167 protein-coding genes (1 of these 167 running past the window's edge) are annotated in these 230686 nt (G+C 52.3%); 72 read left to right on the top strand and 95 right to left on the bottom strand.

Translation table 11 applies throughout. The features are described 5' to 3' along the window. The 9 genes from sov to ACYU87_RS20355 form a co-directional block, all read left to right on the top strand. Positions 1 to 2029: the 3' portion of a T9SS outer membrane translocon Sov/SprA gene (sov, locus tag ACYU87_RS20395; protein ID WP_461135946.1), read on the top strand. Its footprint begins 5567 nt before the window's first position; only the last 2029 of its 7596 coding nucleotides appear in the window; its start codon lies beyond the left edge, outside the window; its stop codon occupies positions 2027 to 2029. 78 nt (positions 2030 to 2107) lie between these two features. Further along, positions 2108 to 3169: an aldo/keto reductase gene (locus ACYU87_RS20390; protein ID WP_461135945.1), complete on the top strand. Its 1062-nt coding sequence runs from the start codon at positions 2108 to 2110 to the stop codon at positions 3167 to 3169. A gap of 107 nt (positions 3170 to 3276) precedes the next feature. Next, the gene (gene gcvH, locus ACYU87_RS20385; protein WP_461135944.1) at positions 3277 to 3660 is read left to right on the top strand and encodes a glycine cleavage system protein GcvH; all 384 of its coding nucleotides are present in this window, start codon (positions 3277 to 3279) and stop codon (positions 3658 to 3660) included. A 100-nt stretch (positions 3661 to 3760) separates the two neighbouring features. Continuing rightward, a complete protein-coding gene (locus ACYU87_RS20380; protein WP_461135943.1) occupies positions 3761 to 5077 on the top strand; it encodes a dihydroorotase in 1317 nt (438 codons plus the stop codon). After that, positions 5074 to 5637, top strand: coding sequence for a DUF4199 domain-containing protein (locus ACYU87_RS20375; RefSeq protein ID WP_461135942.1), 564 nt, complete (start codon positions 5074 to 5076; stop codon positions 5635 to 5637). The genes ACYU87_RS20380 and ACYU87_RS20375 overlap by 4 nt, the downstream gene beginning before the upstream one ends. Then, positions 5634 to 6155 (top strand): DUF4199 domain-containing protein, encoded by a 522-nt coding sequence (locus tag ACYU87_RS20370; RefSeq protein ID WP_461135941.1) that lies wholly within the window; start codon positions 5634 to 5636, stop codon positions 6153 to 6155. The genes ACYU87_RS20375 and ACYU87_RS20370 overlap by 4 nt, the downstream gene beginning before the upstream one ends. 105 nt (positions 6156 to 6260) lie before the next feature. After that, complete coding sequence (gene gldF / locus ACYU87_RS20365; protein ID WP_461135940.1) at positions 6261 to 6986, top strand: gliding motility-associated ABC transporter permease subunit GldF; 726 nt, start codon at positions 6261 to 6263, stop codon at positions 6984 to 6986. Continuing rightward, positions 6983 to 7357 carry a VanZ family protein gene (locus ACYU87_RS20360; RefSeq protein ID WP_461135939.1) on the top strand — a complete coding sequence of 125 codons (375 nt, stop codon included), beginning with the start codon at positions 6983 to 6985 and terminating at the stop codon, positions 7355 to 7357. The genes gldF and ACYU87_RS20360 overlap by 4 nt, the downstream gene beginning before the upstream one ends. 284 nt (positions 7358 to 7641) lie before the next feature. After that, positions 7642 to 8739 (top strand): fatty acid desaturase family protein, encoded by a 1098-nt coding sequence (locus ACYU87_RS20355; protein ID WP_461135938.1) that lies wholly within the window; start codon positions 7642 to 7644, stop codon positions 8737 to 8739. Positions 8740 to 8804: 65 nt separating this feature from the next. Here the strand turns inward: ACYU87_RS20355 and ACYU87_RS20350 are convergent, their stop codons facing one another. After that, positions 8805 to 9698 (bottom strand): DNA/RNA non-specific endonuclease, encoded by an 894-nt coding sequence (locus tag ACYU87_RS20350; RefSeq protein ID WP_461135937.1) that lies wholly within the window; start codon positions 9696 to 9698, stop codon positions 8805 to 8807. 108 nt (positions 9699 to 9806) lie between these two features. Between ACYU87_RS20350 and ACYU87_RS20345 the strand changes: the two genes are divergently transcribed. Next, the gene (locus ACYU87_RS20345; protein WP_461135936.1) at positions 9807 to 11825 is read left to right on the top strand and encodes a tetratricopeptide repeat protein; all 2019 of its coding nucleotides are present in this window, start codon (positions 9807 to 9809) and stop codon (positions 11823 to 11825) included. A 124-nt stretch (positions 11826 to 11949) separates the two neighbouring features. Here ACYU87_RS20345 and scpA read toward each other — a convergent pair whose 3' ends face one another. Together scpA and ACYU87_RS20335 are read right to left on the bottom strand one after the other, a co-directional pair. Beyond that, the gene (scpA, locus tag ACYU87_RS20340; RefSeq protein ID WP_461135935.1) at positions 11950 to 14097 is read right to left on the bottom strand and encodes a methylmalonyl-CoA mutase; all 2148 of its coding nucleotides are present in this window, start codon (positions 14095 to 14097) and stop codon (positions 11950 to 11952) included. A gap of 23 nt (positions 14098 to 14120) precedes the next feature. Beyond that, on the bottom strand, positions 14121 to 15497 hold the full coding sequence (locus tag ACYU87_RS20335) for a methylmalonyl-CoA mutase family protein (RefSeq protein WP_461135934.1): 1377 nt from the start codon (positions 15495 to 15497) through the stop codon (positions 14121 to 14123). Between the two features lie 302 nt (positions 15498 to 15799). Between ACYU87_RS20335 and dnaA the strand changes: the two genes are divergently transcribed. Both dnaA and ACYU87_RS20325 read left to right on the top strand, forming a co-directional pair. Next, complete coding sequence (gene dnaA / locus ACYU87_RS20330) at positions 15800 to 17209, top strand: chromosomal replication initiator protein DnaA (RefSeq protein WP_461136046.1); 1410 nt, start codon at positions 15800 to 15802, stop codon at positions 17207 to 17209. Positions 17210 to 17219: 10 nt separating this feature from the next. After that, on the top strand, positions 17220 to 18224 hold the full coding sequence (locus ACYU87_RS20325; protein WP_461135933.1) for a GNAT family N-acetyltransferase: 1005 nt from the start codon (positions 17220 to 17222) through the stop codon (positions 18222 to 18224). A gap of 63 nt (positions 18225 to 18287) precedes the next feature. Here the strand turns inward: ACYU87_RS20325 and ACYU87_RS20320 are convergent, their stop codons facing one another. From ACYU87_RS20320 to ACYU87_RS20280, 9 genes are all read right to left on the bottom strand, one after another. Then, entirely contained in the window at positions 18288 to 19076 is a 789-nt protein-coding gene (locus ACYU87_RS20320; protein WP_461135932.1) for a DUF3108 domain-containing protein, read from the bottom strand. Between the two features lie 31 nt (positions 19077 to 19107). Then, positions 19108 to 20154, bottom strand: a complete 1047-nt coding sequence (locus tag ACYU87_RS20315) for an aminopeptidase (protein WP_461135931.1) — start codon at positions 20152 to 20154, stop codon at positions 19108 to 19110. 84 nt (positions 20155 to 20238) lie between these two features. Further along, positions 20239 to 20796 carry a GNAT family N-acetyltransferase gene (locus ACYU87_RS20310; protein ID WP_461135930.1) on the bottom strand — a complete coding sequence of 186 codons (558 nt, stop codon included), beginning with the start codon at positions 20794 to 20796 and terminating at the stop codon, positions 20239 to 20241. Between the two features lie 12 nt (positions 20797 to 20808). Beyond that, on the bottom strand, positions 20809 to 21909 hold the full coding sequence (locus ACYU87_RS20305; RefSeq protein ID WP_461135929.1) for a mandelate racemase/muconate lactonizing enzyme family protein: 1101 nt from the start codon (positions 21907 to 21909) through the stop codon (positions 20809 to 20811). 69 nt (positions 21910 to 21978) lie between these two features. After that, entirely contained in the window at positions 21979 to 23109 is a 1131-nt protein-coding gene (locus ACYU87_RS20300) for an amidohydrolase family protein (protein ID WP_461135928.1), read from the bottom strand. 24 nt (positions 23110 to 23133) lie between these two features. Next, positions 23134 to 23610, bottom strand: a complete 477-nt coding sequence (ispF, locus tag ACYU87_RS20295) for a 2-C-methyl-D-erythritol 2,4-cyclodiphosphate synthase (RefSeq protein WP_461135927.1) — start codon at positions 23608 to 23610, stop codon at positions 23134 to 23136. Beyond that, positions 23607 to 24008, bottom strand: a complete 402-nt coding sequence (locus ACYU87_RS20290) for a HEPN domain-containing protein (protein WP_461135926.1) — start codon at positions 24006 to 24008, stop codon at positions 23607 to 23609. The genes ispF and ACYU87_RS20290 overlap by 4 nt, the downstream gene beginning before the upstream one ends. After that, positions 24005 to 24358 carry a nucleotidyltransferase domain-containing protein gene (locus tag ACYU87_RS20285; protein WP_461135925.1) on the bottom strand — a complete coding sequence of 118 codons (354 nt, stop codon included), beginning with the start codon at positions 24356 to 24358 and terminating at the stop codon, positions 24005 to 24007. Before ACYU87_RS20285 ends, ACYU87_RS20290 begins: the two co-directional genes overlap by 4 nt. Positions 24359 to 24375: 17 nt before the next feature. After that, positions 24376 to 25614 (bottom strand): M16 family metallopeptidase, encoded by a 1239-nt coding sequence (locus ACYU87_RS20280; protein ID WP_461135924.1) that lies wholly within the window; start codon positions 25612 to 25614, stop codon positions 24376 to 24378. Between the two features lie 100 nt (positions 25615 to 25714). Between ACYU87_RS20280 and ACYU87_RS20275 the strand changes: the two genes are divergently transcribed. Continuing rightward, on the top strand, positions 25715 to 26830 hold the full coding sequence (locus tag ACYU87_RS20275) for a tetratricopeptide repeat protein (RefSeq protein WP_461135923.1): 1116 nt from the start codon (positions 25715 to 25717) through the stop codon (positions 26828 to 26830). A gap of 47 nt (positions 26831 to 26877) precedes the next feature. On the opposite strand, the gene ACYU87_RS20270 is transcribed toward ACYU87_RS20275, so the two are convergent. Both ACYU87_RS20270 and ACYU87_RS20265 read right to left on the bottom strand, forming a co-directional pair. Next, positions 26878 to 28848 (bottom strand): DNA polymerase III subunit gamma/tau, encoded by a 1971-nt coding sequence (locus ACYU87_RS20270; RefSeq protein WP_461135922.1) that lies wholly within the window; start codon positions 28846 to 28848, stop codon positions 26878 to 26880. A 141-nt stretch (positions 28849 to 28989) separates the two neighbouring features. Then, complete coding sequence (locus tag ACYU87_RS20265) at positions 28990 to 30312, bottom strand: MFS transporter (RefSeq protein ID WP_461135921.1); 1323 nt, start codon at positions 30310 to 30312, stop codon at positions 28990 to 28992. Positions 30313 to 30682: 370 nt separating this feature from the next. On the opposite strand from ACYU87_RS20265, the gene ACYU87_RS20260 reads away from it, so the two are divergent. The 9 genes from ACYU87_RS20260 (at position 30683) to ACYU87_RS20220 (ending at position 42709) form a co-directional block, all read left to right on the top strand. Continuing rightward, positions 30683 to 31390 (top strand): GNAT family N-acetyltransferase, encoded by a 708-nt coding sequence (locus ACYU87_RS20260; protein ID WP_461135920.1) that lies wholly within the window; start codon positions 30683 to 30685, stop codon positions 31388 to 31390. A 433-nt stretch (positions 31391 to 31823) separates the two neighbouring features. Next, entirely contained in the window at positions 31824 to 32171 is a 348-nt protein-coding gene (locus ACYU87_RS20255; protein ID WP_461135919.1) for a hypothetical protein, read from the top strand. A 145-nt stretch (positions 32172 to 32316) separates the two neighbouring features. After that, positions 32317 to 33633, top strand: a complete 1317-nt coding sequence (locus tag ACYU87_RS20250) for a cryptochrome/photolyase family protein (RefSeq protein WP_461135918.1) — start codon at positions 32317 to 32319, stop codon at positions 33631 to 33633. A gap of 312 nt (positions 33634 to 33945) precedes the next feature. Next, positions 33946 to 34548: a sigma-70 family RNA polymerase sigma factor gene (locus ACYU87_RS20245; RefSeq protein ID WP_461135917.1), complete on the top strand. Its 603-nt coding sequence runs from the start codon at positions 33946 to 33948 to the stop codon at positions 34546 to 34548. Positions 34549 to 34665: 117 nt separating this feature from the next. Then, the gene (locus ACYU87_RS20240; RefSeq protein ID WP_461135916.1) at positions 34666 to 35730 is read left to right on the top strand and encodes a FecR family protein; all 1065 of its coding nucleotides are present in this window, start codon (positions 34666 to 34668) and stop codon (positions 35728 to 35730) included. Between the two features lie 104 nt (positions 35731 to 35834). Further along, entirely contained in the window at positions 35835 to 39011 is a 3177-nt protein-coding gene (locus tag ACYU87_RS20235; protein ID WP_461135915.1) for a SusC/RagA family TonB-linked outer membrane protein, read from the top strand. Between the two features lie 14 nt (positions 39012 to 39025). Next, a complete protein-coding gene (locus ACYU87_RS20230) occupies positions 39026 to 40429 on the top strand; it encodes a RagB/SusD family nutrient uptake outer membrane protein (protein ID WP_461135914.1) in 1404 nt (467 codons plus the stop codon). A 62-nt stretch (positions 40430 to 40491) separates the two neighbouring features. After that, complete coding sequence (locus tag ACYU87_RS20225; RefSeq protein ID WP_461135913.1) at positions 40492 to 41748, top strand: ComEC/Rec2 family competence protein; 1257 nt, start codon at positions 40492 to 40494, stop codon at positions 41746 to 41748. Between the two features lie 34 nt (positions 41749 to 41782). Next, the gene (locus ACYU87_RS20220) at positions 41783 to 42709 is read left to right on the top strand and encodes a glycerophosphodiester phosphodiesterase family protein (RefSeq protein WP_461135912.1); all 927 of its coding nucleotides are present in this window, start codon (positions 41783 to 41785) and stop codon (positions 42707 to 42709) included. Between the two features lie 57 nt (positions 42710 to 42766). Here ACYU87_RS20220 and ACYU87_RS20215 read toward each other — a convergent pair whose 3' ends face one another. From ACYU87_RS20215 to recQ, 5 genes are all read right to left on the bottom strand, one after another. Next, entirely contained in the window at positions 42767 to 43966 is a 1200-nt protein-coding gene (locus ACYU87_RS20215) for a lytic transglycosylase domain-containing protein (protein ID WP_461136045.1), read from the bottom strand. 173 nt (positions 43967 to 44139) lie between these two features. Further along, on the bottom strand, positions 44140 to 45381 hold the full coding sequence (locus tag ACYU87_RS20210; protein WP_461135911.1) for a lytic transglycosylase domain-containing protein: 1242 nt from the start codon (positions 45379 to 45381) through the stop codon (positions 44140 to 44142). A gap of 134 nt (positions 45382 to 45515) precedes the next feature. Then, positions 45516 to 45716, bottom strand: coding sequence for a hypothetical protein (locus ACYU87_RS20205; protein ID WP_461135910.1), 201 nt, complete (start codon positions 45714 to 45716; stop codon positions 45516 to 45518). A gap of 425 nt (positions 45717 to 46141) precedes the next feature. Beyond that, positions 46142 to 47194 (bottom strand): lytic transglycosylase domain-containing protein, encoded by a 1053-nt coding sequence (locus ACYU87_RS20200; RefSeq protein WP_461135909.1) that lies wholly within the window; start codon positions 47192 to 47194, stop codon positions 46142 to 46144. A 188-nt stretch (positions 47195 to 47382) separates the two neighbouring features. Then, a complete protein-coding gene (gene recQ, locus ACYU87_RS20195) occupies positions 47383 to 49506 on the bottom strand; it encodes a DNA helicase RecQ (RefSeq protein WP_461135908.1) in 2124 nt (707 codons plus the stop codon). Between the two features lie 212 nt (positions 49507 to 49718). Here recQ and ACYU87_RS20190 point away from each other — a divergent pair, with 212 nt between their 5' ends. After that, positions 49719 to 50270 carry a hypothetical protein gene (locus tag ACYU87_RS20190; RefSeq protein WP_461135907.1) on the top strand — a complete coding sequence of 184 codons (552 nt, stop codon included), beginning with the start codon at positions 49719 to 49721 and terminating at the stop codon, positions 50268 to 50270. A gap of 71 nt (positions 50271 to 50341) precedes the next feature. Here ACYU87_RS20190 and ACYU87_RS20185 read toward each other — a convergent pair whose 3' ends face one another. Continuing rightward, entirely contained in the window at positions 50342 to 50911 is a 570-nt protein-coding gene (locus tag ACYU87_RS20185) for a hypothetical protein (protein ID WP_461135906.1), read from the bottom strand. 140 nt (positions 50912 to 51051) lie between these two features. Here ACYU87_RS20185 and ACYU87_RS20180 point away from each other — a divergent pair, with 140 nt between their 5' ends. From ACYU87_RS20180 to ACYU87_RS20155, 6 genes are all read left to right on the top strand, one after another. Further along, positions 51052 to 52590, top strand: a complete 1539-nt coding sequence (locus ACYU87_RS20180) for a serine hydrolase domain-containing protein (protein ID WP_461135905.1) — start codon at positions 51052 to 51054, stop codon at positions 52588 to 52590. Between the two features lie 63 nt (positions 52591 to 52653). Further along, on the top strand, positions 52654 to 55119 hold the full coding sequence (locus tag ACYU87_RS20175) for a penicillin acylase family protein (RefSeq protein WP_461135904.1): 2466 nt from the start codon (positions 52654 to 52656) through the stop codon (positions 55117 to 55119). Positions 55120 to 55306: 187 nt separating this feature from the next. Continuing rightward, the gene (argS, locus tag ACYU87_RS20170) at positions 55307 to 57091 is read left to right on the top strand and encodes an arginine--tRNA ligase (RefSeq protein ID WP_461135903.1); all 1785 of its coding nucleotides are present in this window, start codon (positions 55307 to 55309) and stop codon (positions 57089 to 57091) included. Positions 57092 to 57157: 66 nt separating this feature from the next. Continuing rightward, positions 57158 to 57778, top strand: coding sequence for a glutathione peroxidase (locus ACYU87_RS20165; protein ID WP_461135902.1), 621 nt, complete (start codon positions 57158 to 57160; stop codon positions 57776 to 57778). A gap of 103 nt (positions 57779 to 57881) precedes the next feature. Next, positions 57882 to 58778, top strand: coding sequence for a 1,4-dihydroxy-2-naphthoate polyprenyltransferase (locus tag ACYU87_RS20160; protein WP_461135901.1), 897 nt, complete (start codon positions 57882 to 57884; stop codon positions 58776 to 58778). A 77-nt stretch (positions 58779 to 58855) separates the two neighbouring features. After that, positions 58856 to 59413: a TlpA family protein disulfide reductase gene (locus tag ACYU87_RS20155; protein ID WP_461135900.1), complete on the top strand. Its 558-nt coding sequence runs from the start codon at positions 58856 to 58858 to the stop codon at positions 59411 to 59413. 149 nt (positions 59414 to 59562) lie between these two features. On the opposite strand, the gene ACYU87_RS20150 is transcribed toward ACYU87_RS20155, so the two are convergent. The 3 genes from ACYU87_RS20150 to ileS all read right to left on the bottom strand — a co-directional run bounded on the left by ACYU87_RS20150 (position 59563) and on the right by ileS (position 66208). Beyond that, complete coding sequence (locus ACYU87_RS20150; RefSeq protein WP_461135899.1) at positions 59563 to 61887, bottom strand: metallophosphoesterase; 2325 nt, start codon at positions 61885 to 61887, stop codon at positions 59563 to 59565. A 92-nt stretch (positions 61888 to 61979) separates the two neighbouring features. Then, the gene (locus ACYU87_RS20145; RefSeq protein ID WP_461135898.1) at positions 61980 to 62378 is read right to left on the bottom strand and encodes a hypothetical protein; all 399 of its coding nucleotides are present in this window, start codon (positions 62376 to 62378) and stop codon (positions 61980 to 61982) included. A gap of 266 nt (positions 62379 to 62644) precedes the next feature. Further along, a complete protein-coding gene (gene ileS / locus ACYU87_RS20140) occupies positions 62645 to 66208 on the bottom strand; it encodes an isoleucine--tRNA ligase (RefSeq protein ID WP_461135897.1) in 3564 nt (1187 codons plus the stop codon). A gap of 361 nt (positions 66209 to 66569) precedes the next feature. Here ileS and ACYU87_RS20135 point away from each other — a divergent pair, with 361 nt between their 5' ends. The 3 genes from ACYU87_RS20135 to ACYU87_RS20125 all read left to right on the top strand — a co-directional run bounded on the left by ACYU87_RS20135 (position 66570) and on the right by ACYU87_RS20125 (position 70780). Then, positions 66570 to 67985: a Gfo/Idh/MocA family protein gene (locus ACYU87_RS20135; protein WP_461135896.1), complete on the top strand. Its 1416-nt coding sequence runs from the start codon at positions 66570 to 66572 to the stop codon at positions 67983 to 67985. Positions 67986 to 68106: 121 nt separating this feature from the next. Next, positions 68107 to 69495 carry a putative oxidoreductase C-terminal domain-containing protein gene (locus ACYU87_RS20130; RefSeq protein WP_461135895.1) on the top strand — a complete coding sequence of 463 codons (1389 nt, stop codon included), beginning with the start codon at positions 68107 to 68109 and terminating at the stop codon, positions 69493 to 69495. A gap of 109 nt (positions 69496 to 69604) precedes the next feature. Next, positions 69605 to 70780: a Gfo/Idh/MocA family protein gene (locus ACYU87_RS20125; RefSeq protein WP_461135894.1), complete on the top strand. Its 1176-nt coding sequence runs from the start codon at positions 69605 to 69607 to the stop codon at positions 70778 to 70780. A 155-nt stretch (positions 70781 to 70935) separates the two neighbouring features. Here ACYU87_RS20125 and ACYU87_RS20120 read toward each other — a convergent pair whose 3' ends face one another. After that, positions 70936 to 73020 (bottom strand): glycoside hydrolase family 97 protein, encoded by a 2085-nt coding sequence (locus tag ACYU87_RS20120; protein WP_461135893.1) that lies wholly within the window; start codon positions 73018 to 73020, stop codon positions 70936 to 70938. Positions 73021 to 73899: 879 nt separating this feature from the next. On the opposite strand from ACYU87_RS20120, the gene ACYU87_RS20115 reads away from it, so the two are divergent. The 5 genes from ACYU87_RS20115 to ACYU87_RS20095 all read left to right on the top strand — a co-directional run bounded on the left by ACYU87_RS20115 (position 73900) and on the right by ACYU87_RS20095 (position 82779). Then, positions 73900 to 74988, top strand: coding sequence for an efflux RND transporter periplasmic adaptor subunit (locus tag ACYU87_RS20115; protein WP_461135892.1), 1089 nt, complete (start codon positions 73900 to 73902; stop codon positions 74986 to 74988). Between the two features lie 25 nt (positions 74989 to 75013). After that, complete coding sequence (locus tag ACYU87_RS20110) at positions 75014 to 78220, top strand: efflux RND transporter permease subunit (protein WP_461135891.1); 3207 nt, start codon at positions 75014 to 75016, stop codon at positions 78218 to 78220. Beyond that, positions 78210 to 79643, top strand: coding sequence for an efflux transporter outer membrane subunit (locus ACYU87_RS20105; RefSeq protein WP_461135890.1), 1434 nt, complete (start codon positions 78210 to 78212; stop codon positions 79641 to 79643). The genes ACYU87_RS20110 and ACYU87_RS20105 overlap by 11 nt, the downstream gene beginning before the upstream one ends. A 246-nt stretch (positions 79644 to 79889) precedes the next feature. Further along, the gene (locus tag ACYU87_RS20100; protein ID WP_461135889.1) at positions 79890 to 81857 is read left to right on the top strand and encodes a KUP/HAK/KT family potassium transporter; all 1968 of its coding nucleotides are present in this window, start codon (positions 79890 to 79892) and stop codon (positions 81855 to 81857) included. A gap of 79 nt (positions 81858 to 81936) precedes the next feature. Then, a complete protein-coding gene (locus ACYU87_RS20095) occupies positions 81937 to 82779 on the top strand; it encodes a ThuA domain-containing protein (protein WP_461135888.1) in 843 nt (280 codons plus the stop codon). A gap of 19 nt (positions 82780 to 82798) precedes the next feature. On the opposite strand, the gene ACYU87_RS20090 is transcribed toward ACYU87_RS20095, so the two are convergent. Next, the gene (locus tag ACYU87_RS20090; RefSeq protein ID WP_461135887.1) at positions 82799 to 83074 is read right to left on the bottom strand and encodes a hypothetical protein; all 276 of its coding nucleotides are present in this window, start codon (positions 83072 to 83074) and stop codon (positions 82799 to 82801) included. Positions 83075 to 83741: 667 nt separating this feature from the next. Here ACYU87_RS20090 and ACYU87_RS20085 point away from each other — a divergent pair. Next, complete coding sequence (locus ACYU87_RS20085; protein WP_461135886.1) at positions 83742 to 84278, top strand: RNA polymerase sigma factor; 537 nt, start codon at positions 83742 to 83744, stop codon at positions 84276 to 84278. A 122-nt stretch (positions 84279 to 84400) separates the two neighbouring features. Here the strand turns inward: ACYU87_RS20085 and ACYU87_RS20080 are convergent, their stop codons facing one another. Further along, a complete protein-coding gene (locus ACYU87_RS20080; RefSeq protein ID WP_461135885.1) occupies positions 84401 to 87235 on the bottom strand; it encodes a M14 family metallopeptidase in 2835 nt (944 codons plus the stop codon). A 337-nt stretch (positions 87236 to 87572) separates the two neighbouring features. On the opposite strand from ACYU87_RS20080, the gene ACYU87_RS20075 reads away from it, so the two are divergent. After that, positions 87573 to 87830: a carboxypeptidase-like regulatory domain-containing protein gene (locus ACYU87_RS20075; protein WP_461135884.1), complete on the top strand. Its 258-nt coding sequence runs from the start codon at positions 87573 to 87575 to the stop codon at positions 87828 to 87830. 272 nt (positions 87831 to 88102) lie between these two features. On the opposite strand, the gene ACYU87_RS20070 is transcribed toward ACYU87_RS20075, so the two are convergent. The 3 genes from ACYU87_RS20070 to ACYU87_RS20060 all read right to left on the bottom strand — a co-directional run bounded on the left by ACYU87_RS20070 (position 88103) and on the right by ACYU87_RS20060 (position 90000). Then, positions 88103 to 88915 (bottom strand): 3-hydroxyacyl-CoA dehydrogenase, encoded by an 813-nt coding sequence (locus tag ACYU87_RS20070; RefSeq protein ID WP_461135883.1) that lies wholly within the window; start codon positions 88913 to 88915, stop codon positions 88103 to 88105. Positions 88916 to 88925: 10 nt separating this feature from the next. Beyond that, positions 88926 to 89615 carry a YjjG family noncanonical pyrimidine nucleotidase gene (locus ACYU87_RS20065; protein ID WP_461135882.1) on the bottom strand — a complete coding sequence of 230 codons (690 nt, stop codon included), beginning with the start codon at positions 89613 to 89615 and terminating at the stop codon, positions 88926 to 88928. Between the two features lie 79 nt (positions 89616 to 89694). Further along, on the bottom strand, positions 89695 to 90000 hold the full coding sequence (locus ACYU87_RS20060; protein ID WP_461135881.1) for a (2Fe-2S) ferredoxin domain-containing protein: 306 nt from the start codon (positions 89998 to 90000) through the stop codon (positions 89695 to 89697). Between the two features lie 207 nt (positions 90001 to 90207). Between ACYU87_RS20060 and ACYU87_RS20055 the strand changes: the two genes are divergently transcribed. Next, on the top strand, positions 90208 to 90741 hold the full coding sequence (locus tag ACYU87_RS20055; protein WP_461135880.1) for an RNA polymerase sigma factor: 534 nt from the start codon (positions 90208 to 90210) through the stop codon (positions 90739 to 90741). 5 nt (positions 90742 to 90746) lie between these two features. Here ACYU87_RS20055 and ACYU87_RS20050 read toward each other — a convergent pair whose 3' ends face one another. The 3 genes from ACYU87_RS20050 to ACYU87_RS20040 all read right to left on the bottom strand — a co-directional run bounded on the left by ACYU87_RS20050 (position 90747) and on the right by ACYU87_RS20040 (position 93771). Beyond that, positions 90747 to 91451: a hypothetical protein gene (locus ACYU87_RS20050; RefSeq protein ID WP_461135879.1), complete on the bottom strand. Its 705-nt coding sequence runs from the start codon at positions 91449 to 91451 to the stop codon at positions 90747 to 90749. A gap of 100 nt (positions 91452 to 91551) precedes the next feature. Beyond that, positions 91552 to 93015: a Gfo/Idh/MocA family protein gene (locus ACYU87_RS20045; RefSeq protein ID WP_461135878.1), complete on the bottom strand. Its 1464-nt coding sequence runs from the start codon at positions 93013 to 93015 to the stop codon at positions 91552 to 91554. A gap of 228 nt (positions 93016 to 93243) precedes the next feature. Then, complete coding sequence (locus ACYU87_RS20040) at positions 93244 to 93771, bottom strand: ABC transporter permease (RefSeq protein WP_461135877.1); 528 nt, start codon at positions 93769 to 93771, stop codon at positions 93244 to 93246. A 344-nt stretch (positions 93772 to 94115) separates the two neighbouring features. Here ACYU87_RS20040 and treF point away from each other — a divergent pair, with 344 nt between their 5' ends. Beyond that, on the top strand, positions 94116 to 95726 hold the full coding sequence (gene treF / locus ACYU87_RS20035) for an alpha,alpha-trehalase TreF (protein ID WP_461135876.1): 1611 nt from the start codon (positions 94116 to 94118) through the stop codon (positions 95724 to 95726). 163 nt (positions 95727 to 95889) lie between these two features. Here the strand turns inward: treF and ACYU87_RS20030 are convergent, their stop codons facing one another. The 6 genes from ACYU87_RS20030 to ACYU87_RS20005 all read right to left on the bottom strand — a co-directional run bounded on the left by ACYU87_RS20030 (position 95890) and on the right by ACYU87_RS20005 (position 101582). Further along, a complete protein-coding gene (locus ACYU87_RS20030) occupies positions 95890 to 96465 on the bottom strand; it encodes a sugar O-acetyltransferase (protein WP_461135875.1) in 576 nt (191 codons plus the stop codon). Between the two features lie 199 nt (positions 96466 to 96664). Then, positions 96665 to 98902 (bottom strand): xanthine dehydrogenase family protein molybdopterin-binding subunit, encoded by a 2238-nt coding sequence (locus ACYU87_RS20025; protein WP_461135874.1) that lies wholly within the window; start codon positions 98900 to 98902, stop codon positions 96665 to 96667. 2 nt (positions 98903 to 98904) lie between these two features. Next, the gene (locus ACYU87_RS20020) at positions 98905 to 99954 is read right to left on the bottom strand and encodes an FAD binding domain-containing protein (RefSeq protein WP_461135873.1); all 1050 of its coding nucleotides are present in this window, start codon (positions 99952 to 99954) and stop codon (positions 98905 to 98907) included. Further along, entirely contained in the window at positions 99951 to 100601 is a 651-nt protein-coding gene (locus ACYU87_RS20015; RefSeq protein WP_461135872.1) for a (2Fe-2S)-binding protein, read from the bottom strand. The genes ACYU87_RS20020 and ACYU87_RS20015 overlap by 4 nt, the downstream gene beginning before the upstream one ends. Before the next feature lie 42 nt (positions 100602 to 100643). Further along, positions 100644 to 100967 carry a cyclophilin-like fold protein gene (locus ACYU87_RS20010; protein WP_461135871.1) on the bottom strand — a complete coding sequence of 108 codons (324 nt, stop codon included), beginning with the start codon at positions 100965 to 100967 and terminating at the stop codon, positions 100644 to 100646. Between the two features lie 204 nt (positions 100968 to 101171). Then, on the bottom strand, positions 101172 to 101582 hold the full coding sequence (locus ACYU87_RS20005; protein WP_461135870.1) for a cupin domain-containing protein: 411 nt from the start codon (positions 101580 to 101582) through the stop codon (positions 101172 to 101174). Positions 101583 to 101899: 317 nt separating this feature from the next. Here ACYU87_RS20005 and ACYU87_RS20000 point away from each other — a divergent pair, with 317 nt between their 5' ends. Continuing rightward, positions 101900 to 102925: an AraC family transcriptional regulator gene (locus tag ACYU87_RS20000; RefSeq protein ID WP_461135869.1), complete on the top strand. Its 1026-nt coding sequence runs from the start codon at positions 101900 to 101902 to the stop codon at positions 102923 to 102925. A 125-nt stretch (positions 102926 to 103050) separates the two neighbouring features. Here ACYU87_RS20000 and ACYU87_RS19995 read toward each other — a convergent pair whose 3' ends face one another. After that, on the bottom strand, positions 103051 to 104478 hold the full coding sequence (locus ACYU87_RS19995) for a glycoside hydrolase family 125 protein (protein WP_461135868.1): 1428 nt from the start codon (positions 104476 to 104478) through the stop codon (positions 103051 to 103053). Positions 104479 to 104702: 224 nt separating this feature from the next. On the opposite strand from ACYU87_RS19995, the gene ACYU87_RS19990 reads away from it, so the two are divergent. After that, positions 104703 to 108305 carry a ThuA domain-containing protein gene (locus ACYU87_RS19990; protein WP_461135867.1) on the top strand — a complete coding sequence of 1201 codons (3603 nt, stop codon included), beginning with the start codon at positions 104703 to 104705 and terminating at the stop codon, positions 108303 to 108305. Positions 108306 to 108559: 254 nt separating this feature from the next. On the opposite strand, the gene ACYU87_RS19985 is transcribed toward ACYU87_RS19990, so the two are convergent. Continuing rightward, positions 108560 to 109837 carry an MFS transporter gene (locus ACYU87_RS19985; protein WP_461135866.1) on the bottom strand — a complete coding sequence of 426 codons (1278 nt, stop codon included), beginning with the start codon at positions 109835 to 109837 and terminating at the stop codon, positions 108560 to 108562. An 88-nt stretch (positions 109838 to 109925) separates the two neighbouring features. Between ACYU87_RS19985 and ACYU87_RS19980 the strand changes: the two genes are divergently transcribed. After that, positions 109926 to 110246: a cupin domain-containing protein gene (locus ACYU87_RS19980; protein WP_461135865.1), complete on the top strand. Its 321-nt coding sequence runs from the start codon at positions 109926 to 109928 to the stop codon at positions 110244 to 110246. Positions 110247 to 110306: 60 nt separating this feature from the next. On the opposite strand, the gene ACYU87_RS19975 is transcribed toward ACYU87_RS19980, so the two are convergent. From ACYU87_RS19975 to ACYU87_RS19960, 4 genes are all read right to left on the bottom strand, one after another. Next, positions 110307 to 111635, bottom strand: coding sequence for an MFS transporter (locus ACYU87_RS19975; RefSeq protein ID WP_461135864.1), 1329 nt, complete (start codon positions 111633 to 111635; stop codon positions 110307 to 110309). Between the two features lie 72 nt (positions 111636 to 111707). Next, complete coding sequence (locus ACYU87_RS19970; RefSeq protein ID WP_461135863.1) at positions 111708 to 112493, bottom strand: SDR family NAD(P)-dependent oxidoreductase; 786 nt, start codon at positions 112491 to 112493, stop codon at positions 111708 to 111710. 105 nt (positions 112494 to 112598) lie between these two features. Then, positions 112599 to 113657 (bottom strand): sugar phosphate isomerase/epimerase family protein, encoded by a 1059-nt coding sequence (locus ACYU87_RS19965; RefSeq protein ID WP_461135862.1) that lies wholly within the window; start codon positions 113655 to 113657, stop codon positions 112599 to 112601. A 27-nt stretch (positions 113658 to 113684) separates the two neighbouring features. Next, positions 113685 to 116243: a DUF7133 domain-containing protein gene (locus ACYU87_RS19960; protein ID WP_461135861.1), complete on the bottom strand. Its 2559-nt coding sequence runs from the start codon at positions 116241 to 116243 to the stop codon at positions 113685 to 113687. Positions 116244 to 116529: 286 nt separating this feature from the next. Here ACYU87_RS19960 and ACYU87_RS19955 point away from each other — a divergent pair, with 286 nt between their 5' ends. Beyond that, positions 116530 to 117285, top strand: coding sequence for an SDR family NAD(P)-dependent oxidoreductase (locus ACYU87_RS19955; protein WP_461135860.1), 756 nt, complete (start codon positions 116530 to 116532; stop codon positions 117283 to 117285). A gap of 118 nt (positions 117286 to 117403) precedes the next feature. After that, complete coding sequence (locus tag ACYU87_RS19950) at positions 117404 to 119224, top strand: beta-N-acetylhexosaminidase (protein WP_461135859.1); 1821 nt, start codon at positions 117404 to 117406, stop codon at positions 119222 to 119224. A gap of 35 nt (positions 119225 to 119259) precedes the next feature. Here the strand turns inward: ACYU87_RS19950 and ACYU87_RS19945 are convergent, their stop codons facing one another. Then, positions 119260 to 119907, bottom strand: coding sequence for a DMP19 family protein (locus ACYU87_RS19945; protein ID WP_461135858.1), 648 nt, complete (start codon positions 119905 to 119907; stop codon positions 119260 to 119262). Between the two features lie 131 nt (positions 119908 to 120038). Further along, positions 120039 to 121826 (bottom strand): SGNH/GDSL hydrolase family protein, encoded by a 1788-nt coding sequence (locus ACYU87_RS19940; RefSeq protein ID WP_461135857.1) that lies wholly within the window; start codon positions 121824 to 121826, stop codon positions 120039 to 120041. 352 nt (positions 121827 to 122178) lie between these two features. Here ACYU87_RS19940 and ACYU87_RS19935 point away from each other — a divergent pair, with 352 nt between their 5' ends. The 6 genes from ACYU87_RS19935 (at position 122179) to ACYU87_RS19910 (ending at position 136409) form a co-directional block, all read left to right on the top strand. Beyond that, positions 122179 to 125361 carry a SusC/RagA family TonB-linked outer membrane protein gene (locus ACYU87_RS19935; RefSeq protein WP_461135856.1) on the top strand — a complete coding sequence of 1061 codons (3183 nt, stop codon included), beginning with the start codon at positions 122179 to 122181 and terminating at the stop codon, positions 125359 to 125361. 18 nt (positions 125362 to 125379) lie between these two features. Next, on the top strand, positions 125380 to 126933 hold the full coding sequence (locus ACYU87_RS19930; protein WP_461135855.1) for a SusD/RagB family nutrient-binding outer membrane lipoprotein: 1554 nt from the start codon (positions 125380 to 125382) through the stop codon (positions 126931 to 126933). Positions 126934 to 127032: 99 nt separating this feature from the next. Further along, entirely contained in the window at positions 127033 to 130419 is a 3387-nt protein-coding gene (locus ACYU87_RS19925) for a VCBS repeat-containing protein (protein ID WP_461135854.1), read from the top strand. A gap of 115 nt (positions 130420 to 130534) precedes the next feature. Beyond that, positions 130535 to 131143 carry an RNA polymerase sigma factor gene (locus tag ACYU87_RS19920; protein ID WP_461135853.1) on the top strand — a complete coding sequence of 203 codons (609 nt, stop codon included), beginning with the start codon at positions 130535 to 130537 and terminating at the stop codon, positions 131141 to 131143. A gap of 324 nt (positions 131144 to 131467) precedes the next feature. Beyond that, entirely contained in the window at positions 131468 to 134791 is a 3324-nt protein-coding gene (locus tag ACYU87_RS19915) for a SusC/RagA family TonB-linked outer membrane protein (protein ID WP_461135852.1), read from the top strand. Between the two features lie 13 nt (positions 134792 to 134804). Further along, positions 134805 to 136409: a SusD/RagB family nutrient-binding outer membrane lipoprotein gene (locus ACYU87_RS19910; protein ID WP_461135851.1), complete on the top strand. Its 1605-nt coding sequence runs from the start codon at positions 134805 to 134807 to the stop codon at positions 136407 to 136409. 106 nt (positions 136410 to 136515) lie between these two features. Here the strand turns inward: ACYU87_RS19910 and ACYU87_RS19905 are convergent, their stop codons facing one another. Continuing rightward, positions 136516 to 138081 carry an FG-GAP repeat domain-containing protein gene (locus tag ACYU87_RS19905; protein ID WP_461135850.1) on the bottom strand — a complete coding sequence of 522 codons (1566 nt, stop codon included), beginning with the start codon at positions 138079 to 138081 and terminating at the stop codon, positions 136516 to 136518. A gap of 212 nt (positions 138082 to 138293) precedes the next feature. Here ACYU87_RS19905 and ACYU87_RS19900 point away from each other — a divergent pair, with 212 nt between their 5' ends. The 7 genes from ACYU87_RS19900 to ACYU87_RS19870 all read left to right on the top strand — a co-directional run bounded on the left by ACYU87_RS19900 (position 138294) and on the right by ACYU87_RS19870 (position 153353). Continuing rightward, positions 138294 to 140171 (top strand): glycoside hydrolase family 35 protein, encoded by a 1878-nt coding sequence (locus tag ACYU87_RS19900; protein ID WP_461135849.1) that lies wholly within the window; start codon positions 138294 to 138296, stop codon positions 140169 to 140171. 13 nt (positions 140172 to 140184) lie between these two features. Next, entirely contained in the window at positions 140185 to 142251 is a 2067-nt protein-coding gene (locus tag ACYU87_RS19895; protein ID WP_461135848.1) for an alpha-L-fucosidase, read from the top strand. A gap of 36 nt (positions 142252 to 142287) precedes the next feature. Continuing rightward, positions 142288 to 144837 (top strand): carboxylesterase family protein, encoded by a 2550-nt coding sequence (locus ACYU87_RS19890; RefSeq protein ID WP_461135847.1) that lies wholly within the window; start codon positions 142288 to 142290, stop codon positions 144835 to 144837. Positions 144838 to 144850: 13 nt separating this feature from the next. Then, positions 144851 to 146098, top strand: a complete 1248-nt coding sequence (locus tag ACYU87_RS19885; RefSeq protein ID WP_461135846.1) for a hypothetical protein — start codon at positions 144851 to 144853, stop codon at positions 146096 to 146098. Positions 146099 to 146206: 108 nt separating this feature from the next. Continuing rightward, positions 146207 to 148489 carry a family 20 glycosylhydrolase gene (locus tag ACYU87_RS19880; RefSeq protein WP_461135845.1) on the top strand — a complete coding sequence of 761 codons (2283 nt, stop codon included), beginning with the start codon at positions 146207 to 146209 and terminating at the stop codon, positions 148487 to 148489. A 60-nt stretch (positions 148490 to 148549) separates the two neighbouring features. Beyond that, positions 148550 to 150955, top strand: a complete 2406-nt coding sequence (locus ACYU87_RS19875) for a glycoside hydrolase family 3 N-terminal domain-containing protein (RefSeq protein ID WP_461135844.1) — start codon at positions 148550 to 148552, stop codon at positions 150953 to 150955. Positions 150956 to 151070: 115 nt separating this feature from the next. Next, positions 151071 to 153353: a GH92 family glycosyl hydrolase gene (locus ACYU87_RS19870; protein ID WP_461135843.1), complete on the top strand. Its 2283-nt coding sequence runs from the start codon at positions 151071 to 151073 to the stop codon at positions 153351 to 153353. 205 nt (positions 153354 to 153558) lie between these two features. On the opposite strand, the gene ACYU87_RS19865 is transcribed toward ACYU87_RS19870, so the two are convergent. The 24 genes from ACYU87_RS19865 to ACYU87_RS19750 all read right to left on the bottom strand — a co-directional run bounded on the left by ACYU87_RS19865 (position 153559) and on the right by ACYU87_RS19750 (position 187238). Next, positions 153559 to 154476 (bottom strand): SMP-30/gluconolactonase/LRE family protein, encoded by a 918-nt coding sequence (locus ACYU87_RS19865; RefSeq protein WP_461135842.1) that lies wholly within the window; start codon positions 154474 to 154476, stop codon positions 153559 to 153561. A 79-nt stretch (positions 154477 to 154555) separates the two neighbouring features. After that, positions 154556 to 155830, bottom strand: a complete 1275-nt coding sequence (locus ACYU87_RS19860; RefSeq protein WP_461135841.1) for an amidohydrolase/deacetylase family metallohydrolase — start codon at positions 155828 to 155830, stop codon at positions 154556 to 154558. Between the two features lie 70 nt (positions 155831 to 155900). After that, the gene (locus tag ACYU87_RS19855) at positions 155901 to 157127 is read right to left on the bottom strand and encodes an aminotransferase class V-fold PLP-dependent enzyme (RefSeq protein ID WP_461135840.1); all 1227 of its coding nucleotides are present in this window, start codon (positions 157125 to 157127) and stop codon (positions 155901 to 155903) included. Between the two features lie 18 nt (positions 157128 to 157145). Continuing rightward, positions 157146 to 157628: a RidA family protein gene (locus ACYU87_RS19850; protein ID WP_461135839.1), complete on the bottom strand. Its 483-nt coding sequence runs from the start codon at positions 157626 to 157628 to the stop codon at positions 157146 to 157148. Positions 157629 to 157650: 22 nt separating this feature from the next. Further along, a complete protein-coding gene (locus ACYU87_RS19845; protein WP_461135838.1) occupies positions 157651 to 159444 on the bottom strand; it encodes a PQQ-dependent sugar dehydrogenase in 1794 nt (597 codons plus the stop codon). A 127-nt stretch (positions 159445 to 159571) separates the two neighbouring features. After that, positions 159572 to 160825: an amidohydrolase/deacetylase family metallohydrolase gene (locus ACYU87_RS19840; protein WP_461135837.1), complete on the bottom strand. Its 1254-nt coding sequence runs from the start codon at positions 160823 to 160825 to the stop codon at positions 159572 to 159574. Between the two features lie 54 nt (positions 160826 to 160879). Continuing rightward, the gene (locus tag ACYU87_RS19835) at positions 160880 to 162103 is read right to left on the bottom strand and encodes an aminotransferase class V-fold PLP-dependent enzyme (protein ID WP_461135836.1); all 1224 of its coding nucleotides are present in this window, start codon (positions 162101 to 162103) and stop codon (positions 160880 to 160882) included. 30 nt (positions 162104 to 162133) lie between these two features. Continuing rightward, the gene (locus tag ACYU87_RS19830) at positions 162134 to 162853 is read right to left on the bottom strand and encodes a carbohydrate-binding family 9-like protein (RefSeq protein WP_461135835.1); all 720 of its coding nucleotides are present in this window, start codon (positions 162851 to 162853) and stop codon (positions 162134 to 162136) included. 58 nt (positions 162854 to 162911) lie between these two features. After that, a complete protein-coding gene (locus ACYU87_RS19825) occupies positions 162912 to 163439 on the bottom strand; it encodes a RidA family protein (RefSeq protein WP_461135834.1) in 528 nt (175 codons plus the stop codon). 52 nt (positions 163440 to 163491) lie between these two features. Then, a complete protein-coding gene (locus tag ACYU87_RS19820; protein WP_461135833.1) occupies positions 163492 to 165054 on the bottom strand; it encodes a SusD/RagB family nutrient-binding outer membrane lipoprotein in 1563 nt (520 codons plus the stop codon). An 18-nt stretch (positions 165055 to 165072) separates the two neighbouring features. Further along, positions 165073 to 168504 (bottom strand): SusC/RagA family TonB-linked outer membrane protein, encoded by a 3432-nt coding sequence (locus ACYU87_RS19815; protein WP_461135832.1) that lies wholly within the window; start codon positions 168502 to 168504, stop codon positions 165073 to 165075. 208 nt (positions 168505 to 168712) lie between these two features. Further along, a complete protein-coding gene (locus tag ACYU87_RS19810) occupies positions 168713 to 169837 on the bottom strand; it encodes a FecR family protein (protein WP_461135831.1) in 1125 nt (374 codons plus the stop codon). Positions 169838 to 170053: 216 nt separating this feature from the next. Then, positions 170054 to 171133, bottom strand: coding sequence for a dipeptidase (locus ACYU87_RS19805; protein ID WP_461135830.1), 1080 nt, complete (start codon positions 171131 to 171133; stop codon positions 170054 to 170056). A 154-nt stretch (positions 171134 to 171287) separates the two neighbouring features. Then, positions 171288 to 172292, bottom strand: coding sequence for a 3-hydroxyacyl-CoA dehydrogenase family protein (locus ACYU87_RS19800; RefSeq protein WP_461135829.1), 1005 nt, complete (start codon positions 172290 to 172292; stop codon positions 171288 to 171290). A gap of 13 nt (positions 172293 to 172305) precedes the next feature. After that, entirely contained in the window at positions 172306 to 173601 is a 1296-nt protein-coding gene (locus ACYU87_RS19795) for an MFS transporter (protein ID WP_461135828.1), read from the bottom strand. A 94-nt stretch (positions 173602 to 173695) separates the two neighbouring features. Next, on the bottom strand, positions 173696 to 174349 hold the full coding sequence (locus ACYU87_RS19790; protein ID WP_461135827.1) for a bifunctional 4-hydroxy-2-oxoglutarate aldolase/2-dehydro-3-deoxy-phosphogluconate aldolase: 654 nt from the start codon (positions 174347 to 174349) through the stop codon (positions 173696 to 173698). Continuing rightward, positions 174346 to 175350, bottom strand: a complete 1005-nt coding sequence (locus tag ACYU87_RS19785) for a 2-dehydro-3-deoxygalactonokinase (protein WP_461135826.1) — start codon at positions 175348 to 175350, stop codon at positions 174346 to 174348. The genes ACYU87_RS19790 and ACYU87_RS19785 overlap by 4 nt, the downstream gene beginning before the upstream one ends. A 22-nt stretch (positions 175351 to 175372) precedes the next feature. After that, positions 175373 to 177616, bottom strand: a complete 2244-nt coding sequence (locus ACYU87_RS19780; protein ID WP_461135825.1) for an outer membrane protein assembly factor BamB family protein — start codon at positions 177614 to 177616, stop codon at positions 175373 to 175375. Between the two features lie 44 nt (positions 177617 to 177660). After that, positions 177661 to 178638: a hypothetical protein gene (locus ACYU87_RS19775; protein ID WP_461135824.1), complete on the bottom strand. Its 978-nt coding sequence runs from the start codon at positions 178636 to 178638 to the stop codon at positions 177661 to 177663. Positions 178639 to 178723: 85 nt separating this feature from the next. Then, positions 178724 to 180199 carry a RagB/SusD family nutrient uptake outer membrane protein gene (locus ACYU87_RS19770; RefSeq protein WP_461135823.1) on the bottom strand — a complete coding sequence of 492 codons (1476 nt, stop codon included), beginning with the start codon at positions 180197 to 180199 and terminating at the stop codon, positions 178724 to 178726. A 22-nt stretch (positions 180200 to 180221) separates the two neighbouring features. Further along, complete coding sequence (locus tag ACYU87_RS19765; RefSeq protein ID WP_461135822.1) at positions 180222 to 183212, bottom strand: SusC/RagA family TonB-linked outer membrane protein; 2991 nt, start codon at positions 183210 to 183212, stop codon at positions 180222 to 180224. A gap of 121 nt (positions 183213 to 183333) precedes the next feature. After that, complete coding sequence (locus tag ACYU87_RS19760; protein ID WP_461135821.1) at positions 183334 to 184689, bottom strand: enolase C-terminal domain-like protein; 1356 nt, start codon at positions 184687 to 184689, stop codon at positions 183334 to 183336. Between the two features lie 158 nt (positions 184690 to 184847). Beyond that, positions 184848 to 186089: a mandelate racemase/muconate lactonizing enzyme family protein gene (locus ACYU87_RS19755; RefSeq protein WP_461135820.1), complete on the bottom strand. Its 1242-nt coding sequence runs from the start codon at positions 186087 to 186089 to the stop codon at positions 184848 to 184850. Between the two features lie 108 nt (positions 186090 to 186197). Next, positions 186198 to 187238 carry a LacI family DNA-binding transcriptional regulator gene (locus ACYU87_RS19750; protein ID WP_461135819.1) on the bottom strand — a complete coding sequence of 347 codons (1041 nt, stop codon included), beginning with the start codon at positions 187236 to 187238 and terminating at the stop codon, positions 186198 to 186200. Positions 187239 to 187532: 294 nt separating this feature from the next. On the opposite strand from ACYU87_RS19750, the gene ACYU87_RS19745 reads away from it, so the two are divergent. Next, positions 187533 to 189128: a M28 family peptidase gene (locus tag ACYU87_RS19745; RefSeq protein WP_461135818.1), complete on the top strand. Its 1596-nt coding sequence runs from the start codon at positions 187533 to 187535 to the stop codon at positions 189126 to 189128. A gap of 53 nt (positions 189129 to 189181) precedes the next feature. On the opposite strand, the gene ACYU87_RS19740 is transcribed toward ACYU87_RS19745, so the two are convergent. The 4 genes from ACYU87_RS19740 to ACYU87_RS19725 form a co-directional block, all read right to left on the bottom strand. Then, positions 189182 to 189985 (bottom strand): alpha/beta fold hydrolase, encoded by an 804-nt coding sequence (locus ACYU87_RS19740; protein ID WP_461135817.1) that lies wholly within the window; start codon positions 189983 to 189985, stop codon positions 189182 to 189184. A gap of 72 nt (positions 189986 to 190057) precedes the next feature. Next, complete coding sequence (locus ACYU87_RS19735; RefSeq protein WP_461135816.1) at positions 190058 to 190903, bottom strand: sugar phosphate isomerase/epimerase family protein; 846 nt, start codon at positions 190901 to 190903, stop codon at positions 190058 to 190060. Between the two features lie 78 nt (positions 190904 to 190981). Beyond that, positions 190982 to 194182: a PVC-type heme-binding CxxCH protein gene (locus ACYU87_RS19730; RefSeq protein WP_461135815.1), complete on the bottom strand. Its 3201-nt coding sequence runs from the start codon at positions 194180 to 194182 to the stop codon at positions 190982 to 190984. Positions 194183 to 194236: 54 nt separating this feature from the next. Further along, a complete protein-coding gene (locus ACYU87_RS19725; RefSeq protein ID WP_461135814.1) occupies positions 194237 to 195136 on the bottom strand; it encodes a ThuA domain-containing protein in 900 nt (299 codons plus the stop codon). Between the two features lie 210 nt (positions 195137 to 195346). Here ACYU87_RS19725 and ACYU87_RS19720 point away from each other — a divergent pair, with 210 nt between their 5' ends. Genes ACYU87_RS19720 through ACYU87_RS19710 form a run of 3 tightly spaced genes read left to right on the top strand, consistent with a single transcriptional unit; the run spans position 195347 to position 198099 of the window. After that, a complete protein-coding gene (locus tag ACYU87_RS19720; protein ID WP_461135813.1) occupies positions 195347 to 196081 on the top strand; it encodes a (Fe-S)-binding protein in 735 nt (244 codons plus the stop codon). Between the two features lie 54 nt (positions 196082 to 196135). Further along, a complete protein-coding gene (locus ACYU87_RS19715) occupies positions 196136 to 197518 on the top strand; it encodes a lactate utilization protein B (protein ID WP_461135812.1) in 1383 nt (460 codons plus the stop codon). Next, positions 197515 to 198099 carry a LutC/YkgG family protein gene (locus tag ACYU87_RS19710; protein ID WP_461135811.1) on the top strand — a complete coding sequence of 195 codons (585 nt, stop codon included), beginning with the start codon at positions 197515 to 197517 and terminating at the stop codon, positions 198097 to 198099. The genes ACYU87_RS19715 and ACYU87_RS19710 overlap by 4 nt, the downstream gene beginning before the upstream one ends. A gap of 222 nt (positions 198100 to 198321) precedes the next feature. Here the strand turns inward: ACYU87_RS19710 and ACYU87_RS19705 are convergent, their stop codons facing one another. The 3 genes from ACYU87_RS19705 to rpmH form a co-directional block, all read right to left on the bottom strand. Then, positions 198322 to 199995, bottom strand: coding sequence for a S41 family peptidase (locus tag ACYU87_RS19705; RefSeq protein ID WP_461135810.1), 1674 nt, complete (start codon positions 199993 to 199995; stop codon positions 198322 to 198324). A 65-nt stretch (positions 199996 to 200060) separates the two neighbouring features. Further along, positions 200061 to 200441, bottom strand: coding sequence for a ribonuclease P protein component (locus ACYU87_RS19700; RefSeq protein WP_461135809.1), 381 nt, complete (start codon positions 200439 to 200441; stop codon positions 200061 to 200063). 82 nt (positions 200442 to 200523) lie between these two features. After that, complete coding sequence (gene rpmH / locus ACYU87_RS19695; protein ID WP_046576258.1) at positions 200524 to 200691, bottom strand: 50S ribosomal protein L34; 168 nt, start codon at positions 200689 to 200691, stop codon at positions 200524 to 200526. 143 nt (positions 200692 to 200834) lie between these two features. Between rpmH and ACYU87_RS19690 the strand changes: the two genes are divergently transcribed. The 3 genes from ACYU87_RS19690 (at position 200835) to ACYU87_RS19680 (ending at position 205338) form a co-directional block, all read left to right on the top strand. Next, a complete protein-coding gene (locus ACYU87_RS19690) occupies positions 200835 to 202418 on the top strand; it encodes a M61 family metallopeptidase (RefSeq protein WP_461135808.1) in 1584 nt (527 codons plus the stop codon). 116 nt (positions 202419 to 202534) lie between these two features. Beyond that, the gene (locus ACYU87_RS19685; protein ID WP_461135807.1) at positions 202535 to 203629 is read left to right on the top strand and encodes a glycoside hydrolase family 130 protein; all 1095 of its coding nucleotides are present in this window, start codon (positions 202535 to 202537) and stop codon (positions 203627 to 203629) included. A 167-nt stretch (positions 203630 to 203796) separates the two neighbouring features. Next, positions 203797 to 205338 carry an amidase gene (locus ACYU87_RS19680; protein WP_461135806.1) on the top strand — a complete coding sequence of 514 codons (1542 nt, stop codon included), beginning with the start codon at positions 203797 to 203799 and terminating at the stop codon, positions 205336 to 205338. A 256-nt stretch (positions 205339 to 205594) separates the two neighbouring features. Here the strand turns inward: ACYU87_RS19680 and ACYU87_RS19675 are convergent, their stop codons facing one another. The 5 genes from ACYU87_RS19675 to ACYU87_RS19655 form a co-directional block, all read right to left on the bottom strand. Beyond that, positions 205595 to 206761, bottom strand: coding sequence for an MFS transporter (locus ACYU87_RS19675; protein WP_461136044.1), 1167 nt, complete (start codon positions 206759 to 206761; stop codon positions 205595 to 205597). Between the two features lie 165 nt (positions 206762 to 206926). Beyond that, positions 206927 to 208624, bottom strand: a complete 1698-nt coding sequence (locus ACYU87_RS19670; RefSeq protein WP_461135805.1) for a sodium:solute symporter family transporter — start codon at positions 208622 to 208624, stop codon at positions 206927 to 206929. Positions 208625 to 208973: 349 nt separating this feature from the next. Further along, positions 208974 to 209387, bottom strand: a complete 414-nt coding sequence (locus ACYU87_RS19665) for a hypothetical protein (protein ID WP_461135804.1) — start codon at positions 209385 to 209387, stop codon at positions 208974 to 208976. A 116-nt stretch (positions 209388 to 209503) separates the two neighbouring features. Then, positions 209504 to 210745: an MFS transporter gene (locus ACYU87_RS19660; protein ID WP_461135803.1), complete on the bottom strand. Its 1242-nt coding sequence runs from the start codon at positions 210743 to 210745 to the stop codon at positions 209504 to 209506. A gap of 31 nt (positions 210746 to 210776) precedes the next feature. Next, entirely contained in the window at positions 210777 to 212045 is a 1269-nt protein-coding gene (locus ACYU87_RS19655; RefSeq protein WP_461135802.1) for an MFS transporter, read from the bottom strand. A gap of 388 nt (positions 212046 to 212433) precedes the next feature. On the opposite strand from ACYU87_RS19655, the gene ACYU87_RS19650 reads away from it, so the two are divergent. Beyond that, the gene (locus ACYU87_RS19650) at positions 212434 to 213810 is read left to right on the top strand and encodes a hypothetical protein (RefSeq protein ID WP_461135801.1); all 1377 of its coding nucleotides are present in this window, start codon (positions 212434 to 212436) and stop codon (positions 213808 to 213810) included. Between the two features lie 32 nt (positions 213811 to 213842). Here ACYU87_RS19650 and ACYU87_RS19645 read toward each other — a convergent pair whose 3' ends face one another. The 5 genes from ACYU87_RS19645 to ACYU87_RS19625 all read right to left on the bottom strand — a co-directional run bounded on the left by ACYU87_RS19645 (position 213843) and on the right by ACYU87_RS19625 (position 217224). Then, complete coding sequence (locus tag ACYU87_RS19645; RefSeq protein ID WP_461135800.1) at positions 213843 to 214772, bottom strand: hypothetical protein; 930 nt, start codon at positions 214770 to 214772, stop codon at positions 213843 to 213845. Positions 214773 to 214776: 4 nt separating this feature from the next. Beyond that, positions 214777 to 215289 carry an NADH-quinone oxidoreductase subunit B gene (locus ACYU87_RS19640; protein WP_461135799.1) on the bottom strand — a complete coding sequence of 171 codons (513 nt, stop codon included), beginning with the start codon at positions 215287 to 215289 and terminating at the stop codon, positions 214777 to 214779. 72 nt (positions 215290 to 215361) lie between these two features. Then, positions 215362 to 215829: an NADH-quinone oxidoreductase subunit A gene (locus ACYU87_RS19635; RefSeq protein ID WP_461135798.1), complete on the bottom strand. Its 468-nt coding sequence runs from the start codon at positions 215827 to 215829 to the stop codon at positions 215362 to 215364. An 85-nt stretch (positions 215830 to 215914) separates the two neighbouring features. Next, entirely contained in the window at positions 215915 to 216520 is a 606-nt protein-coding gene (locus ACYU87_RS19630; protein WP_461135797.1) for a porin family protein, read from the bottom strand. A gap of 143 nt (positions 216521 to 216663) precedes the next feature. Next, positions 216664 to 217224, bottom strand: a complete 561-nt coding sequence (locus ACYU87_RS19625) for a YqgE/AlgH family protein (RefSeq protein ID WP_461135796.1) — start codon at positions 217222 to 217224, stop codon at positions 216664 to 216666. Between the two features lie 412 nt (positions 217225 to 217636). On the opposite strand from ACYU87_RS19625, the gene ACYU87_RS19620 reads away from it, so the two are divergent. After that, on the top strand, positions 217637 to 218872 hold the full coding sequence (locus tag ACYU87_RS19620) for a sulfite oxidase (RefSeq protein WP_461135795.1): 1236 nt from the start codon (positions 217637 to 217639) through the stop codon (positions 218870 to 218872). A 23-nt stretch (positions 218873 to 218895) separates the two neighbouring features. Further along, complete coding sequence (locus ACYU87_RS19615; RefSeq protein ID WP_461135794.1) at positions 218896 to 219315, top strand: hypothetical protein; 420 nt, start codon at positions 218896 to 218898, stop codon at positions 219313 to 219315. 151 nt (positions 219316 to 219466) lie between these two features. On the opposite strand, the gene ACYU87_RS19610 is transcribed toward ACYU87_RS19615, so the two are convergent. Beyond that, entirely contained in the window at positions 219467 to 220069 is a 603-nt protein-coding gene (locus tag ACYU87_RS19610) for a DUF4230 domain-containing protein (RefSeq protein ID WP_461135793.1), read from the bottom strand. A gap of 110 nt (positions 220070 to 220179) precedes the next feature. Further along, positions 220180 to 221463 carry a glutamyl-tRNA reductase gene (gene hemA / locus ACYU87_RS19605; protein WP_461135792.1) on the bottom strand — a complete coding sequence of 428 codons (1284 nt, stop codon included), beginning with the start codon at positions 221461 to 221463 and terminating at the stop codon, positions 220180 to 220182. A gap of 352 nt (positions 221464 to 221815) precedes the next feature. Between hemA and ACYU87_RS19600 the strand changes: the two genes are divergently transcribed. Then, on the top strand, positions 221816 to 223009 hold the full coding sequence (locus ACYU87_RS19600) for a sensor histidine kinase (protein WP_461135791.1): 1194 nt from the start codon (positions 221816 to 221818) through the stop codon (positions 223007 to 223009). A gap of 99 nt (positions 223010 to 223108) precedes the next feature. Here the strand turns inward: ACYU87_RS19600 and ACYU87_RS19595 are convergent, their stop codons facing one another. After that, positions 223109 to 223651, bottom strand: coding sequence for a hypothetical protein (locus ACYU87_RS19595; protein ID WP_461135790.1), 543 nt, complete (start codon positions 223649 to 223651; stop codon positions 223109 to 223111). A gap of 38 nt (positions 223652 to 223689) precedes the next feature. On the opposite strand from ACYU87_RS19595, the gene ACYU87_RS19590 reads away from it, so the two are divergent. Next, on the top strand, positions 223690 to 224841 hold the full coding sequence (locus ACYU87_RS19590; protein WP_461135789.1) for a LuxE/PaaK family acyltransferase: 1152 nt from the start codon (positions 223690 to 223692) through the stop codon (positions 224839 to 224841). Between the two features lie 65 nt (positions 224842 to 224906). On the opposite strand, the gene ACYU87_RS19585 is transcribed toward ACYU87_RS19590, so the two are convergent. Beyond that, positions 224907 to 226058: a sigma-54-dependent transcriptional regulator gene (locus ACYU87_RS19585; RefSeq protein ID WP_461135788.1), complete on the bottom strand. Its 1152-nt coding sequence runs from the start codon at positions 226056 to 226058 to the stop codon at positions 224907 to 224909. A gap of 377 nt (positions 226059 to 226435) precedes the next feature. Here ACYU87_RS19585 and ACYU87_RS19580 point away from each other — a divergent pair, with 377 nt between their 5' ends. Then, the gene (locus tag ACYU87_RS19580) at positions 226436 to 227383 is read left to right on the top strand and encodes an alpha/beta hydrolase (protein ID WP_461135787.1); all 948 of its coding nucleotides are present in this window, start codon (positions 226436 to 226438) and stop codon (positions 227381 to 227383) included. A 13-nt stretch (positions 227384 to 227396) separates the two neighbouring features. Here the strand turns inward: ACYU87_RS19580 and ACYU87_RS19575 are convergent, their stop codons facing one another. The 3 genes from ACYU87_RS19575 to ACYU87_RS19565 form a co-directional block, all read right to left on the bottom strand. After that, complete coding sequence (locus ACYU87_RS19575) at positions 227397 to 227936, bottom strand: DUF2911 domain-containing protein (RefSeq protein ID WP_461135786.1); 540 nt, start codon at positions 227934 to 227936, stop codon at positions 227397 to 227399. A gap of 255 nt (positions 227937 to 228191) precedes the next feature. Beyond that, on the bottom strand, positions 228192 to 230213 hold the full coding sequence (gene uvrB / locus ACYU87_RS19570) for an excinuclease ABC subunit UvrB (RefSeq protein WP_461135785.1): 2022 nt from the start codon (positions 230211 to 230213) through the stop codon (positions 228192 to 228194). 161 nt (positions 230214 to 230374) lie between these two features. Next, positions 230375 to 230644, bottom strand: a complete 270-nt coding sequence (locus tag ACYU87_RS19565; RefSeq protein ID WP_461135784.1) for a hypothetical protein — start codon at positions 230642 to 230644, stop codon at positions 230375 to 230377. Between the last annotated feature and the right edge of the window lie 42 nt (positions 230645 to 230686).

Here is a 230686-nt window from a genome sequence, read left to right as displayed (position 1 = left end):
CTTCCGCAATGTGGCCTCTTTTGAAGCACCTTACCTGCGCTGGCTAAAAGATTTCAATATCACGCTATTGCCTACACTGGTGTCCATCCGAACGGACATGGATCGGAGTTTTATCAAAACACAACTTCGCTCATCGGACCTGACAACCAACGGCATTGTGCCGCAGTACGAGAAATATTTCCTGTTCAATCGCTATTACGACCTGACCTGGAATCTGACGCGCAGTCTGGTGCTGACCTACCATGCGCAGGCCAACGCCATCATCGACGAACCCGCTGGTGACATCAATACCCAGGCCAAGCGGGATTCGATCATCAACAGCATCAAGCACCTGGGCCGGATGAAAAACTTCGTGCAGGACATTCGGGCTACCTATCGGCTACCACTGGACAAAATTCCACTTCTCGACTGGATTGCGGCTGATGCCGTGTACGGCGTTGGGTACCAGTTTCAGGCTAATTCGTTTGGTGTCGTCGATTCGCTGGGCGTGCCCTTCGGTAACATTCTGCGTAACAACCGCGAACGGGGCATTACGGGGCGCGTCGACCTGATCCGGTTGTATAATAAAATCCGGTACCTGCGCTTTGCCAATACACCCGCGCCCGTCCGGAAAAACTTTGCCCGAAACCCCGGTGATATTGAGGACATTGTTCGGGGAGAAAGCAAGGTCTTGAAAAACTTCACCCGGGCGCTGCTCACTGTGCGGGGCATTAATTTCTCCTACGTTCTGCAGGAGTCGACGATTTTGCCAGGCTTCCTGCCGACGCCCAAGCTATTCGGTTTAAGCTCCGAAAATGCGCCCGGACTGGGATTTGTACTGGGTAATCAGGATCATAACATAGCCTACAAGGCTGCCGAAAAAGGCTGGCTGTCACCGAGTACCGTACTCAATACGGCTTTTCAGCAGAACATCACCAAGAAGTTTACGGCCAGTACAACCCTGGAGCCATTTAAAGACTTCAGAATGCAGATCAACTGGCGTCTGGACCGCACGGATGCGTACCAGGAATACTTCCGGCCCGGTTCGCAGGGTGGTCCGTTTGAGACGTTTTCTGCCGTGCGTAATGGCCAGTTCAGCATGTCGTTCTGGTCGTTCCGAACCGCCTTTATCGGTTTGCGCGGCAACAGTACATCGCCCATTTTCGATCGGTTCGAAGCCTATCGGGAGTATTTTATCGAAAAGCTGACGGCTGCCAATCCGGAAAAAACGGGTAAGTACGACAAAACGTCGCAGGATGTGCTGATTCCTGCCTTTTTTGCCGCCTACAGCGGACAGCCCGTTGAGAAAGCACAGTTATCGCCTTTCTACAATTTCCCCCTCCCGAACTGGCAGATTGCCTACAATGGCTTGTCGGGATTAGGATTTATCCGGAAGCGGTTCAGCGCGTTCACCATCAACCATAGCTACTCGTCCACGTACAGCGTCGGTAACTTTATCTCGAATCTGGACTACGGCGCGGCCTACGTCAATCTGGCCGTTCAGGGGTATCCGATGGCGGCTTCTATCAACCAGTTGGGCCAGTATGTTCCCGTCTTTGCGATGAGTACCATTACTATGTCGGAGAAGTTTGCGCCGATGCTTGGGGTACAATTCCAGACGAAAAACCGAATCAGCGGTCGGTTGGAGTACAACCAGAGCCGCGATATTGCGTTGAGTCTGTCGAACTCGCAGGTGGCTGAACTGAGCAACAAAGATCTGACGGCATCGGTCGGATTTACCCGGCAGAATATGCGTATTCCGTTCAGGATCAATGGGGCGTACAAGAAACTGAAAAATGACCTGACTTTCTCCTGTAACCTGACGTTGCGCGATACACGGGCCATTCAGCGGAAACTGGATGCCGAGCAGATCATTACGGCCGGTAACGTAAACTTCCAGTTGCGCCCCCAGATCAGCTATATTGTTAACCGTCGCCTGAATTTCAATTTCTATTTTGACCGGACCTTCAACGATCCGCTGGTATCGAACTCATTCCGTCGGGCAACTACATCGGGCGGTTTCCAGGTGAAATTCAATCTGGCCGAGTAGCTGGGTTGCGCAGCCACTTCGATTAGTAACAATCCCGTTTGTTTGCTGGTTGACTCAAGACATATTAACCAACAGACTATGCATTATAAAACGCTTGGCAATACGGGTGTTCTGGTGTCCGAAATTTGCCTTGGTACCATGACGTTCGGCGGTAGTGGCTACTGGAAAGCCATGGGTGAACTCCAGCAAAACGCCGTCAACGACCTTGTTAAAACCGCGCTGGACAATGGGGTTAACTTCATCGATACCGCTAATGTGTACTCGTTCGGAGAGTCTGAACGCCTGCTGGGTCAGTCTATAAAACTGCTGGGTCTGTCGCGCAGTGAACTCGTCATCGCGACCAAGGTACGGGGTCGGATGGGCGAAGGCAAAAACCAGGTTGGGCTGGGTCGCCTGCAAATCATGCAACAACTGGAAGACAGCCTCAAGCGCCTGCAGGTAGACCATGTTGACTTGTATCAGATTCACGGCTTTGACCCCATAACCCCCCTGGAAGAAACCATGCGGGGGCTGGAAGACGTCGTAAGAAGTGGAAAAGTGCGCTACATCGGCTGCTCGAACCTCGCGGCCTGGCAGGTGATGAAAGCCAATGGGATTGCCGACAAATACGGCTGGTCGAAATTCATCTCCACCCAGAACTATTACTCGGTTGCGGGCCGGGATATAGAGAACGAGATTGTGCCCATGGTGCTGGATCAGCAGATGGCGATTCTGCCCTGGAGCCCCCTGGCGGGTGGTTTTCTGTCCGGTAAATACACACGAGATAATAAACCTGAAAGCGATTCACGTCGGTTGGGATTCGATTTTCCACCCGTTAATCAGGAGCGTGCTTACGACATTATTGATGCAATGAAGCCCATCGCTGATGCGCATGGGGTATCCGTAGCGCGCATTGCGCTGGCCTGGGTGTTGGCTAAACCCGGCGTGACCAGTGTGATCATTGGGGCCAAAAATACGGACCATTTGCTGGATAATATCAAAGCGGTCGACGTAAGCCTGACGACGGAACAAATGGACCAGCTTAACGAAATCAGTGCCACGCCCGCGCCTTATCCGCAATGGATGATCCAGCGGCAGGGTGGTGATCGGTTAGGGGTCGCCAATTTTTCGCCGAACTCGTCGACGGTAGCCCCCAGATAAAGCTGTAAATGGATAAAACCCGGTGGGGAGCCGCTTTGCCGCTAAATCCGGTTTGCAAATCCGGCCCCATCTACCGTATTTTGTGGCCATAAATCAATTCCCCTACAATGACTTTTCCCGCAGAATTAAGCTACACGGAGGACCACGAATGGATTCGGATCGAAGCGGATGGTACCGCCGTGGTTGGAATTACTGAATTCGCACAAAAGGAACTGGGCGATATTATCTTCATCGACGTAGCTACCGTTGGCCAGTCGCTGACCAAAGGCGATGTGTTTGGCGCGGTCGAAGCCGTTAAAACCGTATCAGATCTGTTTTTGCCCCTCGAAGGTGAAATTCTTGAACTGAACCCGGCCATTGAAAAATCACCCGAATTGCTCAATAGCGATCCATACGGAGATGGTTGGATTATCCGACTGAAACCCGTTGATGCATCGCAGCAGGACAGCTTATTAACCGCCGACGCGTATGCGGAATTAGTGGGTGCCTGATGACACGTACTCGAAACCAGAAGGCTCCGCAAGGGGCCTTTTTTTTAAACCATCTTTTTACTTCGGTCCCTTCACTTGAAAAAGAGGAGGGGAGTCCCCCATGCAACTCCTGATTCGTTCTGCCCATATTGTTGATGCTGCTTCCCCGTTTAATGGGCAGGTGCGTGATATTCTGGTCGAAAATGGCTTGATTCGTCAACTTGGTGACGGTATTTCTGCCGACGCTACCGTTCGGGTAATCGAAGCGGATAATCTGTACGTTTCCTCGGGTTGGGTCGATATGCGTGTATCGACGCAGGACCCTGGTTATGAACATAAGGAAGACCTGACAAGTGTTTGCCGGGCTGCGGCTGCCGGTGGATTTACCGACATCGCCGTGTTGCCTAATACACAGCCCGTTGTCGACGCTAAAGGGACCCTGGGCTATGTTCAGCGCATGGGCGAAGGCCAGCCCGTTAGTATTCATGTCATTGCTGCGGTGACTAAAAAAGCCGCCGGGGAAGATTTTACGGAAATGCTCGACCTGCACCACGGTGGTGCCGTTGCTTTCTCGGACGGAGACCATCCACTCCAGAACCCGGACCTGCTGCTCAAAACGCTGCAATACCTGCAACCCATAAATGGCTTGCTCATGAACCGTCCGGAAGAAATGCACTTGACCCGGTTTGGTCAGATGCACGAAGGCATTCAGAGTACACTGCTTGGATTGAAAGGAATACCTGCGCTGGCCGAGGAACTGATGATTGAGCGTGACCTGCGGTTGCTGGACTACGTGATGAGCGAGAAACGGACTGACGAAAATCAAGAAACCGTCGCGTTCGGCAAGATGCCCCCGGTACTCCATTTCTCCACGATTTCCACGGCTCGTTCGGTCGAGCTGATCCGGCAGGCAAAGGCGCAGGGTACCCGCGTTAGCTGCGATGTGGCGGCTCATCAGCTTGTTTTCGATGATTCGGCGCTGGCTGGTTTCGACACAAACCTGAAAGTTAATCCGCCTTTCCGGTCGCCGGACGACGTAGCTGCTTTGTGGGCCGGGCTGGCCGACGGCACCATCGATGCCATTGTATCCGATCATACCCCACAGGATGCGGAGAGCAAAAATCTGGAATTCGACCAGGCCGAGTTTGGCATAATTGGGCTCGAAACAGTTTTTGCCAGCACCATTACCCACAACCGGGCGTTGCCTTTAGCCCAACTGATCGACAAACTGGCAACCCGACCCCGGCATATTCTGCGCCTTCCGGCCCTGAGTATTGCCGAAGGGCAACCCGCCAGCCTGACGCTATTCGACCCAACCGGTACCTGGACGTACAACCGGACGCACTCTAAATCAAAAAACTCACCGTTTCTGGGTCAAACGTTCACTGGCCGTGTTATTGGCACAGTCCATCGTGGCCAATTTACTCCTACCGTATGAAAAGTATCCTTCGTTATTTTTCGCATCCATTGCTAAAAATTCCCCTTTTATCGGGCTTGGCCACGGGTGTTCTGTGCTTTCTGTATTTTCTTGTCCTATACGCCATTGGCATCCCGGCTCTGGGCAATGTCCGGGTGCTTGATTATGGTATTCACATCATCACAATTCTGGGTACCATCTGGTATTACCGGAAGTATGTAGGCCACGGGCAACTGCATTTATGGGAAGGGCTTACCATTGGTTATGTGCTCAATACGGTAGCGGCTCTGGTAACGGGATGGCTTATTTACCTGTTTGTGACCCAGATTGAGCCGGGCGTTTTCGCTGAATATGTAACCAATTCCAAAAAACTGCTGCTCGAAGGGAAGAAACAGATTACCGACCAGTTTGGCCCGGAAACGTTTGCTGAGCAATGGCGAAAAGTATCGACCATGGAGCCGGGTGTTTTGCTGCCCGATGAACTGACCAAAAAAACAGCACTGGCCGTACTTCCCGTACTCGTCATTTCGCTAATTTTCCGGAAACAGGATTATAGTATTATGCAAGATAACACCTTATGAATGACCAACCCTCTACTGCACGTACGGCCCTGAAATGGGGCGCAATTCTTGGTCTTGTGCTGATGGCTATCACGCTGATCATGTACCTGACCGACCAGTCGACGAACCCCCTATTCAGCGGCCTCACGCTTGGGGCAGTCGTTGCGCTGTTGGTGCTGGCGATGCGGGATTACCGAACCCTCAATGGCGGTTACATGACCTACAGCGAAGGACTGGGTATTGGAGCCCTCCTCTCTGCGGTGGCCGGCCTGCTATCATCGGCTTTCAGTACATTTTACAATGTGGTGATTGACCCTACCGTTCAGCAGCGCGCTATGGAACAGGCGCGCGAAAAAATGGAAGCGCAGGGAAACATGTCCGACGAGTCAATTGACCAAGCTATGGAATGGTCACAAAAGCTCCAGTCTCCTGGCTTCACGTTCATTGCCGGAGTTTTCGGTACAGTCATTGTCGGGTTTCTTTTGTCGCTGATTGTAGCCGCCTTTATACGGCGCAATAAGGCAAATCCGTTTGAGTAAATGGGTTCTACGGTGTATGATTTTTGGTTTACGGCTGTTCCTGCTCTAGCCTCTCATTTGCCAAAATCCGCATACCGATAACTGAATACCCTAAACCGTTTTTTTGTGCTGGCTATCTTTCGAAAAGAGATCAACCAATTTTTCTCGTCGCCCATCGCCTACATCATCATGGGCGTGTTTTTAACGGCGGTCGGTTTGCTGCTCTGGATTTTTCCGGATACGAGCCTGCTGGAAAATGGCTATGCCGATATGGGCACGTTTTTTAATCTTGTGCCCTACGTGATGCTGTTTCTGGTTCCGGCCATCACTATGCGATCCATCGCCGATGAGGTGCGGTCCGGTACACTCGAATGGCTGCTGACCAAGCCGGTGAGCCGATGGGGTGTAGTCGGCGGGAAATTTCTGGCGAGCTGGCTGCTCGTTATTCTGACATTGCTCCCAACGCTGATCTATTATATTACCTTGTACCAGCTCGGTTCGCCCGTTGGTAATATCGACTCGGCCGGGGTATTTGGCTCTTACGTTGGGTTGTTTCTGCTGGCTGGCGTATTCGTAGCTATTGGTTTATGGGCATCGGCGCTCAATGATAATCAGGTAGTTGCCTTTGTTCTTGGCGTATTTTTCTGCTTCTTGCTGTACGCAGGTCTTAGTGCGCTGGCGGGTCTGTCCATAGCCGGAAATTTTTCGTATTATGTGTCGTTACTGGCGCTCGATGAACAGTACCGGTCGCTTGGCCGGGGCGTGATCGACTCGCGGAATGTTATTTATCTGATTAGTCTTATCTTTCTGTTTCTCTTCCTTACGGCCAACGGGCTGAAATCGACCAAATGAAACTGACTCCTACATTATTCCGCTGGCTGGCCATTATCTGGACCGTCATCATGCTGATCGGTTGTTTAACTCCTCATACAGAACTGCCGGATGAACTAGTGAGCTTGAACGATAAAGCCCAACACATTGCCATATTTGCGCTGTTTGCCTTGCTCTGGCGCCTGGCTGGTTTTAAGCTTTTTACGGTCGCCGTTGTCGGATTTGCGTTCGGAGCACTCATCGAAGTGCTTCAATATGTGCTGCCAATTAATCGCAGCGCCGACTGGGCCGATCTTTTTGCTGACAGCATCGGTGTCGTTGCCGGTGTCTTATTGGCTCCGCTCGCCCAGAAAATAGTAGACAGCATCAGCGGGAAGCTGATCAGTGAGTAGGCATCAAGAGTAGCAGCTTTTGACAGAGTGCGTGCTTCCTGGGGCATATTTATAGCAAAGCAGCCAACGACAGCCGTACCCTCTTTGCATGTTATTAGATGATCCATAGAACGGCTAGATGGCCCCTGGAAAAATAAAGTTGACTTTAACGAGGTGAAATTCAATTCGAAACCTTTAATTTCGTTAACATACTAATGAGGTTCAGACAGTTTCTATTGTCGTCCAAAGCGAAATCGAAACGGTCTGAACCTTTTTATTTATATCCTTAACTTCAATACGCGTACATGAAGGTACTGAGCACCCTCCATGACCCCACTTTTACGGGTCGTGATTACAGTCGGCTTGACCGATTCTTTCTACAGTATATCAAAGATGAGCGTGATCTGCCCTTTATCTACCTTACTTTACGAATTAGTCTGACCCTGATTCCCCTGAGCGTCCTGCTGTTCATGCCTTTCCTGACGGGCTGGGCCTGGTGGGCCGTCGCGGTTCTTCATTTTGGCTTCAGTAATTTCGGCGTTAAAGGCCCCTTTGGTCTGATGCTTCACTGCACGAGCCACCGGCAGTTTTTCAAGACGGAATACAATTGGATGAACTATTACCTGCCCTGGGTATTGGCACCATTTTTCGGGCATACGCCGGAGACGTACTACAGTCACCACATTGGTATGCACCATCCCGAAAATAATCTGGAAGAAGACGATAGCAGCACGATGACCTTTCAGCGTGATAGCTTCCGGAGTTTTCTGGCTTACTTTGGCCGGTTTTTTGTAATCGGTGTACGGAATTTATTAACCTACCTACGTCGGAAAAACCGCCCGAAACTAGCCGTTCGTGCCATGACAGGGGAGCTTGTTTTTGCCGCTGTCTGCATTGGACTTAGCTTTATAAGCTTGCCTGCCGTAATCGTTGTGTTTATCTTCCCGCTGTTTATTTATCGGTTAATCGCCATGGTAGGTAACTGGACACAACACGCTTTTGTGGATAATGAAGACCCTGGTAATGCCTATAAAAACAGCCTGACCTGCATCAATGTGAAGTATAACCGGAAGTGCTGGAACGATGGATACCACATCAGCCACCACGTTCGGCCAGCTATGCACTGGACAGAACACCCAACATTTTTCCTGAAAACAATTGATAAATACGCTCAGAATAAAGCTATTATCTTCGACGGAATAGATTTTGGACAGGTGTTCTTCCTGCTGATGCGTCAGAAATATGATGTGCTGGCGCAGCACATGGTGAATGTGAACGGCGCTTTTGCCGATGATAACGAGGCCATTGCCCTGCTGCGTCGCCGGACAAGACGGATTCAGACTCCGGCAAGTAGCAAGCCAAGTATCCCGGCCAGATCGCGGGTAGCTGTGGCAACGGCTTAGAAAACAAACAAAAAGTGGTCAGCCATATGGACGTTCGTCATGTCCACATGGCTGACCACTTTTTGTTAACTATTATCGCCGTCGATTCGCTTTTCGATGATGCGTTGAATACCCGCTGGTACGTTCGACAGGAAATTATAGCTGGTCAGGCTTTCCAGGTCATCTACACTCGTCACATAAGCCCGCCAGGGCTTCTCCGCGGCCGATTGATTGTTCGGGATATTAACGGCAATAATTCGGGTGTCGGTGGAAATCCGGGCGGCATCATCGGAGCCGGTCGGTAGCACTACAATAATTTTCCATAAGGTAGCCGGAACCGTTAATCGTCCACTGGCAAGTGTGGTTGCATACCCATTTTGCCCGGTGCCGCCAGCGCCCCAGGTCCCGGCAATAACGTATACTTCATTGCCGTTGGTTAGTAGTTGCCGTTCGTATTCTTCCAGATTTTTCCAGATTTCCCGATTATGACGGGGTGCTTGTGGCACGATGTTGGTTAGGAGAAACGTGGCAGCATTTTCCTCGGGCGTGGCGTCGCGGTCGTCGGATGGGCAAAGGTGCCCCCGGTCAAAACCCGTGTTGGTGTAATCCGACGGTTTGGCGGCATACCAGCCCGCGGGCAGCGTAGCATCAGGGCGAAAGTCATTGGTTCGACGGCTGTCGCCTTTCCAGGCTGAACTCAGATGCCAGCTAACCCAGTTAGCAAGGCCCCGCCCTCGGTTGTAGGAGAGTACATATTCCGGCTTGACCATCAGGTAGTTGTTGGGGTAGCTGACCGATGCACCGCTTGGATTGCCCAGCGCCAGGTTATCGTCGCGGGTGGGTTCGGTTGAGCCGGAACTGGATGGGCTGGTTGACTTGGGAATCCGGGTGGGCAGGCACCCGTTCAACAGAATCCCCAGGCTAAATGCTAAGACAATAGTTTTGAGTTGATTGAGGTCTTTCATTGATTTTGCTGACATTCTTACGGAACTTTGACAGAGTATAAATGTAACGATTCTCGAAACAACCCACCGTTGAAATAGACTAAAGACTAAAACTGACCTGAAATAGATAAGTTATCTGCTGCTATGGCAAAAAAAAAGCAATCATCAGGCGCTGACAATGCTCGCCCGGCTCCCGAAAAGCCAGCTGCTCCCAAACCGGCGTCGGTTACGCCACAGATTCCTAACCGCCCTGCTACCGCCCGGGATGCCACTCAGCGTCCTGCAACGGCAAAAGCGACCAGTGACGCCCCTGACTCCGACTTGCCCATCAGCAAGCGTGCCGTTGACTGGTGGCCGCCTATCGTGCTGGCGCTGCTTGGTTTTGCCTTGTATATCAACACGTTTGGCCACCAGTATGCCCTCGATGATATTGCGGCAGTGGGGCAGAACTTGTTCGTAAAACGCGGAATTGCTGGTATTCCCGACTTGCTTCGCACAGAATTCTGGCACTTCAGCAACATCTCGCTGGGCTACTATCGCCCTTTGTCGTTGATCACTTTCGCGCTCGAACAGGAATATTTTAAGGATAATCCGAACATCAGCCATATGATCAACGCGGGTCTTTATGGCCTTACGGGGCTGGTTATCGGTGTGTTGCTTCAGAAATGGCTGGCCAACCAAACGATCACGGCTTTTCTGATTGGTCTGGTGTTTATGGCCCATCCCCTCCACACGGAGATTGTTGCCAACATCAAGGGGCGTGATGAAATCCTGAGTTTCCTGTTTATTGCCCTGATGTTGCTATCGCACTGGCGCTATCTTGAAACCAACCAGTCGGGTTGGATCGTGGGGGCCTGTGCATCGTTGTACCTGGCATTTCTATCCAAAGAATCGTCCATTGTCAGTCTGGCACTGATTCCGGCCATGCAGTACTGGTTTGCCCGCCGGAACGTGTGGCAGTCGCTGATTAGCCTCTGGCCGTTTTTGATTGTAGCCGCGCTGTTTTTTTACCAAAAGCAGAAGATGATTGGCACCCTGAGCGGAACTCCTCCCGTCGACTGGGCCAACTACCCATACGCCATTGAGAAGACGCAGAAATCGACCATGTTTAAGTTTTTAGAGTACTACATTCGGTTGATGATTTTGCCCCATCCGCTCGTTTATGATTACTCGTACAATGTAATTCCGTCGGGGGGAAAGGGTGACCTACTAACCTGGGCTGGCTTTTTTACATTACTCGGCTTACTCTGGCTGGCCTGGAAAGGCTTTGTTAAACGCACGCTTTGGGGCTTCGGTATTTTCTGGTTCTTCGTTACAATGGCACCGGGTTTAGGTTTCATCTGGATCCGGGGTGGTATTTTTGCCGAACGGTTTTCGTACGCGGCCGTTATGGGCTTTGGCTTTGTGCTGATCTGGGCGCTTCAGAAATTCCTGGTGCGTAAGCCAGCCGATTCGACGGTAGCGACCACTCAGTCTGTATGGGCGCGGTATGCTCCATTGCTTGGGCTGATGGCTGTCGTAACAGGCTTGTACTCGTTCAAAACCATTGAGCGGAACCGCGATTGGGAGAATAACTTTATCTTATTTAATTCGGCTTTGCCCTACGCGCCCAATAGTTGCCAGGTGCAGCGACACGTCGCTAACGAGTGGATTGAGAAAGGCGTGAAAGACCGTGCGAAAGCCGATTCGATTGCCAACGCCACGAATGCCATTAAACCCAAGCCAACCCCCGAGCAAATTAAGAAGGCGCAGATACTGATTGATACTGCTGTGGCTCAGGCCAATAAGCACGGACGCTGGGCACTCGATCACCTGCAGGAATCGACCCGGATTTATCCGAGCTTCGGTGAAGCGTATTTCTCGATGGCCTACGTGTTTCAGAAAATCACGCCCAACGTCGATTCGGCCAAGTACTACTACAAACAGACGATTCGGGCCGCCAATGCCTATGCGCCTGCTTACAACAACCTTGGGGTAATTTATCAGGGTGAAGGCATTGCGCAGAACAACCGCCAAAAACTGGAACTGGCTTCGTATTACTACAACCGCTCGATGGTTGTGAATCCCGCCTACGTAGATGGCCAAAACAACCGGGCCAACCTTTTTAAAGCAACCGGCATCGACGTAAGCATGCTACCCGATTCGATTGTGAATAAGTACTAGTTCCACCAATGCATTGGTAGCTGATGTGGCGTCAGTGTCTTAGAACTGACTCCACTGTAGTTATAAATTGTAATTCGGAAGGGGCCGCTTGTCACGACGAGCGACCCCTTCTGCGCAAAGACGACTACGCACTCATCAACTCCTTGAGAATCTTTTGCGCGGCTACTGCAATAACAGTGCCTGGGCCAAAAATGCCTTTAACACCCGCATCGTACAGATACTGATAGTCGCCTGCCGGAATGACACCACCGGCAATGACCATGATGTCACCACGGCCAATGTTCCTGAGTTCATCAACAAGCTGCGGCACTAATGTTTTGTGGCCTGCTGCCAGACTGGATACCCCTACGATGTGTACATCGTTTTCGGCTGCCTGTCGGGCCACCTCTTCCGGCGTCTGAAACAAGGGGCCCATGTCTACGTCAAAGCCAAGATCGGCGAAACTGGTTGCAATGATTTTAGCGCCCCGGTCATGGCCATCCTGTCCCATTTTAGCAACCAGAATCCGGGGCCGGCGGCCGTCGAGTTCGGCAAACTGATCACTCATCTCGCGGGCGAGACGGAAGTTTTCGTCGTCCGAAATCTCTGCCGAATAGATACCTGATACGGCTCGAATGGTGGCCTTATGACGGCCAAATGCGTTTTCCATAGCGTCGGAGATTTCGCCCAGGGTAGCGCGGTGGCGAGCCGCGTCAACAGCGAGCGCTAACAGATTTGTGGAGGCATGGCCAGCGTTTAGAGCCGCTTCCGTAAGATTGGCCAGTGCCTGGTCCACTTGCGGCTGATTTCGGGATTCTTTCACGATGCTCAGCCGTTTCAACTGGCTTTCCCGCACGGCCTGATTGTCAATGTCGAGAAGTTCTATCGTCGTCTCTGAAGCGGGTTTGTACCGGTTCACGCCCACAATGACATCTCTACCCGAATCGATACGGGCCTGTTTTTGGGCAGCGGCCTCTTCGATGCGGAGTTTGGGCAGTCCGGTTTCGATCGCTTTTGTCATACCCCCCAGCTCTTCCACTTCTTCGAGCAACGCCCAGGCTTTGTCAACCAGCTCTTTTGTCAGGAACTCAACGTAATAGGATCCGCCCCAGGGATCAACGGCCCGCGTAATATCGGTTTCATGTTGTAGGTAAAGCTGGGTATTCCGGGCAATGCGGGCTGAAAAGTCGGTTGGTAAAGCAATAGCTTCGTCCAGCGAATTAGTATGCAGACTTTGCGTGCCGCCCAGTACCGCTGCCAGAGCCTCAATGGTTGTGCGGGCCACATTGTTGAACGGATCCTGTTCCGTTAAGCTGTAGCCTGATGTCTGACAATGGGTGCGCAAAGCCAGTGATTTGGCATTCTTAGGGTCAAACTGCTTAATAATTTTGGCCCACAGAAGTCGTCCCGCCCGGAGTTTGGCAATCTCCATAAAGTGGTTCATTCCAATGCCCCAAAAAAATGAAAGGCGTGGCGCAAAAGCGTCGATGCCCATGCCCGCCCTGAGGCCCGTCCGGATGTATTCGAGTCCATCGGCCAGGGTATACGCCAGTTCGAGGTGGGCCGGGGCACCTGCTTCGTGCATGTGGTAGCCGCTGATGCTGATCGAGTTGAACTTTGGCATATGCCGGGCGGTATACGCGAAAATATCCCCCACAATACGCATGGACGGTGCGGGCGGATAGATGTACGTATTCCGAACCATAAACTCTTTTAAAATGTCGTTCTGGATCGTACCCGACAGTTTCTCCGGTGGAACGCCCTGTTCCTCGGCCGCAACGATGAAAAAGGCCATAATGGGTAACACGGCTCCGTTCATAGTCATCGATACCGACATTTGATCGAGGGGAATCTGGTCGAAAAGAATTTTCATGTCTTCAACCGAGTCGATGGCTACCCCGGCCTTCCCGACATCGCCCACAACGCGCGGATGGTCGGAGTCGTAGCCCCGATGCGTAGCCAGATCGAAGGCAACGGAGAGTCCTTTTTGCCCCCCCGCCAGATTACGCCGATAGAACGCGTTCGACGCTTCGGCGGTTGAAAAGCCCGCGTACTGACGGATGGTCCAGGGTTGCCGAACGTACATGCTGGCGTAAGGTCCGCGCAGAAATGGTGGAATGCCAGCTGTGTAATTCAGGTGATCGGTTGTCGCTATGTCCGCAGCCGTAAAGCGGGGTTTAAGTTTAATGCCTTCAGCCGTTGGGAAAGAAGCCGACGCTGGACCCGGAGGCAGTCGTACTAGTTCATTACCCGTTGTTGATGGAGTCGGTAGGGTGGCGAAGGAAGGTCTCATAGGTCGTGTTGCTAAAAACAGGGTTACTCAAATTCTTCAGCCAGTCGCCGGTCCGGTAATACAGCTGTAACACGTTCGGCAGCCAGGTGAGGTTGGGCCGAAGGTTCATCGAAGCGAAATTTCGTGACGCCGACTAAAACCTTCCCGTTTTGTACCGCCTGAACCTTTGCGTGGTAGGCTTTGTCAAGTTCAGCCTGAATGAATCCATCCGCCAATGCCCTGCTAAAACCGCCCTGCTGCTCAATAGACAGAAATTGCGACCAGGCTGCTTCGACCAGTGAATGGGTCAATACTTCGATGTAATAAGACCCGGCGGAGGGGTCGGTGACCTTGTCCAGGTAACTCTCGTGTTTGAGCAGAATGGATACGTTTCGGGCGATACGCGCCGAAAAGTCCGTTGCTGATGTTGAGATTCCGGCTGATGTGGGTGTGCCTAGTACGGCATCGAATGGATGAACTGTCAGGGCATCACAACCGCCGATCACCGCTGCCATCGATTCGGTTGTGGCTCGGAGTAGGTTTGTGTTCGGAGTCGCTTTAGCATCGTAGAACGTGGACGTTTGACCGTGTATGAAAAAGGGAGGGAGCGGGGTCGTCGAATACGCCGAAGTGAAACGGGTCAACAACACACGGAGTGCTCTGAGTTTGGCAATTTCCATAAAATAACTTGTGCCAACGGAAACGGAAAGCATCGTCTTAGGAACAAGTTGCTCAACCGTGAGTCCGCTCTCGGTGAGTTGATCGTACGTATCCGTCAGGGATGCCAGCGTGAACGCCAGTTCCTGCGTAGCGGTGGCACCGGCGTTATGGAACGCACAACTATTGACGCATACCGTACGAAACTGGGGTGAATCGGCGGTCAGGTGGGTAACGTCAGCCGTTGAGTTGGCTATATCCGTGAGTAAACCACCCTTTAGTTTATACGGCGCAACGGTTTTTATCGCCCTGACCAAGTCAGCGACATGACCGGCAGAGACTCGAAAAAAGACGGGTGTGTCGCTCAGTTTGATGCCATTCAGCAGACGCGACAACTGATCATTCCAAGTAGTTGCTGGCGCAGCGAGCGCAAGAACGAGTGCGTCGGCACCTCGGGCAAGGGCATCGCGCAGGATGTTATTCGCTGATTTCTCGTCGGTCAGTTTGTATTCCGGTGTGTTGAGCCAGCCGGGGCTTTGTTTCTGGGCCGCCTGTATTGTGTCAAGTACAGAGGCCGTAAGTGGGCCGTCGATGAGGTCGCTGGCTGCATAATAAGGTTCTACCGCAAAGCCTTCTTCGGAATGCCAGCGTAACGGTTCGTACGCATCATCGCCGTTCCGGGCCGATTTTGCTTCGCTGGAGACCTGGGTTAGCCAGGCTGATTTATCTGCGGCAGGGAAGAGCGATGAGAAAAAAGGGACCATCCGATTGATTTAGGCTAAAGGACAGGTAAAAGTAATCTTTTTCCTGGAGTGAGGTAAGCGTAAGAATGTAACTGGTTAATCAAGACCACAATTGCATTATTCGAAGGGATTGACTCAATGCCTTGACCTTCCGGCCGAATACCTTAATTTTAGGTTACTGTTAACATATGAGAGACAAACACAGCTAAAAATCGCGCCCTGTTCTGCACGGTCAGTCAGATATTTTCCTACATTTGTCTCCCTTTTTTAGCACCCCAACGTAACTCAAACATACACTCGTGAATCCAACTCCTCAGACCGGCATGCAGCGCGAAATAACGACGGTATGGAACCGCTGTCTGAGTGTCATCCGGGAGATTGTACCCGAGCAAAGCTTCAATACCTGGTTTGAACCAATTGTTCCGCTCAAGCTGAACGGCCATGTGCTGACCATTCAGGTACCGAGCGAATTTTTTTACGAATGGCTTGAAGAGAATTTTGTTCATGCCCTTCGTAAAGCCCTCGATACGGCCATCGGACACAATGGTCAACTGGAATACTCGATCATTGTTGACAAAGGAAACGAGCAAAACCGCCCACTGACGGTTAATGTGCCGACGACCAAATCAACGCATACCTCAAAGCCCGATAATGTCAATCCCGACATTCTGAAAAGCCCGTTTCAGCTCAAAGATCTGGACTCGCTTACCCTCGATTCTTACCTGAACCCGAGTTATACGTTTGATAATTACGTAGAAGGTGACTGTAACCGGTTGGCGCGTTCGGCGGGGTATGCCGTGGCCGAGCGGCCGGGCGTTACGTCGTTCAACCCACTCATGATTTACGGAGGAGTCGGCTTAGGCAAGACCCATCTGGTGCAGGCCATTGGCAATTTTATCAAGAATAATAACCAGACCAAGTTTGTTTTATACGTTACGTCGGAGAAGTTCACCAACCAGTTTCTGAACGCGGTCCGTTCGGATGGTATTCGCGACTTCACGGCGTTTTACATGCAGGTGGATGTGCTGGTGATCGATGATGTGCAGTTTTTGCAGAAAAAGGAAAAAACGCAGGAAATTTTTTTCCATATTTTCAACCACCTGCATCAGTCGGGCAAGCAGATCATCATGACCTCCGACCGGGCACCGAGAGCACTGGACGGCCTGGAAGATCGGTTGCTCTCGCGCTTCAAGTGGGGATTGTCGGCTGATTTGCAAACGCCTGATCTCGAAACGCGTATTGCCATTATCCAGAAAAAACTTCAGGCCGAAGGTATCTACATCGACGATACGGTAATCGAATACCTGGCGCACAGTGTCAACACAAACGTTCGGGAGCTGGAGGGCGTCATTGTGTCGCTGATGGCCCAGGCCTCCCTGAACCGTCGGGAAATTGATCTTGAACTAGCCAAGCAAACGCTACGCAATATCGTTGTTGACTCCGAACGGGAGGTGACCATCGATACGGTTCAGGAAGCAGTAGCCAGCTACTTCAACGTCACCATTGCCGATCTGAAAGCCAAAAGTCGCAAGCGCGAACTGGTTCATCCCCGGCAGGTGGCTATGTATCTGGCCAAAGAAAAAACAGACCTCTCGCTCAAATCCATCGGCTATCATTTTGGTGGCCGCGACCACAGCACGGTTATTCATGCGGTACAGATGATCAGCGATCAGGTAGCTAAGCATGCGGAAACCCGCGACATAATCGAGAAACTGAAAGCCATGTTTAAGTAGGTCTTATCGCATGACGGCCCGGTCAGGAAACGGTAATTCAGCTATTATACAAACCCTGGCTCGACACCAAATAAACGACCTGGCCTGGGACACCTGCATTGCCAGTTCTCCACAACGTATTCTGTACGGGTATAGTTGGTATCTGGACCTTGTGCTGCCCGCCCCGTCCTGGAAATGGATAGGACTCGTTATCGCCGATGAAGCGGGTAATTACCAGGCAGTTATGCCAGTTCCCCTTCGGCAGAAGCGACTATTGGGAATACCCTACAGTTGGGTGGTTCACCAGCCTTTCTTCTGCCAGTTTCTCGGTGTTTTTAGCCCGGATCAACTCCTGAATCCAATCCCTTTCCTACGATTCATGCAGCAGTGTTTCCGGTATGGTTCGACGTTTTGTATTGATCAGGTAGCCAGTGCTGACGAGCCACTGCCGTTCGGGCGGATCAATGCGGAAGCTACTCAGGTTCTGACGTTGTCACTGGGATACAAGGCACTTTATCAAGGCTATAGCCGCGACAGAAAGCAAAACCTGAGACGGGCTTCATCGGCTAACTGGACCATTATGGAGTCAACCGATCCTGAGCCATTGATAACCCTTTTCCGGGAAAATCATGCGAACGACATTGATGGTGGAGTAGCCGATTGGGCGTATGATATACTCCGAAATCTGGTGGCAACCTTGAGCAATCGCAACTTAATGACGTTGCGCTATGCCTGCCATAATGGACGAACCGAGGCTGGCGCGTTGTTCGTGTGTGAAGGAAATCGAATCATCTATCTATTCAATGCTGCATCGGACACCGGCCGTCGGGGAAACGCCCGAACCCTGCTGATTGATCAGATGATTCGGGAAAAAGCCGGTATGAATCTACTGCTTGACTTTGAAAGCCCCACAAAGCCATCTATTCGTCAGTTTTACCAAAGCTTCGGCGCGGTTGAAGAGCCTTTTTCTCGGCATCGATGGAGTCGGCTGAACGTTATAGAGAGAATCGGTCGACTTGCCATGAAACGATTATAGAGTAACAGGAGGGGCCCGTCACATTTCGACTTGTGGCGGGCCCTTCCTGTTACGAAGCTTTCTTTAATAATATTTTATCGGCTGTTTCAGGCCACCGTCGCGCTTAAGGTCCATTTCCATGGAGCCCACAAAAAAATCGACCTCCACTTTAATCGGTACTTTATTGGCGTCATCGGAAACGAAAATCCGGATGGATTCTTCTTCTTTAATCAGTTTATTCTGAGGCAGTACAGGGTTCAGTTTAATCACGTTGACCTTGCCCCGTTTAGTTTTTACCACGTCTTTCCCCCGATAACGAACCTTCATGTTGTAGATCGTGTCGTCGTAAAAGGCCGGGACTTCAATGACCTGCCCACTGGTCAGCTTACTGAAATCAATGGTCCGCAGGAAGTAGTATCCGCTGATAAGGTCATGCACGTTGTCGGGTACTTTAAAGACATCTTTTTCGGTACGCTCTTCGGCCTTTACTGTATTCGCTTCGTGGTTGAATGTGATGTTTTCTTCCTTACGAAAACTGTTTTCCTGAAGGTTGGTGTAAAACTTCTGGGGTAGAATAGCCGACGTATCAATGTAAGAGCGCCACGTATCGCGGATGCGGGTTACGAGATCAAAAGCGCCCAGCGTACGGGCATCGACATTGACCCGGTAACAAGGGCGCTCGTTTACTTTATAGAGCGAAGGGCTCACATCAACTATCGCTTCCGCTGCATTCAGAAAGCCATAGTGTACCCTATATTCAAGGTGTTCGCCCGGACCAAAACTCGTATTTGCCACCCGCCTGTAGGCATTCAGGGCCGCGAAACCGGTGCTCAAAATGGATAAGATGCCAATGCCAATTAATAACTTCTTCATACGAACAACTGCCTGTACGATGGGCTTCCGTTTAGAACGATGGATAGGTTTGTTTGAGGTAGGTTAAATACCGGCTGAAATTTCCCCCAAATCGACTGTCAAATTCCTGCCGAAAACGATTCTGCTGTTTTCGATAGGTAAGGTACCCAATGAAATACGCATTATTCGGTAAGTTTAGTTTTCCGAGTGACCGCTTTTTTGCTGATTGTGCACTTGTTGTACTCCGTTGATCGGTAATCGTGTCTGATGATACAACAATTTGCCGAATGGTTTGCCACTTCAACGAATCTTTGACCACCGTTTGTGTGCTAGGTTTAAATGTCCGATACAAACTATCGAGTAATTGAGTACCGCGCAAAATGTGTTCGTCGTAATGCTCGTAAAAGACCTTCGTTGCCAAATAGTCCCGGTATTGTACTGAGTTCGTACCGTACTTCTGGGCCAGAAACCGAAGAGCCCCATATTCACCTACAAAATCAGCCAGATTTTCGTTGTATTCCAGGCTGTTCTTCACAAACAACGTGCCGTGAGTCAGTTCATGAATAATCAACTCCGCCAGACTCCCTTCGGGCCGGTCCAGAAAACTGGATAGGACCGGGTCATTCAAAAAACCAAGGGTCGACCAGGCCGATACGTCGCCAATACGGGTGTCCAATCCTTCTCGCTTCAACTCCGCTTGGGCCGAGTCGGCACGATCTTTTTCAAAAAAACCTTTGTACGAAAAAGTGCCAAGAATTGGGAAGTGCCACTGCCGGGCCACAAGCTGGTACGGTTGCGCAGCTGTGACTACCCACAAAATTGGTTTTCCCTGCTGATCGTAGATCGACTCGTAACTACCTGACTCGTCTAATCCGAGCGAATCTAAGGCAAAACGCTTTATTTCTCCGATTAGTTCTATTTTTTTCTTTAGCGAGTCGGGGTAAGTAGGGTCAGCCAGCACCTCACTCACGGGTTTCGTGTTCCATAAAACCCGTAGTTGCCCCTTCGCCTGCATCCAGCCATAACTGACCAGTTCCCATTGCCAGATAGCCAGGCCAATCAGGATTCCTACGAGAACAAGAGCAATTTTTTTGACCATTGGTTGGAAGTATTCAGCACAAAAGTAGAAAACGGTTATGTAAGTAGAGCCGCATCGGTACGAGCAAAGCGAAGCAAAAGCCGCCTACTTTTTCCAGTCCCATACCACCACCACCCAGGTCTCGCCAATCGTCGAATCATGGAACGAGTGCAGTGCCTCGAAGCCCACACGGGCATGAGCCCGCAACGAGCGGGTATTGTTGGCCGAGATATCCGTTATCAATAGCCTGAATCGATCGCCGTAAACCTGCTGATGGTGTTTGTACATCTGGTCGAATATGCGCTGCCCACGATAGCCGTCGGCTACGCAAACTTGCCCCATCACATAATACGCGTAGGTTGAAAGCGGCTTACCGGCGTAGTCGAGCGAGTCGATCAATGAAAAAAGGGGGACCAGTTCCGGTACGTCATGACCAAACTCGGGCAGCATCGTCAGGGCATACCCGACCACCCGATCGCCGTCTTTGGCGATGATGCTGGGGGCGGCCTGGTTCATACGGGTCAGAACGGCCGGGTCGTGCTCAACCGTCACAAACCCCTGATCGAGCTGCACATCGAGCGGTACATTTTTGCGGAGATTGGCTTGCTGCAGGGCAAGAATTCCCTGAACATTAGCTTCCGATTGAACGGTGGTAATGAGCATGCTGGATAACTACTAGCTGATTATGATGCGCTCCGCACGGGCCAGAAACGCCGAGTCTACTTCGGCTCCTATGCCCGGTGCGTCGGGCAGTTCGATCCGGTACCCGTGGTAGGTGATACCGCCATATACCGGGTCTTCGGCATGTTCGAAACAGGCATCCAGATCGCAGAAGCGGACATTCTGACGAGCGGAGGCAACATGCGCGTTCGCCGTGAGGGCCAATCTCGACTCCGACATACAGCCGATCATGCAGGGAATGCCGGCGGCTTCGGCAATGGCATTGATTTTGAGCGCTTCAGAAATACCACCGCTTTTGGACAGCTTGATGTTAAAATAATCGACGGCTTCCTCCCGTACCAACCGAATCGCATCGGTGGCGTCAAACAGGCTTTCGTCGGCCATAATTGGAACGGTCGTTTTTTGCCGAATCTGCCGCAATCCCGTAAGATCGTGCCGTTTAATGGGTTGCTCGCAATACTGCACGTTCCAGTTGCCGATGGCCCGTAATACGCCCAAAGCGGTTACTACATCCCAGCCCTGATTCGCGTCCGTACGGATGGGCGTTTGATCGCCAATCGCGTTTCGAATGGCGGCTATCCGGTCAATGTCGTCGTGCTGATTGGTGCCCAGTTTTACCTTGATGGCTTCAGCACCCTTCTCCTGGATTCGCAAGGCATCCTCCACCATCCGTTCGGGGGTGCTGATATAAATGGTTTCATCCGTAACCAGCGATCGTTTCGCCCCCCCCAGAAACTGGTAAAGTGGCATCCGGGCCGCCTTGGCCGCCAGGTCGTAAAGGGCCATGTCGAAAGCGGAACGGGTTGTCGGGTGACCAGGTAGGTACCGTATCAGCACCGTAAGGCAGCCTTCGATATCAAGCGGGTTGCGCCCGATCAGGAGTCGTGCCATGTCATTGGCAGCCGCCAGCGAAGACGCCTGTGTTTCACCGACAATCATCCAGAAGGGTGAGCCTTCTCCCCAGCCCGTAATGCTTTCATCGGTTTGAATTTCGACCAGTATGTTCCGGGCGTTTTCAATCGTGCCGAGCGAGATGGCAATGGGTGCCTTAAGTGGAATGTCGTATCGGTAAAGAGCGATTTGTGTAATTTTCATAGCAGACCGTAACAGGCTCCGGCTGTTGCAGGTAGCATAAGACGTAACAGCCGGAGCCTGTTACGGCCATCATTTTGGGAACTGACTTTTATCGAGACCGGGAACGATGCGCAGGGCATTCTTGTAATAGACCTTTTTTAAGATCTCGTCGGGTAATCCCATGCCGTACATCCGCCAGAACGCGTGGTACTTTTTGTGATAAGGAAAATACTCGTCGTCGGTTTCGAGTACGCGGAAATACGTAGCGTATTCGGAAGGTACCCAACTGTCTTTGCCAAACAGAATCCGGTCCTGGTACTTCTCGAAAAACTTGCGGCTGGCTCTTGGCTGACGACCCAGCTCGGCGATGACCGCCCCAATCTCGACGTTCATGTTCGGGAAGACCGTCATCAGGCTGTCGAGCTTAATCAGATCATTGGGGTACCAGCCCATGTGAGCCGCAATAAACGTCGTTTTCGGATGCTTGCGGAATATGTTGTGCTGCTCGGCAATGAGTTGCTCCCAGGGAACAGGGTCGTTGGCTGCCCGTTTGCGACCACCGTGTAATTTGAGTTCGAGCCAGCGTTCGTTGTAGCGGTCCATCGGATCCCAGAATGATTTGGGGTCGGCTGTGTGAATCAGAACCGGAATGCCCAGTTCGCCACATTTGGCCCAGATCGGGTCCAGCCGTGGATCATCGACCCGAATCCGGTGGCCTGATTCATCTTTGCTGTTAAGCCCCAGGTTTTTGAAAATCTTTAGACCCCGCGCGCCTTTTTTTACGTCTTCTTCCAGCAGCTTAACCGCGTCCTCGGTCCAGCCTTTTCGCCCGACCTCATCGAAATTGAGGTTGGTGAACAAAGCCAGTCGCTTCGGGGCTGACTTAGCGGCATTGGCCAGGGATTTATCGAAAAACTGCGTTCCTTCCGCTACACTTCCCCACCCACGTCCGCTCAGGTTGATCATAATGCCCATGTTCAGGCTATCCATCTGGGCCAGCAGACCGCCTAAGTTGGCTTTGTCCATATCCCATTGGTGGTTATGAACATCAATGAACGGGTATTTGGCGCGGGTCAGTTTGTGTTCCGGCACTTTAAGCGTAGAAACGGGGTCGTACTCCTCAAACCCCAGTGGCTCGGGTGGCTGATTTGGTTTTGCGGATTGACCGCAGGCTACTAAACCTGGTAGCAGCAATGCGAGAACGTAAGCCAGATGCTTCACGAGTTGGGTTTGTTTACGGATAAGTTAACGGTAAATCAGCGCTACGCAATGGGCCGCAATGCCTTCGCCCCGTCCCACAAAGCCAATGTGTTCGGAGGTGGTAGCTTTAATGGAAATATCGTCTTCCGGAATGGCCATTACCTCGGCCAGGCAAGTTTTCATAGCGGGAATATGCGGGTTGAGTTTGGGCTCCTGCAACACAACGGTTACGTCTACATTCGAGATGTCGTATCCTGCCTCCCGCACCATACGGAGTACTTCGGCCAGCAGTAATTTACTATCGACGCCCTTCCAGCGCGGATCTTTGTCTGAAAAGTGATACCCGATGTTGCGCATGTTGGCGGCTCCCAGCAGCGCATCGCACAGCACATGACAGACCACGTCGGCATCGGAGTGCCCGACCGGCCCGAACGTACTTGGAATCTGAATACCACCCAGCCAGAATGCCCGCCCTTCTTCCAGGCGGTGAACATCATAACCTTGCCCTACTCGTATTTTCATGTGGTAAAACCGTTTTCACGGAGGTATGCTTCGACCTGGAGGAGAAATTCGGAGGAGTGATTTACGGCTGAACGGGCATCCTCGATAGAAATGTCAAAATCAATCTCGTAATCACCACCTTGCCGTAAATTGAATAATTCCGAAATAATTACGCTGAATGATTCAGCAAATAAACCTGTCTTAATAAACTGTTTCCTGAACTCTGTATGCGCACCGGTATGCGTTTTAGGCATACTATCGCTGGTAGCCTGCAAGAGCGCCATGATGCTGTGAAACAAGGAGTAGTAGGCTCGATTGCATGTTCCGTCAGGAAAGTTGGCTTCCAGAAGGATTCGTGCCTCCTCCAGGTCCTCTTCTGCTTTCTGCAAATAAGCTTTAGCCCTTTGTAAATCGCTCATGTGCAGATGCCTTCGTGTTGCACTGACTGAAAAAGGGGCGTATGACCCAATAAATAAGTCGACAGGCTTGCGGGGAAAACAGATACCTCTACGTCGTACTGTAAGGCTAATGCCCCTATACTGGGGGCCATCATTCTGACTTCCTTTCCTGCCTTAATTTGTTCATCCCGCAACAGAATCAAATAGTCAACATCTGATTCGGCGTGGAAATCCCCTCTGGCGTACGAACCAAATAGAATGACCCGGTCAAGGCGCTCGCCGTATAGCTCGGTGAGCGCCTGCTTTACTTCCTGGGACAACGCTCGAAGCTGATCGCTGGAAAGTGCCTTGGGCTGGTAGGTCGTTTGCATGCGCATCGGGTTATGCGTTAATCAGTTTGCCGATAGTACAGGGTCGAGCAGTTGTCTTTCCGTAATACCTGACGGGCCATCGTCTGGATACCATCGGGCGTAACGGCCTGAATCTGGGCAGCTTCCTGGTTAACCAGATCCGGGTCACCCGCGTTGGCTGCGTAAGCGAGGTTCATGGCCCGGTTCAGTAATTCAACCTCCGAGAACGCAAGCGTGGCTTCGGCCTGGTTTTTTACTTTGGCCAGTTCTTCTTCCGGTACGGGCTGGTCGATAAATTCCTGCACAATCGACTCCACGGCGGCATCAGCTTCTTCCAGCGAAACACCTTTGTTTAAATTCCCCTGAATGACCAGTAACCCTGGATCAATGGAAGCTGTAATGTAGGCATTCACATTGCTGAACAACGGGTTTGTCCGTAGCAGTTGCTGATAGAGCCGCGACGATTTGCTGCGTCCCAGTATATCGCCAAGCAGGTCGGTAGTCTGGAAATTGGCCTGAAAACGACCCGGCATGTGGTACGCTTTGTATAGACTATCCAGCGGTACTTTGGCCGATGTCTCCAATTTTCTGGCTTCGGTCTGCTTCGGTTCGGTCGGGAGCTGACGTACGTAGGGAGCTCCCGCCTGAATAGGGGCAAACCACTTGGCACACAATTGCTTGACCTGCTCAACGGTAACATTGCCCGCTACCACCAAAATCGCGTTATTGGGCAGATAGTATTTGAAGAAAAATGACTTCACGTCATCCAGCGTCGCATTTTCGATGTGGCTAATGTCTTTGCCAATCGTTGCCCAGCGGTACGGGTGCTGCTGGTAGGCCAACGGACGAAGCTTGAGCCAGACGTCGCCATAGGGCTGGTTCAGGTACCGTTGCTTAAACTCTTCGATCACTACTTTCTGCTGGACATCCAGCACCTGCGGGTCGAACGAGAGGCTCAGCATCCGGTCGGACTCCAGCCAGAAAGCCGTTTCCAGATTGGCGGCCGGCAGGGTAATGTAGTAGTTGGTAATGTCGGGGCTGGTGAAGGCATTATTCTCACCGCCAACCTTTTGCAGGGGTTCGTCGTAACTGGTGATGTTCTGCGATCCACCGAACATCAAATGCTCGAATAAGTGAGCAAAGCCCGTTTTCGCCGGATCTTCATCCCGTGACCCAACATTATACAAGATATTAACAGCGGCCATCGGTGTCGACGCGTCCTCATGGACGAAAACTTGCAAGCCGTTATCTAAAACAAATTTTTCGTATGCAATCATATAAAAAGCAGTTGCGTATAGCATTCATTCTATACTACGCATTGAACAAAAGTAAGGTTCTGGTCGTATAGAATCAAACGATGTAATGTAGACGACGACCTTGTCCATTTCCAAAATCACCCTTCTTATTTTAAGCTGCCTGTTCCTGCCGTTCCTATCGTCGGCGCAGGTACTCGCTGACCCCGCTGCTCAGCAAACTGTTCTAAGAACGCTGGACGATATTTATAACCTGGAATTTTCGGCTGCCGATACCCAGATGCGGCAGCTTCAGGCCCGGTATCCGCAACATCCGATTGTTTCTATTTTACGCGCTACCCAGCTGGAACTTCAGTACCTACCCCTGCACGAGAACAAGGCCGCCACGGCACAGTTCATGCAGGCGGTAGAGCAGGGCCTTACGCTGGCCAAAATGATGCTCGATAAAGACGAAGACGACCCCGAAGCGGTATTTTTTGCGCTAACGGCGCACAGTTATCTGGCCTCGCTATACAATAACAAAGGCGAAGCCCTGAAAGCCGTTGGTGAGTCAAAAAAAGCCTACAATTACCTTCGGGACGGGTTTGTGCTGATGGGCAAGAATCCGGATTTTTATTTCACAACCGGCCTGTATAATTACTACATCGAACGCTACCCGATGGACCACTCGATTGTGAAGCCCTTCATGTTTTTCTTCGAAAATGGCGATATAGAGAAGGGCCTGAAGCAAATGGACATTGCAACCAGGAAAGGACTTTTTATGCGTCCTGTTGCCAATTACTACCTGGCTCACATCCTGCTGAAACACGAAATGGAACCTGCCAAGGCGGTTGTTTACGCGAAATACCTGGCCGACAAATACCCGAAAAATCCGTTGTTTGGCATGACGTGCGCTGAATCGCTGCTGTTGGCGGGCCGCTACGCCGAAGCCCGGCCCTACGTACAACGGCTAAAGCAAATGCCCAATAAACTGGTGCCAATGGCCGTCCACACGTTTACGGGCATGCTGGCCGAATATGCTGATAAAGACGATAAAGAGGCTACCGAAGCCTACCAGATTGCCCTTCGATTACCGTTCAACGACCCCTATACAAAAGAGTATCACGCCTTTGCCTACGCAGGCCTGGCCCGTATTGCTGCCCGCGCGAATGACCAGAATAGGGCTAAAATAAATTACAAAAAAGCGCTCGCGATAGCCCAGTACAAATCGCTGATTCGCGAAGCAAAAGGGTACAGATGATATAGGATGTATGCCGTAGGACGAACTATACATCATACATCTGTGCATCAATAATCTACTTCCAGATTCAGCACCTTGCGTAATTCGTGGAGAGCGGGATTTTTGTCGGCGAGAAAGTTAAACTTGTCCTGAGAGCTGTAAATCATCTTTTTGGCTTCCTGAACGGTAACTTTGTGCTCGAGTTGAATCTTACTATTCTGAAGTTCCGTACGCAGATAGCCCAGCAGATCGGGTTTTACATCGCTTAAGTAGCCTACCTGCAACGTATTGTCGAGCGTCAGGTGAATCACAGTGCCATCGAGCGTCAACTCCCGATTTAAGACGAGTTGCTCGGTGGCAGAATCGTACTGTTGCAGACGAATTTTGGCGAAAGCGCGCCAAACATCCATCAGCTCGTCGAACGTAAAAGGCTTGTCCGGCCGCACGGGTGCGGTTGATACCACATCCGTATCCGCATCGGCTGAGGACACAACCGGACCCGCCGTCAGGGCGACTGTAGACCGCAAACGGCTGGTGGCGGGGCGCGGTGGCGGGGCTGTTTGTTGTCTGGCTGAAGGTTCGGGCTTTACCGCCACGGCAGACACGGGTACAGACGTCTTTGCTACAATTGGTACCACAACGGATTCTGTCTCCGGTGCCATTGCAGCCCTATTCGAGGTGGCTACATCACCCTGTTGGGCTACCTTTTCGGAGGATAAGTTACCCTTTGCGCCATTGCTGGCGTGGTACCCATTAACCGGCTCACTCGTAATGGGATGACTTTCGCTTAGCTGATGACCGTTATTCGCTGACTGCTGCGAGGGGCCGGGTGCTGGCTGGCCGTTTTTTTTTTCGTCTACCAAGGGCTCGGCAGAAAAACGGTCGGGGGCAGCGTTGCCGTTGTGCGGAAGAACCGCATCGGGTAATGTATCCCAATTGAGCAGGTTGCGTAAGTTGGCTAATTTCATCAGCCAGAGCTCCGTGTGCAACCGCTGATCTTTAGCCTGTTTGTAGTTCATGTCGCACTGCCCGCCCAGGCTGAGTGCCGACAGCAAAAATGACATGGGTGCCCGAACCGCCTGGTCGAGGTATTGCCGACGAACGTTTTCCGTTACCTGCAGCAACTGCACCGTTGCCGCATCTTTACAGACCATCAAATCGCGGAAGTGTCGGCATAGACCCACCACAAACTGATGCCCATCGAAACCCTTACGCAAAATCTCGTCAACCGTCAGCAGGCTTTGCGGCAGATTTCCGGCCAGCAACAGGTCCGTTAATTTGAAATAGTAATCGTAGTCAAGAATGTGCAGGTTGTCGAGCACTTCCTTGTACCGAATGATCCGGTCGGCCGCGAACGTTACGTTCAGGTCGAACATAGACAGCGCATCGCGTAAACCACCGTCGGCTTTCTGGGCAATCAAATCGAGGGCTTCCGATTCGGCCGTAATACCTTCTTTATCCGCAATACTGGCAAGGTGACTGGCAATGTGCTGGGGCTGAATCCGGTTGAAATCAAAAATCTGGCAGCGTGATAGAATCGTCGGCAGAATTTTGTGTTTCTCGGTCGTTGCCAGAATGAAAATAGCGTAGGCCGGAGGTTCTTCCAGTGTTTTCAGAAACGCGTTGAAGGCCGCCGACGAGAGCATGTGGACCTCGTCAATGATATAGATTTTGTACTTACCCGACTGGGGTGGATACCGGACCTGGTCGATCAGGTTACGGATGTCTTCAACGGAGTTGTTCGAAGCCGCATCCAGTTCGTGAATATTAAAGGACGCACTTTGATTGAAACTTACGCACGACTCACAGGTATCGCAGGCTTCTCCCTCGGCAGTCAGGTTTTGGCAGTTAATGGTTTTGGCCAGAATTCGGGCACAGGTCGTTTTTCCAACCCCACGTGGCCCACAGAACAGGAAGGCCGACGCTAAGTGATTGGTCTTGATCGCATTCTTAAGCGTGGTGGTGATGTGCTCTTGCCCCACAACCGTATCGAAGGTGGCAGGACGGTACTTGCGGGCCGAGACCACGAAATTTTCCATACTCAAAGTTAGCAAGGCCGGGGCGCATTTCAAACGAATAACGACGTCCGTTCGGCGGCAAGTCTCCCGGTCGTCAGGCAACAACGTGTTCCGGCCGGGTACTTCACGGTCGCTAATCTGAGTAATGGCTGTCGAAGAAAGCTAGTTCGTTTTTCGGTAATGCCGGACGGTAAACAGGGCTGTAAGCATGGCCACAATGGCCAGCCCGCCCGCAAACAGGCCAATCGTGGGCACTGACACGTAATCCTGGGCATGACCGGCCAGATACGAGCCGGCAATATCAGACAGATTCACAAAAGCCATATACGTGGTAAACTGCGATCCCTCAACCCCCGGTCGGCAAATGGCCATGAGTACCGGCATAGCGGCAATACTGATGCTGGGGTCCATAAAATACAGCGCTACCAAACCTGTCTGGGCTACTTCGCGCTGAACCCATTGTGCTGATAGTGCATTGAATACAAGCAGGTAAACCGCCACCATCGCCATGACAATCACCAGCAACCGGCGGGGGCTGATGCGGTCGGCAACGTAGCCGCCCACCAGCGCTACCCCCGTGGCAACCAGCATACCATACGTACCAGTCAGGCCCGAAACAGACGTGTCGGTCCAGCCCAATGTATGAATCAGGTGGTAATTGTACCCGCGCATGAACAAACTAATGCTGACGTAGGCCGCCACCACCGAGCCGAATAGCAACAGGCTTCGTTTGGCAAATAAGCCTCTAAATAGTTCCGTGAAAAGCCATCGAAAGGTATGGTCAGGTTTCGCTGGTGCCCGATCAACAGTCGCCCGGCTGGTGGCTACTGTCGCCCGGTTGAACGAGGGCAGAAGCCGGTCGCCGGGGCGCTCCCGAATAAAGAACGTCAGGCCAGTCAGGGTTAACAGGACCAGCGATTGAATTAATGCTGCCTCAAAAAAACCGTATGTGCGCAGGAGTTGAGAAAATACGGCGGCCCCAACACCCGTGCCAATCAGGAAGCCAGCCCGCATAAAGGCATTGACCCGTCCGCGTTCATCGGCCGGAATAACCGAAATGGCCATTGCATCGACGCTGGCGTCCTGAACGGCGGCAAAAACACTGTGCGCGAAGAAAAACCAGGCCAGCGTCATCACGTGCTTAACCGGATCGAACACAAACAGCAGGCCCAGCGAGGCCAATCCTGCCAGGCACTGTGTACCAATAACCCAGGGCTTGCGTCGCCCCATCGCGGAATTCTGGTAACGGTCAATGAGCGGTCCCCACACGAACTGAAAGGCCCAGGGCAGCCCGACAATGGCGGCAAAGGACCCAATGACTTTTGGTTTTAATCCTTCTGCTGCCAGGTAATTGGTGAGCGCCGTCAGCGAAAAGCCCGCCGGAATTCCCTGCATGACATAGAGGTAAAAAAAGACAAAATACCGCAGAAGCCGGCTTTGGCTCAGCGTCAGGGAATGGGTAGAGGAGGGAAGGGTCGTCAGCACGGATCAGGTTGGATAAGTAAGCCTATAGGTTTACCTAACGGCAACCAAACATCTATGACTTAACGATTAATAAATATGTTTTGGTCCATGTCGAACTATCCTGCAAAAAAACCGTTAGTGTATTGCAAGAACCGGATAATCTCTCTAACATTGTCCGCGTTTTCAGCGCAAAACCAATGGCCAAGCTCGTCTACATACCGACCTTCTTCCATACTACGCCATTTCGGTTTAGGTCCGAAAGGACTATATCATTTTGTTTGCCTATGTGGTAAACTATTCTCGCCAATTTTCTCGTTTTATTCACCTAATCAATCAGCTCGGATTACGCTGTCTCCGTTTCTGCGGCTTTACAACCGCCCAATAAACGACAATGATCAAACCAGAAATAGTTAACGATTTATATATCGTACAAGTCGCAAATGAAAACCATTTGCGCCTGGCCGAAACCATCTGCCGGGAAATGGAAGAAAGTGCCAAAGCTCGGGGAACCGGTATTGCTAAGCGTTCACCCATTTATGTGATGGAAAAAATGCTCGAAGGAAAGGCCATTGTGGCCATGACCCTGTCGGGCGAATGGGTTGGCTTTTGTTACATTGAGACCTGGGAGCACGGCAAATTTGTGGCTAACTCCGGTTTGATCGTTCATCCCGATTACCGAAAAAGCGGTATTGCCACCCGTATCAAAGCGAAAGCGTTCGAACTGTCGCGGGCCATGTTTCCTACGGCCAAGATTATTGGTATTACGACAAGTCTGGCGGTTATGAAAATCAACTCCGACCTGGGTTATCAGCCGGTAACGCTCAGCGAGCTGCCAGCTGATGACGCCTTCTGGAAAGGTTGCCAGACCTGCACGAACTTCGATATTCTGACCCGAACCAATCGTAAGCATTGCCTGTGTACGGGTATGCAATACGATCCTCAGGAGCACAAGAAGGAAATTAAAGACGAAAAGTGGAATTTCCTGAAGGAGTCGAGTTTGTACGAGCGCTGGATGCGAATCAAGAAGCGTATCCTTATGCGAATCAGCCCTGCTGAACGCACACGGTCACGCCGGGAACACGAACTGGAAACCGCCTGATCAATAGCCCATAAAACAGAAAAGTCCCGAAGTCACTTCGGGACTTTTCTGTTTTATGGGCCAGCTGAATGCATCTGCCCCGAGAAAATAAGACACAGATAAAGCGACAAACAGGACTATATTATCTGGAAAATAAATATTTAACAATTTGTTAATATTTGGTTAACATTGAACTGGCGAATAATGGATTGAATAAAAGACTTTTGATACTGAAATTTATTTAGATTATATTGAAAATAGTCGAAAAGTTGCAATAATATACTGAAAGCGTAAGATGGGCAGAAAGATAGAGTCCTCACTCAGTCTGCTTTGATTAGATAATTGATAACATTTAGATAATATTGACGTAATATTAAGGTAACATTAGTCGCATCCATACTAGATGGCCTTGGGACGAGGGTAGTTTGTTTAATCATCTAATCACATTGAAGTCATGAAAAAGAATTTTGCTCTTCTCATGCTGGTAGGCTTCCTGGCAACGCAAGCCTACGCTGCGCCCATTAAAACAAGTAGACCCAAGGCCGCTAAGGCAACGCTGGAAAACCAACTGGCGAAGTACGTTTCTTACCCGGATGCCCTCAAGCCCACCCAACAGGCTGGTGTTGTTGTCATTCAGTTCAAGGTGAACACCGCCAACGAGCTTTGCCAATTGGAAGTGTTCAGTCAGAACGAGCAGCTTAATAATACATTGATTCGCCAACTGACGGGCAAGAAAATAAACGGATACGGCAGTGATTCCGGTGAATTGCACACGGTTCGGCTGCGGTTTCAACCAGATTAGTAACGTGAAAAGTACCTGACCTGTCAGGAATCACTGCTATAGTGCCTTTTCGCTCTGTCGAATGATGTTGCTCAGATCTGAACAATATCATTCGACAGAGCGATTTTTGTTTATCTGTTTTGTTATAAATCTATTGACTTACACTATGTCTGAACCACTCTCACTGGTCTGGCTTCGCCGTGATTTACGCCTGCACGACAATGCAGCCCTGTATCACGCCCTGAAAAGTGGCCATCCTGTACTGCTCGTTTTTATTTTTGATCGCACCATTCTCGATGCGCTGGACGACCGTCGCGACCGTCGGGTGGAGTTTCTTGTTCAGGAAATCGACCGTTTGCGGGATGAACTGGCTAAGCTGGGTTCGACCATTATTGTTCGGTATGGCAAACCGATTGATGTCTGGAAGGAACTGGTCACGCAGTACACCATAGCCGATGTATTTGCCAACCACGACTACGAGAATTACGCCAAAGAGCGGGACAAAGCTATCGGTGATCTATTGGCCGAACACAGCATTGGTTTCCATACGAGCAAAGACCAAACGATTTTTGAGCGCGACGAGGTGCTGAGTGGAAAAAAAACGCCGTACACTGTTTTCACGCCATACAGCCGCAACTGGCATAAAAAACTGACTGATTTTTACCTGAAAGCGTATCCTACAGAAAAATACGCCAGTCAGTACTGGAAAATGAAGCCGCTGCCCGTCCCTACGCTGAAAGACATGGATTTTCAGCCGGTAGGCGAACCTTTTCCCAAACGAACTGTACCCGAGGAATTACTTGATGACTATAAGAAAACGCGCGATTTTCCTGCGTTGCCGCACAGCACCAGTCAGTTGAGCATACACCTCCGGTTTGGTACGATCAGCGTGCGCGACCTGGCCCGCCAGGCCAAAGAGGCTGACGATAAAACGTATCTGAACGAACTCTGCTGGCGGGATTTTTACTTTCAGGTGCTGGACCATTTTCCCCACGTCGAGAAAGAATCTTTTCGGCGGCAGTACGACCAGATCGAATGGCGTAACAATGAAGAGGAGTTTGACAAATGGTGCCGGGGCGAAACTGGCTATCCCATCGTCGATGCGGGCATGCGCCAGCTGAATACCATCGGCTGGATGCATAACCGGGTTCGGATGATCACGGCCAGCTTTCTGTGCAAACACCTGCTCATCGACTGGCGGTGGGGTGAAGCCTACTTCGGCAAAAAACTTCGGGATTACGATCTTTCTGCCAATAATGGCGGGTGGCAGTGGGCATCGGGGTCTGGTACCGATGCGGCCCCTTATTTTCGGGTTTTCAACCCCACGCTGCAAGCCGGAAAGTTCGATCCGAGAGGGGAGTACATTCGGCAGTGGGTGCCGGAAGTCGACAGCCCCAAGTACACAAAGCCCATTGTGGAGCATACAATGGCTCGCCAGCGGGCGATTGATACGTACCGGAAAGCCCTGGCAAAAGTAAAGTAACGGCTTGCTTTACAAGTCTACCCATTTATCAACCACGGAGTCACGACAACGGCGGACCGCGAAGCACACGGAGAATAAGTAGCTATAAGTCAGCCCTATTCTTTGCTGTTCTCTGCGGTCCGCCGTTGTCGTGACTCCGTGGTCAACATCGAATCTTGTAAGGTTGCTAGCCTGGGTAATTGTTCACAATTTCGTAAAACCCCGTCCGGGCAATAGTGCTTAATTTTGCCGAAAACCTGAGTAGTTATCCCCAGACCAACGAGTAACCAGCCGAAGCTATGTTCATCTGGTGGATACTTCCGGCGCAACCGTATGAAAGCTGATCGGTCAGAAACGGACTTACTGCACGCCCTGGCACTCGGTCAGATAAAGGCCTTTGATGCGTTGTACCACCGCTACAAACAGCCCGTTTACAGCAATATTGTCAAGCTGGTTAAGCAAACGGAAACCGCTGAAGATATTTTACAGGAAGTATTTGTTACCCTCTGGACAAACCGCCAAAAAATTGACCTGACTAAACCGGTCGGCGGGTGGCTGTTTGTCGTGAGCTACAACAAGGCGGCTTCTTCGCTCAGAAAAAAAGTGCGGGAGTCGGCTGTGATACAGGGGCAAGCCGACCTGCCCGACGCGCCCACGCCCGACGATCGGGCCGACGAAGAACTCTACAGTCTGCAAATGGCACTTATTGAAGAGGCTGTTGCGCATCTGCCCGCCCGTAAACGCGATGTTTTCTGCCGCTGCCGATTCGAAGGGCTATCGAACGAAGAGGTGGCCGACATGACCGGTATATCCGTTCAGTCGGTTAACGACTACCTGAAACAGTCGACTCGTTTTGTTCGCGATTATATCCGTACAAATGCCAAATCGGCCCAGCTGGTCGCAACAACCTGTCTCCTCCTGTTGCTTGACCAATAAAACAGGCAAGATTTCACGTGCCTTCTCGATCGCTTTTTTCACCCGCATCAGGCTTAACAATTTCGTAATACAAAAAGCATCCCCCTGGCGGGAGGGCCGGCGTATTTAGGGGTGAGTATGAAGAAAGACACGCAACAGCTGATTGACCGGTTTTGGGCGGGCACAGCAACCGACGCGGAGAAGCAGCAACTGGCCGACGCGCTCGACGCTCCCGGTTCAGACTGGCAGCAGCAACTGAGTCACGCCTTCGACCAGCAAAGCCAGACAACCGGCCCACTGACAGAGGAGCAGTCGGCTCGGGTGTTGATGCGGGTACATCGGCAAGTGCTGAATGAAGCGGAGGCAAAACCAACGTTCACGATCTGGCGACAGTGGGTCCGGTGGAGCGCAGCGGCCGTTTTTGCGCTGGTCGCCGGTTTGGGTGTCTGGCTCAGTACCCGACCTGATGAGCCAGCGCTGGTACGTCCCGGAGTTGCATCGTCCTGGCAACTGACGCACAAAACCAACTCAACTCAGTCGCCCGCCCGGATAACGCTGGCCGACGGATCGATGCTGACGCTTCAGCCAGGTAGTTCGGTAAGCTACTATGAACCGTTCGGCAAATCATCGCGAAACATCAGCATGAACGGAACCGTGTTCTTCGCTGTGGCGAAAGACCCCGCGCACCCGTTCACGGTGCTGGCCAGTGGCATTACGACAACGGCGCTTGGTACCCAGTTCAGCGTGCAAACGACAACGGCCGATCAGGTATCGGTACGCTTATTCGAAGGCCGGGTGGTGGTGCGGGCAACTGCCACCAGTGGCTTCACTATACCGGATACCTACTTGAAGCCCGGTGAGCGCATACAGATTGATACCCGATTGGCGCGTGTGCAGGTGAGCCCGGTTGAACGGGCCGTGGCAAAACCAGTTGGTCCGCAACAGCCAGCCGTGGCACTCGCCCGGCCTGTGGCACCAGGGCTGGTGTTTGCTAAGGAACCGCTGGAGCAGGTGCTGACCCAAGTGGAACAGCGCTACAATGTGAAAATAGAGTATGTTCCGGCAGACGTGCAGGGGCTTTCCTTTTCGGGTTCGTTTGCAGCTGACGATTCGCTCAGAACCGTGTTGAGTGCCGTTTGTATGACCAATAACTTATCATTCACCCAGGAAGCTGGTCGGGTTATTATTACTCGATCACCCTAAAATCAACGCATCACTTTCCCGGATTCCATCGCGGCTGCGATGAGTACACTACGCCAAAAATGGGGTAGCCGGGACCACTTTTACCAATTTTTTATCAATAACTCATGAAACAGTACGTACGTAACTTATTGACCCAGCTCCCGGCCCTGCTGTTCGGGCTGCTTCTGGCGGTGCCGGCTATGGCCCAGACAACCGCAGCGATGAAAGGAACCGTGCTCGACGAAACGGGTCAGCCGATGGTTGGCGTGACCGTATTACTGAAGGACGGGCAGAGTACACCCCGAGGGACAACAACCGATGCCAAAGGGCTTTTTACATTCGACAACCTTCGGGCGGGTTCCCGTTATGACCTGACGGCCAGTTACATTGGTTACGAAAATCAAACGACAAAAGGTTTTTTGATCAACGCGGGTGATAACAACAGCCTGCTGATTCGAATGAAACCCGAACAACGTACCCTGAACGACGTGGTTGTGATCGGCTACGGGGCGCAGTCGAAAGCGAAAGTGACGGGGGTCATCTCGCAGGTGAAAGGCCAAACGCTGAACCAGTATAGCGGGAGTAGTTTCGCTCAGCAACTGGCCGGGAAAGCGGCCGGGGTAGTTATTAACGATGCATCGGCGCAACCCGGTGCCGACCCACAGGTAGTTATCCGGGGCATTGGCACGCTGACCGCCGGGCGCAACCCGTTGATCGTAGTCGATGGGTTTCCGCTGTCGGAAGGATCGTCGCTGAATTCGGTTAACCCGCAGGACATTGAAACGATTGATATCCTGAAAGACCCTTCATCGGCAGCTATTTACGGGTCGCGGGCGGCTAACGGGGTGATTCTGATTACGACCAAAAAAGGCAAATCGGAGAAAATGACCGTAGCATTCGACGTGTATACGGGCTTTCAGGAGCGGGCCGACAACGTAAAATATGTGGATGCCTACCAGGCCGCGCTCTTTTTCACCGAAGCCCGCGACTGGGGGTACGTATCGAAAAACCCCACCGCCCGCAGTATCACCGACGATCGCGCCACCCGCCTGAGCAAAGGTGCCAGCTTACGCGAACTGCGGCTGAACTACATCGATCCTTGGCTTAACAACCAGCCGGGAGTGACCAACACCAACTGGCTGAACGAGATCTTCCGCAAAGGAGCTATCAGCAGCTACAACCTGTCGTTTTCGGGCGGATCGGCTAAAACCAATTATTATGTTGGGGCCAATTTTTTCAACCAGCAGGGCCTGGTTATCAACAACGGCCTGAAACGCTACAGTGCTACGGTGAAGATTGACTCCAAACTGTCGGATAAGGTCAATCTGGGTGTTAGTGTAAATCCGTCGTATAACTCGCAGAATTACTTTACCAACAGCGGCAACCAGTCGTTCGACCCCATCGGCAACACGTACATCATGTACCCAATGTTTGCGCCTTACAACGCCGACGGTTCGCTGGCGATCAGTCAGCAGATTGTAGCGAATACGCCGGAAGACGGTGCGCTGGGCGAAAACGCGGTGGCATTGGCCTACAAGATCAAGAACCAGCGTAATTTCTTTCGCACGTTTGGAAATGCTTACCTGAGTTATCAGCCCATCGAGGGACTGACAGTTAAAACCCTGCTCGGGGGCGACCTGCGGAGTAACTTCTTCGATTTCTACAACCCTTCCGACGTGGGCGGCTACCGGACAGCGGCACCTAAACCAGCGGTCGCAACCGAATCGCGGGATTTTATCACCAATTTCCTGACGGAGAATACCGTAACGTATAGCCGACAGATCGCCGATCACCAGATCGATTTGTTGGCGGGTTATACGTACCAGCAGGAAAATAGCGCCAGCGCCAGCGTAACCGGGTCCAGTATCGCTGATAACAACATTACCAACATTGGTGGGGCCAGTGCGTTCGTTGCCACTGCCGAGCGGTACACCTGGACCCAGATTTCGTATCTGGCCCGGGCGCAGTACGCCTTTAAAAACAAATATTTGCTCACCGCTACCATCCGTCGTGATGGCTCATCGCGCTTCGGAAACGACCGAAAGTGGGGTAATTTTCCCTCGCTGACGGGCGGCTGGATCGTCTCGAACGAAGAATTTTTTCCAAAAAGCAGCCTGATTACGTTTGCCAAGCTACGGGGTAGCTGGGGGCAGTCGGGCAACAACCAGATCGGTTCGTACAGCTCGAAAGCGTTGGTCAATAGCGATAATTACGTGTATGGCAGCTCGCTGGCGGCTGGTTTTGCGGCTACCACCACGCCCAACCCAAACCTGTCTTGGGAAACCAAAACGGCTACCAATGTGGGGCTAAACCTGGGGCTGGGCAGCAAATTCACGGTCGCGGCCGACTATTACTATTCGGTGACGAAAGACCTGCTGCTGAACGTTCCCGTACCGGAACAGTCGGGTTTCAGTTCGTCGATTCAGAACGTGGGTAAGATCCAGAACAGCGGTTTCGAACTCGAACTGGCGGGCAACAACATCAATATCGGTACCGTCAAATGGGGTTTCAATGCCAATATCGCGACCAACCAAAACAAAATACTGGCGTTGGCTCCCGGTCAGGATCAGATTATTGCCGGAGCAGCCAGTCAGTTTCTGACCAGAGTAGGCGGTCCCATTGCGCAACTCTACGGCTACAATATTACCGGGGTATATAAAACGCAGGATCAGATCAACTCGACGCCCCACCTGGCGGGTACCCTGACGGGCGACTATGTTGTACAGGATCTGAACGGCGATGGCGTTATTGATCTCAATGACCGGCAGACCTATGGTACGTATAACCCAAAGTTCACCTACGGCTTTTCGAGCAATTTTGCCTACAAGAATTTCGAACTGAATTTCTCGCTCGTCGGGATTCAGGGCCGGAAAATTTTTGATCAGCAACTTTCCAACCAGGAAGAATCGGGCGAAGGGTTTGGTGTGCCGAACACATATTACTTCGAGAATCGCTACCATCCCATCGACAACCCGGACGGGTTTCTGGCGCAACCTAACCTGGGGAACTTCTCCAGTGCGCGTCGGCAAATTCGGTCGTCGAATATCTTCTTCAAAGACGCCGATTACCTGCGGATGCGGAGTATTCAACTGGCTTATAACCTGCCTCGTACCTGGGCTTCGGCGGTGCGGTTATCGGGGGTGCGCGTATACGTATCAGCCAATAACCTGTTCACACTGACGCCATTCCGGGGCTTTAATCCCGATGCTACGTCGACGGATAACGTTCTGACCAACGGCTTTTCGCAGGCTAACTATCCCGTCGCCCGGTCGTTCATCGCCGGGCTTAACGTCACCTTTTAATCCAGCACACTCCCATGAAAAAAATAATAACAATCAGTCTATTACTTGGCAGTTCGCTGCTGACCAGTTCCTGCGAAGACAAACTATTTCAGGAACCACAAACCTCAAAAGTGCTGAATAATTTCCTGCGGAACGAAACCGAATCCGAAGAGTACGTCAACGCCGTGTACGCCAATTTGCAGAATAGCGGGCTATACGGGTTATACCTGATTGCGTTCTCCGAAATTCAGTCTGACAACACGTACGACGAAGTGCCGGCCAACGATGATGGCAATTACGGGCAGCTCGACCAGTTCTCGACCATTCCAAACAACGCTATCGTTACGGCGGTCTGGACGCAATCATACCAGGCCATTCAGAAGGCTAACACAGTCCTGAACCGGATCGGTTCGATCACGTACGCCACCGACGCGACCAAACAGGCCCGCATTGGCGAGATGAAATTTATCCGGGCCTTGCTGTATTTCAATCTGGTGCGGCTCTACGGGGATGTACCCCTCGTAACGCAGGAAACCACCGACCCGAACGCCTATTTCGGGCAGGGACGCACTGCGTCGACGCAGGTATATGACCAGATGAAGAAAGACCTGAGCGAAGCCATTTCTGTACTTCCTGCCACAACATCGCAGCCAGGTCGGGTTATCAAAACAGCCGCTCAGGGCCTTCTGGCGAAGGTGCACCTGACGCTAAAGAGCTACACCGAGGCACAAACGCTGCTGCAGGCGGTGGTGAGTTCGGGTCAGCATACGCTCATGACCAACCCCGCCGACGTGTTCAGCCTCAGCAATGAGAACAACAAGGAGATCATCTTTGCCGTACAGTTTGCATCGGGGGTCAATGGTAATACGGAGGGTAGTACCATGTTCCAGCAGTATGCCCCGTCGGGTACGGTGTCGGGCGCGAAGGGACACAATCTGCCAACCAAAAGCCTATACGCGCTTTACAGCAGCGCCGACAAACGCAAAGGTACGTACCTGACAGCTACCTCAGCCGGTACGCCCTGGAGTAAGAAGTTAACCCAACCTTCTGTTATTACCGACGGAGGCAGCGACGTGGTCGTGCTGCGCTATGCCGACATACTGCTGATGCTGGCTGAAGTGCAGAACGAACTGGGTAACCCCGGCGGGGCCGCTGCAACACTCAATCTGATTCGTACCCGCGCCGGACTGGCTAATACTACCGCTACTGCTCAGAGCGACCTGCGTACCGCCATCGACCTCGAACGTCGGTTCGAACTGGTGGGCGAAGGGCACCGATGGTTCGATTTACTGCGGTCGGGCAACGCTGTTTCGGTGATGAACGATTGGTTCAACGCCAATAATATTCAGATCAGGATTACGGCGAACAATCTGCTGATGCCGGTTCCTCAGGGGCAGGTTAATACCGATCCGAGCATCAAACAGAATCCGGGATATTGATTTTCGTACACGGCACAAAACGACCATCACCGTTTTATGCCGCTATTTTTTCACGGATGAAAATGATCTTTCTCCTTCTGTTCAACGGATTAATGCGTGTCGTCGTGATGGCTCAACCGCCTGCCGATACGAGTTTGCTGTGGCAACCAGGGTACTTCGATATTCACCATATTAACACGGGCCGGGGCAACAGTACGTTCTTTATTTTTCCTGATGGAACAACGCTCTTGCTCGACGCGGGTGACCTGAACCCCAGCCCGTTTCTGCGTAAAAATGCCCCGTTGAAGGTGGCTCCGGCCCGGCCCAACGCGTCGAGAACCGCCGGTGAGTGGATTGCGGAGTACGTCCGGCAGACGATGCCCGCCGGGCAACCACCCCGGCTCGATTACCTGCTCGTATCGCACTTCCACAGTGATCATTATGGCGATCTGACCGAACGCGCCAAGCCGACAACTGGACAGGACTATCAACGAACGGGCATTACGGACGTGGGCGATCGTCTGCCCGTCGGCACGATCATTGACCGGGGCTATCCGGCTTATGATTTCCCGACCAATCTTCGTCAGTTCTACGGCGGGGATGGCAGTACGTTTCTGAACTACGTGGCCTTTGTCGAGGCAAAAGTAAAGCAGGGGAATACCGCCGAAGTGCTGCGGGCGGGTAGCGATCAACAGATCGTGCTTCGGCAGAAACCCGACGACTTTCCGGCGTTCCGCGTGCGGGCAGTGAAGGTGAACGGCACGATCTGGACCGGCACAGGTGACCAGACATGTACGCAGTTTACGGCTGACTCGGTACTCGACCGGCAGGGCAAGTTCAACGAAAATCCGCTGTGCATGGCCTTGCTATTCAGCTATGGTCCGTTTGATTACTTCACGGGAGCCGACAACACGGGGCTTCGCGGGTTTGGCCTGCCGCACTGGTTCGATACCGAAACGCCAATGGCTAAAGCCGTGGGGTCTGTCGATGCCATGACGCTGAACCACCACGGTAACCGGGATGCCACCAACGACACATTTTTGCAGACACTCAATCCCCGCGTAGCCATCCAGCAGAACTGGTGTTCTGATCAGCCCGGCCAGGAGGTCATGCATCGGCTGGGATCGACAGGCCAGAAACGGGACGTGTTTGCTCTGCACCTACTGCCCGAAACCCTGGCGTATCTGGGGCCGTGGCTACGCAACAGCTACCGAAGTACGGAAGGACACGTGCTGATTCGGGTGCTGCCCGGCGGGCAACAATTTTGGGTGGGCACACTCGACGATACGCGCCCTGAACTCCGGATAGTGCGCTGGCTGGGACCCTATTCAGCTAATTGATTATACTGACCAACTTAACAAATTCAGTTTCCTTATGGTATCCAACAACACACGTCGTACTCATTTTTTTGCGCTCATTGCCAGTACGTTACTGGTTGGTCCGGCACTGGCCCAATCGCGACCCGTTGATCCAATTATTCGCCAACTGCACGATCCCAAAAGCAGGCAGGTTCTTGTGGTCGCTCACCGGGGCGACTGGCGGAGTGTTCCCGAAAATTCTATTCTGAGCATCGAAAACGCGATTGCCATGGGCGTTGATGTAGTCGAAATAGACCTCAAGAAAACCAAAGATGGCGTGCTGATTCTGATGCATGACGAAACCATTGATCGCACCACATCCGGTCACGGCAAACCCGCCGACTACACCTGGGCCGAATTACAGCAACTGACACTGAAAAACGAACACGGTGGGCCTACCCGGCAGCGAATTCCGACATTTGAAGACTGCATGAAAACCGCCAAAAATCGGGTCATGATCAACATCGACAAGGGGTACGATTACTACAAAGATGCGTACGACATATTGGTTAAAACCAGCACCGTCGATCACGCCATTATCAAATCATACAAGACGTACGAACAGGTGAAAGCCGAAAATGGGGAGTTGCTGGGCGGTAAACTGGCTTACATGCCCATTGTCAATATGGACAAGGCAAACGCCAACGACGTTATCCAATCGTATGAGGCTAACCTGAAACCCGTAGCGTACGAACTGAATTTCAAATCCGATAGTGTATTGGTCAACTCAACGTATCAGACAATACCCAAAACGGGGTCCAAAATATGGCTCAACGGGTTGTGGGCCAGTCAGAACGGGGGGCATGATGATGAACTGAGCGTAGAAGAGCACAACCCCGAAGCGGGCTGGGGATGGCTTATTGCACACGGGGCCACCATGATCCAGACGGATCATCCTCACGAACTGATCGCGTATCTGCGCAAGCGGGGGTTGCACAAGTAATCTGGCTGTAAGAAGGTGAGGAGGCTATAAAACACGTTGACATAAGGACTCCCGTACTCAAAGTTTCCACTGAACGACCCAGCCCGGCTTAAGTACTTTGGGCCGGGGAACCCCCGCCAGCCCGGTAGCTGTGTTCATGGCAATGAGCGTCAGCGGAACCGTTGTGCTGGTCTGTACCGAAACGGCTTTGGTGGCGCGCAGAAATAGGTTGCCTTTGGTATCGATATCATCCACAACGGCGTACAGCATGTCTCCCGCTTTCAATTCGGTTTGCTCGATCTGAACATCTTCCGATAGGGCAAACGACCAGCTTTGCCCTATCTTGGGCTGTCCCGCCCGGACAAGTCGCGCCACAACATCACCGACGAATATGGGCGGGGCGGCTGGTTTGTTTTTGAGCAGTTCAATCAACAAACTATCCATAACAACCGCTTCACTTCGGGTGGCCTGGGTCAGGCGGCTGGATTCGTCGCTGGGATCGTCCAGCGATTCAATTGGTACGCCGACCTGTTCGGGTTCCTGGTCCTGGAGCCAGCCCATGCGCCGGGCCTGTTCACGCTCCTGCTCATAGGCCTCCCCCGACGATACCAGCAGGATGCCTGCCGAGCCGATGCCGTAAGAAGGGTTGGTGAACAGTTCTTTCATGGCCAGAATTCGGTACAGATAATAGCCCGTTTCGGGGTTCATGGCCATCGCATAATAATCGCGGTGACCGACCTTGTCAATTTTGCGCTGTACCATACCGACCCCCCCGTTATAAGCAGCCGCCACGAGTGTCCATGACCCCAGTCGGGCGTGCAGGAACGTCAAATATTTGCAGGCGGCTTCGGTCGATTTAAGTAGGTCGGAGCGCTCATCATGGCCCGGCTGGATGGATAACCCCATATCCTGCGCCGTTTCGTCCATAAATTGCCAGTACCCAACGGCTCCGGCCGATGATACCGCATGGGCATTCCAGGCGCTTTCGATGAGAGGCAGAAATTTGAAATCGTTCGGAATGTTGTGCTTCCGCAGAATGGGTTCAATAACGGCAAAGAAAGGAGCCGAACGAGCTTTCAGGCCACCCAGATGCCGTTGGTACCCGGAACTGCTTGCCAGCGCAAACGCCAGTTTAGCGGAAACCGTGCTCTGCTCGGTTGGTACAATCTCACCGCAAAAATGCAACCGGCCGGGACTTATCCCCGCCTGCGAACTAACCAGGTAAGATCGGCTCGCTTTGCTTTTTACGGGTATCGTCTTTTTCTGGGCCAATACCATCGAGGTAAAGAACAACGTGATAAGTATCGGCGTAACAACCTGTTGGGTGGATCGTATCAAAACAAATAGCTTGGGTTAGACCCCTGGAAAACGATGCCGCCTACCGGTTTAGTTCGTTGATGAGCCGTGTCGTGACTTCGCCAACGTGAGTTGACCTGACTTGTCTGACGACGTTACAGTGATTTCCAGGTGAGTAGCCAGCCTGACTTCATCTGGGTCAAGTCCGATAGTTTAATGCCGATACGGCCCGTGGACGCATCTACTGCCGCCAGCGCCAGCGAGTACGTTTGCTGATCGCTGGCCGAGTACAGTTTTTCGGAGCGCAGGTAAACCTTGTTGGCTTTCAGATCAATATCTTCGATAACGGCGTACAGCCTGTCGCCTTCTTCCACTTGTCGATCACCAGCCATTCCGTCACGAGTGAGGTTGAACACCCAGACCTGACCGCGTTCTAAACTTGAGGTTTCTGTTAAACGGGCCTTGATACCTCCCCTGAATACGTCGGCGGCATTAGGCAGCGGAATATCTGTCGTCCGGCCTTTGGGTACCGAAGCGGTTTCTTTTACCGGTGCGCTGACGGCTTCTCGGGTGGCTTCGTCTACGATAAATTCAGGCAGCAGCACGTCGTCATCGGACTGCGTTCCTGCTATGGAGCCAAGTGGCTCGTCCAGGGTAGCCAGCATCTGACCCGGAATCAGGTTTTTATAAGAGCGATAATTGGAAAACAGCTCCTTAAATGCCAGAATCCGGTACAGATACTTACCTGTCTCCGCGTTCAGACGCAGGTAGTAATAGTCACGTTGTTGTTGCCGCCGGATGTTAGTGAGTAACGCGCCGATGCCGTTGTTATAGGCTGCAGCGGCCAGCGTCCATGACCCCAGGCGCGAGTACAAATACCGTAAATACTTGCAGGCCGCATTGGTCGACTTGACCAGGTGCTGTCGTTCGTCGGCGCCGTGCCCGATGCTCAAGCCCAGTTCCCGTGCGGTGGCAGGCATAAACTGCCAATAGCCCGATGCCCCTTTCGGTGATACGGCGAAACCCTGTAACGCACTCTCTACCAAAGGTAAGTATTTGAAATCCAGCGGAATACCATGCCGGGCAAGAATAGGCTCAATGACCGGAAAAAAAACGGCCGCCCGTTGGCGAATGCGCAAAAATGCCTGGTTCCGGGTCGTATTACGAACCAGGGCGGATACCAGTCGGCGAGCCACAACTTCTTCGTGAATAGGAACGGATTCGCCACAAAAATAAACGGGAGGAAGTCCTGTCAGCAACCTCGGCTCAATGAGCAACGCAGGAGAGTAGCTTGAAGAAGGCGTATACGCTGACCTGTTCAGTGAAGCGCTGGGGGAGAAGGCACTTCCCACAATCAGTACCACGACCAACCCAAGTAAGTGTAACCGCTTTTTCAAAAAGGTGAGTATAAGTTCTAGCATTATATATTCTTTAGACCTAATGGATCGCTATCTGTAACATTAATATTTTCCGGAGTTGGCTAAGTTACCCAACTGGACAAGCCACATCACTCGGCGTGTGAAGCACCTAATCAACTCATCAGCAGGATGTAAAGGATACTTATTGACCCGGAATCAGCCGGTGGCAGGGCACCAATAAATAAGCAGTCGGGCGGTTGGGCAAGGGGCCTGACAAACAACCTGTTGGTTGTGTAGAGGTAGGAAATGAGCGCATAGACATTACGGAAAGTTTTCTTGATGACTGGACAAATCCGCTCGTCAACGTATTGCATAACCAAGGCGAACGTAGCTGTCAGACAGGAGAACGCTGAACAAATGATGTGCTAGATCAAGCAATCCGATCTCATTCGTAGACATTATCTTTCGGTAACACCTGGGTGCCTGTTATACGAAAAGCAGGAGAATCAGAACGCTGCCCAATCGTACGAAGGCTAATAGGCTCACTGACAGCCTCACGATTCCTGTTGCGGTACAGGTCTGGAGGAAGAAAACGGTATGCTTTACCCGTGAAGTAACCTGTTGTTATCGGGGATTATTCCTTTGTGGATCTGTCCGTAAAACCCATGACTGATTCGTAAACGTAACCAAACGGGCTGGTGAGCAAGTTTTGTGCCAACTTAGTGCCGTTGAGTTAACCTACTAAACAAGGGAAGCCGCCCTTGGGGGCGGCTTCCTGATCAAAATTCGTTGTCAATTCTTATAACCAGTCCCAGAAGTGAAGGGGACGGATGCCTCCCTCTTTTTTCCGCTTTAAAAAGCGTGGCCGACGGAAGCGTAGTACCATTAATCCCATCATCAATTTCTTGATAGGCAAATGCTGGCCCTGGCTATCCAGATCGGAGAGGGGGTTAGTAGACTTTTGCGAAGCGGCCTGGGCAATAAGTTGTTCTGTAGCGGATAATGATCTTGTCAGCGCCGTATTGGGGCGAGGGCCCCAGGTAGAAATGTCTTCGTCGATCAGCTCAATGGTCGGCGCATCTTTAATTTTCCTCGGCAACGCCAGTGGTTTATGCCAGCTTGGTAATGGCTTCATAAGCTCGGCCATTGTTGAGCCATTCAGGATCAGCGCGTATTGGCGAGGGTTACTCAGCAACTCTTTGAACGCCAGAATGCGGAACAGGTAATGGCTCGTTTCGCGGTGCAGGCGTAGCCGGTAATAGTTCGACTGGCCCTGTTGTTCCATTTTGTTGCGAACGTGCGTGATACCACCATTGTAAGCAGCCGCCACGAGCGTCCAGGAACCAAGCTGCCGGTATAACTGGTGCAGATGCCGGCAAACGGCCACCGTTGCTTTCTGTAGATTGTACCGTTCGTCTACGTTACTGTTCACTTCCAGTCCGAGTTCGCGGGCCGTACCTGGCATTAGCTGCCAATAACCCGACGCGCCTTTGTACGACACGCTGCTGTTGTCGAGCGCACTCTCGGCCAACGGCATGAAGCGAAAATCGCGGGGGATTTTGTACTTCCGGAGAATGGGGTCAATGATGGGGAAGAACGTAGAGGCCCGCATCCGGAGATCAAGCAGAAACGCCTGCTGGCCGCCATACATCCGAAGGGTTTGCATCCATCGGCGCGAGACACGTTTCTCATCTACGGGAACTTCCTCTCCGCAGAAGTAAATAGGAAATGCGCGGTTTGTCGAGTCAACGACCAGAAGTTGTGGGTTGTTCAATCCGTCCGACGACAGAGTTAACCGGCTCGTATCGGCCCCAAAAAAGGGGATCGCGAGGACCGGTTTTACCGCGGCCATGAGCAATGAAAAACTTACTTCTCTAAGCAAAATTATAGTAGTTGTTGTGACACATATAGATGAGAAAACCCGTACCGAAGTAACGGGTTTATTCAGGTATAGAATACGAAGCTAACGGATTTTGGCCTACATGCCAAATTATTGCCTAAGAATTATCCAACGGTTTGCCCAAAAACAGGATTTTATTCTTATAACAGCCCGGCAACGATGGTTAGTTTGCCATAATCATAACGGCCCCCTAACTGATCAAAAACGGCCTTCAGGCGGCCTTCTGCCATGCCTGCCACCGCAATTGCTTTTTCGATTTCTCGCCGTTCGATCGGGTCAATCAGGGAGACTAAATCAATATCGTAACCGGACTTCGATAGCTGCACCAGATGGCTGGCAACGGACCCCGTAGTCAGTTGGCGCTGGGCCGCGATCTCGTCAATCGACAAGCCACTGTTGTACAGATCGAGGGTTATTAATTGTGTCGATCCTTTGGGTTTTTTTCCCGCGTTGACCCGGCCACGTACGTAGCCGACAATCTCATCCAGAAAACGCCGGCCAAACAATTGTAACTTCCGTTCGCCAACACCACTTACGTTGCGTAGCGCATCGGGCGTAACGGGCCGCTGGCGAGCCATATCCTCAAGCGTCGTATCCGTAAAGATAACGTAAGGAGGTACGTTTTGTTCGTCGGCGAGTTCCTTGCGCACCACCCGCAGCCGTTCGAACAGGGTATCGCGCTGGGTCTCTGTTTTGGTTTTGACTTTCTCGACAATGGGTTTCGGCGCATCGTCCGGCCGAACCAGATCCACCTTCCGACCGCTATACAGCACCTGGTCGGCCAGCATACCCCGGCGCAGGGCGTAGTGCTGGTCGTAGGCAATTTCAATGACCCCGATATTGATAAGCTGATGGATGTAGTTTCGCCAGTCCTCAAAACGAAGATCGCGGCCCGCGCCATAGGTTTTCACCTGGTCGTAGCCCCCCTGAAGCACCTGCTGGCTCCGGGAACCCCGCAAAATGTCAATCAGTAAATTCATCGGTACCCGCTCGCCCGTTCGGATAATGGCCGACAGCGCTTTTTGCGCCAGAATGGTACCATCGAACGTAACGCGTGGGTCGCGGCAAACATCGCAGTTGCCGCAGGGTTCGGCGAGTTCTTCCGAAAAATAGGAGAGCAGAATCTGTCGGCGGCAGGTATGGGCGTCCGCGTATTGCTGCATGCGCTCCAATTTGGCCAGTTGCAGACCCAGGTTGGCCGGGCTGTTCTCGGCCAGCATCTCCTTGTACGTAGCTACATCGGCAAAGCTGTAGAACAGAACGGTCTGGGCAGCCGCGCCATCTCGACCCGCCCGCCCGATTTCCTGATAAAAGCTCTCGATGTTTTTGGGCATGTTGTAGTGGATCACCCAGCGCACGTTCGATTTGTCGATTCCCATACCGAAGGCAATGGTTGCGCACATAATTCGAACATCGTCGCGCAGAAAAGCTTCCTGCGTTTTCGATCGGTCAGCCGGGTCCATTTTGGCGTGGTAAAAGGCTGCGTTGAACCCTTTCTCCTGCAATTTGGCCGCCAGTGACTCGGTCGACTTGCGGCTTAGGCAATAAATGATACCGGAGGTGTCTGGTTTCTTCTGGAGCAGCCGCACAATCTGCTGAATGCGGTTCTGGCCGGGAAGTACCTGCAAGCTTAGGTTGGTTCGGTTAAACGAATCCACGAATATGGCCGGATCGTTCATGCCAAGACGGGTGGCTATATCCTGCCGGGTGAGTTTATCGGCCGTGGCGGTCAGTGCAATCGTGGGCACCTTCGGAAACTGCTCTTTCAGTACGTGCAGCTGCGTATACTCTGGCCGGAAATCGTGCCCCCAGGATGATATACAGTGGGCTTCGTCGATGGCAAACAAGGACAGTTTGGTCAGACCCAGGAATTGAAAAAACGATTCGGTCAGCAGTTTCTCCGGCGAGACATACAGCAGTTTGAGTTTGCCCTTGATGCAGTCATCTTCAATGTCACGCTGTTCCCGGCTGGTTTGCGTGCTGTTGTAATAAGCCGCCTGAATACCGTTCATGTGCAGGGCGCCCACCTGGTCTTTCATCAGCGCAATCAGCGGAGACACAACAATGGTCAGACCGGGTAGCATCAACGCCGGTATCTGAAAGCACACGGACTTACCACCTCCCGTAGGCATAAGGACGACCGTGTCGCGCCCGCTCAAAATAGACTGAATGATGGCCTCCTGCATGGGCCGGAAGCGGTCATAGCCGTAGTAGCGTTTGAGGTAGTCGGCGGGTTGCTGCGTATTGGGCGTTGAAACAGTCATTGACTTGCTGAAGAACAGATAATTAACCGCCCTGCAAGGCGTGGATAGTCTGAGTAAATGGTCTATTGTTACTGAGTCACAGACCACTATCTTTATCTCAAATTTAAGAAAAATTTAAGTCGGTTTCGTTGACGGATTCGTGATTTTATCCGCATATTTCCAGCTCAAGAGCCGATATTGGTCGTTCTTCACTAAACCCCAATCCAGTAACAATGAAAAAGAAACTGTTAGTTCTATGCCTGTCGCTGAGCCTGTTTGCTGCCTTCGATGGTACGGCTCAGGATACCAAAGGGTCGAAGGAAAAAGCGAAAAAAGAAATGAAGGAGGCCGATGCATCGGCCAAATCAGCCGCTAAAGCGGAAACAAAAGCGGCTAAGGATGCCGTTAAAGACGCCAAGGGTGATGCCGCTACTACGACTGATGCCGCGAAACAAGCGGCCGTGAATGACCGGATGGCCGCTGCCAGGGCGGCCAAGGCAGCCAAAAAAGCGGCCAATAGCGGAACGGCTGCGGCAACGACTACGCCGGATAAAGCCGACAAAATGGCTGATAACGCCGGTTTGAAGGATGATAAAATGAGCAAGTCGAAAAGCGCAACGGGGTCGGTGAAAGAAGAAAAGGCAACCCCGGCCGATTACAAAGCCCCGGTTGACCCATCGCAAAAGGGGCCGAACGGGGAGAAGGTCATGACTGGACCGCGCGGGGGTAAATACTACATCAATAAAAACGGTAACAAGACGTATCTGACCGGTATAAAAGGATAAGGTTACACAGCGTACGTAAGTGGAGTAGCTACGGGGCTAACTAGCCATAGCTACTCCACTTACGTACGCTGTTAGTAATCAGATTGATACGACTTTTCGGCTGGAACGGATCCGCCAATAATACCGTCTTTGATGAGTTGTTGAACAATGTCACTGGGAGGTACCTCACTGCTACTTCCTGTGGTGACAATGGCTTTCCAAAAAGGCTTGTTTGTTGCCAGGTTTGTCATGACCAACAGGAGTTCATTATTTGAGGTGATGTATTTGCCGTAACCAGATGTGTAATTACGACTGAAGTCGATGGTCAGTAGAACCTCGCTCTGGCAGGTCTGCCGTTGTTTCTCGATGGCTTCTTCAGGGCCGTCAAAATCAATCGGGCTATTGGAAACCGTACATACCTGATACCCGCTTGGAAAGGCGGTTTGGAAGCGAGCCAAATAAGTCGGTACCATTTGCGGGAGGTTCGATACAACTAAAATGCGCCTGAATTCCGGTTTGTCAGCTGGCTTTACGTTTGTTTGTATATGAACCGTTGTGCAGCCCGTTAGACTGATCATTAGATAGCCGACAATCAGCCGATGACTAACAAGTAACTTAGCTAACGTTACGGGTGCTTTTCGGAGGGTTGATAAAATGGGCATGGTTGAGGCAGGATTGGAATTTGACCGCTAAAGTTCTCCTATGTAAAGCAAATAAACCAGACTCGCCGGTGAATAAATCGGCGCGTTATGGATGATCAATAGTATGCTTTCTTGACGAAAATCCCTCACAGATCAACGGTATGAATAGGCCTTTACTCAGCAAGCTGTTTCTTTTCGTCATAACCTTATTGGCTGGTTGCAAGCATAGCCCGGACCCGACTCCACCAACGGATGACACCGTAAGCTTTGGGTCAACACCCGCCGTTAGTATACGTACCAACACGTCTGCTTCACTCACGGCTACACTAATAACGGCCCCAACGGGGCAGCCCATCACGGCAGGGTTTGTGTGGTCGAAAACAAATGCCTCGCCAACGCTTGCCGATACAAAGACGACCCGCTCCTTAACGATAGCTGCGCTGCCTTTCAGTCTGAGCGATTCGCTGACCGGTCTGGAAAACAAGGCAACCTATTTTGCCCGTGCTTACGTGACCACGGCGACAGGTACTGTTTACAGTGCGGTTACAACGTTTTCCGTGCAGACTACACTGACTGATCTGTTTGCGCAAACGCTGACCAGTCTCCTGCAAAATCGCGACATTGGGTACGGCTTTGTGATTTATGAGAATAACGAACTGAAGGCATCGGGGTCGGGTGGACTCAAGTCAAGGTCGGTCGATGCGACCGGTGAAAAACCGTACACCATCGACACGAAGATGCACATTGCCAGCATGAGCAAGACACTGGCGGCTATGGCTTTTACGCAGCTGGCTGCTCAAAAAGACATTCGGACAACCGATAAAATCAGTCCTTACCTGCCCTCGTCCTGGGTAAAGGGACCTCTGGTCGATCAGATAACCTTTTACGATCTGTTCAATCACCGAAGCGGTATCATTGGTTTAGGGAACAATTGCCAGAATGGGGCCTATAGTGAAAATATATACGCCGGCCTGAAGCAGCTTATTGCGAATGGCGTAAAGGAAGCGAACCGGGGTAAATATTGTTATCAGAACGCAAATATTGGCCTTATGCGGGTGCTGATACCGGCCTTGACCGGGTATGCATTTACCGGGGATGACGGGGTTGATGACCAGCAAACGCAGCAACGTTATCTGACTTACGTTCAGGATAATGTACTCGCCAAGGTGGGTATTCAGGGGGCAGTCCCCACGTATCCGCCCGGTGATCCGACCTATTGCTACCCCTATCCATACACAGCTGGCCGTAGCGGCTGGAATCCCGGCAATTTTTTTACTACGCTGGGGGCCTATGGCTGGTATCTTACCCCGCGTGAAGCCGGTAAACTGTACGCCACGGTCTTGTCATCAACGGATCAGTCGGTGATTACCACGGCTTATAAAGATACATTACTGCTCAATAACCTGGGGTGCTTTCGGGCTGCAACCAGTCTCGGTGATATTGCTTACCACGATGGCTGGTGGTATTACGACAGCAAAATACCGTACGTTGGTTTACGGACTATCTGGATGAAATTGCCCAACAACCTGACCGTGGCTCTTTTTGTCAACAGCCTGAATAGCCAGACGGGTCTATTTCCTTCCGACAACGGCGTCGACATTGTCCCGTTCGTTTTCCGGGCCTACACAACCGCGAGGCAATTAAGCGGTGGTCGTCTGGCGGCTGCTCCTTTGACGCTGGAACACCCCGAACCGCACTGATAAATCAGCGAATAACTGGATAGACAACCAAAAGGTAGTATGTTCAGGGTATAAACCGAGCTTATGCGCCAACTACTTGTTCTGATCGTTGTTCTTCTGCCCATTTGTGGTTATTCCCAGTCTGATCAAACGATACAGACGGCCGGGCTACAGCAACCCGTCGAAATCATTCGCGATCGGTGGGGCGTCAATCATATTTTCGCCAAAAATGAACACGACCTTTTCTTTGCGCAGGGCTACGCTGCGGCTCAGGACCGACTGTTTCAGTTGGAAATCTGGCGTCGGCAGGCAACGGGTACGGTAGCCGAATTACTTGGTCCGCAGGAAGTGAAGCGTGATATTGGAACCCGCTTGTTTCGGTACAAAGGCGATATCAACAAAGAACTGCTGCACTATCATCCGCATGGTCCGCAAATTGTCGGGGCATTTGTTGCCGGTATCAATGCCTACATTAACCAGATACTAAAAACGCCAGAAAAACTCCCGTTCGAGTTTCAGGTACTCAAAACAAAGCCGGGTTTGTGGACACCCGAGGTGGTCATTAGCCGACACCAGGGCCTGATGTACAACGTCCGGGAAGAATTGAATTATGCCCGGCTGGTTCAATTGATCGGGCCCGATAAGCTTCGCGAATTGCAGTGGTTTCATCCAGCCGCAACGTCGACCGAACCGGATCTTACCCTGCACGTAAACGGGGATGAGCTTTTTCAGCCTATTCTGGAGTTGTACGAAGCTTTTCGCCTGCCGCTGAAATTTGAAGGGCAAGCGACCAAAGCCGACGAAGATGAAGCCTACTTCCCGAAACGGGGGTTCCTGCCAGGAGTCGATTCCGGTTTTGAGGCCGAAAAGAAATACAATGGTTCCAACAACTGGGTCATATCGGGCGCTAAGTCGGCTAGCGGATACCCGATGCTGGCCAACGACCCGCACCGGGCCCAGTCAACGCCATCCCTGCGGTACTGGGTTCACTTACATGCGCCGGGCACATCTACGTCGGGTACATCCATGCCGGGCACATCCATGCTGGGCGAATCCACGCCGGGCTGGAATGTGTTGGGCGCGGGTGAACCAACGTTGCCGGGGGTTTCGATTGGGCACAATGAGTACGGAGCCTGGGGCCTGACCATTTTTGAAACCGACAATGAAGATTTGTACGTCTACGAAACCAGCCCGGCTAATCCGAATCAGTATCGGTACCGGGGAAAGGGGGCGACATCGTTATGGGAATCCATGAAGATTCTGACCGAAACCATACCCGTTAAAGGTGGGAAATCGGTCAACGCTACGCTGAAGTACACCCGGCACGGACCTGTTATCTTTGAAGATGCCCAGCACCATAAAGCCTACGCCATTCGGACGGGTGGGCTTGAGATCGGGTCGGCGCCATACCTGGCCAGCCTGCGCATGAATCAGGCGCGAAACTGGGCTGAATTCAGAAAGGCCTGCCTGTTTAGTCGGGTGCCGGGCGAGAACATGATCTGGGCGGACAAAACGGGCACCATCGGCTGGCAGGCCGTAGGCTTATCGCCCATACGAAAGGCCAGTCAGGGAAAAAACTATACGGGTCTGCTGCCGGTGCCCGGCGATGGCCGGTTTGAGTGGGGCGGCTTTCTGCCAATTGACAAGCTACCGAACAAACTTAACCCACCCGAAGGATACGTTGTTACGGCCAACAACAACCTGACTCCGGTTAACTTTCCCAATCGAAGCGCTATCGGCTGGACGTGGGCCAGTCCCTCGCGGGCGCACCGGATCGAAGAAGTGCTGAACGATGGCACGCGCAAGAACCTGGTGGATTTTATGGCTTTGCAGGCCGATTATCTTTCCATACCGGCCCGTACGCTGGTGCCCCTGCTTCAGAATCTGGCCTCCCCCAATGATCGCACCGAACAGGCGCTGGGTTACCTCCGTCGGTGGGATTACAAACTCACCACCAACTCGGTTCCGGCTTCTATTTACGTAGCCTGGGAGGAGCAACTGAAGCAGGCGGTCTACCTCGCCAATGTGCCCGCCAACGCCCGGCCCTACCTGAAGAGCCTGCCAACCAAACGCGTCATTGATGCCTTGCTGATTCCAACGACTGCCCGCGACAGTTTACTGCTAACCTGCCTTGATCGGGCCGTTACCGAACTCACTACCCGGCTCGGCTCCGATATGGACGACTGGGTGTATGGGCAGCGGAAGAACAAGCACATTACCTTAACCCATCCGCTCAGTAACCTGGTCGACGCGGCCATGCGGCAGAAAATCAACCTTGGTCCGGTGGCGCGGGGCGGCTATGGCGAAACCGTTAACGCCACGGCCAACAGCCTGAACCAAACGCACGGCGCGTCGTTTCGTATTCTGGTCGATACGGAAGACTGGGACAAAACGCTGGGCATCAACAGCCCTGGCCAATCGGGCGATCCGGCCAGCCCACACTACAGCGACCTGTTCTCACTCTGGGCTGAGAACGGTTATTTCCCGGTCTTCTTCTCAAGAGAAAAAATCAAAACAGTTACCGAAGGAACCATAACACTCAAGCCCTGAGTAACGCAGCCTGTGCGGGAGGTCCCGATCCTGTCCGTACAGTTGTGGGAGCAAGTCAAGTTCGGAACACGTTAAGACGAATTCGCGCAGTTATGGAGCAAAGTCAGCTGAATCGGATCTAGTTGCTGGCTAGGCGGGTACCCGGTCTGCGCTACAGTAAGCGCTACATTTCGTACTTTTGCGGGTAATGGATATTCAATCAATAGTAGAAGCCGATATTTTACGGTCAATCGCCGAACTTTATCCCGGTCATCCAGGCGTTATTCAACTTACGCCCACCAAAAAAGAATTCGAAGGGCAGTACACCTTCGTCACGTTTCCGTACACAAAAGTTCTTCGGCAGGCACCCGCTCAAATCGGGCAGGCCATAGGCAACTGGCTCCTCGAAAACAGCTCCGTTGTAAGTGCGTTCAACGTAGTGCAGGGCTTCTTGAATATCAGCATTGCCGATGCTGCCTGGCTTGGTGTTCTGAACGATATAGCCGCCGACCCCTCCTTTGGTATATTGCCGAAAAAAGGACAATCGGTGATGGTCGAATTCTCGTCGCCGAATACCAACAAACCGCTTCACCTCGGGCATTTGCGAAACAACTTCCTGGGCGATTCGGTCAGCCGGATTCTGGACGCGGGCGGTTTCGATGTGGTGAAGACCTGCATCGTCAATGATCGGGGCGTTCACATCTGCAAGTCCATGCTGGCCTACAAGATGTTCGGCAATGGAGAAACACCCGAGTCGGCCGGTATGAAAGGCGACCACCTGATTGGTAAATATTACGTACTTTTCGATAAGGCGTATAAGGCCCAGATCGAGGAGATGGTGAGTCAGGGAGCAGTAAAGGAAGAGGCCGAAAAACGCGCTCCCCTGATGCTGGAAGTTCAGCAGATGCTGCGGCTCTGGGAGCAGGGCGATCCCGAAACCGTTGCCCTCTGGCGCAGGTTAAACGACTGGGTCTATACGGGTTTCGACGCTACGTATAAAACAATTGGCGTTAGTTTCGACAAGACCTATTACGAATCCAATACGTACCTTCTCGGTAAAGAAATTGTTGAGGAAGGAATCCAGAAAGGGGTTTTTTATCGTAAAGAAGATAAGTCTGTCTGGATCGATTTAACGGAAGAAGGGCTGGATCAGAAACTCGTCCTGCGCTCCGACGGAACATCGGTGTACATGACTCAGGATCTTGGCACGACCGATCTGAAGTTTCAGGATTTTCATAGTGATCGGCAGATATGGGTTGTCGGGAACGAGCAGGATTATCATTTTAACGTGCTGTTCGCCATCCTCCGCCGACTGGGCAGACCGTATGCCAGTGAACTGTATCACCTGTCTTACGGAATGGTCGATTTGCCAACGGGTAAAATGAAATCGCGGGAGGGTACGGTTGTTGATGCGGATGATTTGATTCAGGAGACAACAGATGCCGCTTCGACAGCCGCCGATGAAGCCGCCAAAGGAAAGCTCGATGAGTTTGACGAAGCGGAGAAAAAGGCGCTGTTCCAGATGCTGTGCTTAGGTGCGTTGAAGTACTACCTGCTGAAAGTTGATCCGCAGAAACGGATGCAATTCAACCCGGCCGAATCGGTGGATCTGCACGGCAACACGGGTCCGTATATTCAGTATGTTCACGCCCGGATTCAGTCTATTCTGCGGAAAGCCAGGGAGGTTGATACGCTGTTGGAAGGCACCGTTGCCGCTACACAGTTCGACGAGGTTGAACAGCAATTGGTGTTTTTACTGAGTCAGTATCCGCAGCGAGTTACTGAGGCCGGAGCAGCGTTCGCGCCGTCTTATATTGCCCAGTATGCCTATGAATTGGCCAAGACATTTAACCAATTTTACGATAAGCTCTCCATTCTCAAAGAAACGGATGCCGTCAAGCTTCATGCCCGGCTGGTTTTATCAAAATTGGTTGGTGAAACTATTCGCAAGGCAATGGGTTTATTGGGCATAGATGTACCGGAAAGAATGTAGATAGTCGCCTATATGTCAGTACGTTTACTTACCTTCACCCAAGTCTACTAAAGTGTTATACTAACCATGAAAAAGAATCTCGTTTTTACCTTAATCGGCGTTGTACTCGTCGCGACGCTTACCAGCTTTATGTCTTTATCTACTCTCGTTAAAGGAATTTTCAGCAACAAAAAAGAAGCTGTTGCTGCCCCTGCCAATGCGCATGCGCCAACCAAAAGTCTGTACGATTTTACCGTGAAGTCGCTGGATGGCAAGCCCGTGTCGCTCAGTGGTTTCAAAGGAAAAAAAGTCGTTATTCTGAACGTGGCATCAAAATGTGGGTTCACCCCGCAGTACGCCGACTGGGAGAAATTCTACAAAGAGCACGGCAACAAAGTCATTGTACTGGGGTTCCCTGCCAACAACTTCGGTAGCCAGGAGCCTGGCAGCAGCGAAGAAATCGCTTCGTTCTGTCAGAAGAATTACGGTGTTACCTTCCCTATGTTCGAGAAAGTATCGGTGCTGGGCGCTGACCAGTCTCCGCTCTACAAATGGCTGACCGACAAGTCGATGAACGGCTGGAACGATAAAGTGCCAACCTGGAATTTCTGCAAATACGTCATCAACGAAAAAGGCGAACTGACACACTTCTTTGCGTCGAAAGTAAAACCCGAAGATGAAGAGTTCAAAAAAGCAGTAGGCATCTAAAGGCGAAAGAGCGAAATCGGACCGCCGATGCGGAGTGCAAGCGCGAATGGCCATGATTGGTCTTTTGCCCTTGCACTCTTTTGCTCTTTCGCTCTTTGCACTCATGACAAAGAGCTGGATTGCGGCCGCACGGCCGCGTACATTACCGCTGGCCTTGGCCAGCATTATTCTTGGCAGTTTTCTGGCCTTTGCCAACCATCATTTTAGTTGGCAAATCGCTGTTCTGGCTACACTGACCACTATTTTCCTTCAAATCCTGTCCAACTTTGCCAACGATTATGGCGATGCGGTCTCGGGTAAAGATACCGAACTGCGGGTTGGGCCCCGTCGGGCTGTTGCTACCGGCGATATCACCAAAGAAGCCATGTTGCGGGGTATTATTCTGATGTCGGTGCTCGCGCTGATTTGCGGAATAGGCTTGCTGACGGTTGCTTTCTACAACGTTGAACCGAAAATTTTCTGGTTTTTCTTGGTGCTGGGGCTGCTCAGCATCGCGGCTGCCATCGGTTACACAAACGGCAAACGACCCTATGGCTATGCCGGATTCGGTGATATTGCCGTACTCGTTTTCTTCGGCTGGGTGGGTGTTTTGGGAACGTACTTTCTGTATACACTCTCGTTCAGTTCACTCTTGCTCCTGCCTGCAACAAGCGTTGGCTTGTTCGCTACCGGCGTTCTGAACGTCAATAACATTCGGGATATTGAAACCGATACAATGACCGGAAAACGCTCCATTCCGGCCCGTCTTGGCTTACCGCTTGCTATCCGGTATCATTGGGGCCTGCTCCTTACGGGTATGGCGTGTGCGGTTGCCTATTCGTTCCTGACCGATGCTACGGCAGTTGGCTATCTCTACGTCTTATCTTTCCCCTCATTTATCCTGAATGGTCGTGCCATTGCGACGCACAAGCGCCCCGCGGAGCTAAATGCCCGGCTTGGGCAACTGGCGCTAACCACGCTGTTGTTTGTTGTTCTGTTTGGATTGGGGCAAGTGTTGTAGGAGTGTTTAGAGTAGTGTATGTTGTTTAGTTAATGCAGGGGCTTTGTATAGCAATTCTCACTCCTTCTCAAATCGACATGAGAAAGCCCACAAAAGCAGTATTTGGCTTCATTGTAGGAGTCATCTTTGTAACGTCAGTTTATGTCGGCTGGACGTTGATATTTGCAGGCAACGATGACATTCAACTGATCCAATCCGACAAGCCTTATACATCTGTCGTACAAATTCTTCAAGATAAGCGGTTTAAAAATAAGGTCGTTTACGGGGACATTTGGGGTACAAGTTGCCTTCCTTGTCTGGAAGAATTTAAGCACCATACTCAACCGCTTAAGCAGCATTATAAAGGCCGAGAGGATATAGCCTTTCTTTACTTATGCATTGATAATCACCCCGGAGCAGAGTATCGATGGAAGAAACGTATTAAAGAGTATAATATTCAGGGCCATCACGTTTTATTGACGGAGGAACAATTCAACACGTTTTACGATCAGGTAGTGGGGCGGGCTGATCCAGTGAAATATATTCCACGCTATTTCATAGCTGACCGGGGCGGTCAGGTCATCGTGCACCAAGCCAGGAGACCCAGTGAAAATAAAGCTCTGTACAGTCAGATCGATAGTACACTGAATTTGTAGTAGGTGTTATTATTTTTTCTCTAACTGAATTATATACCGTCGAGAAGCAAGTCTCTTATAAGTTCATAGGTATAAGTATACAACCGATCCCGAAAAAGTCTAAAATACACCCAATTGTGGGTAGTCGACTAGTTTTGTTTCCTCCACTTCTACTGCCGTACAACCTTCCGCGTTATTTTATTTTGCCCCGCCTGAATGGTGAGCAGATACGTTCCGGCGAGGTCCGGCATCGAAATGATTTCTGAAACGGTGTTCACCTGACCAAACTGTTTTTGGAATACCGAACGGCCCTGTGCGTCGTACATCGTCAAACTAACGTCTCTTTTTTGGGTCGTCGTCAGCTCCACATAGACAACCTCGTGGGTTGGATTGGGGAAAATTTTCAGTCGTCCACCGGCAAATTCTTCTGCTGCTGTGGGCAACAGAACGGTTACCGAAGCTTTACCTGACGCGCTCCCTTGTCCACAACCGTTCTCAACGCTCGCTACCGAATATACCGTAGATCTGGTCGGCTGAATAGTCAGAACCAGTGGGTTCGTGTTTCCCGAGAAGGCAGACCCATCTGACAGACTACCCCGCCACGGCCCCTCGCCGGTGAAGTTCAGGGTGAGTGAAACCGGTTGGCCCTGCAACGCGGTTGTCGATCCGGTTAACGTTACCGTTGGCGATGAGTTTACGGCAAAACCGGCACTGGGAACCAGTTGTGCATAGGCAATACCCTGTGGTCTAACTTGCAGTCGGTAGCCCGTTCCGAGCGGTAATGTACTCGGTATGGTGGCTTTCAGCGTCGTTAAGGTGCCTGAACCAACCACTCGTTCAGTCGAGAAATTGCCAGACGCATCGGATAATAAAACATCGTATTGCCAGCCAGCCGCTTTGGTCGTGTTTTCGGGGGTTGCCGTTACCGCAAATGTGCTACCTACACAAACCGCCGTCGATCCGGCTATTTTAGTTGTCAATTTGGGTGGTTTTTGCACCGAAACGGTAAACTGATCGGTTAGGCACTGGCGGACGTCGGTAACAGTGACCGGGATCGTGCCTGCCTGATTAGCTGCATAGCGTATTGTCCGGCTGGATTGTCCATCTGACCAATGATAGTCGCCCGGCCAGGAGGCTGTGAACTGTAACGTATCGGCAAACTCGGCTGTGAACGAGACCGTCTTATTTACGTTTTTCAGGATGGTGAACTTGTCAAGCACGGTGCCATCGGCCACAAGAAACTGCGCATCCAGCCGATTATCATTCACGTCCAGAAGCATTGAGCCGCCCATTGTCGTATTATTATAAACCGTTGCCGGATGCGGAAAGTCGGCCGATTGCCCCCCCAGTTGCCCCCCGGATCCGTTCACTACGTAAACGGTACCCTGGCCTTTTGTCAGGATAGGGCACGAATTAGGCGAGCCATCATACCGGCCCGACGTTCTTTCGGCTATGTGGCTGGTTGCCTCGAAGGTGTTGGCCAATCCGCGAAGTCCCTTAAGTCGATACGTTCGTTCGTATCCGTGGCTATGCCCATTCAAAACCAGATCGACGCCATGACGCTCCAGAATAGGAGTCAGGTTCTCCCGAATAAGCTTCATAGACAACTCGGTATCGGAATTATGACCACCCTTACTATACGGCGGATGATGAAAAATCACGATTGTCCAGGGCAGCTTGTTGGCTGCCAGATCGCGCTTTAGCCACTGCACTTGAGTCGAGGTTGTATCGTAGAGCCGATACTGGCCGTCCTGGCGGCCCTGTGAGTCGAGCGAAATAAAGTGCACATTACCATAATCCGCCGAATAATACGATTTTGAATTTGACGGAAGCCCACCTGATTCTCCTTTTTCGGGAAATGAAAACAGCCTGTAATAGGCAATGTTGACATTGGTTTCGCTGTCGGCATAATCGTGGTTGCCGGGGGTTATGAACAGCGGGGTGTTGCGCAGCGTAGGCGCATAGACGGGAAAAACCAACTGCTGGTATTCGTCTTCCAGGCCATACGAATAGGCATTATCGCCCAGCCATAGCCATAGGTCGGCGGGGCGGCTGGCAGTGGCATGCTGATAAGCCTGATAAACGTTTCGTTGATTCGCATTGCCGCTTCCAAAATCGCCAAGTACCCAGAAGCGCAGGGGACGGGTGTCGCCCGCGGGCACGGCTGTTTTGACGTAATAATCAGAGCCGGTTGCGAGTTGGGTATTGTCGTAACCAATGGCGTAGGCGTACCGGCTGGCGGGTTGAAGACCCGATAGCGTCAGACTATGTTCTAGCGTCGCTTGCGACTCATGGACATCGTTCGTTAATTGGCTTGACGAAGTGCCAAACCAAACGCGACCTGTAGTGGGTAGGTCGGTGCGCCAGCGGACAATAACAGACGTTGGCGTAACGACCTGTAGATAAGGCCCCCGAACAAGTTTTGGCGATTGGGCCAATGACGCCTGGTCAACGAAATAAGAAAAGATTAGCGTTAAAAATAAACTAATTTTCATGCGGTGGGTAGTAATGCCACCGTAAAGCTACATTAGCGGGCCAGAACCTCCTATTTTTGTAACCAATTATTTAATTATCAGTGTGTTAATCTTTAGTTGTTAGCCAACAACTGATGCATACGAAGCAGGTACCGGATAGGCCAGTCAGTCTGGTTATAGGACTCTAGCTGAGTTGTTTTGAACGTCAATAGTCGCTCTGTGCGCCTGCGTTCGTCGGGTGGCAGATTTTTCAGGTTGGCGGTTAACTCATCGAGTACCTGGTGTAGCTGAATACAGGCTGTAATCGGTAGGGTAAAATAGAGGGCCAGACGCTCAACGTCGGACAGCTTCCACAAATCTGGTTTCGACCGTCGATTTCGGATGGCGTTACCACTTAGCCCAACAGCAGTTCCCAACTGCTCATCGTTGAGCGGACACTCACGTAACCGCCACATAACGGCCTGGTAATTATTGACGAATGAGTGCAATGTAGCGCGTAAACAATCAATCAAAGTCGTAGGGATTTAAAGGAGTGAAAACACTTAACCAAGCCAACACTAGTTAGCTTTATATATATATATACTGATAAAATGTATACCTACAAGATTCGTGCCGTTGTATAGTGTTCTATACGTTCAACGACACGAAAGAGGGCATGGGTGAGGTACTTATCGATTATCAGACGCTTATAACGCCCTTGCAGGAAGGGGTCTATACAGCAAAAGTCACCCCGCCAAGGAGGTGACTTTTGCTGTATAGACCCCTATTGATTCAGTAGCTATGCGCGATCTACTTTCAGGCGTAATTGAAACTCGTCCATGTCGATTTCGGCTACGGCAGATTCAGTCGCTGATTCGTTTAAGTCGTTAACCAACTTGAGTGAGACAGCCTGAACTTCCTGCTGAATGTAGTCGCTGTTGGTTTCGATAGCCTGAGCAAGTACCTCGTCGGTTCGTTCCAGTACAATCCGAATCTTATCCGTCACCGAGAAATCGCGGTCCTTGCGCAGGTTCTGAATCCGGTTCACAAAATCACGGGCAATGCCTTCTCCGCGTAGCTCATGGGTTAGGGTCACATCCAGCGCAACGGTTATTCCGCTTTCGCTGGCAACGAGCCAGCCGGGAATATCCTCGGTCAGAATTTCGACATCGGCCAACGAAATAACGAGCGGCAGGTCGTGGATGAGGAAGGATTGCTCGCCAGTTTGTTCCAGCTTTTTCAGATCACTTTCTGTCATGGCTGTGATGGCGGCTGCTACCTCTTTCATCTGCTTACCAAATTTCGGGCCCAAGGCTTTGAAGTTCGGTTTGACTTTCTTTTTCAAGATACCGCTGGCATCATCCACAAACTCAACGGCCTTAACGTTTACTTCCGACATAATGATTGGGCTTACATGCTCAATCTGACGGCGTGTGTCGGTATTCAGCACGGGCACCAGCACGCGGCTCAACGGCTGCCGAACTTTCAGTTTGTGCCCTTTGCGGAGGGAGTGAACCAGCGAAGATACCTGCTGGGCCAGCTCCATCGATCGTTCCAGCTCAGCGTCGATCAGGGTTTGGTCGCCTATCGGAAAATCCGTCAAATGCACCGACGTATTCGTCTCGGTTAAGTTCCGGTATAACCAATCGGCGTAGAACGGAGCGATGGGCGATATCAGTTGCGAAACCGTTGTCAGACATTCGTGCAGCGTTTCGTAGGCAGCCCGTTTATCGGTTGTCATTTCCCCGGCATCCGATGCTCCGGCCCAGAAACGCCGGCGTGATAACCGAACATACCAGTTGGATAATTGGTCGTTCACGAAATCCTGTACAGCCCGGCCCGCTTTAGTCGGGTTATAACTGTCAAACTGCTCCTCAACGTCCAGGATCAGCGACTGCAGTTTGGACAGAATCCAGCGGTCGAGTTCGGAGCGTTCGGCTACGGGAACCGTACGTCCTGAAAACGAAAACTGGTCCAGATTGGCGTACAGCGCGAAGAAGTTATACGTATTGGACAGGGTGCCAAACAGCTTCCGCTGCACCTCGCCAATGCCATCGGTGTTAAATTTCAGGTTATCCCAGGGCTCCGCGTTGGTGATCATGTACCACCGGGTGGCATCGGCTCCATACTTATCCAGCGTCTCGAACGGATCAACGGCGTTGCCCAGCCGTTTGGACATTTTGTTGCCGTTTTTATCCAGCACCAGACCCGTCGAAACCACGTTTTTGAAGGCCACCGAATCGAACAGCATACCGGCGATGGCGTGGAGCGTGAAGAACCAGCCGCGCGTCTGGTCGACGCCTTCCGAAATAAAGTCAGCCGGAAATGCCTGCTTAAACACGTCCTGATTCTCAAACGGATAATGCCATTGCGCATACGGCATGGCGCCCGAATCGAACCAGACATCGATCAGGTCCGATTCACGCTGCATAACCTGGCCGCTTTCCGAAACGAAGTACACTTCATCAACGTAAGGCCGGTGAAGGTCGAATGTGCTTCCCTTGCCCACCATTTTTTCATAAACTAGATCGGCCTTTAATGCATCGCTTACCTCCTCTCCATTATAGTCAGGGTCATTTTCTTTCCTTTTGAGATAAAGAAACTTTTCGTTTTTTAAGCGCTGACTATCTGTTAGCCTTCCTGATTCGATAGCCTCTTTGGTGAGCTTTATTAACTCTTTTACAGATCCCACGCAGACCTCTTCGCCGGCTTCACTACGCCAGATAGGCAAGGGCGTTCCCCAGAAACGGCTCCGGCTCAGGTTCCAGTCAACCAGGTTTTCGAGCCAGTTGCCAAAGCGACCGGTGCCCGTACTTTCGGGTTGCCAGTTAATGGTTTTATTCAGTTCTACCAACCGGTCTTTCTTCGCCGTTGTGCGGATAAACCAGCTATCCAGCGGGTAATAGAGAATTGGTTTATCGGTACGCCAGCAGTGCGGGTACGGGTGTTCGTATTTCTCCACCCGAAACGCTCTGTTTTCCTGCTTCAGTTTGATGGAAATCAGGACATCGGTCGGCTTGAAGTCCGGATCGGCGCGTTCCTCGTCGGAATAGTATTCTTCCTTCACGTACCGACCGGCATAATCCGTGATCTCATTCACAAACTGGCCGTGTTTATCCACAATGGGGACATCTTTTCCGGTCTCATCCTTCACCATGATGGGTGGGATGCCCGCAGCCTGCGCTACCCGAAAGTCATCGGCACCAAACGTAGGCGACGTATGGACGACGCCCGTACCGTCTTCGGTCGTAACGAAATCGCCTAGAATGACCCGGAACGCGTTTCCTTCCGGCTTGACATACGGCATCAATTGCTCGTACTCAATGCCTTCCAGGTGCTCCCCTTTGAAACCTGGTATATCGATCACTGCCCACGGGATAATCTTGTCGTTGGGCAAATAGGCGTCAAACGCGAGACTATTGCTTTCGTGCTGACCTTTCTCGTTGAACCAGCGGCTCACCAGGGCTTTAGCCAGCACCACATTGATCGGCTGGAACGTATACTGATTAAAGGTTTTGATCAGCACATAGTCGATGTCTTTACCAACGGTCAGGGCTGAGTTAGCAGGCAGCGTCCAGGGCGTCGTTGTCCAGGCCAAAATGAACAAATCGTTCTCGATGCCGTTCGACGCTTCCTGGGCAGAATCGAACAGAAAGAACGATTTGCCCGTACGTTTCACCTTGAACTGGGCCACGATGGTTGTATCGCGAACATCTTTGTAGGTGCCGGGCATATTCAGCTCGTGCGAACTCAGGCCCGTACCGGCTTTGGGCGAATAGGGCTGGATGGTATAGCCTTTGTACAGCATTTTTTTACCATTCACTTCCTGATCGTACAATTGCTTGAGCAGGTACCAGACCGACTCAATGTATTCGTTTTTGTAGGTAACGTACGGATTGTCGAGGTCTACCCAGTAGCCCATTTTCTGGGTCAGGTCGTTCCACTGGTCGGTAAACCGCATGACCGTTTCGCGGCATTTGCGGTTGTAGTCTTCCACGCTGATACCCCCTTCCGATTCGGGCTTGCCAATGGCATCCTTGTTGATACCCAGCTCTTTCTCGACCTGTAATTCAATGGGCAGGCCATGCGTATCCCAGCCGCCTTTCCGGTCAACCTGGAAACCTTTAAGCGTTTTATAGCGGCAGAAAATATCCTTTATCGTGCGCGCCATGACGTGGTGAATACCGGGGGCTCCGTTGGCCGAGGGCGGACCTTCATAGAACGTAAACCGGGGCTTTCCTTCGCGGATAGCAATGGACTGTTCGAAAACCTGATTCTGGTTCCAGTACGTTAAAACCTCGGCTGCGATCGTCGCGTAATCGAGGGACTCATATTGCTGATACTTCACGCCTGAGAGGATCATACGGCATACGCTCGACTCCAATAGAGGAAGTCAATCCTATGCGGTTAAAAAAATAAGTGCAAAGATAGGTAAATACACGGCAAAGGATTCCCATAACCTGGAACTCTGGAGCCTGTCGGGAATAAACAAAAAAGCGAACCAGTGTGGTTCGCTCTAGGATTGGGACAGAACAACACAAAACAAAGGATCCCTGTACTTACAAAACGTTGCCCGTTAAGTGTTTGTCTACAGGCAGGCAGTAATCGGGTATGCTGCGCTGTTTCCCGCGTCGGTTCCCGTGATAGATAGTAAGCAGGATAGTAAAAAAAGCGCAACTCCACCTTACTACACAACATGGTAATGTTCTGACCCTTTGCTGCTTATGCTATCCGAAAAAAAAACAGTTGTCTCCCGACGGAAATTCCTCGATTTGACGGCTAAAGGAACTCTGGCTACTACGGCCATCATCAGTGGTTTTCCGACTATAGTACCGGCTTCGGTATTTGGAAAAAACGCGCCAAGCAACCGGATCAATGTGGCGGCCATCGGTACCGGTCGCATCTCGCGCGGTCATGATATGCCGGGTGTCTGGCAGTACGACAATGCGCTCATCATGGCCGTTTGCGACCTGGACAGTAAACGCGCCGAAGCCGCCAAACAACTGGTCAATGGCGTTTATGCCAAGAAAACAGGAAAGGAGTATGACGGCGTTCGGGTATATACCGATTATCGGGAATTACTGTTAAATAAAGATATTGATGCCGTTCTGGTCAGCACGCCCGACCATTGGCACGCGCCCATCGTGATTGATGCCGTGCGGGCCAAAAAGGATGTTTACATGCAAAAACCGGCATCGCTCACCATTGCCGAAGGGCGTATGATGGCCGATGCCGTGAAGAAGTCGGGTCAGATTGTGCAGGTGGGTAGTCAGCAGCGATCATCGGAGCAGTTTCGCTACGCAGCGGAGTTGGTCCGTAATGGCCGGATTGGTCAGTTGAAAACGGTGTATGTCGGCCTTCCCGGCGATCCATCGGGCGACGAAGAACCACAAATGCCCATCCCGAAAAATCTGAATTATGATATGTGGCTCGGCACGACTCCCGAGGTCTACTACACTGAAAAACGCGTGCATCCGCAGGCCGATTTCGACCGGCCGGGCTGGCTGCGGTGTGAACAGTTTGGGGCTGGTATGATTACGGGTTGGGGCTCGCACCACATCGACTGCTCGCACTGGGCCATGAACACCGAATACACCGGCCCGGTCGAAATATGGGGTAAAGCCGATTTTCCGAAACATGGCTTGTGGGATGTACACGGCATATTCAGGACCGAAGCCCTGTACGAAAATGGCGTTCACATGATTGTGAGCAACGAAATTCCTAACGGGATCAAGTTCGAAGGGACGGAAGGCTGGATTTTCGTATCGCGGGGTGATGCTGCCGTTACCGCCAGCGACCCGGTTGCCAAACAGAATGCCGCCAAAAAACTCGATGCCAGCGATCCCAAAATCATCACGTCGGTGATCGGCCCCAACGAAACTCATTTGACGGTTAGTAAAGAGCACCATGGCAACTGGCTGGAAAGTATCGTGAGCCGTAAAGAGCCAATTGCCCCGGCCGAAGTGGGCCATCGGTCATGCTCGGCCTGCCTGCTGCACCACGCAGCCATGAAGTTAAATCGAAAGCTCTATTGGGATCCCAAAAAAGAACAATTCAAGAACGATCCCGAGGCAAATAAACTCCTGTCCCGCACGCAACGGGCGCCCTACGCTATCAAACTGATGGCCTCGGCTAAGTAATCGTTCGGTTTGTAGTTTGTGGTTGGCTGACTGCACCAGTATGCCGCCCAAAGCACTTGTGTGCCAAACAACCACAGACTGTAAATCGAATACCGCCAACCACCAACCACCCCGCTTACGAATGAAGTTTGTCCCTACCGTTACTACCCTGTTTACGGCTGCGCTGATAGCCGCCTGTCAGTCATCTGAAAAAAGCGCAGAGGATACGGCTATCCGGCTGATTACCCTTGATCCCGGCCACTTTCACGCGGCCCTGGTGCAGAAAACCATGTATGCCGGTGTCGATTCGACGGTGCATGTCTACGCCCCCGACAGCCCTGGCACAGCACCGTCTGACCTTCAGCTGCATCTCGATAAAATAGAAGGGTACAACACCCGTGCTGAAAATCCGACCCATTGGCAGGAGGAGGTCTACAAAGGGGCCGATTTCCTGGATAAAATGCTGGCCGACCGGGCGGGCAATGTCGTTGTGATGGCGGGGAATAACCGGCTGAAAACGGACTATATTCAGAAAACAGTTGGGGCTGGCTTTCATGTGCTGGCTGATAAGCCAATGGTGATTGACGCGTCGAACTTCGATAAGCTGAAAGCATCGTTTGCGACGGCCGAAAAGAATAAGGTGCTCCTCTACGATATCATGACCGAGCGATACGAAATCTCGACCAGGCTGCAACGGGCCTTTTCGCAACAGGCCGAAGTATTTGGTACGCTTGAAAAAGGTACACCCGACAAGCCCGCTGTAACCAAAGAAAGCGTTCATCATTTTTACAAAAACGTGTCGGGGAGTATCCTGACCCGCCCGGCCTGGTTTATGGATGTAGCCCAGCAGGGCGAAGGAATTGTGGACGTAACCACGCACCTGGTGGACCTGGTGCAGTGGGAGTGTTTTCCCGAACAGGTCATTGACTACCAGAAAGATATTCGCCTGACGTCGGCCCGGCGATGGACAACCGACATGAGTCTGAGCCAGTTCAAAGCCATCACCAAGCAAAACGCATTTCCGGACTACCTCAAAAAAGATGTAGTCAACGACAGTATTTTACGGGTATACAGCAATGGGGAGATCAACTACCAGCTTCGGGGTGTTCATGCCAAAGTGTCGGTTACGTGGGCCTACAAAGCGCCGGAAGGCGCGGGCGATACCCATTACTCGATTATGCGCGGTACCAAAGCCAATCTGATCATCCGACAGGGGGCCGAACAGCAGTATAAGCCAACGTTGTACATCGAGCCCATTGCTGGCAGCAAAGCCATGGATGCTGCCCTGAAAGCCGCCTTACCCACCATTCAGCGGGAATTTCCGGGGGTTGACGTAAAGAAAAGTGCGTCGGGGTGGGAGGTCGTCATTCCCGAAAAATACAAGGAAGGCCACGAAGCGCATTTTGGGCGGGTTGCTCAAAAGTACATCGACTACCTGAAAGCGGGCAAGATGCCCGCCTGGGAAGTGCCTAACATGATTGCCAAATATTACACTACCACGCAGGCGCTGGAGTTGGCCAAAAAAAAATAATTCTCAATGATGGGATGAGTGAATGATTGAATGGAATAGTAATCCTTTCGATGAGTAATCGCCCTTATTTATTCAACTATTCACTCATCCTATCACTCACTCATTATACATGAACTCACCACAATCGGCCAATCGGCGCACGTTTATCAAGGAAACAATGGCTACGGCTGCGGGCCTGGTCGTATTGCCCGCCCTGCCTGTTGACACAATGGGCGCACCCGCTATTTTGCGTACGGGTTCGTTGGGTAGCGAGGCTGCTCCCGCAGGAGCCGCCCGGATTCGGTTCGCGGTTATTGGCATCAATCACGGGCATATTTACTCGCAGGTAGACGCCGTCATTCGGGGTGGGGGCGAGCTCGTTTCGTTTTTTGCCAAAGAAGCGGATCTGTCGGCGGCCTTCGCCAAGCGATTCCCGCAGGCAAAACAGGTGAAATCGGACAACGAAATTCTGGACGACAAATCCGTTCAGCTTGTGCTCACCTCCGGCATTCCGGCCGAACGGGCTCCCCTGGGTGTTCGCGTGATGAAAGCCGGGAAGGACTTTATGACCGATAAGCCCGGCATCACCACCCTCGGTCAACTGGCTGAAGTACGTCGGGTACAGAAAGAAACCAAGCGGATTTATTCGATCATGTACAGCGAACGGCTCGAAAACAGAGCGACCGTTAAGGCCGGTGAACTGGTAAAGTCGGGCGCGATCGGTCATGTGATTCAGACGATTGGGCTGGGACCACATCGGATGACGCCCAAATCCCGTCCGGACTGGTTCTTCGACAAAACGCAGTTTGGTGGCATTATCTGCGATATTGGCTCACATCAGTTCGACCAGTTTCTGTTCTTTACAGGGTCTAAAAAAGCGGATATTGTAGCCGCCCAGGTGGGTAACGTTCATTTTCCGCAATACCCGAAATTCGAGGATTTTGGCGATGTTATGCTTCGGGGCGATGGCGGGATGGGCTACATCCGCGTCGACTGGTTTTCGCCGGATGGTCTGAAATCATGGGGCGACGGTCGCCTGACCATTTTGGGCACCGACGGCTTTATTGAAATACGAAAAAACATTGACCCCGGCGGACGGGAGGGGGGCAATCACCTCTTTATCACCGATAATAAAGAGACCCGTTACATCGATTGCAGCAAAGAGCCGCTACCCTACGGCGAACAACTCGTGAATGACGTACTGAACCGAACCGAAACCGCCATGTCGCAGGAGCATTGCTTCCTGGCAACGGAACTGGCCCTCAAAGCGCAGAAGCAAGCGCAGATGGTGAATTTGAAGAAGTAAAGATTACTAAAATCAAAGCGTCAGACCGCTTTCCCTTTTTGAGGGAAGGTGGTCTGATGGGATTCCCATGGCCTGTGTTTGCGAGGACACTATAGCCGTCAAGCTTAGCTGTTGTGGAGTCAGTTTTGAGCAACTGACTCTACAACAGACAGAATTTACTTTCTTACAAACTGAATGGCACAACCGCCCCCTTTGGCCAGGTGCAGGGATAGGTTGGTTTTCGCGGTTACCGGTTTCTTTTCGATGACGTACGCTTCCGGGTTTGTTTTCCAGTCTGCGTTGGGGGCATCCTGATAAATGACTGCATCGTAGGTTTTGCCCGCTTCCAGAAAGGACAGGTTTACGGGTAGGTCGCGGCTGTTTTCGTCGGTGATGGCGCCCAGGTACCAGTTGGCCGTTCCCTTTTCTTTACGGGCAATCATAACGTAATCGGCCGGTTCGGCAGCCAGTATTTTCGTATCGTCCCAGTCGACCGGTACATCGCGGATGAACTGAAACGCATCCAGGTGTCTCTCGTAATTTTCGGGTAAATCGGCCGCCATTTGCAGCGGGCTGTAAAGCGTAATGTAGAGCGCCAGTTGTTTGGCCAGCGTTGTGCGAACGACCGTAGTACGGGTACTATCAAACTGATTTAACTTGAACCGGAACAGGCCCGGTGTAAAATCCATTGGGCCACCGAGCATGCGGGTAAAGGGCAAAATGGTGGTGTGTTCGGGTGTGATGCCCAGCGTGGGGGCATTGTTGAACTCGCTGCCCCGGGCGGCTTCACTCGACATCCAGTTCGGATAGGTGCGGTGGAGGCCAGTTGGGTGCGCCGACTCGTGCGAGTCGATCATAATCTTGTACTGAGCGGCTTTCTGAGCCACCCGCTGGTAGTGATTAACCATCCACTGGCCATCGTGGTGTTCGCCCCGGGGAATGATCCGGCCAACGTATCCCGTCTTCACCGTATTGATGCCCTCGTTCACCATGTACTGAAACGCAGCATCCATCCGGCGTTCGTAATTGGTAACGGAGCCTGATGTTTCGTGGTGCATGATCAGGCGAACCCCCTTCTGCTGAGCATAAGCCGTCAGCGAGTCGATGTTATAATCGGGGTAGGGCGTAACGAAATCGAAGACGTCTTCTTTCCAGTTGCCGAACCAGTCTTCCCAGCCTACATTCCATCCTTCGACCAGTACGCCCTGGAAGCCATATTTAGCGGCAAAGTCAATGTATTTTTTTACGTTCTGTGTGTTGGCACCGTGTTTCCCTTCAGCCTTCGCCCAGTTTGCTTTGCCGATGTGCATCTCCCACCACATGCCCACAAATTTCTGGGGCTTTATCCAGGATGGGTCAGCAATGGTAGAGGGTTCGTTCAGGTTCAGAATGAGTTTAGAAGCCAGCAGATCCGTTGCTTTGTCGCTGATGATCAGGGTCCGCCAGGGTGTCTGAGCAGGCGTCTGGAGGTAGGCTTTATTGCCCACCGCATCCGGTACCAGCTGTGAGGTGAGGGTCAGGTTTTTCTTGTCCAGTTGCAGGTGCATGACTGGGTAGTTGAGCAACGCGGCTTCATACAGGCTGACATATAAACCATCGTTGGTTTTGAACAGGAGGGGCGTTTGAACGGCATTCTGACCGATAATCGACTTCAGGGCTATGTCTTTCTCTTTATCGGCAGCCGCAATCGCATCGACTTCCGTGAGCCGGGTTTTGTTATAGAAATATTCGTTCGAGTCATAATCGCCCGGCATCCAGAACGTCTGGTGATCGGCCGACAGCCTGAACTGGGTTTGCTCATCGGCTACGACGAAATGAGTGATCTTGCTTTGTGGCGGAAATTCATACCGAAAGCCGACACCATCGTCGAACACCCGAAAGCGCACCCGCACCCCAACCGCCGACCCGGACTTGTCCTGTAAGCTGACAACAAGCTCCTTGTAATGATTACGAATTTGGCTTACTTCGCCCCAAACGGGCTTCCAGGTCTCGTCCGTTTGGGACGAATCCATTCGGGTGATTGTGAACCGGTTCAGCGATACATTCGGTTTGCTGAGCACGAAGCCCAGCCCCGATGGCTCAATGACTGGCTTGCCTTTGTAGCGAATCTGGTACGTAAACTCGCCCGTTGGCAGGTTCTGGGTCGTTACGACAATAGTCCGGTTTGGCGAACTTACCGAAGCGGACTGTTGAGCCAGGCCACTGACCCAGACAACGCTAAGTAGCAGAACGGCCAGTGATTTTTTAGTAAAAAAGGGCATACAAAGATTAGGTTAGAAGAAGCGGACAGACCAGTAAACGTCATCGTTTCCCAAGGGGTACATGTCGATAACCTCTGACCAAATGTAACCTAATTTTTGACGAATCTGAAAAGCTATCCCCGGTTGATCTAGTCATGTTACTGCCGTAACCAGGGGTGAGTTTTCAGGCGGCAACAGGAGCGTTGTGTGGTGCCTGAAGCCGAACACACCCGCAGCAGATAAAGGGTAACAAAACAGAAACCGCCCGGCTATCAGGTAGTGGACTAACACCTCACCCCGAGAATGACAGGAAGCAGGCCTTGGCGACTAAGGGTATCCGTTAGGGTTGGCGCTCGCAGAAAAATGCCTGTCGTTTGTCTGTTTTTTCTGCCGGACATTAAAATTCTCCAGTCCTGATCCGGGTCTATTAAGCTACGTCTTGCTGCAACGAATGGCTGGGATTGTCAAGTGAGTTGCCTCTTTAATATATTTAATTATATTTTTCCAATATAAAAGCCTCTTCGAGCAAAATTATTGGCCTGAGATTTAAAATTTTTCTAATATTTTTAATTTCCTTCTCACTTCATTTTAATGTCACCGCGCTTGTTTTGTGTCAAAGCAATACGGACGAACGCTATGCAACACCAGAATATCCCCTCAAGCTTACTTTACGGCTCCAGGCCGACTCAGGCTTTTTCATCGGTGTGTCAGCTTTCACGCGCTAAGCAAGTTATTCGACCGAAAAAGTACGGTATAGAAGCGGCTACTTGATGCATCAGCGCATAGGACCGGTACAGGATTATCGGTCGGTTCAGCCCTCCATCAACAAGAATACAGTTCCATTTTCCGAGTCTTCCCTTACTAATTGTTAAACCAGTGTCGTGCCAAAATAAGATTGTTATGAAACGAATTGCCTCGCTCATGCTGATGAGCATTTGCACCTTATTAATCTACGCCAGTTGCTCCCACAAGGAAGAAGAGAAGGAAGAGGAAGTTAGCTACTCAGTGAGTAGTCCTTTGCTGACGGACACGACGATCACCAACGAATACGTGAGTCAGATTCACGCCATTCAGCACATCGAGTTGAGAGCACTGGAGAAAGGCTACCTGCAAAAGATTTTTGTGGACGAAGGACAGCACGTCAAAAAAGGGCAGCTTATGTTCCAGATTCTGCCGATTCAGTACCAGGCTGAACTGCAGAGAGCCGAAGCGGAAGCCAATTTCGTTGGCGTTGAATTCAAGAATACGAAAGCCCTGGCCGATAGCAACATCGTTTCTAAAACTGAATTGGCGCTGGCGAAAGCCAAACTAGACAAAGCGAAGGCTGAAGTGTCGCTGGCCAAAGTACACCTGGGCTTCACGGAAGTCAGAGCGCCGTTCGATGGCATTATGGATCACTTCCAGGTGCGGTTGGGTAGCCTGGTCAACGAGGGCGACTTGCTGACTACGCTCTCCGACAACAGCAAGATGTGGGTGTATTTCAACGTGCCGGAAGCCGAGTACCTGAACTTCAAAACCCACGCGCAGGAAGAAAACCTGAACAGCGTAAACTTGCTGATGGCCAATCAGCAGATGTATAAATACCCGGGCGTCGTGCAAACGATTGAAGCGGACTTTAACAACGAGACAGGCAACATCGCATTCCGGGCTACTTTTCCCAATCCGAACGGGCTATTGCGACACGGCGAAACGGGTAACATTCAGATGACCCTGCCACTCCGACATGCGCTGATCATTCCGCAGAAAGCTACCTATGAAGTACTGGAAAAGAAGTACGTGTATGTGATCGACAAGGACAATAAAGTTCGGTCGCGGGAGATTACGATAGGAGCCGAGATGCCACACATTTTTGCGGTTCGGTCGGGGCTGAGTAAAGATGACAAGATTCTTCTGGAAGGCTTACGCCAGGTAAAAGAGAACGAAAAAATAAAATACAAATTCGTGCAGCCTGCCGCGGTCATCTCGAATTTGGGCTTGTACGCCGAGTAATTAAACCGTCTTAAAAACAGGAGATATGTTCACTCAATTCATCCGTAGACCGGTATTAGCTATTGTGATCTCCATCATGATAGTCTTTGTTGGTGTGCTGGCAATTAAGCAGTTACCGATTTCGCAATTTCCCGATATTGCGCCTACCACCGTAAACATATTCATTGATTACCCTGGGTCCAGTGCCGACGTTCTGGTTAAATCTACGCTGATTACCCTGGAACAGGCGATCAATGGTGTTCAGGACATGCGCTACATTGCTACCGATGCCACCAGCGCCGGTGAAGCAACCCTCCGGATTATCTTCGAACCGGGAACGGACCCGAACGACGCCGTTATCCGGGTAAAGACAAGGGTGGATCAGGTGATGCCGCTCTTGCCGGAACTGGTTCAGCGCGAGGGGGTTATCATTACGCCAATCCAACCCAGTATGTTGATGTACGTCAACCTCTACGCCAAGGAGAAGGGAATTGACGAGAAGTTTCTGTTCAACTACGCTACGGTGAAGATGATCCCCGAAATTCAGCGGACGAAAGGGGTCGCCAGAGCGCAGATACTGGGTAGCCGGCGTTACGCGATGCGTGTCTGGCTGAATCCCGACCGTATGCGGGCTTACAACATTTCCGTAGAGGAAGTGATGAAGGCCATGGGTGAGCAAAGCATCATCGGACGTCCGGGCCGGCTTGGTCAAAGCTCCGGGATAGCCGCCCAATCGCTGGAATACGTACTGACGTATAAGGGACGGTACAGCGATCCTAAAGAATACGAAGGAATTATTATCCGGGCCAACGCCCAGGGTGAAAGCATTCATCTGCGGGACATTGGCCGGGTTGAATTGGGTAGTGAATTCGTGAACATCTACTCCAACCTGGATGGTCACCCATCGGCCGCTATCGTCCTGCGCCAGAACTACGGTAGTAACGCCAGCGACGTTATTGAGCAGGTAAAACAGAAGCTCGAAGTAATGAAACAATCCTTCCCTCCGGGCGTGGATTATAAAATCAGCTACGACGTTTCGAACTTCCTGGATGCGTCGATTGAGCAGGTAATTGATACCCTGCGGGATGCGTTCATTCTGGTAGCCCTTGTGGTATTTATCTTCCTGGGCGACTGGCGGTCGACGCTGATTCCAATCCTGGCGGTTCCTGTTTCGCTGATTGGGGCGTTCTTCGTGATTCAGGCTTTTGGCCTTTCTATCAACCTGATCACTCTCTTCGCACTGGTCCTGGCCATCGGTATTGTGGTCGATGATGCCATTGTGGTGGTGGAAGCGGTGCACGCCAAGATGGAGGAAAAACCGTATCTGTCGCCCTTTGGCGCGGTCAGGCAAGTGCTCGGTGAGATTAGTGGCGCTATTATCGCCATTACGCTGGTGATGGTATCGGTATTTCTGCCCATCTCGTTCATGACGGGGCCGGTTGGTACGTTCTATCGGCAGTTCTCGATTACCATGGCCAGCTCCATCGTCATTTCGGCGCTGATCGCCCTGACGCTGACGCCCGTGTTATGCGCCATGTTATTGAAAAATCACCACGGCCACGAGCGGAAGAAAAACATCATGACCCGGGCACTCGACAGCTTTAACCGGGGCTTCGATAAAATGACCGGCCGTTACGTGAGCCTGCTGCGCCTGATCGTGAACCGGCGAGTTGTTACGATCCTTGTTCTGGCTGCTTTCTGTTTAGGCATTGCCTACGAGAATCAGATTCTGCCCGCGGGCTTCATTCCCAACGAAGACCAGAGCACGATTTATGCCATTATCCAGACCCCACCGGGTACCACGCTGGAAAAAACAAACCAGGTTTCTCAATCGCTGCAGAAAATTTGCGAAGAGGTGCCGGGCATCGAGTCGGTGTCGTCACTGGCTGGTTACGAGATCATGACAGAAGGCCGGGGCTCTAACGCGGGTACCTGTCTGATCAACCTAAAGCCCTGGGGGGATCGTTCCAAGAACGTGAAAGAGATCATGGAAGAACTGGAAGGAAAAACCAGAAATCTGGGTGCGACGATTGAATTTTTCGAGCCACCCGCTATTCCTGGTTTCGGTACGTCGGGCGGTTTCTCCATGCGTCTGCTGGATAAAAATACCGAAACGGATTACCGTGAGTTTGACCAGATCAACAAGAAATTCATGGAAGATTTGGGCAAACGTAAAGAGCTGACAGGCCTGTTTACCTTCTTTGCCGCGAACTACCCACAGTACGAACTGGAAATCGATAACAACCTGGCCATGCAGAAGGGCGTCTCGATCGGAAAGGCGATGGACAACCTTAACATCATGATCGGTAGTACCTACGAACAAGGGTTTATCAAGTTCAACCAGTTCTTCAAGGTATACGTACAATCCGATCCTGCCTACCGACGACTGCCATCGGATATTCTGAAGCTCTTCGTGAAAAACGATCAGGGCGAAATGGTGCCGTACTCGGCGTTCATGAAGCTGAAGAAAGGCCAGGGTCCCAACGAGATTACCCGGTTCAACCTGTACAATTCGTCGGCTATTCAGGGTCAGCCAGCCAAAGGTTACACTACGGCCGATGCCATCGCGGCCATCCGGGAAGTTGCCGCGAAGACGTTGCCAAAAGGCTATGACATTGCGTTCGAAGGGCTGTCGTACGATGAGTCGATGCGGGGTAACGAGACGCTGATCGTCTTCCTGATCGTTGTATCCTTCGTTTACCTGGTGCTGGCCGCCCAATACGAAAGCTTCATTATTCCGCTGGCGGTATTGACCTCGCTGCCGGTCGGGATATTCGGTTCGTTCTTCCTGCTGAAAGCAATGGGGCTGGAAAACAACATTTATGCGCAGATTGGTCTGATCATGCTGGTAGGTCTGCTGGGTAAAAACGCCGTACTGATCGTGGAGTTTGCCGTGCAGAAGCGACAGCAGGGTTATACGATTATGGATGCCGCTATTGAAGGCGCCAAGGTTCGTTTCCGCCCCATCCTGATGACCTCATTCGCTTTCGTGGCCGGTCTGATTCCCCTCATTATTGCCAAAGGTGCCGGTGCCATCGGTAACCGCACGATTGGGGCATCGGCCATGGGTGGCATGTTATTCGGTACTTTCTTCGGGGTCATCATTATTCCCGGCTTATACTACATATTCGCTAGCATGGCCGACGGTCGGAAGATGATTAGAGATGAAGACGAGGGTTCGCTAACCGAAAATCTGGTTCATTCAGTAGATGCATTTCCACAACACGAAGAAAGTGAAGTCAATGAGAAATAAACGAATAGTGATCCGTGCAGGCGTAACGCTCATTACCCTATTCAATTTCGCTTGTAGTGTACCGCGCCTGGTTCAGAAAACAGAAAATAAATCCGTTCCTGCGAGTTATTACAACTCGCAGGACACGACAAATACAGGCAGGAACCGGTGGCGGGATTATTTTGCCGATCCCTACCTAGCAGCCCTGATCGATTCGGCTCTGTATAACAATCAGGACCTGAACGTTACGCTGCAGGAAATCCAGATTGCCAATAACGAAGTATTCGCCCGAAGCGGGGCCTACCGGCCTTTCGTTGGTCTGGGTGGTGGTGCCGGGGTCGATAAAGTACCTCGCTACACCAGTCAGGGGGCAGCCGATGCCGCTACCGAGATACGGCCGGGCGTAGAAACGCCGGAGGTTTTACCGAATCTGTATTTCGGAGCAACGGCCAGCTGGGAAGTGGATATCTGGCGCAAACTGCGGAATGCTAAAAAATCTGCCGTTGCCAGTTATCTGGGTTCTGTAGAAGGGAAAAACTTTCAGGTAACGAACCTGGTCGCCGAAATTGCCAATTCGTATTATGAGCTTCTGGCACTCGATACCCAGCTGGACATCATTCAGCGGAACCTTGTCATTCTTAACAATGCGCTGAATATCACAAAGCAGGAAAAAGAAGCGGCTAAAGTAACTGAGCTGGCGGTACGCCGATTCGAGGCTGAAGTATTTAAAACGCAGAGTCTTCAGTACGAAATTCAGCAGAAGATCGTCGAAGCGGAAAACCACATCAATTTTCTGGCGGGGCGCTACCCGCAGCATATTCAGCGAAATTCGCAAAGCTTCAGCGACCTGGTTCCGCCTAAAATCCAGGCTGGTGTCCCATCGCAGTTGTTAGCCAATCGGCCCGATATTAAACAAGCCGAATGGAATCTGGAAGCGGCTAAGCTGGACGTAACGGTAGCCAAAGCAAACTTTTATCCTTCGCTGAACCTGAGAGCTTTTCTGGGCGTGATGGCCTACAATCCGTTGTATATACTGTCCACACCGCAGTCGATCATCGCGTCGCTGGCCAGTGATTTAGTCGGCCCTATTGTTAACAAGAATTCCATCACGGCTACCTACAGAAGCGCCAATGCCAAGCAAATTCAAACCGTTTACAACTACGAGAAAACGGTGCTGAATGCTTACATTGAGGTAGCTAACCAGCTATCAAATATTGATAACCTTGGCAAAAAGTACGATGCCAAAAATAGCCAGGTGCAGGCGCTGACTCAGTCAACCAGTATATCGCTCAAGTTATTCACATCGGCGAGAGCCGACTATATGGAAGTATTGCTGACCCAGCGTGATGTATTGGAAGCCAGAATGGAACTTATTGAAACCAGAATGCAGCAAATGCACGCGCTGGTCAATACGTACCGGGCACTGGGTGGCGGCTGGCGATAAGCCAATCTGCCTGCATTATCTGTCTTTTTTTGAGTGCTTCAGAACGTCCCGTTGCCGTATCTTCATGGCAACGGGACGTTCTTTTGTCCGGTCTTTCGGTTGAGGTTCAGTTGGTTTGGCGTGCCATTTGGTCAGGTGGCACGAGCCCGATGATCTAATGTGAACATGGCGGATGAAATAACCGAAAACAACCGGGTAGCCGCGTAGTTTTGAGGAGAACTACTAGACTTACACTATCGACAATTCATGTCTACCACACATTCTTCGCTGAACAAAGTATCGGCCCAGGGACTATTGGTCGCTATCGGGATCGTTTTCGGCGACATTGGTACATCACCCCTGTATACACTGGCCGCCGTTATGCGCGGCAAAGAGTTGAGCGAAACCCTGGTCGTTGGGACACTGTCCTGCGTAATCTGGACGCTGACCCTGCAAACGACCATTAAATATGTGATTATCACCCTCCGGGCAGATAACAAAGGCGAAGGCGGAATTTTCTCCCTTTACACGCTGATCCGCCGGTTTTCGGGCCGATGGCTGATGTACCCGGCCGTTATTGGGGGGTCATTTCTGTTAGCTGACGGACTCATTACACCGCCCATTTCGGTGTCGTCGGCCATTGAAGGCTTGCTCATTTTTTACCCTCATCTCGACACGGTCCCCATTGTCATTGCCATTCTGGTCGCACTTTTCGTCAGCCAGCAATTCGGTACGCAGTTACTGGGTAAACTCTTCGGGCCGATCATGTTGATCTGGTTTACCTTCATCGGAGCTATTGGTTTCTGGGCGCTCTGGGGACATTTAGGGGTGCTCAAAGCGCTGAATCCGGTCTGGGCCTTCCGGTTGCTGGCCGACTATCCGGGCGGCTTCTGGTTACTGGGGGGCGTCTTTCTGTGCACCACCGGCGCTGAAGCACTCTACTCCGATATGGGTCACTGTGGCCGGGGAAATATCCGGGTTAGCTGGGCCTATGTGAAGCTGACGCTTTTGCTCTCCTACGCCGGGCAGTCGGCCTGGATGATGCAGCACCTCGGCCAGCGCCTGGGCGAAACCAGCCCGTTTTATTCCATCGTTCCGGCCCCACTGGTCGTGTTCAGTATTATACTGGCTACGTTGGCGACCATCATTGCTTCGCAGGCGCTCATCAGTGGTTCGTTTACGCTCGTGGGCGAAGCGATGCGGCTGAACCTATGGCCCCGTCAACTCGTGGTGTACCCATCTGACTTTCGGGGACAACCCTATGTGCCGTTTGTGAATTGGGGCCTAATGGTCGGCTGTATTCTGATGGTGCTGCACTTCCGCGAGTCGGCCAATATGGAAGCGGCTTTTGGGCTGGCCGTTACGTTAACCATGCTCATGAGTACCGTATTGATGAGTGCCTACCTGCACGTGAAAAAGGTAAACATAGGGCTCGTTGTAGCGATTACAGGCTTGTTTCTAACCGTTGAGAGTACCTTCCTGATTGCCAACCTGGTGAAGTTTGAAGAAGGCGGGTGGATTTCGGTGACGATGGGTCTCGTACTGATGAGCATGATGATTTTCTGGCAACGGGGTGAGGCCATCAAGGCGCAACTTATCCATTATGATTCCCTGCCCGATAATTTGCCCCTGCTGAAACAGTTGAGTAACGATACTGAAATACCCAAGTTTGCCACGCACCTGGTCTATCTGACGACTGCCGAAGATACCCGCGAAATCGAATCAGAAACGCTGTATTCCATTCTGAATCGGGCTCCCAAACGGGCTGATATCTACTGGTTTCTTCACTTGTGCGTTGAAGATGAGCCCTACGTTATGCGATACAAGGTGGATACGCTGGCTCATGAAGACGTCTATTTTATTACGTTCTATCTGGGTTTTCGGGTGCAGCCCCGGTTAAACCTGCTGTTTCGGATGGTGGTGGAAGACATGGTGAAAAATAAAGAGGTAACCATCGAAAGCCGCTACCAGTCGCTGAATGTTCACCGTGTACCGGGCGATTTTCGGTTTGTTCTGTTCCGCTCTTTCTTGTCTTACGAGAATGACCTGCCCATCCTGTCGCAGCTCATCATGAACGGGTACCTGCTGCTCAAACGGATTGCGCTGCCACCTCAGGCAGCCTATGGCCTGGATACCAGTAACGTGATGATTGAAGATGTGCCGCTGGTGTTGACCCGTCCCGCCAACCTCCGCCTGACGCGGGTAAAATCGAGAGAGCACAATTCCGAAGCGTAGGGGATTTAAACGCCGGAAACGGAATGCGCGTAGATAATGTAGCTTCCATGCTTTTTGTGGTATTAACTACGCATAGACGATGAATCGAATCAGTACTTTGGGGCTCGCTGGTCTTGTGCTGCTCTTACTCAGTACACAGTTGGGATGGTGTCAAAACACGGCCGTCAATTGGAAAAACGTGAAGATTCTGGTATACACGAAAAACGGGAAAGGGTATGTCCATGACAATATTCCCAATGCCGTACAGTGCCTTCAAAACCTTAGTCGGCTGAACGGTTTCAAGGTCGACGTATCCGACCAGCCCACGGTGTTTACAGAAGATAACCTGAAGCAATACACGCTACTGCTTTTTCCCAGCACAAACAACGACGTGTTCGATACCGATGCCCAGCGACTGGCTTTCCGGCGATACATCGAAGCCGGGGGCGGCTTTGTGGGTATTCACTCGGTGATGGGCACAGAACGCAACTGGACCTGGTTCAAACGAATGATTGGTGGTACGTTTGCGTGGCACCCGAAGTTTCAGAAATTCACCGTTGAGGTTATTGATTCAAAAAATTCGTCGATGCAGGGCTTGCCTGCGTCGTGGCAGAAAGAAGACGAGTTCTATTTTACCAAAGACATGTCGCCCGGACCAACGGTTGTCATGGCCAGTGATTTGACAACCCTCAATCAGGACGAGCCGGAGAAGGTAAAAGCTTTTGGTGGCTCCTACACAAAACTTTACCCCGCTGTCTGGTACTACAATTTCGATGGAGGCTACACCTGGTGCACAACCCTGGGCCACGCCAAAACCGATTACGAAACCGATACAACCTTCATCCGGCACATCTTTCAGGGTATTCGCTACGTGGCCGCGCAGGTCAAAAAAATCGACTTCAGTAAAGCCTACGCTGATTCCAGAGATGCCCCTATCCGATAGCCGCTGATGATGTAGGTTGCTATAATGTCAGACCACACAATAGAAGCGGCTCGACGTAGGGAATCAGTCGGTCGGCACAGCCTGCCATGTCAATAAAGACACTGACTTTATAAGGCTCCCAATGGGCACCCAGGCCACGATTGAGCGGCCATTTGTAATAAATCTCGATAAAATGATTGCCCCAATAATAAAGTTTAACGTGATGGTCGCTGTCTTGCCGTTCAGCGATGAAGCGTCCTTTAAGGGGAATTAATACCAGTTGTTCCGAGAATGTTAACTTGTCAAACTGTCGCACATTAATATAGTAAAAGAAGAAAAAAATAACTGTTTGTCAACTGTGCAAACAAAACGTTGACAAGGTAGCGTACAGAGTTAATTCATCAGCGCTGGTAACGAACATGCTTGCAAAGGAGTGAAACTAGCTGATGGACAACAGAATTTCTTATTCATTGAGTAGTTAAAGTCGGTATGGAAGGGAATAGTACTTATATGTGAATACTATTTGTTCGCAATATAAGTGGTATAGTCCAATAGTATTTACTAGTTAGCCTTATTGTATATAAATTTATTTTCTACGTAATACTCGTTTCGCTGTTTACGCCCCAGAGCGATAAATTGGTCTACTTATCCCCTTGGATAAATAAATGGGTGATAATAGACCGAATAAAAGATAAAATTTCATTTATTTACAATTTATAACCTTTGAATTTTGCTGTTTACTCATTTTACCCGTATAAGCGGTTGATAAGCGTGCGTCAGACGAAAGAAAAAAGGGGTAAAAGCGGGGAGCAAAGGTGATGCCGGGAATGAGTAGACTTGGTACGGTGTGTATCGTCGATTCCTAAGTATAAATCTTATTTCTCGCGTGAACCGGTTTACTGAACCTGTTCTGGTTTTGTTCCCATTTATGAACAATCGTCGGGCTTGACAACAATTTTCTCTAACCCATACTCAACTAGTTCATGTATAAACTACTAACCGACGAGGAGTTGATCAGGCAGCTCTTGCCTAGCCAGCCCAATCAGTGTTTCGAAACGCTGTACACTCGCTATATAAAGAAGGTGTACTGCCATTGCCTGTCCGTCGTTCAGGATTCTGATAAAGCGCAGGATTTTTCGCACGATATTTTCCTGAGGGTATTCGATAAACTGGATGCTTTTCAGCAACGGTCAACGTTTTCAACCTGGTTGTATTCCATCTCTTATAATTATTGTTCTGACCAGATCAAACTGGCTAAACGGCTCCAGCTTAGCTCGCTGGACAATGTGCTTAAGCAGGATATTCCCGAACCACAGGACGTTAGCCTGCACGAAGAAACACTTCAGCGGGTAAACCAGGCGCTGGCTACGCTACCGGATGAGGACCGCACGTTATTAAGACTGAAGTACGAACAGGGCATGAGCCTCGATGAGATTGCTAAGTTATATACTCTCAAACTAAGCACGGTTAAGATGCGGCTTAAGCGAGGGCGGGAAAAAGTCCAACGGTTATGTATATAGGTTTACTAAGTAGACGATAGAGTTGCTTTAATGCCCGAGGGGGACTTTGCTCTGATAGAGTCAAAGTCCCCCTCGGGCATTAAAGCAACTAAGTTAGCGACACCACAGCCTGTCTTTACCGGTCACCGATCACCGGCCGCGGCAGTAGCGTCAGCGTCCGGCGGATTACCCGAACCCGTACCATACAACTGATTGAACAGCAGTTTAAATGTGCCGTGCGATTGAGCCCGGAACGTGATTTCGGGGCCAAACGCATAGAGTTTTCCTGTGCCAAACGGGGCCAGGAAAGCCGCAACCCCATCCTGCAGGTACGACTGTCCCCACGCCCAGCCACTGCGCAGGGGTTTACCGGTGCTGAACCAGGCCAGTGGTTTCACCAGTCCTTTGGCAATGGCATCGGGCGCTATTTTGAATACCGGGCTGGCATCGAAATACACGTCGCTCTTGTTCGACATACCCCAGGTCGCGTGTTGGGTCGAATCCAGATTTATGCGCAGTACACTTCCCGGAATGTAATATTTCTCACCGGGCAGCGGCCTTTCTACACCGGCGGTCGTCATCTCGGTAAGCGCATTTTTAACCGGTAAACCTAGGTGATAGGCCAGGTTGGTACTGCTGCCAATGGTCACGACAGTTCCGCCTGCCTCCAGAAACGACTTTAACTGAGGTACTGATTTGGTCGCGGTGATTTTACCCATCCACGGGCGGTACTCAGCGGGGGTAGTTTCGGCTTTGGGCTCCGAGCCGAACAGACTGAAAATGTCGTCATCTTTGCTGCCAACGGGTGGAATGGCACGGGTTACAAAAACAATGACGTCGTAGTTCGCCCGAAGGTTGCCGGCATCAATGTCGGTTGGGTAAATGACCTTGATCGGAAAATGGTACTGCTCCATCATCCAGCGAATCCAGCCCGACGGCATCGAGCCGCCATAGGTGTCCCACAAGGCGATGCGCATGGGGGTTACTTTCGATAACGTTGTACCCGGGCGCTTCGACAGGCCGGTTACGTCAATACCCAGTTCTTTCGCCGATTTATCGAGCAGCGATTTGGCCTTGGCTGATGCCGGAACGAAGAAGGCACCAGCCTCAACCGTCGATTTTCCGCCCACCCCGTTTGGCAGACGATATACCTCAACACCAGCCGCCAGCAGATCGTTTACCGCAATGAAGGAGTTGTTCGCTTTGGCGCTCAGCACATAACCCGCCCCTGTGCTGCCCGTAATATGCCCCTCGGGCGACTGAAGTTCGCCATAGGGTAGTTTCTGGAAAGGACCATCGAAGCCAGCCAGAATCCGATCAAATTTAACGTTCATCAGATAGGCCAGTGTCCAGCCAGCAGCATCGTACGGACGAACGGGCGGGCCACCCGGATACTGGAAATCATTCGGGTGATCCTGGGGCTCAAACATATCGATCAGGTGCGGACGGAACGCCTGATCGGTTTTTACCACGTACGAGCCTGCCGGGTATTTCTTACCCGCTACACTAAAGTCGGCAGTGGCTTTCTGAACCTGAATCCCCGTTCGGATCAACGCGTTGATGAACTTGACGGCGGTGGCAAAATCAGGCTGATTGGCGGGAATGATAAACCCGCGCGGATCGCGCAACACGGGCGCTTTCATGATGGTGTCGTAGTATTTGAGTGGCATACCACCGCCTTTTGGAATGTAACCGTACTGAGCCAGAGCCGCATAGGTGGGAGAGACCACTTTCTTCGGGTCATTTTTGTAGGCGTCATCAATGGCGTCGATTCGCTTCGGCGACAGGGCCCAGTAATCGTTACTGCCCCGCTCAATGGAGTTTTTACCCATGCGGTAGATGTTGTAGAGCAACTGGTCGTGCTGGCGGGCGGCATAATCAAGTACCGCGTAGTTGAGCGACACCGAATAATCGATCGACTGCTTGAAATGCCATTTTTGGGGCGTAACCGGAAACGGTGTATTGCCGTTCGGAATCAGGCGTTTGGGAACCAGTGGAATGTCTTCGGGCGTGGGGCCGCCAATAATTTCGGTCAGCAGACCAATCATGTTATGGAAGTGCGTGGTGGTCCGAAGGCCGCCGTTGTACCAGGTCGAGAAAACCGATCCGCCCAACCGGGTGAAGCCGGGTTTGTTCTCGCTGTTTAACCGATTGATCATGGCTGCCCCCAAGGCATCGATGCCCGTCACCATCATTGGATCGAACACGTAGTTGAACGGATCCCGATAAGGTGGACCCGCCAGTACTGAACCCGCCGGGCCACTCTGGTGGTGATTGTACATGATTTGCGGAATCCATTCGACGAACAGCTGACGGGCGATGTTCTGGGTTTCCTTCATGTTCAGCATGAAGAAATCCCGGTTGTTATCGTGCCCGATGTACTTCTGATACAAACGCGGTACGTTGTCCAGCGAGCGTTTTTCGGGACTGGCTTCCCGCATGTACCAGTTGGTTACCAGTTCCTGTCCGTCGGGGTTGGCGTGGGTGAGCAGAATGACATCCTGATCCAGAATACGTACCGTTTCCGGGTCTTTGCGGCTCACCAGCTGATAGATGGTTTCGATGAGCTGGTGCGTCCCAACGGTCTCGGTGGCGTGTAACCCTCCATCAATCCAGACAATGGCTTTGCCTTCGTCGGCCAGGGTATGGGCCTGCTCGTCGGTAAGGTTTTCGGCGCGGGCGAGCTTCTGGGAAATCTCTTTGTACCGATCCAGTTTTTTGAGGTTGGCCGGTGAGGACACAACCAGCATGTACTGGTGCCGACCTTCTTCGGTCATGCCAATATCGACCAGTTTAGCCCGGTCGGAGGCAGCCGCTATCTTCTTGAAATAAGCCTCCGTTTGGGTGTAAGTGGCCAGTTGATAGTCATCGCCGATGGCAAAGCCAAAATGCTCCTTGGGCGACGGAATGGTTTGTGCGCGGACTATGGTAAGGCCAAGCAGCAGTGTACTGATAAGTAGACTGGAGAAATAGCGCATTGTTGAGGAGGAATAAGTTGTTTGTAAGATAGGCAAAAAGGTAAGTCTGCCTGGTGTTAATCAATGAGTAACAGCTTCTGGCAAAGGGTATTACAGTTGATGATAGGTGGCCATTGTGTAATTCATATGTCTCGACAAAGTTCGGGACTTACAAACGACTAACAAATTATATTTTGAAAAAAGATAAAAGCTTAGTACTAATTATAACATTTTCATTAATATGTATATTTTAGTATATATTAAGATTTGTTTAGCAAAATCATCTACGAGAAACGTCTTTACAGTAAATTAGTCTATCGGGTACGTAGCTATCTGGCTGACCACCCTGACGGCTGGTATGGCTCAGGGTAGTCAGGGTGGTATGACAGACATGTCGACCGAATCGGCTAGTCCGGGGGCAACGGTTATCATTGTCGATACCAAAACCGGGGTGACCGCCGATGCCAATGGTGTGTACACCGTCAACGTAAGTCCGGGCAGCTACACCCTGCGGGTCAGTTTCGTCGGATTTAACACGAAAAATGTTCCCGTTACGGTGTCGGCCACAGGTACTGAAGTCGTTGATGTATCGTTGCTACCAAAGCCGTTGGTTTAACCATTGGTGCCAATAATGTTTTCGATGTGTATCCCGATCAGATTCATATCGATCCCCGTAACGCGTTGGGCAGTGTCGATTACGCATCCGGCCGCGACAACTCAAACCGGGGGCGTTTCCTATATCAGCCAAACTAGGGCGGGAATAATGGCCGGTATGTTTTTGGACGTATAAACGTAGCGTTCTAACCACTCAGGAGTACCCTGTTTTACACAAAGGCCGCCGTGAACTATCCCGGCGGCCTGTATTTTGTCATTGGTTTTACCATTTCCTTACTTCGGTCCCATCCGGATAGCGCCATCCAGCCGAATCACTTCACCGTTCAGCATGGGGTTTTCGAGGATGCTTTTTACGAGCAGCGCATATTCGCCTGGCCGACCGAGCCTGGATGGAAAGGGTACCTGCTGACCTAAGGAGAGCCGGGCTTCTTCGGGTAAGCTGGCGAGGAGGGGCGTTTCGAAAAGACCTGGTGCAATGGTCATGACTCGGATGCCGGAGCGGGCCAGATCGCGGGCGATGGGAAGCGTCATGCCGACGATACCCCCTTTGGAAGCCGCGTAGGCCGCTTGCCCCATTTGCCCGTCGTAGGCTGCTACCGAAGCCGTATTGATAATAACGCCCCGTTCGCCATCGCCATGTAATCCGTCGGTACGCGGTCCGTCGGTACGGCTGGGATCATTTCGTTCCATGGCCAGAGCCGCCAGCCGAATGACGTTGAACGTACCGATCAGGTTGATGGAAATCACTTTCTGAAAGACCGCTAATGAGTGGGCTCCGTAGACGCCATCGACCTTGCCAAGCGTTTTTCGGGCTTCGGCGATCCCCGCGCAGTTGACCGCAATGTGTAACCCCCCGAACGTTTCAATAGCTAGAGTAATGGCAGCCTGCACATCGGCTTCATCGGTCACGTTGGTTTTATGGAATCGGACACGGGTGCCCAGTTCCTCCGCCAATGCGTTACCCTGTGCGTCGTTCAGGTCCAGAATAACCACGTTAGCGCCGTTGGCTGCCAGCAGGCGCGTTGTTGCCTCGCCAAGCCCCGAAGCTCCTCCGGTAACAATAGCCGTTGCGTTGGTTAGTTGCATCGCGTGTCCATTATAAGATAGCCATTAATTCCTGCAGGTGGCGGATGTTGTACGTTGGCGGGTCGCTGGCGGGTTGGTTGTCGGGGTTGTAGAAAACCGTGTCCAGACCAACGCCTTTTGCGCCCATAATGTCGGCTTCGTAATTATCGCCGATCATTAGACTCTCTGCTGCCGTGGTGCCGCTTATTGCCATGGCGTATTGAAAAACGAGCGGATCCGGCTTTTTGGCGTTGGCGTTCTCGCTCGTAATCACGTGAGTAAAGTAGTGCGCAATGGCAGAGCTATTCATCTTAACGGCCTGAATCTCGGCGAATCCATTGGTGATGATGTGCATCGTATACCGTCCGTGGAGGTGATCCAGTAACTCTTTCGCCGAGTCCAGCAGGTGGGGTTTCCGGGGTAGCATCTGGAGATACTCCGCATTCAAATCAGTACGAACGGTTGATTCGTCGATGCCCAGCTCCCGAAAAACCATCGGGAAGCGGTGCTGCCGGATGTAGCTGTGTTCAATCAGATTTTTGTCGTAATCGGCCCAGAGCTGCTTATTTATACGAATGAAATGGCGGCTGAATTCGGCGGCCGACGGGATGCCCAGATCAGCCAGCCGATGCGTTTCGAACAACTCGGTAATGCACTCGGACGAATTGCGGTCAAAGTCCCAAAGTGTATGGTCAAGGTCGAAAAAAAGGTGTTTGTACATGAGCATGGGTTTGCGACAAGTAGCTTACAGGTTCGCTTTACGTTGGCCAGCGAGTCTTGTAAACCACTTGCCGAAAGCACTAGACATTGAGCACAAGTCGTTCTACAGGCTGGTTATTGACCAAGTGGCTATCTACGATCTCGGCAACATCGGATAGTTGAACATTGCCGTAGTACGTCCCTTCCGGATAAACCACCAGAGCGGGTCCGAAGCCACAGGCATCGAGACAGCCGGTACGCTGGGCGCGCATTTCCTTCAAAAGGCCGCGTTCGGCGAGGGCGGCCTTAAACGCATCGACCAGTTCATTGCCATGGGCTTCGCCACAAGACTTCTTGGGGGCTGCCTTCTGGTTGCTGCAAATAAAAACGTGCTTTTGGTATTTCATATAAAATTTAGATCAGTACTCAAAGGTAACAAGAACCCTGGCAACGGCCATTTTTTTGCGTACCGGATTCGGTACCTATTAACGTACCTACCGAATAAAAAATTTATAAACCTAAACGTACGTATCGGGTTGTCTGTACGTAGAGCCAGCAATGTCTGCGGTCTGTCTACCCCCACTGATTTTCCAGCAAGTTAGTCTATACCTGTTATGAGTCGTGCAGCAACTATACCCCCGGAACTCGACTTGTTCGGTGGGTATAATCCAATAAATAAACTCGATTTTCGCACCCTGTACGATCGGTATGCGCCCGCCCTGTTCGGCTTTATTACGAAGGCGGTCTCCGATAAAGACGAAGCGGTAGGGTTGTTGGAAAAGACGTTTGCTGTGGTTCATGCGGAGCTAGACAAGTTTCGTCCTGAAAAGCAACCGGTATTTGCCTGGTTGTTAACGATTGCCCGCCAAACTGTAACGGATGCGCTACAGGCGCGCAGTAAAGTCTCCCACACAGCCGTTCAGTTAACCGCTACGGGGAAGGTGACGATCTCGGCTACCAGGCCCATAGCGTCAAGTAGTTTCAAGACAAACTCGACTGATTCTCAATTAAACGAGCTGCTCGACTCGGTCCTCTTTAAAAAATGCACGCCCGAAGAAGCTGCCCGCACGATCGGAATTCCCGAGGAAGCTGCCCGGCAGCAACTGCGGCTGGCCGTGCAGCAACTGCGGTTGCAGCCACAAGTGTAAGGCGATTACCCTCTGTTGGCCGGACGGACAACCGTGTGTAACACATGCCAGGCCCGGTCTAATTCCTGTTCGATTGTCTGCCAGCTAGCCTCCGTCGTGGCGTTGGGTTTGTGGCCGGTTTCATCGCACAGGCGCATGGCATTCGCCCGGAGGGTGGCGTAGCTGGAGAAAGAGGAAACGGGCTGACTGTACAAAGCTGCCGATGTTTTTGCCAGTGCTTTGGCAAGGTCAGCGTAAGAATACCGGTCCCGCTGGCGATGAATAATCCACCAGTCCAGTTCCAGCGAAGCAACCCTCTGCACATCGAAACGCTCCACGGTCAGTTTCTGAATGGCTTCGTAATACGTAATCAGGCCGGGCATTGCCTGTTGGTAATCGGCACGTGAATGGCCCTTCTTGAAAACAAAAGCGGCTTTAGTTGCTAAAAAGGCCAGGCCGAATGATCGCCAGAAGGGGGCATGAAACTGTTGCCGTAGCCCACCCGCTAACTGCCAGAACAACAGCGCCGGATTTTTATCGTAATAGGACTGCCACATAGCGGTTTCCAGCCGGGCCACTTCGTTCGCGTCGAATTGCCGGATGCTGTGCTGTCGTGGTACAAAGACGTCAATCGTGATCCAGAGTACGAGTGCCACCAGTGCCGCCCGCCAGAATAAGCTCTTCGAGCCGGTTTGCCGGGAGGGAACTGGTTTTGCAGGCGGGGTTTTCACGGGCGTGGCGGTAGCGTTATTGGACTGGTTAAGGTACAAAAAACCATCGAAATTGCCCGTTTTGGGCAGGCAATTTCGATGGCATGTTAACCCTGTCGTATTATGATTTCTTGGATGCGGTCTTGGCCGACGCCATCGTCTTCTTTTTCGATGGTGTTCCCCCTGGCTTCGTTGTCGGGTTTTGCTGTGTCATGGTGATGGGATCCCAGTGCACTACCTTTTGCTCAAAGTAGCTCTCGTTGCAGGCCAGCACCGGGGCCGCTGCCCGGAAACCGAAGACCGGATCCTCGACGGTTCCCTGACTGCCTTTACGGATGTTATCGAAAAAGTCGCCGAAGTGTTTGGCATGGGCATCGTCGTTCTTGGGCGCTTCAAATTTAACCTCCTTCACCGGTTCCGACTGTCGGGTGTCAGGCGGGTAGGCCGCGTCATATTTTTTGACAAACTCCTGCTGAACCGGTTCTGTGAACGTAAAGAAGCTATCGTACCCGCCATACCCCGGCGCCACAGGGAGCTTCTTCTTCGTCATGATCAGGTTATTTTCCGAGAACTCGATTTGCCCTTCGTTGCCAATGATCCGGGTTACATCGTTGATCTTGCCGGCATTGGCAAAATTAACCCGCAGTACCATCTGGAACGCTTCGTGCTGTTCGGTTTTCGGGTAATCCATAATGCAGGCCATAATGTCGGGTACGTCGCGGCCATCTTTCCAGTACGCCAGATTGCCCGACGAATAGATGCGCGTTGGTCCCATCGTGTTTGTGACAAAATGGACGCCCGTAATCAGGTGAATGAACAGATCGCCCGCTACGCCCGTGCCGTAATCTTTGTAGTTTCTCCACCGGAAAAACCGTTTTTCATCGAATGGCCGTTTGGGCGCATCACCCAGAAACCGATCCCAGTCGAGGGTCTGGGTCGAGGCATCGGGCGGAATGGAATATTGCCACGCCCCGATGGCGTTGAATCGGTCGTTGTTGGATTCGATGTAGTTGATCTGACCGATGTCGCCCGCTTCGACCAGCCGCTTGGCTTCCTTAAACGACGCACTGCTGATCCGCTGGCTGCCCACCTGCATGGTCTTCCCCGACTTTTTCCAGGCGTTGATAACGGCTTTGCCTTCGTTCAGGTGCTGCACCATCGGTTTCTCGCAGTACACGTGCTTACCAGCGTTAAGGGCGGCAATGGTGATGTGATCGTGCCAGTGGTCCGGCGTCACAACAAGCACGGCGTCAACATCGGGACGAGCCAGTACTTCGCGGTAGTCGCGGGTAGCAAACAGGCTTTTGTCTTTTCCGTACGCTGTTTTGGCGTGTTCGAGTCGACCGTCGTACAAGTCGGCAACACCAACCAGTTCTACATCAGGGTTCCGCAACGCTGCCTGGGTATCGTAATTGCCCTGAATGCCCATGCCAATGGTGGCAATGCGGATTTTATCGTTCGGGCTACCCTTCATCAGATTCGGGATGTAAGCGGGGGCACCAAATGGCTTGGCAATACCTTCCGTGGCGATTACTGCCGAAGCGGCCGACAAGCTTTTTATAAAGGTTCGTCTATTGGATTGCATAGGAGTTGCGTATTTGCGAGTATGCTAACCAAAGCGTTCCCGACGCGGGTTTTACCCGGCAATGTGTATTTTCTGAGAAGGGGGCAGGTATAGGAGAAACGATTAATTTTTGTGCGTGCTGTCGGTTATAAGTAGCCGACAGGTGAGGTGTCTCAAAACCAGACAAAACGAGGTTTTGAGACACTTTCCAGGTCCGATTTCTAAATCGAACCTCACATTAGTCAATAGTTACAAGTCAGGAATTTCCACGATTCGAACCTTCATGATCGGGCGCTCGCCGTTGGGAACAATCACGACAAATGAATTATTGACCGTTTCGCCATTGCGCAGCATATGACCCGCCTGAATATTGGTTGTTGTTACAATTTCTTTTCCTTCCGCGTTTTTAACGCGCTGGCGGTACGGCACCACAAAAGGGCGGGCCATCACCTTACCATTCTTGGAGGTCAAGCGCTTTCCGGTAGCGTTCAGACAATCGAAATTGGCCAGTTCGTTCTGGTCATCCTGCCCCAGCAGTGCCTGTTTCGGCAGTAATATCTTCATGCAGTTACTCCTGTTCGTTGCGTATACCGTCAGCTCATAGCGCATGAATGGCTCACCACTAATGTCGACGCGACGTTCGTTCGTGATCTCGACGCCATAATCGATGCCGTTAAACTGCGCGGGTTTGCCGGGTTCAACATCACGGGCCTGCTGACCGAAAAGGGGAGCATAGAGGGACGTTAAGAAGAAAAAGCAGACAAATAAACGGTTCATGGTAACTGATGGGTATCGTTAAGTTGTAAAAATACAAATCAGGTGTATTTCTACCGATCGGCCTCCTGCACGAATTGCTCATGTTAGTGGGCTGAATCGGCGCTTTATCTGCTGTCCTTGTCTGGGTAGTTCGAAGCTGTAATTTCGGCCTGATAAGTCAGAATAAAGCATACCGATTGGTATACGGGAAACAGGTGATTTGCGTAATTCAAACGAATCGCCCTTCTGGTAACGTCTTCGCGGGAACAGAAAAAATTAGGTAATACCACCATACAAATCTTATTTTATGTGTTTCGTTACTATACTTATACCAGACCTGGGGGTTATCAGGTCTAACGAACGACATGATGAAGCAATCCATCGCGAAGCGGCTGACACTCGCCATTTTTCTGCTGAGCCTGACACCGGGCTGGGCCCAACCGACACTCCCGAAAGCTGCCCCGATCAGTAAAACGCTCCCCGGCCCCGACGAACAGTTCGGGAAGTTATTCGAAGCTGTTCAGTTAAAATCGGTCTTCCCGGACTCTAAAACGTTTGCCGATTGTACGCCCAAATTCCCGGTTGCCACCATTCTGGCCAACTACGAAACCGCCCGGCAACGGAGCGATTTTAACCTTAGTGCTTTTGTCATGCAGCATTTTACACCGCCCGTCAAGCCGGCTTCGGGGTACATCAGTCAAGCCGGCCAATCGGCTCAGCAACACCTGGTTGACTTATGGCCCGTACTGACCCGACCCGCTGCGACTCATGCCAAAACCGATGCCCCGACGGGATCATTGATTCCGTTGCCCAACCCCTATGTTGTGCCGGGCGGCCGTTTCGGCGAAATCTACTACTGGGATAGTTACTTTACGATGCAGGGCCTGAGAGCATCGGGGAAGACGCCCCTGATTCGGAACATGGTCGATAATTTCGCCTACCTGATCCGAACGTTTGGCTTTATTCCCAATGGTAACCGGACTTACTTCCTGGGCCGGTCGCAGCCGCCGTTTTTTTCGCTTATGGTCAACCTGCTGACGGAAGTGCAGGGCCGTCGTGTGCTTCTGACGTATTTGCCTCAGTTGCAGCAGGAATATGATTTCTGGATGGATGGAAAAGACCAGCTGACGGCCCAGCAGCCAACTCACCGTCGGGTGGTCCGTCTGGCTGAAAACGTGTATCTGAATCGCTATTACGACGATAAGCAAACTCCGCGTCCGGAGTCGTATCGGGAAGATGTACTGCTGGCCCGACGCGCCAAAGACCCTCAGTTGCTTTATCAGCACATTCGCGCCGGGGCCGAGTCGGGTTGGGATTTCAGCAGCCGCTGGTTTCGGGATGGGAAGAATCTAAAAACCATTCATACCACGGACTTTATTCCGGTCGATCTGAATGCGCTGCTTGTCAATCTGGAACAGACGCTGGCCGATGGCTACCGATTGAAAGGGGACCAGGCACAGTCGAAGAAGTACGCAAAACTGGCTCAGCAACGACGTGAAGCCGTTTTGCGCTACTGCTGGAACGCCAAGCGTGCGTTCTTTTTCGACTATGATTTTGTCGCTAAAAAACCGTCTTCTGTCTATTCGATGGCCGCTGTCTATCCGCTTTTTGTCCGGATTGCTACGGCGAGTCAGGCGATGGCGGTGGCTCGTAAGCTGGAGGAGTCGTTTCTAAAGCCCGGTGGCCTGACCACCACACTGGTACGGACAGGTGAGCAATGGGACGCGCCAAACGGCTGGGCTCCATTGCAGTGGTTAGCCATTCAGGGCCTGCGTAATTACAACCAGATACCGCTGGCCAACAAGGTGAAAACGAATTGGGTGAACGAGAACCTGCGGGTATACAAAGCCAGTGGCAAAATGGTCGAAAAATACGACGTGGTCAGTACGGCGGCAGCCAAAGGGGGCGAGTACCCCAATCAGGACGGTTTCGGCTGGACAAACGGGGTGCTACTCAGGTTACTCACCGAGCGCTGATTCAACGCAGGGTTTAACTTTATGTGCGCCATACCTAACCAACTGGTTTTTGTTATCCCGAGGAACGAGGGCTCTTCGTTAGACAAAATTTTCGGTTTGCGAGCGAAGATTTCTCGTTCCTCGGGATAATAAAAGATTGGCAGAATAATATGTAAACAACCGTTCAAAGCGCTTTAACAACCTTGGCCGGAATACCCGCCACGACTGTATTAGGGGGTACATCCCGACTCACCACGGCACCCGCTGCCACAATCGAATTCTCTCCGACCGTAACGCCCGGCAAAATGGTTGCTCCTGCCCCGATCCAGGCATTCCGCCTGATCAGAATCGGTTGAAGAAGAACTGTTTTGCGGTTAGCGGGGTCTAACGGATGGTTTTCGGACGTCAGGTTGACTCTTGGGCCAATCTGAACGTCATCTTCAATCGTGATGCCGCCAATGTCCAGAAAGGAGCAGGTGTGGTTGATAAACACGTTTTTACCCAGCCGAATCGACCGGCCAAAGTTGCTGTGAAACGGCGGGAACACCGTCGTTGACGGGTCCACCTCCATACCAATGATCTCACTTAACCGAGTACGTACCTGGTCGATGTCGGTTGCCGTTGCGTTCATCTCGACGCACAACCGGATAGTGCGCGAAACGACTTCCCCGAAGCGGGCATACTCCGGATCATCCTTGCGGAGTGGCTCACCTGCCTGCATCCGTTGAAAAATATCGGCACGAGTTTGTTCAATGGACATACTGGTTGCTTAATCTTGACTGGTTGAGGTTTCTATCTGAGAGGATTTACTAGGTATCGTATCATGCCGAACTTGTTTCGGTATCTCCAACTTGACTCATAAGTGAATCGAAGATACCGAAACAATTCGGCATGACGCGCCAGGAAACTATTTTCAGTAAGTTTAAACAGGCCCCCATTATAATCACATCAACGTGTTTTTAAACAGCCCGCAGCAGCTTATCAGGGGTAATGGGTAAGTCACGAACGCGCTGCCCGGTGGCGTTGAAAACCGCGTTGGCAACCGCTCCGGCAAAACCGATCAGGGCAATTTCTCCCATCCCTTTTGCCCCCATCGGGTTAATGATTGGGTCGGGCTTGTCGATCATGATCGTTTCGATGGCGGGTACATCGGCGTGAACCGCTACGTGGTAGTCGGCCAGGTTGTTATTCACAAACCGCCCAAACCGGTGATCAATAAGGGCTTCTTCTGTTAGGGCCATCCCAATGCCGCCCGCTACCCCGCCGATCATCTGGCTGGCGGCCGTTTTGGGGCTGACAATCCGACCGGAATCGGCTACGCTAACGGCTTTGCTCACGCGCACCACGCCCGTCATGGGGTTAACCCGTACCTGCACAAAATGTACAGAGAACGAGTACATCGAGTACTTCTCCTGGTTCGGTCCGCCTTTCGAATCCTGCGTTTTATCCAGCACCGTCAGGTTATTGGTTCGCATCAGGTCGCTTACGGCTACTTTTTTGCCGGGTTCCTTCTCGACAGAAAGCACACCATCGGCCAATGTCAGTTCATCGGCCTGCCGACCAGCCAATGGGCCGCCGTCTTTGATCGCTAAGTCGATCAGCGACTTTTTGATGGTTGTGCAAACATCGAACACCGCAGACCCAACCGCCGAGACGATGGCCGAACCACCCTGGGTAGGTGCTTTGGGCAAGGACGTATCGCCGTATTCGACGTTGATCTGGTTTACAGGAACGCCCAGCACATTGTGCGCAATCATCGTGAGGGCCGTTCCGGTACCCGGTCCAATGTCGGTTACGGCGCTCTGAATGGTCAAAGAGCCGTCGGCTTTCAGCAGCGCCCGGGCAGTAGCCTCCCACCGGAAGGCGCTGAACACGCCCGTACTCATGCCGTAGCCAACCAGCCAATTGCCGTCGCGCTGACTACCCGGCTCATTCTTCCGATTGCTCCAACCAATGGCCTCGGCTCCGCGCTGGTAAGCTTCTTTCAGGTGCTTGCTCGAATACGGTCGGTTATGTTCCGGATCGGTTTCGGTGTAGTTGCGCAGCCGAAACTCAATCGGGTCGAGGTTCAGCTTATGAGCCATTTCGTCCATCGCCGATTCAAGGGCAAACGCACCCGTTGCTTCGCCCGGTCCGCGCATCCAGATGGGCACACTCCGGTCGAGCCGCACAATGCGGTAACGGGTGCTTACGTTCGGACAGGCGTACATGAACTTGGTCATGTTGACCGTGGCTTCCGTGAAATCTTCGTAACGGGCCGTTTCGGCGGTAGCCGCGTGGGCCAGACCAATCAGCTTGCCGTCCTGGTCAGCTCCCATGTTGATGGTCTGCACCGTAGTAGGCCGGTGACCTACCAGCGTAAACATCTGACTCCGGTTTATGACCAGTTTCAGGGGACGACCGATTTTCTTGGCAATGGCTACCACCGCCGTTTCCTGCGGCCAGGTACGCAATCCCATACCAAAGCCCCCCCCCATAAATTCGGTGTGCACACGAATATTCTTCGGGTCGAGCTTGAAGGCCTGCGCCATCGCCTGCTGGGTGGCATTCACCCCCTGCGTTTTGGCGTAGATCATCAAGTTATCCGGACCAGTCCAGTGCGCCAGAATACCGTGCAGTTCCATTGGGTTGTGCACCTCGATGGGAATGGTGTAATTGGCCTCCAGCGTGACGGGGGCCGACTGATAGGCATCGGCTTTACCCCGTAGGTAATTGCCGCCATCAGACCCTTTCGGGGCAATGCCCTCGGCAACGTGTTTCGCCAGATCGGTGCGGGCCGATTGTTTGGCGTAGGTTGCTTTCACGAGTGAAGCCGCGTAGGTAGCCCGCTCAAAACTGTCGGCCACGACCATCGCAATGGGTTGCCCGTCAAACAAAATTTTTGGGCTGCTCAGTATGCGGTACGTTTCTTCCGTTTTGGGTTTGGGGGCTGGTCCGTCAGCTTCGCCACCCACGGGAGCATCCCAGCCCGGAATGGGGGGCATATTCTGGTGCGTGAACACGCCGAGTACACCGGGTGACCCCTGGGCCTTCTTGGTGTCAATAGCCGTGATGCTTCCCCGGGCAATCTCGCTGCCGACCAGCACGCAGTAGGCCATGTTAGGCAACTCAAAATCAGCGAAGTAATTGGCCCCGCCGGTCACTTTCAATCGTCCGTCGATCCGGTCGATCGGCGGGTTTTTGGTGTCTTTTGTCATGATCAGGCAGTTTTTGTGGCGGTTTTCAGCGCGTCGATGATGGAGTTGGGAGCCAGCGTCAGTTTAAAGTCATTCTCGCCGTAGCCTTTGGCCCCGTTCATAGCCAGTGTGGCGGCCTGCCTGAAGTTGGCTTCGGTAGCGGGTTTTCCGGTCAGAAATTGCTCGGCTTCGGTCAGTCGCCAGGGTTTGTGAGCCACCCCGCCCATTGCCAGCCGGATGTCCTGAATGGTATCGCCTTTCAGCTGCACACCTACACCCACCGATACCAGCGCGAAGGCGTACGAAGCCCGGTCGCGTATTTTCAGGTAGTGTGAATGATCAGCGAATTTATTGGTTGGTATATCGACGGACATAATCAGCTCACCGGGCAGCAATGTGTTGTCTTTCTGGGGTGCATCGCCGGGGAGCCGGTGAAACTCGCTGAACGGGATTTTGCGGTCGCCCTTCGGCCCCGACACATTCACCGTCGCATCCAGCGCAACGAGTGCGATACACATATCACTGGGATGGACGGCAATGCACTTGGGGGAGCGATCTGTAGACCGCTCCCCCGACGTTTCGGTACCGAATATGGCGTGCATCCGATTGATCCCACCAAGGGCACCGCAGCCCGAAGGCCCGTTGGGTTGCCCCTTGTCGGGGCCCGCCTGCACAGGACTACGCTTATTGCAGGGCATCGAATTGTCGTAGAAATACGCGCAGCGGGTGCGCTGCATCATATTCCCACCCACCGTAGCCATGTTCCGAAGTTGAGCTGAGGCTCCCGCGTTCAGCGCCTGCGATAACAGCGGAAAGTGTTTCTTTACCAGCTCATGATCCGCAACGGCTGAGTTCTTCGCCATCGCCCCGATCCGCAGGCCCGTCGCCGTTTTTTCGATCGTCGCCAGGGGTAATTTAGTGATGTCGATCAGGCGTTCCGGAACGACGACCTCACGTTTCATCAGGTCGATAAGGTTGGTGCCGCCCGCCAGAAAATAAGTGCCGCTTTCCTGCGTAAGCGCCGATATAGCCGCTTTGGGGGTCGTTACCCGCGTGTATTGGAATAGATTCATACCCTGGCTCCGGATTTTTTTACGTCAGTAATGGCATTAACGATATTGGCGTACGCTCCACAACGGCAGATGTTGCCACTCATGTACTCCCGAATCTGGTCGGGGTTTTCGGCATGTCCTTCCCGAATGCAGGCCACCGCCGACATGATCTGTCCGGGGGTGCAGTATCCGCACTGGAAACCGTCGTGTTTGATAAAGGCCTCCTGCATAGGGTGCAGTCGACTGGTCCGACTATTATCGCCACCGGCCAATCCTTCGATGGTCGTTACCTGGCACCCTTCGGTTGTCATAGCCAGCGTTAGGCAGGCGTTGACCCGTATACCGTCAACGTGTACCGTGCAGGCTCCGCACTGGCCGTGGTCACAGCCTTTCTTCGTACCCGTCAGGCCCAACTGGTCACGCAGCAGATCGAGTAAGGTGACGCGCGGCTCAATGGACAGTTTGCGCATCGTTCCGTTGATGTTGATCTGAAGCGGCAGTTGCTCAAAAGCAGCGGCTACTTTTTCATCCAGGCCCTTATCGATGGCGGTTACGGCGGCTGGCGGGGTCATGGCTAAAGCCGCCAGTGCAGAAGACTGTTTTAGGAAATTCCGCCGGGAGGGGCTTGGGTTGGTCAACTCGCCCCCTGTGTTTTCATCCTCAATCATAAAATCAAGTTTAGTAGCGTTGAGAAAATGTCAATAGCCTGGTCACTTCGTTTTGTCTACCTCGAAGGTAACCGTTACCTCTCCCGAGCTAAGAGTAGCCGCCAGTCCTGACGGATTATCGATACGTCCAAGACTAGTATAACTGTAGGATGTCGGAAACGTTTCGTAGAAAAGGACCAGCGAATTGGAACCGTCGAGCATCAGGTCGCCCGTATGGATCGTTCGGGGGGGCGATGCATGGGTCGGCAGGTTGTCAGCGAACCGGTATAGCTTCTCATTACCGTTTAATTCGCTCATCGAACCGGTCATCGGGAGTCTGGCTTTGACTGTCGTTACCGTCACGTTATCCAGCAGCGTTGCCGTCAATGAGCGCGAACTGATCCTGATTCGCAGTCAGTTGCTCGTGGTACTGTTTGAGTCACGGCCGTTATGTTCCGGGTCAGTCTGATCAGGAACCATGTTCGTATCCGGGGTGCAAGCCATGAGGCCGATGAAAAGAGGGCCATTGGAAAAAAGACGCGAAATGAGCTTTTCATCGCTACGCTACCTGGTTATGCGGTTACGTTTGCCTCAATGGGATGCCGGGTATTCTTCATCCGTAACGGCCTCCAGCCAGGTAACAGCTCCCCCTTTACTCACATTTGGATTGATGGCCGTATGGACGAACTGGCCATTAGGCCCTGCGCCATGCCAGTGCACGACATTAGGGGCAATAGTAACCGATTCTCCCTCCCGAATGATACGAGCGGGTTTACCCTTCTCCTGATAATAACCGGTTCCCTGTGTAACCACCAGTAGTTGACCATTGGGATGCTGGTGCCAAAACGTTCTCGCTGCCGGGTCGAAGGCGACACTGCTTACGAGGCAATCCGTTTCCGGATTAGGGCCTACTAACGTGGTAACCCAGACCGTTCCACTAAAGCTGGAGGCAGGTCCGCGGGTTGCTTTCGACGAGCCATCTATTTTTGATTGTTGAGCCATAACGGGATTTGTGAGTAATAAACTAATTGTACTTAAAAGACTGTAGGCAAGTACGTTGATTAACGTTCCAGTTTGCGCTTTCATACGTTGCGTTTTCCGACAAAGCTACCCACATGAAATTCCTTTATCTATAGTAAAACCACAGCTCTTTTTATGAATAACGCATTTTATGAATTAATAACCCACTGTCGTGTTAGTACGATGCCAACGCTTTAGATTTATTTTTTCGTTCTGATTAACAGAATGTTATCGAAATTGTAAGCGGTAATTGTTAAAGACGTCAATTACCTTTGTGCCTGTAAGAAGATGCTGAATGTATGAAAACACAACCGCACCGGGTTGCCGGAGATGCAGTGACCCAATCACGGCGAACTGGCAACGCACAGCCCATTACGATGGTCTATGACAGCCCGTCGTCATTACCACCCGGTACAACGCCGGTGAGCAGGATCTACTACGAAGACTGGAATATTAAGATTGTTGATCGGGAAAAGAGTGGTTGCGATAATTACCTGTCGCCGAACCGCCGGGACTTTTACAAGATCATGTTCATGACCAGTGGGACCGGGCTTAAAACAATGGGCAACCACAATTATTGCATCAACGAGCGGACTATTCTGTTTCTCCATCCGAACGAAATCGTGTGCTGGCGTAATGCCACACCAACGGTGGGCGGGGGCATTTTTTGCATGTTTAAAAAGCGGTATCTGGATCAGCACCCCTCGCTGAAACTGATTATTGACCGATACAAATTCTTTACTGAGAAGAAGATACTCCAACTCTCGGCGCAGATGATTCATAGCCTGCTTACCCAGATGAAAGCAGAAGCGGCTTCGGGTGGGGAACTGGCCGAAGAAGCCATGCAGGCCTACGTCCAGCTTATTCTGGTCGAGAGTTTAAAAGGTGCCGATTACGAGCCCGCCAGCGAGATTAGCACCGATTATCGGCATGTGTATGACTTCTTCAAATTGCTGGAAAAAGAAACGAATCTGGCTAATCTCGATAACCCGATACGGATGCGTACGGCCAAAGAATACGCACAGACATTAAACCTCAACCCCAGTTACCTGAATGGGTTGGTAAAAAGGCATACCGGTCAGCCCATCAGTACCTTAATCAAAAATCGATTGTTGGAGGAGAGTAAAGCGTTGCTGGTTCAGACCGACTGGACATTGCAGGAAATCAGCCAGATCATTGGCTTCGCTGATCAACCTAATTTTAGTCAGTTCTTTAAAAAATACGCCGGGGTAACGCCTAATGAATTCCGGCGCTCCCCCATCTCCCCGGACTACGAGGGAGTGGCCCGGCCAACAGCTAGCCAGGCTGTATCAGCCCACGAGTAAAGCTGTGGGCTGATACAGGTTCCAGATTCGGTCTGACCTGATCCTTGTTCAGACTAGGCGGCCACTGCCGGTACAAAAATTAGTCTACCTACTGATCTCACATCATACCTCCCGCAAGAATAGACTTACAGCGGCTTACTCAATAAATGCGGGCGCTCGTTGGCTACTTTCAGCACGAGCTCACCAAAAAGCGTATTAGCCCAGGCAAACCATTTCCGGGTGAATTTGGCAGGATCATCCTGATTGAATGATTCGTGCATAAAGCCCGTTCCGGCATGGGTCGTCTTGAGCAAACGCAACTGCGACAGAATCTCCTGATCGTCGGTGGAGGTAAGCGCACGCATCGTTAAACTCATTGTCCAGATGTTGTTCACCAGCGTATGCGGACTGCCGACGCCCTCCGCGGCTTTGCCTTTGAAGAAATAGGGGTTATCCGGGCTGAGAACAAACCGGCGGGTATTCCGATACACGGGGTCGCTGGCCGGCATTGCCCCCAGGTAGGGGAGCCCCAGCAGATTGGGTACATTGGCATCGTCCTGGAGGAGGTGATTGCCATAGCCGTCAACCTCCAGCGCATACATCTTACCATATTTGGGATGCGTGTAGACGGCATACTGTTTCAGCGCCCGTTCGACTTCATCGGCCAGTGCCCGGCAGTCGGTAGAGAGCGCCGGAGTCGGGCGAAGCTGTTCGACCATCGTTGCCAGTTGCCGGAGCGATACGACCGCAAACCAGTTGGAAGGTACGTAGAACGGAAAAATCGTAGCATCGTCGGAAGGACGGAACGTACTGTTGATCAGCCCAACGGGGCGAGTGGGGTTGCCGTAGCCATCACCCGGTACCGTATCCGTCGACCAGGCCGTATTGCGACTAAAATGATAAGGACCGCGGTTGGTTTTACGCTGCTGCTCGCGGCAGGTTTTCAGCACCAGCTGCATGGCCTGTAGCCAATCGGCGTCGAATGGGCTGGTATCGCCCGTCGTTTTCCAGTAGTGGTATCCCAGCCGTATGGCGTAGCAAAGCGAGTCGAGTTCCCATTTTCGTTCATGGAGGCCGGGCTTCATATCGGTGACGTCCTTCTTCCATTCACCTTCTTTGGTCGCATCGGCGTAGAAAGCGTTGGCATACGGGTCGCGCCGGATGCACAGACTCTGGCGTCGAATAACCCCCGCAATGAGTTGGCGTAGCGGCTGATCCTGTTTGGTGAGGGGCAGATAGGGCCAGACTTGTGCCGTACTGTCGCGCAGCCACATGGCATCAATATCGCCCGTGATGACAAACGTGTCGGGTTGCCCGTTGGTGGTGCCAACCTGAACGGTTGTGTCGAGCGTATTGGGAAAGCAATTCTCAAAAAGCCAGGCCAACTCCGGGTCTTTGATTGTCTTGTGCATCCGCTCGATGGTCTGCTCGACGGCCGAGCTGGTAAAATTGCGTTTAGCCGCTACCGTCCGAACAACGGGGAAGGCCATGACCGGGGCGGCCCATAACGATTGACCAGCCAGCAGCCCTGCACTTGCCCCGGCTGACTGTTGGATAAACTGACGACGATTCATGAATAATAGGTTATTGAAAGGCCCGAAAAACACAAAGAAAATTCAAAAAATCCGGGTTCTGTGTGCCTCTGGTGTCAATAACGTACATTAGGTAGGTAAGCCGTCTTTGTCCGATCGTTTGTGTACCTGTTTATCGTTGTCTAAAGACCTGAATACAAGCAAATCGTAGGTAGTTTATGACCGATCACACCTTATGGTGTAGCCTAACGCTCAATTTTTCTTTTATGATCTGGTCAACATCGATCACGCATACACTTCGCTTATTGGGGGCAGCCGGGGCTTCGGTTGGGCTGTACGCCTGCCTGAATACGCCGAAAGCCAGCACACAAACAAACCTTACAACAACACCGACAACCGTTTTTCAGGCAACATCGGCTGATGAGTCAACAAATGACAGGGCTACACAGGCCGCACCTCTCCAGACTGGGTCTCTCCAGGCCGGGTCTCTCCAGACCGGGTCCCTCCAGGCCGGACCAAAGCGTATTCTTGTTTTCTCGAAAACCAAGGGCTGGAAACACACGTCTATTCCGTTTGGCATCGCGGCTCTGCAGAAACTTGGCCGGGAGCACGCGTTCGGGGTAGACACCACGAAAAACGCCGACTACTTCAATGACGATAGCTTACGGCATTATCAGGCGGTTGTGTTCCTGAGTACAACCGGTAACATCTTGAATCAGAAGCAACAGGCGGCTTTTGAGCGATACATCCAGGCCGGGGGCGGCTACATGGGTATTCATGCCGCGGCTGATACCGAGTATGACTGGCCCTGGTACAACAAACTGGTCGGTGGGTATTTTGCCAGTCACCCGAGCCAATCCAATGTACGCAAAGCGACCGTCGACGTAACCGATAAAAACCATCCCTCTACGGCGCATCTGCCTGATCATTGGGAGCGTACGGACGAATGGTACAATTACAGGTCGCTATACACCGATCTGACGGTGGTGGCCAATCTGGATGAAAATACGTATGAGGGCGGCATCAACGGAAGTAATCACCCCATCGCCTGGTACCATGAGTTCGATGGTGGGCGGGCGTATTATACGGGTGGCGGCCACGAAGATGCCAGCTTCAGTGAGCCTTTATTTGTGGACCATTTGCTGGGGGCGCTCACCTGGGTTATGGGCAGCAACCAACCCCTCGATTACAAAAAGGCGTACGCGGTGACGATGCCGGAAGAAAACCGGTTTGTGAAAACGGTTTTGGTCAACGATCTGAACGAGCCGATGGAACTCGCCGTGGCGACCGATGGCCGGGTTTTCTTCACCGAGCGGAGTGGCAATTTATCGGTTTACAATACGAAAACGAATCAGCAGAAGCTGATGCACAAGTTTGCTGTACCCACCAAACAGGGGCATGGCGTACAGGGCGTTACCCTCGACCCGAACTTCGTGACGAACCATTTTCTGTATATCTATTATTCGCCCGATGTCGAGAAAGATCCGTTCTACAATCTGTCCCGTTTTGTTGTCAATGACGATAATACCCTTGATCTGGCCTCCGAAAAAGTATTACTGACCGTTCCCAGTCTCTTTGAACCGGGCTCGCACCACGGGGGCTCGCTGGCGTTCGATAAGGAAGGGAATTTGTACCTTTCTACGGGCGATCATACAAACCCGTTTCCGTCTAACGGCTATGCGCCTATTGATACCCGACCCGACCACCCGGCCGCCGATGCACGGGGTACGGCGGCCAATACCAACGATTTGCGGGGTAAAATTCTGCGGATTCGGCCCCAGCCCGACGGCACTTACACCATTCCGGAGGGAAATCTGTTCCCGAAAGGAATGGCCCAGACCCGCCCCGAAATTTATACGATGGGACTTCGGAACCCTTACCGCATTGCCCTCAATCCGAAATCGTCGGTACTGTACTGGGGCGAAATTGGCCCCGATGCCGGAAAAGACAGCAGCACACTGGGGCCACGAGGATACGATGAGTTCAATCAGGCCAAGAAAGCGGGTAATTTCGGTTGGCCGTTATTTATTGGCAACAGTCAGCCCTATGGTGATCTGGATTTTTCCACCAATGTAGCGGGTCCGAAATTTGACCCGAAAGCACCCGTGAACAACTCGCCCAAAAGCAATGGCCTGAAGAACCTGCCGCCAACCAATCCGGCCATGATCTGGTACCCGTACGCAGCCTCGAAAGAGTTTCCGGAGCTGGGTCTGGGGGGACGTAGCGCGATGGCTGGCGAGTTCTACACCTACGACAAAAACTCATCGTCGAAGAGCAAATTTCCGGATTACTATGACGGTGCCCTGTTTGTGTTCGACTGGATGCGAAACTGGGTCATGGCCGTTCGGATTGATAAAGACGACAACTTCATTCGCAGTGAGCCGTTTATGGCCGGTGGAGGTGATTTCCGGCGCCCGATCGACCTGGGTTTCGGTAAGGATGGCGTTATGTATATGCTCGAATATGGATCCGTTTACGGGGCCGATAACGACGATGCCCGTCTGGTGAAAATTGAGTACAATACCGGTAACCGGGCGCCTATTGCCAAAGCGGGCGTGGTCGATTCAGTAGCCGTGGCGCAGCGCGATGCCCGCTCGTACCTGACTTCCGACCCGCGCGCACCTGAGTTGAACGAAGCCGTAGGGCAGGCACCGCTGCGGGTTAAATTTAGCGGACGGGGTACCGATCTGGACGATGATGATCAGGTCACCTACCAATGGTTGTTCGATGGGAAAACGGTTGGGTCAACCAAACCAATGGCGACCCATACCTACACGCAACCCGGTGTGTACAACGCCATCTTAAAGGTAACGGACCGGATGGGGCTGGTAGGCCTGGACACCGTCACGGTAAAAGTCGGTAATGCCAAACCCGAACTGGCCATCGTAACCCCCGACAATAAATCATTCTACTGGGAGAATAAACCGTTTACCTACGCGGTGAAGGTGACCGATAAAGAGGACAAGAAAATTGATCCCAGACGCATCAAGGTATATTATGAATACAGCGCTCAGCCGAACGGTGGACCAATGGCTGCTCCGCAACAGGGACATCAGGAGGTTGCCCAGGTGGGTGCCGGATCGCTGGGGAAAACCCTGATCGCCGGTAGTGACTGCAAGGCCTGCCATACCATCGATAAACCATCCGTCGGGCCGACCTTCCTGGCCGTTGCCGGACGTTATAAAGGAGACGTTGGTAGTGTGGAGCGGCTGGCCCGGAAGATCATTGAAGGCGGTGGCGGCAACTGGAGCAAAGACCACCTGATGAGTGCACACCCGCAGATTCCGGTGCAGGACGCCCAAGAAATGGTTAAATACATTTTCTCGCTGACCGACGCCCGCAAACAGAAAGCCGTACCCGTGCAGGGAAGTCTCGCCCTCAATGAACATAAGCCCGAAGAGGCCCGTGGGCAGTACAGTCTGCTGGCAACCTATACAGATAATGGCACCAAAGCCGTCGGGCCGCTTACCAGCACGGAGGTTGTTACCCTACGCAATGCCAAAGTAAAGACGCTGAATGCCGATGCGTACGTGGGTTTTCCCCGATTTGGCAGTCGCCTGAATGCGGGAGGGCACAAGGCGTATGTATTGCTGAAAGGCATTGACATGACAACCATCAAGTCGCTGACCTACGATTATTCGTCGCTCAACAAAGAAGGTGAAATCGAAGTGCGGCTGGATTCCTACGCGGGGCCGGTGGTAAGTCGCGCTCCTTACAAAGCAACCGGCGACTGGAAAAAAAATAACCAGGTAACGGGTACCCTCGACAAGCCGTTCACGGGTAAACACGACGTGTATGTCATCGTAGTGAAACGCGATAAACCCAACGACAGCATTATTCAATTGAACAGTATCCAGTTCAATCAATAAAGGCAAGCTGGCCGTACCGCTCGGGGCTTACGTTCCGAATAGTACGGCCAGCTTACAGTTACTGATGTGGAATCTGTTTGAACTTTCTAAAATCAAGTGTTGATCAGTGTTTTTTTTGTCATCCTGACGCAGGGGAGATGACAAAAATATTTATCACACAGACGTTTAAACAGCTTCGTGGTGTCCGTTTTAAGAATTGCACCGGCGACCCGGCTGACACCACATTAATAGTGAGAAACAGTGTAAAACAAAATTTACTGAACCGGAACAGCTTCGATGCTCAATGGCTTATCCGGCGTCTTGACGGCGATCAGGGTGATGAGGGCGGATAGCAAAAGTGAACCAGCCATGAAAATATAAGAGGCTCCGAAACCACCCGTTGACGCATTCAGGTAGCCAACCAGATAGGCCCCTGCAAACGAGCCCAATGCTCCGAAACTGTTGATGAGCGCCATGGCTCCACCCGCTACATTCTTGGGTAACAGATCGGGGATGATGGCGAAGAAGGGGCCGTAGGGCGCATACATTGCCCCCCCCGCAATGATCAGCAGCACAAACGACAACCAGAAATTAGTCGCTCCAATCAGGTACGATCCGTAAAAGGCCACGGCACCCAGTAGCAAAAACGGCCATACGAAGATTTTTCGGTTCAGGGTTTTATCCGAGAAATAAGACGCACTCAACATACCGATAATGGCCAGTACGTACGGAACAGAAGACAGCCAGCCGGTCTTGACAATGTCCATATTCGGAGCTGCATTGATAATGGACGGAAGCCACATCACAAACCCATACACCCCAATGCTCCACAGGGCGTATTGCAGACTCAGCAAAATGACAATCCTGGATTTAAACGCGGCTGCGTAATTTTTAACGGGTTTAATGCCCTGCTGTTCTTTCTGCAGTTCGGCTTCCAGATCCTGCTTTTCCCGTTCGTTGAGCCAGTTGGCATCGCTGGGTTTATCGGCAACGAGCCGCCACCAGAAAAACGCCCAGATAATAGCGGGCAGTCCTTCCAGAATAAACATCCACCGCCAGCCAACCGATTTGATCAAATAGCCGGACAGTACCGACATCCAGAGAATGGTAGCCGGATTACCCAGAATCAGGAACGTGTTGGCCCGAGACCGCTCGGCTTTGGTGAACCACCTACTCAAAAAAAGCAGCATCGACGGCATCACCGCGCTCTCAACAACGCCGAGCATGAAGCGAATAATGATCAATAAATTTACGTTGCTGATAATTCCCGTTGCCATGGCCAGCCCTCCCCATAGAATCAGCGACCAGAAAATCAGTTTCTTGGCACTCCGGTTTTCGGCATAGATCGCGCCGGGAACCTGAAAAAAGAAGTAGCCCAGAAAGAACAGAGACCCCAGCAAAGACGACATGGATGGGGTAATGTTCAGGTCCGTAGCCATGCCGCTGGCAGCTCCAAAGCCAAAATTGGCGCGGTCGAGGTAGGCCAGGCTGTACGTGATGAAGGCAATTGGTATCAGACGATACCAGCGAGTCGGGGCTAATGTCTTTTCCATTATCCCATAAAGCGTTTTTTTTCGCAGATATACGCAAACGAGTAGGGTACGTTGAAAAGTAGTAACTTACCGGCTTACCAGTCTGACCATGATAATCGGTAATTTATTCGCTTCCATTCCTGATTCGCTACCCGACGAACTGGTCGAGGATCTTGTAACGGGCCATGGGTTTAGGGTCGAACGCATCGTCTCGAAAGGGCATGCGTCGCCCGATGGGTTCTGGTACGACCAGGAACAGCACGAATGGGTGCTACTGGCAAAGGGAGCCGCCCGGCTTCGAATAGACGGTATTGATGAGCCCGTTGAGTTGTTGCCTGGTATGCACATCAACCTGCCTGCCCATCTAAAACATCGGGTGGAGTGGACAAAAGAAGACGAAGAAACGGTCTGGTTGGCTGTATTTTATTAACGGTCACAAGCCCGTTATGTACCGCATCCGTAACTGAACCAGGTTAATCAGGCTGTTATTTTAATCCCCGGCAACGACGCTTTCTGTCGCGTCCTGCGTAACGACCCGTTCTATCTTGCCGACCAGGAAAATGTAGGAACACGCCCCGATCAGGCCAAGTGTGCCGATGAAAACAAGTGCCGGTTTGAAATCGCCGTCCTTGGCCAGAAAGCCAATAACGATGGGCACCACAATGGAGGCCAGATTGCCCATGAAATTAAAGACGCCCCCGGTCAGGCCAATCAGATGTTTGGGCGATAAAATGGACACGAAGATCCAGGAAATCAGCGCCATGCCTGACCCAAAAAAGGCCAGGGCCATGAAAAAAATAATCAGTGCCGTATCGTTGGTGTAGTTGGCTCCCACAATGCTGATCGATAACAGCAGTCCGATAATGATCGGGGCTTTGCGCGCCATACTCACCGATTTTCCCTGTTTCACCAATCGGTCGGAGACAAAGCCCGACAGAAGCAGGCCTGCGCAGGCTGCCAAAAAAGGCACCGAGGCTAAGTAACCCGATTTGATAAAATCCAGCCCCCGGTACTTGACCAGGTACGTCGGGAACCAGGTAAGAAAAAACCAGAGAGTAGCATTAACGGCAAACTGACCAATGTAAACACCCCATAATGTGCGGGTCGAGAATACCTGCTTTACGTTGGTCCACTTCCAGACCGTTGCCTGGCTTGCGCCCGGTTTTCGACCCCTGAACAAGCCACCGCCTTCTTCAATGTACGTTAATTCGGCTTCGCTCACGGTAGGGTGGTCGAGCGGATCGCGGTAGAAAACATACCAGATCACCCCCCAGAGCAAGCCAACGATTCCGGTTCCAATAAACAGCCCCTGCCAGCCGGTCAGATGCTGCACATTGACCAGTACCGGGGTGAGAAAAGCCAGGCCGATAAACTGCCCCGATACGTAGAGGGCTATGGAGGAGGCCCGTTCGTGTTCGGGAAACCAGCTCGTTACGATCCGGTTGTTGATGGGGTAGGAGGGCGCTTCGAAGGCACCCGTTGCCAGCCGAAGGGAAAACAAGCTGGCAAATCCTTTCACGAAACCCTGACAAAGGGTGGCAATAGACCAGGTAATTAAACAAAAGGCATACAGAATCCGGGGGGCAAACCGATCCGCGATTAGCCCCCCGGGAATCTGGAGGAGCGCATACGTCCAGCCAAAAGCAGAAAAAATGAATCCCAGTTCTTCCGACGATAGGTTCATGTCTTTGCTGAGGGCCGCGCCCGCCACGGATATGTTGCTGCGGTCCAAATAGTTAATGACTACATTGACAAAGACAAGGGCTAACATGCCGTAGCGTACCTGCGTCTTTTTGCGTTTGCCGATTGCTTGCTCCATGCTGTGTTTAGGGGATTCGGGTTATACTTTGTGGGTTACGGTGAACCGAATGCCGTAACCCACAAACCGTACTCATCGGGCCGTCCAGCCGCCATCTACCGTAAGCATCGAGCCGACCATAAAAGTGGCGGCATCACTGGCCAGGAAGATCGCAGCGCCCTGGATTTCCCGAAGCAGTCCCCAGCGGCCCAGTGCCGTAGCCCCCACCACGAATTTGAGACCCTCTTCGGTATCGGCGATGGGCAGGTTCATTTCGGTCAGGAACGGCCCGGGACAGATGGCGTTGACGGTAATCTTGAACGGAGCCAGTTCCAGCGCCAGCGCGCGGGTCATCTGCACCACCGCCCCTTTGCTGGACGTGTAGGGTGTCCGGTTCGATAACCCAACCAGACCAAGCGTGCTGGCCAGATTGATAATACTGCCCCGACCCGCTTTTTTCATGGCTGGTGTAACGGCCCGGCAGCACAGCCAGGTGCCCGTTACGTTGACATCCATGACTTTACTGAAATCCTCCAGCGTCAATTCGTCAATAGCCCCGCGAATGTTGATACCCGCGCTGTTGATCAGGATGTCAATCTTGCCAAAAGCGGCCAGTGCTGCGTTGACCATTGCTTCGGTTTGATCGGCTTGGGTAATATCAGCCGCGAAGGAGATGACATTCACACCATAGTCAGCACTCAATTCCCGGGCTGCGGCTGCGCCTTCTTCGACATTGCGGTTTACCAGCATGAGACTGGCTCCTGCGGAGGCTAGTCCGGCGGCCATGGCCAGACCCAGTCCTTTGGAGCCACCCGTAATGATGGCCGATTTGCCGGTGAGGTCAAATTGCCGGATACCCGGAAGCAGTTCTTTACTCATCTTCAGTTAGTTGTCGGTTGTATTGATGGTTTTGTTGAATCGTTTCATAATCGGGTTTTCTGCCTGGTTCATGTCTTCGCGAACCAGGGTATGGATCGATTCACCTTATGTAAGCCCTAGAGACTGTTTGCTGTACTGAATGCAGGCAACGATGTTTTCTTCTTCGAGAGCCAGTTTAGCATCGGCACTGAGTTGGGCCACACGGGGAAGACCGCCGGGGTATTTATGTTGCCGGACCATACGCAGCATGCGGGCCAGATCAGTGCCCGGTACGGTAGTCAGGGTTTCCCAATAGGCATTGGTCAGGCAGGGAATTTCCAGCGGGTCGCGCGTGATCATTTCCAGGCTGAAGGTGCCCGCAGGGTTATGCTGCTTACAGAGGGCAACCATCTTTTTTAAGTCCAGGATGCCTTTTCCCATGGGCACTTCCGATAACAGAAAGCCATCTCGATATTCCTCCACTGCCATGTCTTTGACGTGCGTACTAAACACATAAGGGGCCAGCGTTTGAACAACCTCCATCGGGTCTTCGAGTAAGGCCATGCTGTTGCCGAAATCGAGCGTAACACCGATCCATTCGCTGTTGACCTGTTTCAGCAGGTTGACCAGGTCCGGAGCCCGCCAGTCTTTGTGATTCTCGACCCCCAGTTTAACCTTGTGTCTGCGCAGAACGGGTTCGGCCAGTTGCAGGGATGCCAGCGCGCTCTTTTTCAGTTCGTCGAAAGCTTCGATCGAATGGTACGTTTCGTAGCGTCGTCCGGTGGAGCAAACTGTTCGTAACACCTGGGCTCCGGCTTCCCGGGCATTAACGACATCCTGTTCAAATTTGGGAACATCGTCGGCGTTTTTGGGCAGGCTGATGGAGCCTTCCAGGTAGAGGCCGTATTTCTCCCGTTCGTCGCGTACTTTTTTGGCAAAATCAGTCGACCAGCCATTGACGATTACCTGTACCCCGCCCGCACCCAGCTGATGGCAATGATCGAGCAACTGGATGGCATTGGTAAATGCCGGATACGTTTTGCTGTCAGCCTTTGAATTCCAGCGACTCCAGTACGAATGCACAACGATGCCCATGCGCGTACCTTTGCCAAATGCCGGTAACTTCGGCAGTGCCAGGGCAACCGCACCAAGAGATGCTTTTTGAATGAAATCGCGTCTTTCCATGCCTGTAAGCTGACCAGGTTTGTCCGGTTATTTGCTGCTGGTCGCCTTGCCTTCAGCGATATAGTTATTCAGTTCTTTGGCCGTCCAGGGCACGACCCGACCCTGCGAGGTGACTCGTGTCATGCCCACTACGCGCTTCCCGATGGGACCGGCGTTGTTGCCCCACTCGTTCCGGATGTACATCAGGATGGCTGTAATCGCGCCATCGTCCATGGTCGAGTGAGCGGGCATAACGGGTAAGATTTCGGGAGCATTGTACACTTTTTTGGCAACCTCAATCGGGCCTTCTATGCCGTGCAGAATGATGAGCGACAGGCGTTTTTCGTCGCCCAGCACCCAGTCTGAACCGATGAGGGGCGGGGCAAACCGTTTCAGGCCGGCACCGTCAGTACCGTGGCAACCGGAGCAGGTACTGAGGTAATGCTGACGTCCGGACGCGAACAGTTTCTGGTCATCGTCGCTCAACAGACTCTTTTTGGGCATATTGTCGCGGCTGGCAATGTGCCCCGGCCATTCGAACATAGCGTTCAGGGTAGCCAGTCGGGTCGGGTCGATTTTTCCCGATGATTGCATCAGAACGGGTGGGGCGGTAGCCAGCTGAATCGGTTTTAGTTTGCTGGTACTTCCCTGGATAGACAGGCTTGTCAGGATTGCTTTTTCCTGCCAGGATAATGCTGCATTGGGCGTATTCAGCATAGCCAGCAGGGCCGTCAGTTCGGCTGGATCCCGCTTACGGATGACGGATGTGGCCAGCATTTCCAGAAAAATCTCTTTGGCCGGTTGGACAGTTTTCCAGGCCGGTGCTTTCGTCAGGCTTTGTAAAAAGGAAAACTCCCGATCCTGAAGACTGCTCATGGCCGCATCCCGAATCAGGGCCGATTCACCATAGCGGTTGAGGATGCCTGCCAGCAAAGGCTGCGCTGCCTTCTGATCAAGAACGCCCGCCGAAAAGGCCATTTGCAGCACCTGTTCGATAGGCGCTTTCGACCAGTCTTTTAGTAGTCTATCGCCGAGCTGGGCGCGGATGGCCCGATCCGTTTTGGCAAACGGTTCGAGTAGCCGAAGGGCCGTTGTTCTGACGAGGGTGTTGTTATCAGTCAGGAGGCCAAGCAGAACCGCCGGACTACTCATCTGTAGACCATCCAGTGTCCACAAGGCATGAAAACGGCCTAGCTGATTCGGGCCTTTCTGGGCTACATTCATCAGGAGTTGCCGGGTATTTTTATCGTTGCGTTCGATCAGCAAGCGCTGGGCTACATCCCGGTGCCACCCATCGGGGCTGGATAACTCGGTAACCAACTCGGCCGACGATGCCGCTGCTAATTTCCTGGGTTTCGATGCCTGCCAGTTTTCAGGAACGATTCGCCAGATACGACCATAATTGATGGGTTTTACGAGGCCGCGGGCAATTGTCTGTTCTTTCAGATAGGGCGTTACATACGCGCTGTGCTGAATCAGTCCCCGATACATATCGGCTACGTACAGCGCTCCATCGGGTCCCGTCGCCAGGTGAACGGGTCTGAATCGTTCATCGGTCGAGGCCAGAAACTCCTGGCCAGGGTGCGGGTCATGAGCGGCAATAAGCAGTTCTTTGTTCTCGGAGATGTTTCGCTTGATCAAGTTTCCGGCTGGCTCACAGACGAATACGTTGCCATAGAACGATTTGGGCAGGGCTGCGCCCCGGTAAACGAGGGGCGAGCAGGCGGCCGTAAATTCCCGCAGGTGCCCTTCTTTGTCGAGGGTGCCTGGTATGTAGCCCCGGTTAACGGCTGGGGTGGGCCGGATCGGGTAAACCCGACGGTCAAGGGTCAGGCCGTAGTCGATGCCCGTTGTGGGCGTGTGATGTCTGTTGCGGGAGAGGTAATTGGGCGGTACCAGATCGGCGTGCAGCTGCGACCAGTTGTAATTGTAATACAGCCGCCCCTGGTCGTCGTGGCTAATGCCCCATTGCCCGCGGGCTTCCGTACTGTCGCGCTGCCATGTTCCGTTAACCTCTTTGTAGCGAAAACGCGATTTGGCATTGTAGAGCCAGTTATCCATACTGCGCCAGAGCCCGTTGCCCGCATGCTCGGGGAGACCACTGCCTGCATAGTCTTTGTCAATAAGTGTTTTTGTATCGGCTTTCCCGTCGTGGTTCAGGTCTTTGGTCATCCACAATGCATTGTTTTCAACCACCAGCACCCCGCCCGGTACTAGGGCCAGCGCCCGGGGCATTATCAGACTGTCGAGGTAAACCTGGCTGACGTCCATCTGTCCATCGCCATTGGTGTCTTCCAGCACGGAGATACGCCCAACGGGTTTATTTTCACCTTCGCCCTCAACGTTTGGCATAAACCCCCGCATCTCAACAACCCACAGCCGATCGGCCTCATCGAAGGTGATCACAACGGGGTCCTGCACCATTGGCTCAGCGGCAACGAGTTGCATTTTCAGGCCGGGTTCGAGTTGAAATGTCGTTAACTCCTCGGCGGGCGTTCGGGCAGGCGAGGGACCATCGTCCAGCAAACGACCAAATTTACCGGTAAAGCTTACCAGACAGAAAAAGGCGGCTCCCAGAATACAGGCGGAATAAACGGGCTTAATCATGGCGAACAGGCAACTTGATGACGTTTCGTATAACGTTGTCTTTGTCAGCAGCTGCTGTCCTGAAAAGCGGTTGCGTGATCACAAATACTACTACTATTTCCAGAAATTTCACAATGGACTCATTGCGCTGTTAAAACAGTATATAAACGCCTTATTATTGTTTAAATGCTCTGGTTAGATACCCCAGGATTTTGGTAAAATAGACAGACTGCCGTGTTTCTATTTGGTAGAGAAACCTACAGAACCGTGGCACAATGGTTTGTCCACTGGTAAAACCCACTTGTTTATGATGACACGATTTGCCGATCAGGTGGCAATTATTACGGGCGGTGCCGAGGGCATCGGGAAAGGCATTGCCCAACGAATCGCTTCGGAAGGCGCCACGGTGATTTTGTTCGATATCAATGGCGCGCTGCTCGACCGTACGGTAGCTGAGTTTGTCAGTCAGGGCTACCAGGCAGCCGGGTACGTTGTCGATATTTCAGACGAGGCCGCGGTCCAAAACGCGGTTGGCCAGGTGGAACAGGTCTACCAACGGCTGGATATAATGGTTAACTCCGCCGGCATTGTGGGCCCAACCAGCACCAGAATTACGGACTACCCGGTTGATGACTATGACCGTATTTACAGCATCAATTTACGGGGTGCCTTTCTGATGACAAAGTACGCTATCCGGGTTATGGAAAAAGCCAACTACGGTCGTGTACTGCACATGGCGTCGATTGCCGGTAAAGAAGGAAATCCGTTTATGGCGGGGTACTCGTCGATGAAAGCGGGGGTAATCGGACTGGTAAAAGGCGTGGGAAAAGAGTACGCCGAAACGGGAATTACCGTCAATGGACTAGCCCCGGCGGTGATCAGAACGGCGTTGAATGAGCATACCGCCCCCGATCAACTGGCCTACATGACGGCTAAAATACCCATGAAACGACTGGGGACTGTGGAGGAAGTGGCTGCCCTTGCCGCCTGGGTTTTGTCCAAAGAAGCGAGTTTCAATACGGGTTTTATTTTTGATCTGTCGGGCGGGCGTGCTACATATTGAGTCCTGGTAAACGGGCTTTATCGTGTAGACATCGACCCATGAATACCTGGCAAAGTCCGGGAAGTTTAAACGCTGCTTCGATTGGCTTGTCTAATCGGTACTACCTTTGCTAAACTTAATGCATAAACTCATCACGTTGCTCTTTCTGGCGTTTTCGGCTTCGGCTCAAATGCCTGTTCCAGCCCTGATTCCGGCTCCGCAAACCCTCGAACCCGGAACCGGAACATTCGCGATTACGGCCCAGACCCGGCTGGCTATTCTGACCCCGGTGGCCGATGTGCGCCGGATGGTTATGGACAATCTTCCCGGTATTCCGGCATCGGATGCTCCCAAACTCACGAAAGCGATCACCGTTCGGCTGGCTCCGATAACGGATGTCGGGCCGGAGGGGTATGATCTGGTCGTAACGCCAACGGGGATTACCCTGACGGCCCCTGAATCCGCCGGCCTGTTTTATGGACTGCAAACAATGCGGCAACTGATGCCGGTGGCCAAAACGTTTCGCGGGCAGTCGATTCCGGCCCTGCACATCCGCGACCAGCCTCGCTTTGGCTGGCGGGGTCTCATGCTGGACGTGAGCCGCCACTTTTTTGACAAGCAGTTTGTAAAACGCTACATCGACCAGATGGCGCAGTATAAATTCAATATTTTTCACTGGCATCTTTCCGACGATCAGGGCTGGCGTATCCAGATAAATAGTCTGCCCCGGCTCACCGACGTTGGCGCGTGGCGAGCCGCCCGGACGGGTGGTCACTGGAATGATATTGAAAGTGCGCAGCCGGGTGAGGTGCCGTCGTACGGCGGGTTCTACACGCAGGACGATATTCGCGAAGTTGTGCAGTATGCGCAGGATCGGCATATCACGATTGTACCGGAAATTGACATGCCGGGCCATATGATGGCAGCCATTGCCGCCTACCCAAGCCTGACCTGTGGTAAAAAACAGGTGCTGGTACCGACCAATGGTAAATTCTACAAGCTGGAAGATAACACGCTGAACCCCTGCAACGACAGCACCTACCTGTTCATCGATAAGGTATTGACTGAAGTCGCTCAGCTGTTTCCTGGTCCCTACATTCATGTCGGGGGCGACGAAGCTTACAAAGGCTTCTGGGCGACTTGTGCGGACTGCAAGACCACAATGGCGACTAATAACCTGAAAACGGTAGAAGAGCTGCAAAGCTATTTTATCCGGCGGGTTGAGAAAATTGTGCAAGCGAAGGGTAAAAAGCTCATTGGATGGGACGAGATTTTAGAAGGCGGCCTGGCCCCTAATGCTACCGTCATGAGCTGGCGGGGGATGAAAGGGGGCATCGAAGCGGCCAGGCAAGGCCATCCGGTCATTATGACACCCGCTCAGTATTGTTACCTGGACCTCTACCAGGGCGAACCATCGGCCGAGCCCAGTACCTACAGCATGGCCCGGCTGAGTACATCCTACTCGTTCGAACCCGTCCCCGATAGCGTACGGGCCGATCTGATTCTGGGTGGGCAGGGCAACCTCTGGACGGAGTCGGTACCCAACAACCGGCATGCCGAATACATGACCTGGCCGCGGGCTTTTGCTTTATCAGAGGTTTTCTGGTCACCCAAAGGGCCACGTAACTGGCCGGCATTCATGAATCGGGTAGAGGCTCATTTCAAGCGGTTCGACGCGCAGGATGTCAACTACGCCCGCAGTGTGTACAATCCCATTGTTACGCTGAAAAAGCATCCGATGGGTCTGACCGAAGTTATGCTGAGCCACGAACTGCCCAATACATACCTCTACTACACAACGGATAATACCGTCCCTGATGATCATTTTCCCCTCTACACCCAGCCATTTTTGATGCCCAAAGGCGCTGACCGGGTGAAGGTGATCGCTTACCAAAATGGAAAACCCATTGGAAAAATGGTGGAAGTAGTGATTCCGGTCGTAGAGAAGAAAGTGCAGTAGCGGTAGGCGTATTATCGTATGCCTTTACCTCCGGGTTAGTTATCAATGAATTTCTCTTTGTTTTCGCGAATAAAGTGAACCTGGAGCTGGTCCAGGTTCTCAACCTCAGCAAGCTTGAAAAATTCGTTATCGAATGTAGTGAGCAGGTCGTTGGCGTAAGCCTTGTGGAACTCGTCGCGGGTGCTGTCGGGCAATTCTTCGAGTCTTTCGTTTTGTTCCTCAAATGTTTTGTTTGCCCGCTGGGTCAGATCGGATAACCCATCCGCGCCTACCAGCTTTAGGGCACCTGGTAAATACGTATAAAAGGGGGTGCTCGAATTGGTGTAGAATTGGTTATACCCCCCGTTGTTTAGTTCCGACTCCAATAGCCAGATCATGTAGACTGCCTGCCTTTCCTTATTCCAGCCCATTACGGTTTCGTATTCCTTCGTGTAGTCGGCGGGTAGCTTTTGCGTCAGGTTATCAAAAACGACTTGTACCAGTTTTTCGTCGGCTGTTGAATCAATAATTTGTTCGGTTAGCCTTCGGTAAATAGGTCTGCTGATAAAATCTCTGAGAACCTTACTGATTCGTGTATCTACCGTATCTCGGGGGGCAGTCTTCGCTTCATTTGTACGGGGTGCTTCCGAACAGCCTGAAAGAATAGACACGATCATTAACACAACAAGCGGTTTCGGTTTCATGTAGTTTTTAGTTGTACGTACTGTCAGTTACGTATAACCAACTCGTGAGGATTTTCAACTTTTCGATTCAGTCTAAAGAAGTAGGCTACGTAGGCATTTTATCAGGAAAAACACCTCTGTCCGCCAAGGCGCTATTTTTTTCCTCCCACCAAATACGGCTTTAGCGCTCCGGCCAGTCGTCGGTAGCCTTCGGCGTTGGGATGGAGACCATCTGAGAATAAAGACTCGTCGATTTTGCCGTCAGGCTTGAGAAAAACGAAACTGGGTTGCACGAATGTGGCATTCACGTCGGGTGTCATCTGGGCAATGGCTTCGTTAAGCGCGGCCACACGGGTTTCGCCGTCCCGCCGTGGTAAAATACCCACCATCAGAACCTCCGCACCGGGCTGACGGGATTTGATAGCCTGAATCAAAAACCGGAGCCCGGCTACGATTTCGGCATCCGTATTGAGCTGGATGTTATTCGTACCGATCATCAGTACTACCTGATCGGCTTTGTAGCCGTCCAGCTCGCCATGGTACACCCGCCACAACACATTCTCGACGCGGTCCCAGCCGTAGCCCATATTTTGCGCGCCCAGCGGCTCCAGAATGCTGTTCCAGGAATCAGCACCGTTGATGCGTGAGCCTTTGGGATCGCCCCCCCAGAAATGCGTGATGGAGTTGCCCAGAAAAATAATTCGGGGTGGCTTCGCTTTCAGCCGGGCCAGCATGTCACGGTGGCGAATCTCCCAGTCAAACGACCCGTCGCGGTATTGGGTGCGGGGCTTCATAGTCGAGAGGTCGCCCGTTGGTTCGTTCAGGATGGTCCGGATACTCGTTTCGTAGGCATCGGCGTACTGCTGCATCCCCAGATCTGTCGGGTGTGTCCCGTCAACCATTGCATCCTGGCTCAGGTTGATCTGCGATTTGGGCAAGAGGTAAATTCCGTTGATGCCTTCCGCTTTCAACTGCACAAAGGCCTGGTGCATCAGCGTGTTTACGTCGCTGTAATATTGCTGGCGGATGGGACTGAGGCTACCATCGGTATAGCCCGCGTGGTCGACCAGCAGGACAGGTACCGCCGGGCGTTTCTGGCGAAGCGTTTTCACCGATTCCAGAATCCGGCTTTTGATATCTTCAGGTTTGATGCCCACCGTCGCAATCAGATTGGGCAGGCAGTCCAGCACGTACAAACGGGCATCCACCTGCGACACAAGGTCAATGACCTCTTTCTCGAGCCGGCCATTGCCCGAGAAGCCCAGGTTGATCAGCGGTCTGTCCAGTTTACGACCCAGAATCGAGGTCCAGGCCATGCCGGGCCGCGACGCACAGGCTCCCTGTGCAATAGACGTACCGTAAACAACCACCGGTTTCTCGGGCCGAACGGGTAGGGGTGTTATCGTTACGCCTGTTGGAACGCCGATTTCAAGCCATTGAACAGCATTGTATAGCGGTAAATAGAGCCGGTATTCGCGCCCCCGTTTGTAGGCGTCGTTTGGCTCAAGGTTGGCGAATCGGTACTGAATCGTATCGCCGAAGGTATATTTTCCGGCGGCCCACAGCCAGTCGCCATCGCTGGTTCCGGCATACAGATCGACCCCGCTGACGCCCGTGGCAGGCATGTGAGGGAGCGCCTGCTGCTTGTTGCTCACCCCATACCGGACAACCACCTGATCGGTAGTCGCCCGAAACCGAATCATGAGCCCCGCCGAATGATGCGACAGATTCCAGACCTCCTTGCGAACGGTTTTTTCGGCTGCGGCTGGCAGGCGATCATAGGGACTCTGAATGTCCTTGCCGGTCCAGGCCTGTCCTTCAATAACGGGGAAATCGTTTTTCGTAGGGTTCCACCATACGTACCCGGCGGTCGTTTGGGCAACAGAAACCAGGCTGGTTGCAGACAACAGACAAACGTAAAAAATCAACGTTTTTTTCATGGGGAAAAGGGCAGACGCTTTTGCCTGGCAAAAGTAGGTGGTAACGGTACGTCGCCAATGTCTGTGAGGTCAGTTTCTTAAAACTGACTTGGTAGGTTTCTCAAAACCTACCGGCTAAGGGCGTCGATGCGGTTCCGAGAATCGCAACCGGTTCGCCCGCCTAAGTCAGTTTTAAGAAACTGACATCACCGCAGTTACCCAATCTTTCTTTAGATTGTTAAAGTGAGGTTAAATAAGAGGATACTTTATAAATTTTTTGATTAGTGAGCGTATGTTGAGCTAAAATTCTGAATTTTGCCAATAAGTTGGTATTTTCTCTTTTGGTGTTGCTCAATCTAACCTTAGTTAAACTATGCTTAAACACTTACTTTGCTGTATGTTGTTGGTATTTGCGGCAACCGGATCGCTCCGGGCGCAAACCCGACAAATAACGGGTGCTCTACGGGATGAGCAGGGCCAATCGATTACGGGGGCAAACGTGGTTATTAAAGGAACCACGCGGGGCACAACGACCGATGCGGCTGGTGAATTCCGGTTATCGGTGCCCAACGAAGCGACTACGCTGACTGTTTCATCGGTGGGCTACACGGCAAAAGACGTCCCGGTTTCGGCCAGCCAGACGCAAATCACGGTGACGCTAGTTAGCGATGACCGTCAATTGGGCGAAGTGGTCGTAACGGCATTGGGCATCAAACGGGAAGCGAAAGCCCTGAGCTACGCTACCCAGATGATCAAGCCGGCGCAGATCAACGAAGTGCGCGACGGTAACGTACTGAATACCCTGCAGGGGAAAATTGCCGGGGCGTACATTACCCAGGGTTCGGGTGGGCCGGGTACCGGTTCCCGAATCGTACTGCGGGGAAACCGCTCCATCCAGGGAACCAACAACGCCCTGATGGTTGTCGATGGGGTTCCGATCAATAACAGCACCTTCGGGCAGGCCACCAGCGATTTTGGTAGCGTTGCCAATTCGGATGGTGCCTCGAACATTAACCCCGACGATATTGAGAACGTAACCGTACTCCGCGGTGCGTCGGCGGCTGCACTCTACGGTAGTCAGGCGGCTAATGGTGTTATTTTGATCACGACGAAGCGGGGCAAAGCGGGCCGGGTTACGGTCGATGTAAATTCGGGCGTTTCGGTCGATAAGCCGTTTGCCTTGCCAATGGTGCAAAATCAGTACGGGCAGGGCGTTGGCGGGAAACTAGATCCGGCCGTTGGCGCCAGCTGGGGCGCGGCCATGACGGGTCAGGCTTACACGAACTACCTGGGTCAGCCGGATACTTATTCAGCGCAGCCTAACAACATTCGCGATTTCTTCCGTACGGCGGTCAGTTTCAATAACTCCATCGGCATTACGGGCGGTTCCGATAAGTCGCAAACGTACCTGTCGTATACCAATAACACATTGCAGGGAACCGTGCCGGGCAATGACCTGACCCGCCACACCATCAACCTGCGTTTGTCGAATCAGATCAGTTCGAAGTTCTCGACCGATGCGAAAGTGACCTACATCAATCAATCGGTTGTAAACAAGCCACGGACAGGTGAAGAAAACGCGCCGGTTATTGACCTGTACCAGATTCCGCGCAACGTCAGTTTAAGTACGGCCCAGAACTATTCATCGCCCAATTCGTTCGGTCAGCCAACGCCAAACACCTGGCCTTCCACGTTGTCGTCGATCTACCAGAATCCCTACTGGATGACTAACCAAACAGCCATCAACCAGTACCGCGACCGGGTGATCGGGTTTGTCTTGGCGAAGTATCAGCTAACGGATTTTCTGAGCATTCAGGGCCGGGCCAATCTTGATAAGTACTTCGATAAAAATGAAGAGAACTACGCACAGGGCACGATTCTGTGGGCCAATCAGGCGGGTGGCAAATTCTCCCGGAACAACATCGTCAATACCCAAAGCTGGTATGACCTGTTGATTGAAGGGAAAAATAAACTTAGCCAGGATCTTACCATCGATTATCAGGCGGGGGCTATTATTCAGGATACCCGCTATCAGCTGACCAGTTCGCTGGCCGATGGGTTGAACATACCGAACCGGTATAACCTGAACTTTGGGACTAACCAGACGCTCGGTGATGATTACTCGCGCGTTCAGACGCAGTCGCTGTTTGGTCAGGCATCGCTGGCCTGGCGGGATGCTATTTTCGTGAATGCCAGTCTACGGAACGACTGGTCATCGACCTTGCCCAAGCCGTACTCGTTCCAGTATCCGTCGGTGGGGGCTTCGGTTGTTCTGTCGGATTTGCTGAAATTATCGGGGCCGCTTTCGTTCCTGAAGATCAACGGATCGTTTGCTCAGGTGGGTAACGGAGCTGATCCTTATCTGCTCCAGACCGTTTATTCATACAGCCAGGGTGCCGGTTCCGGATTCATCAGCCGGGATGGTACGCAGGCCATCGGTAACCTGAAACCGGAAATTACGAAAAGCGTGGAAATCGGTCTCGACGCCCGCTTCTTCAGCAACCGCCTGGGGGCAACCGTTACGGCCTACAAAACGAATTCGATCAACCAGTTGCTGAAACTGGGGCTGGCTCCGGCATCGGGATTCAGCAACCAGTACATCAACGCGGGCGACATTCGCAACATGGGTCTTGAAGTGGTGGTTAATGGAACGGCCATCAAAACCGACCGTTTCTCGTGGGATCTGACGCTGAACATGGGCCTGAACCGCAATAAAATCATCAGCCTGTCGCCCGACATCAAAACGGCATTCCTGTCGGGAGGTTACGGCCGGTCAGCCTCACCGATTGTAGCCGAAGGAGGTTCGTACGGCGACATTGTCTCGTACCGATGGGCGAAAGATCAGACAACGGGGCAGTACCTGATTGGCTCCCAATCGAATAGTACGTCGGTTTCGGAGGCATCGGTTGTCTCGACTGGATTACCCGTTGCCACGAAAGAGCAGGAGTTGATCGGCAACTTTAACCCGAAAATGCTGCTGGGCTTCACAAATACATTCACGTTTAAGGGCTTCTCGCTCCGCGTACTGTTCGATGGTCGGTTTGGCGGCATTGCCGTATCGGGTACCGAAATGAACTTGGCGTTCAGCGGTATTCCGGAAGCGACCGCCCAAAAACGGGATGGTGGCTGGGTGTTGCCGGGGGTTACGGCTGGAGTAGCTGGTGCCGATGGCGTGACGATGATTGGTGCCGGTAAAACAAACGCGACGGCCATTACGGCTGAGCAATTCTGGCAAACCGTATCAGGTAAGCGGTATGGCTGGGGCGAGTTCTTTGCCTATGATGCCACCAATTTTCGCCTGCGTGAACTGTCGATCGGCTATGCCATTCCAGTACCCTCCAATTTTTTCATCAAATCGGCCCGATTGTCGTTCGTCGCGCGTAACTTATTCTGGATCTATCGCGGAAGCTCCATCCTGGATATTCCCGGTATCGGCAAGCGGAAAATGTGGTTCGATCCCGACGTGAACATCAGTAATGGCAACTTCCAGGGGGTTGAATATGGTACGTTACCATCGAACCGGAGCCTGGGCGTGAACCTGAAACTTTCTTTTTAACCCGAAACCACCGTCAATATGACTTCCTATAAACTGCGCTTACGGAAAACACTCCTGGCGACTGGTCTGGCGGCTCCCCTGTTGTGGGCGGCTGGCTGTACCAATAATTTCGAAGATATTAATACCAACAAAACCAAGATAACGGTCATCGGCGCGGGCGAGGTGCCTTACCTGTTTTCAAAGGCACAGTCGGCGGGTATTCTGAGCCAGTACACGTATCAGGTCGGACAGAACCTCTTCTCCGATCAGTACGCCCAGTATTTCGCGTGTGTCGCCACGTACTTCCCCTCCGACCGGTTCGTGATTCGGATGGACTGGCTGCAAGGCCCCTGGACGCAGATGTACACCGAGGTGGTGCCCCAGTTAAAAACCATCATGTCGAGTACCGATGCCAATTCGGCGGAGTACGCGCTGGCGAGTATCTGGTGGGTATATACGTTTCACCGCTGGACAGATCAGGTTGGCCCTATTCCGTATTTTAAGGCGGGGGAGCCCGCTACATCGGTGGCTTATGATGCGCAGGATAAAGTCTACGATGACTTCTTCAAGCGATTAGCGGCTGCTACAACGGTATTGAAAGGCAAAACATCCGAGAAACCATTTGGTGCGTTCGACCTGATGTACGGGGGTGATGCCACCAAATGGATTAAGTTCGCCAACACGCTCCGGCTTCGGCTGGCGATGCGCATCTCGAAGGTTGACCCGACCCGCGCCAAAACGGAAGCCGAAGCAGCCGTGGCCGGGGGCGTGCTCACGACCAGCCCCGACGACGATGCTCTGGTACAACGGAGCACAAAAGGAAACGACGGGAATGGCCTCTCGATCATGTCGGACTGGAACGAGTTTCGGATGAGTGCCGCTATGGAATCGGTGCTGAAAGGTTACGAAGATCCACGAATGCCGACCTATTTCCTGCCTGCGGTGAAAACCAATACCTACGAAGGCTTACGGAACGGACTGGCTACGACGCAGTTAACCGAAACCGTCAATACGGCCGATTACAACTCGCACGTTGGGCAGCGCTGGACATCGACCGGGTTGGCGACACCCCAGAACGTAATGGCAACTGCCGAGTCGTATTTCCTCCGCGCTGAAGGAGCCCTCAATGGCTGGGCGATGGGGGGAACGGCCAAGGATTTCTACAACAAAGGTATTGCCATGTCCATGACTCAATGGGGCGTAACGGACGCTGCCGCCATCACGGCGTATCAGAACAGTACCAAGACGCCTGTTGCGCCGGGTGATTATCTGAAATCGGCAGCGCTGAGCAACATTCCGATTGCCTGGGGAAGCACCGAAGCCATACAACGGGAGCAGATTGGTACCCAGAAATGGCTGGCTGTTTTCCCGGATGGGTTTGAAGGCTGGGCCGAGTACCGCCGGACCCGTTTCCCGAAACTGTACCCGGTCGTCAACTCTGATAATCCCGATATTCCGGCTGGTGGCGTTCTGCGCCGAATTCCGATTCTGCTGGTTGAACAGCAAACAAATGCGGTAGAAGCGGCCAAAGCGGTTACGCTGTTGAGCGGTCCCGATAAGGTAACGACGCCCCTATGGTGGGATAAAAACTAGGTTTATCTTACCCGCAAGGGCGCAAAGGAAAACGCAAAGCACGCGGAGACAATCTTTGCGTACTTTGCGTTTTCCTTTGCGCCCTTGCGGTTATTGTTTATGAAGCTACTTACGCTTTGCTTATTGGTATTGCTTCTCGCATCCTGCGACAACCAGGATACGCTTTTTGAAAAATTACCGTCCTCGCAAACCAATGTCACGTTCAAAAACTCGCTGGAAGAAGCGCCGGAATTTAACGTGCTGAAGTATGGCTATTTTTACAATGGCGGGGGCGTGGCCGCTGCCGATTTCAACAACGACGGCCTGGTGGATCTGTACTTCACGGGTAATCTTAACGCCAATAAACTCTACCTGAACAAGACTGAACCCGGCTCCGGAAACCTCACCTTCGACGACATTACCGACAAAGCCGGGGTTGGGGCAGCCGAGGGCTGGAATACGGGTGTCTCGGTGGTCGATATCAATGCCGATGGCTGGCTGGACATCTACGTATGCCGGTCGGCGGCAACCGATGCCCGACTGCGCCGGAATCTGCTTTTCATCAACAATAAAAATCTCCGGGATGGATATCCAACCTTTTCGGAAAAAGCTGCCGAGTATGGCCTCGATGATTCGGCTTATTCAACCCAGGCTGCTTTCTTCGATTATGATCGGGATGGCGATCTGGACTGTTTTCTCCTAAACCATTCGGTGCAGGAGTACGCTGGTTTTAGCCGGATGATCAGCAACTTCAAGCAGCAGACAAACGCTAACTATTCCAGCAAACTGTACCAGAACCAGAACGGTAAATTCGTGGATGTGTCGGCCGCGGCTGGCTTAACATCCAATGTATTGAGCTTTGGGCTGGCCGTGGCCGTCAGCGATTTCAACAACGATGGCTGGCTCGATTTTTACGTATCGAACGACTACAACGAAAACGACTATCTGTACATAAATCAACAGAACGGTAAATTTAATGAAGTAGTACGGGAGTCGATGGGGCACACGTCGCTCTACTCGATGGGCTCCGATGCGGCCGATGTGAACAACGATGGCCGCATCGATCTATTGACACTGGATATGCTTCCCGAACGAAACGAGCGGATCAAGCTAACCTCGGGCGATGATAATTACGACAAGTATACCCAATTGCTACGATCTGGTTTTCATCACCAGACCATGCGCAACATGCTCCAGTTGAACGTAGGGGAGGAAAAGTCTGACAAGTCGGTGGCTGGCGTTCCGGTATTCAGCGAAATAGGACAGCTGGCGGGTATTTCCAATACCGACTGGAGTTGGGCCGGGCTGTTCGCCGATTTCGATAATGATGGCTGGAAAGACCTGTTCGTGAGCAACGGCTACGCCCGTGACTACACCAATATGGAGTTTCTGAAGTTCACAATGGATGAGCAGTTGAAAGCCCGCCAGACCGGACAGTCAGCCAGTTCATCGGACCCACTGGCCGTCATTGCCAAAATGCCCAGCATCAACGAGCCAAATTTTATCTTCCGAAATCGGTCGGGCGATGCTCGGTCCGGCGTTTCGGAAGGGTCGTTAACGTTTGCCAACGAAACCAAGGCCTGGGGGTTTGACGAGAAAAACCAGTCGAATGGGGCCGTGTACGCGGATCTGGACAATGATGGGGATCTGGATCTGGTGATCAACAACGTCAATACGGAAGCAAGCATTTACGAAAACCATGCCGATACCAAGGGCCAGAATCATCACCTGAGCCTTCAGCTGAAAAGTGCCAATCCAGGACAAATGATGGGTGCACGCGCAACCGTTTGGGCGGCTGGCCGGATGCAGGTGCAGGAGTTTATGCCGGCTCGGGGATTTCAGTCGGCTATGTACGGGCCGTTATTGTTCGGACTTGGTAAAGCGGCTGTAGCGGATTCGATACGGATTCGGTGGGCCAATGGCAAAACGCAGTTTGTCGGTAAGGCTGGTTTGAACAAAGCGCCGAATGGTCAACTGATCGTCACGTATGCGCCAACGGCTGACACGCCACCCACAGCTCTGCCCAAACCGTTCTGGCAGGCTACCGGTGGGCTGGTCTGGACGCACCAGCAGCCAGTGGTCAATGATTTCAAAATCCAACCGTTGCTGCCGTATATGCTTTCTCCGGTGGGGCCGCATTTTGCCGTGGGGGATGCAAACGGGGATGGACGCGACGACGTATTTGCGGGCGGTGGCCGGGGGCAGGGCGGGCAGGTATTCCTGGGCGGAGCCAATGGGTTCACAGCCATGCCCCAACCAGCGCTACTCGCCGACCGCGCCTGTGCCGACGCCGGAGCCGACTGGCTCGATGTCGATGGGGACAACGATCTGGATCTGGTGGTGGCCAGCGCCGGGTACGAACTGCCCATCGATGACCCCCGGTTGCAGGTGCGCCTGTACCTGAATGATGGGAAAGGGCACCTGACAAAAGCGACTGCTTTTCCTGACGTTCGGGTGAGCGCGTCCTGTATCCGGTCGGCGGATGTCGATGGGGATGGCGACCGCGACCTGTTCGTTGGCGCGCGGGTCGTGCCGGGGCGTTACCCCGAAATTCCCGTCAGCCACCTTTTATTGAATGACGGGAAAGGGCGTTTTTCGGATGTCACGAGCCAGCAACCGGCTTTGACCCATCTCGGTATGGTGACGGATGTCGCTTTTGCGGATCTTACGAGTGATAGCCGTCCGGAGTTGATTGTAGCTACGGACTTTGGCCCCGTTCGGGCGTTTTCCTTCATCAAGGGAAAGATAAAGTCGTTGGATAACCTATTGCCAGCGACAACTGGTTGCTGGAATCGGCTGTTGGTGCAGGATTTCGACAAAGATGGTAAACTGGATATTATTGCCGCCAACGCCGGACTGAACAGCCAGCTTCAGGCTACGACCGACCGACCACTAACGCTGTATGGTATCAAAAATGTAGCCGGTGCCCTGCTGCCGATTCTGGTGGGTTACGACCGGAACAACGGCGCGGACAAACAGCCCCGCCCATTCAATGCCCGTGATGAAATGCTTGATCAGGTGGTGAATCTGCGGAAGAAATTCACGGATTACACAAGTTATTCGAAGGCAACGATCACCGATCTGTTCGATCCCGATGAATTGAAACGAGCCGAAAAACTCGACGCGACCACGTTGCAGACAGTATTGTTCCGAAACAGCGGAGAGGCAAGTCCCACCTTTATCATGCAGCCGTTGCCCCTCGACGCGCAGGTTGCTCCGGCTTATGCGCTGGCGGCCGTTGATGTTAACCACGACGGCTTACCCGACCTGATCATGGGTGGTAACCGCGAATTGAACCGGGTGCGGTTGGGGAAAGATGACGCCAATAGGGGACAACTGTTTCTGAACCGGGGGAAAGGCCTGTTTACGTACGTGCCCATGGAGCAGTCGGGCCTGCTGTGGGAAGGTGATGTTCGGGATCTTGTGCCGGTCACGGTGGGCGGGCGTACCGAACTGCTCGTAGGGGCTACGGGGAAAGCAGTACGGGTATTTACGCTGGCAAAATAAGTCTTTGTGCCAGCTTGCTCTAGCGTCTGATTTGTATGCCTGATCGGGTGAACAACGCAATTTTCTATGTTTTTCTGAATTTAACTGTTATTTTTCCTTACTCAAAACAGGTATTTTGGAGCAACGGCACCGCATCATCGAAGAGAACGAATACTTACTGGACCTCTGGCAACGGGCGAAAAACGGCGATAAAGCCGCCTTTTGCCAACTGGCCGAGAAACAGTACCGGGCTTTGTTTGCCTATGCCACCAACTTCACCGAGGACCGTGATTTCATAAAAGATTCCATTCAGGAGTTATTTATCCGCATTTGGGAAAAGCGAACAGCGATTACGATTCAGTACGTATCCATTTATTTATTCAAATCGCTCCGCAACCAGCTTCTCCAGGAATTCCGCCGGAGTAAACCATTCCAGTCCCCCCTGAACAGCCCGGAAGTAAATGAATTATCGGACTGGCAGACCATCGAGACACAGATCGAACAAGGGGAGGCTGACTCCGAAAGCCAGTCTAAGGTTCGGCAGGCTATCAACACGCTTCCCAAGCGCCAGCAGGAGGTGATCTTCCTCAAATTTTACAACGGACTGGAGAACGATCAGATCGCTGAGTTAATGGAAATCAATCGGCAGTCTGTTGCCAATCTGCTCTACAAAGCCCTCGGAGCCCTCAAAAGCCAGGTAGCGTTTTACACCTATTGGCTGGTTCTTGCTTTTCCTCTGCTGTAGGGCTCCGCTCATATTAGCTGCGGACTTGTCCGGGGCAAACGTTAGATGTGTTATCAGCCGGGTCGTCGGTTCGTTTTAAGAATCGCACCGGCGACCCGGCTGACAACACAAACGACACCCTGAAGACAGTTTTCGACCGCCATCAGATACCAATGTCGACCTTCTGAACCCGTATACAGTTAGGTAAAAATCCGTGGCTAGCCGTGGCTAACTACTGAGTAGCGTACTTTGTTTTTAAAAATTTTTATTTTGTAAGGTTAAGTTCCGGGATTTTATTAATATTGTATTAAACTTCCCTGTTAATCATTTTTCACGAATTTATCTATGGCAAAAGATTTACTCAGGCTTATTATCTTTTTATCAGTGATAAGCACATCCGCATGGGCTCAGTCCATTTCGGGTAGGGTTACTGGTGGCAATGATGGCCAGCCATTACCCGGTGTTTCCATCGTAGTAAAAGGGAGCACCTCCGGTACCATTACCGATGCTGCCGGTAAGTATACGATCACGGCTGCCAAAAACAGAACGCTCGTATTTTCCTTTATCGGCTATAAATCAAAAGAAGTCGCGATCGATAACCGGTCGACGGTTGATGTCTCGCTGGACGAGGATGCATCTAACATCAATGAGGTCGTTGTCACGGCGTTTGGTATCAAAAAAGAAGAGCGTGCCCTTGGGTACGCTACGGCGGTTGTCAACAACGAAGCGCTTGTTAAAACGGCATCGCCCAACTTTGCTACCGCTCTTTACGGAAAAGCACCGGGTGTAACCATCAACGCGACGCCGGGTGGAGCTACCAGCGCCGTGAGCATCAGCATCCGTGGCCTGGCTTCCATTACGGGGAACACCCAGCCGCTGATCGTGATGGATGGTATCCCCATTCGGAACGGTGAAGTACGCAACAACGACTACTGGGGCGATCAACGTATACGGGGTAACGGTCTGCTCGATCTGAACCCCGCCGACATCGAAAACATCTCGATTCTGAAAGGGGCTTCGGCGGCTGCGCTGTATGGTTCCGAAGCCGTTAACGGTGTGGTCCTGGTGACGACCAAGACCGGTAAAGGGAAAAAAGGCCTGGGTGTCGATTTCAGCGCCAGCTACAGCGTCGATAAAATTGCCTACCTGCCCCGTTACCAGAACGTTCGGGGGCCTGGGTATATGCTGAACTACAACAACGGTGGTCAGGATGCCAACGGGTTCATTTATTACGATACGGATGGCGACGGCAAAGGCGATACCCGCGGACTGCTTGGGGCAACGGTTAACTTCGGCCCTAAATTCGATGGGCAGCCCGTTATGTCGTTCGATGGTGTGATTCGACCTTATTCGCCGTCGGGTAACAGCTACGCCGATCTGTTTCAGAACGCGAACAGCGCCAACATCAACCTGGCTGTATCCAAGTCGTCGGAGAACTCTACCCTGCGTTTTTCGTACACCCGTCAGGACAATGGTATGATCAGCTACGGGGCCAAGAACGAAAAGAACATCATGAACCTGAACGCCAGCTTCAATGCCAACAAGAAGCTGAAAACGGATCTGATGATTAACTACGTTAACCAGTACACACACAATCGCCCGTTTAAAGTGGATCGCATGATCAACAGCTTTTCGGGGATGATGAACCGGTTCGAATCGGCCGACTGGTATTTCAACAAGTACCAAACGAGCCTGGGGTATAAATACGTAACAGGAACCAACCAGAGTCTGACGCCAAGTGAGAACATTATCCGCAATGGTTTCAAAGGAGACATTGGTGATTACGTTTGGAGCACCCGTGCCAATACCTACGACGAATACAGCAACCGGATCATCGCCAGCGTTACCCAGAACTGGCAGATCACGGACGAGCTATCGCTGCGCGGCCGGGTTGGAACGGACTTTACTTCGGAGCGTCTTGAAGACAAACAACGTAGTTCTATCCCGTTAGCTTTCGGTTATTCGGGCTCGTTCGCGATGAGCAACAACCTGTATACAAACGTGTACACGGATATTCTGCTGAACTATACCAAAAAGGTAAACGAAGACATTACGGTATCGGCCAGAGGAGGCTACACAGCCAACAAAACGCTGAATACATTGATGAGCCGGTCGACGAACGGTGGGTTGAGCACGGAGAATTTCTTTGATGTATCGGCGTCGGTAAATACCGCCAATGGTACCAACAGTCGCAACCGCTACGTGCGGGATGCTTTCCTGGGTACGGTAAACTTCGATTACAAAAATTTCTTTTTTGTCGAAGGTACAATCCGGAGAGACCGCACATCAACGCTTGCCAAAGGAAACAACGCCTTCGTTTACCCGTCGGTTAATACGAGCCTTGTGCTGAGCGATATTTTCCGGTTACCAACCGTTATTGATTACGCCAAACTGAGAGGGTCGTGGGGTATCGTGGGTAACTATCCCGCTATCTACAGTGCCAACAACGCCTATAATCAGGGAAGCCTGAGCATCCAGCAGGCCGGTGGTAGCTCGGTGCTGTACACGAACATCAGCAGCGATTACGGTAACGATAAAATACGGCCGGAACAGAAGCGTGAATTTGAATTCGGTTTCGAAGCCAGACTGTTCAAACGGAAACTGGGCATAGACCTGTCGTATTACAACGCGCAGATTGTCGATCAGATTCTTCCGCTGACCATTGCCGCCAGCTCGGGTGCCCGCACCATTCTGGCTAACATCGGTACGCTGCGGAACCAGGGTCTGGAACTGGCCCTGAACGTATCGCCGATAAAAAGCAGCGATATTAATGGCCTGAACTGGGATATGACGTTGAACCTAGCCAAGAACAGTAACAAAGTAGAAAAACTAGCCAACAACTCGACCGAACTATTACACGCTGATTACGACGGTAATGCGGCTCAGTTGCGTTCGGTTGTGGGTCAGCCAATGGGCGACATTTACGTGCATGGTATCCTGAAAAATGCCGATGGCCGCGAGGTTGTTGGTCCGAACGGCCTTTACCAGCTGGACGGTGTTAACTGGATCAAAGCGGGTAACGCCATGCCGAAACTGACGGGTGGTTTGCTGAACAACTTCAGCTACAAAGGTTTCAACCTGGACGTCGTCGTTGATTTCCGTTACGGCGGCTCGATTATGCCGACCGGTATCAACTGGCTTACCTCACGGGGCCTGACCGAAGAAAGTCTAAACGCGATGGACGCCGAACACGGTGGCCTCCGCTACTACAAAGATGCCAACGGTAAAGGCGTTCAGACAACGGGTTCTGCCGGACCAAACGGCGAAGTTGTGTACAACGACGGTATGCTGATGAACGGTGTATTGCCAACGGGCGAAGCCAATACCAACGTGATCTCACAAGCCACGTACTACAACAGCACTTACAACTGGGGTGGTCCGCAGTACGGCAATGCCCGATACGAGTTGTATGTGAAGGAAAACACCTACGTCAAAATGAGAGAGATCTCGTTGGGCTACCGGATTCCGGCCAGCATTACTCGTAGAATCGGTACGCAGAACCTGACCCTGTCGGTATTCGGTCGTAACCTGTTCTTCATCTACAGAACCATCAAAGATCTGGATGCGGAGCAAACCAACGTCGGTACCAAATGGTCGGATAACATCAATAATGCTGGTAACAACCCATCGTTCCGCACTATGGGGGTCATGCTACGGGCCAGCTTCTAACCTTAAGTCAATCATGAAGATGAAAAAAATAGCTAGTTTGTTGTTAGGTGCTCTTCTGCTGGCAAACGTGTCGTGTAAGGAGTCTGATTTTAGCGAAGCGTACCCAGACCCGGCCAAAATTGCGCAGACAACCGTCGAGAAGCAGTTTACTGGTGTACTGTACGCCAACAAAGATTACGTACTGCCAGGCTATCGGTACTACTTCGTCACCCTGCGTACGTCCATCAACCACTACACCCAGGCAACAGGCTGGGTGAACGCATCCGGCCAATACGTTCCGGGTTCGTCGGGGGTAGAGGACGTGTGGTACAGCTATTACAACATGCTGGCGCAGTACCGCGAACTGCAAAAAGTATACGCCACCAAGAGCGCCGACCAACAGGCCAGTCTGAAAATTTTCATGCTGACGGCAGCCGTTTATGTGTATGATTACACGCAGAAAATGGTTGACCTGCACGGCGCTATTCCCTTCAGCACGGCGGGTTTGCTGAGCACCAACGGTGGCGAATACACGGCATCTACCGCTAAATTCGATACGGCAGAAAGTATCTATACGTTCCTGCTGGACGATCTGAAACGGATTGCTACTGAGCTAAATGGCATCACGCTGAACGCCGGTTACCAGAAGTCGTTTCAGACGCAGGATTTCATAAACAAAGGCGACATAACGGCCTGGAAACGCTACACGAACTCACTTCGCCTGCGGATCCTGAATCGGGTCTCGGATGTGGCCAGTTTTCAGTCTCGGTCGAACAGCGAAATAGCCGAGATCCTAGCGAACACAACGACCTACCCAGTCGTAGAAACCAACGCGCAGAATATCCAGATCAACGTGTACGACATCAACACGGATATCAACTCGAAAGGATTCAGAGACGGTATCGAAGGCGATGGCTGGTATGGTAATACGGCAGGTAAGGCGATTATCGACAACATGAATGCCAACAAAGATCCCCGGCTGCCAATTCTCTTCGAGCCAGGCGTTAACGCTGCCGGAAAATACAATGGCATCGATCCGACGGCTACCGAAGCAACGCAGACGAATCTGGTGAGTTCCGGACAAATTGCGATCTACAACCGGTATACGTTGAGCCGCAACCAGTTCTTTCCCGGTATTCTGATCAATGCCGCGCAGATGAATCTGATCAAAGCGGAGTATTATCTGAGAACGGGCAACGACGCATCGGCGAAAACGGCTTACGAGACCGCCATCACGCAGTCGGTACAATTCTACAACGGAATCCTGGCGCTGACCAACGCTACGGGTATCACCACATCGGCGCTTCCGACGGCCGCAACGTCGGCTTCTATCTCGACGTACATCGCCGGATCGGGAGTGAACTGGAGCAGCGCGACCAGCAACACCGACAAACTGAAGCTGATTGCGACGCAGAAATGGCTGCACTACAACCTGGTTCAGCCTTACGAAAACTGGGCTGACATTCGCCGGTTGGACTACCCGGCGCTGAGCTTTCAGGTCGACAACGCGAATAACCAGACGTTGCCGCCCGTTCGGTGGACGATTCCGGGCAACGAGATAACCTACAACGCGACAAACTACGCGGCTGTAAAATCAACGGATAACCTGACAACCAAGATTTTCTGGGATGTAAAGTAGACAGTCCGGCTATCGATAAAATTAGATAAACAAGTGTTTTTTGAAGTAGAATGGGCAAACCGCTTGGCTTGCCCATTTTTGTTGTTTAGGCGGTAGTAATTTACGCTTACTTCCCTCGATTCTCCAGCACCAGCAGTTGCGGGAAAGACGTAATGCCTTTGAACAGCAGTTGGGTCATTTCGCCAACCGTGTGGAAATAGGAGCCCAGCACAATATCCATATCGCCATCCTGATCAATGTCGGCGGCCTCCATCGTGAGCCATTTACCGTTGGCCGCTTCCGGTGTGCTGAATGGCCTGAACATTAAATTTCCCTCGTTGGCCAAGTAAAGAAAGCTCTGCTCCGGCTGGTCCAGACTGGTGTAAAAAGCCGTAGCGGCAATATCCAGATCGCCGTCGTTATCGAAGTCGCGGGCTACGGCTTTGCTGGCACCATACAGGGGGTAAAACCAGGCTTCGCGGAAGTTGTCCTTTTTGTCGTTAAGGTACAGGTGTACGCCGTGGTAGTTTTTGTTGATAGCCGAATAGTCCCAGTTGTCGCCGTTGGTCAGCAAAATATCCTGAAACCCGTCCTTATTGACATCGGCGAGTTCAAAATAGCTGGAGCCGAATACGGGCGGGAAACGCAGAACGGTTTTCTCGCTGAATTTCCCCTTCCCCTGGTTGTAGAAAATGGATACTTCTTCCCGCGCCTGCGCCATCAAAACCATAATATCGGGCTTCTTATCGTGGTTGAAATCCGCGATCACTGCTTTCCGGGCACCGGGAAAGGCTTTGAGTACGTGTTCCTTCGTTGGCTCAAATCCGTCGTACCAGAACAGCTTTCCGGCATTGTTCCCGAATCCGCAAATAACCACGTCGTCCTTCCCATCGGCATTCAGGTCGCCAGCGGCAAACTGCACAGGCCGGGGAAGCCCCCGAATGTTGATCGGGCTGGAACCGGGTTTCGCCGATTTTTCCAGCGTCATGAGTCGACCCAGCTGCTGATCGGATGGGCTAAATACCCCAATGGTGAGAAGTCGGGGAGCGGCATTTTCCGGAAAATCCATATCCGTGGGCGGGGTGTCAATCCACCACGTATCAGCCATTTGAAGCTGGGTATTGAGTACGTACAACGCATGCTGGGCATCCCCCACATACAGTTGGGCGGTGTTTTTATCATACGTCAATAGCGTCGTTTGGGGTACCGGTTTGTCACTGAGAGTCAGTTCCTTTGGTGTAAACAGGGGAAGCCCGCTTGTAACAGTCGGATGAGGTTTTTGCGGCAACGGCTCGGCGGGTGCTGCCTGCTCGTAATAGCTCACAATTTTGTTCCAGTCGCTCCGGGAAAGCGCAGCCGTTTCCGGGTAAATCAACAGTTCCCGAATCGCCTTTTCTTCCTCGGGCGACAGTGGTTTCAGGGTGTCCTGATCGGGGAGTTTGAGCCCAAGCCGCCGGGCCATATTCGGCAAAACCCCCGTAACCCAGGTTTTTTTGTCCAGCAGTTCGGGTTCGGGAAACAAGTGGCAACTGCTGCAATGCTTCAGGGCCAGTTGTTTGCCGGTAGGAACAGGTTCATTCGCCAGTGATTGCTTTTTTTTCTCGGCAATGGGTGCACTCGTATTGGGTCGAATGGAAAACGACGCCACCAGGAGAGAGACCACCAGGAGCAAACCGGTTTTAAGCAAGCGCATTGGGGAAATGGGTTAAGTGCCGACTGGTTAACGTGCTAAGCGCTACCAAAGGTTTGCTGGGCTTTCTATTATTTGTCAAACTAATTAATAATTATTTTAGCAAAAAACCGTCTATTTTATAAAAAATTTAAAATATAGGTATCTTTGTTATCTGCTTCGTTTCGACCCCTGTAGCCTGGCCGTTTACCACCCTGACGGCCGTTTTTCCGTTTATGATTCGTCCTATACCGCTGTATTTTCAAACCCTTGCTCTTTTTCTTTCCCTGTTTTCGGGCATTGCTTTTGGGCAGAAAACGCACACCTTCGCCATTGCCGGCGGGCAGTTTCTGTACGATGGTAAACCCACCCAGATTCATGCGGGCGAGATGCACTACGCCCGCGTTCCACAGCCTTACTGGCGGCACCGGCTTAAGATGCTGAAAGCGATGGGCCTGAATACGGTAGCCACTTACGTATTCTGGAATTTTCATAATCCGGCCCCCGGCGTCTGGGATTTCAAACGTGACAACCACAACCTGACGGAATTCGTCAAAACGGCGCAGGAAGAAGGGTTGTACGTGGTGCTGCGCCCCGGTCCCTACGCCTGCGCCGAATGGGAATTTGGCGGGTACCCGTGGTGGTTGCAAAAAAACAAGGACCTCGTTATCCGAACCAATAACAAGCCGTTTCTGGACTCGTGCCGGGTGTACATTGGCAAGCTGGCCGAACAGGTAACGTCGCTGCAGGTAAGCCAGGGCGGACCGATCATTATGGTGCAGGCCGAAAATGAATTCGGCTCGTACGTAGCGCAGCGCAAAGACATCCCGCTCGACGAACACCAGCAGTATAACCGGGCTATTAAACAGATGCTTACGGAGGCTGGCTTTACGGTTCCGTTCTTCACCTCGGATGGGTCTAATTTGTTTGAGGGAGGTTCGCTGCCGGGTGTGCTGCCCACGGCAAACGGTGAAGGCAATATCGACAATCTGAAAAAAGCCGTCGACGCTCACCACAATGGAAAAGGTCCGTACATGGTGGCCGAATTTTACCCGGGCTGGCTCGACCACTGGGCTGAACCATTTACGCGCATTGGGCCGGAATCCATTGCCAAACAGACGGAAGTTTACCTGAAAAACGGAGTAAGCTTTAACCTGTACATGGCCCACGGTGGCACAAATTTCGGCTTTACGGCCGGAGCCAACTACAACGATGACCACGACATACAACCCGACATTACCAGTTACGATTACGACGCCCCCGTCAGCGAAGCCGGTTGGGCAACCCCCAAATACACCGCCATTCGGGAACTGCTGAAGAAATACGCAGCCTACGCTATTCCAGAGGTTCCGGCCAGACTTCCCGTTATTACGCTGCCACCCATCGCCCTCATGAAAACGGTTGACCTTACCGATTTCAAAAAGAGTATCAAGCCGGTCATTAACGACAAACCACTGTCCTTCGAAGACCTGAATCAGGGCCACGGCTACGTACTGTACAGTCGGCGGTTTACGCAGCCAACGCAGGGTACACTCAAACTGGAGGGCCTGCGGGATTTCGCTACGGTATATGTCAATGGTAAAAAAGTGGGTGAACTGAATCGCATCGAGAAACAGTACGAACTCCCCATCGATATCCCGTTTAACAGTACCCTGGAAATCCTGGTCGAGAACATGGGCCGGATCAACTACGGGGCGAACATCAACCAGAATACAAAAGGCATCATCTCGCCGGTTATCATCAACGATCAGGAAATTACCGGCGACTGGCAGATGATCCGGCTACCGTTCAGCGAGGTACCCGACCTGAGCAAGGTTACGGCCAAACCCGCCAAAGCTGGTCGGCCAACCCTATACAGCGGCACTTTTGAGGTGAAGCAACCGGGCGATGTATTTTTGAATATGAGCGACTGGGGTAAAGGCATCGTCTTTATTAACGGGCATAACCTGGGCCGTTTCTGGAACGTAGGGCCGCAGCAAACGCTCTATGTACCAGGCTGCTGGCTGAAACCTGGCCAGAACAATATCCTGATCTTCGACCAACTGAACCCAACGGTGCTTTCGGCAGTAAAAACGGTCGATGCTCCCATTTTAGATGTACTCAAAGAATCCTGATTCACTCATTGCTATGCGCTTTTTCCCCCTGATTGCTGCTTTTATCTGTCTGTCTTGGCTGGCTCCTGCTCAAAGGCCAGCACCTTTTGGGGCCGTTCCATCGCCCCGGCAGTTGCAGTGGCACAAAATGAAGTACTATGCCTTCGTTCACTTCAACATGAATACGTTCACCAACGAAGAGTGGGGACACGGTACCGAAACGGCTAATCAGTTCAATCCCAGCCAGCTCGACTGTCGGCAGTGGGCGAAAGTAGCCAAAGAAGCGGGCATGGAAGGGATCATTATTACCGCCAAGCACCACGACGGTTTTTGCCTGTGGCCATCGAAGTTCACCGAGCACTCGGTTAAAAACAGCAAATGGCGCGACGGCAAGGGCGACGTCCTAAAAGACCTGTCGGCGGCCTGTAAAGAATACGGCCTGAAATTTGGCATCTACCTCTCGCCCTGGGACCGAAACCACCCCGCCTACGGAACGCCCGAATACAACGACATCTTTAAAAATACCCTCAAGGAAGTCCTGACGCAGTATGGCGACGTATTCGAGGTATGGTTCGACGGGGCCAACGGCGAAGGACCCAATGGGAAAAAACAGGTGTACGACTGGCCGGGCTTTATCGGTACAGTACGCCAGTATCAGCCCAACGCCGTTATTTTTAGCGATGCCGGTCCCGATATTCGCTGGGTGGGTAATGAAGATGGGTATGCGGGAGAAACCAACTGGAGTACGCTCAACCGGGATAAGGTATATCCGGCCTACCCGAATTACTGGGAGCTGACACTTGGCCACGAAGATGGTACCCATTGGGTGCCTACCGAAGTGAACTGCTCGATCCGGCCCGGCTGGTACTACCACGCTAATGAAGACAACAAAGTAAAATCGCTGGAACACCTGGTTGATATTTATTACAGTTCAATTGGCCGTAACGGTAACTGGCTGCTCAACCTGCCCGTTGACCGTCGGGGGCTGGTTCACGAAAACGATGCTGCCCGACTCATGGAGTTGAAAACCTATACCGATAAGGCGTCGGTGAATCTGGCCGGTGGGAAGACAATCACGGCCAGTAGCGTCTTCGGTAAAGCCCCGGCCTACGCGGCTACGAACATCCTCGATAAAAGCCGGGATACCTACTGGGCAGCCGCCGATGGCGCTAAGCAGGCCACGCTTGACATTGATTTGGGCAAAGCCACTACGCTTAACCGGCTGCTCATTGAAGAGCACATTGCCCTGGGGCAGCGCGTAAAGAAATTTTCGGTATCGGCCTGGCAGGCGGGTAAATACCAGACCGTTGCGCAGGGAACGACCATCGGCAACCGACGGATTCTACGCTTCCCGGCCATAACGACCAGCAAAATCCGGGTGAACATCGAAGAGTCGAAAGCGAGCCCCATCATTCGGCTGATCGAGGTGTACAATGCGCCCGAACTCATTGTTACGCCAGTCATCAGCCGGAGCAAAGAGGGGCTGGTTACCATTGCCTGCCCCCGCACGACCGACCCGGTCATTACCTATACCACCGACGGGTCGGAACCGACGGCCAGCAGCCCCCGGTTCAGCAAGCCATTTGCCCTGGCACAGGGCGGAACCGTGAAGGCCCGCGCCTTTATCGACAACATGAGAAAAGCCAGTAGCCCCGTTTCAACTGAGTTCGACATCAGCGCGGCTAACTGGACGGTTAGTTCGGCGGGTGGTTCTGCGTCCAGTAAGGGAGCCGACCGCCTGATTGATGGGAATACCGATACTTTCTGGCAGCAGCGGAAAGCAGGCGAAGAACCTACGTCGGTCATTCTGGATTTGGGCGAGACGCTGCCCCTGCGTGGGTTTACTTACCTGCCCCGGCAGGACGGCAAAAAAGATGGGATCGTGTATCGGTATGCTGTATCGGTAAGTCAGGATGGGAAAACCTGGTCGGCTCCGGTGAGTCAGGGCACGTTCAGCAACATCAACAACAACCCCGTCGGGCAGTCGGTCCGGTTCGATCAGGTGCGTTCGGGGCGCTACCTGAAATTTGATGCGTTCGAAACCACCGCTGGTAACGATGCCACTGTTTCTATTGCCGAGTTAGGCGTAATAACCCGATAATCGTCAGCTTTAATTCCTTCCTCTTATACCTCAACCATGCTGAAATCAATTACCTGCCTGGCCATCGCGCTACTCCCGATGGGCTTCGCCGGGGCGCAGACAGCCCCAAAACCAACGGATACCAAAACGTACGCGTTTACAAAAGGGCTGGTTGCCCTGACCGGCAGCCGCTACGGTCGGGAAGCCATCTACACCGATCCGCTGGCTTACCAACTATATAGCGGAACACTCAAACAACCCGCCGAAGGAGCCGTATTTGGTACCGACGAGCAGGGTGGTGACATCAAGTGGGTGGCCGTAACGGCGGATAGCCTCAACCGGCTCCGGCTGCGGGGTGGATTCCGGGGGAACGGCGGGGCACCCGCTGGCCCTGGTGTGGTAGCCGGTAGCCTGCGGGGCGGCATCGGTGGGGGCGGGGGCTATACCTACCTTACCTACTCATCAACGCGTGACCAGATAGCTGTACTCACGATAAAAGGCAACAGCAACGTCTACGTAAACGGTGAGCTGCACATGGGCGATGCCTACAGCATGGGGTATCTGCATATTCCGGTCAAACTCAAAAAAGGAGTAAACGAGTTTTACGTGCGGGGCGTCACGATCACCGCAAACCTGGCTTTCCCGGACAAACCCGCTCTGGTATCGACCGATGATCCAACCTTACCCAGCATCCGGTTGGGCGAATCGAATGCATCGTTGCAGGGCGCTATCGTTGTTGTCAATACCTCGACTGTACCGCTATCGGGTCTACAACTGACCAGTAAATTGTCGGGCAAAACCCTGACCACCACCTTGCCCAGCATTCCGGCGCTATCGAGCCGCAAAGTGGCCTTTACCTTCGATGGAAGTAGTGTCAGCGCGAAAGGACCACAGACCTGTGAACTGACCCTCACCCAGAAAGGAAAGTCACTCGACGCTGGTACCGTTTCGGTAGAGGCCGTTCCGGCGGGAGCGTCTTACAGCCAGACGTTCGTTAGTCAGATTGATGGCAGTTTGCAGTATTATGCGGTAACGCCACAATCATCGGCCAGCACCGCTCCATCGGCTTTGTTTTTGTCGGTGCACGGGGCAGGGGTGGAGGCCAGCGGTCAGGCACGGGCCTACAAAGCCAAGGACTGGGGAAACCTGGTGGCGGCTACCAACCGCCGGCCCCGGGGTTTCAACTGGGAAGACTGGGGCCGTTTAGATGCCCTGGAAGTGTTGTCTATCGCCAAAAATCGCTTCAAACCCGACCCGCAGCACGTTTACCTGACCGGCCACTCGATGGGTGGGCACGGCACCTGGTTTCTGGGAGCGACGTACCCCGATAAATGGGCGGCCATTGCCCCCTGCGCGGGTTACCCGACCCTGAAGGAGTACGGTTCTGCCGATGGCGTGATTCCGGATACCAGCAATGATCCGCTCGAACAAATGCTGTTACGGGCCGGTAACCAGAGCGATGTGCTGAAACTGACGAGCAATTACAAACCGCTGGGGGTCTATGTCCTGCACGGCGACGCCGACCGGACAGTCCCCGTAACCTACGCCCGGCAGATGCGAAAACTGCTGGGAGAATCGCAGCCCGACATAAGCTATTACGAATATCCGGGGGGCAGCCACTGGTTCGGTGATGAGAGCGTCGACTGGAAACCGTTGTTCGACTTTTTTAAATGGCACAAGATTGCCGTCGACTCGTCGGTCAACACCATCGATTTCGTAACGGCCAATCCGGGCATTTCGTCAGCCTATCGCTGGGCGTCCATTGAGCAGCAATCGCAGCCCCTGCTCTACAGCCGGATGCAACTCAACCGCACGAGCAAAGCCATTACCGGTACAACGGCAAACGTGGCTGTTTTGAAACTGGCGCTGAATGAGTTTGCCGCAAAAACACCGCTCACTATCACACTGGACGGTACAACGGCCATTGCCTACACTACGGCCAGTGCGCAGGATACGCTGTTCCTCCGCCGGGAAAACGGACAATGGCAACCCACACGACGGCCCGCTGTTGCTCAGAAAGGACCGCATCGCAACGGTACGTTCAAAGACGCGTTTACCAATCGAATGGTTTTTGTGTACGGTACGAAAGGCACGAAAGAGGAAAACGATCTGAACGTACAGAAAGCCCGTTACGATGCCGAAACCTGGTATTACCGGGGCAACGGTTCCATCGACATCGTGGCCGACACGGACTATTCGCTGGCCGCGTACGCCAACCGGGGCGTGGTGCTGTTCGGCAATGCCACCAACAATGCAGCCTGGAAACCGCTCCTGGCCGATTGCCCGATTCAACTGGAGCGTAATCGTATGCGGGCAGGCGATCAGCAATGGCAGGGTGATGACCTGGCGGCTTATTTCGTCTGGCCCATCAAAGGATCGTCCATCACGTCGGTCGCCGTTGTTGGCGGAACGGGCGTAAAAGGCATGCGGGCGGCTTTAGCGAACCAGTATTTTGCCGGCGCCAGCGGTTTCCCTGATTTCATGATCTTCGGCCTGGACATGGTTCGGACGGGTAGCAAGGGCGTTCGGATGGCGGGATTCTTTGATAACAACTGGAAATTAACTCCCGAGCAATACAGCATCAATGGCCAAACGAGTGGCCGTTAACAAACCCATCACTGTGAAAAATTATTTCTATGGCTTGCTGGTCTGTATCACTGTATCGGCAACGGGCATGGCGCAACCCGTTAATTCGCTAACCAAATGGCTGGCTTTGCGCCCTGACCAGCGACCCAGCCTGATGGCCGAACCATTCAGCCATGCCGGACTGACGCGTTCGGAAGCCGACCAGGCCGCCACGCTCTTATTGGCCGATAGCCGTAACCAGCAGGCTGCCGTATTAAAGAAAGGCTGGGCCGAAAAGGCTCTGACGGATGGCGAACACGTGCTCAAATTTGACTACCGCCTGTTTGGCGAAAAACCAAAGGATGGTCGAAGTCTGTTTATTTCCCTGCACGGTGGAGGCAATGCTCCACCTGCGGTTAATGACCAGCAGTGGAAAAATCAGATTGGTCTCTACAAGCCATCGGAGGGCGTTTACGTTGCTCCGCGTGCACCCACCAACACCTGGAATCTCTGGCACGAAGCGCACATCGATCCCCTGCTCGACCAGTTGATTCAGGCCGCGGTACTGACCGAGGGCGTTAACCCCGACAAGGTGTATATCATGGGCTATTCTGCCGGTGGCGATGGGGTGTATCAGTTGGCAACCCGCATGACCGACCGCTGGGCCGCAGCTGCGATGATGGCAGGCCACCCCAATGAGGTAACGCCGGTAAATCTCCGCAACATCGGGTTTGCCCTTCATATGGGCGCGCTGGACAAGGCCTATGACCGGAACAAAATTGCCGAACGCTGGGGCCATTGGCTGGATAGTCTGCAAACCGCCGATCCCGGTGGGTACAAGCACCAGGTTCAGTTGCACGAGGGTCGTAGCCACTGGATGCAACGGGAAGATACGGTAGCGGTTCCCTGGATGATGCAGTTTCGGCGTAATCCGATTCCCGACAAGGTTGTGTGGAAGCAGGACGACCGGCTTCTTCCTGACTTTTATTGGCTGGCCGCGCCCGAAAATCAACAGAAAGCCGGTCGGGAGGCCATTGTTTCGTACAAAGGCAACACCATCCGAATCGAGAAAAACGACTACGATACGTTACATATTCGCCTGAATGACAAGATGATGAATCTGGATAAGCCCGTCGAGATTTTCTACGATGGGAAGCGTATTTTCAACACCAGAGTAAAACGGACAGCTGGTACATTACAGCAAACCATTACGAGCCGCCATGATCCGGGTCTGATGTTTTCGGCCGAAATAGCCATCCGGAAAACAGCCGGAAAACCCATTGCCGTCGCGTCGAACGGGTAGCCAACATAAATGGCTCATGAAGCGTCCGCATGTCGATAGTTGCGTGAGACCTCTACCCAATAACTTAACTCTATATTTGCCAAAAAAAGGGGTATCCCCACTATGTTGATGATTCGATTCTGTTTCCTGCTACTCATCGCTTTACTAAGTACCCTTTCCGGTCAAACGCAGGACCTGGCCCGGCGGTATCCGCTCATTCCCTATCCAACCTCGCTTAGCCCGGCAACGGGTCAGTTCACGATTACAGGGCAGACGCCCATCGTTGTGGAAGACCGCCAGTTTGGTAGTGAAGCCAGACAATTGCAGGTATTGCTGGAAGGTAGTTTTGGCAAGCACCTGCCCAAAACGGGCAGTAACCCCCGCATCGTACTGCAACGCGATCCTACCATTACCGCTGCCGAAGGCTACGCCCTGACGATTACGCCAAAACAGGTGACATTAAAAGCCGCTCAACCGGTTGGGATGTTCCGGGCTGTACAGACGGTTCGGCAACTGCTGCCTGTCAGCATCGAGAAATTCGAAAAAACCGTTGCCTCGCTGACACTGCCCGCCGTGACGATTCAGGATCAGCCTGCCTACGCCTGGCGTGGTATGCACCTCGATGTGTCTCGGCATTTTTACTCGATGGAATACCTTCAGCTGTTCATCGACCGGCTGGCTCTATATAAATTCAATAAATTTCACCTGCACCTGACCGATGATCAGGGATGGCGGCTGGAGATAAAAGCGTATCCTAAACTGACCAGCGAAGGGGCCTGGCGGACGTTCAATAATCAGGATTCGGTGATGCTGAAACGGGCCGTTACCAACCCCGATTTCGATTTGCCCAAGAAATTTATCCGTCAGCAAAACGGCCAAACGCAGTACGGCGGCTTCTACACACAGGCGCAGATGCGCGACCTGATTGCGTATGCAGCCGCCCGCCACATTGAGATCATTCCCGAAATTGATATGCCCGGCCACCTGAGTGCTGCCATCAAAGCGTATCCGTTTCTGAGCTGCACGGGTCAGCCGGGAATGGGCAAAACGTTTTCGGTACCCATTTGCCCCTGCAACGAGCCTACCTACACCTTTATGGAAACCGTCCTGGGCGAAATCATTGCCCTGTTTCCCAGTCCATACGTTCACATCGGAGCCGATGAGGTTGAAAAATCGACCTGGTCGGAATCAGCTGCCTGTAAAGAATTGATGACGCGGGAAGGCATTAAGAACGTGGAGGAACTACAGAGCTATTTTGTACATCGGATCGAAAAATTCGTGCAGTCGAAAGGTAAGAAACTAATGGTTTGGGACGATGCCCTCGAAGGAGGATTAAAGCCATCGACCGCCGTTATGTACTGGCGCAGCTGGGTGAAAGATGCCCCTCAGAAAGCTGCGAAAAACGGCAACGACGTGGTGATGACGCCGGTTAGTAACCTTTATTTCGATAGTCCTCCGGGTATTCGGTCGGTAGAAAATGTGTACAACATTGCGGTTGTTCCCGAGGGCATCACCGCCAGCCAGACGAAACAGTTTCTGGGCGCTCAGGCCAACATCTGGACGGAGTACATCCCAACCGAAAATCGCGTGGATTATATGGCCATGCCCCGCATGACGGCGCTGTCGGAGGTGGTCTGGACGGCGAAAAAAGATTTTCCGTCGTACCAGGAACGGCTCCTTCAGCATTTCCTGCGGATGGAGAAAATGGGTATTCATTACCGCCTGCCCGACCTGACCGGCTTTGCGGAAGAGAACGTATTTGTCGATAAAGCAACGTTGCAGATCAAAAAACCATTGGCCAGCTACATTCTCCGGTACACAACCGATGGTACGCAGCCAGTTCCGACCTCGGCCGAATTACCCAACGGGTTAGCCATCACAAAACCGCAAACGATCAACGTGGCAGCCTTCACCCCATCGGGCATTCGGGGGGATGTGTATTCACTGCGTTACCAGCAGCAAGCTTACGCCACGTCCGCCAGTGCTGCCAGTTCTCAGGCTGGTTTACAGTGCCGTTATTTTAAGAAATCGTTTAAAGAAACGAAGCTAATGAAGCAGCAAACCGCCGACAGCACGTACACGATCAACAACGTTGTTGTTCCGAAATTAGTTAACGCGCCCAGCTTCGGCATTCAGTTTCGGGGATTCCTGACCGTACCGGCAACGGGCGTATACAGCTTCTTCTACACCTGCGACGATGGGGGCATTCTGCGCATCGCCGACCGGATGGTGGTCGATAATGACGGCAACCATTTTCCAATCGAAAAAAGCGGTCAGGTTGCTTTACAGAAAGGGGCTCACCCGTTCGAGGCCGACTTCATAGAAGGCGGGGGCGGCTTTACCCTCAAGCTGAAATACAGTCTGAACGGCTCCGAGCCAATGGACATTCCCGATAGCTGGTTCACGCATTGAGGCATGCGACAGAAGATACGTCAGCTATTTCTGTTTTTCGTTTACTTTATCTGACCTAGAATGAAGCTTTTCCGTTATCCATTAGTCGTTGCCACCACAGTCGTTGCCCTGCTGGCGCTCTCGGCCAGCGCACCCAAAGAACCCGTTCCCCTATACAAGAATCCATCAGCCGCCATCGACAGACGCGTACAGGATCTTCTGAAGCGCATGACTGTCGACGAGAAGGTGGGCCAGCTCTCGACGTTACTGGGCTGGGAAATGTATGACAAGCAGGGGGCTACCATTCAGGTCAGTAAGAAGTTCGAGCAGGCTGTCCAGGAACAGAAAATCGGTGCTTTGTGGGCCACCCTGCGTGCCGATCCCTGGACCCAGAAAACCCTGACCAATGGCCTGAATCCGGCCCAGGCTGCCCAAGCCACGAACGCTCTCCAGAAATACGCCGTGGAACACAGCCGGTTGGGCATTCCGTTGTTACTGGCCGAAGAGTGTCCGCACGGCCACATGGCCATCGGCACCACCGTGTTTCCAACGGCGCTCGGCCAGGGCAGCACCTGGAATCCGGCTTTAATCGAGCAGATGGCTACCGTCATCGCACAGGAGGCCCGGCTTCAGGGCGCGCACATTGGCTACGGCCCTGTACTCGATCTGGCCCGCGAACCCCGCTGGTCGCGCGTGGAGGAAACCTACGGAGAAGATCCCGTGCTGACGAGTCAGCTGGGGAGTGCCATGGTGCGGGGCTTTCAGGGGAAAAACCTGAAAAGTGGCGTCAACATTATATCGACACTCAAGCATTTTGCCGCGTATGGCGTTCCCGAAGGGGGGCACAATGGTGGCAGCGTCAGTCCGGGCATGCGTGAACTACAACGGTCTTACTTACCGGCGTTCGAAGCGGCCGTAAAGGCGGGTGCTCTGTCGGTCATGACGGCTTACAATTCCATCGATGGGATTCCCTGCTCGGCCAATCCCTATCTGCTGAAAACGATTTTGCGGGATCAGTGGGGGTTCAAAGGCTTTACCGTGTCTGACCTGACCAGTATTTCGGGTCTTTACGGCACGCACCGGGTAGCGGCTACGCCCGCTGATGGCGCTGCCCTGGCCATCAACGCGGGGCTGGACGATGATTTGAGTGGCTACGGTTTTGGTAAAGCCCTGCTGGACGCCATTCGGCAGAAAAAAGTGGGTATGGCGGTGCTGGATACGGCGGTAAGCCGCGTCTTACGCCAGAAATTTGCAATGGGTTTGTTCGATAATCCCTATGTTGATGTTCAGAAAGCGTCGGCGGGGGTAAAAACGGATGGTCACGTGAAGCTGGCTCGCCAGGTGGCTCAGGAGGCCATTGTCTTGTTAAAGAACGAAAATAACCTGCTGCCTCTGGCTAAAACGACCAAACGCATTGCCGTCATTGGCCCTAACGCCGACAATGTATATAACCAGCTGGGCGATTATACCGCGCCCCAGCCCGACGGTTCGGTTATAACGATGCTACAGGGTATCCGGGCAAAATTTGGCTCCGGTGCCAGCGTAACCTACGCCAAAGGATGCAGCATTCGGGATACGTCATCGGCGGGTATTGCCGAAGCCGTACAAACGGCCCAGACCGCTGATGTGGTGGTGCTGGTGCTGGGTGGTTCCAGCGCGCGCGATTTCAAAACCGAGTACCAGACAACCGGCGCGGCTTCGGTCAAAGCAACGGAGGTATCAATCAGCGATATGGAAAGTGGCGAAGGATTCGACCGGTCGTCGCTGGATTTGATGGGGCGCCAGCAACAGCTGCTGGAGGCCGTCGTCAAAACCGGCAAACCTGTTGTGCTGGTACACGTTCAGGGTCGTCCGCTGAACATGAACTGGGCAGCCGCGCACGTATCAGCCCTCCTAACGACCTGGTATCCGGGACAGGAAGGGGGCAACGCGCTGGCCGATGTGTTGGCTGGCGACTACAATCCGGCTGGTCGGCTCCCCATCTCGATACCCAAATCGGTGGGTCAGTTGCCCGTTTACTACAATGCCAAGAAACCGGCCAGCCACGACTATGTTGAAGTCGACGCCAAGCCATTGTTTGCGTTTGGGTACGGCCTGAGCTATAGTACATTCGATTACAGTAACTTAGCCATACAGGTAACGGGCTCAGGGCAGAATACCAAGGCCAGGGTTTCGTTCTCGGTTAAAAATACGGGTACCCGGGATGGCGACGAGGTCGTTCAGCTGTATGTCGATGACAAGGTTAGTTCCGTTGTGGGACCCATCAAGCAACTGAAGAAATTCAGACGGGTTCCGCTCAAAGTTGGGGAACAGAAAATCATCGATTTCGACCTGACTCCCGATGATCTCAAGTTACTCAACGCATCCATGCAGTGGGTGGCTGAAGCAGGTGCGTTTACCGTTATGGTAGGCCCCTCATCCGATGTTGTCCGGCTCACCAAAGCGTTTGACTTGCCGGACAGTATCTATCTGAACACGACGAAGTAGCCATACCCTTTTCATGGTAATACGGCTTTCCCTCCTCGGATGGCCCGTAGAACATGGATTCATTGTTGTCAGTATGGCAAAAATGCGTTTATAACAACCTTAACTTTCAATTACCTTGACATCGTTGACCAAAATACTCGTTTACGCCGTTGCTGTCTGTCTGGGAATGCAGCCGCTGGCTGCTATAAGCCAGTCGGTTAAAGCGGGAAAAAAACCAGCCGGACTCACCCGCTACGTCGATCCGTTTATTGGCACCGGCTTTCATGGGCACGTGTTCATGGGGGCAAACGTCCCATTTGGAGCCGTTCAACTGGGCCCTACACAAATGTCGCAGGGGTGGGACTGGTGTTCAGGTTATCATTATTCGGACTCGCTGATCGTCGGCTTTGCGCATACTCACCTGAACGGAACCGGTATTGGCGACCTGGGCGATGTGCTGCTGATGCCTACAACCGGCCCGGTCAAACTGACCCGAGGCACGACGCAGGACAGCCGGAGTGGCTACGCATCCCGTTTTTCGCACAAGGAAGAAACCGCCCGGCCCGGCTACTACGCCGTTAGACTGCAGCGCTACAACATCGGGGTTGCCCTGACCGCCACCGAACGAGTTGGCCTGCATCAGTACACATTTCCCAAGGCCAGCGACGCGCATATTACCATCGATCTGGGCGAAGGCGTGGGTGATCGACCAACGGAAACGTATCTGGAACAACTCAATGATTCAACGCTGGCGGGATACCGTTTTTCGAAAGGATGGGCGCCCGATCAGCGGTTGTATTTTGCGATCATTCTGGCCAAACCGATTCGGCAGCTGGTGCTTTACAGCGATCAGACGGCTGTAACAGGCTCGTCGGCCAAAGGGGTTCGAATAAAGGGGGTGATCAGTTTTGCCACACAAGCCAATGAAAAGGTGCTGGTGAAAGTGGGGATTTCGCCCGTTAGCGCAACCAATGCGCTGGCGAATATTCGGGCTGAATTGCCCCACTGGAATTTCGCCAACGTAGCCGCCGATGCCGATGCTGCCTGGAACCGTGAGCTGGGTAAAATTGTCGTGAAAACCAACGACCAGAACCGGCTGAAAATCTTCTACACCGCCTTGTTTCATACACAGGTGGCCCCGTCTTTGTTCAATGACCATAACAGCGATTATCGCGGGGCCGATAAGCAGGTGCACACGAAGGCCACCTTTGCCAACATGACCACCTTCTCACTCTGGGATACTTACCGGAGTGCTCATCCGTTGTTTACGCTGACCCAGCCCCGGCGCGTATCGGACATGGTGAACAGCATGCTGGCGATCTGCGATCAGCAGGGAAAACTTCCGATCTGGCACCTGGTTGGCAATGAAACCAACACCATGCCGGGTAACAGTGCCATACCTGTTATTGCCGACGCCTGTTTGAAAGGCGTTGCGGGCATCGACGTGAACCGGGCATTCGAGGCCATGAAAAAAAGCGCCATGCTGGATGATCGGGGACTAAAATTCGTGAAGTCGAAAGGCTACATACCCGCCGATAGTCTGGTAGAAAGTGTAGCGCAGGGGCTCGAATACGCCATCGACGACTGGGCCGTTGCGCAGGTAGCCAGAAAGCTGGGTAAGCAGGACGATTACGCCTATTTCAGCAAACGAGCCAAGGCTTACCAGCAGTATTTCGACCCGGAAACCCGGTTTATGCGCGGTCGCGTGTCGGATACTGAACGGCGTACCCCATTCAGTCCCATCGTGTCCCGGCACATGAAAGACGATTTTGCCGAAGGAAACGCCTGGCAATACACCTGGCTGGTGCCGCACGATGTCGAAGGGTTGATTGCGTTGTTCGGGAGTGAAAAAGCGTTTACGCAAAAGCTGGATTCGCTGTTCGTTGTCAAAGGCGATATGGGCAAGGAAGCGTCGAACGACATAACCGGCCTGATCGGGCAATACGCCCACGGTAACGAACCCAGTCATCACATCACCTACCTCTATGGCTACATCGGGCAGCCGGGTAAGACGGCCGAAAAGGTGCGCTTTGTCCTCGACAGCATGTACACGACCCGCCCCGATGGGTTGATTGGTAACGAAGATGTCGGGCAAATGTCGGCCTGGTACGTATTGTCGGCCATGGGCTTCTATCCGGTCAATCCCGCCAATGGAGCCTACGTGTTCGGTAGTCCCGTTTTTGACGAAGTAAGCTTACCACTCGAAAACGGCAAGACATTTCGGATCAATGTACAAAACAACCGTGGCGCGAATCATTATATCAAACAAATGACGCTAAATGGTAAGCCTTATACGAAAGCGTATCTGACGCACCAAACCATTTTGGACGGTGGTACGCTGACGATTATTATGGATAACAAACCCGGTACCGACTGGGGCGTCCGGCCGGAAGATCGAGCGCGCTCTGTTAGCCGGTGAGCAGTCTGTTTAAACGCGCTACTTAGTCATAATTTGGCTAGGTAGCGCGTCATGCCGAACTTGTTTCGGCATGACGCGCCAAGAAACTACTCTACTAAGTTTAATAGCTTCAGAGGTCGTTTGGGAAATAGTTTTTGTCCTGCGTCAGCAAGATAAAAAAGCTGGAATAAAGCGTTTTAACAGGTTTCAAGACCCGCTCCAGCCATTACTTCCGGCGCGTGGCCCATTCCTGGCCGGGTGTATCGACGCGGAAGGTTTCAATGTTTCCCTGGTCCTGTAGCGTGACATAAGCCGTGCGCCCATCGCTGCCACCGAACGCAATATTGGTCGGTTTCTTGCCGATCAGCTGAATCTCCTGAAGTACCTTTCCCGCTGGCGATAATTTGACGACGGTGCCTTTCCCGTAGCGGACAATGTACAGGTTCCCCTTTGTATCGCACCGCATACCGTCCATGCCGAAATCGGGAAACTCGATGAGTAGTCGCTTGTGGCTCACCTGCCCATCGGCCGATAGATCATACGCCCATACCTTGCGTTGCGCGGATTCATTGACATACAGGGTTTTGTTGTCCGGGCTGACGTCGATGCCGTTGGTCGTGCCCATATTGGCTTCCAGCAGCGTTACTTTGCCATCCGTATCAATGCGCCAGATATTGCCGGTATTGTCTTTCCAGTTCGGATCGCTAGCATACAGCCGGTCTTTGCTGTCGATGGCAATATCATTGGGCTGATTCATGCGGGGCTCATTGGCGAAAACGCTGAGTTTTTTGGTGCCCATGACTACCTTCAGGATGTTGTGTTTCGGGTAATCGGCAATGAACATATCGCCCCGTTTGCTGAACCGAATCCCGTTGCCGATGCTGCCGTCCGGCAACTCAATAAACACGCTGGCTTTCCCCTCAGGCGTTACCTGGCCGATCGTGCCTTGTTTGCCAAAATTTACAGCATACAGCATGCCCGCCTTATCGACGGCTGGCCCTTCGACACCGGATGTAAAGCCGTTGGCCGGGGTAAAAAGGCTTGATTTGACTATATCGTCGACGGTTGGCAGAACAGTTGCTGCTGATAGGGAAAGCAGGCAGGCACCGGCCAGAGCGAGGCTGGCAAAACGATGTATTGACATGAACATAACGGATGCGTAAGGCTATAAACGGGCTGACGACAGCCCGTAAGGCCAAAAGTAAGAAAGATACCGTTGCGAACTACGAACGCGGTTGCTGCGTCACCACAACAGGGTTGGCAATCCCATTGAGGTCATATACGATTTTACCCTTGCGAATGGTCATTTCGCATTCCAGCTTTTGTTTGCCTTCAATTTTGTGGCCGGTATAATCGAAGAAACCGAAATAGCCCGTATCGCGCACCTCGAATTTACCTTCGTGTAATTTGAGAATGGCCACGTCGGCTACGGACCCGACCGATATGCTGCCCAATTCAGGGCGTTTGATGGCCTGCGCGGGACTCCAGGTGCTGGCCTTGATGACACTCGGGAGATTCATGCCCATCGCCATAAATTTCGACATCACGTTGAGCATGTCTTTCATGGCATTGTTCATGCTGCCCGTATGGATGTCGGTGCTGATCGTGTTGGGATAAAAGCCGCTTTTGATAGCCGGAATGGCCTGCGAAAACGCAAAGCTGATGCCACCGTAGCCTACATCGAAGATGATTCCTTTCTTCTGGGCCTCCCACACGAACGGCTTCACTTTATTGGTGGTCACGTCCAGAATCGGTTCGCGCGTTTTCAACTGACCGAAACAATGCGTAAAAATATCGCCGGGGCGCAGGTGTTTCAGAAACAGCTCCTCGATGGACAGGGTAGGGGTACTGCCGCCAAAATCGATCATGACCGGTAGATTGGCCAGTTTCCCGGCTTCAACGGCGCGGTTTGTCGGCGTCCAGTCGTAGCCATTGAAATGGGCCAGCTTAACACCCACCACAAACTCGGGGTATTTTTTTGCCATATCTGCCGTTTGCTGGGCGTCCATGTCGTCGATATTCTGCTCGAATTTACCGCCCCGCATACCGCTGCCCACAATGTTGAGCAGCGATAAGACCCGCGTCTGCGACAGGTCGATGGTTTGCTTTTTAAACGTCTCGAAATCGCGCCAGCCCGAGCAGCCTGCATCGACAATGGTGGTTACGCCATTGCGAAACGTGAACGCATCGGGCGGCAGGGCGTTCGGTCCGTTGCTGTACGTCTGGTCGAGATTCGTCCCAAAAAAGACATGGGTGTGCATGTCGATCAGGCCGGGCGTTACGTACAACCCCTTGGCGTCGACTACCTGAATAGCACCTTTTGCGTCGATGGATTTGGCGACCTGCACAATTTTTCCGTCGGCAATGGCGACGTCCATGATCGCATCGATATTATTTTTCGGGTCGATCACATGCCCGCCTTTGATAACGACAGTATAGGACTGCGCCAGGCACAGCGTGCTGCAAAGCGCGAAAAAGAGGAGAAAGGCTAGTTTCATGGTTGAGGGTTGTTTTTGTCATTCCGACGAAGCGGGGCGGCCCGTGCCGAGGAATGACAAAAACGCTACGTTACGCGGCAGCTTTGGTGAGTTCTTCTTTGATGCGTTTGGCGACTATTTTCTCCTGGCCGGGCTTAAGCATCCAGACGGTTACGCCGATGTGGCTGGGGCCACTGCCGCCAACCTCAATGGATGGGTCGCCTTTGCGCAGGGCTTCCTGTAGCTCTTTGCCCGTGATGCGTAATTTGGCCGGATCCCAGGCAATGCGTAGTGTCGGCGTGTGATTGCCCAGTGGGGGCACATGGACTTCGGTGGTTACGCCGGTTACGGTTTTTACGGTATTCTCGACATAAGCGGTTCCTTCTTCCCAGGTTTTCCACACTTTGGCGTGGTCTTCGTTGATAAACCGCTCCAGGGCGACATACATACCCAGAATCTCTTCTTTATTGACCTTCATGCCCCGGCCAATGTTGAAACCACGGGGCGGCATATGAAGCCGGGCGGCCGAAATAATATCTTTCTTACCCATTAACAGGCCTGCACTTTGCGGGCCACGCATGGCTTTTCCACCCGAAATCACGACAAAATGAAAGCCCATGTCGTTGAATTTCCAAAGGTTCTCCACGGGTGGCACATCGGCGGCAATGTCGATGGAGGTCGGAATGTTGTGCTTCTTGCCCAGGGCCACCCACTCTTCGTGCATGATCTTGCCTTTGTCGGCTTCGATGTGCAGGAAGTGCATAAGGGCCGTGTTTTCGTTGATGGCTTTCTCCACATCCGCTGCCGTTTCGACCACCACGATTTTGCAGCCGGTATTGGTCAGAGCGTGGTTATAGACGATGTCATGCGCTTTCTGGCAGATGACTTCGGTTTTCATGCCGGTGCCTGCCAGATGGGGGAGTTGTTCCACCTTCTTCTGGTCCATACCGGTCAGGATACCGGCCAGGCCAAGGGTCATGCCCGAGAACGCCCCCGACGTAACAACGGCCGCTTCGGAGTGAACCATCTGGGCGATTTTTGCGCCTACTTTATCCTGAATTTCATCCAGCAGACAAAATTCTTTAGCCCCGTAATTGATCGCGTCCAGCACCTCGTCGTGCATCAGCGAGCCGGTCATGTACGTGAGGGTACCAGCCGCGTTAATGAACGTCCGGATGCCAAATTCCTTAAATAAATCGCGTTTGGGCGCCACTAGTGGGGCCGCTTCTGCGTCCAGCGATAGGGGTATACCGCCAACCAGACCCCCCAGAATGGGGACGCTGGACAGGCGCTTAATGAGTTTGCGTCGGCTTAACATGGAGGAGAGTTGAGGAGGTTAGATGTATGCAATGCAATCCATTTCAACCAGCGACTGGCCCGGTACACCGCCATAAACGGCCACGGTCGTCCGCACGGGTGGTTTGCTGCCAAACCGGCCTTTGTACACCTCATTCATGGCTTTGTAATCATTCAGGTCGTGGAGAAAGACACTCACTTTCAAAACTTTGTCCATCGACGAGCCCGCTTTGATCAGTTCTTTTTCCAATTCCTTGAGTACTTCGTCGGTGTGTACTTTAATGTCGCCGTCTTTGTGATAACCTTTGCCCGCTACGAAAACCAGGTTACCCAGCTTGGTTGAACCCGAAAAGAGCGGGACGTCATCCTGCGTAACGACGTTGAAGACTTCTTTCTGGGCGGCTGGTTCAGCTGATGCGGTGCTGGCTGTTTCGGCCATTGCTTTGCTGGCAGTACTTAGCCCAACGATACCGGCGGCAGAAGCGAAAAGGCGTTTTAGAATAGAACGGCGTTGTGTTTCCATGAGAAAATAAACAGGTTGGTTGTTATCGTTTGGTTTTTGTATTGAGTTTACGCTTAGGAGCTGCTTCTTTGTCTATCGCAAGCCTGACTTCATTGACTTCTCCGGCCGTAATAGCATCGGCGGTATTGCCGAAGTTCTGCCGGATGTGGGTTAGGACTTCAGCCAGGTCTTCGTTCTTCAGGAAGCTGTGCTGGGGCATGGCATTGTTGTACGATTGCCCCTTGACATCAATGGGGCCTTCCAGCCCCTTGAGCAGCACCGTAATCAGTTTCTTTTTGTCGCCTGTTACCCATTCCGAACCAGCCAGGGGTGGAAACCGCTGCGAATCGCCCAGGCCGTTGCGCTGGTGGCAGGCCGAGCAATACACGCCGTACACTTTACCACCGGCAACGGGTTGGTCGCGGTCCAGGTTGTCGGCCACAACGTCCGGGTCACGGATGTTAGACATCTTTTTGCGGCTCTCCATCTGCGCCAGTTGGGCCGGGCCAAATGCCTGTTTGTTGCCTTTGTAGGTAACCCGCCAGATTTTTCCTTTTTCGGTTTCGGCAATGTACAGAGAGCCATCCGGGCCCATCGCAATACCCATTGGGCGGTAGACAGCGTCGCTCACATTGACAATAGGATCGACACCCGCGAAGCCGTCGGCGAAAACTTCCCAATCGCTGGCGAGTGTGTTTGCTTTTGCTGGCACAAACCCGATAAAGTAGCCCGCCTGTGGGTACGGAGCCCGGTTAGTTGAGCCATGAAACGCAATGAACGCTCCGTTCTTGTACCGTTCCGGGAAGCCGTTCTTAGCGGTTGTGCCCTGATAAAACAACATGTCGTTGGGTGCCCAGTGAGCCGGAAATCCGATTATTGGTTTTTCGTAGTTGCCACAACGGCCAACCGTTTTTCCATCACCCCCGTACTCCGGATTGAGCAGTTTTTTGCCCTGCGCCTGATCGTAATAGCAATACGGCCAGCCACCATCCATGCCATCTTTCACCTGAAAAAGCTCTTCCGCCGGAAAGACGGCGCTTTGCCAGGGCGTGTATTTCTCGGCCCACAGCATCAGAAAATCATCGCGTCCGTGCTGAAGCGCGTACAGGCTATTGTTGGTTGGATTCCAGTCCATACCAACCACCGAGCGTAAACCTGTAGCGTACCGATGCCCATCTTTCTGCGTCTGCCCGTTCTTGTTAGCATCGAACTGCCAGATACCGCCATGATCTTCCAGCATCGGGCAGGGATCAATACCCGCCATGTTGGGCGTCCGGTTTTTGGGCTGGCATCCGTTAGAGGGTGCTCCGAACGCTACATACATGTGCCCGTCGTTGTCGAACGTAATGGGCTTGGCAATGTGCTCGTGCATACCGTGCTTGTGGTCGTCGGTCAGAATGGTTTCCATGGGGCTGCTGGGTACCAGTTCACCGGGCTTGAGCTTATAGCGGAATACGTTCATTTCGGAGCTGAAATAAAGATACCCCTTATAGACACGCATGGCCGTGCCGTAGGCTCGCTCGCGGCCAATGCCCCCAAACCGTTTGATGATATCGGCGCGACCATCGCCGTTGGTATCGCGCAGTGCAATGACCGATTCGTCTTTTTCGCGGGCGAAGCGAGCCTTCACGTAAATGTCGCCGTTCTCGTTAACGGCCAGGTGCCGGGCCCGACCGGGCAGGCTATCCACCACAACCGTTGCTTCAAAGCCTTCGGGCAGAAACAGCCCCGCGTTGGCGTCTGTCTGGACCGGCAGACCATTCCGTGTAGTACGCTGGGTAAATCCGACAAAAGCCAGCAAGGCAAGAAGGAGGCCTTTGGTGTAATATTTTGTCATTGGGTAGGGAAAAGAATAGTTTATCAGCCTTTTTTACACGACGGAAACCTGAACAGTACAGCTCAATGAAGGAATTTAAAATCAGCGGTCCGACGTAGTATGAAAAGGTTAATTTGCTCGTGATTTACTAGTTCGAATGGGCAATACCAATGCCATTCAGATCATACACGATTTTGCCGCCTTTAATGGTCATTTCGCATTCGAATTTCTGCTTGCCCATCATCTTGTAACCAGTTTTGTCGTAGAAGCCAAACGTACCCTGCCGCATCGAAAAGATGGCTACATCCGCAATGGCACCAACCGATAAATGCCCCAGATTTTCGCGCTTAATGACCTGGGCGGGCGTCCAGGTGCTGGCTTTGATCACGCTCGGAATGTCTTCGCCCATCGCCACGAATTTGGACATGATGCTGAGCATGTCTTTCATGGAGCCGTTCATACTGCCGGTGTGTAAGTCCGTACTGATGGTAGTGGGGTAAAACTTAGCCTTCACGGCCGGAATGGCCTGCGAATAGTTGAAACTGGCTCCGCCATAGCCGACGTCGAATACAATCCCTTTTTTACGGGCTTCCCACGCAAACGGCTTCACCGTTTTGGTTGCTTCATCCACAATCGTTTCGCGGACGTTCCCTTCCAAAAGCGTGTAGGCATGGGTGAAAATGTCGCCGGGGCGAAGGTGCTTCATGAACAGTTCTTCGAGCGAGAGGGGTGGGTTGTTGCCGCCGAAGTCGATGATGACGGGCATGTCGGCCAGTTTTCCGGCCGCTACGGCATGATCGACGGGAGCCCAGCTTGGCCCCTGGAAGTGGGCTACCTTGAAACCAACCACATCATTTTTGTTTTCGAGGGCGACTCTGGCGGCCATTTTCGGGTCCATATCAGTCGTGTCCTGCTCGAACACACCCCCGCGCATGCCTTCCCCCACAATGTTCAGAAAGGAAAGAACACGTGTCTTCGACGTGAAAATAATGTTTTTCTTAAACGTCTCGAATGATTTCCAGCCCGCGCCACCCGCATCGACAATGGTCGTAACGCCCACCCGGAAGGTGAAACCATCGGGAGCAACCGCCACGAGTCCGTTGCTCAGATAATGGTCAGGTTCGGTGCCATAAAATACGTGCCCGTGAATATCGATCAAACCAGGGGTCACGTACATGCCTTTGGCATCGACAACCTGTTTGGCCTGTTTGGCGTCAATCGTTTTAGCGACCTGAACCACCTTGCCGTCGGTAATGGCGACATCCATGAGCGCATCGATGTTATTTTTCGGGTCGATCAGACGCCCGCCTTTAATAACGAGACTGTATGGCTGTGCCCAGGCCCAATTGGTAAGAAGGAAAAGGAGTAGGAATAGAGGTTTCATAGAGGAGTAATGCATCATCGCGTGGTGGTTCGGTATACGGACAGGATGTCGAATGCGGACCACCACGCGATGTTACACAGCAGCTTTGGTGAGTTCTTCTTTCAGTCGGGCAGCTACAATTTTATCCTGGCCGGGTTTGAGCATCCAGGTTGTCATGCTGATACCGTTTGGTTCGCCAACGACCTCGATCGACGGATTGCCGTTACGCAGGTTTTCCTGTAAGGCCTTGGTCGTCAGGTTTACTTTTCCGGCTTCCCATACTACCCGCATGGATGGGGTGTGGTTGCCCAGCGCGGGCGCGTACGTCTCGACCGTTACCCCGTTTATTCCTTTCACTGCATTGGCAATAACGGCCACCCGATCTTCCAGCATTTTCCACTCTTTCTGATGATCGAGTTTGATGAACTTATCGAGGGCGACATACATACCCAGAATCTCTTCTTTATTAACCTTCATGCCCCGGCCAATGGTGGAACCGCGCGGAGGCATGCTGAGCCGGGCGGCCGCGATGTATTGCTTTTTGCCCATCAGGATACCCGCGCTTTGGGGGCCACGCATGGCTTTTCCACCCGATACACACACCAGATCAAAACCCATGTCATTGAATTTCCAGAGATTTTCGACGGGCGGCACATCGGCCGCAATATCGATCATCGTCGGGATGTTGTGCTTCTTGCCCAAATCCACCCAAGCCTGATGCTGGACCTGCCCCTTGTCGGACTGAATGTTCAGGAACCATAGCAAGGCTGTTTTCTCATTGATGGCTTTCTCGGCTTCTTCCAGTGTTTCTACCTGAATAATTTTGCAGCCTGTGTTGGTCAGCGCGTGCGAATAGCCGATGTTGTGCGCCTTCTGGGCAATGACTTCGGTTTTCATGCCGGTGCCTTCCAGATGCGGCAGTTGCTCCACTTTATTCTGGTCCATGCCGGTGAGCACCCCGGCCAGCCCGAGGGTCATGGCGGAGAAGCACCCCGCCGTTACCACCGCCGATTCGGCATGGGTCAGGGCGGCAATTTTCTCACCGACTTTGGTCTGAACGTCATCCAGCATAACGAATTCTTTGGCGGATGCCTGGATGGTTTCCAGAACGTCATCTTCCATCAGCGAGCCCGTCATGGCTGTGTAGGTACCGGCGGCATTGATGAAGGTGCGCAGGCCAAGCTCTTTCAGCACATTCCGGGAGGCCGCTGTTGCGGGCGCTGCAAGTACCGATTGCAGGGGCGCTGCACCCCCGAACAGGCCGCCCAGAACGGGTATGGCCGATAGGTTTTTGATAAGGTTTCTTCTGGAGAGCATGGTAAGCTGGGGTTGAAGGCTAAGCCTTTGTTACTCAAAAATAAACGTTCCGTATTTCTTGAATTCGTGGAAGCTTCCGCTTGTCTTTTGCCATGACCAGGTGGCGTAACTGTGGTCGTAATCGATCCGGTAGAGGTTTCCCCGCCATTGGGTACCTGGAGCGGGCGTTGTCTGAACAATAGGTCTCAGCAAGCGATAGGGAATGAAAAACTCACCTGTCCACCCGGTTACATTGCCCTTGCTCACTCTGGGGCCGCCCTGTGTGCTGGTGGCGTGCTGTACTTTCAGGTTGCCTTCGTACCGCCAGGGTTTCCAGCCGTGGAAGTCGCCATTGATGTTCGGGACCAGGATGGCTAATTCGTAATTCAGGGGAGACAGCTCATATTCAAAGTAAATGGGCACGGACTGATCGGGCCAGAGAAATACCTCGATGACATCTTCTTTAAATAATGAGCCGTAATCTTCCTGAATGGTCGACGTTAGTTTCTCGTCCTCATTCTGAAATAAAAAATAGACACCGGTAGTTGAATACAGTAGTTTAACCTTTGTGGTATAGGGCTTACCGGCGGCTTCCTGGGGCGTAATGCGTACCCAGTCGGTCTTTGCCCAGTTCGCATGATCGCCAATTCCATTGACCTGAAAATCATCCGTTCGGCGAATGATCAGTTTCGTCGAATCGCTTTTCTGAGCAAACCCACGAGTACCGATCAGACTAAGTAAAATAGCGACAAAGAAAAAGGCAGGTTTCATCCGTTGTTGTCATTTGTCCCCCACGGTTCAGCACCGACTGGCCGTGGGGGACGCCCGTTTACACGTAGGCAATGCAGTCAATTTCAACGAGCGAGTCGCCGGGCACGCCCGCGTGCGTAGATACCGTCGTGCGCACGGGTGGCTTGTTGCCAAACCGGCCCTGATATACCTCGTTCATCGCCTTGTAGTCGTTCAGGTCGTGCAATAGAACGTTTACTTTCAGGACTTTATCCATCGAAGAGCCTGCTTTAATCAATTCCTTTTCAATCTCCTTGAGCACATGATCCGTGTGCGCTTTAATGTCGCCCTCGAAGTGAGCCCCCGCCCCGGAAACAAAGATCATGTTGCCCAGCCGTGTCGACCCGGAATAGAGGGGTACATCCGTACTGGGTACATCCGTACTGGGTACATCCGTACTGGGTACATCCGTACCGGATACGTCCATACCGGATACGCCCGTGTCTGTATTTGGGGTGTTCTTCTCTGGTTCATTGTCGGCTAATGCAGCCGAAAATGCGCCTGCTCCGGCAGTGCTGGTCAGCGTGGTAAAAAGGCGTTTCAGAATAGATCGGCGGTGGGCTTTCATGGGCTGAAGATGGCGTTGTTTTTATAGAAAGAAAGTCAAAGTGATACTCAGGTTACTTATCCCACCAGACAACGCTGGAAAGTGTGTTGGTGCCACCCTGCCGAGTCCGTGCTTCGAGGAAGTTGGTTCGGTTATAGGTTTCTTCCGAATCGGGGATAACAAAGCGGGTGGGTATTTTGCCCCCCGTAAGATTACCCGGATAATTGGTTGGGGTAAGAACCGGATAGCCCGTACGTCGCCAGTTGGAGAATATCTCATACTCATCTTCCAGGAAAAGAGATACCCACTTCTGCGTCTGGATCTGCTCCATCTGCTGGGCTACGGTTCCATCGGTTTTGTATGGGTTCGCAGTCAGATAGGCGTTGATTCTGGCGTCCGAAATGGTACCGCCCGTTCCGAACAATGACCACTGGCGCATCCCGGCTTTTACGGCATTGGTGTAGGCCGCCGATGCCGTTGTTCCGCTGGCCCAGCCCCGTACCGATGCTTCGGCCAGCAGCAGGTTCGTTTCGGCATTGCCTATTACAATTAACGGGTTGCTGTATTTCAGCAACGTGTTGGGATTCGGCTCAGAAAACGAGTTGAAATTGGCAGGCAGGCTGTTGTAAGCCGCATTCTGCATGCCGCTTTGCAAAGCGGTTGTCGTATCGGCGGTAAACGTTTTGCCATCCGTACTGGTCCACACAATAGAGATGACGTTCAGGCGCGGATCTTTGGTGTTTTTCAGGTAATCGATAAACGTTTTGGCGTATTTGCCACCCTCCACGTTATCGCCACCGGGCGTAATGTAGTCGGTGCTGATCAGGCCATTGGCAATGAAGTTCCGGCTGGCCGTTTGTGAACCATCAACGTAGGCGATTATGGCCCGGTCGGCATCGTCCAGCACAACACCACCGGCAATGGCTTTTTCAACCCAGGTTTTAGCCAGAGTGGCATCTACTTCGGTCAGGCGCATACCCAGCCGCAGCATAAGCGAGTACGCGAATTTTTTCCATTTGGTAATGTCACCACCATACATCAGATCGGCCGTACCAAACGTTGCTTTGGTTGCATCGAAGGCGGTAATGGATTCGTCAAGCTCCTTCAGCAGATCGGCGTAGATCGCCTGTTGGGTATCGTACTTAGGGCTGTAGTTTTTCGTAGACAGGGCTTTCCCCGCGTCAAAGTAAGGGATGTCGCCGTACATGTCCGTCAGGCGATGGAAAATGTAGGCTTTCCAGATCCGGGCCGCCGACCGTTTGTTAATATCGATCGGGTTGGTCGACACAGCGTCGATCACCTGCTGAATAGAAATCACGGCGCCCTGCCCGGCAGCGGTGCCCGCGTAGGCGTTCCAGTTGCCGGACGAGTAACTGTAATTAAAGTATTTATCGCCGGCCGCCGGTACTTCCTTGTAGGTCGCGAACTGCTGCATCGACTGGCCGATGGTCAGGTAGGCCGCGCCGGTGAAGTTGGTACTTACGCCGTCTAACTGAGCTCGGGTAAACAGGTAGCCCGGTACTACTTCCGCGTATTTGTTGGGGTCTACGTTCATCTCCTCGAAGCCTTTATCGCAGGCCGACAGGAGCAGAACGAACGGGACTATATAACTTAGTTTTTGGATCAGATTTTTCATGGTCAGTAGGTTAGCCGGTTAGAATTTTACCATTAAGTTTACCCCGAGGCTTCTGGTTCTGGGTACGCCGAATGCTTCCAGACCCTGTGCGTTCGTGCTTGTGTAACTCGACTCCGGATCGAAATACTGATTCTTTTTGTCCTTGTAAAGGATGGCCAGGTTACGGGCTACCAGAGAAACAGTGGCCGATTGCAGCTTTAGAAAGGGTAGTTTGCCAACGGGCAGGTTGTAGCTCAGAACCACCTGACGCAGTTTTACAAAGTCGTTGTTGAACATGAACATGGCCGTGTAGTTCTTGTCGTTGTCATAGTAGGTGTCAACATCTTCTTTGGCCCAGGTTTTTGTGTATGGAGCGCCTTCCGGGGTTACACCCGTTACGGTCAAACCGGTTTCGCGGCCGGGCAGTGTTTCCTGGGGTAGGCCAAACCGATAGGCGTACTGGTACAGGTTCGAATAAACAATGCTACCGAATTTACCGTCGATCAGCAGGTTCAGCGAGAAGTTTTTGTACCGGAAATTGTTGGTGATGCCCATCGTTAATGGCGGGGTGCCCTGTCCGATTTCTTCCAGATTTCCCCGAACGGCGTAACCACTGGCTGTGTTGAACACAACGTTTCCATTGGCGTCGGTTTTCTTCCGGTATCCCCAGACTGTGCCATACGGTCTGTCCAGTACGTTTCGCACCAGTCCGCCCCCAACACCCTGGCCGATGTCGACGCCGGTGATGCCTTCGGCCAGCTGTTCAATTTTGCTTTTGTTGTAAGCCATATTGAAGCTAACATCCCAGCCGTAAGTTGCTTTTTTTACGGGGGTACCCGTCAGTAATAACTCGACACCCTTGTTGCTCAATGCGCCTACGTTCAGCAGAGCAGACGTGTAGCCCGACGAAAGGGCGATGTTCGACGTGACGATGTCGTTCGTTGTTTTCCGGTTGTACAGCGTGAGGTCAATACCAACCCGGTTGTTCAGGAACTTACCTTCGATACCAGCCTCGTAGGTGGTGGATGTCAATGGCTTAAGGTCCGGGTTTGGCACCTGCGATGAGGATAAAACCTGCACCGGCCGACCGTTGTGACCACCCTGTTGCATGGCGTAGTACTGATAGATCTGGTAGGCGTTGACGGTAGCACCACCCACCTGTGCCCAGGAGGCCCGTACCTTGGCAAAATTGATCGCTTTCGGTAACTGGACGGCATCGGAGAGAATAAACGATCCACCCACCGATGGGTAGAAAATATGGTTACTTTTCGGATTCAGAACCGAGAACCAGTCCTGGCGACCCGACACGGTCAGGTAAGCGATGTTCTTATAGCCAAAGTCAGCTGAACCGAATACCGAGTTGATGGCGCTTTTGAAGTACGTCGGCGTCGTGGTTGAGGTAGCCAGGTTGGTGTAGCTATAGAAATACGGAACGGTGAACTCACTACCCTCAATCAGCGTCTGGTCGAAGATGGCTTTCTGTGCATTGCCACCCAACAGGGCCGAAAAGCTCAGGTCCTTGAAAAAGGTGGTGTTGTAATTCAGCGTCAGCATCCCGTTGGTTTCCGAAGAAGTCGTTTTGCGACCCTGGTATGACCCCAATGGCTGGTAAGCGTTGTTTGTTGGCTGAATGTACTCCGACGAGAAACTGTAAAAGTCCTGGCTCACGCTGCCTTTCAGGAACAGGTTGTCCAGAATATCGTATCGGATGCTTCCCTGGCTGATAAACCGGTGTTTTATATCGTTGTTCTTAAACTTGTTGACCACGAAATACGGGTTTGGCGCAGCCGGAACGGGATTCCACTCCATCTCTTTGCCGGTAACCGGATCATAACCCGGAGCAAGGCTGCGGATGTCAACTACATTGGCAATCAGGTAGGTAGCCCAGTGCGGGTTAAAATCGGCATAACCAACTTTGGGGCGATTGATCCCTTCTTCCACGTTGTACTGAAACACGGTTTCAACGCTCAGTTTCTTGCCCAGAAAGGCATTTAAGTTGAGGTTGGCAATACGCCGGGAGAAAGATGAATTCGGGACAATGCTATTGGATTGGGTATTGTTCAGACCCAGGCGGAAGTTTACCGTCTCGCTGCCACCCGTGAAGGCAACCGAGTTGATGTAGTTGCTGCCAGTACGGTAAAAGTTTTTCAGGTTATCTTTCTGGGGCGAATACGGGTGCAACTGCCCATCGACCTGGATCGTTGGCAGGCCATCCATCCGGGCACCGTACGAAAGCCGACCGGTGCTTTTTGCCTCCGTAACGGTTGTCGGTTTTTTACCATCGACTCCCTGTCCGTATTCGTACTGCCATTTCGGAATAACGGCAATGTCTTCGAATGTCGTGTTGCTATTGACCTCTACACCGACACCTTTCTGAGCGCGTCCTTTTTTGGTCGTGATCAGAATAACGCCATTGGAAGCCCGGGCCCCGTAAAGCGCAGCCGCCGGTCCCCCTTTCAAGACGCTGATGGATTCGATATCGTCGGGGTTGATGCCGCCAATACCATCGCCCCGGTCAACGTTCGGCCCGTTTCCGTCAGCAGTTGTACCACCGGGAGTACTGTTGTCCATCGGCATCCCGTTGATGACATACAGGGGCTGGTTATTGCCGTTAAGTGAGCCGTTTCCGCGGATAATGACCCGGCTCGACCCACCGGGGCCGGTTGACATACCGGTTGCGTTTACCCCGGCAATTTTACCGGTCAGGGCGTTAGCTACGTTGTTTTCGCGGGCCTGCGTAAATTCACTTCCCTTTACTTCAGACACGGCATAGGCCAGGGCTTTTTTCTCCCGCGCAATACCGAAAGCGGTTACGACTACTTCACCCAGCGTGCTGGCTTCAGGAGTCAGGCTTACCGAGAGGCTGCTCTGGTTGTCGACGGCGACTTCCTGCCGTTTATAGCCCACAAAGCTGAATACGAGCACCGATGGTTGGTCCGGAATATCCAGCGAAAACGTACCGTCGGCAATGGTCGTTGTGCCTTTCTGAGCATCTTTTATGATGACACTCACGCCCGGCAGACCCGCCCCTTTCTCGTCCAGAACAACGCCCGTAATCCGGCGCTTTGGCGCTTCCTGTTTTGTACTCGATTGGCTGTCAGGGCGTAATTCCTGCCGTTTTAAGATAATACGTTCCTGAAAAACTTCGTAGGCAACCTGATACGGTGAAAGAACTTTGGTGAGTACGTCGGACAGTGATTCGTTCTGAAACTTGTAATTGAGTTTACGTTCGGCCCCAAAAATTTGTGGGTTATAGAGGAACTTGACATGCGCAACGGTCTCCAGTTTATCCAGTACCTGCTCTACGTCAGTATTGGTTAGCTGGATAGATACGCGCTGCTCCAGTACCTTCTGGCCATTCACCTCGAAGGCGTGGGCTAAGGTTACAAAAGCGACAGAAAGAAAGGCCTGGTAGAATCCAATGCGCATGATTTTCTGCAGGGTCTTTTGACAAAGTACTCGTTTTAACATAGTTTTGGCTTTGGTCGGGTGAAAAATTCGGCACAATAAAGTCCCAGTCCGCTACACAGGCGGATATCGTATTAAGCGTACATGAGGGGCGATTTTGACGGCGGAGGTGTTAGCGCATCTCCGCTTTTTTTATGGGCAAATCAGAATCGGAGTGTTGTTGGTCATAGGCAGTCAGAGGGGTTAAATGAGTTTTGGTTGACAGCGGGTATTAACAGCCATTGCTACTGATAATAATGGTGCCATCTACCTGCTTGTAGCTGGCATTGATGGTATGACAGATCAAATCCAGTTTCTCAAAGAGGGGCTCGTTGGCAAAGGAGGCCGTCAGGTAACAGGCCCGCATAACCTCTTCGTCGAAAACAATCGTTACGCCATACGTCTGGGTAAGGGCGGAAAATACGTCGGCGATGGGCGTCCGTTTAAAGGCAAATGTTTGTTTAGGTAGGGTCTCTTCGAGCGGTACGGGGTTGTCGATCAGACTCTTGAGTAACTGGGTCCGCTCCGGCGAGAAGACAATCTGCTGGTTGGGAGTCAGAACGATGCCATCCAGTGTATACGACTCCGGCTGGTTGTTGATGGGTAACTGTTTCTGAGCATACACCGCCACCCGGCCCGTTTTGACAACTACTTTCATTTGCCGGTCTCCATCGAAAGCCTGCACGGTAAAGCTGGTTCCCAACACCTTCGTAACGAGCCCGTTGGCATACACATAAAACGGCTTCGTCGGGTTTTTGGTAACCTCGAAAAAACCTTTTCCTGACAGGTAAACTTCCCGGCGGTTCCCGGCAAACTGATTGGCGTAGCTCACCCGGCTTTTCGGATAGAGCAGGATGGTGCTTTGGTCCGGTAAGATTACCAGCTGGGGGGCATTACCCGTGTTGCTGACTTCAGAAAGCGGCTCGGCTACTTGAGCGACCAGATCGGTGTAGGTAACCCCGGTCTTTGGGCTGGTCGGGTGAAGCAGGTACCAGCCAAATAAGCCCAGTACCACCAGAATACTGGCTGCCATGCCGTAGCGAATTGGCGCGAACTGAAACCATTTTCTGGAAACAACCGACGTAGCTGGCTTATCGAGCGAATAATGAAGCCGACTGATCTCCTGTTGAATTTCCTGGTCCGAAATAGGCAGGCGTTCCGTGAACTGCTGGCCGTAGGTGTTATGCAGCAACGTAAGCAACGCAGCCGCTTTGTCGACGAGCTCAGCTTTGTCGGGATACTGCTCCAGCCATTTCTGCCAAAAAGCGGTAGCGGCTGGGTCATGGTCTAGTTGCCAGCGCTGGAAGGATGCGTCGAGGGCTAATTCTTCAGGGGCAAAATCCCGGTACGCCTGCATACGGTATTTGTAAATTTGGAGGAAAGATGCAGGAGTAGCCGGTTAATACTCTATTTTTCGAAATTTTATTTTAAATTTTTTGAAATAGTCGGTAGAATGGGGGTATAGCTTCTTAAAAAGAAAGCAGGGCTCTTTTCCAAAGCCTGGTGTCAGCCGGGTCGTCGGTGCAATTCTGAAAACGGACACCACACCACAAACATGTGCAACAGACTCTGCCTATTTCCAAGCGTTCCGCAGAAACCGGAGCCAGTTCTTGTAGAATATATTCTCAATGTCTTCCGAAGAATACCCTCGCTTCGTTAACAAACCGGTTAGGTTTTGCAGATCGGCGATGGTATCCAGATCGCTGGGAGATTGCTCGATGCCGTAGGTGCCGTCGAGGTCGCTGCCGATGGCGATGTGCTGGCTGTTGCCGGTGAGCTGGCAGATGTGGTCGTAGTGGTCGATAATCGTTTCCAGGCTGATGCCGAAGCGGGCCGGGTTACTGACCCGCTGCGTGAAGCCGGGTTTCATCATCCAGGCGTCGAAGCAACCCCCGATAACGCCCCCGCGCTCGGTCAACTGCCGAATCTGATCATCGGTTAGCTGGCGTTGGTGCGGTACTAACGCCCGGCAGTTGTGGTGGCTGGCCCAAACGGGTCCTTTGTACAGCGAAAGTGCTTCGGTGAAGCCTTCATCGGTGAGGTGGGTTGCGTCCAGGATAATGCCCAGCCGATCCATTTCTTTGACCAGTTCGCGCCCCTGGGGAGTTAATGGGCCGCTCAATCCGGTGCCGGGTGCATACCGGCCGGTGCTGTAGTGAGCCGGACCAAGCGCCCGCAAGCCGTACGCATAAGCCTTCTCCAGATAAGACAGATTAACCAGCGAGTCGGCTCCTTCCAGGCTGAGTATGTAGCCAACCGGCTTTTTATCCGAGGGTGTATGGTCATCGAGCCAGAGTGCCAGGTGGCTTTCGAGACCAGCCCGGTCCCGAATCTGGACCATCTCACCCGCATCAACCATCGTCTCGTACCAGGCCCGCTGCGCCTGCGTCATGGCCCAGGCCTGTTCCGGCGAGTTCCAGCCCGCACCGGGTAAGTTGCCGTTGCTCTGGTTGAACCGGGCAATTTGCGTAGCAACGACCAGGCCGATGTTTCCCCGTCGCAGGTCGGGTAGGGAGACCGTGCCCTTCGCCCGGTCAATTTTGTCGGTCATGCCCGCTTCTTCCTGCCGAAGCTGGTGGGCGGTCAGTCGGTAATCGCGATTCCATTCAATGGCGTTCAGTGCCATGTCGAGGTGGGCATCAATAATAAACATAAGGGTTGAAGCAGGTTGTTTTCAGATTAGTCCGTGTGGTTAGCCGGGTCGCCGGGGCCGAAGCATAACAAAAACCACTTTTCGAAATAGCCTAAACTATTTTTATGTGAGTACTCAATTTTTAGAGGTTTCTTAAAACCGGCTGCACGGCGGCTCACTCACTCAAATCGCCACTCTCTCTCGCTAATTTCTTCTTCACCACATCGGCGGGGTATTTCTGGGCCAGCTGGCGAATGTCGTAGCTGAAATCTTCGTAGGTTTCTTTCCAGAGCCTGGCTTCTTCCGGGGTGTAGTCATAAAAGCCCTGCGCGTTCTGAACGCCTTTACCACCTGCTTTCACAATGTCGTCAATTAGTTTTGGGACTTCGGTCTGGTTACTCAGGGTAGGGAATAAATCCTTCATAACGGTATGATAGGCCGGTACGCCCGTCAGGTCCATCCACCGAAAAACGCCCACCAGCGTCATCCAATACCCAGTGTTGTTGCGGCAGGCCCGGTCCACATCCTCGACGGTTGCATAGCCATTTTCGACCAGATTGAAAGCCTCGCGATACATGGCGTACATCAGGCGATTGGCAATAAATCCCCGAATATCCTTGCGAACCAGGGTCGGCTCTTTATCCCAGAAATGGGCCAGGGCATAGAGCCAGTCGGCGGTTTGGCTGTCGCTCAAATCGCCACAGATGATTTCCAGAAAACGGGTCGTGTGCGATGGTTCGGCCCAGTGCAGACCCAGGAAACGTTCGGGCAAACGAATCTGGCGCTGAAGCAGACTGATCGGGATGGCCGAGGTGTTGCTGGTAATAATGGTATCGTCGGCGACTACGGCCTCAATGCGGTCATAAACTGCTTTTTTGATAGCAATATCTTCCAGCGTGCACTCCAGTACCAGCTTACAGTCTTTCAGAAGACCATACTCCTGCGTGATTGTCAGTTGCTCAACGTATTCCTCGGGGCTTCGGGTAATCAGTCCTTTCTGATGGGCTTTCAGCAGGTGTTCCCGGATACGCGGCTCCGCCGTTTCCATGTCGGCGGGTAACGGGGCAACGGCCACTACCGGATGCCCGGCCAGTAACAGACAGGTGGTGATGCTGCAGCCCATCAGACCCAGCCCTACGATGCCTACGGGAATCAAGGCCGGATTTAGTGGCTCGTTCATGTTGATTGTGCGATTAGATGAGTTGACTGATCTCGACTACTTTCGGTTTACGGGTAAGCAACTGGATGATGACCCAGGCCAGCAGGTAGGTGCAGCCACAAATCGTAAAGAGCAGGTTATAGCCCCCTGACAGGTTCCCGGCTGCTTTGTACGAATCGAGCAGACTGCCCACCAGCATGGGAAAGAAAATGCCGCCCACTGCCCCGGCCATGCCTGCTATACCAACGACCGAACTGACCGCTTGTTTCGGAAACAGATCCGACGCCATTGTAAATACATTGGTGGCCCAGGCCTGATGAACGGCGACCGCCAGACTAATGAGGCCCACCGCGACCCACACATCCGTAGCAAACTGAGCCAGTATGATCGACAATTCCAGGCCGGCAAACACGATGAGTACGGTTTTACGGGCCTTCAGGGTCGGCCAGCCGCGTCGGATCAGCCAGGACGACAGGTAACCTCCGCCAATGCTGCCAACGGTGGTGGCGGTGTAAATCAGCATCAGTTCCAGACTTGGCTTTTTCAAATCCAGCTTGAACGTAGACGAGAAATAGGAGGGAAGCCAGAACAGAAAAAACCAGTAGATCGGATCGATGAGCCCCTTGCCCGTAATAAGCGCCCAGGTTTGCGGAAGCGTAAATAGCCTGACCCAGTTTATGGCAATTTTACTCTCGTCTTCGCGTGTCTGTCCGCTGGTAATGTAGGTATACTCCGCTGCCGACAGGCGTTTCTGTCTGGCGGGTACGTCGTAGAACAAAAACCAGAAAATCAGCCAGACGAATCCCAGGGCTCCCGTAATCCAGAAGACTTCCTGCCAGCCGTAACGGGTTAAAATCCAGGGTACGATGAACAGAGCAACCACGACGCCAATGCTGGTGCCCGCGTTGAACAGACCCGTTGCCAGCGCCCGTTCTTTGTTGGGAAACCACTCCGATACGGTCTTCACCGCGGCCGGGTAGTTACCAGCCTCGCCTAAGCCCAGGCCTACTCTGGCCAGCCCGAACCCAAACGCGCTTCGGGCCAGCGCGTGCAGCATACCCGCTACACTCCACCAGATAATGGTGACGGCGTACCCCATTTTTGTGCCGACCTTATCGATGAACCAGCCAAAGGCCAGTAAGCCAACCGCATACGCAGCCGTAAACGCAATGACGATGCGGGCAAACTGCGTTTCGGTCCAGCTAAATTCGACTTCTAAAATAGGTTTCAACAAGCCTATTATCTGCCGGTCGAGGTAGTTGATGGTGGTGGCCGTGAACAGCAAAACGACGATAATCCACCGGTAATAAGTGGGTTTATGGCTAGTCACAAGAGGGAGGGGTTAAGGTATAATGGAATTTTTAACCATGGTTCGTGTCCTGACGAACTAAGAACTGATAACCAAGTGTACTGAAAACACACACTTACTCCCGTCCCATAGCCGCTTGCATGCGGGCGACAAAACCCTGCAAATGCGTTCGTAGTTCCGTCCAGTCTTTCGCCTGAATCAGTGCTTTATTGAACAGGTGACTACCGATGCCCAGACCATCGGCCCCGGCTTTGAAATAGGCCGCCATATTATCGAGACTAATGCCGCCCGTTGGCATCAGCCTGAGTTGGCTTAGGGGGGCTTTCACGTCCCGGATGTACTCAGGCCCCAGTGACGTAGCCGGATAAACCTTGACCATCGATGCGCCCAGAGTCCAGGCTTTGTAAATTTCGGAAGGGGTGAAGGCCCCCGGAAAAATAGGAACGCCACGCTTTACGCAGGCTTTAATGACTTTTTTACTGACGACGGGCGTAACAATGAACTGAGCGCCCGCATCCAGCGCCCGGTCGAGGTCATCGAGTGTGCAGACCGTTCCGGCTCCGATATTAAGGCCTTTGGAATGAAGCTGTGCAGCCTGATGAATGATGGACGCAGCCCCCGCCGTATTCATCGTTATCTCAATGGTTGTCAGGCCTGCGTCCCGATAAATGGGCAGAATGCGGTCAATGTCATCCGGTTGCAACCCCCGGATAATACCGACCACGGGTGCTTGCGAAAATAATTCCCAGGAGAAGGGGAGCTGGCTCATTTGGGCAGGGGTAGGTGTTGATGTTGGGCTATTTTTAGTTGGCCGACCATGGTAGCTTTGTCGATCAGGCTGGCCGAAATTGGTAGGGTTCGGTCGCTTAAGGCAAGTACCTCCATGGCGAGTTTATACAGTTCGTACAGGTTGTTCCCGCTGCATAAAATCAGCTGCCACTGCGGTTGCCGGACGAGCGTTTTTAACTCGTCGCCGATTAACAGGCCGCTTAAATAGAGTGCGTTCTGTTTTTTGGTCAGTTTGTTGAATAACTGGTTTGTCCGGACCTTAAACAAATCATTCAGAATCGACGAATCAGCATCGTTGATACCGGATACAAAGGCGCTTCTGTCACTTTCCGATAACGCATGCAGATCGGTGGTGTCTACCGAATCACTGAGGATGCTGTGGGAGGCCATCAGGTTGAATAACTCACCCGTCATGAAGGTGCGAAAGTCAGTAACCTGCTGTTGCTGAATATAAATATGCTTTGAATGAGTACCCGGAAAAATCAGGATTGACTCATCCGCGTAAAGCTGTTGGTTGTCCAGCAAATCCAGCAAGCCAATGAGCTGGGTTTCTTCTCCACGCATAACGTCGTGTTGCGTTCGGACACCTGAAATCAGCGTAAGGTCGTGCGGAAAATCACCTTGCGCCAGAAGCCGCCGGGTGCTGGCCAGACTACCATCCGTTGGGAAAGGCAGGCTGGCATAAGGCACTTCGTCCATACCGATAGAGGAGGAGGCCATTCCCGAAATAACCACCGGAACTCCCACTAAGTCGATGGCTGTTTTGGCGGATAATAGAGTAATCTGACGGGCTAACTGTTGTCGAAAAAAGTGTTTTCTGGATATACCCTGCTGGTCGCCAGTCGCTTTCCAGTTGGTAAAGGTGCTGGCAACGCCTTCCTGCGAGGTAACTTCGCCAATGAGCTGAAGATCTGTTGTGTCGATGAGTCGTAGGCGAAACGAGGTGGTTCCCCAGTCACAACCTAATAAATAGTTTTTCATTGATTCTCCTTTTTTGTACGACTCACGGTAAGGCAAAGGCAACGTACGATCCGCCGGGTTTCAGGCCATATCGGGTCCCCCCGGCGGCAATGGCGATGTATTGCTTTCCATCGACCATGTACGTAATGGGCGTGGCAAAACCACCGGCCGGCAGCTTGTACTCCCACACAACTTTACCCGTTTTTTTGTCGAATGCCCGAAGCTTCTCGTCGTACGTGGCCGCAATAAAGAGTAATCCGCCCGCTGTTACAATAGGGCCTCCGTGGTTCTCGGTACCGGTCTGGGGAATACCTTTCTTTGTCAGTTCGGGGTATTCGCCCAGCGGCACCTGCCACAGGTACTCGCCTGTATTCATGTCGATAGCATTCAGCGTGCCCCAGGGCGGTTTGATGGCTGGGTAGTTATCCTGATCCCGAAACTGGGTATTGCCGTTATTCAAGTAAGGAGGACTGTACGGGAAGTCGGCCCCTTCAGGAGTAGGCGTATTAACCGCCGAGCTGTGGCTATCGGTAGAGGCCACCGTAGTAGTAGCCGGTTTGGCATCCAGCTTTAGCAAGAATCGAATGATGGCTTCCCGGTCATCCGTGGAGAGGTGAGCGAAAGAAGGCATCCGTCCCCGGCCTGTTGATAGAATACCGGCAATCTGATCTTTGGTAAGTCGCTTGCCTACATCGGTCAGATCGGGATAGGCCTGCGCGGTCTGGCTACCTCCGCCTGATTTGTCACCCGCAGCATGACAAACCGCGCAGTTGGTATTGAACAGCGATGCTCCTCTGGTAAGGGCTACCCCGTCGGCTGGCAGACGTACATCCCGCATTTTAAGCCACCACAGCATCGTGTTGGCGTTCTGATACAGAATACCGTCGGGGTCGGCGGCATTGCCACCCCACTCTGCCCCGCCACCGAACCCATAGAACAAAGTACCCTCCAGGCTGGGCGGCATGTATTTACTGCCGTATTGGCTATTCCTGTAGCGGTCCAGCACATAGGCGTGCGCTTCGGGTGTGCGGGTGGTGATGTCGGCTTCTGTTAATTCCTGCCGAACAAACGGAGCTGGTTTGGTCGGAACGGGCTGTGTAGGCCAGGGCTGTTCGCCGGGCAGGGCGGGCGAGGTAGGCACCCGCACTTCGTTGACCGGGAAAAGAGGTTTGCCCGTATCCCGGTCGAAGATAAAGACGTAGCCATCTTTGGTCGTCTGTGCCACCGCATCGACCAGTCGGAGCCGACCATCCGGACCCTTATGCTTTACGGTGATGAGGTTGGGCGGACAAGGCAGGTCACGATCCCACAGATCGTGGTGAACCGTCTGAAAATGCCAGATTCGTTTACCTGTTCTGGCATTCAGGGCAATGACACAATTGGCGAAGAGATTCTGCCCCGGTCGGGCACCCCCGTAAAAATCGACAGAAGGAGAGCCCGTACCAGCATAGACGATACCCCGCTTTTCATCGACCACCAGACCGGCCCAGCAATTGGCACCGCCTAGTTTTTTGTAGGAATCGCTTGCCCAGGTTTCGTAGCCATACTCACCGGGCAGCGGGATGGTGTGAAACACCCATTCGAGCTTGCCACTGCGTACGTTGAACGCCCGCAGGTAGCCCGGAGGGGCATCGCCCCCCTCGTTAACGGCCGAGCCGGTAATCAGCAAATCGTTATAAATGACGCCGGGTGTTGTGACCCGGATAGACAGGTTGGCTACCTCATGGCCCAGCGTTTCTTTATCGCCAAGTCCCTCGTGCAGATCGACCGTTCCGTGCTTGCCGAAGCGCTCCACCAACTTACCCGTTTCGGCATTGATGGCATAGAGGAAGGACCCAACCGTATACAGCACGCGTTTGTCCTGGCCATCCTCCCAGTACATAACCCCGCGAACCGGATGGAAACGGGGTTTTTTCTCCGGATCAGCAAAGGGGTCGAATTGCCAGTGTTGCCTGCCCGTAGCGGCATCAATGGCAAACAGCTTTAATTTCGGCGACGTGCCGTAAAGCACCCCCTTCACAACGATAGGCTGGCACTGAATATCCATCCCTCGCTGAGTCGGGTCGTTATTGTCGCCGGTATCGTAACGCCAGGCCAGTTTCAGGTTTTTTACGGTGCTGGTGTTGATCTGCGTTAACGGTGAATAGCGGTTTCCGGCAGCGTTACCACCATAAGTCGGCCAGTCGGCGTCTCGGAGAGATTGTTTTACCGACGGCTTGTCGTCGCTCAGGGAGAGGAAACTTCCCAGAACCAACAGGCTTACTACATATTTCAGGATAAAATTCATGGGTTGTTGAGCTGGTTGAAGGGTCAGAGGAAGGACACAACTGACTATTGCTTCGATTTCTCATAAAAGTCATACGCGATTTTCCAGGTGACTTCCTGTCCTGGCAGGGCTTCCAGCCGGATGTACGGCTCCGGGCAGGAGGTGGTAGCACAGGCCCAGTACACCAGCTTCTCCATGGGTTGATCGCTGGTAACATGAATGCCCGCTCCCGTCTTCTGATTTTCGATGCGGATGTCGTAATCGCCGGGAGTAGGTTTAAATCCCTGCAAACCCGCACTATACACCTGCTCCTTTTTCTCCAGCTCCCGTGCATAGATTAACCGGTTGCCCTGGGCCAGAATGGTCGTGCCAAATCCTTTGCCCTCGGCTTTCACCGCAAATGGAAACTGAATGGTAACGGTTGGTCCGGTAGGCTGCTTGTCGATAATAAAGAAGTTGTGATTGTACACGCTGGTCTGGATGGGTTGTCGGCCCGTATTTCTGAAGCTATGTTCCAATACCAGTTCGGGCTTGCCTTTGGTCAGGCGAACGGTTTTGGTATACCGGTATCCGTATCCCGTTGGATCGGTCAGCTCATGCGTAAAATCGATCCGGTCTTTGTGGCGTTTAACCGTCCATTTTCCGTAATCGGCTACCTCAAAGTGTTTTGAAAACCCGTACGCTTCATCGTCCTGCTTCCGAAGTGAACCAACGCCGATCTTCACGAATGTACCGCCCGGTTTAGCATCGGCATAGCCCAGCGGGGTAAACTCCTCGGCGGGCCCGTTGATGGCATCGTGCATCTTGGGGTCGTAGTGCTCGAACCATTGCTCAATGAAACTATGCCCGTTGTAGGTCAGGCTTTTAAAGGCCCCCGCCCAGTCGAACCGGGTGCCCTGGTAATACCCCTGCTGCTCGTCGGGGAGGTACAGCGTCGTTTGCAAAACCCCATTCGACAGGTCTGCCTGCGGCCATTCTGCCAGCGGTAGCGTGTGGCCGCACAAAGCCCATACGGCAAAAGCGGAGATAAGTAGTTTGTTCAATGCTGTAACGAGTTATCGGATAATTTTCACTGTGGTGTCAGTTTCTTAAAACTGACACCACAGTGAAAAAATCACCCATGCCAACCTAATTCAAATTCGGATTCAGCGAGGTGTCTGTATAGGGCAATGGGAACCAATAATTTGCCTTGGTGATCGCTTTGATTGGCTGAAGGTCGTCGGGACTTTTAGCGGCATTGGCGGCTTCGACCTGCTCCAGCCGCACCAGGTCGAACCAGCGGGTCCGTTCGGCGGCAAATTCCCAGGCGCGTTCCTGAACCACGGCGTCGGCAAACTGGGCGGCTGTCAGGCCATCGCCCGGCGCTAATGCTTTGGTGCCGGAGGGTAAGCCCCGTAGCCGCACCTGATTGAGGGCATCATAGGCTGCCTGGTCTGGCCCGCCTGTGCCCCGTGCTTTGGCCTCGGCGTAGATGGTCAGCACGTGGGCGTAACGCATCATGACCGACGGCAACGAAATGCTGGAGGTAACGATGTTGTTTTTGATGTACCACTTTTTGTAGTACGGATGTTTCGTCAGGCTCTGTTGCCAGGGAATCGTTGTGGAACCCAGGCCGAACGCGGTCCGGAATGTCGCGTCTTTGCGGGGACCTTCGGGAAAGTTTTTGAAAAAATTGAGTTCGGCGAACATGTCATCCCAGCCACCTTCTTCGCCGGGCATGGCCGTGTTGCCGTAGGTTGCATTGGCGGTACCGCTACCGGCCGCAAATCCGCTGATCTGGTAAACGGCTTCGGCAGTACTGGCTACGGCCGGGTCATTGTCGAAAACGGCGGCAAAGGTCGATAGTAACTGAAAGCCATACGTTGCCCGGTTGTCGATCACCTCTTTGGCTTTGGCAGCTGCCAGGTCGTATTTGTCTGTTTGCTTGAGCGGCCAGCCCGCCATCGTCAGGTACACATCCGCCAGGAAAGCCTTCGCCGACCCGGCATTGGGCCGACCCGGATCACGTTTGGTTGCCGGAAGCATGGTTTCGGCTTTCTTTAAGTCTGACACGATCAGGTCATACACCTGCGCCGGTGTCGACTTTTTGATCGTGAGCAGGCTGTCTGAATACGCCCCGGCCGTAACCAGTGGAATGTTGCCGTAAAAGCGGGTCAGCCAATAGTAGGAGAACCCCCGGATGAAGTAGGCCTCTCCCGCAATAATGTCAATCGTTGCTTTGGTGCCCGCCGTTTTGGTGTAGTTGTTGATCACGTTGTTGGCTCCCTGGATGGCCTTATAGCAGCCGTTGTACACCGCCCCCGACCGTTGGTTGGTGGTCGATACGTTGAATTGGTCGAACTCCCGCCAGTCGGCTTTGTTACTGGCAGGGTGCGTGGTTACGTCGTCGGCTCCCAGCACAGCCGCATTGGCCGAGGGGTGAATAAAACCATACGTCCACTGCGAACCCAGTCCCTTGTAGGCACCCGTCAGGGCCGATTCCAGCCCATCCTGCGTCGACAGCACGTTAGGGCCGTAGAGCAGGCCCGTCGTGTCTTCGTTCAGGTAATTTTTGCAACCCGCTGCCAAAGCGGCCGCAACCAAACAGACTAGTAACTTTTTCATGATGTCAAATGGGTTAAGGCGCTTAGAAGCCAAGAGTTAAGCCGAGGGTGTATGTTTTTGAGTTCGGGTAGGAGCCGTAGTCGATACCCATTGCGGTATCCGTTGTGGAGCCGACACTGCTCGATTCCGGATCAGGACCTTTGTATTTTGTGATCGTCAGCAGGTTGGTCGCGCTGGCAAACACCCGGATATTCCCTTTGCTGCGCAGCACCGACGCTGGTAAATTGTACGACAAACTCACGTTTTTCAACCGCACGAAACTCCCATTTTCCAGAAAGCGGCTCGACTGGGTAAATGGCTGGTAGGTTTTGGTGAAGGCGGGCACATCGGAGGTTTCGTTGCCCGAGCGATAGTAATCCCTAATCTCGGACAGGATGAACTGACGCGCGTCACCGGCACCCGACAGGGCCGCAGCCCGGGTGTAGTTGAGCTTGTCGACGCCGAACACCCCATTGAAGAATACATTCAGGGTCAAGCCTTTATACGTAAAGGTGTTGTTCCAGCCACCGGTCAGTTTGGGGAAGGCCCGGCCAATGATCTGGAAGTCATCCGTCGTAATGGAGTTGTCGCCGTTTAAATCCTGGTAGTGGGGGTCGCCCGGAACCCGGCCAAATTTGGCGGCCAGATCGGCTTCGTTTGGTTTAAAGGTGCCGAGGTATTTCAGGCCCCAGTACGAACCCAGCGGCTCGCCGGGCATCAGCATGAATTCATTGGTGGTCGACATACCTGCGCCAACGCCCGTACCCGTACCGAGCCGGGCCAGTCCGCCCAGACTAAGAACTCTGTTTGTGAGGGTTGACAGATTCAAATTGGTTTCCCAGCGGAAGCCGCCTTTGTCGATGGGTGTGCCGCCCAGCGAAAACTCGAATCCTTTATTTTCAACGGCCCCTACGTTGCGGGTCTGCGTGCCACCGCCCGCATAGTTCGGCAGCGCCACATTCAGCAACAGATCGGACGTGTTTTTGTGAAAGTAATCCGCTTCGAAACGCAGACGGCCTCTGAAGAACTCCATCTCCAGCCCAACATCCGTTTGGCGGGTCGTTTCCCACTTCAGGTTTGTGTTGCCCTGGTTGCCCTGGATGACACCGGCTACGGCCGCCGTGTTGTTAAAGGCGACGAACGTGGTGTTGTAGGGCGATAGGGTAGCGTATGGATTAATGGCCTGGCTACCGGTCATACCCCAGCTTCCGCGCAGTTTCAGGTTGCTGAAGATGTTCATGTCCTTGATAAACTTCTCTTCCGATAACCGCCACCCGAGAGCCAGCGACGGAAATACGCTGTATCGATTGGCCTGGCTGAATTTCGACGAGCCATCCCGCCGAACGGCAGCGGTGACCAGGTATTTATCTTTGTAGGCGTAGTTGACCCGGCCCAGCAGAGAAAGCAGTGTCCATTTCTGAAAACCGGAGCCGACCGAAGACGCCGAGTTACCGCCGATATTATCATACCCCAGCTGTGGAAAACGCAGGCCCGTAGCCACCGCGTTGAAGGTCGTATTGGTATACTGCTGGGTTTCCAGCACGGCTACCGCATTGATCGAGTGGTCGCCGACAGTGAGGTTGTAACTCAGGTTGTTGGTGTTTTGCAGCGTGAGTTGTTCCGACGAATACCGCGACGCGCTGGGGTTGTAGTTCGATAGTCGCTGCCCCGTAAAGTTCTTATCCTGCGCGTTCAGGTAATTGATGGCGTACTGTAGATCCAGCGTAAGCCCTTTGATGGGAAGCTGGTAGTTCAGACCTCCGTTCACGTTGAAGGTCGTGCGCTCCGACACGATGGATTGATCGTAGAGGTAATCCAGCGGATTCCGGTACACAGAACCAATCGGGTCGATGAAGGTGGGTTGCCCATCGGCTCCGTAAGCCGGGGTGGTAGGTGCCCAGGCCAGCGCCTGAATGAGTGCCCCGCCCCCGTTGGTATTATGGTTTTTCGTTTTCGTCCCCGACAGATTCAGCCGGAAGGCCAGCCTGTTATTGATCTGCGTGTTCAGGTTGGAGCGGAAAATGTAGCGGTTGAAGTCACTGTTCTGGACAATGCCCGATTGATTGACGTAGTTGCCCGACACCAGAAAAGTCGTTTTATCGCCACCCCCGGAAACCGTAACCTGGTGCTGCTGCCCGTGGCCGGTCCGGTAAACAAGGCCTTGCCAGTCGGTGCCGCCGTTCTGTTTGAACGCCGACACCTGATCGGCCGTAAATGGCTGGTTGGAGCCCGTAGCCAGCGCCCGTGCGTTAACGATGTCGGCAAATTCACCGGCAGGCAATACGTCGTATTTCTTGATGACATTCGATACGCTACCCTGCCCTTCGTAGGTAACTTTGATGCCTTTTGCTCCTCGTTTCGTCGTGATGATAACGACGCCATTGGCACCCCGGCTCCCGTAAATGGACGTCGACGCGGCATCTTTCAAGACCTGTAATGTTTCAATATCGTTGGGATTCAGGAAATTGAAGTCAGCCCCGATGTATCCGTCGATGACATACAGCGGGTTGTTATCACCCAATACTGAATTGGCTCCCCGCACCCGAATCCGGGCATCGCCACCGGGTGCACCGCTGGCCTGGGTCACCTGAACCCCGGCGGCCCGCCCCTGCAATACCTGGTCCAGACGAGTGATGGGCTGCTGCGAAAACTCCTTTGTCGAAATAGCCGTCAGGGCTCCCGTTACATCGGTCTTGCGCTGGGTTCCGTACCCGACCACCACAACCTCGTTCAGCGTTTTCTGGTCTTCCGCCAACTGCACTGTAATAACTGAGCGTCCGTTAATGGCTACCGTCTGACTAACATACCCGATATTCGAAAAGACCAGTGAGCCGGTACCCGGCGCATTCAGCGTGAAATTACCCGACGCATCGGTCGCCGTACCCAGCGTGGTGCCGCTAACCTGAACGTTAACACCCGGCAACCCCTGGTTGTCAGGGCCGGTCACCGTACCGGTCACTCTGGCATTCTGCGCAAAGGCATAACCCTGACACAGAAGCAGTACCAGAAAGAAAAATGTTACATCTTTTTTCATGGTGAACATTGATTATATAGGAATTAATTAAGGGTAAAGGGTTGGTTTTTAGTTGATTGTGTTTTGGTGATGCGTGAGCGTTCCGCGAAGACACGGACCGTGGAAGCTGTCAACCCCAGACTTACGGCCTGATAATGGTGCCATCCATCTTACGCACCTGCCAGTTCGATTTGGTCGTGATAGGGTATTTAGCGGCTTCTTTCTCGTTGATGTCGACACCCAGGCCCGGCACTTCATTGACCGACATGTACCCTTTATTCATGGTCGGGCAACCGCTGAAAACGGCCTGCGTTTTCTCCGAAAATTGCACCGCTTCCTGGATGCCAAAATTCCAGACGGCCAGGTCAATATGCGCGTGAGCCGCATGACCTACCGGCGAAACATCACCGGGACCGTGCCAGGCTGTGCGGATGTTGAACCACTCACCCAGCCGCGCTACTTTCATGGCTGGCGTAATGCCCCCGATCTGCGACACGTGAATGCGGATATAGTCGAACCACTGGTTGACCATTGGCTCCTTGAACTCGTTTATGTTATTGAACAGCTCACCCATTGCGATCGGCACGGTGGTGGTTTGTCGTAGCTGGGCAAACCACTTCATGTTTTCGGGCGAAAAGGGGTCTTCGATAAAGAAAGGCCGGTATTCTTCCACCTGTTTGATCATGTTGATGGCCTCGATGGGCTGTACCCGCTCGTGAACGTCGTGTAGCAACTCGATCTCTTCGCCACACTGTTTGCGTACCACGTCGAACATTTTGGGTACCGATTTCAGGTAACCCAGTACGTTCATGTAGGCGTCACCTTCGTAGCCGAAGTTGGCCGCTTTGAAATCGGGTTTATCGACGGTGCTGCCTACGCCACCATAGCCGCCCTGCTGAATACGGATGTATTTGAACCCCTGCTCCATAAACTTCTTGACACTATCGGCGCAGGCTTCGGGCGTATTGCCACCGGCATGCGTGTAGCAGGGAATAGCGAAGCGGACTTTGCCGCCGAGCAGTTGGTAAACGGGCATGTTGGCGCGTTTGCCTTTAATATCCCACAGGGCCTGATCGAGTCCGGACAGAGCGTTATTCAGCACGGGGCCGTTGCGCCAATAGGAGCTTACATAAGCGGCCTGCCACATGTCCTCGATGTTGTCGACGTCTTTGCCCACGCAGAACTCATTGAGGTAGGTGTTGATGGCGACGACAACGGCGGCTGCACGCTGGGTAAAGGTGGCGCAGCCCAGTCCGTAAAGGCCCGGTTCGGTGGTTTCGACCTTTACCACAATCAGGTTAGAGCCCTGGGGTGCGGTAGCAATGGCCTTGACACTCTTTATCTTGATGGGGGCTAACCCGTTGGCGTAGGCAGGCTTGTTCTGCCGTTCGCGGGCTTCGGCAGTTGACAGGCCGCCAAACAGACTGAGAATACCAGCCGATGAGCCGAAGCCAAGCATTTTGAGCGTATCACGGCGGTTCTGATTGGGTTCATTCATGTGAGGAGCGTCATTTGGTTGTGTTGATTGTTAGGAAGAGTGATATATATAGTAGGTATAGTTATGTTTTAGGGGTGGTCTGAGACCAGTTTGCCCAGCCCAAACACCTGCTGGTGGTTGAGTAATCAGGCTAGAATTCTTGGGGCGACTGGATACTGTTACCAGTTGTGGATGGCACCATCCGGACTTTTCAAAATCGGGTGGGGGAATGGGGTTTTGGCCGTAACTTCCATCACGAAAGTAGCTTTCTTCGGATCGAACTTGACGCCTAAACCCGGTTCCGGATTCAGGTACAACTTACCGTTTTTGAAGTTTATATAATCTTCGTTAAAGTAAGCCGGTCGTTCGGGCTCGCCACCGCCCAGTTCCATCAGGCAGCGTGTTGGACTACTGGAACCGAGCACGTGAACCAGAGCCGCCGTCGACAGCGGTCCGGTAAAATGAGGAATCATGCCAGCATAATGCGTCTCGCACAAAGACGCGATCTTTTTGAATTCGCCAAGGCCGCCCGTATTGGGTAACGTAACCCGCGTGTAGTCGATCAGGCGTTGTTCAATGAATTCATTGATGTCCCACCGATCACCGAATTGCTCCCCGACGGCAATGGGTACGGTGGTCATCTGGCGAACGGTTTTGTACACCGCCGGATTTTCGGACCGAACAATGTCTTCGACAAAATAAGGCTCCAGGTTTTCAATAGCCTTACAGATTTTGATGCCTTCGGTGGTATCGAACCGGGTATGTAAATCGATGGCCCATTTGCCGCCACCACCCACGGCCGCGTCGATGCGCTTGCAGAACTCGATGGTCTTTTTGGCGTTGTCGTAAAAGTCGAAAGGCTCTTCGCCGTTGCCGCCGGTTGGCCCGATGCGATACGCCCGTAAACCGGCTTCGATGCAGTCGCGGGCGCGATCTTCTTCGTTTTTGGCTTTTGACGCCCGAAATCCGGTGGCATAACACTCAACGTACTCCCGGGTGGCTCCCCCCATCAACTCGTAAACGGGAACCCCCAGCGCTTTTCCTTTCAGATCCCAGAGAGCCATTTCCAGCGCCCCCAGGGCATGGAGCTTCTCGCGACCGGGCGGATAGAACATGCCCCGGTATACGTTTTGCCAGATGTGCTCGATGCGAAACGGGTTTTCACCGATCATCATCTGGGCGCACTGTTCGAGCATGTCTTTCGAACCGCCCTCGCCAATGCCGACCAGGCCCGCATCCGTCTGAATTTCAACAATCCCGCGCGCCTGGTTGAAGAGGGGTTTGTTGTAACCGGGTGCGCTGTAATACCTGATTTTAGTGATTTTAAGTTTAGGGATTGCCTGCGCCAGACTCGTCGGCAGCCCAGCGCAGACCGCCATGGAACCCACTAGTGCAGACTTGAGAAAATGTCTTCTTTCCATAAAAGATAAGGGCTAGGAATAGACTAACGAGAGGGTAAGTTCAATGAGTTAAGGGTAAGGAATAGGTAAAAATTAAAAAAGCTTAATCGTTTAAGCAATAAATTAAAACTAAGCTCTTACGGACTTCTTTATTTTTGACGATGCGCGCTCGACCAGTTCGGCTTTCATGAGTATCTGGGCGGGTTCATCGGATTTGGTTTTTATTTTTTTCGTCAGGAGTTCAACGGCTGTCTGGCCTAACCGCACAATAGGCTGTTTCAGGTAAGTAATGGGGCAATGGTACAATTCAAAAACCTCGGCCTGTCCGAAACTGACGATGGCTAGCTGATTCGGGACGTTCAGGCCCAGCTTGTTGATGTATTTCAAGCCACTGACCGCCAGGCTATACGTGGCAAACAGCAGCGCGTCAATGGGTTGGTCAGCCGCGAGCATTTCGTCCAGGGCCTGTTCTACACCATTATCAATGGCATTGATCTTGACCTTTTTCAGCCAGGATGGATGACTCGTTATATGGTTATCGCGGAGTGCATCCTGGTACCCTCTAATCCGCTCCTTCATATGAAAAAGCTGCGAATCATACGCAATCATGCCAATGTGTTTGTACCGGTTGCCAACCAGGTGCGTACCAGCGTCGTACGATGCCTGATAATGATCTGTCGAAACAAAGTCCGTCGTTATTTCCGGGAAGTACCTGTCCAGCAGCACAAACGGAATGTGCTTCTCCTTCAGAAAGTGAACCTGCTGATCGGCGTTTTCGGCCGAAACAATGATAAAACCATCTACCTGCCGGTTAATCAGGACATCCAGTAAATCCTGTGACTTACTCGCATTCTCATCGGAACTACCAATAATGACCGTGTATCCATGCCGTTTTGCTTCATCCTCAACGACCCGGGCAATATTCGCAAAGAACGGGTTTGATATATCGGCGATGATCAAACCTATGGTATGTGTTTTACCGCTCCGCAAACTCTTCGCCAGATGGTTGGGCTGGTAGTTTAGTTCGGCGGCTATCTGCCTGATTTTTAAAGCAATTTCTTGCCCAACCCGACTCTCTTTTTCTTTTCCGTTCAATACATAAGACACTAAAGCTGTAGAAACACCAGCTTTCTGGGCTATATCTTTGATCGATACTTTTCCCTTGTTCATGTGATCAATGTGTGTAAATGCACACAGATGTTGTGGATAGAGCCTTATTGGGGTGATAAGTGACCAAATATAAGCTTAACCGTTTAAACAAACTAAAAAATGTAATTATTTAGACTATTTTTTAGCTTATTAGGTAGTTCAAGGCCAAATAGCGTGCGACTGAAGCCTGAGATCATCATCGTTTATTCACAAATGATCATGATTTTTAAGGCGTGCCTGGACCAGCTCAATGGCTGTTCGATTTTTGCGTTGTATCTTAGTCTTAAAATTATCCGGTGATCTTCACTTCATTTAATGACATATAAACAGGTTGTGCTGGGGGCCACATTATTTGGCCTGCCCTTTCTAAGTGTCGGCCAGAGTAAATACGCGGCTACCATCACCGCTGCCGATCTCGAAAAACACCTTCGTATTCTGGCGGCCGACGATATGGAAGGTCGCGAAACGGGCCAGGCCGGGCAGCGCAAAGCGGCCGAATACATCGCCAAACAGTTTGCGGCCGAAAAGTTAAAGCCTATCGTGAAAACAGATGATGGGAAACTGGTGTATCAGCAGCCCTTCACGCTGTATAAGAAAAACTGGGGCGACTTTTACGTCAGCGCCGATGGCAAGCGGTTCGAATACCTGAAAGACTTTGTGGTCAACGGCCTGCTCTATCAGCCTACCGAAACAACCGTAGAATCGGTATTTGTCGGTTATGGGATCGGTGAAACGAACTATGACGACTATGCCGGGCGGGATGTAAAAGGGAAGGCCGTAGTCATGCTGGACGGTGAACCGAAAGCCGCGGGCGATAAACTGGTTATAAGCGGAACCATCGAAGCCTCCAAGTGGGGTGGTCCCAATGGCTGGCGTGCCAAGAGTCTGCTGGCAAAGGAGAAAGGAGCGGCCCAGGTATTCATCATTTCGGCCGATTCGCCGGAAGCGTTCAAGCAGGTAGTGTCCCAGCGGAGCGCGTTGCAGGGACGGTTCAACCGGCTGACGATCAAGCCAAGTACGGAAAATGTAGGGTCGATGGGGGTGTTTCTGGTTTCGGCAGATATGGCCGCTACCTTGCTCAACATATCAGCCTCCACCCTTGCGCAGACGACAGCCCAGGTTACTCAATCGGCTGCTCCTGTTTCATCAACGCTCGCAGGCCGTGTCAGTGTCAAAGCGGATCGGATTGAGGAGAAGGCTCAGTCATCGAACGTGCTGGGCTTTATTGAAGGTACCGACAAGAAAGACGAAGTGCTGGTTGTTTCGGCGCACTACGACCATATTGGCGTTAGTGCCGATGGCCAGGTTAACAATGGGGCCAACGACGATGGCTCCGGCACAGTATCAGTGATCGAGATTTCACAAGCTTTTGCTAAAGCCAAAGCTGATGGAAAAGGCCCTCGCCGGTCCATCCTGTTCCTGACGGTATCGGGCGAAGAAAAAGGATTGCTGGGGTCACAATATTATGCGGATATGAACCCGGTTATTCCGCTCGACAAAACGGTGGCCGACCTGAACATCGATATGGTGGGTCGGGTAGATGACCTGCACAAAGGAAAATCCGACAACTATATTTACGTGATCGGCTCCGACAAGCTTTCCTCCGATCTGCACAAAATCAGCGAAGCTGCGAACGAGAAAAACACGAAAATGGAGCTGGATTACAAGTACAACGATCCTAAAGATCCCGAACGGATTTACTACCGCTCCGACCATTATAATTTCGCGAAGCACCAGATTCCCATCATTTTTTACTTCAACGGGCTGCACGGCGATTACCACAAGCCAACGGATGATGTCGAGAAGATTGATTTCAAACTGGCCGAACGAAGCGCCCGGCTTGTGTTCTACACCGCCTGGGAAATAGCCAACCGCGATGAACGCCTGGTTGTCGACAGCAACAAGCAGTAACAAAAAAAAACAGCAATGACCCGGCCAGATAGTATCTGGCCGGGTCATTGCTGTTAATGGGCAGCTAACCAGGTCCGAACGCGCGGATTGAAGTCGTCGATGCATTCCCAGTGAAACGCATGTCCGGCGTCATTGTAGAGGTGCAGCTCACTGCTGGGAATGGCTCCGGCCACCTCCTCACTCATCCAGACGGGGGTGAATATATCGTTTCGGCCACCGATCACCAGACAAGGCTTGTTGATTGACCCTAGTTCGGCCAGTGTATTGTGCGTGATGCAGGCGTCGGCCTGCCCTTCTAGACCATGCAGGGGTTGGGGCGACGAATCAACAGCGGCCTGTTGCCGGCCCGCTAGAAAATCGGCGAACATCGCGTCATCGTCCCAGCTTCGTTTGGCGTAAATCAGCAACTGAATATACTGGGCAAACTCGTCGGGCCGGAGTCGGGCTTTGATGGTGGCCATGTGCCGGAAGATAGCTTCGGCAGTTCGGTCGCAGCGCGCCCACGGACACATGAGCACCAGCGAACGTACTTTGCCGGGGTGCCGCAGCGCCAGCTGTTGGGCAATGGTACTCCCCATCGAAACGCCCACAACCCGTACAGAGTCCAGACCGAGCGCGTCGATCAGTCCGGCATAATCATCGGCCATTTGCGCGGTCGTATAGGGTCCGGGCGGTTTATCGGACTTCCCGACGCCCCGGTTGTCGCCCATAATACACCGGAACTGCTGCTGCCAGTCGTCGGCATGTTTTTCCCAGACAGAGCCGGGAGCCGTAATACCCATGATGAGCAGAAGCGGCTCTCCCGAGCCCCGCTCCTCATAGTATAGGTTGATACCGTTGGTTTGGATAGTTGGCATGAAAAAAGAGCGAAAGAGTGAATGAGTGAAAAAGCGAAAGAGTGAAGGGTCTGCCGAATGACATTCGCTCTTTCATTCATTCTTTCGCTCTTTAATTACCGTTGGAAGCAACGTCTCGTACACCCAGCGCCCGTCGTGGAGGGTTACGCCGTCCGGGTCGTCCATGGCTTCGGGGCCTTCATCTTCGCAGATGATCCAGCCGCTGTATTGCTGATCGACCAACCATTGGGTGATACTGACAAAATCGACTTTGCCCTTACCGAGCAAGGCAAACTCGGGCTCGCCATTCCAGTCTTTGTAATGAACAAGGTTGATGAGCGATGCGTATTCTTTCATCTTGGACAGGGGGTCCATGCCGCCGTTGATGAGGTGCCCGACATCGGGTGTCCAGCCCGTTACCGAGGCATCGAGTGATTCCAGAATGACCCGATAATCGTCTTCGGTGCGGGTGATAGAGGAGTGGGGCGAGTTGGGGTGAAACGTGCAGGGAACGCCCTGATCGACCGCCCGGCGCGATACCCGATTGACGATATTAACCAGGTTCCGACGTCGGGTCTCCAGGTCATGTCGTCCGGTTGGTTTCTGCACAGTGCAGAGTAACGCCCCCGGAAAATGTTTCAGCAGGGCAATGGCCCGATCGGCTTCGTATTTTTCCTGCTCGGTTTCGTCGGTTCCGTTCCAGTCCAGCGCTAGCGCAATCGCGGCCAGCTCAACGCCCTGTTCGGTTAGTTTGGCCCCCAGACTGTCGGCGTCGGGCAGATCGCCCATCCAGTTGAAAATGGGTTCGATGCCCGCAAAACCGGCCTGCGCCGTAATGTCGATCATGTGCCCCTGCCGGTTCGCGTGGGTCTGACCGTTGTTGTTCATGAACCAGGTGTACGCTTCGGCACCGAAGCGAAAAGGGAGAGTAGATGCCATTGGTAGTGAAAGAGCGAATGAGTGAACGAGTGGTTCGCATCCATTGCATAAATTCGAATGCGGGCCGAAAACAGATGGTTACTTCTCCATTGGGTGTTCTTTAAGCAATTGCTGTGGCGAGTAAAAATCCTTTTTGCGTTCCGTAGCGGCCCGTACTTTCCTGACCTGATCGGGTAAAATGGCAGGGGCCTGGTTGCCAAATGAGTTTCTAACGTAGGTTAGTACAGCGGCAATTTCATTGTCTTTCAATAACCCACCGAATGGCGTCATCGGCACCTGACCAGGATACGTTTTACCGACTACGTCAATCGGCCCCATGAGTCCTTTGAGCGCTATTTTTATCAACCGTTCTTCATTGCCCGATACCCAGTTAGTGCCCGTAAGCGGTGGGAAACCAGAGGCCGTAAGCCCCTTCCCATCGGGTTGATGACAGGTCGTGCAATAGCCTTCTTTTGCGTAAATCTGTTTGCCCATATTGTACAGGGCTAGTTCTTCACCCTTCAGCGTCGATTTTACGACCTTTTCTTCGACTTTCTTCACATTAACACCGTTGAGGTGGGCAACAGCCGCTTCGTGGGCGTGAATCATCCACTCATCCAGTGGCTTTTTAGCAGCTTCGGCCAAAATAGGCAGGCCCTTTTCCTTGCCGATCCAGGAAGCGGCAACAATGGCGGCTAACCGAACCCGGCTGTTGTCGTCCCGAACGGCCTGCATGAGCAGATCGGCCTGGTCGGCCACCTGATGACCCGTGTACCGCACCACCTGAACGGCAGCGGCCCGGGCGTGGAAATCGTTCGCCTTGAGCACCTGGCGCAGCAGTTTCTGATCGACTTTGTCCATGCCCCAGCTCACCCACAGACCTTCTAAAAGGTGATGTTCGTAGCGGGGGTCGTTTTTGTTGAGTTTGGCAACCCAGGTGTTCAGCTTGGCCAGTACCTGCGCGACATCCCGTCCGCGAAGTTCGTTCCGGGTGCGGTAACGGGTGCGGTATTCGGGTAGCTTGAGGTTATCCAAAAGCTCCTCGATGCTGGCACCGTCTATCTTGGCGGGTGTTACCAGGGGTCTGGATGGGTAGGTAATCCGATAAATCCGACCGTGCGAATGGTCGCGTAGCGGGTCGCGGGCGTTGTGCTGCATGTGCCCGATCAGAATGTTGTGCCAATCGATCAGATACAGCGAACCATCGGGGGCAAACTCCATATCGACCGGGCGGAAGTTGCGGTCTTCACTTACCACCAGATCGGCCCGATGCTTACTGCTGTACCCCGTGCCATCGTCTTTCAGGGTATGTTCTTTCGTGCCTAGAAAACCAATGGTGTTGTTGATCAGAAAATCGCCCTGAATGTCGTCCGGAAAATGGCGGCTGGACACAAACTCCAGCCCGGAAGTTGGCCGAACCCGATGGGCGTCTTCAATTAGCTGCGCCGATTTGTGGGTAGCTTCGCCGTAGCGCGGCAATACCGATCCGGGCATCATCCAGCGCATGTCGGGGCTGGATGTTTCGGCGAAAAACGGCTGTCCCCAGTCGTCGAACGCGATGCCCCAGGGATTCGGGATGGACAACTGAGCCGTCCGTTCCAGCTTACGAAGCTGCGGGCTGTATCGATAAAAGCCGCCATTGGTGGCCCGAATGGTGCCGTAAGACGTCTCGACGTTGGTGTGCAGGAAAACGCCTTCGCCCGAATAAATAGCCCCCGACGGATCGACCGTAAACGCATGGCTATTGTGGTGCGTATCGTGGTCATCGAACCCGCTCAGCAGAATTTCCTGTTTGTCGGCCTTGCCATCGCCATTGGTGTCAACGAGCAATTTCAGGTTAGTACCCTGAGACACATATACACCTTCTTTCGCTATTTCGAAGCCAAGGGGTAGATGCAGGCCACGGGCGAAAACGGTTTGCTTGTCGGCTTTTCCGTCGTTGTTGGTGTCTTCAAATATCAGAATCTTGTCATCGGGTTTGGCATCCCCCGGCTTGTAATGCGGGTAACTTGGCATGACGGCCACCCATAGTCGCCCCTTGTTATCGAACGACATCTGCATGGGCTTTGCCAGGTCCGGAAACGCTTCTTCGGACGCAAAAAGCTCGATTTTATAACCCTGCGGTACTTTCAGCTTGCTCAACGCGTCCTGTCCGTAGAGGTAGGTCAGGCTACCATTTTTCTCCGGATTGAAATTGGTTTTTACGACAGGGAGCTGCTTCGTTTTCTTGTCCGCAGCGGCAATGTCCATTTTTTCGCCTTTCGCGGCCGCCAGCCAAACCGCTGTGTCCCGAATGTCGGTCAGCTCCCGAATCTTCTCAATTTCGGCCGGGTAATTGTCTGGCCCGAAGGGATTGTACCGACGTCCGTAGGCATGAACGCCGTTCGGAATTTTATAATCATTGTGCCACATCCAGTTCTTCTCCAGCACAGCCTCGTGCACCAGCGTTCGGTTGGCTTCGGCCTTTGGAGTCGCCTTGCCAAAAATCTGATCGGCCAGTAAAACGCCTAATTTCTCGTAGCCAGCCTCGTTCAGTTGAGAACCGTCGATGGTCAGAGGTTCCTTGCTGGCATTATACCATTGCTGCGATGGCGTGAAGGCATCGACGAATAATACCGATCCGGCGTTCCGGTTGTTCTTATCGACCACCTCTTTCATCGCCTTCGTGTAGAGCGAAAGGTTTTCGTTTTCCTTTTTGCCATTCGGCAGATCGTACAGCGTCGATAAGTCCTCGAAGGCAATCGGCGACACAATAGCCAGCTTTGGGGCGGTCGTTCCGTTGTATTTCTGCTTCAGCGTCCACTTGATGAATGCATCCAGTTCGGCCTTGTAATTGGCAACGCCTGCTTTGCCCTGGAACGACTCACTATACCCAAAAAAAGCAACGATCACGTCGGCTTTGAGCCGGGTGAGCCATTGATCGGGGTAATCAAAATGACCTTCACTCTCGGATTTGTTAGCGTATTCTGTTTGAAATTTTTCGGCTCCCGGAAACGCCCAGGGCGTGTTTCGGCTGGCATGGGGTCTGAAGCCAGGGGTGTCGCCCCCATCGCACATATTCCGAATGTACAGCCTGTCGTTAGGGTAGCGAACCTGCATTTCTGTCTCGAAATGACCATAATTCATCATCCGCGACCCCAGATTGCCACCCAGGAGCATGATGTGCGATCCCTCCCTGACCGCTATCGGTTCGATGGTGTTAATGAGCCCCCGGTTCGATTGAAATGCACTGACGGCAACGAGCAACAGCGCCGATACGAGTAGCAGTCCATTGAGTGTATGTTTTCTGGGTAGCGACATGATGATTTTAAAAGATAGTCAACTGCTTATACGTGAGTGGCTTGCGGAGATTTATCAGGACTTGTTCGGATGGCCGTAGGGTACGTTAATGGCTAACTTTCCTTTCCATGTTTTGGGGATCGGCAGGCCCAGCTCCCAATGAATGGCATTAATGATCAGGCGCTGAAACGACTCGACCTGGAAATCTTCGGGGTGACCCAGCGTGGTCAGAAATGCCTTACCGCCCCATTGGTTTTTCCAGGTCCAGGCCACAGGGTTATCAATGGCCGCTTTGTCGGGGTTGACCGACTTGCCCATTAACAGCGGAACCGCGCCTTTGGCCGGATAGTCGGGCAGCACCCGATACAGCCAGGATGAGGCATGGAAGCTGGGGGCAACACCCGTCAGAATCGGGTTTTTGGCCGCTTCGGGAATGATCGTAACGTCGGTTGTGCTGTTGTGGCCGTAGTGCGTATGCTGCGCCTTGCCACCCCAGCCCGGCGGTGCCCCAAAGGCAAACTCGCCAAATGAATTCCAGTGTTTCCGCTCGTCGCCGTCGGGGTAGTTGAAAGCGTGGGTCGTCGTTCGAAATCCCATAACGGGCTTACCCGATTTAAGGTAATTGTCGATGTAATTCAATTGATCTTGAGGAAGTTGCCTCCATCGGAGGTAAAAAACGGCCAGGTCAGCCTCTTTCAGCGCTTCCAGACCGGGAATATCTTTTTCGCCATTGTAATCGGGATAAGCCTTCAGCACTTTCGTACGCATACCGTAGTTTTTCTCCAGTTCGGCGGCAATGAACGGTAACGTCAGCTCTCCACTGTATTCATGATCGCCGGTAACGAAAACGACGTACGGCTTTTTGGCGTTGGCCGTCGGCGACGCATTGGCCAACGTCTCAGCAAGAGGGAGTGAAGCCGTTAAAGCCAGCAGACTAGCGGCCTGTTGAAGGAAAGTTCGGCGTTGGTTTTTCATGTAAGGTGGTTTCTTTACTGAAAAGTAAGCTGTTCAAGTAAGAAAATCCAGTGCTGAATATACTTAGTCGGTTGACCTGTTAGCGGAAAAAGTTACAGGTCGAGTGGGAAAGTACAGGAAGGATGTAGCTTTATGATCGTTACATTTGTTATGTAAAGTCGCCCTGTTTCTTTCGCTGTTTTCGGGGCAATTGTTTAGTCTGAATCAACCATGAAAGTTGGCCTGTTTATTCCCTGTTACATCGACCAGTTCTATCCGCAAGTCGCCATTGCCACCCTTAAGCTGCTGGAAAAAGTAGGGTGTGAGGTGTCGTATCCGCTACAGCAGACCTGCTGCGGCCAACCCATGGCTAACTCCGGTTTCGAGCATTTGACGGGAGGCTGCAATGAGAATTTCGTTCGTAATTTTGCTGACTACGAGTACATCGTTTCGCCGTCGGGGAGCTGCACCCTGCATATCAAGCACCACCTGCATTCGGCCAACGAAGCGGTTGCCGCGGGCATCCGGTCACGGGTGTATGAACTTACTGAATTTTTGACGGATGTGCTGCACGTTTCGGCGCTAAATGCCACGTTTCCCTACAAAGTGGGCCTGCACCAGAGTTGCCACGGCCAGCGCGGGTTAGGGCTGGCGCAAATGTCGGAACTGGTAGCACCGCCTTTTTCGAAACCGGTGCAGTTACTCAACCTGGTCGATGGACTGGAATTAGTGCAACTTGACCGACGTGATGAGTGCTGCGGATTTGGTGGGACCTTCTGCGTAACCGAAGAAGCCGTTTCGGTCAAGATGGGGAAAGATCGCGTGGCTGATCACCTTCGTCATGGCGTGAATTACATTACCGGCGTGGACGTATCGTGTCTGATGCACATGGAAGGCATCCTGAAACGGGCGAATTCAGCCGTGCAGGTTAAACACATCGCCGAAATCCTGACGGCTACACTCTAGGAATTACCCCTTTGAAAGAGGGGGGAGCAACTGGTTTTAAAACAGCAAAACCCGATGAACAAACAGCTTATTCTCGATCATGCCGGCGCGGCTGTCGAATTCAATAAAAACGAAGCTAAAGTTGATTGGCACGACGAAACACTCTGGTTCGTGCGCACCAAACGCGACCGGGCCGTTGCCCAGATACCGGAGTGGGAGCAGCTACGCGAAGCAGCCTCGCAGATAAAGAATCATGTGCTGTCTAACATGCACGATCTGTTAATTCAGTTTGAGCAAAACGCGATCCGTAATGGCATCAAGGTTCACTGGGCAGCCGATGGTGAGGAGCACAATGCGATCATCCACCAGATCATCAAAGACGCTGGCGCCACCCAGATGGTTAAGTCGAAATCGATGCTGACGGAGGAGTGTCATCTGAACAAATACCTGGTCGACAGAGGTATAGAGGTCATTGACAGCGATTTGGGGGAACGGATCGTGCAGATGCGGGGCGAACCACCTTCCCACATTGTTCTGCCTGCCATTCACCTGACTAAGGCCGATGTGGGCGAAACGTTTCACCAGCATCTGGGCACCGACAAAGGCGCAACCGATCCTCAATACCTGACCGAAGCGGCCCGGCAACACCTGCGCGAAACATTCCTGACACGGAAAGTAGCCCTTACCGGCGTTAATTTTGCCATTGCCGAAACGGGCGGGTTTGTGGTTTGTACCAACGAGGGTAACGCCGATATGGGCGCTCATCTGGCCGATGTACACATTGCCGCTATGGGTTTCGAAAAAGTCATTCCCCGTGCCGAACACCTGGGCGTATTTTTGCGGCTGCTGGCCCGCTCGGCAACCGGCCAGCCCATTACGACATTTTCCAGCCACTTTCATCGTCCCCGCCGACCGGGTCAGGAGATGCACATCGTTATTGTGGATAATGGGCGAAGCCGTCAGTTGGGTCGCCCTGATTTTCGTAATTCGCTTAAATGCATTCGGTGCGCGGCCTGTCTGAACACCTGTCCTGTTTACCGGCGGTCGGGTGGGTTTAGTTATCATAGCGCTATAGCCGGGCCAATCGGGTCTATTCTGGCCCCGAACCTGGACATGAAACAAAACGCCGATCTGCCGTTTGCTTCCACGCTCTGCGGATCGTGTTCCAACGTATGTCCGGTGAAGATTGATATTCATGAGCAACTGTACAAATGGCGGCAGGTCCTGATGCAGGAAGGCTACGGCCCGACAACCAAAACGGTAGCCATGAAAGCGATGGCGACTGTGCTGGAGTCGCCCCGTTTATTCCGGATGGCGGGCAAAGTGGGGCGGGGGGTACTGCGGTTTGCGCCGATCACGGTCGAGAATGGCCTCAACCCCTGGTACAACCAGCGTGACATGCCCGAGCCACCCGCCGAAAGTTTCCATGATTGGTACGTTAACCAGAAAAAAGCATGACCACCCGCGATCGGATGCTAGCCAGTATCCAGACCAACCAGCCTTCGCTACGGCCTATTCCAACTCAATTTACGTTTACGTCTGCTTTTCCTGACCTGACAAAGCAATTCATGGATGTGCTCACGTTTGTGGGGGGCACTGCGGTTATCGTGCCCGACTACAACGCGATTCGGGCGGATTTACAGCAGAAATATTCCGGGCTAACAAACGTGGCAACGACCTGTCCGGAACTGGCAGATCTGGCCGACGTCACAATGGACGTTCATGACCCGCACGAACTGGCTGGACTGAATCTGGCCATTATTGAAGGGCCATTGGCGGTAGCCGAGAACGCGGCCATCTGGGTCGATGAGCGTCAGATTCCGCAACGGGTTGTACCCATGATCACCCAGTATCTCGTCATCATCATCCGGCAGTCGACCATTGTGCCTAACATGCACGACGCCTACAAGCTATTGACCGTCGATGAAACCGGCTTCGGCACGTTTATCTGTGGCCCATCCAAAACGGCTGACATTGAGCAGAGTCTGGTCATCGGTGCCCACGGTGCCCGCTCGTTGGTGGTGTACATACTGCCTTGATGGAACGCTGATTTTTATGGTTGTTAAGATAGGTTTATGATTTTCCCATGGGTCGTGTTCTCACGGCCCATTCATGCGTCAGCCGGACTTACCTGTCGGACACGTAGGTCGTGTTCTCACGACCCACGGAGGAATAAACGTAGCCTCTATCAGTATGCTTTATAACCAGCAACGCCAGCTACTAGTAGCTGGCGTTGCTGGTTATGAATCTGTATGCCAAACCTATTTTCCTTTCAAAATTGTCCCGTAGCGGGGCATGTCTTTGAACAGAGTAAGCGCGGCTTTCATTTCGGGGTCCGTTGAGAACGACGCTTCTTTCAGTCCTTTTTGCAGGTAGTAATGGCCCGCGATCTCCTGTTCCAGAAGGGCTTTCAGCTCCGGTTTGAAGGTGTTCAGATCAGCGTCTTTACTGTGCGACATTTTGGTTTTGAGCGACTTCAACTGGTCCTGAATCTGGTCGAAGTACTTCTCTTTCTTGGCCGATGCTTCGAGAGTGCCAAGGTCTTTTTCAACCTGCGTGGTGTAGTCATATTCTTTATCACCCAGCCATTTGGCGAAATCACTGTACTCGGCGTCCGTCAGGTGAAACTCACGGGCGGGCTTGATGCTGGCGTGCTCGTGGCGGTACTTGACAGCGTAGTCGAAGATAAGACCCTTGTTGGTCAGGCTAAGTGCAACCGGCGATGGCGTCTGAACGTCGACAACAACATCGGGTAACACACCACCACCGTCGTAAACGACCCGGCCTGCTTTGGTTTTAAACGCGGTTTTGAGCGAGTCCGGAATTTTACCAACGCTGCCATCGGGGTTCCGGTGGCTGTAATCAATCGCCTGAATGCAACGTCCGCTGGGGATGTAGTACTTCGCCGTGGTAATTTTCAGTTTGGTATTAAAAGACAATTCGCGGGTGGTCTGCACAAGGCCTTTTCCGTACGTGCGCTGGCCGATCAAAACACCCCGGTCGTAATCCTGAATAACACCCGATACAATTTCGGCCGCCGACGCGCTATGGCTGTTTGTCAGGACAACAATAGGCATGTCAAGATCCAACGGCGGATTCATAGCGGTGTAGGTCTTGTTCCACTCCGTTACTTTCCCCTTTGTCGTAACCACCTCCGAATCCTTTGGAATGAAGACATTGGAGATGTCGATGGCCATGTTGAGCAGGCCACCCGGATTTTCGCGAACGTCGAGAATGAGCTTTTTCATGCCCTTGCCCTTCAATTCCTGAAATGCAGTCCGCACTTCACGCGATGCCGTGGCGGTAAAATCCTTGAGGTCAATGTAGCCAACATCGTCGGAAACCATACCGTAGTAGGGCACGTTGGTCATTTTCACTACATCCCGAATGACGCTGAGTTCTACGGGGTCTTTTTGTCCGTACCGCCGAACAGCCAGTTTTACGGCTGTGTTGTTTTGTCCTTTCAGCAGTTTTCCGGGATCAAGCGGTGCGCCGTCTCGGTCTTTGCGGCTTTTCAGGTCCACGCCATCCACTTTAATGACTTCATCGCCAATCTGGAGTCCCGACTTTTCGGCGGGGGTACCTTCGTACACCATCAAGACAATGCTTTTCCCCTGCCGTTGCCCAATCAGGGCACCGATCCCATTGTATCGGCCGGTGGTCATGGTCATATAGTCTTCAATCTCGTCTTCGGCGAAGAAGTTCGTATACGGATCGAGGGCTTTCAGCATGGCATCAATGCTGGTTTTGACCATCCGATTCGGGTTCACTTCATCTACGTAGTAGAGATTGAGTTCCTTGAACAGCGTGGCGTATATATCGAGGTTACGGGCTATCTCGAAAAACCGGTCATCGGTCTTGAACGAAAAAAAGCCAATGCCGCCTGCCACAAGGGCCGAGGAGGCTAACAGGGTAAGGCGTTTCGAGAAGCGCATAGGAGTAGCACGGGTAAAACCCGCAGTTAGCAAAATGCACGGGCCACAACGGCGGCCCGCCCGCATTACATTTTCTTCAAGGCTAATTTCATACCTTTTTCTATCTCTTCAAACGAAATTATTTGTTTGGCCGTATAAAGAAAGGCGATGTACGCTGGCGGGCTACTTTCGGGGGCTACTCGATCTTTGTTCAGCCGGTATGCTTCCCGGACCCGGCGACGGATCAGGTTACGGTCGACGGCTCGTTTAAAGATGCGTTTGGGAACGGTAATGACGATGGCGGGTAGGGGCGTCTCGCTGTCGGGACTGGTTTCGGATTGAGGAATATAGAGCATCCGAAACGGAAAAAGGTAGAACGTCCGCACGGAAGTACTACCTTTTTTAAACAATTCACTCAGAATTTTCTTGCTACAAAGCCGCTCAGATTTTGCAAAGGTTTGTGGCATGAATTCAGTTCACTGATTTTAGTTTATGGGTGCTGATACGGTTGGTCGTCCGGTCAGCCATAAGCCGAAAACCATAAACAGATTAGATCTTGAAGCGTTCGCCTTTTTTCTCGTCAGAGACAGTCAACTTGTGGCGGCCTTTGGCACGACGGCGGGCTAGAACCTGACGGCCATTCGCAGAGGCCATCCGCTCGCGGAAGCCGTGTTTGTTTTTCCGCTTCCGGTTCGATGGTTGGTACGTTCTTTTCATGATATATGTTACCTAAAACCTTTAATTTTCCAAATGAGTCCGCAAAGATAGGAGAATGCTCCGATTTTACCAAGCGTCAATTCATAAAAACGATTTGATTAGCTGGTAGTTACTTTTGTACGAATCTATTTGCTTTCATCGCTATGCACTATCGTTTATCGGCTGATCCTCAAGCTGCCCATTATATTGCCGTTGATGCCCGATTGACGGATATTACGACGCCTACGGTTGACTTACAACTGCCCGCCTGGCGTCCTGGTCGCTATGAGCTGCAACAGTTTGCTAAAAATATTCAGCGATTTGAGGTGGTTGATGGCGACGGAAATCCCCTGGCGTTTCGTAAAGTGACCAAAGATCGCTGGCGGGTGCAGACCAATGGGGCCACGCAGTTAATGGTCCGGTACAATTATTACGCGCTGTTGGGAACGCCCAACCAATTAAATGCGGGCAGTAGTTTTCTGAGCGATACGCTTCTATACGTCAATCCGGTGAACCTCTGTGTGTATGCCGAAGGTCGGCTATTGGAACCCTGTACTCTTGAAGTAGCCATTCCGGATAGCTGGACAATTGCCTGCGGGTTAGCCGAATCCAGCCAGAATCATACAGGAACCAGGCTGTTGCAAGCTTCGGATTTTTACGAACTGGTCGATTGCCCGCTGGTGGCGGCACCGGTGATCCAGCACATTCAGTATACGGTACAGAACATACGGTTTCATGTCTGGATTCAGGGCGGTCGGCGGACGGACGGCAATCCGACATTCGATGCGCAACGAATCATTGACGATTTCAGCCGGTTTTCAGCCAGTCAACTCGAACTTTACGGTGAATCCCCCGAGCGGGAGTATCACTTTCTAACCATCATTTTACCGATTCCCTATTATCACGGCGTCGAACACCGGAATTCGACCATGCTGGTGCTGGGGCCAAATGATGAGGGAGAAGGGCTTTATCAGGATTTGCTGGGTGTATCGTCGCACGAATTGTTTCACGCCTGGAACATTATCCGCATTCGCCCCACCGAATTGCTTCCCTACGATTTTACGAAAGAAAATTATTTTTCAACCTGTTTTGTCGCCGAGGGTGTAACCACCTACTACGGTGACCTGATGCTTCGGCAATCGGGGGTTTTTTCGGATGAAGCGTATCTGAAAGAATTGCAGGTATTAGTCAAACGACATTTTGAGCACAACGGCCGGGCATTTCAGTCGTTGACGGAGTCATCCTGGGATCTGTGGCTGGATGGGTACGACAAAGGCGTTCCCGACCGGAAAGTATCGGTGTATCATAAAGGAGCCATTGCCGCCCTGATTCTGGATCTGCACATTCGGCGACTGACGGATCATGCCCGCTCGCTGGATGATGTCATGCGCCTGATGTGGGAGCGTTTTGGAAAACCTTACATTGGGTACACCTTAGCCGATTACCGGACTATAACCGAACTGGTAGCGGATGAGTCGCTGGATTGGTACTACGACCTGTGCATCTTCGGTAACCAGCCGCTTGACGCTAAACTAAATGAATACCTGGCGTGGGTAGGGTTGTCTATGGGTTATGAAGAGCCTACGTCCGATCAGCCTGGTGGCATTCGCCTGATCGAATTGGATGACGTAAATGGGTACCAGCAACGAGCGCGCTGGTTCAAGGGTGAACTCGTCGAATTAACGTCAAAGGGCCATTTACAGCCTATACCCGACGAGAAGGCTGGTAAAAGCGCAGTAGCCAAATGAGTGCTAACGTTGGTGGCGCAAGGTCCTGGACCTGTTCCCGCAACGTCGTCACTTATTCCTTTAGTATCTAATTCCATCTGTCTGCTTTACCCCTTATATACTTACCTGTTCTATTCATGATGAATCGTTTGCCATTCCTTTTCCTTCTCCTGCCGAGCTTGCTGCTGGCACAACCCAAACCCGAAAAGCCCTGGATGCTTGGCCCGTTCCAGAAGGAGAATGCACATAATCCAATTCTAGAGGCTAAAGCCAATACCGAATTCTATTGTCCGATTCGCAAGAAAAACGTTCGCTGGGAAGAAAAAGACGTGTATAACCCGGCTACGGTGGTTCGCAACAATAAAGTGTACATGATCTACCGGGCAGAAGACACCGTTCGGATAGTTGGCGGAACGTCGCGGCTGGGACTGGCGGTTAGCTCGGATGGTATTCACTTCAAGCGAATGCCCAAGCCGGTTTTTTACCCCAATAACGATCCCATGAAAGTGTACGAGTGGGAGGGGGGCTGCGAAGATCCACGCGTGGTTGAGAGTCCCAACGGCGTGTACGTAATGACCTACACGGCCTACGACGGCGACAAAGCCCGCCTTTGCGTAGCCACATCGCGCGACCTGATGAGCTGGACGAAACAGGGACTGATTTTTGGCGATGTCGAAAACGGAAAATACCGCAACAGCTGGTCAAAGTCGGGCGCTATTGTGTGCAAACGAATCGGTAGCCGCATTGTCGCCCAGAAGATAAATGGGAAATACTGGATGTATTGGGGTGACCAGCCGCAGCTTCGCCTGGCCACATCCACCGACTTGCTGCACTGGACACCGCTCGAATCCAGCACGGGCCAGCCCACGGTCGCGGCTGAGTCAAGAAAAGGAAAGCACGATGTTCGATTGATCGAGCCCGGCCCGTACGCTATGCTGACGGATAAAGGTATCCTGTTGATTTATAACGGGATGAACGATGCAAAGAACGGGGATAAATCCTTACCGGAAGGCGCTTACGCCGGGGGCCAACTGTTGTTCGATGCGCAGGATCCGACCAAATTGATCGACCGGTCAGAAACCTATTTTATCAAACCCGATCAGCCTTATGAAATGGTTGGCCAGGTCAATCAGGTTTGTTTTCTGGAAGGCATGGTTCCGTTCCGGGGCCGCTGGTTTCTGTATTATGGAACCGCTGATTCAAAGATTGGAGTAGCCATCGCGAAACAGTAACGAGTGTGATGGTTATGATGGCGCGAGGCTCCAGCCTCGTGCCGACTATTACTCGGCCTTCGGTCGGTACAGACACTTAAGTATTTCCATAATTATTTATTAATATCGGCCAGAGGCCGGGTAATAATAGGGAGCCTTGCGCCATTAGCCATCACAATGCCAAACGTATGCAGACATCTCGCTCACAAACGCTGTCATTCGAGGAGTACGTTAAACACGACGCAACGGCACTGGCTGAACTGGTGCGGGCGGGTGAGGTGACGCCGGGGGAACTGCTGGAAACGGCCATCGCTCGTGCCGACGCGGTAAACCCACACCTGAATGCCATTGTCACGCCTTTGTACGATAAGGGAAGAGCGATGGCGAACCAGTTACCGGAGACAGGGCCGTTTCGTGGCGTTCCCTTTTTGCTGAAAGATCTGGAATTCGAATGGGCCGGAACACCGATGAAATCAGGTTGTAAAGGCTACAAAAACTATGTCTCGACGACCGATAGTGAACTCATCAAGCGACTGAAAGCCGCCGGGCTTGTCTTTTTCGGGAAAACCAACACACCCGAATTTGGTCTGACGCCCTATACCGAGTCGATACTGTACGGACCCGCTCGCAATCCCTGGAAAATGACCCACTCGCCGGGTGGTTCGAGTGGTGGGTCGGCGGTGGCCGTAGCGTCGGGCATTGTGCCGGCGGCAACGGCTTCCGATGGCGGAGGTTCCATTCGTATTCCGGCCTCGTGCTGCGGTTTGTTTGGCCTGAAACCCTCACGGGGACGCATTACGCTTGGTCCGCGTTATGGCGAGTTATGGAATGGTGCCGTGACCGCGCATGCACTCACGCGCAGTGTTCGGGATAGTGCCCGTTTGCTGGATGTCGTGGCGGGTGGCCCCTCGTATCGACCCTTGCCGGGTGATCCCTATGGCATTGCCCCGCCGGTGCGCCCATTTGCGGACGAAGTGAATCGCGAGCCGGGTTCGTTGCGAATCGCTTACGCAACGCAGGCACTGATGCCTTCCCAGACCATTGATCCGGTTTGTATTAAGGCTGTTCAGGAAACCGCGCGTTTATTGGAAAGCCTGGGTCATACGGTCGAAGAGGTACCGTTGCCTTATGAAAAAACACTGGTGACGCAGGCGTTTTTCCTGAGCGTGTTGAGTGAAACGGCCGCCACACTTCGGGACTTAGGCACTTATTTAGGCAGGCCCGTCCGGCGCGACGATGTGGAGCTGAACACCTGGGCGCAGGCCCGGCTGGCGGAGGGATTTTCGGCAGCTGATGCGGCCTATCAGAAACGTCGCTGGAACACGCTCAACCGAAGCATGGGCCAGTTGCACGAAACATACGATCTGTTTCTAACCCCTACGTTGCCTCGTCCGCCCATTGCTATCGGCACGTTTCAGAACACAGACGCCGAAAAACGGCTGCTCAAACTGGTCGATTCACTGGGTGGTTTGAAATACATGAACGGCACCAAAACGGTGAACGATCTGGCCGAGCGCTCGCTGGGCTACATATCGTTTGCTGTTATCACCAACATGACCGGTCAATCATCTATGTCGGTCCCCCTTTACTGGTCGAACGAAGGTTCGTCGGCCGGTTTACCGATTGGAGTGATGTTTGCCGCTCGCCAGGGTGACGAAGCTACCTTGCTTCGATTAGCCGGGCAACTGGAACAGGAACGCCCCTGGTTTCACCGGATGGCGGTACTGTAACGTATATTTAGACGACGTCAATCTTGATCAGGCCGCGAAGCACGCTGGTCAGAAATTTCGTTAGCTCTGTCTTCAACTGGTTCAGCTTCGTAGGTGAGTTTGTGTTTTTCATATCGTTTGGGGTCTAACAAGTGATGATTTGACGATTGACCGTTTTGCAGAAATTTCCAGAATTCAGTAACACGAGGTTTTTAGAAACCTCCCAAGTCGGTTACAAGTAGCCGATTTCACATAGTTACGAATTTTGCTTTACACTTTATTCACTGTAATCCAGTTCTTTACCAAACGTCTCTTCCATAGTCGATAATGACCAGTAGCCAATGGCGAAGCAGAAAAATGTGACAACGGCACCTGCTTCCAGAACACCGAGACTTGGCTTCATGGCCTGAAAAGCCGGAATAGTCAGCAAGGTAGTAGCCCGCACGTTATTGGCAACGGATGTCGTCGCCGTGGCCCGAAGGTTAGTGCCAAAGCTTTCGGCTGTAATGGTCAGGAACATAGCGATGTAGCCAATCCCGAAGCCCATGGCTAGGCAAACGGCGTAGAAAGCACCGGTAGAGTTGATGCCGCCAAACAAATAAATGACGATGAAGACGAACGTAAGGCTCATCATCAGGCCAATGGCTTTCCGACGCGACTGAAGGTATTGACTAAGGAGTCCACTCGTCAGGTCGCCGATAACCGTGCCTACGTACGTGAACATGACACAACGGCCGGGCTGGATGGCTTCGGTAATGCCCAGCGCTTTCCCGAATTCGTTGCCAAACGTGGCCAGAATGCCGATAACCAGGTAGGTGGGGAGAGCAAGGCCCATGCACCGGAGATACCGCAACAGCCGTTCGCGTCTCTGAAACAGCGCCCAGAAGTTGCCCCTGGCTACCCCCGTTTGCTGTACCCGCTTAAACATGCCCGACTCAAACACACTCACCCGCAATACTAGTAGGCCCAGCCCCAGGCTACCGCCGATGAAATACGTTGTCCGCCAGTCGAAGAGCGCGACCGTGAAATAGGCGACTACGGCACCCAGCAACCCGACACTCGCCACCAGAGAGGAACCATATCCACGCAGGTGGGGCGGCAAAATTTCACTCACCAGGGTAATGCCAGCGCCCAACTCGCCAGCCAGACCCAGCCCGGCCACGAAGCGGAGGACAGCGTATAGCTGCGGATCATGCACCCAGCCACAGGCAATGTTGGCGAGTGAATACGTAATAATGCTTCCGAACAGCACCGACAAACGCCCCCGTTTGTCGCCCAGTATTCCCCAGAAAATGCCACCGAGTAATAAACCCGCCTGCTGAAAGTTCAGGATTCTGCCACCGATCAGCGAAATGTCGGCTTCCGATAGCCCCAGCTCTTTCAGGCTTGGCACCCGCACAATGTTGAAGAGAAGCAAATCATAGACATCGACAAAATAACCCAGGGCGGCTACGATGACGGGTAACGCGAATAATGGACGGAGGGAGGTAGAGGTAGTATTCGGGAGCATGGCGGAATGGGTCAGGCTACATAAAAAACGCTGGAAACAGGACCATCAGCTAATTCAGTAGCCTGCTGTCCCGCTTCCAGCGTTTCTCTCATTGCTTTCTTACCAGAGTCGAACGTATAAGACGGTGATAAGCAACATGATAATAACCGCCAATGCCGTTGCCGATGGGTTCAGCCGGAACATACTGGCGTCAATAGCGAATCCTTTCGGGTTGATGCGTGGCCCAACCAGGCTGATGGCAACCATCATCAGCACCGTGAAGAAAAACGCCCAGCCCATACAGATCAGGAAGGGAATTTCGTACCCGCCGTTGCCGTTAGGATAAGCCGTGTACAGAATCGTTTCGTTACCGAATAACGCCGGTGCAAAATTATTGAACAGCACGGCCAGGCCAAATCCACCCAAAATACCCGCTACCGCAGCCGTTCCTGTGGTGCGTTTCCAGAAGAAGCCCAGAATGAACACCGCGAAGATGGCCGGGCTTAGGTAACCCGTGTATTTCTGAATAAAGGTGAAACCGCCCTCGCGACCAATACCCAGCGCATCCTGCCACGTTAAGGCAATAGAGAGCAGCATGGCTGCGAAAATAGTAATCCGGCCCACCCATACCAGCTGGGTTTGAGTAGCGTCCTTTTTGATGTACTTCTGGTAAATATCGAGAGTGAAGATGGTCGATATGGAGTTGGCTTTACCCGCCAGCGATGCCACGATAGCGGCTGTCAGGGCGGCCATTGAAAGACCTTTCAGGCCATTGGGCAGGAAGGATAGAATGGCCGAATAAGCGTTATCGGCGAGAAGCTTGCCGCCCGGAGCCATTTCATTTTGCAGGCTGCCGTTCTTGTACAGCACGTAAGCGGCAATACCCGGCAGCATAACGATCAGCGGCATGAAGATTTTCAGCAGGGCCGCGAAGAGAATCCCCGTCCGGGCGGTTTTCAGATCGGCACCGAGCGCCCGCTGGGTGATGTACTGGTTACAGCCCCAGTAGTTCAGGTTCACAATCCAGATACCCGCAAAGTACATGGCCAGACCAGGCAGGGTGAGGTATTTGTTAATATCGACCTGTGAAGTGTTGGGGCCTGGTTTCTCGAAAATCATGTGGAAGTGATCGTCGGCATCGCCCATCATGGCCGAGAAGCCCGCCAGCACATCGTTACCCAGGCCAAATTGCTGGCTAACCAACGTCAGCGCGATGTAAGACGTTACCAAACCCCCAATTATAAGAACGGCCACCTGAATAACGTCCGTGTAGCCGATAACTTTCATCCCACCCAGCGTAATCACGATGGCGAATATGCTCAGACCAATAACGATCGGGTGGAACGATTCGCCCCCAACCAAGGTGCTGATCGCCAGTGCACCCAGAAAAAGAATGGACGTCAGGTTAACGAATACGTAGAGAAACAGCCAGAAGATGGCCATGATCAGACTCACCGTTTCGTTGTACCGCGTTTTCAGAAACTGCGGCATGGTATAAATGTGATTCTTGAGGTAGATCGGCATAAACCAGACCGCCACAATAATCAGGGCAATAGCTGCGAACCATTCGTACACCGCTACGGCGACCCCGAAGGTGAACCCGTTGCCCGACATACCGATGAACTGCTCAGCCGAAATGTTGGACGCAATCATGGATGCGCCGATGGCCCACCAGGTTAACGATCCTTCGGCCAGGAAAAAATCTTTGGTGTCAAGCTTTGTTGTTTGTTTTCGTTTGTAGATCCAGTAGCCGTACGAAGAGACACCAATGAAATACAGAAGGAAAATAATGTAGTCTATTTGTTTAAGTTGGTTCATTTCAGCAAGTATAGAATGAGTTTTGGATTCAGCCTGTAAAAAAGCAATTATTTCTCCAAATAGGCTTACTATCGGCCAAAATCATTTGCAGATTGGTATAATTAGTATCAGATACTGTAGTTTCTTTCGCCGAAACAGACACGATCGTTCATAGCCGTGGTTCGTGTCTTCATGAACCCCTTATCGGGTAGGTAAGTCTAGCGGTTCGCAACGTCAGACTAGTATCCATGGTCTGTGAGGACACGGACCACGAACACGGCCAAATTGACCATGCTAAATATACTGACCATAATAAAAAAGGCACGGATTCGAGTCCGTGCCTTTGGTGATGTATGAGACGATCGGGCGTTTAGTTGATCGCCACAAGCCGCGTGGGTTGCATGGCCTCTACGGTGGGCGTCGTCAGTTTGAAGGAGAATTCTTCTTTTTGCGTGCCTGCCGATATCCGGAAGGTATAATTTCCATCCTTGAGATCGCTCATATCAAATTGCTGCCGATACGCATTCTGCTTATTTTTCTTCCCGCACAGAACTTCCTGAAACAGAACCTCGCCCTTGTCACTGATCAACGTCAGATCAACTCGGTTCTCCGATTTGTATTTTTCCAGGCATAACCAAAGCTTGTTGGCGTTGGCCGCCGGAAACATGGCGGCTGAGAATACTTTGCTTTGCGATTTGTGATCATCGGCCAGGGTAGGCGATGCAATAGAGGCCATTAGGGCAACGAGAAGGGCACTGGCGAGCAATTTGATGGATGTTTTCATGGAGTTGAAAAAGGATTAAATGGAAACCTTTAGCTGTCAACCCAATGATGCCGGTGCACCCGTTAAACGCTGCCGTTCTGGAGCAACGGTTTATAAAAATGATGAACGGTTCGCGGTCATTCTACGAAATCCAAATCCTTACCAAATGTTTCGTCCATGCGGCTCAGCGACCAGAACGACAGGCCATACACCACAAGACCCAACAATGCAGCCGCCAGTAAAGCGCCCATCGACGGTTTAAGGGCCTGGAACAGAAGGGTCATGGGAATCAGCATGCCCCGAACAACGCTCGGTACCGAGGTGGTGGCGGTATTGCGGAGGTTGGTGCCATACAACTCGGCGACCATCGTCAGAAACATGGCGATGTAGCCTGTGCAGAAACCAGCCAGCAGGCAAACCGTGTACAAACCGTCCGCTGTCTTGATACCGCCAAACAAATAAACGCCACTCAGTAAGGCGCTGAAGATCAATAGACCCGTGATGGCTTTCAACCGCGATTGCAGCCAGTGGCTTAGGGGTCCCGAAAGCAGATCGCCAGCCGCCAATCCGACGTAGATCATCATGACGCAACGCCCTGGCTTTACCACCTCGTCAATGCCCAGAGCCTGCCCGAACTCATTGGCGAATGTAGCCAGAATACCCACGATGAACCAGGTCGGAATACCGACTGATACACACCGTATGTATTTGATGAACTGCGGCCAACTGCTGAAGAAATAAAGGAAATTGCCCCGACTAACCTCTTTATGATCGGTTTTCAGCCGATTAAAAACCCCTGATTCAAACACGCTTACCCGCAATAGGAGCAGGGCAATGCCCATGCCGCCCCCTACCCAGAACGCCGTTCGCCAGTTGAAATACTCAACCGTCAGGTAAGCCACGCCCGCGCCCAGATAGCCGATGCCCGCGACCATCGACGAACCGTAGCTTCGGATGGCTTTCGGTAATATTTCGGATACGAGTACCATGGCCGCACCTATCTCGCCCGATAGCCCAACACCTGCCACGAATCGCAGCAACGCATATACGTTGACATCCTGCACAAAGCCACACGCAATGTTCGTGACCGAATACGTAACAATACTACCGAACAGTACTGACATGCGCCCACGCTTGTCGCCCAAGGCTCCCCACAGAAAACCGCCCACGACCAGACCCGCCTGCTGGCAATTGAGAATAAACGTGCCTGCCCGCGAAACCTCCGCTTCCGATAAGCCTAACGATTGTAAACTCGGTACTCGTACGATGCTGAAAATCAGCATGTCATACACATCGACAAAGAAACCCAGTGCTGAAACAATGACGGGTAAAGCAAACAACGGGCGAAAGGAAACGCGGGGAGAGGGTAGGGTTTGCATTGATCTGATCGGACTATAGATGCAGTCAGAATTATTCTTCCAGGTAGTTCAAGTCCTTGCCGTGGGTTTCGGGAATGGTCAGGATGGAGTAAAAACCGATGATGAAGCAGATCAGGCCAACGACAGCTCCGGCGTTGACAACCGCCAGGGAGGGTTTGAGAAACTGGTAGGTTAGCGTCATCGGAATAACCAGGCCGCGCACCATGTTGGGTACGGTGGTAGCCGCGGTAGCCCGCAGGTTGGTGCCAAACTGCTCAGCTCCGATGGTAACAAACATGGCCCAGTAGCCAATGCCGAAGCCCATAGCCAAACAAAGGCCATACAAGGCCGTGGCTGACTTGATGCCGGTATATAAGTAAATGAGGCTGAACAGCAGCGCAATGGCCATGAGCAAAGCAACCCCTTTCTTGCGGGAAGCCATTGCTTGGCTGATAAATCCACTGGCCAGGTCGCCGGTAGCCAGCCCGACGTAACACCACATGATGGCGAGGCCCGGCTGAATTTCTTCGGCAATGCCAAACGCCCGGCCGAACTCATTGGCGAACGTGGCCAGAATACCAATAACAAACCAGGTGGGCAACCCGATACCGATGCACTTGAGGTAACGACTCAGGCGATTTGCGTTGGTGAAAAACGAAAGGAAGTCCCCCCGGTTGACGTGTTTCTGATCGGACACATCTTTGAACATGCCCGATTCAACGACGCCGACCCGTAGCAGCAATAGCCCAAAGCCCAAGCCACCTCCCACGAAAAAAGCGGTTTGCCAATCGAATAATTTTACGGTAAAATAAGCGACTACGGCACCAAAAAGGCCGATGCCCGCCACCAGTGATGTGCCGATCGCGCGTTTTTCTTTGGGGAGTACTTCACTCACGAGTGTGATGCCCGCCCCCAGCTCACCGGCCAGCCCAATACCCGCCACGAACCGCATCAGGGCGTAATACATCGCCGGATCCATGAACGTAACGTGCTTGACAAAACCACAGGCAATATTGGCAATTGAGTAGGTAATGATGCTACCGAACAACACCGACAGGCGGCCGCGTTTGTCGCCGATAACGCCCCATAAAATACCGCCGAGCAGTAGCCCGCCCATCTGCCAGTTGATGATACTGGCTCCAACGGTCGATATCTGATCGGGGGAGAGACCCAGATCCTGCAGGCTGGGTACCCGAACGATACCGAAAAGCAGCAGGTCGTAAATATCAACGAAGTAACCCAGGGCCGCCACAATGACGGGCAGGCCGAAGTAGCCAATGGTAGGGGATTGTGGTTTAGGCGAAACAGCAGGAATAGCCATACGGCAAAAAGCGGAGGTTGAAAAACAAAACAGTTCTGCAAGTATACGAAAGGACCAAAGAAGATTGTGCAGAATGGCAGACAGGAAATCCGAATCGGGATGTAAATGCACCGACCGCTTACGAAGATGAGTTGTCACTGACTAATTTTTTTTGCCGGTATGCCGTCGAAATAAATAAATTAGTGGCAGTGTCGGCTTATCAAAAAGCCATACGGGTCATAAACGTATGAAACGATAACGTTTTTATCGTTCATACTTGATTTAGTACCTGCTTCTCCGGTGGGTTATCCAATACGCTAACGAACGTCAACGACAGGCTAGCCCCAGGAGGGTTACTATCGGTGTGGACAGTTTAGACGGAATGTATTCAACTTAACTCCTCTTTTTGATGAAATTACAGACCCTTTCACCTCCTTCACGTATCGTTTTTCCCGTTGTGCAGGGCCGCCCGCCTTACCGGCAATACGCGCTCATGGTTTGTTTACTGTATGTCAGTATAGCCAGCGTACTGGCTGTGCGGATTCGATACGGTGTGATGGACGAGGATTTTCATTTGTCTGCCATCCGGGCCTTCGCCCAGGGTGGGGTAACCAAGGCAACCCTGTACCATCATTTACCACCGACGGGCGTGTCTAGTCACATATGGTTTGCTTTATGGCTTAGGTTATTTCCGGGAATCGACTACGTTGGTCTTCGGCTTATCTCCTGCGTGGCCCTTGGTGTGTTGGCCGTTTTTGCCTTTTCTCAGCTTGCCTCCGTTCGACTATCCGTTCAGAAAACGGTGTTGGCGGCTACGCTGTTTATGCTGGCGTTCCCTTATTTCTTCCTGAGTGTGTCGACTCTCATGACCGAGGGTCCGTCGCTGCTGTTTCTGGGGGCGGGCCTGTTGTTTCTTTTCGTTTCCCGGTTTCAGCGCCTGCTTCCCTTTTGCTTGGGTTGCCTACTGCTGGGGCTAACTACGATAGCGCGCTTTTATTTTATTCCGCTGTTGCCAACCCTATTCATCGTGCTGCTCCTGTCCGGCTGGCAGCAGCACCGGCAGTACGGCGTTCGTGCCGACCTGACTCATCGTATTCTGCTGTATTTTTCTGTGGCGATAAGCGCGCTGCCACTCGGGGGACTGATCTTCCTTTGGGGAGGTTTGACGCCCCCCGGATTCAATCAATGGTCGGAGTTGCGTTTGGGCGTTAGTTTCAATCCCTTCCGCCCCTTCTCGGCGCTGGCGATGGTTGGCATCTACACGGCCCCCTTTGTGCTGCTGAATGTATCCTGGGCATCCGAGATGCTATCTCGTAAAATGCTGGTTGTCTGGCTGGCGGCTTTATCACTTGCCCTGTTTCGGGTGAATCTTTTCCACGATTCTTTATCAATTGATACCGTGTATAGCGGCCCCATCGAGCATAGTTTAGCCTGGCTGCAAACCAAAAATGATCTGTTGGTACCAGTAGGCCTGCTGGTTCTCTACGGCTTTGGCCTGAGTAGCCTGGTCTTTATGACAAAACGAATCATGGCGTCTATCACAGATACGGGTTTTTCGAATACCGATCTGCTATTCTCCGTCGTTTTTGTTAGCTTGTTTATTATTTCTCAGGCTTTTGTGGGTGGTAACCATCCGTTCTATGATCGCTATCTGATTCATCCGTGGCCGTTTATTGGCTACACGATAGCTAGTCTTTTCCCCAGGTTTCTTAACCCCCGTACCTGCCTGGTCGTAGCTGGTTACACCGTCTTGTCCATACTGATTCTGGCAAAATGGGGTTTTTGAAAAGGGGATATTACTCACCCGTCATGGAGCCGTCAGGAAATAAGGGGATTCAACGGCGGCTCGGGAGCGGATACGCTGGGTGGCGCCTGCCGAGGGACGGGTATGGGTTTGGGAAGCGTCTGGTAACTGGTGTATGCGGTCCCTAACCACCATACCTTCAGCATTACTCGGGCAAAAATCAGCAGTTGCTGAATGATAAACATGACCAGGATCGTCAGCCAGCCATTCATCAGAATCAGGTCATCGAGCAGGAAGTAAATCCCGAACAGGCCCGAGCCAATCAAGATCGTCAGCCAGTAAAGCCCGTACGTGCGGGGCAGGTTCTGCAGGACTAGACGGCCGGCTTGTCCAAATGCGCGAAAGGCACTGTGTTCATCTTCCCGAAACATAAGCACTTTGGCGTAGTCGCCGATGCAGAGGAACAGGGTGGCCGTCAGAGCGAAGAGCGCAAAAAAAACAGCGCCAATCCAGAATAGACCACGCTCCGTAAAGCTATCGTCGACCGCTATACTAACCAGTGTACCAATGACCAGCCAAAGCCCGGCGCCAATAAGTACGAAGAGTAACGTGACACCAAACAGCCGTAGAAACCGGCCTACATAATGCGCACACCCCTGCCAGAATACCCCACTGCTAAAGGCATTGTAGGGTTGGGAAAAGCGGAGAAATATACCACCTGCGAAAAACAAACTCAGAAATACGTACAGACTGCCCAACCAGCGCCCTACGCTCAAAAGGGGAGTTATTGTCCGCTCGCTGCGGTGCATGAAATCTGAATAAACGGTATAATCGAACCCCTCTAGCAAATTCATGAAAGCCAGCGAATTCTGATCTTCTGCTTTAAGGGTGTTGTAGAACGGTAAAGCAACCAGCAATCCCAGGACCAGCGTAATGCCGTACATCAGCCAAAGCAGTCGAAACGACTGATACGTTTGTCGGAAGGAGGTGCGGAGTGCGTTCACGGTTCTAGGAATTAGCCTGATCGTCTTTATCGCCGGACAAAGGATGTTCAGTTCTGATTTTCTCCTGCAATTTAAGGAAGCCGTCAATCAGCGCTTCGGGACGGGGGGGGCATCCGGGCACATAGACATCAACGGGAATAATGCGATCCACGCCTTTCACGACATGATAACCGTGCTGCCAGTAAGGTCCGCCACAGTTCGAGCAGGAACCCATCGAGATAACGTACCGGGGCTCGGCCATTTGCTCGTAAAGTCGCCGGATGCGGTCGGCCATTTTGTAGGTTACCGTACCAGACACGATCATAATGTCCGATTGCCGGGGGGATGGGCGCGGAAAAATACCGAATCGTTCGAGGTCATAACTGGCGGCAAAAGCCTGCATCATTTCGATGGCGCAGCAGGCCAGACCGAAACTCATAGGCCACATTGATTTCTCGCGCGACCAGTTGAGCAGGTCTTCCGAATGCATCAGGATGACGCTGGCTTCGCCGGTTTTATCAGTTGTCGGAGCAGTCATAGCTGGGCAGATGATGAGTAAAATTTTGTCGGTTGTGTCGACAGAAGACAACCCTGGGGGATGCGTACAGGATCAACGTTTGTAGCGTTCGTTTACCTGCTGATACAGCTGAACCGGTACTTTAGTTTCAACTGTTGGTAGTTTGGGTTGAGGTTTCACCCAGTCCAGGTAACCCTTCGCCCAGACGTAGGCAAGGCCCAGCGCCAGCAGCGCCACAAACAGGAAAACTTCAGTAAGCGCAAACCAGCCCCACAAACCGCCTGTCTCCGCGATCAGTTTTTCCTGCCCGAATACGGTAGCCCACGGAAACAGAAATACCAGCTCGACATCGAACAGGACAAAAACCAGTGCAACAACGTAGAACCGGATGTTGAACTGAATATTGGCGTTACCAATGGGCTCTTCCCCCGACTCGTATGTGCTATTTTTCTCGATGTTCGGTCTGTTTGGGCGTAACAGGCGTGCCACAAACAAAACGACGGCAATGAACGCAAAAGCTGCCAGAATAAACAGTAAGATGATGCCGAAGTCGGAAAGCATACGCAGGTACGGTTGGGAGCAGTTTACGATGGCCTGGCGGATAGGTAGCCCATGAAGATACGGATGGACGGGGCAATCGGTTAGCTTATTTTTTCTTCTTGGGGAAAAGGTTGTAAACGATACTCACCTGAAGGTTGCGGTTGTAATAGGCGGCCGTTGCTTCGTTGGAGACGTTGGTGAACCCATATACGTAGCGAACGTGTAAACTGAATTTGCTCAGCATGTCCAGGAAATCATAATGAACGCCCAAGACGGCACCCAGGTCATTTTGCGCACCAGGACCGTTTGTTGAGCCCGAATTAAGCGCATAACTGAACTCCGGACCGGCCTGTATAGTCAGACCCTCGGTCGGGATATAGCCCAGCAGAATGGGCGCGCTGACATAATAATACGAATTGCTGGTAGTTGTTCGTCCGCCAACCTGCTCCTGCTGAAACGTGCCGCCTTTAACTGCCAGAAGCGCTTCCGGCTGAAATACCAACCGATTGTACCGATACCGGTACATAACCCCAAGATTAGGCGCCAGCGATCGTTTGGGAATGTTGACAGTGGTTCCGGTAATAGACACCTGGGTAAATGAAGCCCCGATTTTTACCCCAAAATGGCCACCAATCGGTTTATCACTTTGGGCCTGGATGAGGAGAGGGGAGGTAACTAAAAGAAGAAGGAGTAGTAAGCGAGATGTATGCATGCGGGACTGTTGGAAGGCAACTTACCTTCAATAACTAGTTTTATCTGAACTAACGGACCGCCCGAAACGGCGGACGGTTGTAAAATTGGTGAAAAAAGTTAATAAATCGTTCTTAACCGTTGCCGAGCGGGTACACCGACAGACTAATTGAGCCGGGGATCAACGGGATAATGGGCAATGGATTTGTATTCACCCCCCTTGCGCTTCAGCACTTCCCGCCAGAATTCGGTTGTTGGCGTATCGAACAGGAAATCGGCTTTGGTACGGCTGATGATCCAGGCTTTCTGAACGAGTTCACTGTCGAGCTGCCCCTCATCCCAGCCCGAGTACCCAATGAAAAAACGGATGTCCCGCTCGGTAAGCGTACCCAGATTGACGGCCTGCTTGATCTGCTCAAAATCACCACTCCAGTAGAGATCATCGACAACCCGGATGGAGCCGTCGATCAAATCGGGGCGACGATGAATGAAATGAAGCGTGTTTTGCTGAACAGGTCCACCGACAAACAGCGGCAGATCGGAGTAAATATCCTCAATAACATCACCAAGGTGAATATCGGTAAGCTGATTCAGGACCAGGCCAAACGTGCCAACCGCATTATGTTCGCAGATCAGGACAACACTACGGTCAAAATTAGTATCGCCCATGTAGGGTTCGGCAATCAGCAAGTCGCCATTCTTAACAGGTTGCGGAGACGTATTCATGAGTCATAAAACGGTTAACGATTGATACTACCAAAACGCCTTTTTGGCGGGCGATATTGGTTAAAAACTGTTAAATACGCTGGTTGACGCATTAATGATGTGGTAAAGGGCGAGTTCCCGTTAAAAATTTATCGACAGGGCTTGTTATCCGCTATTGGGTGAAATACTGGTTACTTTGATGGGTAAAGTCCGGTGTGTAACTCCCCAAATCTCTCTACTTCATGCGGTTGCAGAAATTCAACGAAACGCTTATTCGGCAAAGAACAGTGATGGGAATGTGCTGCCAACGGGTGCCTGGTCTGGCAGATTTACGTTCTCACTAGGGGTAAATCGAAAAGTCGAAGGACTTACTATGTGTTGTTAAGCTGGTATTCGCCAACTTTGTCTACTCAAGAAACATTAAACTGGATTTATGGATCACCAGATTCACGACCGGCGGGGATTTCTCCGGAAAAGTGCTTTGGCTACGCTAACAACATTGGTTGGTACGCCTATCGCTTTTGCTGACCGCATACCTCTCTTTTATACACCGCTGGGGTTTGATTATGACCCGCTTAAGGGAAAAAGCCCGGATATGAAGGTGCTGGGTGATAAACCCTGGAACGTGGAATCGCCGGTTCATTTGCTGGACGACGCGGTTACGCCCGTTGAAAAAATGTTTATTCGCAACAATGGCCTGATTCCAACGGAACCCATCAACCCCGAAACGTGGACGTTGACCATCAAAGGCGAGTCTGTAAGAGCAACCAAGATCTACACCCTGAGCGACCTGAAAAAACGATTTAAACCGTACACCTACCAGCTCGTGCTCGAATGTGGAGGTAATGGCCGGTCGGGGTTCGAGCCGCAAACGACGGGCAATCCGTGGGATCAGGGGGCGGTTAGCTGCGCTGAGTGGACTGGCGTGCGGCTGAAAGATATTCTGGCTGATGTCGGGCTGAAAGATGATGCCGTTTACATTGGGTATTACGGCAAAGATCCGCATCTGAGCCAGGACCCCACCAAAGTGGCCATTTCCCGGGGTGTACCCATGAAAAAAGCCCTCGAAAACGAAACCCTCATTGCCTGGTCCCTGAACGGAAACGATATTCCGCTGGCCCACGGCTACCCGCTGCGGCTGGTGATCGGGGGCTGGCCTGCATCGGTATCGGGCAAATGGCTGCACACGATTGCCGTGCGGGACAAAATCCATGACGGTGCCAAAATGGAAGGCCATAGCTATAAAATGCCTATTCGGCCGGTACAACCCGGTGAGAAAATTCCGGAAACACCCGAGAACTTTCGGATCATCGAATCAATGCCCGTTAAGTCACTGATTACCTACCCTAAAACGGGCGCTATGGTCGACGTCAAAAAATCCTTGGCGTTACGAGGGCATGCCTGGGCGGGTGACCGAACGGTCAGTGATGTACACACGTCGATTGATTACGGCGCTACCTGGCAGAAAAGTAAACTGCAACCGCCCAAAAACCGGCTTGCCTGGCAGCACTGGTCAACTGAACTGACGTTTCCCCAGCCGGGTTATTATGAGGTATGGGTGCGCGCCACGGATAGTAATGGCATCATGCAGCCGGTCGTTATTCCGCAATGGAATCCCGGCGGTTATCTAAACAATGCCTGCCATCGAATCGCGGTAAAAGCCAGTTAATTCATTTATCAACCTACGATACCATGACGCAGATACGTGCATTTTTTCTGATAGGTGTCCTGCTACTAAGCCTGGCTAGTTTTCGGAACCTCTCCGTTGATCAGAAGCCATCAACTGGCGGTTTGTCGGTGTCAATGGCCGATACGGCCAGAATTGACGCTGAATCAGGGATGATCAACGATCCTAACCTGATGATGGTCAAGGCACAATGTACGGCCTGCCACTCGTCCAAACTTATTTTGCAGCATCGCTTTACGCGGGCGGGCTGGGTAGAACGTATCCGCTGGATGCAGAAATACCATAAGCTTTGGGATTTGGGCGAATCCGAGAAAGTAGTTTTAGACTATCTCGAAAAGCATTACGGGCCCGAAAACGCAGCGAGTATCGGCACATTCCGGCGTCAGCCATTGAAAAGTGTTCAATGGTATAAACTGTCTCAGTAGCGTTCTGTGGCCGGTTCTGCGGGTCGGCTACGACACTACCGTTTGCGTTGTTTTGATGGTATATAAAGCGCGAGAAAGAGTCCGTCGATTTTTACCAATCCGGTATGGTCTACTCCGGTATCCTGACAAGCGTTTTGCGGTGGATCATGTATTAGTTCGCCTGATTCTGAAACGTAAGCCCCACCTTTTTGCCGGAAACTCGCTCCAGCAACGGGCGCAACAGCTGATTGGCGTTCTGCCGGGTCTGGTTCAGAATACCCCCGGTCAATGCCGCTTGTTTAACCTGACGCTCAGCCTTGCGGTAGGCATCGCTCACCAGTTGTGATTCGTTCAGAAACGAGAAATGAGTATCATACACCCTCGACCGGTCGTGGTTGATTTTCCAGCCGCAAAGTTCGGGATTGGGCAGTTGAACCGTTATTGAATCATCGGTGGCCGTAATGTCATCCAGGTTGATCTGGGTCAGATCAAGGCAGCCCGTGGCTTCTCCCTCTACAATCAAAACGGCGTTGGCATTCGGCAGAAACGCATTGACCTGCTCATGCTCGACAATGTCTTTGAACGTGTACCGGACCAACTCCAGCTTTCCTAAAGTCTTGATTTCTTTCAGGACAATGCTTTGCGTCGTGTTGTTGCCCTTTCGAAAGCGGCTCATAAGTGTGTTTCCGCGTATCTGCTCCCAAATGGCGATCAGACCAGCGACAAGTACGAAAAGCAGGAACAGACGAAAGAGCGCGTTAATAAGTCGGGACATGATGCCGTCGTGAATAGGTAAGTGGATGGTGATTTATCTAAACCCTGTAAAACGGAAAACTCCCAAACCGTTACCGATTCAGGAGTTTTATTAACGGAAAACTAAGTAAATTAATACGTGTGCTTATGGTCTTCGACCGGTTGTTTCTCCAGATCAAACAGATCATTTAACACATCGATCAGTGTTTCGGCTTCGCCCCGCTTACAGGCGGCTTTGAGTTGAAGAACGGGTAGTTTAATGATTTTCTGCATAATCCCCCGCGTAATCTTCTCTATCTTCTCCGATTCGTTCGGCGTCAAATGCTTCAAGTGACGGGCAATTTCGTCGCGACGAATCTGCTCCAGCGCATTCTTCAGTTTATTGATCGTCGGTGACACAACCATTTCCTTCGACCAATCACCAAACTCAGCGACTGTCTGGGTAATAATGGCTTCGACCTTAGGAATAGCCGCCATGCGTTGATTCAGCGCTTCGTCGGCACGGTTACGGATGTGGTCGATGTTATACACCAGCACTCCCGGAATCTGCTCGACCGCTGAGTCGACGCTGCGCGGCACCGATAGGTCGATAAAATACTTGAACGTCAGTACGTTCACATCCCGTAATAATTCAGGTGTAATCAGTGGATCATCGCGCATGATGGACGAGATAATCACATCAGCCTGCCGGATCTCATCGACCAGGTTCGAAAAATCAGCCACGCGGAATCCGTACTGGCTGGCCAGCACATCGGCCTTAGCCTGCGTGCGGTTGCAAAGGGTAATATTCGTCAGGTTCCGGGCTTCGAGGTTTTTACAAACGTCGGCACCGATTTCACCCAGACCAATAACCAGTACATTCGGGTTTTGCTTATCACCAATCAGCTCATCGATTAACTCGACAGCCGCGTAGGAAACGGAAGCGGCTCCATCGCGGAACGGCGTTTCCTGAGCTACCCGTTTGTTGGTAAAGAAAATCGTGTGCATGAGCCGGTGCAAAAATGGCCCGGCCATGTCCAGATCAGCCGACCACTGATAGGATTGCTTCACCTGATTTGGAATCTGCATGTCGCCGATAACCTGCGAATGCAAGCCAACGCATACTTCAAACAGATGCCGAACAGCCTCATCATGCGCTGCGAAAAACTGGAAATAAGGCAAATAGTTATCAGTGTCGGTCAGTCCTTTTTCAATGAGCAACAGGCGGGCAATATCGGCGTTCAGGTCCTGTTCAAAGGCATAATAGACCTCGGTACGGTTACAGGTTGAGATAACCAGCAGATCGGATAGCCCGAAAAAATCCCGCAACCGAAGCATAAGCCGCTTAGCCTCGTCTTCGTTAAGTGCAATTAGTTCACGTACCTGAAGAGGTGCCGTTTTATGCGATAAACTAATTGTTTTGAAGGTGTCTAACATTATGGTAAATCACGCAAATTGGCTAGTAGCCTTTACAAAATTACGGCATTATTGCGGTACATAGGCATACCAGCGGCAATCGAATTTGCTATTTAGAATTCGTCCAAATAAATAGAGAAATTCTTCGTTCTATCCTATTCAAAATCGTAACGTAATGGATCGGCGAGAGGTTCGATCTTACACAATTAAAGCGCTTTTGCCGTTTATAAAAGAAGGGCAGGGAGGAGGGGGCTCAACGCTGAAAAACAGTAAGCTGTTTAGTCGCCCGATACGCCTACTTTTACACTGCCACCCGAGTCGCTTTAAGACCATAATCGTTTAGGTTATTGGTACGGAAAAGCAGCAGTATGCTATGCTGAAATCATTTGATATTTACAGTCAGAATAATATTCTGAAAATTATTGTTGCCCTCAATCTATTGCTGGTGGGAACAGGGTCTGTGCTTTACACAAACCGGCTGATTACTAAGCTCGAAGCCAGGGAGGAGCAATATGTGCAGCTGTACGCCAAGAGTATCGCGTACCTAGTTGATACAAGCCACATAGACGCCGGTGACCTGACGTTCGTAACCAGCGAGATTCTGGAAGCCAACAGCACAATTCCAGCTATTTACATGGACCCCGACGGCCAGATCGCCATGCAGCGGAATATAGAAGTACCGGCCGAGTACACCCCCGAAGAGACGGAAAGGTTTCTGCGTCAGAAAACCGTCGATATGAAAAAGAAACACGCTCCGTTGGTAGTGGATATGGGGAACGGGGTACGCGGACTGGTGTATTACACCAACTCCAATCTGTTGCGCCAACTGACGTACTTTCCTTACGTACTGTTAATGATTCTGGCTGCGCTGAGTGTACTGGCGTACCTGGCCTTCAGCTCATCGCGACGGGCGGAGCAAAACCGTGTCTGGGTTGGGCTGGCCAAGGAAACGGCGCATCAACTGGGCACCCCAATGTCGTCGTTGATGGCCTGGGTCGAGTATATGCGCTCCGATCCCGACCAATTCGATGGATCCATCACTGACGAAATCGAGAAAGACGTTCAGCGGCTGGAAACCATTACCGCCCGTTTCTCGAGTATCGGCTCGGTACCGACGCTGAAAGAGGAAAATGTAAACGAGGTTGTCCGGCAGTTTACCGACTACCTGGGAAGACGTATCTCGACAAAGGTGAAAATGACCGTTACCAGCCAACTACCGCCAGATAGAATGGTGAGAATAAACAAGTTGCTGTTCGAATGGGTGATCGAGAATATCTGCAAGAATGCCGTTGATGCCATGAAAGGTGTGGGCGAACTGCGGCTCAATATGGTGCCGTTACCGCACGAAGAGGTAGCCATCGACATTACGGATACCGGCAAGGGAATTTCCAAGGCCAATATGCAGAAGGTGTTTTCGCCGGGCTTTAGTACCAAAAAGAGAGGATGGGGGCTAGGCCTGACGCTGGCCAAACGCATTGTGGAAGAGTACCATAACGGCCGACTCTACGTCAAAAGTTCGGAGGTGGGTAAGGGCACCACGTTCCGCATCATTCTAAACAAAAAATAGGAAGTCAGTCAAATCAGGCGAGTTTGCCCAAAGTTTGACTGACTTCCTGTCGTGACATGTACCTGATAGATCTTTCAACGGGTTGCGTTGAGTCGATAATTACAAAGGCCAGGGAAGCGAAATGGTGTCGGTTTCGACAATGTTGCTAACGTTCAAGGTACGATCCCGTATTTCGATCTGGAATTTGGTCGGGTAAAGCCTGAAACTATTACCGTACTGGAAGATTTGGTTGAAGTCGAGCGACCCCTCGATGGCTCCTTTAGGCTTGCCCTTCGTCAGATCGGGAATGAACAGGTTTTTATTCACAGCCAGATCTGGCTCTTCGTATACTCGGTTTACTAACCGAAACGTCCGGATACGGTAGCTACCCCAACCGCCGTTTGTTGCGTACTGAAGCGAATCGGCTCTTGGTAAGGGTATGCTGTTACCAATGTTGCCATCGCCATCTTTAAACCCAATAGTGATCACAACTGAGTCCCGCTTTCCTTTACCAACACCTTTGCCTGCTTCAATCGTATACTTGAAGATACCTTTGTAATCGATAGCAGGTGTATTGGAATAGTTTGGCTCGTTGAAGCAGGAAGATAACGTGAGCGCAATGCCCACTACGAAGAGATACGGTTGAATTAGTTGCCGTCGCATACTGTTGTATTCGTTGTGCAATAAACGCTTTTGTTACTTTGTCTTTTTTATCAACACTCTCGGCCGAGGCCACTGCCCATCGGCAGGTACTTCGGCAGCAAATTCTGGCACTCTGCGCTAGTCAGCCCGTGCGTGAATCGTTCAATTCGCTGGCACTGGCTGTCTTTCGCTATCAGGCGGTCTATAATCCGCTCTATGCATCCTATATACGTTACCTGAACGTTCTGCCCGAAACGGTTACCGACATCCAGCAAATACCGTTCATGCCGATTGGTTTTTTCAAAGCCCATACGGTACTGACGGGTAGCGGTGCAGACGTTAAACCTGACCAGCTTGACTCACTGCTAACTTTTGCCAGCAGTGGCACTACGGATCGCAGTATCGGGCCCGTTGTGACCAGTCAGCATAGGGTGCCCGACCCGGCGCTGTACGATCTTGTCTGTACCCGAATTTTTGAACAGACGTACGGGCCCCTCAACAATTTCCACATTCTGGCGTTACTGCCGTCCTATCTTGAACGAAATAACTCCTCGCTCGTGTATATGGTTCAGCGATTTATGGAGCAAACGAACTCAAATCAGTCGGGTTTTTTTCTCCATAATCACCAGGAGCTAACGGAACGGTTTAACCAACTTGCTCAACAGCCCGACCAGAAGCACATCCTGCTTATTGGTGTAACGTTTGGCCTGCTGGACTGGGCCGAGTCGGGCGCTGATTTGTCATTCCTTGGCCAGTTTCCCAATCTAGTGGTGATGGAAACCGGCGGCATGAAAGGCCGTCGAAAAGAACTTCTCCGTGAAGATGTGCATGAAATCCTGACTAGTTGTCTGGGTGTCTCGACCATACATTCTGAATACGGCATGACCGAATTGCTTTCGCAGGCTTATTCCGCGGGCGAAGGCATTTTCAGGCCCAGTTCAACCCTGCGGGTATTGCTGCGCGACATTAACGACCCCTTTTGCATTTACCCAGATGACGCTGATCGCACTGGCGAACGTCGCACCGGCGAGCGTCGCACCGGCGGAATTAATGTTATTGATCTGGCCAATCTGGATTCCTGTTCATTCGTTGAAACGCAGGATTTAGGGCAATACGTCGATGAAGGTAATCACGTACCAGGTAGCTTTCGGGTTATTGGTCGCTTCGATAATTCCGATGTTCGTGGCTGTAACTTGTTAGCCATCAATTGAAAAATAAATGATACAGTTGTCGAGGTTCCTAATCAGGCCTTGGCAACTGTATCATTTAGTGTACTCTAGGCATACAACTTCACGTCATCCAGCACAATTTCGTCTCCGCACATAATGACCAGGCGCTCAATAACGTTGCGCAGCTCGCGTACGTTGCCCGACCAGGGCAGCGATTGTAAATACTGCATAGCATCCGGCGAAATCTCTTTAGCAGGCGAGCCGTACTCCGTGGCAATGTCATGAAGGAATTTATCCGCCAATAGGGGAATATCACCCCGTCGTTCGGTGAGGGGGGGGACATGAATCATGATAACGCTCAGGCGATGAAATAAATCTTCCCGGAAATTACCGTTGCTGATTTCCTGTCTCAGGTCTTTGTTGGTAGCAGCAATAACCCGTACGTTGACCTTTATCTCTTTATCGCCCCCAACGCGGGTAATTTTACTTTCCTGCAACGCCCGAAGTACCTTTGCCTGCGCTGACAGGCTCATATCGCCAATTTCGTCCAGAAACAATGTACCGCCATCGGCCTGCTCAAACTTGCCTATGCGCCGGGCAGTTGCCCCCGTGAAGGCACCCTTTTCGTGGCCAAATAGTTCGCTTTCGATGAGTTCGCTTGGAATGGCAGCGCAGTTTACTTCAACCAGTGGCTGGTTGGCCCGGCTCCCTTTTTCGTGGATCTGCTTGGCAACCATCTCTTTACCGGAGCCATTGGCACCCGTTACGAGTACCCGTGCTTCGGTGGCAGCAACCCGATTGATCGTATCCTTAACTTTCCGGATTGAATCGGCCTCTCCGACAATCTCGTTCAGTTTATAGATGCGCTTTTTGAGCGTTTTGGTTTCCTGAACCAGCTTGGCCCGGTCAATAGCGTTGCGGACGGTAATCAGCAACCGATTCAAATCGGGGGGTTTGGTAATGAAATCGAACGCGCCACGTTTGGTTGCTTCAACGGCGTTTTCGACATTACCGTAAGCCGAGATCATGATGATTTGTGTGCTTTTCTCGGCTTCGCTGACCTTCATAAGCAATTCCAGCCCATTCAGTTTGGGCATTCTAATGTCGCACAGGGCTACATCGTAGCTCGTGCGCATGATCATGTCCAGTCCTTCCTCGCCGTCTTTCGCTTCGTCAACATCGTAGCCTTCATATTCTAAAATATCGCGTAGAGCTGCCCGAATAGGTTTTTCGTCGTCCACGATAATCAGTTTGGCCATACAACTGGAGTGTATTTAAACATTAATTTTATTAAGTAGGGGTAGCAGCAGTGAATCCGGCGGGTAGCCAATAACATCAATCCTTAAATTAGCAATAACTGGTTAATTAGTACTGATTTAGTGAAGAAGTAACGATTCTCTACATTGTAGTATAGCCCGAAAATAGGGGATTTTGAGTCGGCATTGGTTATGATGTACCTGAAATTTGCTTTATTTTTTTATAAAGCGGGTTGATCGTACCTGACCACGACGAGCTTTCGTTCGTACGTAAAGAGGCTACGCTCGATCAGGTCTGGCCGCTGCCAATTCAACCGATGGCTAAGCGTATAGCCACCATTTCGTTCTAAATTGCCGCACTATAATCGCTTCTAATGCTGATGGCTATACGTATTTTACTGATTTGCCTGGTCCTGGTTTCGGCGGCCCCAACGGTGTCGGCTCAATCGCGCCGACGTGCCCAATTGACGGCTCCTCAAACCAATGGGCCGGTTCCGGTGGTAGCTGCTCCGCAAGCCCGTTTGCTGGAGAGTATGATCATGAATAGTTCGTTAATGAACCGAGCCATCAAGTTTTCCATTTACCTGCCCCCCGACTACTACGTATCGAACCGGCGTTATCCGGTTGTTTATCTGTTACACGGGTATGGCGATAATGAAACGAGCTGGGTGCAATTTGGGGAGGCTGACCGGATTGCCGATACTGATATTAAGTCAGGTGAGTTGCCGCCCATGATTATTGTGATGCCTAATGGCGGGGCCACCTGGTTTGTGAACGACTATCAGAACAAGGTTCGGTACGAAGATATGTTCGTGCAGGAACTGATTCCCCATATTGATTCGTCGTTCCGAACCCGAACGCAGCGGGAGTTTCGGGCTGTTTCCGGGCTGTCGATGGGTGGCTTTGGGTCCTTAACATTGGCCATGCACCATCCTGAGCTGTTCGGCTCGTGTGCGGCCCTTAGTGCGGGGATTCGGACGGATGAAGGGTTTGCTGCTATTCCCGATGAACGATACAATCTGGTTTTTGCTCCCGTTTTTAGTGGGCCTGCCAAAGGTGACGAGCGACTTACAGTTGCCTGGAAACGAAATAGCCCTATCACTCTGGCTAAATCAGCACCCGAAGGCGATCTGTTAAACGTTCGCTGGTACATCGACTGTGGCGACGATGATGCCCTTACCGTTGGTAACGCTATGTTACACCTGGCTTTGCTTGATCGAAAAATTCCGCACGAGTACCGGGTTCGCGATGGGGCGCATACCTGGACATACTGGCGCACCGGATTGCCCGATGCGCTTAAGTTTATCGCTACTAGTTTTCACCGGTAACGTCAATCGTAAATTATTGCGCTGACTGGCGCTTCTGAATAGGTACGATGGCTTCGGTTTCTTCCCAAGCCAGTACCATATCCACACCGTTGGTAGCCGGCCGGAAGGTGATGTAAAATTGTTCGGACATGGGGCTATGCTTCCGGGAAACGACTGGCACGCGCAGAACATCTTTTGTCTGGTCGTAGTTGGTACCCCACTGACCGGTTTCGCTGTTAAAAATAGCAATCCAGCCATCTTGCGAAGGAATGGTCCACAAAGAGTACTCGCCCTTGTCGAGGGGTTGTCCAGCGACAACTACGTTTTGGTCGAAATCAACCACTGTGGCTTCGTTGGCACCTGTGCGCCAGACCTGGCCGTAAGGCACCAGGCCGCCAAAAATCTTACGCCCTTTCTTGTAAGGCTGGCAATAATCTACCTTGATCTGCAGACCATTCTGATCAATTTGGGCTATAGCTTCGGGGCTGCTGGATTTGGTCCAGCTGCGTAGTGTAAAGAAGCCAACCAAGGCCATTACGGCAATAACACCAAGAATAATAAGGATACGTTTCATGGGTATTCAGTGATTTTATGCTGACGGGTTGCAAGGTATGAAGTTTTTATAACTTGCTAGCTTTCGGATGGTTCGTGTCACACGCTAATGTCTGTCTTGGATTACCCATCACGGTATGAACGACAATGAGGTGACACGGACGAACCGCATCACCTCAAGGTCAGAGCCTGGAATCTCTCCCCAGCCATGAATTCGTAATCAAATGTCTTTAACTACGAATTCATTTGATTACAAATCTTTATGATTTGATGAAATCTACGCCGTTTCCTGCTTCAATTTATCCCGTAGCTGAAATAACTCGTCGCGCAGGCGGGCTGCTTCCATAAAGTCCAAGTCTTTGGCAGCACGCTCCATTTTCGACTGGGTTTCGTTGATTACTTTCTCCAGATCACCTTTGCCCATGTAACGCACGACCGGATCGGCGGCAATCCGGATTTCGTCGGGTTCTACGTAGAAATGTTTCGCCTGAGAATCGGCTACCTTGGTCTGACCCATAATGGCTTCGCGCGATTTCAGTACGGTTTTCGGTGTAATGCCGTTATCCGTATTGTATTCGAGTTGAATGGCCCGCCGTCGGTTGGTTTCGTCGATGGCTTTCTCCATCGAACCCGTAATGCGGTCGGCGTACATAATTACCTTGCCATTAACGTTACGAGCCGCCCGGCCAATCGTTTGAATCAGCGATCGAATATCGCGCAGGAAGCCTTCTTTATCCGCATCCATTATAGCGACCAGCGATACTTCGGGTAAATCGAGACCTTCCCGGAGCAGGTTGACGCCCACCAGTACGTCGAAGTTACCCAGTCGTAAATCCCGCAGAATCTCGACCCGTTCCAGGGTTTTCACCTCGGAGTGAATATAGCGGGTCTTGATACCGACCCGGTCCAGGTACTTGGTCAGTTCCTCAGCCATTCGTTTGGTAAGCGTTGTAACCAGCACCCGCTCCCCGTTTTTGATACGGCCGTCGATGGATTCGAGCAGATCATCGATCTGGTTCAGGCTGGGGCGAACCTCGATTTCGGGATCAAGCAAGCCTGTGGGCCGAATGAGTTGCTCGACCACCACTCCCTCGCTTTTTCGAAGTTCATAATCCGATGGCGTAGCGGATACATAAATGGACTGACCCGATAAGTCTTCAAATTCCTGAAACGTGAGCGGCCGGTTGTCCATGGCCGATGGAAGGCGGAAACCATAATCGACGAGAGCTGTTTTCCGGGAGCGGTCGCCACCCCACATGGCCCGAATTTGCGGAATGGTTGCGTGGCTTTCATCAATCACCATCAGGTAATCGTCCGGAAAATAATCAAGAAGGCAGAAAGGGCGCTGCCCCGGCTTGCGTTTGTCGAAATAGCGCGAGTAGTTCTCAATACCGGAACAATACCCTAACTCCCGCATCATTTCCAGATCGAACTCCGTCCGTTCGCGTATACGGGTGGCCTCCTGCTCGCGAAACTCCGACTCAAAATAGCGTACCTGCGACACCATATCGTCCTGAATCTGGTACATGGCGTCATTGAGGGTGTCGCGCCCGGTTACGAAAAGATTGGCCGGAAAGATCGTTACTATATTTTCCGACGATATTTTTTTGCCCGTGCCGGGGTCTATTCGCTGAATCGTTTCGATCTCGTCGCCGAAGAAAATGACACGGTAGGCAAAATCGGCATAGGCTACGTACAGATCAACGGTATCGCCCTTGACGCGGAAGTTGCCCCGCTGAAATTCGCCTTCCGTCCGGCTGTACAGAATGCTGACCAGCTGGTGCAGAAACTGATTGCGGCTCATCTGCTGACCAACGCCAATTGTTACCACGTTTCGCTTGAACTCCTCGGGATTACCCATGCCATAAATGCAGGATACCGAAGCCACCACAATCACGTCGCGCCGACCGCTCATGAGGGCCGAGGTAGCCGCCAGCCGAAGTTTGTCGATTTCTTCGTTGATGGCCAGGTCTTTTTCGATGTACGTATTGGTGGTCGCAATGAAGGCTTCCGGCTGGTAATAGTCGTAGTAGGAGATGAAGTACTCGACGGCGTTATCGGGGAAAAATTGCTTGAATTCGCCGTAAAGCTGGGCTGCCAGGGTCTTGTTATGGCTCAGGACGAGCGTGGGGCGGTTGGTTTGTGCAATGAGGTTAGCGACGGTAAAGGTCTTTCCGGAACCGGTTACGCCTAAAAGTACCTGCGATGGCTCACCCTCATTTACGCCTTTAACCAACTGTTCGATGGCCTTTGGCTGATCGCCGGTTGGTTGAAATTCAGAGGTTAGTTTAAAGTTCATTATTGCCGTTTGGAATCTGGCTAATTTACGAAATCCCGGAGTAGATACCAAGAGCGGTTCAGAAATTATCCGCTCCTGGTATGACCAATCTGATTCAATAAACCGCCCACAGGCAGATGTATCGCACGGCTAACGAGTTAACTTTTCCGGAAGGCCATTCTTCACGGAATAGCGCGCAGAATTCTTACGTCGTTAAGGTCTAGTTGATCCAAATAGGGCTCTAATCGTTTCGGCTGCGTAAAGGAGCAAACGCAGGTTAACTGGCCACTCGTGTTATCGTAACAGGCTTCAGCGAAAAAATCATTGAATCGATAAAGCTGGCGAGTTCGGTAAAGGTCGGAATGTCTGGCGAGGGGTATCCCCCAGAGTTTCAGCGCACCCTGTCGAATCAACAAGGGCTGACGATCGTAGGCTTCTTTTGTTATGTTCATGGAAGGTATTGGTGAAGAGTAATTAGTTATCGTTAAGGCCTG

The sequence above is a fragment of the Spirosoma lituiforme genome (genome assembly GCF_054776635.1).
This window is presented reverse-complemented; position numbering and strand designations above follow the sequence as displayed.

What these genes read in the sequence shown, in the direction of transcription:
- ACYU87_RS20390 (WP_461135945.1), top strand. Translation starts at nt 2,108, where the DNA reads ATGCATTATAAAACGCTTGGCAATACGGGTGTTCTGGTGTCCGAAATT.
- gcvH (WP_461135944.1), top strand. Translation starts at nt 3,277, where the DNA reads ATGACTTTTCCCGCAGAATTAAGCTACACGGAGGACCACGAATGGATT.
- ACYU87_RS20380 (WP_461135943.1), top strand. Translation starts at nt 3,761, where the DNA reads ATGCAACTCCTGATTCGTTCTGCCCATATTGTTGATGCTGCTTCCCCG.
- ACYU87_RS20375 (WP_461135942.1), top strand. Translation starts at nt 5,074, where the DNA reads ATGAAAAGTATCCTTCGTTATTTTTCGCATCCATTGCTAAAAATTCCC.
- ACYU87_RS20370 (WP_461135941.1), top strand. Translation starts at nt 5,634, where the DNA reads ATGAATGACCAACCCTCTACTGCACGTACGGCCCTGAAATGGGGCGCA.
- ACYU87_RS20360 (WP_461135939.1), top strand. Translation starts at nt 6,983, where the DNA reads ATGAAACTGACTCCTACATTATTCCGCTGGCTGGCCATTATCTGGACC.
- ACYU87_RS20355 (WP_461135938.1), top strand. Translation starts at nt 7,642, where the DNA reads ATGAAGGTACTGAGCACCCTCCATGACCCCACTTTTACGGGTCGTGAT.
- ACYU87_RS20350 (WP_461135937.1), bottom strand. Translation starts at nt 9,698, where the DNA reads ATGTCAGCAAAATCAATGAAAGACCTCAATCAACTCAAAACTATTGTC.
- ACYU87_RS20345 (WP_461135936.1), top strand. Translation starts at nt 9,807, where the DNA reads ATGGCAAAAAAAAAGCAATCATCAGGCGCTGACAATGCTCGCCCGGCT.
- scpA (WP_461135935.1), bottom strand. Translation starts at nt 14,097, where the DNA reads ATGAGACCTTCCTTCGCCACCCTACCGACTCCATCAACAACGGGTAAT.
- ACYU87_RS20335 (WP_461135934.1), bottom strand. Translation starts at nt 15,497, where the DNA reads ATGGTCCCTTTTTTCTCATCGCTCTTCCCTGCCGCAGATAAATCAGCC.
- dnaA (WP_461136046.1), top strand. Translation starts at nt 15,800, where the DNA reads ATGCAGCGCGAAATAACGACGGTATGGAACCGCTGTCTGAGTGTCATC.
- ACYU87_RS20325 (WP_461135933.1), top strand. Translation starts at nt 17,220, where the DNA reads ATGACGGCCCGGTCAGGAAACGGTAATTCAGCTATTATACAAACCCTG.
- ACYU87_RS20320 (WP_461135932.1), bottom strand. Translation starts at nt 19,076, where the DNA reads ATGAAGAAGTTATTAATTGGCATTGGCATCTTATCCATTTTGAGCACC.
- ACYU87_RS20315 (WP_461135931.1), bottom strand. Translation starts at nt 20,154, where the DNA reads ATGGTCAAAAAAATTGCTCTTGTTCTCGTAGGAATCCTGATTGGCCTG.
- ACYU87_RS20310 (WP_461135930.1), bottom strand. Translation starts at nt 20,796, where the DNA reads ATGCTCATTACCACCGTTCAATCGGAAGCTAATGTTCAGGGAATTCTT.
- ACYU87_RS20305 (WP_461135929.1), bottom strand. Translation starts at nt 21,909, where the DNA reads ATGAAAATTACACAAATCGCTCTTTACCGATACGACATTCCACTTAAG.
- ispF (WP_461135927.1), bottom strand. Translation starts at nt 23,610, where the DNA reads ATGAAAATACGAGTAGGGCAAGGTTATGATGTTCACCGCCTGGAAGAA.
- ACYU87_RS20290 (WP_461135926.1), bottom strand. Translation starts at nt 24,008, where the DNA reads ATGAGCGATTTACAAAGGGCTAAAGCTTATTTGCAGAAAGCAGAAGAG.
- ACYU87_RS20285 (WP_461135925.1), bottom strand. Translation starts at nt 24,358, where the DNA reads ATGCAAACGACCTACCAGCCCAAGGCACTTTCCAGCGATCAGCTTCGA.
- ACYU87_RS20280 (WP_461135924.1), bottom strand. Translation starts at nt 25,614, where the DNA reads ATGATTGCATACGAAAAATTTGTTTTAGATAACGGCTTGCAAGTTTTC.
- ACYU87_RS20270 (WP_461135922.1), bottom strand. Translation starts at nt 28,848, where the DNA reads ATGGAAAATTTCGTGGTCTCGGCCCGCAAGTACCGTCCTGCCACCTTC.
- ACYU87_RS20260 (WP_461135920.1), top strand. Translation starts at nt 30,683, where the DNA reads ATGATCAAACCAGAAATAGTTAACGATTTATATATCGTACAAGTCGCA.
- ACYU87_RS20255 (WP_461135919.1), top strand. Translation starts at nt 31,824, where the DNA reads ATGAAAAAGAATTTTGCTCTTCTCATGCTGGTAGGCTTCCTGGCAACG.
- ACYU87_RS20250 (WP_461135918.1), top strand. Translation starts at nt 32,317, where the DNA reads ATGTCTGAACCACTCTCACTGGTCTGGCTTCGCCGTGATTTACGCCTG.
- ACYU87_RS20245 (WP_461135917.1), top strand. Translation starts at nt 33,946, where the DNA reads ATGAAAGCTGATCGGTCAGAAACGGACTTACTGCACGCCCTGGCACTC.
- ACYU87_RS20240 (WP_461135916.1), top strand. Translation starts at nt 34,666, where the DNA reads ATGAAGAAAGACACGCAACAGCTGATTGACCGGTTTTGGGCGGGCACA.
- ACYU87_RS20235 (WP_461135915.1), top strand. Translation starts at nt 35,835, where the DNA reads ATGAAACAGTACGTACGTAACTTATTGACCCAGCTCCCGGCCCTGCTG.
- ACYU87_RS20230 (WP_461135914.1), top strand. Translation starts at nt 39,026, where the DNA reads ATGAAAAAAATAATAACAATCAGTCTATTACTTGGCAGTTCGCTGCTG.
- ACYU87_RS20225 (WP_461135913.1), top strand. Translation starts at nt 40,492, where the DNA reads ATGATCTTTCTCCTTCTGTTCAACGGATTAATGCGTGTCGTCGTGATG.
- ACYU87_RS20220 (WP_461135912.1), top strand. Translation starts at nt 41,783, where the DNA reads ATGGTATCCAACAACACACGTCGTACTCATTTTTTTGCGCTCATTGCC.
- ACYU87_RS20215 (WP_461136045.1), bottom strand. Translation starts at nt 43,966, where the DNA reads ATGGTATTGGCCCAGAAAAAGACGATACCCGTAAAAAGCAAAGCGAGC.
- ACYU87_RS20205 (WP_461135910.1), bottom strand. Translation starts at nt 45,716, where the DNA reads ATGCAATACGTTGACGAGCGGATTTGTCCAGTCATCAAGAAAACTTTC.
- ACYU87_RS20200 (WP_461135909.1), bottom strand. Translation starts at nt 47,194, where the DNA reads ATGGCCGCGGTAAAACCGGTCCTCGCGATCCCCTTTTTTGGGGCCGAT.
- recQ (WP_461135908.1), bottom strand. Translation starts at nt 49,506, where the DNA reads ATGACTGTTTCAACGCCCAATACGCAGCAACCCGCCGACTACCTCAAA.
- ACYU87_RS20190 (WP_461135907.1), top strand. Translation starts at nt 49,719, where the DNA reads ATGAAAAAGAAACTGTTAGTTCTATGCCTGTCGCTGAGCCTGTTTGCT.
- ACYU87_RS20185 (WP_461135906.1), bottom strand. Translation starts at nt 50,911, where the DNA reads ATGCCCATTTTATCAACCCTCCGAAAAGCACCCGTAACGTTAGCTAAG.
- ACYU87_RS20180 (WP_461135905.1), top strand. Translation starts at nt 51,052, where the DNA reads ATGAATAGGCCTTTACTCAGCAAGCTGTTTCTTTTCGTCATAACCTTA.
- ACYU87_RS20175 (WP_461135904.1), top strand. Translation starts at nt 52,654, where the DNA reads ATGCGCCAACTACTTGTTCTGATCGTTGTTCTTCTGCCCATTTGTGGT.
- argS (WP_461135903.1), top strand. Translation starts at nt 55,307, where the DNA reads ATGGATATTCAATCAATAGTAGAAGCCGATATTTTACGGTCAATCGCC.
- ACYU87_RS20165 (WP_461135902.1), top strand. Translation starts at nt 57,158, where the DNA reads ATGAAAAAGAATCTCGTTTTTACCTTAATCGGCGTTGTACTCGTCGCG.
- ACYU87_RS20160 (WP_461135901.1), top strand. Translation starts at nt 57,882, where the DNA reads ATGACAAAGAGCTGGATTGCGGCCGCACGGCCGCGTACATTACCGCTG.
- ACYU87_RS20155 (WP_461135900.1), top strand. Translation starts at nt 58,856, where the DNA reads ATGAGAAAGCCCACAAAAGCAGTATTTGGCTTCATTGTAGGAGTCATC.
- ACYU87_RS20150 (WP_461135899.1), bottom strand. Translation starts at nt 61,887, where the DNA reads ATGAAAATTAGTTTATTTTTAACGCTAATCTTTTCTTATTTCGTTGAC.
- ileS (WP_461135897.1), bottom strand. Translation starts at nt 66,208, where the DNA reads ATGATCCTCTCAGGCGTGAAGTATCAGCAATATGAGTCCCTCGATTAC.
- ACYU87_RS20135 (WP_461135896.1), top strand. Translation starts at nt 66,570, where the DNA reads ATGCTATCCGAAAAAAAAACAGTTGTCTCCCGACGGAAATTCCTCGAT.
- ACYU87_RS20130 (WP_461135895.1), top strand. Translation starts at nt 68,107, where the DNA reads ATGAAGTTTGTCCCTACCGTTACTACCCTGTTTACGGCTGCGCTGATA.
- ACYU87_RS20125 (WP_461135894.1), top strand. Translation starts at nt 69,605, where the DNA reads ATGAACTCACCACAATCGGCCAATCGGCGCACGTTTATCAAGGAAACA.
- ACYU87_RS20120 (WP_461135893.1), bottom strand. Translation starts at nt 73,020, where the DNA reads ATGCCCTTTTTTACTAAAAAATCACTGGCCGTTCTGCTACTTAGCGTT.
- ACYU87_RS20115 (WP_461135892.1), top strand. Translation starts at nt 73,900, where the DNA reads ATGAAACGAATTGCCTCGCTCATGCTGATGAGCATTTGCACCTTATTA.
- ACYU87_RS20110 (WP_461135891.1), top strand. Translation starts at nt 75,014, where the DNA reads ATGTTCACTCAATTCATCCGTAGACCGGTATTAGCTATTGTGATCTCC.
- ACYU87_RS20105 (WP_461135890.1), top strand. Translation starts at nt 78,210, where the DNA reads ATGAGAAATAAACGAATAGTGATCCGTGCAGGCGTAACGCTCATTACC.
- ACYU87_RS20100 (WP_461135889.1), top strand. Translation starts at nt 79,890, where the DNA reads ATGTCTACCACACATTCTTCGCTGAACAAAGTATCGGCCCAGGGACTA.
- ACYU87_RS20095 (WP_461135888.1), top strand. Translation starts at nt 81,937, where the DNA reads ATGAATCGAATCAGTACTTTGGGGCTCGCTGGTCTTGTGCTGCTCTTA.
- ACYU87_RS20085 (WP_461135886.1), top strand. Translation starts at nt 83,742, where the DNA reads ATGTATAAACTACTAACCGACGAGGAGTTGATCAGGCAGCTCTTGCCT.
- ACYU87_RS20080 (WP_461135885.1), bottom strand. Translation starts at nt 87,235, where the DNA reads ATGCGCTATTTCTCCAGTCTACTTATCAGTACACTGCTGCTTGGCCTT.
- ACYU87_RS20075 (WP_461135884.1), top strand. Translation starts at nt 87,573, where the DNA reads ATGGCTCAGGGTAGTCAGGGTGGTATGACAGACATGTCGACCGAATCG.
- ACYU87_RS20070 (WP_461135883.1), bottom strand. Translation starts at nt 88,915, where the DNA reads ATGCAACTAACCAACGCAACGGCTATTGTTACCGGAGGAGCTTCGGGG.
- ACYU87_RS20065 (WP_461135882.1), bottom strand. Translation starts at nt 89,615, where the DNA reads ATGTACAAACACCTTTTTTTCGACCTTGACCATACACTTTGGGACTTT.
- ACYU87_RS20060 (WP_461135881.1), bottom strand. Translation starts at nt 90,000, where the DNA reads ATGAAATACCAAAAGCACGTTTTTATTTGCAGCAACCAGAAGGCAGCC.
- ACYU87_RS20055 (WP_461135880.1), top strand. Translation starts at nt 90,208, where the DNA reads ATGAGTCGTGCAGCAACTATACCCCCGGAACTCGACTTGTTCGGTGGG.
- ACYU87_RS20045 (WP_461135878.1), bottom strand. Translation starts at nt 93,015, where the DNA reads ATGCAATCCAATAGACGAACCTTTATAAAAAGCTTGTCGGCCGCTTCG.
- ACYU87_RS20040 (WP_461135877.1), bottom strand. Translation starts at nt 93,771, where the DNA reads ATGAACCGTTTATTTGTCTGCTTTTTCTTCTTAACGTCCCTCTATGCT.
- treF (WP_461135876.1), top strand. Translation starts at nt 94,116, where the DNA reads ATGATGAAGCAATCCATCGCGAAGCGGCTGACACTCGCCATTTTTCTG.
- ACYU87_RS20030 (WP_461135875.1), bottom strand. Translation starts at nt 96,465, where the DNA reads ATGTCCATTGAACAAACTCGTGCCGATATTTTTCAACGGATGCAGGCA.
- ACYU87_RS20025 (WP_461135874.1), bottom strand. Translation starts at nt 98,902, where the DNA reads ATGACAAAAGACACCAAAAACCCGCCGATCGACCGGATCGACGGACGA.
- ACYU87_RS20020 (WP_461135873.1), bottom strand. Translation starts at nt 99,954, where the DNA reads ATGAATCTATTCCAATACACGCGGGTAACGACCCCCAAAGCGGCTATA.
- ACYU87_RS20015 (WP_461135872.1), bottom strand. Translation starts at nt 100,601, where the DNA reads ATGATTGAGGATGAAAACACAGGGGGCGAGTTGACCAACCCAAGCCCC.
- ACYU87_RS20005 (WP_461135870.1), bottom strand. Translation starts at nt 101,582, where the DNA reads ATGGCTCAACAATCAAAAATAGATGGCTCGTCGAAAGCAACCCGCGGA.
- ACYU87_RS20000 (WP_461135869.1), top strand. Translation starts at nt 101,900, where the DNA reads ATGAAAACACAACCGCACCGGGTTGCCGGAGATGCAGTGACCCAATCA.
- ACYU87_RS19995 (WP_461135868.1), bottom strand. Translation starts at nt 104,478, where the DNA reads ATGAATCGTCGTCAGTTTATCCAACAGTCAGCCGGGGCAAGTGCAGGG.
- ACYU87_RS19990 (WP_461135867.1), top strand. Translation starts at nt 104,703, where the DNA reads ATGATCTGGTCAACATCGATCACGCATACACTTCGCTTATTGGGGGCA.
- ACYU87_RS19985 (WP_461135866.1), bottom strand. Translation starts at nt 109,837, where the DNA reads ATGGAAAAGACATTAGCCCCGACTCGCTGGTATCGTCTGATACCAATT.
- ACYU87_RS19980 (WP_461135865.1), top strand. Translation starts at nt 109,926, where the DNA reads ATGATAATCGGTAATTTATTCGCTTCCATTCCTGATTCGCTACCCGAC.
- ACYU87_RS19975 (WP_461135864.1), bottom strand. Translation starts at nt 111,635, where the DNA reads ATGGAGCAAGCAATCGGCAAACGCAAAAAGACGCAGGTACGCTACGGC.
- ACYU87_RS19970 (WP_461135863.1), bottom strand. Translation starts at nt 112,493, where the DNA reads ATGAGTAAAGAACTGCTTCCGGGTATCCGGCAATTTGACCTCACCGGC.
- ACYU87_RS19965 (WP_461135862.1), bottom strand. Translation starts at nt 113,657, where the DNA reads ATGGAAAGACGCGATTTCATTCAAAAAGCATCTCTTGGTGCGGTTGCC.
- ACYU87_RS19960 (WP_461135861.1), bottom strand. Translation starts at nt 116,243, where the DNA reads ATGATTAAGCCCGTTTATTCCGCCTGTATTCTGGGAGCCGCCTTTTTC.
- ACYU87_RS19955 (WP_461135860.1), top strand. Translation starts at nt 116,530, where the DNA reads ATGATGACACGATTTGCCGATCAGGTGGCAATTATTACGGGCGGTGCC.
- ACYU87_RS19950 (WP_461135859.1), top strand. Translation starts at nt 117,404, where the DNA reads ATGCATAAACTCATCACGTTGCTCTTTCTGGCGTTTTCGGCTTCGGCT.
- ACYU87_RS19945 (WP_461135858.1), bottom strand. Translation starts at nt 119,907, where the DNA reads ATGAAACCGAAACCGCTTGTTGTGTTAATGATCGTGTCTATTCTTTCA.
- ACYU87_RS19940 (WP_461135857.1), bottom strand. Translation starts at nt 121,826, where the DNA reads ATGAAAAAAACGTTGATTTTTTACGTTTGTCTGTTGTCTGCAACCAGC.
- ACYU87_RS19935 (WP_461135856.1), top strand. Translation starts at nt 122,179, where the DNA reads ATGCTTAAACACTTACTTTGCTGTATGTTGTTGGTATTTGCGGCAACC.
- ACYU87_RS19930 (WP_461135855.1), top strand. Translation starts at nt 125,380, where the DNA reads ATGACTTCCTATAAACTGCGCTTACGGAAAACACTCCTGGCGACTGGT.
- ACYU87_RS19925 (WP_461135854.1), top strand. Translation starts at nt 127,033, where the DNA reads ATGAAGCTACTTACGCTTTGCTTATTGGTATTGCTTCTCGCATCCTGC.
- ACYU87_RS19915 (WP_461135852.1), top strand. Translation starts at nt 131,468, where the DNA reads ATGGCAAAAGATTTACTCAGGCTTATTATCTTTTTATCAGTGATAAGC.
- ACYU87_RS19910 (WP_461135851.1), top strand. Translation starts at nt 134,805, where the DNA reads ATGAAGATGAAAAAAATAGCTAGTTTGTTGTTAGGTGCTCTTCTGCTG.
- ACYU87_RS19905 (WP_461135850.1), bottom strand. Translation starts at nt 138,081, where the DNA reads ATGCGCTTGCTTAAAACCGGTTTGCTCCTGGTGGTCTCTCTCCTGGTG.
- ACYU87_RS19900 (WP_461135849.1), top strand. Translation starts at nt 138,294, where the DNA reads ATGATTCGTCCTATACCGCTGTATTTTCAAACCCTTGCTCTTTTTCTT.
- ACYU87_RS19895 (WP_461135848.1), top strand. Translation starts at nt 140,185, where the DNA reads ATGCGCTTTTTCCCCCTGATTGCTGCTTTTATCTGTCTGTCTTGGCTG.
- ACYU87_RS19890 (WP_461135847.1), top strand. Translation starts at nt 142,288, where the DNA reads ATGCTGAAATCAATTACCTGCCTGGCCATCGCGCTACTCCCGATGGGC.
- ACYU87_RS19880 (WP_461135845.1), top strand. Translation starts at nt 146,207, where the DNA reads ATGATTCGATTCTGTTTCCTGCTACTCATCGCTTTACTAAGTACCCTT.
- ACYU87_RS19875 (WP_461135844.1), top strand. Translation starts at nt 148,550, where the DNA reads ATGAAGCTTTTCCGTTATCCATTAGTCGTTGCCACCACAGTCGTTGCC.
- ACYU87_RS19865 (WP_461135842.1), bottom strand. Translation starts at nt 154,476, where the DNA reads ATGTCAATACATCGTTTTGCCAGCCTCGCTCTGGCCGGTGCCTGCCTG.
- ACYU87_RS19860 (WP_461135841.1), bottom strand. Translation starts at nt 155,830, where the DNA reads ATGAAACTAGCCTTTCTCCTCTTTTTCGCGCTTTGCAGCACGCTGTGC.
- ACYU87_RS19855 (WP_461135840.1), bottom strand. Translation starts at nt 157,127, where the DNA reads ATGTTAAGCCGACGCAAACTCATTAAGCGCCTGTCCAGCGTCCCCATT.
- ACYU87_RS19850 (WP_461135839.1), bottom strand. Translation starts at nt 157,628, where the DNA reads ATGGAAACACAACGCCGTTCTATTCTAAAACGCCTTTTCGCTTCTGCC.
- ACYU87_RS19845 (WP_461135838.1), bottom strand. Translation starts at nt 159,444, where the DNA reads ATGACAAAATATTACACCAAAGGCCTCCTTCTTGCCTTGCTGGCTTTT.
- ACYU87_RS19840 (WP_461135837.1), bottom strand. Translation starts at nt 160,825, where the DNA reads ATGATGCATTACTCCTCTATGAAACCTCTATTCCTACTCCTTTTCCTT.
- ACYU87_RS19835 (WP_461135836.1), bottom strand. Translation starts at nt 162,103, where the DNA reads ATGCTCTCCAGAAGAAACCTTATCAAAAACCTATCGGCCATACCCGTT.
- ACYU87_RS19830 (WP_461135835.1), bottom strand. Translation starts at nt 162,853, where the DNA reads ATGAAACCTGCCTTTTTCTTTGTCGCTATTTTACTTAGTCTGATCGGT.
- ACYU87_RS19825 (WP_461135834.1), bottom strand. Translation starts at nt 163,439, where the DNA reads ATGAAAGCCCACCGCCGATCTATTCTGAAACGCCTTTTTACCACGCTG.
- ACYU87_RS19820 (WP_461135833.1), bottom strand. Translation starts at nt 165,054, where the DNA reads ATGAAAAATCTGATCCAAAAACTAAGTTATATAGTCCCGTTCGTTCTG.
- ACYU87_RS19815 (WP_461135832.1), bottom strand. Translation starts at nt 168,504, where the DNA reads ATGTTAAAACGAGTACTTTGTCAAAAGACCCTGCAGAAAATCATGCGC.
- ACYU87_RS19810 (WP_461135831.1), bottom strand. Translation starts at nt 169,837, where the DNA reads ATGCAGGCGTACCGGGATTTTGCCCCTGAAGAATTAGCCCTCGACGCA.
- ACYU87_RS19805 (WP_461135830.1), bottom strand. Translation starts at nt 171,133, where the DNA reads ATGTTTATTATTGATGCCCACCTCGACATGGCACTGAACGCCATTGAA.
- ACYU87_RS19800 (WP_461135829.1), bottom strand. Translation starts at nt 172,292, where the DNA reads ATGAACGAGCCACTAAATCCGGCCTTGATTCCCGTAGGCATCGTAGGG.
- ACYU87_RS19790 (WP_461135827.1), bottom strand. Translation starts at nt 174,349, where the DNA reads ATGAGCCAGCTCCCCTTCTCCTGGGAATTATTTTCGCAAGCACCCGTG.
- ACYU87_RS19785 (WP_461135826.1), bottom strand. Translation starts at nt 175,350, where the DNA reads ATGAAAAACTATTTATTAGGTTGTGACTGGGGAACCACCTCGTTTCGC.
- ACYU87_RS19780 (WP_461135825.1), bottom strand. Translation starts at nt 177,616, where the DNA reads ATGAATTTTATCCTGAAATATGTAGTAAGCCTGTTGGTTCTGGGAAGT.
- ACYU87_RS19770 (WP_461135823.1), bottom strand. Translation starts at nt 180,199, where the DNA reads ATGAAAAAGTTACTAGTCTGTTTGGTTGCGGCCGCTTTGGCAGCGGGT.
- ACYU87_RS19765 (WP_461135822.1), bottom strand. Translation starts at nt 183,212, where the DNA reads ATGAAAAAAGATGTAACATTTTTCTTTCTGGTACTGCTTCTGTGTCAG.
- ACYU87_RS19760 (WP_461135821.1), bottom strand. Translation starts at nt 184,689, where the DNA reads ATGAATGAACCCAATCAGAACCGCCGTGATACGCTCAAAATGCTTGGC.
- ACYU87_RS19755 (WP_461135820.1), bottom strand. Translation starts at nt 186,089, where the DNA reads ATGGAAAGAAGACATTTTCTCAAGTCTGCACTAGTGGGTTCCATGGCG.
- ACYU87_RS19750 (WP_461135819.1), bottom strand. Translation starts at nt 187,238, where the DNA reads ATGAACAAGGGAAAAGTATCGATCAAAGATATAGCCCAGAAAGCTGGT.
- ACYU87_RS19745 (WP_461135818.1), top strand. Translation starts at nt 187,533, where the DNA reads ATGACATATAAACAGGTTGTGCTGGGGGCCACATTATTTGGCCTGCCC.
- ACYU87_RS19740 (WP_461135817.1), bottom strand. Translation starts at nt 189,985, where the DNA reads ATGCCAACTATCCAAACCAACGGTATCAACCTATACTATGAGGAGCGG.
- ACYU87_RS19735 (WP_461135816.1), bottom strand. Translation starts at nt 190,903, where the DNA reads ATGGCATCTACTCTCCCTTTTCGCTTCGGTGCCGAAGCGTACACCTGG.
- ACYU87_RS19730 (WP_461135815.1), bottom strand. Translation starts at nt 194,182, where the DNA reads ATGTCGCTACCCAGAAAACATACACTCAATGGACTGCTACTCGTATCG.
- ACYU87_RS19725 (WP_461135814.1), bottom strand. Translation starts at nt 195,136, where the DNA reads ATGAAAAACCAACGCCGAACTTTCCTTCAACAGGCCGCTAGTCTGCTG.
- ACYU87_RS19720 (WP_461135813.1), top strand. Translation starts at nt 195,347, where the DNA reads ATGAAAGTTGGCCTGTTTATTCCCTGTTACATCGACCAGTTCTATCCG.
- ACYU87_RS19715 (WP_461135812.1), top strand. Translation starts at nt 196,136, where the DNA reads ATGAACAAACAGCTTATTCTCGATCATGCCGGCGCGGCTGTCGAATTC.
- ACYU87_RS19710 (WP_461135811.1), top strand. Translation starts at nt 197,515, where the DNA reads ATGACCACCCGCGATCGGATGCTAGCCAGTATCCAGACCAACCAGCCT.
- ACYU87_RS19705 (WP_461135810.1), bottom strand. Translation starts at nt 199,995, where the DNA reads ATGCGCTTCTCGAAACGCCTTACCCTGTTAGCCTCCTCGGCCCTTGTG.
- ACYU87_RS19700 (WP_461135809.1), bottom strand. Translation starts at nt 200,441, where the DNA reads ATGCCACAAACCTTTGCAAAATCTGAGCGGCTTTGTAGCAAGAAAATT.
- rpmH (WP_046576258.1), bottom strand. Translation starts at nt 200,691, where the DNA reads ATGAAAAGAACGTACCAACCATCGAACCGGAAGCGGAAAAACAAACAC.
- ACYU87_RS19690 (WP_461135808.1), top strand. Translation starts at nt 200,835, where the DNA reads ATGCACTATCGTTTATCGGCTGATCCTCAAGCTGCCCATTATATTGCC.
- ACYU87_RS19685 (WP_461135807.1), top strand. Translation starts at nt 202,535, where the DNA reads ATGATGAATCGTTTGCCATTCCTTTTCCTTCTCCTGCCGAGCTTGCTG.
- ACYU87_RS19680 (WP_461135806.1), top strand. Translation starts at nt 203,797, where the DNA reads ATGCAGACATCTCGCTCACAAACGCTGTCATTCGAGGAGTACGTTAAA.
- ACYU87_RS19670 (WP_461135805.1), bottom strand. Translation starts at nt 208,624, where the DNA reads ATGAACCAACTTAAACAAATAGACTACATTATTTTCCTTCTGTATTTC.
- ACYU87_RS19665 (WP_461135804.1), bottom strand. Translation starts at nt 209,387, where the DNA reads ATGAAAACATCCATCAAATTGCTCGCCAGTGCCCTTCTCGTTGCCCTA.
- ACYU87_RS19660 (WP_461135803.1), bottom strand. Translation starts at nt 210,745, where the DNA reads ATGCAAACCCTACCCTCTCCCCGCGTTTCCTTTCGCCCGTTGTTTGCT.
- ACYU87_RS19655 (WP_461135802.1), bottom strand. Translation starts at nt 212,045, where the DNA reads ATGGCTATTCCTGCTGTTTCGCCTAAACCACAATCCCCTACCATTGGC.
- ACYU87_RS19650 (WP_461135801.1), top strand. Translation starts at nt 212,434, where the DNA reads ATGAAATTACAGACCCTTTCACCTCCTTCACGTATCGTTTTTCCCGTT.
- ACYU87_RS19640 (WP_461135799.1), bottom strand. Translation starts at nt 215,289, where the DNA reads ATGACTGCTCCGACAACTGATAAAACCGGCGAAGCCAGCGTCATCCTG.
- ACYU87_RS19635 (WP_461135798.1), bottom strand. Translation starts at nt 215,829, where the DNA reads ATGCTTTCCGACTTCGGCATCATCTTACTGTTTATTCTGGCAGCTTTT.
- ACYU87_RS19630 (WP_461135797.1), bottom strand. Translation starts at nt 216,520, where the DNA reads ATGCATACATCTCGCTTACTACTCCTTCTTCTTTTAGTTACCTCCCCT.
- ACYU87_RS19625 (WP_461135796.1), bottom strand. Translation starts at nt 217,224, where the DNA reads ATGAATACGTCTCCGCAACCTGTTAAGAATGGCGACTTGCTGATTGCC.
- ACYU87_RS19620 (WP_461135795.1), top strand. Translation starts at nt 217,637, where the DNA reads ATGGATCACCAGATTCACGACCGGCGGGGATTTCTCCGGAAAAGTGCT.
- ACYU87_RS19615 (WP_461135794.1), top strand. Translation starts at nt 218,896, where the DNA reads ATGACGCAGATACGTGCATTTTTTCTGATAGGTGTCCTGCTACTAAGC.
- ACYU87_RS19610 (WP_461135793.1), bottom strand. Translation starts at nt 220,069, where the DNA reads ATGTCCCGACTTATTAACGCGCTCTTTCGTCTGTTCCTGCTTTTCGTA.
- hemA (WP_461135792.1), bottom strand. Translation starts at nt 221,463, where the DNA reads ATGTTAGACACCTTCAAAACAATTAGTTTATCGCATAAAACGGCACCT.
- ACYU87_RS19600 (WP_461135791.1), top strand. Translation starts at nt 221,816, where the DNA reads ATGCTGAAATCATTTGATATTTACAGTCAGAATAATATTCTGAAAATT.
- ACYU87_RS19595 (WP_461135790.1), bottom strand. Translation starts at nt 223,651, where the DNA reads ATGCGACGGCAACTAATTCAACCGTATCTCTTCGTAGTGGGCATTGCG.
- ACYU87_RS19585 (WP_461135788.1), bottom strand. Translation starts at nt 226,058, where the DNA reads ATGGCCAAACTGATTATCGTGGACGACGAAAAACCTATTCGGGCAGCT.
- ACYU87_RS19580 (WP_461135787.1), top strand. Translation starts at nt 226,436, where the DNA reads ATGGCTATACGTATTTTACTGATTTGCCTGGTCCTGGTTTCGGCGGCC.
- ACYU87_RS19575 (WP_461135786.1), bottom strand. Translation starts at nt 227,936, where the DNA reads ATGAAACGTATCCTTATTATTCTTGGTGTTATTGCCGTAATGGCCTTG.
- uvrB (WP_461135785.1), bottom strand. Translation starts at nt 230,213, where the DNA reads ATGAACTTTAAACTAACCTCTGAATTTCAACCAACCGGCGATCAGCCA.
- ACYU87_RS19565 (WP_461135784.1), bottom strand. Translation starts at nt 230,644, where the DNA reads ATGAACATAACAAAAGAAGCCTACGATCGTCAGCCCTTGTTGATTCGA.